Raw genomic sequence first — 230,686 nt, 5'->3', positions numbered from 1 at the left:
ATTGGTTAAGTTTAAGCAGCGTTTAACAGAAGAACAGTATGCCATACTTGCTTTCATTGGTGTTCATACATCCGTTCGATTTAATCATTTATTATATTTATTCAAGGATAGATATTCACGTAAGAAAATAAATGATGCACTTCAAGGATTACTTTACTATCGTCTAATTGAAAAATGGCAAGTTGAGAATTTTGATATGGAGATCTTTGAAGAAACATATACGTTATCCGATAATGGTTATAAGCTATTAAAATACTGGCAAGGAAATATGTTTTTCTTTGCTCCAGAGCGAATTGATAATCACGGTAAATATGTTCACCTACGTTATTGGCATGATATAGATCTGCTTTGCCATCTACGCTATGCTCCATCCTTTTTAGGGCATATTATGCATCCATCCATTAGTAAAGGGGTTTTTACCCCTCCTTTAAGTTTTTCAGTGCAAGTGGGAGTAAATCAAGAGTTTAATTTTGTTGTCTACTCCACCCTATTAACAGATAAAAAGGATCGCTTGAAAAAGATTATTGCTAGATGGAAAGATTTCGTAGAGTCAGGTAAAGATATTATCATGAGGGGGTTGGGGAATAACCCTACAATTTTAGTTGTTTATGTTTCTACTATTCAGCAAGCACAGCGTATTAATAAAGAACTGTTATTAGATTTAATTCCTGGTAGAGTTTTATTATGTATAGGGGAGACCTTACATGTACAAGGATTACAACATGCATTCTATCAGCCTCTTGCAGAAGGGGAGATTAAGCAATTAAATACAAAGTTATTTACAACAAACTAAGCCATCCTTATAAGCACTTAAGGTTGGCTTTTTTACCTTTATTCAGGGAGATATTAGAAATCTCAGGGTGCATAATTCAAATAATTTTAATGGCATTTATAATCAAAAAGATTTTCTTTAAGTATCTTTTTTGTAGATTTAAAAGGAATGAAATACTCAAAAATAATATGCTAAAGTTAATTATCCTATATCTGCCCCTATACAAATTAAGGATTTTACGAAATAATATTCTTTGACACCTTTATACAAAATAACAATATATACAAATATAACTATTTGTGTGAAGGAATATATTTGAAAGGGGTAAAGCATTGCTACGTATACAACGAGGGTACATGTATGATCCAGATGATAATGAGGTCATTGTGAACGAAATTTTCTACAACGCTGCATCCGAACAAAAGTTAGGAAGCAAAATGAGTGTGTTTGCTGCAGAAAAACTACCTACTTCTATTTTTAAAAATGTTCAAGAAAGTGAAAGTATGTCCTATATGGAAAGTATGGAAGTAGACGAACAAACCATTCCAGAAATACTTTGTTATTTAGACCAGAAGCAAAAGCCAGAAAAACTTTATTTTGAATTGCAGTACATGAAGTAACGCCAAGAACTGAAAATAAGAAGGGAGTTATAAACGTAGAAACAGAGGTATTATTATATGGTACATAAAACCACTACATATAATTTTCCTTCTTATTTTTGTTTGCTTAAAAACAATTGAATATGATATAAAAATAGATTAATATATAACTATATTTATTGTTTAATTGATTCCGTTTATTCCCACACCTTTTTTGTGTTGTGGTTGAGTTGTAGAAGCAAGTTGCGTCTTGTTTCATTTATGAAAGGGCTTCTTTGAGCCGATTAGTGTATATATAGCTTATTTTGCTATGCACATTTTTAATCGACTTGAAGAAGCCCTTTTTGTGTTGTCTTCAAGTTTGGAGTTATTGTATAGCCAGCACTTTAGGCAATTATTTTATTACTTAGGGGGAAACATCATGAAAAAATCACAAAGAAAATTGCAAAATGATGCTCATTTACATGACATTATTGAAGAAATTAAAGAACTAGCTAACCCTTTATGGATCAGTTCTGTATCAATGCTGCAAGCGCACAATAAAAACTTCAATACGAAAGCTACGACATTTAAAGATATTACTATTTCTGATTTAAGGGACTTGAAAGTAAGCTTAAGTCTCATTTACGCAGCAAGGAATATCAGTCATACAAGTATAGAAGTGTTGAATCAGCGCTTATCCATTCAATCGGGAAAGAATATTACTTCCTATGAGGATTGGCTGCTTCATGAAAATAGAGGGATTATTTGTGAAATGATTGATGAATTTCGAAAGAAAGAGAGGATTCACCCAGATTCGAAATACCAATTAATGTAGGGGGATTATTATGACGAATATGGAAAGTTTACAAGCCGAATTTCCATTTGAACAATTAGGTTGGAAGATTACACATACATTCGAAAGCAACGGGCGTTTTTTCGCGTATGTAGCTCCATTTGTTGACGCACGCGCCATTCAGGACCGATTTGATGAAGTCTTTGGTATTGATAAATGGCAAGTGTCTTATGAAAAATGGGGTGAGAAAGCAACGAAATGTACCATTTCAGTGTTTTTGAATGAACGTTGGATATCAAAAGAGGATGGCAGTGAAGAATCTGATTACAATGCTGTAAAAGGTGGATTTTCCAATAGCTTAAAAAGGGCAGCAGTCCTTTGGGGCGTGGGAAGATATTTATATAATATAAAACCACATAAAGTAGAGCTTACTACACATAGTAAGGGTAAAAATGATATCTATGTTTCTTATCAAAAGAAAGGGTATTATTTCACACCACCTACCATGTTACAGCAAAAGAATAAACAAGGTTGTTCACAGAAAGAACCATCAAATGCCCAACCAAGTCTAGGGTTATTAATTCGAGACATGCAACAGCTAGTTAAACCGTTAGGAATTACATCTAGGGATGTTTTGCTTGCCTATAATCACAATCATAATGCACAGGCTAGAACATTCGAAGATACAACGACTGGTGGATTAGAGGATATTATAACTCGTTTGCAGTGGATTCATGAGGCCATAAATATTAGCCATGGGAATGAAAAACAGCTTAGCCGCTGGTTATCTACCTATATATCCGGCGATATTACGTCCTTTAGAGAGTGGTTACTTCATGATCATACAGAAGCCATTCACCAACTCATAGAACAGTTAAAAAAACAACAAAGCGCGTAAAGCTTTGTTTTATAGCAGGAAGACGAATGAACAGGATATGAGGTCTGTTCTTTTTTTATTACTTTTTTGGAGGGATTTACTATGAATTTTAAAATTAACCGTACTTTATTTATTGAAAAATTAGAGAAAGCTAGCGCTACTGTAGACATTAAAAGCCCAATGCCAGCATTACAAGGTGTTTTATTAGAGTGTAATTCAAAAGGAATGATTCTAATGGGTTCAGACGGTACAGAGACGGTAACATTAGTGACACGCTTTAACGTAAACAGTGGGGATTGTACTGAACCGGGGAAGGTGCTTTTTGCGGCCGCTCCGGTTCTTAAAACGATTAAGAAATTCAAAAGTGAATTCATCGGTTTAGAGCATACAAACAATGAGCTGAAAATCGTAGAAAATACGAAGAAACAATTTAGCTTTTGTACCATGGATCATGAAGAATATCCTGAAATTAAAATCGAATCAGGAGAAGACTGGATAACGATGACACAAGAGCAATTTGCAAAAATTGCTAGTAGAACCTTACATGCTATTGCAGTATCAGATACACGAAAGATTTTAACGGGTTTAAATTTAAAATCCATGGAAGGTGAGCTATCATGTACTGCTACTGATTCGTATCGTTTAGCGAGGTTACGTTTTGAACGTACGCATATTCCTGCTGCTAAAGATGGTGAAGTCATCTTACCAAGTAAATCCCTTAAAACGGCGTTAAAACTATTTAATAGAGAATCTAAATTAGAAATGAAATTGATTAGTGACACGCAACTTCTTATAAGAGGGGAGAGCATTATCTATCAATCTCGATTATTAGCCGGAATATATCCTGATACATCAAGGATGATACCCGATTACTCAGATATCTATGTAACTGTAGAACGTAGCGAGTTACAAAATACATTAGAACAGCTGTCGGCATTCTCGACATTAGTAATGTTTACTTCAGAAGGAACAAAATCTTTAAGAATTGAACCAAAAAACTCACAAGTAGGAACTGCGAGTGTGGAAATTCCATGCGATCAAGAAGAGACATTTACGTTTGCTTGTAATGTGGAATATCTGCTACAAGCACTACAGACAATACCGTCTGAAGCAATCACGATAAAAATAATTAATAACCAGAGACCTATTGTGATAGTGGGAGCAGATGACAAAACTAACTCTAATCTGCAGTTAATTCTACCGGTTCGTGTGTAAGGGGGCATCCAAATGAGTATGAATCACAGTGACTTCTTTGACTTATTACAGTCAAAAGAAGTCCTTCTTAATAATCAAGAACTTCGTCAATCCTTTGAATCGATTATAAATGGATTTATTGCGAATGAAATGCCTGATTTAGAAAACATACCATTAGAACATATAGATGAATTTGAAAAGCAATTTGAGCAGCTACGACATTATGTCACGTTTTATAGTGGTAATTCATTTCGTATAAATGGTCCAGATTGTGAATTAAAAGAAATGCTACATTTACATCTTTTCACTGAACAACTAGAAGATGTAGAAAAGCAGGGGCTAGAAGATGAAATATTTATTTAATCAAGGAAATGAGATGAAAGTATACATTCGGATACTACGCATACAAAAATTAATTCGCAAATATAACATCCCATTCTTAATCAATATCAATGATTTTCACAGGGACAAGTTGCATATCACAAGTGAACTATTATTCGAATCGCTTGCGCGTTTTAATGAGCAAACACGTATATTTTGTCACTTTGCCTTTGGAACTGAAGAAGACCTGTTAGATGGGACGTTATTTAGCTCAGAAGACATGTATTCGAATTTCGCTTCGGATATTAGTTCTATGGCTGCGGAAGGATGTTACTTCGATACAGCTGGTTACTATTTATGTATAGGCTCGGAACATATAACACAATCTGATTTTCAATTCGTGTTACATGAATTTTCTTTTAACACCTATCAAAGTGAAGCGTATCCCAGCCATATTTTGATTGAATTTCTAGAGGATGGTTATGAACAGTACTCATTTGATGAATGGGTACTTTCTTATTATGAAATTATAATCCGTCTTGCGGCAATGATTCGAGAAAAGACGAAGGGGAACCAGGTATGAAATTATTATTTACATACAATCACCAGAAAGTAAGAAAGTATCTACTTTCGTTAAAAATACAAAAGGATGCTCACTTACTGCATGACTTACTTGCAGATAAGAAACATGAAGAAGAAATCTACATATTAGATTGTTTAGAGCACTCAAGAGAAATAGACTTCAGCAAGATTTCAGAACAATCCATTCAACAAGTAATGGCTGCCGTTTCTTATTTAGAGGAAGACTCCAATTTCCCAATTGATTTAATTGATTCGAAAACTTTACTTGAAATAATTATGCTTGCGGAAAACTCTTTAGATACTGATCTTTCCTGCTTCTATACATCGCAATTGTATCTTATGGAGTTATTTATGCGTATGTATAGATTAGGAATTCCCGTATCAGCTTATTTCCCGACGTATTTAGAACAAGATAATTTCGAAGAATACGATTGTGAGGATTCATTTAAAAGCTGGGGTGATGACTTAATTCAAGATATGAAATTACATCACGAAGAGGTAGATAGCGACGATAAAGATACTCTAATCAAATATTCGAATCTATTTCATATATCCATGGATGAATTAAACAACATTGTTGATAATGCATGGAGTCCAATTGGTGAGATATTTTCCAATATAAATATAAAGGATCAAAGTTTCTTTCGTTCAATCCAAAATCAGTTTGATATACGTATGCTTTACCAAGCTGAAGAGGAAAAAATCTATCTTTTCTATGATGATGACACATACTTTCCAGCAATCAAACGAATTGAAATGTTACTTTGTATCTTTGAAGAGATACAGATGGTTAGTAAGAGGAATGTATAAATTAACAAACCTTTAGAGGTGATATTATAATGCGAAAATTATTTAGTTCTGAAACGCATATATCAGTTCCATACTACTTGCTATGGATGAAGTTAAATAAAACTTATAGCATTGTAAATCTGGAACACATTAAACAAAAATACCAAGAGGAAATATATATATTAGAAAGCCTTTCAAAAGATATAGAGATAGATTTCAGCAAAATCTCTCATGAGGCAATCGGTAAGATCCTAACTTGTGTGGACTTTTTAGATACGAATCAAACATTAAGTTGGAGGGACATAGAATCCACGGATACGATTGTTATCTTCTTACTTTCCATGAACCTATTACATATAAATCTATCTTGCTTTTACCCGTGTCAATTTCATTACTTACATTACTTTAAAAGGATGCATTCGCTTTCGAGTAATGTAACACAGTATTCTCCCGTGTACTTGGATCAAGAGAATATTTATGAATTAGACCATGAAGAAGAATTTGTGGAATTGGGAACGGACATGATCGAAGAGATGGGCTTAGAAGTCTTTCCTATTGAAGAAGAAGAGTATGAAACGCTCTCTACACTATTCGACATACCATTAAATGAAATAAAGAAAGTAGCAGAGGAAACATGGGGTGCTATAGCTGAAACAATAGATGGCATATCACCGAATCATAAAGAAAAAATATCTAAATTACTAGATTGTTATCCGGTGCAGTATTCTTACCAAATTGATGAAGAATCTCTTTATCTCTATTATGGCGAGGAACCTTTATACGGACCATATAAATTTGAGATGTTACTAGATTTATTGGAAACAATCTTTAAGCAGGGGGAAACAACACATGAAGACAGTAGCAATATTTGATGCTTTAGAGCCAAAAGGAATTGTAACCATCCAGCAATTTAACAACGAATTATCGCGTGGAGAAACTGCCGTTACTTTTAAAGATTTTTATTTAGCTTTAAAAGAAGTGATGGAGCAAGGTACACAAGATAATACACATTACTCTAGTGGCGTACTCCCAAAAGGTTGTATAAAACACGAGGTGTTATCTAAGAGTGGTGATAAACAAGCTGTTTGGATTGAAGTACCAAAGGCTCAGTGGGATATTCATTTTTTTGAACGGCCGTTTCAACAAGTAGGCTTTCCACGTCTATTATTTCGTTATACGGTGTATCAAAAACGAGTTACGAATATCTCTGTCTTTGCTGTAAAAGAAGATATGGAGTTAGAAGAAGGAATGAAATTATATCAATTTCCTTACTCTAATGTTCATGCTAGTGGATCTGTATGTACGGGTAGAGTTGTAATACCTGAATTCCGGACTTTAAAAGATCTAGAAACATTTCACGTTCTATTCTTTGCAAGTTCATTCAACCATGACCTTACATATACTCATACGGAACCAGTAGGAGAGTTATTTAAACGATTTGAAAACCAAAGGTTTGATGATTCTATTCTAATAGAATCGGAAATTACTTTTTAATAAATAGCAGGATTATATATAAGCAAACATACTAGGAGGATTTTTAATATGAATAACTTATTCGATTTTTTTGATATGGAAAAACAAATAGAGGAAACAACAGTACCAGTGAAAAAAGCTGCTTCAGAGCAAGCCACTGCTAAAAAAGTAGAGAAAAAGGAAAAAGCAAAAGATAAGACAAAGAATAGTAAGAAAGCTAAGGCTGCAAAAGCTACAGATTGTCTAGATAAAATCAATACAACAACGGTTGTTCGTCACGTGGTATTTGGAGATATATCGTTAGTAGATTGGTTTACAGAGGAAGAAATTACACATGGAATCGCTGTTCAAAATGGAGATTCTACAGATGTAAGGAAAATAGAAGCAGAGGACATTCGCGTAAAATTAGAGCAACGTTATCCCTCATTTGTTAAAGGCTTAACTGTCATTAAATTTGATGAGGATACAAATGCACTACTTCCGATTTTAACTGTCGGCGCAAAAGGAGCAAGTACTGTAGAGGGACAATCCATTTCAGATTGTCCTTTTTCTTTTTTAAGTACTTGGCGTGATCACTTTTTACCTGGGGATTTCATTCCGAGGACCCTATTAATGGACTTTATTATTATTGCACAGGCCATTTCTCGTAAATGTGATTGCGAATTGCATGCTGATATCTATTTCAATAAAGAGCGTGGTTATTTTATGGACTTTCCACGACAGCAGGTAGCAACTGAAATTGTAATCCCAGAAACGAATATAGAGATGCAGTCTATCGCTATGAAGGTTATGGAGATACACAGTCATCATTGTTTCTCTGCTGAACCAAGTGATTTAGATGATCAAAGTGAACGGGCTCCTATTCTTTATGCAATTATCGGCAGAATAGAAGCTGTTTTCCCTGAACTGCGTGTACGCACTTGTCTAGATGGGGAATTTTATTCTATTAACCCTAACTTTATATTTGCAGGAGAATATGCAGCGAAAGGGATAAGCCAAAATTACGATTTAAGTAGGATTACACTTTTAAAATAAATATACAAGGGGGCGTAAAAGAGACATATTTTAATGTCTCTTTCTTTATTATGACAACATTAAAAACAATTCACATTTCAATGTTTACAAAGATAAAAAATTACATGTTAGTTCTTAAACAAAATGAACGTGTTTTAGAGGAACCAATTCATGATTATAAACTATTTCAATTTATGTGCCAGTTAGAGATGAATAACATACATAAAGTATTAGAAGGACACGGAAAAGATACCCATATTGATATAAACATGCATCAAGAATATATAGATACGCTTGTTGTGCAGTTGAATTTACTTCAATATGTTTTAGACATTGTACAAGAGGAAGGAGTCGTCCATGCTGCATCGATACTATTGAAGCATTCATTTGACTTGTATACCGTGCATCGGATTACAAATTTATCGATTCCATTTCTACGAAATTTAGAGAATACACTATCAAAAGAAAAATAGGGGGCTATAAAAATGAGTATTGTTATTGATATTGCAGAAGGAAAGAAGATTGTACCGCATATTGTATTAGTAGGTGCTGGAGGAAATGGTGGATTAATTTTACAGCATATTGCTCAAATGATGAGTATTTTCCAATTAAACGGTGAAATAGTAGTTGCCGATCCAGATATCATAGAAACTAAAGTGCGCCCATAAGGGCCTTGTAAACTCTGATTTAGTAAATCAGCGGGTGAAGTGAAACAAGATAACAACCCGACACCGGTAGCCTTATCCGTAATCGAAAGTGAGCGGGGAGTGTAGCATGGCTGCAACGGGATAAGTCACTCTAATGTCATGAGTGCGACTGAATTTCTAGGTGTACCGTGGTAAACAAGGTTGAATGCTAAACTGCGTGAAGGATAAATCAAGGGGTCTTATCGACGACCATATCGAAATAGACATTGAAACGATATGTCTCTAGTTCAGCTCATCTATTTTTTGTGGAGAGAGGTGTGTTTCACACTAGAGAACCAACTAAAGTACATTAGTAAAGATTGAAAGTCCCAACCGACATTACTACAAACTATTTACAAGGTACTAAATGGGGATTACCTAAGTGGAAGCGCCATTTATGGCTATAGAGGATGATTTCAAGGTAAAAACCAAGAAATGTGGCTCTTGAATATTCCATATGGTAACGGAGCCTTCGTAGTAGTCAGAGATAGGGAAAGCCTATCACACTAACGTATGACAAATTACGTTAGGTCATGGTTGTGAAATCAGGATGGCGAAGGAAGGTAGTCAATTAGTTCATGATGATAATAAACAGGAAGGAAGCGAGATGCTGATGAGAAATCCAGTTTATGTATTGAACACCTTGTCGAAGAATACTATTAAAGAAAACTATAAGTTCAAAAGATTATATAGAAATCTTTATAATCCAGAATTCTACTATAAAGGTTATCAAGAAATATATGCCAATCCAGGTAATATGACCAGAGGAACCATAAATAAAACTGTTGATGGCTTCTCAAAAAATAGAGTATCTAAAATCATCAACAACATTAAAAATGGTAACTATAAACCTACTCCTGTTAAGCGAGTATATATTGATAAAAAAGGGAGTAAGAAAAAACGTCCTCTTGGGGTACCGACATTTGACGATAAACTTGTCCAATTAGTAATAAAGTATATCTTAGAAGCAATTTATGAACCAAACTTCTCTGAGAACTCACATGGATTCAGGAAAAATAGGGGTTGTCATACAGCTTTGAAACAAATTAAAAAGAGTGGTAATGGAACTAAATGGTTTATTGAAGGTGATATTCAAGGTTTCTTTGACAATATCGACCACCATATCCTAATTAACCTACTAAGAAAACGTATCAATGACGAAACACTCATCGGATTAATATGGAAGTTCCTAAGAGCTGGGTACATGGAGGATTGGCAATTCCACAAAACATTCAGTGGAACACCACAAGGAGGGATTCTCAGTCCTCTTCTTGCCAACATATATCTAAACGAACTAGATATATACATGGAAAAATACGCTGAAAAGTTCGGAAAAGGTCAACCAAAAGACAGAGAAGTTGATAAAAGATATCAATACTTACACCTCAAAATAAAAAGAGGGCGTAAGAAAGCAGACTTACTAAGAGAACAAGGTAAACACAATGAAGCTCAGGAATTAATCGAGCAAGTCAACGAATGGGTTAAGGAAAGGGGACAACGTCCCTACTACAATCCAATGTCGGATAAATTTAAGTCACTAAAATATGTTAGATATGCTGATGACTTTATTGTAATGATAATCGGCAGTAAAGATGATGCCAAAGCCATTAAATCTGATATAGCTCAATTTCTCAATGAAGAATTAAAATTAACTTTATCAGAAGAAAAAACACTTATCACCCACTCTAGCAAGAAAGCAACATTTCTTGGGTACAACGTCAATATCACTAGAAACGAGTTATTTACCAAATACTCGGTGAAAGGTGCAAAAAGAAGACATCACAATCTAAAAGTAAGACTTGAAATCCCCCATGAAACATGGCGAAATAAATTACTTGCCCTGAATGTTTTAGAAATGAAGTATGTGAATGGGAAAGAAACTTGGAAACCAAAGCATAGACCGGAAATGGCACACCTAGATGATTTGGAAATACTACATAATTATGTATTACAGATCAGAGGGATGTACAACTACTACAAATATGCAGTTAATTCAACGGTACTCCAAAAATTCAGTTACGTTCTAGAATACAGCATGTATAAAACATTCGCCAATAAATATAAAAGCTCAATCGGAAAAATTAAGGGGAAATATTGCAAAAACGGTGTATTCATAGTCAATTACAAAGATAAAAAAGGCAAACAACACTCTCATTCTTTCTACAGGGAAGGATTTAGAACGGTTGATATAACTAAGATGAAAACACAAGAAAATAACATCGACAACTTGTTAGCCTCAAGAGTTCATATGTCAACAACTAGTCTTATGGATAGGTTGTCAGCCAACAAATGTGAACATTGTGGTAAAACCGATTCTAACTTAGTAATGCACCATGTCCGAAAAATGAAAGATGTTGAGAAAGGCAAAGCCAAATGGCAAAAATTAATGATTGCCCGTAGACGCAAAACATTAGCCGTATGTGAGGATTGCCATAATGAAATTCACTATGATATGAGAGTAGAACTTATAGCGAAAAACAGAAAAAAATAACTTTGACAAGCAATTGATGGAGAGCCGTATACTCTGAGAGGAGTACGTACGGTTCGGTGAGGGGTTTTGAGAAACCTATCATAGCAATATGACAAGGCGCTCGCTTCCTACTCTACAACCTTGGAAATCAACTCTTTATTCGACCTGATGTTGGTAAATACAAAGCAGAGGTACTGGCTCTTCGATATAAAGCGGGCTATAACGTTCCTATCTCTTCCTATACGTCACAATACATAGAAGACATAGAAACAATGCAACAGTTGTTTGGCAATAAATATGATTTATTAAAGAAACAACATAAAGACGACTACTTGTATCTGCCAATTGTGATTGGAGCAGTAGATAATATGTTTTCTCGTGAAGTCTTCCATCAATTCTTCCATCAATCGGATAATCTTATTTACATCGATGTAGGGAATACAGCTGTAACAGTTCCTAATAATTGGAGAGAAGTAGATAAAAGGCATTGGACACCTCAACAAATGGCCGATTATAAAAGCAGTGGTTATAACGGTCAAGCAGTATGTGGGATTAAACTGAATGGTGAGGTCATTCTTTCTCCGATTGGCGACTTATTTCCAGATGCTTTTACAAAAAAAGAGACAGCACCAAGTCAATTAAGTTGTTCCGAATTAGCTGCTTCAGAACCACAGCGTGTTATTACAAATAAGTTCGCTGCCATGACTGTTGCACAATTCATTAACGAACTCTTTGATGAAGGTACCGTATCAAATCACTATATCATTTTTCAAGCTCAAAAGGCGTTTATGAAAGCTGCACCAATTGGTGAGTAATGATATAGGAGGGGACAAAGTGAGAGTGTATCAATTAGATTCCACTCAATTACAATGTACATTAACACCAACAAACATGTGTGATGGTGTTCTACAATACTACCAATATAAACAGTATACCGTTGTATCTGTACTGGATTTATCAAAGCATGATTCCGAAATGATACCATTGCTTCTGGCTTGTCTAGCAGAGGCTCTGATTCATTTCTATCCGGATTCTTTTTTAGCTAAGGATAAATCTGATCTCTTATATTGGTGTAGAAAGAACTTCAAAGGATTTCATAGTATTTCTGATGATGGATTCTTGCGAGACTTCAAGCAGGTATACGAATGTTATCAAGCATTGCAAAACGTTGGAAAACAAGAAAACAATAAAAAAAAATATATATAATAGCAGGGAGAAGAGAAACGCATGTATAATATACTTAAACGTCAATTTAATTACATTATCCGAGGGGTGATTCGGATTAACGAAGAGGTACAAAGGGAATTGGACCTATTGGTGCAAAAGATTCGTGAAACTGTATCTTCTGTCCAAAAAATCATCCTTTTTGGCTCTCATGCATATGGCACACCAAATGAAGACAGTGATTTTGATCTCTGTATTGTTGTGGAAGGTGTAGGAGAAAGAAAAAGGGAAGTCATTAATCGTATCAATTGGGGGATTTACGATGTAATGGAAACGCCAGTTGATATTTTAGTGTATGGGCCAGAAGAGTTTCAAGAACGTGCTAGCCGTACTGTAACTATGGAACATAAGATTGCACTAGAAGGGACGGTCCTATATGAGAAATATTGAGGATCTAAAAGAGTGGGTATTCATAGCAAAATCCGATTTAGATTCTGCTATTTACTTATCTGATATGAAACCTTTCCCCACTGCAATTATTTGTTATCATAGTCAACAATGTGTGGAGAAACTCCTAAAAGGATTTCTTGCACTAAACGGTAGACCAGTCCCTAAAACTCATAACCTTTTAATGCTGCATAAATTTTGTTGTAGATTAGATGAGGAGTTCTCATTGATTTTAGAACAATGCGTGCAGCTGAATGGTTATGCTACAGACATTCGTTATCCTTATTTTGAAGCCCTTACTGTGCAAGATGGGTTAATAGCTATACAACATGCTCAAAAAGTAATTCGTTTTTATAAAGAGACCTTAAACAAGCTAAATATAAATGAAATCGTAATCGATTAAATATAGAGGAAATACATAAAAGAGAGTGCCTTTAAGGGACTCTCTTTTTCTATCTCAAAAAAAGGAGGAATGCCCCATACATAAAAAATAGAATCTTATTTTTCTATGGGGATAAAAATAAAATGATGGATATATATAAAGAAATTAAAGAGGAAATGAAAAAAGTCTATTTATCTCGCGATTGTTGTTTTGTAGGTTACAGCGGGGGAAAAGATAGTTCTGCTATGTTGACATTGCTATGGGATGCGATTTCCGAGCTGTCGCTAGAAGATCGTACAAAACCTATTCATGTATTAACTTCCGAGGTTGGGGTAGAAACACCTGTTATGACTGCTTATATCTCACGTACATTAAAGAAAATCCAAAAGAGTGCGGATAAGCAAAACCTTCCGTTTATAGTACACAGTGTGAGACCATTAATGAAAGATTCATATTGGTATAAACTACTAGGTAGAGGTGTTCTTCCACCAACAGGAAATAGTAGACTACGATGGTGTACTGATTCCCTTAAAGTTAAACCCATGCAACGTAAGATGAAGGAAATACTAATAGATTCCCAAACTAAAAAAGTAGTAGACTGCTTTGAAGAGTATGATGGAGTCCTTGCGTTGGCCGTTCGTAACGAAGAAAGCGCACGTAGAAGACATAGTATTCAAAAATATGCAGTAAGTAATGAATCTTTATTTTCACGTCACAATGACATGAAAAATATACTCTGCTTTAATCCAGTCAAATTCTTAACCGGTGATGAAGTATGGATGTTGCTTTTAGATAGAGGGATACTGCCTTTTGGTGTGGACGTTGAAGAAATGAGTATACAATACGGACAAGCTATGTTTGAATGCGGCATAAAAACAGGCGGAAAACAACAAGGAAATGCTTGTGGAGCTGCAAATTCGCGTAGTGGCTGTTGGACTTGCCTTATGATGAATGGTGAGGATAAAATGCTAACCCAACTAATAAGCGAAGGATATACAGATTATGCTTATCTACAATCATGGAAAAGCTTCTTACGCTCCATTAGAAACGATATTCGTTATCGGAATGTAATGAATAGGCGAAGTCTGCAAACACTCCTTAAAAACGAAAATAAAGGGGATTCGGACTTGTTTTCAATTCAAAATCATGCTGAATATGATTATATTATGTTTGATCGCACAGAAAAAGGAGACTATGCACCAGGAGGGCTTACGGTAGAAGGTAGAAGAATGCTTTTAGAGTATCTACTTTTTACACAACAAAAGATGAATACAAATCTTATTTCTGAAGAAGAAATTGAGGCAGTGCTGCAAGCCTGGTATGAAACGGATGGAATTAGAGTATACCGAGATGAATTGGAACCTATACACCACGCATATCTAGGTGAATTGGTGTTCAAACCCGATTGTACAATAAATGAGGAAAAAACAACGTCTCCATTTCCCGTATTTTTTGTAGAAATAGATATTCATCTAGGGAAGCAGGAACTATTTCGTTGGATTAAAGAGCGGCAAAGAATTACACAACAAAGCTTTTTCTTCTTTCCTTCAAATTATTCAAATGAAGTTGCAAAGTTAACATGGAACAAGCTAACCTTTGTTGTATCTAGAGTAGATGTAACAGAAGCAAGAGACGCTGAACGAATTGTTCGTCATTGGTTAGGAATGGATATGTACCATGGAAAGAAGAACGAACAACATAAACAAATGCTAATTCAGCTATTAATTCAATCCATGAAGAATGAACAATTGTTTAAAGAAGATGAAAAAGCTAGTACGAAGCTTTTGTATGCTGCAGAGTTTACAAATAGACTGTCTAGATTAATAGAAACAGAGGAAATACTATCCGAAGAGACAAACCATCTCTTTGCAAAAGTACTTAAGGAATTAGGAAACGAGGCATTTCTAATAGATTAATAAATATTAGAAAAATAAATTAATAAAAGACGTGTTCTATAAATAGAATACGTCTTTTTATTTTAGTGTGATTAATACATTCAAGGTAAGCTCATTTTTGATATATTATGTGTTATGTATTGTATTAGGAATCTTTTTCTTGATTCTCATTTTCAATATTTTTTAATGCTACATGTTTGGATTTATTTTTGAAATCTAAATAACTAATATAAGAGAGTAGTTCCTCTTCGAATAATAGAATATCTTCGCATTTTCCGTACAATTTATGAGCCAACTGTGTAACAACTGCTTTTTCATGTTCCACGTTATCTAAAACCTGATGATTAAACAAGTAATCTGTACTAACCAAAAAATAGATTGCAATTTTTTTTACCATATCAAAGTTTGGCTCTTTATTTCCTAACTCCCAGGAAGATATTGCACTTCCTGTTACCCCTAACTCGATACCTAATTTGTGTAGACTAATTCCTTTTAATGTTCTTAAATTCCTAAGGTTCTGCCCAAAAATATTTCCTTTCAATCAAATCAACCTTTCAAATTTTTAATTGACAATTAGTATAGAGTTGAAATAAAGTTACTATATTTTAAAAAAAGTATTCATCAAACTTTATTCTAAGTCTACTTACAGGTCACTGTAAATATTGATAATATCTTTTTAAAGATATTTTAGTTTTGAACCCCATCCTACTTACCAAATCTTTTTCAGTTACTCCTTGCTTAATAAGACGGAGAATAAAAGTGTTCCTCATCTGCTGCGCAGAAATACGCCTTTTTAGTCCCGCTCGTTTCACTTCAAGTCGTATCATCTTTTGTATAGCAACTTCAGACAAAGCTTTTGGCATATCCTTTTCGTATACCCAACGATACGTACCTCGATTAAAATCAAATGCCACAAATAGAGGATTATCTGTGTGTTGTCTAGGTCTTACTGGTTCCGGAATAGTCTTGTAATATTTATAAAGCTGCTGCGTATCTTCCATAGTTAAAAAGACAGACCTAGTTGCTCCATTCTCCCCAGGTACCATTAAGATATTTCTAGCAAACTTTATATGGCTCATATTAAGCGATACAAGCTCATGCAAGGACAACCCATAGTTTACTACTAAATTTATAATACAAACGTTTCTATCCATAATAAGAGGGCGATATTTAGCTTGTCTTTCCGTTAAGCCCTTCGTTGATAGAACAGTTTGTTTTAAAAGCTTTTCTTCCATTTCAGTAATAAAATCATTATCATTTAGTGATTGATCCGGAATTAAAGAGAAATTAATACCATCCAATGGACTAACTATACCTAAAAACATGTGTACCTTCTTCAAAACCACCCATATTCTGTGTCTTGTTTTCTGAGAATATTTACGCTTGTCTTCTAACTCAGAGAAATACGTCTGATAGTCCGCTTCAGAAAGTTCACGCCATGATTTGATATGTAGAAGTTTCTCATTTTCTCTTAGCCACTTATAAAAATCTTTAATATCGTAAGCATAACGTTTAATCGTGGATTGTTTTCGTCCTTTTTCTGTTAAATAAGCAGAAAAGGCTGCTAATGTTTCTTCTAAATTAATGTTTTTGCTCATTATAATCACCTAATTTCTTAGGAATTATTATAACAGAAAATAAGTGAAAGACCTGCTACCGCCCTTTGCTACGCACGGTTGCTGCCATCTCCAAAACGCAAACGGACAAACAACCCTTTGCGTTTTGGAGATGTTGATTATTATCTATAAAGTAAAATAAACAGGGTTATCATAATACTCCAAAAAGGAACTACAAAAACTAATCCCCAAAATATTCCTTTGAAAAATCTAATCTCGTTATAGGTATCTATATCTAAGTAAGTCGTATCTTTAAGTACAGTCATGTTTAATCCTCCAAATATGAATTGTTTACTAAAATGAAAAAAGGACAAACCTCGCCCTGGTAGGGATACGTAGGTTTGTCCTTTAGTATGTGGGTAATGATATGTTTATTTTCCATTATTATAACGTAATTTACAAATATTTTCAATTTGGTCAGACATCTTATTAACAATCATACTAGCTGTATTAAAAATCTATTATAAATATATATCTTATATATTAAAAAGAAATAAAGATAAAACTATTATAGGTATCAAAAATAGGGGAAAGATCTACTCCCACAAGGGAAAATTTGATGTTAGAACGTAAAAAATCATAAATAGTAGAAAATGTATACGGAAATTCAATGATTATTAGACTATCAATTCTACAAAAAAGCATAAAGAGAATTATATATTTCTACATGAAATCGGAAAGAAATTGATACAAATCACTTTATATTTATCCAACTATGGAAATAGGCTTTATTTTCTTTATTTTGTTAAATACAGCAGTATCTAGCGTTCAATTACCCACATTTTATCCAGATTAAGCTTCTAATTGTTAACATTACTCAGTATATACACATAACTCACATTATTATTGATGATTTTTATTAGATAAATACAACGACACTAGTAGTTACAATGATATCAGGAAAATATTATTCACATTCAAGTATATTTTTCCTCATATCCACTATTTTTATTATTTTTCTTCTGATTTTTTGTAGGTATTATGAGATAGGTTTTACTACTTTAAAAGAATACTCCCTAGCACTATGTGGAGAGTTCTATAATGCTAGAAGAGAATTTGTATAGAAGTGCATAAAAAAAGACCTCATTTTACATGAAGTCCTTCTGATTTTGTATTTATAAATAGAGTAGTAGAAAAGGAGTATGAATGAAACAACTACGAATAGCCCTCTAATTTCGATTTTTTCAAAAATAGAGAGCTCGTTACTATTATTTTGTTTCCATTGCGTGTAGCACCTGATCTGGAGCTGTTATTGTTACATCGGCACGTACTAAACGTTCGAAGGTACGCATAAACTCTAGTAAATTAAACTGCTTTGGTAGCTCAATAACGCGAAGTTTTTCTTGTGGCAGCTTATCAATTGCCTCGATAAACCATTCACGAACATCACTTGGAATCGTGCGTTCTTTATGGCCACGAACTTTTAGTTTTTCACGCATTTCAATTTCTAAAGCGATATATGCATGGAGATTCACTCCCTGATCATATGCATATTTTCTAAATAACGTTTCTTCCTGGTATTTTAGATAATTACGGTGATAAGACTCTTCCGTCACTGGTACCGCAAACTTCTGCTTCAGTAGTGCATGCACATTCTTAAACATCTTCTTAATGTTGTGAAGAGAGTACATAGAATAATGTAAACCGAAATTAAAGACAGCTTGCTCACGGTCACTATTTCTCTCTTTTGGTATATGCTGCGCAATAAGAGGGTAGATACCTTCTTTTGCTGCTGTATCGAGAATTTGATATTGAGATGTTTGATGCAATAATTTCTTCAATGTATATACAATTTTCGTTGGATATCCTTCTTTTCGATCAACCATGTCACGTAGTCCGCGAATGACACTGCGAATTTGACGGTGACAAGTATGCTTTAAGACATGAATGAATTTATTCATGTCTGCAGACAGTTCACCGATATTCATCTCTTGTAGGACTGCTTCGATAAATTTCGCTTTTCGAGCATAGGTAGCTTTTGGTGTAAATGGATCCCTATGTTGTTCTTCTCCAGCTTCTTTCGAACATAAGAAGTCTGAATGGATAGACAGATATAATGTCGTATATCGTTTTGTATGCTTTACACCTTTTTGCATTTTACAAATTTTGAATAGGGGATTCCCTGTACATGGTAATGCAGTTGTTAATTCCTCGATAACCGCACGGATTTGATGCGGATATTTTTTATGTAAGAAACAATACATCCCACCGAAGTGAGTTTTGTTTCCTCTTTCATCCTGCTTATCCAAAGAACGCTTTAATGTTGTTTCCGTATGTTGTTGCATCGCAATGTCTAAGAATAGTTTCTTAGCTGCTACAGATAGTTTAAAGAAAGCCTTTGTAAATACAACAGGACTAATATATACGTATGGATTTGCTTTTTCTGTTTCCTCGTTTATAAAATGAGTCAGTTTGATTGTATATCGGCCATCTAAGCCATTTTCAATAGATATAATGTTATGTAAGCTTAACTTTTTCAAAGCGATATAGAATTGAGAATGCTGAATGTATGCAAGCTCTTCTTTATATTGCTTGTAATCTTCCCACATCATATGTATTGTTACATTTGGAATGACACCATTTGTATAGCATTTTTTATGTAAGTACAAGAATACTTCAAGATCTGCATTCGTAATACCGTATAATTTATGTTTTCTTCCGGTTTTTTCTGCAATTGCAGACATTGCGCGACGTGAAAAAGATGGCTTGGCTTTTTCGACAAAGCCTTCTACGTCAGCAATACGTTCTTCGTATGTCATGTGCTGCAGAATATCTTCTAAATATGTATCTTTATAGCTGTAGTATTTCTCCTCAAATGTTTCCACAAACTTTTGCCAAGATTTGAGTGTTACTAGCACAGCATTGGTTGTTTCCCCATTTAAGCTACGTTGATTTCGTATTACAAATGATTTCCCCATCTTTTTCACCTCCGTTCTGCAAATTCAGAAATATATGCCAAAAGACTATAAAATATTCCAATTTTGATTATATCAAAACGAATTTTGTAAAAACGTGCCCTTTAAGAGAGTTTTTAAAAAGAGGAAACACACGCTAACCCCTTGAGCCACAAGGCCTCAAAAAAAAGTTACAAAAAATTTTATGTGCAACTTTTGTGAAAATGTGTTTCCTGTTTCGGTGCTAGAGGAAACATGGAAATCACAATAAACCTTGATTTAATCATATTTTTTACTCATTGTTCTTTAGTTACGCGCACGACTTGAGAAAAATGTTTCCTGTTTTCCGTTTTTTTACGCGCGCGACTTGGGAAAAAAATAGAGTTTATTTATGTTTTGAAAAAACGAAGATACTATAGAACTATTGGTATAAAAGGTTTTTTGGCATGTTTATAAAAAAGTTACGCGCACGACTTGGGAAAAGTGTTTCTTGTTTTGTGTTTTAAGAAGGAATATGTTTCCAAAAAGTAGTGTATTTTGTTGCAGGTGTTTCCTCTTTTTTCGTTATACGCGTAACTTGGGAAAAGTGTTTCCTCTGAAAAAGAAGAAACAATACAAATTGAATCTGAAAAATTAGCAAGGTATGATTAAATATACAGGAGAAAATATTAAGAGAAATTTTTTTAAAACATTTATAAGGGGAATTGAGAATGGATCAAAGAATAGAAGAAGTTAATTATAAACTAATAGACAATGGTATATTTTTCAGTGTGAATAAGACTCAACTTGCACGACACTTTCTAAATAATGTTCTTGAAATCGATGTATGTAATCTAAACAAAGAAGAAGTTACTAAAATAATTTGTGAGAAATATGGTTATAAATTAAAACAGTTACCAGATGAAGAAGAAATCTATCTATTTGTAGCTCATAACATAATGGGAATTAAAGAGGATAAAGAGCCTTATGAATGTTTTAACCATGAGGTTTTTCTTGTAATGAAGGATTTAAGAAAAATTAATTTTATGATCCAAGAATATGAATCAAAACAGCAAGTTAAAGATATTGATAGATATGAAAAGAAAAAGTATCAATACTTAGCTGAAAAGCTTTATAAGGCGAAAGATGTGATATGTGAATATATGACAGGAGAAATCAATTCATGTATATATAAAGAAGTAAAAGATTGGAGTAAACCAAATGGATTTCCTAGCTCCGGTAGTTTTAATCAAATGTTACCGAGTCGATATGCTTTTAGAGGTAGGGAAGAAGAATATGAAATGTCAGTTTTTGATGGATTGAATTATAAATTTGAATTTATTACGTTACAAGAGCGAAATGAATTGAAACTTCTACACAGTAATAATAAAGATGAATTTAATGAACGTGTGGATAGATATATAATTACACATGAAATTGACAATAAAATATTATCTCTTATAGAGGAAAATCATGTACTTAATAAGAGAGGAATGCTTAAACAAGCAATAGAAATTTATAAAGAAGATATGATGGAATTATTCTGCCAGATTATACCTCTTCAAATTGAGGGGATAATATATGATTATTGTATTGAGTTAGGGGTTTCTTCAGCAAATATAGAACGTACCTCTTTGGATAGAAAAATAGAAGAGATAGTAAAAAAAGATAGACGGTTCAAATGTCATGAATATTTTAAGTATGATTTTATTGAGTTAAGAAATACAGCAGCGCATGGAAGGTTGCACGAGAATGTTAATTTCAAAGATACTGCAAATATGTTAATTTTAGATTTAATGTATTTATGTGATGCTTTAAATAATTCTAATGCGCTAGTGGTTAACAGAATGAGAAGCCTTATAAAGAGGTTTGAAGAAAACTTTAATAATGATTATGTACCTATAGACGGGATAGTATACTCGTTTATAGCAAAATACAGAGATAAGTCCCTTCCATCTATTTATGAGAAGGAAAATGTAATACAAGAAATAAAAAAATATGCTATGAGCGATAATTTTTTGAGATATATACATATTCACATAATGCATCCTTCGTTGGTATCAGAATTATCACCGGAACAGAAACAAGAAATAAAAAAAATTATAGTTTATTTAATGCGTTCAAAAGAAATTAAAGAGCGATGTGTAAATTTATTGAAATTATTAGCAGATAATTCAAAAGAAGAATTAGTACATAAATAAGTATGCGCACCATATTAGGTGAATAGGAGGAGAATATGGATCAGTTAAAACAATTGTTTCAAAGTACATTATTAGTGGCATACCCACTATTTCAAAATATAGAAAATAACGAACGAATCTTTAATAAATGGAGAGGACTTTGTACGTTAATTAATAGCGATGTTAGTTATTTAGAGGATCCTATGTACACATCTGTCTCCTTTAAAAAATTTGCAAATTGGATATCGTATAAGGAATCCCAAGGTGTTGGTATTATGGAAATTGTTGCTCAAATAGAAGGATACCGACCAGAAGTATTTGAATTACTTGCTAATGATATAGAAAAAGAATTTGAAATTCTTTTAGTGAAACAAAAACAAGAAAAAAAACATACAGAGGAGCAGCAGAGCTTCATCGAACATAGTAGTGCTGGTTTTATGTACCATTTAACAGACACAATTGCAAAAAATAATTTTACAGAAGATAAGGAATTGAATGCCCATATTGCTGAGCTACCAGATAAGAGTAATAGCCTTGTTGTGGTATCTTCACGTTTTAATGATGGTGATATGAAATTAAGAGGCGCAGGGGAGTTAAATAGATGGAATACATTAGTTGATTCTACTTTTGTTGATCGTGTAATGGATGATTTAACTGCTGATTGCTTGGATATTGTAACAGAAATATGGGTGAAGTCAGCAAGCACGGAAAGTAGTCCAGTACATATAGGTTACGAAGAAATATTAGAAATGTGTAGTATGAAGCAGGTGAGAAATGGTAAGTCCTATTATCGTAAAGAGGACCGTTTAAAGATTATGGAGCGTTTAGCTGCACTGGCAAGTATTTTTATATATGTAAACGAAGATAATGAAATAGTTATACTAAATGATGATGAGAATCCAAATGAGTCACTTGCTTATAAAAAGCAACGAGTACGAAGACTATTCGTAATGGATGAAATAGTATTTGCTAAAGATATTGATACCGATGAAATGTTAGGTATTGAAAGTATGAATGTTGCACCTGGAACATTTTTATCTAAGTATTTATATGGATCAGAAAAATTGACTGGTTTGTTATCGAAAAAGGCCCTTGAATACAACAGTAAACAACAGCGATATCATAAAAGATTGACTAGGTATTTAAGTTGGAGATGGCGAATTCAGCAAGCTTATCAGCATTTAGTACACCCTTATTCAATCGGTGGTCCAAAAGGTCTTATAAGTGTTATGGGTGTAAGCATGAATCAAAATCCTGCCAGAATAAGAAGTGTATTCGAAAAGACACTTGATGACTTAATGCGTGATGAAGTCATCAAGGAATGGCAATACCAAACACCGATTGATGAGGGGAAATGTTCTGGGCGTAACTGGCTTGAGAATTATTGGTTAAACCTTAAAGTAACGGTTACACCTACTGATGAGTTAGTATCGTTACAGCAAGAGCTTTTACAAAAGAAAAAAATAACTCCTAAGAATAAATTGATGGAAACAGTGGTAAAAGATCCAGTAATAGAAGTACAGGATATGGAGATAGAAGAAATTCAAACATCTCAATTAGAACAGCAACAGGTAAATAGGGATATTAATTGGTATCAGCAGAAGATTCTCCAATATAAAGAAGAAAATAAGTGTAGTTTAAGAGATATGGCAAAAGAAATAGAGATATCACCATCTAATCTTTCAAAATTGTTAATAGGCAAAAGAAAAAGATTAAGCGAAGAAACACATAATAAGTTAGATAAATGGATTGAGCGTCAAGAGGTAGTTAATCTGCTGTAAATTATGGTTAAATATAAATCAAAAAAAGCTGTTGGAAACAAACGAAAAGTGTATGTTTCCAATAGCTTTTTTTGATTATACAGTTACACGGATTAAAAATAGTATCTTTATTAAAATCATAATGCATTTATAAATTCGTCAAATATAATTTTCACCTCTTTCTTAACAGAATCAAACACCTGTTATAAAGTTGTTAAAAAAATGCAAGGTTTATTCAACAATTGGGCGAGAGAATATGGGAGTTACATACCTTTTAAGTAGATTCTGATCTACCTGTTTAAAACTAAAAGTTTCGAGTAAAGATATGGTTAGTTGTTGTGTAAATAAATGGATATTTAAATACAAATGAATATATATTTTATATTTGATAAACAAATTAATTTAATTAGTATTTTCCTTAATAATAGAATCAATTGTACTTTGTTTTATTACCCCTGATTTTTCTGATTTAAGATGACAAAAATTTTTCAAAGAAAAATTAATATTCTCCAATGCTTTTATCAAATCAGATATTTTACTTGATTCCTTACTAAACAATTCTTCTAAAAAATTTTTTTTAAAAGGCATCCAAATTAAAAAGACAGACATAAAAATTAAAAAACCTAACATTAATAGATACTGAATAGCTTCTGCTGATGTCTTAATTTCATGATTATAAACCCAGCTATTGAAAGCTGACCATACTGGAATCGTAAACAAGAAAAATAAAGAACCATAGCTAGACAAAAGTTTTAATACATTTAATTTCTCGGTTTCTTCTTTTTTTTCCTTTAACACCTGTATTAAAAATTGTAATGACTCTTCATTGAATTTAGGATCATTATTTAAAAGTTCTTTCTTAAATAAATATGATTGAACAATTAAACAAATAAAAACTTGCCATTGTTTGCTTTTAAACGAGATATTATATTTATTAACAGAAATCAAAATAGCTGGTTTTACTACAACATAATGCATACATACCAAAAACAAAATCATATAAACAAAAAAGAAAATCATATAAATATAGAAAGAATCAAATTCAATATCATGTTCGACAAAGATGTTTAAAGAAATAATAACTAAAGCGGCTATTGAAATAAAAGTAGCAACCAAAAAAATAATATTTTTTAAAACATACTTATAAACTAAATTCCATTTACTTAACTTTTTCGAATAAAAATTAAATAACTCCAATTCAAAATCAAACATATAATTCTCCTTACTATTAATAATTATACCTTTTAATAACATTATCACCAGTTCTACTATCGATGTAAAAAATATAGCAATTACCATACCCACTTAAAAAACAATTTAATATACAAGACCTTTTGAATTTTTACGCTGTTCAAATTCAAAAATAACCATCGGAAATCTATGAAATATTAAACCTATTTTGAGGATAAATTATTCGAACTGAATACATATTAATGTTATATTAGAATAACATAATAAAAATAACATAAAATAATAAATTCATGTACAAAACTATAAATTAAAAAAATTGATAGGATATATTTCTAAAACATATAAAGCACCTAATTAATCTGTTACCTAAATTCTTTAGGGGACAGGTGGTTTGATTTTTCTTGAATTCGCACACAATTTTAGGAATGGATGTATACTAGTACCATCTTTCGCACAGTTTTGTTTGGTTTTTTGTTATCTTTTGTGAGTAGAAAACTTCACTTTTTAAATGACCAAAGCAGCTTGCTATAAAGGCATTATCATGGCAATTTCCTCTCCGGAATATACTGATAATTATGTCGTTTTCTTTGGCATACGCTTGAAACTTCTTGCTGTATAAATACTTCCTTGATTCGATTGTAGAAGGACATTTTTACTTTTGCCCTCTTATTGCTTGTTTTGATGTCTTCACTGCTAATGCCAGTGTTTATAATTGCTTGATGACTTAACTAATAATTTCACGATTAAAGGTATCCATAATCGTTGATAACTAAAAGGTTACGCTCACCAAATAATAGATTAGACATATCCGTAAACTATGTTTCATTTTGTATGGATGAATCGAATTGACATTCCAATCGATGAGGGTCTATCCCTGGTTCCACACCATTGATGTATTTCTTTTTTTGGCACACTTTTGAAAGAATATAATTTTGTCTCATAAGTCTTAATACTTTTTATGATTCACAAAGCCGAAGAGTAGGAGTCACTCTTCGATATTCATATCGTAATTTATGCCTAAGACAGATGTCCTAGATTTTCTTTTTTACCTTATCTATAAAATATTTTGTTCGTTATAACCACCGATAAATGTGGAACAGGGTAATTCTAATACGTTACACAATTCTTTTACAGTTATTTTTATGTTTAAACAGTTCCATAAAGTAACAACAAATTCCGGTTTCAACTCCTTTTAATTTCCAGATAATTTCCGTATATAAGTAATTTTGTTTTTAAGTGTTTATTTTCTAAGCGTATTTGTTCCAATTCATTTAATTCTTTTGGCACTTTTCTATAAGAATATTGTTTTCCTACAGGGCGACTAAAACAATACGTTTCACCTTCACGATGCCACTTCATCCAAGTTTTAATCTGTGCTTAATTTTTAACTTCTAATTGATCCATAATTTCTTTGTTTGTGTACCTTTGTTTTTTCAGCTCGATTGTTTTCCAGATAATTTCTTCTAGATAAGATTTTCTCATTCCCATACGAGGTGTTTTTTCATGTATCTCTATTCGGCTTCACTCATATCAAATACTTAAGTTTTTTTAAAATTCCCGTAGTCTTTTTATATTATATATCTAAAAAATTATATGATATTTATCCATTAATATTTTTTATGTAAGAAAATAATAGGGTATTTAAAATTCTGTAAATTATAATTTATAGAATTTTGGAGTGGTTAATATAGATTTGTATACAAATTAGATACTATTTATTCATTTTTAAATATGAAACTGATATTATCAAGTTTTTTACGCTTATTTGGTATCTTTTTTAGATACTAGTGTTATAATGGATAACAAGGAGGGAATTAAATGAAAAAAATAGTGGGTGAAAACATTAGGATATACTTAGAGGCGACAGGACGAACTCATCAATGGGTTATGGATAAAGGCGGAATTCCAAAGGCGACTTTTTATAAGCTATTAAAAGGAGAGGGCGATTTAACAAAAGGAATAGAAAAAATAAACGAATTGTTTGGAATAAAAGATGATTTTTATTTCTATAATTCAGAATTTAAACCACCATTAAAATTAGAAGATAAATTAAAAAGATCTGATATACGAAATTTTGCAGCTGCAAATTATGTAGCCGTTGAGGGCGAAGAAACAGAATTCAAAAATACTTTAGATACTTTAGACGATTTCATAAGAATGATTGAACTATTAAAGCCTTATAATAATTTAAATAGAAATGATTTTATATAATATTTTTTATCTAATACTTAACATTAAATATAGCCTATAAATTTTTGGAGTATACAACGTTGAATTTTATCTACAAAGGGATGTGAAGAAGAATGATAAATAGCACTAATATCAGGGAAGTTATAGAGCAGAATCAAAAAATACTTCCTTCAATATTGGTAAACGTAGAAAGTACAATTGAAAAGGGAATTCATTTTAAATATAAAACTATAGAAAGTATACGTAATTATTTAATGCAGAAAACAGAAGTACTACTTTTCCCGAGCAAATCTTTATCTTATGGGGGAATGGTGTTATATCGAAATGGCTCTTTTTATATAAACATAAATACTTTACAACCGAAAACATATGAGAATTTTGTTTGGGCACATGAATACTATCATTTTGAATTTGAAAAGGATCGAATCAAAAATGCGGATGATGTAACTTTTGTGAATAATCCAGTCCTAAATGAAAATGAGCGTAGAGCAAATCTTTTTGCTGCAGAGTTGTTAATAAATGATGATGTATTAAAAACTTTATTTCAAGAAATAAAATTAAATTACGTTAATGATTCTTTGGAGAAGAATGTAATTAGGTTAATTCCAGCTTTTGAATTGCCTTATAAAACTATGGTAATTAAATTAGCACAAGAAAACCTGATTAGTATGGAAGATGCAGAGAGAATTATTGATCATGATTACCGCCATAATTTACCACAAGATTTTGATCTTTCAATTTTAGAACCTACAAAAGCAATTAAGATTGATGGATTAAATAAATTACTTGAATCAGAATCCGTTCAAGAAAATATGCTTGAATCAGATTTTGAAAGTATTCAAAATCTAGCAAATCAGCATTTCAAACAACTGGAGGCTATTCGAATGGAAATTTAAGGAGGAACAAATAAATGGACCAAGTAACCAATACACCAGAGACGAACCAAGATTCAAAATGCAATGGAATAGAACCTTATTTACAAGATGGTAGGAAAAATGATAGGGTTACACACTATTATATATTGGATAATAATGTCCTATCAGATTTAGCAAAGTTGGCAAGAGAAGAGCAAAGTTCCTTCAAGGAGTTAATGACATGTTACAAAGGAACAGTATTTATAGTACCGGAAATGGTAATGGAAGAGGCTATTAGGAATTTACCTGGACAACAGTGGGTTGATGAGAAATATTTGAACTTTTATCAGGTAATGAGTGAATTACATATTCCCATTTATCTTGAATCTGTTGAGCATAATTATCAGATTTTTGCAGAGGGTTATGGTAGTAAGGAGGAAGCCTTCCTTCAGTATAAAGAGATAGCCCTAAATTCAATAAGTAATATTGCTATTCAAGGTGAACTAAGAGAGGCAAAATCATGTAAGGATATTGAAAAAGCTTATTCGCAGTCCTTGAAAGATGCTGGCGAACGATTTATTTTTCTTTATGCGCATGCGATGTTACAAGATAAAGTAAATAAGATTTCTATTTTGAGTAATGAGATAAAAGGTGTCTACAATGTTTGGAAAGCAAATATGAGAAAAGGTGAATTATTGGAACTTGTCAGAGTTACTAGTCATGAGGAATATTGTGAAAAACTGCGACCTGTATCATATAATTGTATTCTAGTGAATTCCTTGAAAAAGAATCCAACATTAACTAGTGAACAGAAAAAGTCATTATTACAAATTATGAGGGACAGTAAGATAATTGGTAGAAATGTTTATTATTCTCAGAAATCATGCAATTTAGTAGATACTAGGGCAGATATGAACAATGAGGAATTTATAAACTTTATTGAAAAACATGATGATTATAAATTAGCGTTTTAAATTATGCAAGTTTTGAAGTGTTCTATACTTTTGTATGGGACATTTTTTGGTTTATCTATTTTAAATAGAAGAATCTTACTTCGAAAATAAGAATGGTTCCGTTTTAAACTATGTATTTGGGGAAGATAGGGTGACCTATATTGCTCATGTTCGTGAAAATAAAAATTGAGTATAAACTGCGGAAGTGCTCTTATTAAAATTAGTTAAATTACTACAAGCTTTATTTTTAAATAAAAATATTCTTAAAAAATGACTTAACTAAAGTAATGGTTAGGTCTTTTTCGTATGCTTATTTTATAAATAAATAAGGTTTAATTGAGATTAGAGTGAAGATTAATATAAAGTTTTGGTTTTATAAAGTAGAGTAGATAATATATAAGTAGAAGGTAATTGGAGAGAGGGAACCAAATTGTGTAAATGTAGGGTTTGTGAGACAAACAACAATGATTTTCATTGCAATATAGCTGGGGATAATATTTGTAGAAATTGTTGTAATGACTTTCAATTAAGAAACTTTAAAGATAGTTGGAGTGGTTTAGTAAAGCTAGTTAAGGATGAAATGGAAATTTATAACATTAGCGAATGTTGCCTAAAATGCAAGGGGTTAATGAGAAATCAAAGGGTTGAATTAACAGGGGACGGATCGATAATAAATTATGGCTACAATGGCAAATATGTTTTTAATGATATGGTTGATTCTTACTCGTATAAATTTTTCAATAAGAAAAAAATAGTATTATTAGAGTCTATGAATTCACTAGATATAACTGGAGTATATGATTTGGCGGAAGGATACTATCTTTTAGAAGAATATGAAAAAGCAATAGATTTATTAGAAAATTTGGAGGGGAAGGACACTGATAGTAAAGTGTTGTTACTGCTAGGAAAGGTGTATTTTCATGCCAATAACTTACAAGCTGCAATAGATTGTTTATTAAATTCTATAAAAATACATGGGGATAATTCAGAGACTTATCGTATACTGGGAGAGGTATATCAAGCAGATAATAATCTTATAAATAGTGCATATTATTTTAATCAAGCAATCAAGTATTTTAAAATAGACGCGTATGATAGACCAAATGATTATTTTCCACAGTATTCATATCTTGGATTAGCAGTAGTATATTCTAAGTTGAATCAGCATAATGAAGTAATAAAATCAGCGGAAAAATTTTTAGAATCTCAATATAGTTGGGATACCTTGGTAGAAATGCTTTATGAGCAAAGATCCGGTGAAAAGAACTATATAGGTTTCGGTGGTTTTTTTGCATGCGCTACTATATATGAATTAATGGCATTGAGTTACTTAGAGAAAGAGAATCTAATGCTAGCTGAAAAATATATTGACCGTGCTCAAGAATTAAATCCTGAAAATACAAATATTGCAACGACCAAAGGGATAATTATAGGTAGAAAGCATAATGATGGGAAAATAAGTGAGTATAGAGAGCAAATTAGTTCATTAAGACAGAATATAGAGTTGAGAGCTAGTAGTATTAACAAACTAAAAACGCTAAGACCAGAAGAACAAGTCAAACTGTTTACGGGAAATGAAGAAGAAAGTGTGTGGGGTTTCCTGGTAGGGAAAATATTTGATAATTTAAAGACAATCGAGAATTTATCACCAATTGTTACGCCATCTCAGAATAAAGCTGCTGAAGAGGATAGATATACGGATTTATTTAAATCACATATGGATTCTAATTTAGTAGATACCTTTGGTTGGATTACTCATACTCAGAGTAGAGGTGGATACACACGGAAAGAGATGGGAGATAGAGGGGGAATAGGAGAAAGGGATATAGTAATTCGTTCTCATCAAAATAAAGACTTACTAATGGGTGAAGCTCTAATATTGAAAGGGAAAGATACTGCAAGCATAAAAACCCATACTAAGAAAATTTTTGGATATGATATAGGGAATTGTAACTTCCACATAATTATTAATTGGGGTTTTAGCGAAAAGCCTGATTCAGTCTGGAAAGATTATAGAAAATTAGTAATTTCTCGGCAAGAGGGTATTTATGCAGTAATTGAAAATGGAGAAACAGAGAATTTATATCCAGGGATTAATAAACAAGGAATAAGAACATTTTACACGAAACATTCTACAGATGTTGAGAATGAGGTTGCTACTGCGATTCATGTGTACGTTGATGTATTAAAACAAATGAAGCGTGAAGGTGCTGAATTAGCAAGGAAGAAGTAGAACGATGTGATTAGAAGATTTAATAAATAAAATTCTTCATCATATTATAAAACTATACATTCTTGTTTATTAGTTAGCTAATAGCTATGAAAATAAAATTAAATATATCGGTGTACAAGAATGAATTGATTTAGAAAGTCCTTTGATTTTTTAGGTGCGAATGTATAGCAAACATGAAATTCCTAGTACATTCGCACCTAGAATTCTCATAATGTATGATGGGGATTTATGATTTTTATACAAAATACTTTAATAAATAAAAATATTTTTATATTTTTGAATAGAATTAACGTATTTGTGATTGATTTTGAGCACAAATCGGTGTCGCACCTCATATAGGTGCGTGGATTGAAATTATTGTTACACCTTTAGAGTATCCGAGTAAAAAAGTCGCACCTCATATAGGTGCGTGGATTGAAATTGGGTGGCAATGTTTGCGTTATTAGTTCCGAGTGGTCGCACCTCATATAGGTGCGTGGATTGAAATACAATGGGAAAGTGTTAGGTTATGCACGTTTTAAAGTCGCACCTCATATAGGTGCGTGAATTGAAATGAAGATAGTAGAAGAAATCAAAAAAAGTGTATGTCGCACCTTATATAGGTGTGTGAATTGAAATTTTGTTGCTCCAGTCGTTATGATCGTCTTTGCAGTCGCACTTTATATAGGTGCGTGGATTGAAATTAGGAGTTATTAATGGCTTTAGATGTTAGACCAGTCGCACCTTATATAGGTGTGAGGATTGAAATTACCTCGGGTTTATATTTATCTGGAATGCCCATAGTCGCACCCTATATAGGTGCGTGGATTGAAATTTTGCAACTAGCTCAATTGTTTTTCCGTTTTCAGTCGCACCTCATATAGGTGCATGGATTGAAATTACCTCGGGTTTATATTTATCTGGAACGCTCATAGTCGCACCTTAAATAGGTGTGTGGATTGAAATATAATATCACAATTTTGACAAAATTCAGTCATGATTGCACCTCATATAGGTGCTTGGATTGAAATAGTTTAGTAGATACTCAACTAGAAGTATCTATATCTGCAGTATCTAATACAAAAGTAAACAGTATAAAATGGAGGGAGATTGAATGACCTACATTGCTCATATACGCGAGAGTGACAGTCAAGTACAAACAGTCGAAGAGCATTTATTAAGAGTAAAAGAACTAGCTGAAACCTATGGAGAAAAAATTGGTATAAAACATTTAGCTGGTTTAGCCGGTATGCTCCATGATATGGGGAAATACACCAATGAGTTTAAAGAATATATATTGGAAGCAGTAAATAATCCTAATTCTCCACCTAAAAAGGGGAGTGTTGACCATTCAACTGCAGGGGGGAAATTGTTATATCAATTATTCCATACAGAAAATATGATTCCTTACAAAGGGATAATATCTGAGATAGTGGGAAATGCTATTATTTCTCACCACGGATACCTTCAAGATTTTTTAAATCCAGATTTAGAATCGCCCTATTTAAATAGAGTGCGAGATAAGCAATTAAGAGGATTTGATGTTACACAACAATTCTTTTTTAAACATGTCATGAAAGAGAAAGATTTTCATGAGTATGTGGACAAAGCTACTGTAGAACTAGAAAGTTTCCTACTTAAAGAATCCCCAGAAAATGCTGAAAAACAATTAATGTTTTTAACTAAATTCATCTTTAGTACATTAATTGATGCCGATAGAACAAACACCCGATTATTTGAAGAAGAAAAAAGTGTAGAATCCGTAATAAATGTTGATGAGTTATTTGAGAAATACTACGAGAGACTCATGACAAAAATCAATTCTTTCAAAAAACAGCAGAATGCAAATACCCCTATTAACATGTTGAGAGCAGACATGTCAGATCAGTGTGATCAGTTCGCTGAGAGGCCATCAGGAATATATACGTTATCTATTCCAACTGGTGGTGGTAAAACATTAGCAAGCTTAAGGTATGCACTAAAACATGCAAACACCCATAATAAAAAACGAATTATTTATGTTGTACCTTTTACAACAATTATCGAGCAAAATGCGGAAGAGGTTCGAAGAATATTAGAGGATGAAGAAAATATTTTAGAACATCATTCAAATATAGTTGAAGAAGTGAATGAGCATGATGAAAATGAAGACGGTGTGGTTAGCATACAACAAAAATTAAAATTAGCTAAAGATAATTGGGATTCTCCTATTATTTTTACAACCATGGTTCAGTTTCTAAATGTGTTTTACGCAAAGGGAAATAGAAATACTAGAAGACTCCATAATTTAAGTGAGGCAATTATTATTTTTGATGAAGTGCAAAAAGTTCCTGTTTCATGTGTTTCATTATTTAATCAAGCATTGAATTTTTTAAAAATATATACTCGTTCCAGTATAGTCCTCTGCACTGCTACTCAACCTGCTTTGGACTTTGTAGAACAAAAATTAGACATAAATACGGATGCTGAAATGATTAATAACCTTGATCATGTAATTGAAGCATTTAAAAGGGTGAAAATCATTGATCAAGCAACTAATGAAATCTTTAATAAAGATAAACTCAAAACATTTATACATACAAAAATAGAGGAAGTACAAAGTATCCTCATTGTTCTAAATACAAAATCAGTTGTGAGAGATTTATATACACAATTACAGAGTCAAGGATTAAATATCCCTATTTATCATTTAAGCACAACAATGTGTGCAGCACATCGACATAAAATTTTAGAAGAAGTTAGAGAATGTCTCAAAGAAGGAAGAAAAATCATTTGCATCAGCACACAGTTAATCGAAGCAGGTGTAGATGTGAGTTTTGAGTGTGTTGTTCGTTCTTTATCAGGGTTAGATTCTATAGCACAAGCTGCAGGAAGATGTAATCGCCACGGGGAAAAGGGCATACAGAATGTCTATGTGATTGATTATGAAGAGGAAAACTTAAGTCATTTAAAGGAAATTAAAATTGGAAAGAAAATTACGAAGAAAATCCTTATGGATTTAAAACATAACGATAAAATACATGGAGGACATATTTTATCAAGAGAGGCAATGAAGAGGTATTTTAAAGAATATTATAGAGAATTTGAATCAGATTTAGATTACTTTATTCCAAAACTAAAAAAGAACATGACTGAGTTATTATCCGTACCAAGAATAGAAAATAGCTATCGTCGAGCATATATTCATAAACATGATAAAAAAGATATTCCATTATTTATTATAAATAGCTACCAGACAGCGGCCAAACATTTTAACGTCATTGATGATATAACCACTTCAGTTATTGTCCCATATGAAGAAGGAAAGGATATTATCGCAGAATTAAATAGCAATAATTCCATTGAGGATCTGACTCGATTATTACGAAAGGCACAGCAGTATACAGTTAACGTATTCAACTATGAAAAAGAAAAATTGATAATAAATGATGGACTCGTATACTATCTTGATGGGAAAATTCTAGCCTTGAAGGAAAGTGCTTATAATGATGAATATGGTTTGAATGTGCTTAATGAGAGCGATTTTAAGACAGCTATATTTTAAACTCTATCTTTGTTTGAGATAGGGTTTTTAATCGATGTTTTTATACCACATCAAAAGAATTCTTAAATTTCATATAATATATAATCGCTAAATATTGATATAGTTACATAGGAGGAGTATCATTAATTTACTAGAAAAATATAGAAAATGAAAATGAAAAAGGAGGAAGAATCTTTGCGGAATTCTATTGAATTTGAGGTTTTTGGTGATTACGCACTTTTCACAGATCCTTTGATGAAAATGGGAGGAGAAAAGTTAACTTACCAAGTACCAACTTATCAAGCTATCAAAGGGATTGTTGAATCAATCTACTGGAAGCCAACTCTTCTTATGATTGTAGATAAAATAAGAATTATGAATGCAATCAAAATGGAATCAAAAGGTATTCGTCCAATTGAATATGGTGGTGGAAATACACTCGCAAATTACACATATTTAAAGAATGTAAGATACCAAGTTCAGGCTCATTTTATCTTTAATCATCATCGACCTGATTTAGCTTTTGATCGTAATGAATATAAGCATCATAACATCCTAAAACGTTCACTTAAAGTTGGAGGACGGCGAGACATTTTTTTAGGAACGAGAGAATGCCAAGGATATGTGGAGCCTTGTGTTTTTGGCGAAGGAGAAGGCTTTTACGATAATTATGGTGGAGATATTCATTTAGGCACAATGGTTCATGGGCTTAATTATCCTGATGAAACAGGTAGGAATGAATTAGAAGTTCGATTATGGAATCCGGTAATGAGAGATGGAATTATTCAATTCATCCGACCAGAAGAATGTACAAAAATCCGTAAAATATCCAAGATGGATCCAAAGATTTTTGACAGTTCAAACGTTGAATCAGTTGATGAGCTTATAAAACAATTAGAAGAAGGAGGTGAATAAATGAGTTGGCTATTGAATTTGTATGAGACCTATCAATCAAATTTAGATCGAGTCGGTAAAATTGAAAAAAAATATAATGGCCAAGAATATACATTGCTACCTATTTCCCACACTACTCAGTCAGCAAATATTGAAGTTTTAATTACAGAAGAAGGGGAGTTCCATTCAGCAACAGTCATAGATAAGAGCGACGCCAATACATTGATCCCTTGTACAGAAGACTCTGCAAGTAGGTCTGGTACCGGAGCGTATAAAGTTCCTCATCCATTACATGATAAATTAACTTACGTTGCAGGTGATTTTGGTGAATACGGCGGCAGTAAAAAAGAAGAGGAGTCATTTGGCTATTATATCGAACACCTAAGGAATTGGGTAGAATCCCCATATTCTACAGATAAATTAAAAAGCATTTACAAATACTTAAGAAAAAAACAATTAGTGAAAGACTTGGTAGAAACCAAAATATTATGGCTTGATGAAAACCAAAAGCTGATTGGAAAATGGGATAAAAAAGTTGAAGTTTTTCTGGGGAACAAGCCCGAAATCTTTACAGTGCTTCCAGCTGGCCAAGAAGCCGCGTTTGTTAGATTTACCGTGTATTCTCCAAATAAGATGCTATCAAAGGTATGGCAAGACAAAGAAATACATAACTCCTTTATTAATTTCTATGATGGCCTCCTAGATAATGAAGATTACTGCTATGTTACAGGGGAAATAAAACCGAGTACTGATAAACATGCGAAAAAGATTAGAAATGCCAGTGATCAAGCAAAGTTAATCTCTTCAAATGATTTAAGAGGTTTCACATTTAGAGGAAGATTTACTACGTCAAATGAAGTAGCGAATATTAGCTATGATGTGTCCCAAAAAGCACATAATGCATTGAAATGGCTTATTAACAAGCAAGGAAAAATTATCGATCAACGTGTATTTCTTGTATGGGGCAATGATGCAGAAGATGTTCCAGATATTGTAGAGGATAGTTACAGTATATTTTCTATGGATATAAGAGGAACTAAAAAGCGAGAAATAAAATCCTATACACATGAACAATTTGCCAATGAAGTTGCTAAGGCAATTGATGGTTATAAAAATAATTTATCTTCCAGTGAAAATGTAAATATTCTCTTGCTTGATTCAGCGACAACAGGTAGATTAGCGGTTCTTTACTATCGTAATATGGATAAAAACCTTTATTTAAATAGGTTGAAGAACTGGCATTCTACATGTGTCTGGGAGCATGGTTACCGTAAAAATGCAGATAATGAATTTGTTAAATTTTATGGGACACCGTCAACCAGAGATATTGCATTTGCTGCTTATGGGCCAAAAGCAAACGAAAAAGTAGTCAAGAGTTTGATGGAGCGTATGCTTCCTTGCATCATAGATGAGAGAAAAATCCCTTTCGACATTGTTAGAAGTGCCTTTCAGCGTGCATCAAACCCTCTATCAATGGAAAAATGGGAATGGGAAAAAACATTAAGTATTACATGTGCATTAATTAATAAAATGGAGGGATATCAATTGGTATTAGATAAGGAAAATAATAATAGAGATTATCTCTTCGGACGCCTTCTAGCGGTTGCGGATGTTTTGGAAAGAACGGCATTAAATAATGGTGACCAACGTGCTACAAATGCTAGGAGATATATGAATTCCTTTTCACAACATCCGGAAAGAACATGGAGGACCATTCAAGGGGCCCTACAACCGTATCAAGCACGTTTAGGGGAGAAAGTTTGGTATTATAACAAATTAATTGATGAGATTGGCTCAATGATAAAAATTGAAGATTTTAATAATAAACCACTGTCTGGAAAATACTTGTTAGGCTTTTATAGTCAACGGCATGAATTGTATCAAAAAAAAGAAAAAAATGTTTCACTAAATGATGTAGTAAATATTGGAGAGGAGAATTAAAAATGAAAACTTTAGATCACAAAATCGATTTTGCAGTTGTTCTATCAGTTACAAAAGCTAATCCAAATGGAGATCCTTTGAATGGAAATCGCCCAAGACAAAATTATGATGGACATGGTGAAATCTCTGATGTAGCCATTAAACGAAAGATTAGAAATCGTCTGCAAGACATGGAAGAATCTATTTTTGTTCAATCAAATGACAGGAAGGTAGACCAATTTAATAGTTTAAGGGAACGAGCAGAAACCAATGTAGATTTAGTCAAAGCGTTAAAATCGAAGGATAATCCACATGAACAATTTGCTGCAATTGCATGTAAAGAGTGGATTGATGTAAGAAGCTTTGGACAAGTTTTTGCCTTTAAAGGGGGAGCTGGAAAAGGTGTCTCTGTTGGAGTAAGAGGACCTGTTTCAATTCATACGGCAACGAGTGTTGATCCGATTGATATTACTAGTATGCAGATTACGAAAAGTGTAAATTCTGAGCCCGGGAAAGATAAAGGTTCAGATACGATGGGGATGAAGCATCGTGTTGATTTTGGAGTCTATGTTTTTTATGGAAGTATTAATACGCAATTAGCAGAAAAGACAGGTTTTACTAACGAAGATGCGGAGAAGATTAAAAATGCACTGGTTACATTGTTTGAAAATGATGCATCAGCAGCACGCCCTGAAGGAAGTATAGAAGTACATAAAGTTTGTTGGTGGGATCATAATTCAAAACTTGGTCAATACTCATCTGCAAAAGTACATCGTTTATTAGAGGTTAAACGGAATATTGACGAGCCAAAAACAATCGATGATTATACTGTATTGGTACATGAATTAGATGATTTAAAAGTTGAGATTATTAATGGAATGTAATAAAAAGCGTCAGAATAGTTGAAAGAAAGTATTCTTATAAAGATATACTCTATCAATTTATTAAATGAAAGTCGCATCTCTTGCAGGTGCGTGGATTGAAATGACACTATGAGAAACATCGATTCAAACGGTATCGTCGCACCTCATGTAGGTGCGTGGATTGAAATAGGATATGGAAGAATCAATTTTTGTTCAATCGAAGTCGCACCTTATATAGGTGCGTAGATTAAGACTGGTAAGATAATTGATAGTAATTTAGTGTCTCTGTTGGAGTAAGAGGATCTACTTCAATTCATACGACAACTAGTGTTAATCCGATTGACATTACTAGTATGCAGATTACGAAAAGTGTAATGTCTGAGCCTGGGAAAGATAAAGGTTCAGATACGATGGGGATGAAGCATGGTGTTGATCTTGGAGCTTATATATTTTATGGAAGTATTCATATGCAATGAGCAAGGAAGACAGATTTTACCAAAGGTGATGCGGAAAAGATTAAAAATGAACTGGTTACATTGTTTGGAAATGATGGGTCAGCAGCACGCCCTGAAGGAAGTATAGAAGTACATAAAGTTTGTTGGTGGAAACATAATTCAAAACTTGGCCAGTACTCTTCCGCAAAAGTACACCGTTTACTGGATATTAAGCGGAACATTGACGAACCAAAAATAATTGATGACTATAACATTTTGGTAAAAGAATTAGATATTTTAAAAGTGGCTATTATTGATGGACTGTAATGAAGAAAACGTTAGAATAATTGAAGGAAAGCGTATTTATTAAAAAGTTAATCAACCATTTATTAAAGAAAAGTCGTACCTCTTGTAGGTACGTGGATTGAAATCATTGGCGGTAGTTCATAAGTAACAACAAATGGATGTCGCACCTCTAGTAGGTGCGTGGATTGAAATATGATATTCAAAGAGCCTGAACAAGTGGAATCGAGTCGCACCTTATATAGGTGCGTGGATTGAAATATAATTGAATATGAGCTGCCGCCGATGGAAGGGACGTCGCACCTTATATAGGTGTGTAGATTGAAATATGGAAATGGAACGTTCTTACGGATCAAAAGAAGTCGCACCTTATATGGGTGCGTGGATTGAAATATGTAGCTGGTATTAATGCTTTGTGAAAAACAAGTCGCACCTTATATAGGTGCATGGATTGAAATTAAATTACTTGCTGCCTTATCTAGATTACTTTCGTCGCATCTCTTGTAGGTGTATGGAGTAAGACTGATAAGATAATTGATAGTAATTTAGTGTTTTTGTTGGAGTAAGGGGACCTACTTCAATTCATACGGCAACTAGTGTTGATCCGATTGATATTACTAGTATGCAGATTACGAAAAGTGTAAATTCTGATCTTGGTAAGGATAAAGGTGCTGATACGATGAGTATGAAGTATCGTGCTGATTTTGGAGTATATGTCTTTTATGGAAGTATTAATACATAGTTAGCAAAAAAGACAGGTTTTACTAACGAAGATGCGGAGAAGATTAAAAATGCACTGGTTACATTGTTTGAAAATGATGCATCAGCAGCACGCCCTGAAGGAAGTATAGAAGTGCATAAAGTTTGTTGGTGGGATCATAATTCAAAACTTGGTCAATACTCCTCTGCAAAAGTACACCGTTTATTAGAGGTTAAACGGAATATTGACGAACCAAAAACAATTGATGATTATACTGTATTGGTACATGAATTAGATGGTTTAAAAGTTGAGATTATTGATGGAATGTAATAAAAAGCGTCAGAATAGTTGAACGAAAGTATCCTTATAAAGATATACTCTATCAATTTATTAAAGGAAAGTCGCATCTCTTGCAGGTGCGTGGATTGAAATAAAGACCATTTGACCGAGAATGATAGAAGCAGGGATGTCGCACCTTAAATAGGTGCGTGGATTGAAATTGGTTATTTTCCATTCGTGTTTTATGCTCCTCTGTCGCACCTTATATAGGTGCATGGATTGAAATTTTAAGTCGTATACAACAGTAACACACAAAGAATATCGCACCTCTTGTAGGTGTGTGGAGTAAGGCTGATAAGATAATTGATAGTAATTTAGTGTCTCTGTTGGAGTAAGAGAACCTGTTTCAATTCATACAGCAACAAGTGTTGATCCGATTGATATTACTTGTATGCAGATTAAGAAAAGTGTAAATTCTGAGCTTGGGAAGGATAAAGGTTCAGATACAACGGGGATAAAGCATCGTGTTGATTTTGGAGTCTATGTTTTTTTATGGAAGTATTAATACACAGTTAGCAGAAAAGACAGGTTTTACTAACGAAGATGCGGAGATGATGAAAAATGCACTGGTTCCATTGATTGAAAATGATGCATCAGCAGCACGCCCTGAAGGAATTATAGAAGTACATAGAGTTTGTTGGTGGGATCATATAGTTCAAAACTTGGTCAATACTCCTCTGCAAAAATACATCGTTTATTAGAGGTTAAACGGAATATTGACGAGCCAAAAACAATCGATGATTATACTGTACTGGTACATGAATTAGATGATTTAATAGTTGAGATTATTAATGGGATGTAATAAAAAGCGTCAGAATAGTTGATAGAGTATCTTCTTATAAGGAGATACTCTATCAATTTATTAAAGGAAAGTCACATCTCTTGCAGGTGCGCGGATTGAAATTTTTAAAGCCAGCCTTCCAACCCAAAAAGTTAGTGTCGCACCTCTTATAGTTACGTGAATTGAAATTGCTAGTGCTAAACGTCTAAAGGAATTGTATGGGCCGTCACACCTCTAGTAGGTGTTTGGATTGAAAGTGGTAAGACACTTGATAGTATTTTATTAAGTCTAACGCATTAAATACCTTTTGATTAACGTTCTTCACAATCTTGAGAAAGAAGGAGTCTTTTGGTAATGCGTTAACTTTAATTAAAATTTCTTGAAATATATAACGATATTATATAATATATAGGTATATTGTTAGTTTAATTGATTCCGTTTATTCCCACACCTTATTGTGTTGTGGTTGAGTTGTAGAAGCAAGTTGCGTCTTGTTTCAATTTTGAAAGGGCTTCTTTGAGCCGATTAGTGTATATATAGCTTATTTTGCTATACACATTATTAATCGACTTGAAGAAGCTCTTTTTGTGTTGTTTTCAAGTTCGCAGGCGGGGCCATGTATCAAAATATAGCAAATTAAACAGTTAGGGGAGATAAAACAAAATGAAAAAAGATTGTAGACACTTACGACTAGTACCAACAGTAGAGGAGCATAAAACACGAATAGAGGCAAATGAGACATATCAACAGAAGTCATATGCTACATCTACAATGTCATCTGAAACAAGAGGAAGATTAAATCAAATGCGAGGTTGTTTCGAGGCTGAAATTATATTACCAGTTGGTAAATTTCAATACTTTAAACCACATGCTATGAATGAAAAAGAAGCCATTCAAGAAATCGCATTATTTATTGAAGGGATACAGGAAATGAACATAGGCTATGTTATCTTATGGCGCTTTGTTGGGCAACAAAGTTTTTATAGTGGTACTAAGATCGTAGCCGAACCAAAGTTTCGTAAAATCATGCGTAAGTTGAAAGATTATCTTTTTGACTACGAAGAACTTATTTATGAAACAGAAAAGTAAGAAGGATAGAGGGATATAGATATGAAAAAAGATAAGATTTGGACAGTATTAGATGATCCAAAAGAGCAGGAAACAAAAGAGCAATCCCAAGAGCCGGATGATATTTTTGCTGGTATGGAAGAGCTATCGGAGATTACAGATGATGAACTACCATTTTAAGCAAGTCGAGGTAGTTTATAGAGGGTAAAAGGAAGAACTAAGTGATGTATATACTTGGATCTTCCTTTTTTTATTGCAAAAAGAACTTTGGAGGGAAATATATAATGCGCATAGGTAACGATTTAGCGGCGGGATATTATCCAACACCACTATTAGAAGGGAAACACTTAATACAGTTATTACAAATGGAACCAGAGCGAGTTTATGCTTGCTTTGATCCATGTTGTGGAGAAGGTACAATTTTACGAAGTTTTGCAGATGAGGTGAGACAGGTTAGCATACAAATTGATACATATGGTGTGGAAGTAGATGCAAATCGATATGGAAAAGCAAAAGAGCAATTAGATGAAGTGGTATGTTCGGACTTTGAAAGTATGATGATTAGTCATGACTACTTTCCGCTTATTTTTTTAAATCCTCCTTATAATACGGAGCTTCGTACAGAAAATACAAAATCAGAGAAAATGGAGTTCAACTTCCTAAAGCGTGCTCACCTTTATTTACAAGATGGTGGGATTATGGTGTATGTCATTCCATACGACAAATTTGCTAGGGACGATATTAGCTATTTTATAGCAAAACATTATGAGGAAATAGGATTAATGCGTTTTGGCGATGAAAATGAAGAATTTGAGCAATTTAAGCAATGTGTTTTTATTGGCCGTAAGCGTGCAGCTACGAAGAATGATACATATTTCAATGATCGATTTGCTAATTTTTGCGAAAATATGTCTGACCTTTCTTTCGTCAAAAAACATGTAAATACATTAGCAGAAATGGTAAATCGTAAGGACTGGGCTATACCAGAATTGCGTCATCAAAACAAACTTATTTTTACATCACGAGTGGATTATAAAAGTGCTTATGAAGGAGTTGGGAAATCGGAAGGTATCTCGTCGTTCAAAAAGCGTTTAAATAGAGGGAATGGTTACTCACTTCAAGGTGAGAAAACAGCTGCTGAAAGAGCGAAAATGCCGATTGCTTCCGGACAATTAGGACTATTGCTGATAACAGGTGTGGCAGACGGCTTACTGGGTGAAGGAGATACACTCCATGCGGTCCGTGGATCTGAGAATGTGTATTATGAAACTTCATTTGAGCCACTTCAAAAAACAACGAAAGAAGTTGTTTTACAAAAACGCCGCGCGAAATTTATCATCGCAACACCGACCGGTGAAGTCAAAGAACTTGTCTAGGAAAGGAAGAAGGCTATGTCTGTACTATTAGGAATAGGAGCATTATTTATCGTATGGGAATTTAGTAATCGTATGTTTCGTATTGCTATTGTACTTACAGTCATTTGTTTATGTGCTTCTCAATTAGGTGCAGGTACATATTTGGAAGTATTAGAGCAATTCTCAGCGTTCCAAGGTGCAGGTAATATGCTACATGCGGCTGAACAATCATTACCAGAGTGGAAACAGTTTATAGATTTTTAGCCAATAAATTGAATGAGTAGGACATGAGACGTATCGAATAAGATGCGTTTTTTATTTTAGGAGGGAAACTTATGATACAAGAAATAATTCAACAAGATACATTTGACCAGGAACAAACACCAGCAATGTTGCAATTGGAGACAGCCGTTGCCTCACATACAGCTTTTTGTTTTGCAATGGCAGTAAATCGTCATCAACAAATCCAATTTGCAGTACTAGGTGCGAATGACAGTACATTAAAGTCATTCCGTGCTGCCATATCAATGGGAACTAATCGTTTGTATTTTGGAGAGGGAAAAAAAGAAGAATTACATTACATTTTAGATAAAAAAGTGAATGTAAACTCAAAAGGTCAGTTTGAATTTATTAACACACAAACAGCAAATAAGAAGAAGGCAATTATTGCATTTTCTAGAGAATTAGAAGAAAAGTATATTGTTGCAATTGACGAAGCGCCAGAGAAACAAGTAAGGGATTTCCTAATGGCTCCTCCGTATGGTTTACCGATCTTAGAAGAATGGGCGAGGCCAATTTATGAGGAGATGCTAACAAGAGATCTATTACAACCGTTAGAGGTGTATTTTGATAAGAATGAGTTTTCTTCTCTAACGATTGCGCAAGTCTTACTAAAAGAAACGGATTGTAAAGAGTTTTTATCAGAAATGATACGCTCTGGGAAATGTCAATTTCCGCAAGAAGGTACAGGTGAAAAAATCAATGAAATTAATGATTTAAATGAATACCTATTGGAATATTCACCTGACATGCTTGATAAGGTTACAAAATTGGATGAGCCCTTACATCAACCGATGAAAGATCAGGCATTATCTCATTTTGATACATATCAAAGACCATTATTCCCTGTACAAGCACATGTAGCAACAGGTGTAGCAAAAGCTTTACAAGTACAAAAGGGAATCATCTTGCAGGGGGAAATGAGCACGGGCAGTGCGGCACGTTCCGCTATAAGTGTAGCTTAAACACGAAAAGCGGGGGCCAAATCTTATTAAGATTGGTTACAACTCTTTAAACGATTTACAGGGTGAAAATTCCCTGTCATGACTAATATTCCAATTCAAGTCATGTCTATGAGACTCCTACATGCGCCTATCATTCCAATGTGATAGGGGTCTGAAGCTAGGTGAAGCCGTCCTTGAAGCGAACTCGTTAAACGTGGATTTAGGGCGGTAGGCTTTAAAAACATTCTATGATGAGCGAAATCGAACCCTCGTATGTACGCTCCGTTACTCATTCCCCAATCTAATAACGAGATATATGATTGGGTCTTGCGTGAAGATATTTCTCTCTTGCCTGAGGAGAAATTGCTTATATAGGTCTTTCCAGAGTTTATATAAGATTCATGAGAGTTAGGAATAGTCTACTCATGAACAAGTAGCGTCGGAGTATAGAGGGCATCTAAGGAATGTAAAAGAAGGGCTGGTTTAAAGGGAACGTGCGAGAGCCAATAAGCGGAGGTATTGGAGCCTATGAAACTTATTGGAAGTCAGCGACACCATAGTACCTATGATGAATAGCCGTTTGTATCTTGCTATAAGTTGCTTCTGCAACGAAGTGTAGGAGAGGAGAGAAACTATTCTAGGGAAGGGTGTTAGTCGAGAAGTATTGCACTAATTGAGGAAATGTTCAAACGAACCATGTGAGAGTAAAAGAGTTAATTCATTTCGGATAGTCCATTTCTCTAATCAAGGGGGCGATCCATATAAAAATGAAGGATAATAAACAATTTCCACAAAACGAAAAAGAGCTAAAACTAGCACTCGATAGCATGTACCGAATAGCCAAAGAAAGTAGTAAACCTTTCTATAACCTAATTGAACTTATGAAGAACGAGCAGACTATACTGACCGCCATTCATAATATCAAGGGTAATAAAGGAAGCAAAACTGCTGGCACTGATGGTAAGACTATGGACTACTATCTTCAAATGGGCAGAGATAAGTTGATGTCTCTAATTCGTAGGAACATTAATAACTATCAACCTAGTCCAGTAAGAAGAAAGTACATTCCAAAATCAAATGGTAAGCAACGTCCTTTGGGTATTCCTAACATGATAGACCGCATCATACAAGAAATAGCCAAAATTGTCATTGAACCCATAGCCGAAGCTAAATTTTATCATTATAGCTTTGGTTTCAGACCAATGCGTTCAGCTGAGCAAGCTATTGCTGAAACACTTGAACGTATCAGGAGAAGCAAAACCTATTGGGTAATTGAAGGCGATATTAAAGGGTATTTCGATAACATCAATCACAATAAGTTGATTGAAATAATGTGGAAAATAGGAATCCGAGACAAAAGAGTGCTTATGATGATTAAGAAAATGCTAAAAGCAGGAATTATGGAAGAAGGAAAGGTCAGAGATAACGTTAGTGGTTCACCACAAGGCGGTATCATCTCACCTCTTTTGGCTAACATTTATCTTAATTATTTTGATTGGGAGATTGCTAGAATGTTCCAAGAGCATCCAGCTAGATACAAGGTCAAAGACGTTTCTAGAAATGGACTACAACGTGTCCGACAAAGACATGAAGATACATTTCTAATTCGATACGCAGATGACTGGGTTATCCTTTGTAAAAGCGAGGGAAATGCCAAGCGGATTCTCAAAAAAGTGGAGAAATATTTTAACCACCAATTGAAACTGGAGCTGTCCAAAGAGAAGACCTTAATCACTGATGTGAGAACGAATAGAGTCAATTTCTTAGGATTCTGGATTTTTGCAGAAGAACATCGGCTTAGAAAAGGCAACATACAAGGAAAAGCTATCCCTAACATGGATAAAGCCAAGTTGAAAATAAAGGAGATTAATAAAAATATTAAAACCCTTTATGACCATCGTGGTAATAAATCCAAACAGGTTGCCATAATCGAGAGTATCAACTCAAAGATTGTTGGCATAGCAAATTATTATAAAATCGCCAATGTATCTACTATATTTCAAGGGTTTGACAAACGTATTCATTACGCCCAATGGAGAACATGGTTGTTTATGAACAATCGACGTGGACGATATTATCAACTAACCACTCCAGCGGATACTCTCTTAAATAGAAGAGATAGACACAAAGAGCAAAAAAGTAAAGTATTCTTCATTGAAGAACATGGAGCTAAAGTAGGAATCACCAAATTTGCATTTACGCCAAAACGTAATGCGATGAAAGTGAATCTCTTAATGTCGCCCTATACAGATAATGGCCGAAGTATTTATAAACGGACAACCGGCAAACGTGAGGCACTAGAAAGACCGAATTTCTTCCAAGAAGAGATTCCTTTCTACCAACTCAACAACCGTTATCCGATATATAACTTTGAATTCTATCTGAATAGAGAATACGCATTTAACAGAGATAGGGGAAAATGTAACTGTTGTAAGGTTCAGCTAAATGAATGGAATCTTAACACACATCATAAAAACCCTAAACTACCGCTTAATAAAGTCAATAAGGTGATAAATCTGGTTTCCTTGTGCAAAACATGCCACAAGCTGGTTCACAACGAAAATCCCGTTACCAATACAAAAGGTGGAAAGAAAATAGAGCAACTTAGAAAGTTGCTTAAAGAGGTTAAGTAAGTACGGCTTTCGAGGATAAATTAACTCTTATTCGTATTTGAACAAATTAGTGTAATGGCGGTTATAGTCGTAATGCTATAACAGTCTTTATGGAGAACTGAGACAACAGTTTGAAATATGGTTTCCCGATGGAACGCCGTATGCGGTGAAAATCGCACGTACGGTGTGGGGCGGGGGAAAAGGTGGAGATTACTTCAAAGTCTTACCTATCGCACCCGAAATGGGTAGTGGCTACCTCAATCCTTACGGATTGAGATGCCACACATAAAGCGCAATGATGACAGCTGCAGTAGATGGCTATTTTCATTTAAAAGGGAAAAAAGGATATCGTACATGCGTATTTGTTCCACCAACTCTTACTGAGAAGTGGGCAAAAGAAGAAATACGACACTTATTACCAGACGCAGAGATACACCTTATTAAACGAACTGAGGATCTTATTCGTATTCATCAAGCTTGGATTCAGGCCGGGAGACCAAAACCACAAAAACCAACCTTCTTTGTTATTAGTTTTACAACAATGCGAGGAGATTCTATCAAAATGATGCCATTATCTTATAAGCAGACTCCTCTTTCTAAAAAATCTGAGGAAGAGGTGCAAAGATATTATAAGAATGGCTACTACTGTTCGGATTGTGGTGCTAAGTTACGTAAAAAAACATCTTCTATCATGGTTCAACAGGCCAATGGTGAACAAAAAGAAGTATGTCAATATAAAGATTTTACAGCTAGTGACTTAGATACTAAAACGAATAAAAATAGTGTATGTGCTGATTGTAATTCAAATATTTGGAGCCCAAAAGTAAAAACAAAATATGCAAGTTTTAAAGAGTGGACAAAATATGAGGAACAATTAGTGCAGGCAATTAAAGAGGGAAATAAACCTTTACAAAAACAACTAGAGTTAGAGAATCGTGTAAAACCATATGACGCAAAACATTCAGGAAGAGCGTATAGAAAAGTAGCTGCTGTTGAGTATATTCGTAGAAAAATGAAGCATTTCTTTGACGTTCTTATTGCTGATGAGATACATGAGCTGAAAAGTGAATCTGCACAAGGAACTGCTTTAGGAAGTTTAGCAAAGGTTTGTAAGAAAGTTGTAGCTGGAACAGGTACATTATTTGGTGGCCGCGCAAGCGATGTATTCTATACGTTATGGCGTTTATTCCCTCAAAAAATGGTTAAAAGTGGTTTTGAATACAGTTCTTTCATGGAATGGAATGAAACCTACGGAAACATCGAGAGAACATATTACCATGATGGTGAGGTCACATCTAATATAGCTTCACGCGGAGCACAAGGTACATTAGATAAAACTAAGGTTGTACCTGGTATTTCACCTTATGTGTTTACTCAATTCTTAATGGATACAACCATTAATGTACGTCTTAAAGATGTATGGCCAAATCCTGTGGAACTAGTCAACGTCCCTACAATTCTTGTTGATATGTCTGAAGAGCAGAAGCAAGCCTATGAGCATATGAAAGAGTCGTTTGAAAAAGCAATTGAAGCAGCGAAAGGTACACCAGACGCTGGGAAACTGTGGCTTTCTTATATTCGTACAGGTAATGCATATCCAGACAATATGATCCATTATCCGAACTATTACTTAGATGATGCAGGAAAAGAACTGGTTTGGTCTAATGATAAATTCAAATTTGATGAGGATTGTATACAGCCTAAAGAGAGAGAGTTGCAAAGTATATTGCGTACAGAAATTTCTGAGGGCCGTCCAACCATCGTATACGTATGTGATACAGGATCTACAGTAAAAGAACGAGACGTTCAACCACGTTTACAGAAGGTTGTAGAGCAAATATCTGGTGCGAAAGTAGCTATTCTCCGTACCAATACAGTTACTCCGCCAAAACGTAGTGAATGGCTAAAAGATCAAGTGAATAGCGGTGTGAATGTAATTATTTGCTCGCTAGAATTAGTGAAGGTGGGTCTTGATTTACTTGCAACACCTACATTGATATTTTATCAATTACCATTTAGCTTATTCGCGTTGAATCAGGCAGCAAGAAGACACTGTCGTATTGGCCAAACTAAGCAATGTAGGACCTTCTATCTTGGATACCGAGAAACGTTCCAACAGCAGATGGCGCAATTAATTGCTCAAAAGAATAAAGCTGCTGAAGCAATGAACGGTGAGGCTACAAGTGATGGTCTGAATGCAATGCTTGGTGATACTGGAGATCTACAGACTCTATTAATTCAAAACATAAAGAGTGGAAATCAATTAAAGGGTTCAACAGAGGAATGGACAAAAGCAGCATCTGATGAATCGAAGCGGGTTCTTGCAAATATCGGTAATGTGATTACACCTGTGTTTGAATCAATTGAAATTCAATTTACGAACTGGGTGGGAAAATTACCAGGAACTATGGATGTTGCATTTATGAAAGAAGTTCAATTTGTACAAAGGGCTGTTGAATGTATTAAAAAAGAACAAGTACCTGGAGTTCGAGTGAAGAAGAATGTACTTGAAATAGCTGGAGAAATAGAAGATGTCATTCGAGCTTTAACAACACTGAATACTGATAAGCGTATGCTTGTACAAAAACAAGATATCACATTCTGGGATTCAGTTATTGTTGAAGTGGATTCTTCTAAAAAGAAAGGAAAACGAAAAAACAAAGTAATTGATGGACAGTTTGAGTTCGATTTATTTGGATAATCGAGAGGGGAATATTATGTTTACAAAAATATTTATTGGTCTATTTTGTTATGTGTTTTTGGTAGTTCGTAATTCAAAGAAAAAATTTCTAATGGAAGAAGCCAAGAAAAAAGAAATGGAAAATAAACCGGTGGAACGCCCCGTTTATTGGTGCCCAAGAGAAAATAAACCTATTGGAAGGGAACAAGAGCGTGTTACTGTTCCAACAAAAGAGATCACCTTAGAAAAAGATGTAGCAAGTATATATGATTTAGTTGCTACATCTGTTCATAAGAATCTGGGTGAGGAAGAGAGTGATAGATTAAAACATGAGGATATAGAAGAAGTGGAGTATGCTGAAGATTTTCATCATACTCCCACTCCTGAGGCTGTATATGATATTCCTTTTCCAAGTGATGAGGATATACCAGTGGAATTATTAGAATATGAGGACATGTATCCACAACAAGAATATGTTTCAATTCCACCGGAAACAGAACACGTTTTTTCTGTTCAACAAGGAGTAGCTGATGTTGAAGATATGGATTTTGTGAGGTGGACTGCAAAAGTAATAGAACAAGAACAAGGACTGACACGTGTCATAAATATGTCTAATAAGAAGCGTTATTGGATTCATACAGAGGGAGAAATATTACCGAAAAATCAATTACTGTATATGAAATTAGAGGTCAATTCACCTTATTCTTATACACTAGTTGAATGGAGTAATAGACAACTAGGGAATATATAAATCTATTTCCTAGTTGTATTTTCTTAGTTAAATAGCATCAAATACAGCATTTTCTCACTCATTTGTACAAGAATAAAACATTTTTTTATTTTTGTACAAATGAGTGGGACAGAATGATTCACCATATAAAGATATTCGACTATAATGAGACATTGTACGTCATTGTAATATTGAAATGTTTTGAGATTCAAGTGATTAACAGTCTTAAAACAGGAGAATTGAGAACTCTTCGTAATATTACAATGCTTAAAATAGATTAAATCCAAACATGAGGATTATATGAAGTGAAAAATATTTTTGAGTTAAAAAAATAACAATTTTGAAAGGTGAATGTAAATGAATATTAATTCCATAAGTAACAATGTAGTAGAAAAATTAGAACAAACGGTGCGCTATGAAAAGAAACAAGTCCAGGTATTACGTGTAAGTAAAAGTAGTTCTAATATACACGCTTACATGATTTTTCCGGAATTCTCAGAGGTTAAAATTTCAAATACCGAACTGGATGAATATATAGAAAACCTGTCAACAAGCGTGAAGTATGTCATTGATCGCAAGTTGAGTCAACAAGAAATTGAAAAACAAAATCATTCTTTTATTATGACGTGTGAAGTCGAGGAAGATGGTGTGATAGATGATGAAACGATTCATTTTAATACGACGTATGTAAAACCACCAACAATTGCAAATAAAGTATTTAAGTTGGTGTGTGGATTAGGGAATCGCTTAGATAGCTTAAAAGAATTACATATTACAGTATTAAATAATAATATTAACCGAATTGAAATTGAGTTTTACAATGAAAATGAAGCATATGTGGCAGTAGAAAAAGAAGAAATTGCAAATGCAATTATGGGGGCATATACAAAAGCAAATATCTATTATGCAGCAGATCTTTATTATGCTGCAGAAGGAAATGAAATCAAATTAAAGAGCATTAAACCAAAATTAGCGGGTGATGTATGATGAAACGAGAAAAAGGAATGATAGGAGTCTTATGCACGCTTGTTTTGATGATTTTATTACTTGTACCCTTACAAGCAGCTCAAGCTTCTGTAAAAGTAGATTTTAATGAGTTAAAAGGAAATGATGTTTCGTCATCATTTACAGATGGACTAAACAATCGAACGAAAACAATAGAGAAAGATGATTCATTTGGATCATCAATCATTCAAAAGATTGAAGGATTGTATGCGCCGGCTTTTAAAGTAGGAGTCAATATCTTTTCTATTTCATTCGTATTAGGCGTTATTGTCATGGTTATGGCATTAATTACAAAGAATGGTCAATGGATGAAGTGGGCAACCGGAAGTATGATTTTCTCATTTATCAGCATGATGTCGATGAGACTAAGTGTATACTTTTTGTTTAGTTCCGATGTATTTTCATTTATGAACATCTTTACGGATTTTTTAGACCTGTTTAAAGCAACAGCACTTATTTTCACACCCTTTATGTTAATCGCAGGTATTCGTTTAAGAAGAATTCATGAGAGTACGAAACAGCCGGAATATTACCGTTGGGCCAACCGTGTCATAACAGGATCTTGTTTGCTGTGTATGTTAGCCGTACTCGCTCCATGGCTATTTGCTAATATGTAAAGAACTATATATGAAGATAGAAAAGGTACTGAATCTACATTCAGTACCTTTTATCTACCCATTAGGTTCTTTCTTTCATATTCTTCAAATACTTCTTTCGATATTGGTGATAGTATGCCGCTCAAATATACAGCGGTATATAAAAAGTATTGCCCATCTTTTGTTTTGATTGTATGAGTACCGTGTTCTTCATTATTTGGAATGATTCGTTCGATTTGTAGTTGTTTTTTATCACAAACGATCTCTTTTACTCGATATAAATTATGTATAGGTAAACGCTCAATATACAAACAAATGCGCTCTAATAGAAATAGAATAATAGTCATTTGTAGAATGAAAGCAATCTTTAATAGAGTTGGTATGGATGCAAATAACACTAGAAATATAGAGATTAAGAAAATATTTAACTTTGAAAACCACTTTTCATATTGGTTCAAAGAAATAATACTTTTCTTATTCTGGAACACCTGGAACCTCGTTATAAGGAAAAGAACTGCAAAGATCCCTTCATAACTAAACCAGGTTTTCCACTCTGTATCAGTAAGTTCTAGCAATATATATATGATACCGGTAGATATGATCAGTGGTACTAACTGTGCCAAACTAAATAGTATGGTATGTTCTAACATTCTTTTCTTATAGATGTGATTAGTTATTGAATCCAATTTTCTTAACTCCTTCTGCAATTTTCATGATGACACCGCCAATAAGTATATGGTATTCGCCTATTCCTTTTTCGTTTACATACCAGCACATATAGTGCCTAATACCTTCTTTTGCTCCATGGTCATGTAAAGGAAAAGGAGATGCGTATTTTTCAGATGACATATTATTATCACCGAAAGGAACCAGTTCTGCAAGTGCAAAACGTTTCTTCGAATCATTTATAATCCAACAACCATAGTTTACTGCTCCATACCATATTGCGTCTTTATGAATTGGATCAATAGCAGGTTGTGCTGGATAGCTTTCAGCTAGTATTTGCGCTTTTTCTTCACGAAGTTGCTGATGTATGTGTGAATTTAATGGATCTTCCATTCCGATTTCATAGGTTTCCTCAAAATTCCCACACTCATAAGGAACAAGAGGATTATTTGAATCAGCAGCTAATTGTAGACTGCAAGAATCTGATTTTGAAAGATAGTATACACAGTCTTTGCAAGTGAAAAAGTTTGAAAAAGCTGAATCTGTTTCTTGTTCTGTTACGGTATTATCTACTACAAGTTTTAACATGTCTATCACAATCCTTTTTAGGCTAGTTCGTAAATTAATATAGACGTATCATATCATGCTTATAAATAAATGTAAATATTTTCCAAATAAAAATAACCTTATTAATTTTGAAAGGACTGTTTGTATTGAATAGAAATCGAGAATATATTGCTTTGCGAAATTCTATATTAATAGGCTGGTTACTGACATGCATCGTAATAGGCCTATCTATCTATTTTTCTTCTATTGTTTATTTATTAATCGGATGTTTCATTCTATCGTTAAAATACGGATTAATGGGTACCGTGAAAAATGTGGAAAAACGTTTGCCTACCTGGGCCAACTTTGGCGTCATTGAAAAACCAGTAAATCGAAGAGTGACTAGACCTTTTCAGTTTCGAGGTGGGCTCCTTGTTTCATTAGCATTAGGCTTCGTAGAGATGGTGATTAAAGGCTTATGTATCTCATATTTTATTTTAGGATTAGAAACACATGTATATCGTTTAATGCGCAGAAATGCAAGGGTGTAAAAAGGAGGACTCTATTATGAAAGTATTGATATTTGAATTAATTCTCATTGCGGTTCTGATTCCGTTGAATATTGTTGTGAAAAAACATGTACCGAAATGGAAAGGAAAAGCCGGAGAAAAATTAGTAAAACGTATATTGAGCAAGTTGGATTCTGAAAGTTATTGCGTGTTACATGATGTTACGGTTTATACGGAGTATGGTGATACAACGCAAATTGACCATATTGTTATCGCGGAAACCGGTGTATTTGTTGTAGAGACGAAAAACTACGAGGGATGGATCTATGGAAATGAGAAAGCGGCAAGATGGACACAGGGGATTTTTAGAAAGAAATCCTCTTTTCAAAATCCATTTCGACAAAATTATAAGCATATAAAAGCAATTGAATGGGTGATGGAACAACAGCTGCCGTGCATCTCTATAGCAGCGTTTCATCCAAAATGCAGTTTAAAAAGAGTAAATGTTCATTCTAAAGGTAAACACGCCTTATATTATAACGATTTAAAAAGTTGTATTGAATCATATACTGAGGTGCAACTAACAAATGATGAGGTACAACATATTTATCAAACTATGTTGCGAGCAAACATAACGGATAAGGGTATTGAAAAGAAACATGAGAAGTATCTAAAAAATAAGTTTGCTAAACAATAATAAATGGAGATAGAGACATGTTATATGTAGTAGGGTTTATCGTAATGTCCATAGTAGCTATTCGCCTTAACATAAAGTATTACAAGTTAAAAGGGAGTCGGAAAGACATTGTAATGAAAATGAATGATTAGAAGATTTTTTAAAAATAAGCTGAGATGAGGTATATAAATCATCTCAGCTTATTCTTTTGTTAATTCTTTTAGTACATTTCAATTAAAAGGTACTTTGTTTAACCGTCGTCTTTAAAAGAAGGAAATTTATTAAAGATTGAGAGTAATGCCAAAAGGGCTAGAAAACATTTAAAGTAAAAGTTTTTTTGTTCATTTTGATATTTATAGTAAGCGTATATAGAATTATTCGCTTACTATTGTAAACCTAATATTTTAAAGTCATAAGCGTGAATTGATTTTCCTCCTTGAACAGAATTGATAATTTCTTCCATTCCTCTAACTTCAATTTCTTTAATTTTGTTACCGTTTTTTAAAGAATAAATTTCTATATAAAATTTGTTCTTTCGATCTGTATCATAGAGAAATACATATAATTTATCATCTTTGAAGAATGTTTGTTCATTATATCTAGTCCCATTAGTTACATGATAATCAATCTTAAATTTAAGATTCACTAAATTCGTTTTTGTATTAAACGTAGTGATTTCACCTAGCCCATTTATAAAATATACTTCATCATTATATAGATATGCGGAATTATTTTTTGTAAAAGGTATTGCAGCTATATAATTTTCTTCCAAGGACATTAAAATTAAGTCTTGTTTTAATGTTATTTTATCAATACGCAACAAATGTACTTTGCTTTTAACTGTATTACTATCGTTTTCAACTAAAATAGTATAATAAAAATTCGAGTCGCTTAAAATAGAAGAATAACTAGAAAATGACATCCCTTTATCTAAATCTATTGATTTGATATCTTCTATTTTCATCTTTAAATCATTGAATGTTAACTGTTTTAAACTGTATTCTTTTTTATCGATATCTTCAGTTATGAACAGAACATTTTCTGAATCCACTCCAGAACTTATGATATAATTTGGAATATTTCCTTCATGAATCCCTTTTTTATTACCATATATAATATTTGAATCATATCCTCCAGTTTCAAAATTACTACCGGAGTTATATATGTTTACAAATAATTTATTATTCTTTAAATAAAACCTTTGATCACCTGTATGTTGATATTTCACCTTAAAATCTTTAAAGTCTTCTCCAATAATTTTTAGTCTATTTTTGCTTTCTAATAAAATTTCTTTTTTATTCTCAGATAAACCTATACCGCCAAGCTCTAAACCATTCATTTTATAACCAACTGCTTTCCCGTATTTATCAATAAATACGGCATAACTAATCCCCTGACCATCCATGTCTTGATCAGCTGTAGAAGAAAGGTATACTACAGCTTGTTTATCTTTTAAAAAATCTTTTTTCTGAATTTCCTTCTCAGATATTAAATTTACTTTTGAACTACTGAAAAAGTAAAAATAGAGTATTCCTGTAATCAAGATAATACCTAAAATAGAAAATAGTAGTTTTTTCATTAGAATGTATTCCTTTCTGGCAAGAAAAAGTGCAACAAATTTATTCGTTGCACTTTTTTTATTAAGTATTACGAATTATTGTAGTCTGCTTCGCATCACAAACATCTCGTGGATATACGCCAAGTCCACCATCTTTGTCTAAATCTAAACCACCATTAATCTGATAAGCTGACCAGATAAGCTTTGAACAGTTTTTATCTCCATAATGATCGGTACTTCTGTTTGTAACAAAGTTATAAGAATATCCGTCTTTACCTACGCGATCCTTTGCCCACCATGCAGCATCATTTTTATTTTGCAATTAACAGCACTAGTAATAGCAATGTTATTAGTCTTTCAAATTAAACAGGGTAAATTGACAGTAGGTGATTATGTGGCTTTAATGTCTGCGATAATAACAATTCAAAGTACATTGGGTAGCATTGGGATGAACGTTGGAAAAATTTTCGAGATTAACTTATATGTAAAGAATCTATTTGAATTCCTACAATTAAAAAATCCATTACAAAACAAAGAAAAAACATTATCTTTTCCCGAAAGTGATTTTTCAAAAATTGAAGTGAAGAATTTGTCTTTTAACTATCCAAATCAAAACCAAACAACTTTGAAGAATATAAATTTTACAATAAAGAGAGGTGAAAGAATAGCTATAGTAGGTGAAAATGGGGCTGGAAAAACCACGTTAACAAATTGTCTACTTGGTTTATATATTCCTTCAAATGGTGGAATATATTTTGATAACATAAATATAAACAATATAAAAATTAGTTCATTGAGAAAAAATATTTCGGCTGTATTTCAAGACTTTGTAAAGTATCATTATACTATAAGGGAAAATGTTGGATTTGGAAATTTAGAAGATTTACATAATAATGAGAAAATATACTCTGGATTACATCAAGTCAATTTAGATTCGTTAATTAATAAATTTCCACTTGGAATTGATGCAATATTGGGAAAAGAATTTAAGAATGGACAAGACTTATCTGGGGGACAATGGCAACGAATTGCTATTGCACGTGCATTTTTAAGTGAAGCTGAAATATTAATTCTAGATGAACCTACTTCTGCTATTGATCCAAAAGCCGAATTAGAAATATTTAATTGTTTCCAAAATTTAGCTCAAGGAAAAACTGCATTTATGATTTCACACCGATTAGGTCCAGCTCGTTTGGCAGATAAAATTTTAGTTTTAAAAGAGGGAATATTAGTTGAACAAGGAACTCATGAGGATCTTATGAAATTGAATGGTGAATATACACGAATGTATAATGCACAAGCAAATATGTATAAAGAAAATGAAGAAGATGAGAACGCTAATTTGGTTCAAATTCCTTAAGGAAGGTGTCAAAATGAAAGAAATACTCGAAGTGAAAAATTTAACAAAAGTATTTGGAGAAAAAAATAATACAGTACATGCACTTAAAGGCGTTAACTTAAAGTTATATGAAGGGGAATTGGTAATAGTAATGGGACCAAGCGGATCTGGTAAATCTACTTTTCTCCATATACTCGGTGGTTTAGAAGAACCTACTTCGGGTAATTTGTTTGTTCATGGAAAAGAAATTAAAAATTTTTATAAAGAGCCTATTGCCTCTAAATATAGAAGTGAAAATATAGGATTTGTTTTTCAATCATTTAATCTACTTTCATCACTCACTGCTAAAGAAAATATATCTTTACCATTAATGTTTACCAAAATGTCGCACCAAAGTATAGAAAAGAGTACTGATGCCATAATAAAACTTGTTGGATTAGGAGATCGAAAAAATCATTATCCTTCTGAACTTTCTGGGGGACAACAACAAAGGGTAGCTATTGCTAGGGCATTAGTTCATCATCCAACTATTTTATTGGCAGATGAGCCAACAGGGAATTTAGATTCAGAAAACTCGAAACATATTTTAAGTTTATTTCTAAAAATGCGTGATACGTTAAAACAATCAATTATTTTAGTGACTCATGATCCTATGGTTGCTACATATGGGGACCGAATTATCATTTTTCGCGACGGAAATATTGTGCATGAACACGTGAATAATAAAAAGAAGGATGTCCAAGAACAAATTAATGAAATTATTAGTCACCTTCGTATAGGGGGTTAACTTCAAAATGAAAATGTTTAGTGTTGCATGGAAGAATATAAAAAAAAGTAAAAGGAGATCACTATTCACTTGTTTAGCCGTAATTTTAGGTATTAGCACTTTAATTAGTATGACAGTTTTATATCAAAAGCTTGAACAATCCGTTAAAGAGGAGATAAAAGAACAATATGGTAGTGCAGAAATACGTGTTGGTTATCGAGAAAGTAAATTATTAAATAAAAAACAAGTAATTGATATCAAAGATACAGCGAAGCCAGTAAATTCGTCACGGATCTTAATTAATCCCCATAAATTTAATAAATCTTATGATGGTCAATGGAATGGAATATATTATATTGCTTCGGACAATAATATACTTGCCAAAGAACTTTATAGATATCAAAAAGATGTAAATAATAATGAAGTAATAATCTCTGAGAAATTAGCTGATAGATTAAAAGTAAAAGAAGGTAATACTGTAAACCTTCCTTTCCCTAGTGGCAAAGTTCTAGAAGTAAAAGTAAAAGAGATAATTAAAAACTCGTCAGAGAATGCTCCAGGGCTAGCGATTTTGAATCTTACATACATTCAGGAGGAATTTGAGATTAATGAAAATATAAACCTCCTTTTACTAGATGTGGAAGAATATGTTAATCAAAACTATTTAAAAAAAGAATTAATGAATAAATATAATCAAGAGTTAGATATTGATATACTTGAAGAGTATGATTCTGCTAAAAATAATCTTAAGAGTTTGAATGTTCTGGGGATGGTTCTAGGAGGCTTAACAATTTTAATAAGTAGTTTATTTATTCTAAGTAACTTTCAAATGTCGATTCAGCAACGTCAACGTGAACTTGCAACATTACGTGCGATTGGAGCAAAGAAAAAGCATGTATTTATGTTTATATTTACTGAGGCAATCCTACTCAATACAATAGGCACAATTATAGGGGTAATCCTTGGTGTTTTTTGTGCAATGTGTCTATTAAATATTGTTGGTGAGCTACTTGGAATCACTAGAATGGTTGGAAATATTGATTGGCTCACTGTAATTGGTATTAGTTTTATAAGTTGGTTATTTATTATGATAATTTCAATGATCCCTGCATGGAAGACAACAAAGTGCGCCCATAAGGGCCTTGTAAACTCTGATTTAGTAAATCAGCGGGTGAAGTGAAACAAGATAACAACCCGACACCGGTAGCCTTATCCGTAATCGAAAGTGAGCGGGGAGTGTAGCATGGCTGCAACGGGATAAGTCACTCTAATGTCATGAGTGCGACTGAATTTCTAGGTGTACCGTGGTAAACAAGGTTGAATGCTAAACTGCGTGAAGGATAAATCAAGGGGTCTTATCGACGACCATATCGAAATAGACATTGAAACGATATGTCTCTAGTTCAGCTCATCTATTTTTTGTGGAGAGAGGTGTGTTTCACACTAGAGAACCAACTAAAGTACATTAGTAAAGATTGAAAGTCCCAACCGACATTACTACAAACTATTTACAAGGTACTAAATGGGGATTACCTAAGTGGAAGCGCCATTTATGGCTATAGAGGATGATTTCAAGGTAAAAACCAAGAAATGTGGCTCTTGAATATTCCATATGGTAACGGAGCCTTCGTAGTAGTCAGAGATAGGGAAAGCCTATCACACTAACGTATGACAAATTACGTTAGGTCATGGTTGTGAAATCAGGATGGCGAAGGAAGGTAGTCAATTAGTTCATGATGATAATAAACAGGAAGGAAGCGAGATGCTGATGAGAAATCCAGTTTATGTATTGAACACCTTGTCGAAGAATACTATTAAAGAAAACTATAAGTTCAAAAGATTATATAGAAATCTTTATAATCCAGAATTCTACTATAAAGGTTATCAAGAAATATATGCCAATCCAGGTAATATGACCAGAGGAACCATAAATAAAACTGTTGATGGCTTCTCAAAAAATAGAGTATCTAAAATCATCAACAACATTAAAAATGGTAACTATAAACCTACTCCTGTTAAGCGAGTATATATTGATAAAAAAGGGAGTAAGAAAAAACGTCCTCTTGGGGTACCGACATTTGACGATAAACTTGTCCAATTAGTAATAAAGTATATCTTAGAAGCAATTTATGAACCAAACTTCTCTGAGAACTCACATGGATTCAGGAAAAATAGGGGTTGTCATACAGCTTTGAAACAAATTAAAAAGAGTGGTAATGGAACTAAATGGTTTATTGAAGGTGATATTCAAGGTTTCTTTGACAATATCGACCACCATATCCTAATTAACCTACTAAGAAAACGTATCAATGACGAAACACTCATCGGATTAATATGGAAGTTCCTAAGAGCTGGGTACATGGAGGATTGGCAATTCCACAAAACATTCAGTGGAACACCACAAGGAGGGATTCTCAGTCCTCTTCTTGCCAACATATATCTAAACGAACTAGATATATACATGGAAAAATACGCTGAAAAGTTCGGAAAAGGTCAACCAAAAGACAGAGAAGTTGATAAAAGATATCAATACTTACACCTCAAAATAAAAAGAGGGCGTAAGAAAGCAGACTTACTAAGAGAACAAGGTAAACACAATGAAGCTCAGGAATTAATCGAGCAAGTCAACGAATGGGTTAAGGAAAGGGGACAACGTCCCTACTACAATCCAATGTCGGATAAATTTAAGTCACTAAAATATGTTAGATATGCTGATGACTTTATTGTAATGATAATCGGCAGTAAAGATGATGCCAAAGCCATTAAATCTGATATAGCTCAATTTCTCAATGAAGAATTAAAATTAACTTTATCAGAAGAAAAAACACTTATCACCCACTCTAGCAAGAAAGCAACATTTCTTGGGTACAACGTCAATATCACTAGAAACGAGTTATTTACCAAATACTCGGTGAAAGGTGCAAAAAGAAGACATCACAATCTAAAAGTAAGACTTGAAATCCCCCATGAAACATGGCGAAATAAATTACTTGCCCTGAATGTTTTAGAAATGAAGTATGTGAATGGGAAAGAAACTTGGAAACCAAAGCATAGACCGGAAATGGCACACCTAGATGATTTGGAAATACTACATAATTATGTATTACAGATCAGAGGGATGTACAACTACTACAAATATGCAGTTAATTCAACGGTACTCCAAAAATTCAGTTACGTTCTAGAATACAGCATGTATAAAACATTCGCCAATAAATATAAAAGCTCAATCGGAAAAATTAAGGGGAAATATTGCAAAAACGGTGTATTCATAGTCAATTACAAAGATAAAAAAGGCAAACAACACTCTCATTCTTTCTACAGGGAAGGATTTAGAACGGTTGATATAACTAAGATGAAAACACAAGAAAATAACATCGACAACTTGTTAGCCTCAAGAGTTCATATGTCAACAACTAGTCTTATGGATAGGTTGTCAGCCAACAAATGTGAACATTGTGGTAAAACCGATTCTAACTTAGTAATGCACCATGTCCGAAAAATGAAAGATGTTGAGAAAGGCAAAGCCAAATGGCAAAAATTAATGATTGCCCGTAGACGCAAAACATTAGCCGTATGTGAGGATTGCCATAATGAAATTCACTATGATATGAGAGTAGAACTTATAGCGAAAAACAGAAAAAAATAACTTTGACAAGCAATTGATGGAGAGCCGTATACTCTGAGAGGAGTACGTACGGTTCGGTGAGGGGTTTTGAGAAACCTATCATAGCAATATGACAAGGCGCTCGCTTCCTACTCTACAATATTACCAATTCAAGTGGTAAGAGAAAGTACAAATTTAGCAGTAAAGAAAAACTCTGCTTTCCACAATATTTGTGTATTCATTTTTTTATTGGGAGCGATAGTAGCTTTCTTATTAGGATATGTTTTTAATAATGGATTTATTTTAATTTTAGGTTCATTTTTATTAATCATATTAGTATTTCTATCTATTAGTAAACTTTTAGGACCTATATTAAATGGAATTACTTTATTATTTTATAGATTAATTGGCCCAGAGTTATTGATTACTAACAAAAATTTTATTGCTCAAAAGCGAAAAAATAGTACAGTAATCCTTTTATTATCTTCACTAATCATTGTTACTATTACTGCTACTTCTTTGCTAAATGTTTTAAAGGCGGGTATGAAAGAAGTAGCTTATCGTAATTTCGTAACAGATATAGTTATTAGTAGTGATCTATATATGAATAGTACACTTCTTCCAGAGATAAATACAACGTTTGAAGAAATAAAAGGTGTTAAAACAGCGATACCTGTTACTGTAGTAGCTGGTGGCGAAATAAAAAAAGAGCAGTCTAAAGCATCTATTTGAAGTGACCCCTAAAAGTTAGACACGGTTATTTCATTAGGCAGCTTGATAAAAGTGAGTCCGGTATTGTACCGGGCTCATTTTTAATTTTGCCTTAATCCGTTTCGTATTATAATAATCTATATATTTTTCTAATTCTATTTTAAAGTGCTCTACATTTTCAAATTCTTTTATGTAGAGGAACTCCGACTTCATAATCCCAAAGAAATTTTCTATTACTGCGTTGTCGTAACAGTTGCCTTTTCGAGACATACTCTGGACGATAGCTCTTGATTCAAGAGTACGGACGTACTGTCTCATTTGATAATGCCATCCTTGATCCGAATGCATCAGTAGCTGGTGCGTTTCAGGTAAACGTTCCAATGCTTTCTCTAACATGTCTGAAACAAGCGAATACGTCGGTCTAGAACCAATTGTATAGGTAATAATTTCACCATTATACAAATCTAATACAGGTGATACATACAGTTTTTCTCCAAACAATTTAAACTCTGTGATGTCTGTTACCCACTTTTGATTCGGTGCATCTGTATGAAAATTACGCTCTAAAATATTAGGTGCAATTCTACCGACTTTTCCTTTATAGGATTTATATTTCTTCATACGCACAACACACTTTAACCCAAGCTCTTTCATAATGCGCTGAACCTTCTTGTGGTTCACTTTCTGGCCACGATTCGTTAATTCATCACGAATGCGACGGTAACCATAACGACCTTCATTTTCCTCATAAATCGCTTTAATCTCAGCTTTCAAATCGGCATCTACATCTGGACGATTCATTTTCTTTACTAAATCATAATACGTGCTTCGAGGAATAGTAGCTAGCTCCACGAGTGCCTTCACCGAATATTTATGCCTTAATTCATAGACTACTTGCGCTTTGTCTTGTTTTGTGATTTTTCCTTGTTTTGAACTAAGGCATTTAACTTTTTTAAGTACTCATTTTCCATCTCAAGCTGTTTAATGCGTGCTTCAAGTGCTTCGACTGACCCTTCAGCTAAAGGTTGTTTTAATTGTTTATTTGAATCTTTTTTCATGGATGGACGCCCCTTTTTCTTAGATTGAAGGGCATCAATTCCTTGTGTTTCGAGCTGTTTTTTCCAAACAGAAATCGTTGAAGGGGCAGGAATATTAAAGATAGCTGCCGTCTCAAATAAGGACATACCGTTTTCAATCATAAAGTTTAGTACGTCTAGTTTAAATTGTTGTGTGTAATTTGTACATCGTTTTAGAAAAGCTTCCAGACCATTCTGTTTATATTGGTTTACCCAATTCAAAATGATTGTGTCACTTATACCGAGCGATCTACCCATTTCTCGATAACTTTCATTTCCGTTCAAATAACGTAGAACGATTTGTATTTTTTCATCAGCTGTAAATTTAGCCATAGAAAAACTGCACCTCCAATTGTTAGACTGTGTCTAACAATTGGGATGCAGTTCAATTGTTACTTATGCGGCTACTGATTTAGAAAAGATGATAAAATTAAATTTATTACCTAATTTAAAAAGTATTAATAGTAAAGATGCTGTTGTACTCTCAGAAATGCAAGCAAAACAATTAGGTTTAGGAGTAGGAGATGAAGTATTATTTTCTATTAAAGGAAAAAATAATCAAGATATAAAGGCTTCATTGAGAATTTCAACTATTATTGATCATATACCTGGTAATGATGTGGATGATTGGATACTCATTGATATTCAGAATCCAATTTCCATTTCAAAACAACTGCCATTACGGAAAATCTTACTAGATATTGATAAGAAACATCAAAAAACAATTGAAAGCGAAATCAAAAATATCAAAAAGAATAATCCAGAAATTTCTTGGGGGGATTTAGAGTCCAGTCTCAAAGAAATAGATCAACAAATTAGTCAAAGATTTGTGGTATTATGGGCTGCGATAGGGATACTTATTATAATTGGTATGCTTGGATTAATTAACACTTTGACATCTACTATACAGACATATCGGAAAGAATACGCTATACTTAGAGCTGTCAAATTATTACCTAAGCAGATTGTCAAGATGATATTAATTCAAAGCTTCTTGTATAGTTTAATATCTATATGGATAGGTTTGTTATTGAGTTTTGTACTAGCATATTCATTATCAATTTCATTAGAAAGTTCATTTTCGATTTCATGGGCTACAATCATAATAATTGTTCTTTTGGTACTTTTCTTGACCTTATTAATATCGCTACCGATTGCTTATAAACTAAGTAGAAAGACAATTACACATGAATTGACAGTGGATTAATAATATTAGAGTATAAAAATAAGGATAACAGGAATAACAATTCTCGTTATCCTTATTTTTATTTTAAGGAACAGATCTTAATTTTTCTTAAAATTCATCTACTCTTGTAGGGGTACGGAAACGATTCGGGAGATGAGGGGCCACTCTGGGATTTAATTACAAATATAAAATAGAACTTTATTCAAGTTCTTTTAATCTACGATATAGAGCGGCCTGACTCACTCCTGTAATCTGACATATTTCCTTTACTGTTTTATTGGTATGTTTTCGTAATTCAATTGCATGGTTCATGCCAGGATGTTTATCTGTGTATTTCTTCATTCTTCCTCTATATACTCCTTTTTGTTTTGCTAGCTTTATTCCCGCATGTTGTTTTTCTTTAATCATTTCACGATCTAATTCACTAAAGGCAGCCATGACAGTTAAAAAGAATTTTCCTGTTGGAGTTCTAGTATCTATTCCTAAATTTAAAATTGCAAAGTGAACATCCTTTTCCCGAAGTTGTTCTACTAACTGTAGTAGCTGAATGGTATTTCTACCTAAACGATCCATTCTAGTTACGACCAAAGTATCCCCAGGAGTTAGTTTTGACAGTATAATGTCTAACTCTGGCTTTTGTTTTGTTACTCCACTTATTTTCTCTTTAACAATTTCATCTACTCCATATTTCATGAGCTGTTCAATCTGTGTATCTAGATTTTGATCTTGTGCACTTACACGAGCGTATCCATAGACCATTATTATCCCTCTTTTTGCATATGTTTTTGATAAGTGTTATTGAGAGTCTCTGAGACTAATAATATCAAGGAAAAGATTTCTTCTCAATAGGGTACACTCTATTGAGAGGATAGATATGCAATTATGCATATTTATATTTTTTTATTTTAATAACAATGAAACCTAATATATAATTGAAAGGTTTTTTACGAATTGATAAGGAGATGCGAGTATGAAGAAAATCATAGGACTTATATTATCATTATTTTAATTATTTTCTACCTATGCACCAATGTTTACAGAGGAAGTCGAAGTTTTAAATCAAATAGGTCGCGTCAAAGAGAAAGGAGACTGGTATTATTATGGATCTCGTCAACATCATGCGAATTTTACACTAAGAGATTTTCAAATTAAAAAATCGGTTTTACTTTATATTAAGAAGTCTCTATAAACGGGCTACTACATTTAAAAAATGAAACATCTTATGAATTAATTATTGTTTAGACAGAATGACTTAGTTTGTCCTTATGCGAAATATCAGTATGAATAGAAATTTGATAATCATATAACATGCCGTAAATGAGGGATAAAATAAGTGCTGATTTTGCAATTATATTTTTAACAATTGAATAGGAGCTATTATGAACACAATTAAGAAATTATTTTTAAGTTTTATGGTATGTATTTTATTATTCAGTACAGTAGGAACAGCGTATGCAGAACAAAATGATCAAGTGAATTCATCATCTTTTATTGACGTTCCTAAAACTCACTGGGCATATAAAGAAATGATGTATATGGCTGAGAATAAGATTATAACAGGATACGGAAATGGGTATTTCGGTGCTACGGATCCTATTATTCGCGAACATCTTGCTGCTTTCTTGTATCGATATTTAAAACCGCAAGATAGTACCAACAATCCATTTGTTGATATTGGTGAAAGCAATTTTAAAAAGGAAATTTTAGCACTTACTGCACGGGGCATATTTAGCGTAAATGTAGAGAAACAATTCAATCCGAAAAATAATATGACGCGTGCTGAAATGGCTGCAGTGCTTGTCAGAACATTCGATTTAAAACCGCAAGGTAATTTTGACTTTACGGATATGAAAGGTCATTGGGCTAACGAATATGTCAAAATATTAGCTGGAAATAAAATCACAAATGGTACTGGTGATGGCAATTTTAATCCAAATGGACTTGTCACAAGAGAGCAATTTTCTGTGTTCTTATATAGGACAATCATGGCAACATCAGGTATAAAAAACAATGAATCGGTTGGCTGGGTTGTAGATGGAGAAAAGAAATACTATTATGACAAACCAGGCGTGAAACATACTGGATTATTACGTTCAGGGGATGATACCTATCTCTTCGATAAAAATGGTAATCTAGCTTCAGGATGGAATACTGTAGACGGAAAGGACTACTATTTTGATACGGTAAGTGGAGCTGCACAAAAAGGATGGTTCTCTCAAACTACTCATTGGTATTATGCAGACGATAACGGTGTGATTCAAAAAGGCGATGTAACCTATAAGGGAAAACAATTCCAATTTGATAGAACAGGTAAAATGGTAAAAGGGTGGATAACAATCCAATCCCTCGACCAAAATATCTACAAATCCAGAACAGTTGTAAGGGGATTTGACCCGATAAAAGTTAGAAAGGATGAAATTCTTGAAGTAGTAGGGGAAGACGGTCCTCTATGGTTTAAGGTGAACTACAATGGTCAAACATACGTTGTGCAAAAATTATTTGCAGTCGTGTTTGATCAATCTTTATCTAATAAAATAGATACAATTCGTCAAGATATTGATGATTTAAAAAAGAGTACTGAGTTAGTAAAAAAATATTCAGAACGCTATAAAAAAGCAAAAGAAACTAAAAATGATGATGCGGCTTTAGTTGAATCTAGTGAACTTGCACAAAGTGTCTCTCAATTACTAACCACACTAAAAAAATCTGAATTGAAGAACACTGTAGATAAAATTTATGAAAAAGAAGCTGATCCAGCTGTAAGAGAAAAATACAATTCTACTATCGCAACTTTAGAGATGATGAATCAGGATTTTGGGAAAATCCATAAATTAATGCTACTAAAAGATAGTGTTATGATTATCGATAAAGCGAATCAGGATTCAGGTAATATTATTCAACAAATTCAACAAGGTAAATATTTGGTACAACAGGATAAAGCTAACCTTCAAAACTATGTGAATGGGTTAACAGATTATAAAAATAGTATGACATCCTATAAAAAGCAAATGTTAGAATGGTTTGTAGATACTGCAGATGCAGGAACAGATGCCATGATAATGTTTATGGACATGACAACAGCTTACTCGCTCTCAATTAATAAGGTGTTTATCGAACCAGCAGAAAAATGGGTTGGCACATTACCAAAAGGTGAAATAGAAAAATTTGCAGATGGTGTTCGCGACTATGGACAGCAACTTACTGCCATGCAGGAAGGATTCAAAAACAGACTACCTGAATATAAACAAATGGCCAGTGATTTACGCGTAGTAAATCAAAGTTTCCATAAGTTTGGAGATTCAGTACAAAAAGCTGGGGCATCACTTCATAAACAAGCAGTAATGGCTGATGGACTAATTAATAGTGTCTCAACGCATGTTGCAGAAGCTCAACAAGCATTTCCAACCTTGCATACAGATATCTTGTCTGGATTAGATGCTGCTAATAATATGATGGACTCTGCTAATAAGATTTCAGGCTACAAAATAGATACGTCTAATGTTGTTAAAAATGTTGGTAATATGGATGGTTTAACAACCCGTCTTAAGGATTTTGGTGTACCACCTGAAAAAATGAAAGAATATCTGGAAGAGCAGAAACGTACTAATGAGCTTGGATCCATGTCACTTGATTTCTTTCCAATTGTAGGACAAATCAAACAAGGGTTACAACTCATTAACGGAAGAGAATTTTTCACAGAGAGAGAATATGGTCCAGATGATTATGTTTGGGGAACTGTTTCTACACTAGTAGGTGGGTCTCCTAGAGTTGTTGGCCGTGTGTTTGGTAAATATGGAGAACTAGAACAAAAAGCGAAGGATTTAGGAAAAGTATCAAAGGTAACAGAAGAGATTGGATGGAGTATGCCAAGAGGTGGCGGCGTCATTGATGGGCGTAAGTATACTGAACATGCGCTTGAAAGAATGGCTCCCGATACAGTTCAAGTACGAGCAGAACTTATTAAACGCGCGCGTGAGAGGGCTGAAAGGAAAGGGTATAAATTTGGCTCTGATGACTATGTGAAGGAATTAAGCACAATTGATCCTCGTGGTATTACCCCAACGGTAGTAGAAGATACAATCAAGCATGGTACTAAAAATCCAGGAAATAAACCAGGGCTATGGGAATACATAGGGAAAGATGCTAGAGTTATTTTAAATGATAATGGTGATGTTGTTTCGGTTGTACCTAGATAAATAGTAGGAATTAATTGTAGTAATGATAAATTTTCACTAAGAAAGGAGTTATCAAATGCACGTCCAATATGATGAATATGAATTGTTAGAAATCTTTGAAAGTGAACCGGAAGATTTTATTACCCCTGGTGCAGGTGTATATAGGTATTGTAAAATGGATAAATTAGGATTTAAATTAAATATGATTGTATCCTACTATGAAGATACCGTTCAATTAGATATAGTTTATAAAGAACGATATATTTTTGAAACTAAAATGGAGTCTGTAAAACGAGTATATACTCGTAATGATTCACTATATATTCAAGGTACAGAAGAGAAGAAAAAAATTGAAGTAAAGTTCAAGCCACATTTCACAGTAAAAATAGAAGAATTCTAAAAAGCTAAAATAAAATATTTAAATTTAGAAAAAGAGCCCTACACCAACCCTTTTTTAGTTAGGTGTAGGGCTCTTTTACTCTCTTAATCGTTTATTATGAATTTCCTTTCAAAATAAGCTCAACTTCTTCTAAACTTAATTTACTTGCTTTTGCAATCGTTTCAATTGGTACACCAAGTTCATGCATACCTTTAATCATTTGTATTTTCCCTTGCTGAACCCCTTCTTGAATTCCTTCTTTTTTCCCTTCATTACGAGCATGAGCAAACTTTGCAGCTTCATCCATCAACGCTTTCTCCCTTGCTTCATATGCTTGTCGGAAAGAAGAATCTTGACTCATACGTTCCCATTTATTCATCGCTTTTTGTAAAATTGGGTCTTGGTTCATCGCAATATCCTCCAATGTTTGGGTTAATTGTTCGTCCTCATTCGCTGGTAGTAATAACAACCAACGAACAAATGAATCTTCCCAGGGATTTACTTGTTCATTCCTCCACTGTTGCATGAGTTTTTGAATCTCTACGATGTGAACTTCAATATCACTACTTAATACCTTTTGTTGTTGCTGATTCCATAGGATTCCGGTTGTATGAAATGCCTCGTATTCAGGAAACATAACGAAATTTAACAAATTGATCGTAATTGTTTTATGAAGAGAGCTGTATGGCATCCCCTTTTGAAGTTGGGATGTGTATAGCCTTCCCCAGTAATATAAACTTCTCTTAATCATGTCATGATTATTATTCAACTGTATTTCGACATTTACCTTTGTACCTGTATCTAATGTAGCAGAAATATCTAAAATTGATAATTTATCTTCTTCATGTTCTCGGTGCAAGTGTGGGTCTTCTAATTGCAATGAAACAATAGGTGATTCTAAAGAATCCTGTAACATCGCGTTTAAAAAAGCAATTAGAATGTCTTCATTTCCACTTGTACCAAATAATTGTTTAAAAGCAAAATCAATACGTAAATTGACTAACTGTTGGTTGGACATGGGTTTTCCTCTCCCCACCTCGTACAATGTTTTTCTTTTATTGTACATAAAAGAGTGGTAACCATGCAAATAAGTCCTTATCACAACAGACATAAGAACTTACACCAATATTTATAATATATCACTGATTCTCATGAATTTAACATTTTTGTATCTTTTGTAAAACTCGTTTAATGAATTATTTAATCAAAAATGCACCAAAACTTTTAATTTATGAACATCTTAACTTAATAAGCTTTACTCCAGTAATTACGAAATCTTTACAGATAACTTTATTATGTATACTCAGGACGCAAAAAACACTTAAAATTAGTGCAAATTATCTCCTAAAGTTACTACTTACCTTTTTAGTATCTTTGTTTTCATATAATTGAAAATTTATTCTTTAGCACAACTCTAATCAATGTTAAAATATTACATGTACACCTTAACAAAATAGGAGGTCTTAATTTCATGATTACAAATTCCATGCCAGAAGTTTTAACAACAAATGAACTTCGTGCCTTTCTTTCATTCTTAAAATGCGAAGAAATTTCCAATGATAAAGCTCTAGACGTTTTAAAACTTGATCGTTTTAGCGCAAGGAAAGTTCGTGGAGCAAATTACTACGCTACAAGTGAAATAGAAGAATTATATAATTATTTAAAAGAAAGATATGCATTGCATTTTAAAAGACGCAATATCAAAGACTTTGAAGATTTATATGAAAGAGCTTTTGATTATTGCGAAAAACATCGTGACAACTTCTACAAACCAATTAATCGCTACATATAAAATTATTATATTACCAGGAGAAGCTATAATGTTTCATCATTTAAACGTAGACAGGAGGACGATCAACATTGAAATTAACAGGTCTTGAACCATTATACAAAAGCATGCGCGCGCAAAAAATGACGCGTACAAAATTCAAAATCACAATAAATAAGGCTATTTTTAGTATTATTTATTTTATTGATACGAAACCTCATAAACTTGCTATTGGAATCCATGCTAAAAATGTATTCTTTGAAACCCCAGTAAACAAAGGTTTCACGATCAAAGCTTATCTTGACAAACATTACAAAGATGTATACGAAGCTTTAGGGTTATCACCAAATTCTACAAACCCATTTAGCTCAAGGGCTTTTTTTGAAGAAATCAACAAACGTATACCCCCAACCACCAATCCAGGTAACACCCCAAAACCCAGAGATGTTATATATTTTAGAAAAGACGTAGAAGAGGCTGACAAAATCTATTTTTTCGGTTGGAAAGACAATGATATCAGGGGCGAAAAATTAAGTGATGAAAACCTTCATAAAACTAGACAATTATTGGATGAAAAAGCCTACATAATGTGCAAAACTTATAATATCAGTAGTCGTTGGACCGATGATCCAGCTAAAGAAGTCGCTTATACATCACCCCGAAAAGGAGGATTAAGAAAAAATATTCAAAATTAGACTTGGATTAAAATTTAAAATCGGCAAAGAAAATAAACTGTAACAAAAATGAACGTTTATATTACAAATCGAACAACTAAGGTTGAACCCTAAATTCGTCTACAACTGATATGGAATATTTTGTATTAATATCCCTTTTCGGGGGATGGGCAAAGAAACCCGAGTTTAGCTTCATTTAGAAAACCTTGCAACAGAACCCTCCCTTTCTTTCACATTGGATTCAATGAATTGATTCAAATGATTAATTTTGATACATTACTCAGTCCAAATGATCCATGATATTAAATCTTTTTGTAAATGACTAAGAAATACATCAAGGGATATGTGGCGGTACCCCATGTATATTAAATGTGATATGTGCTATAATTATAGTAATCCAATACTAAAAAATCATATTGCAAAAGGACACACCTACGCATAACCATAGCGTAGGTGTGTCCTTTTTTTGTTTAAGGAGGAAAAATGTATGGGAAAAACGTTATTTATTATTTTAGCCAAGAAGACTCCTTCCTCAAGGAGCGTGAAGGGTCACAGCCCAGTGAGTAGGTGGGAGATGAATTGGCTTCGAACAAGGGATGGCAGGAAGCCATCTTAATTGTTCGACATACAGAAAGTGTTACTCGACTACCTATCGAATGTACGTTTGGTGTATAATAGTCATATACCGAAATGGAGGTGAATCAAATAATCATGAATAAAGCCTATAAGTTTCGTATCTATCCAAATCAGGTACAAGCAATTCTAATCAACAAAACGATTGGATGTTCTCGCTTTGTATTCAATTATTTCCTATCCTTATGGGATCAAGCATACAAAGAGACAGGAAAAGGCTTGACCTATGGTACATGCTCTGCCAAACTACCTGCCATGAAGAAAGAGCTTGTTTGGCTAAAAGAAGTGGATAGTATTGCGATTCAGTCGTCTGTTCGCAACCTTGCGGATGCTTATACACGCTTTTTCAAAAAACAAAACAGCGCACCGCGCTTTAAATCTAAGAAGAACAACGTACAATCTTATACTACAAAACAAACAAATGAAAACATTGCCGTTGTAGGGAACAAAATAAAGTTGCCGAAACTAGGTCTTGTTCGATTTGCCAAAAGTCGCGAAGTAGAGGGGCGTATTGTAAATGCTACGGTTAGACGGAACCCTTCTGGTAGATATTTTGTGTCACTATTAGTTGAAACAGAAGTACAAGAACTTCCGAAAACAAGTTCTTACATTGGAATAGATGTAGGACTAAAAGATTTCGCTATTTTGTCAGATGGAACCCACTATGAAAATCCGAAGTTTTTCCGATCATTAGAAGATAAGTTGGCGAAAGCACAGCGTGTGCTTTCTAGAAGAATGAAAGGATCTTCTCGCTGGAATAAACAACTAGTAAAGGTAGCTAGAATTCATGAATACATATCCAATGCTAGAAAAGATTACTTGGACAAAATTTCAACTGAAATCATTAAAAACCACGATGTTATCGGTATAGAGGGTTTGCAAGTATCGAATATGTTAAAGAATCATAAGTTAGCAAAAGCAATTAGTGAGGTATCTTGGTCGCAATTTCGATCCATGTTAGAATACAAAGCAAAATGGTATGGCAAACAAGTCATTGTCGTATCGAAAACATTTGCTTCCAGCCAATTATGTTCTTGTTGTGGGTATCAAAATAAAGACGTTAAAAATCTCAACCTACGTGAATGGGACTGTCCTTCTTGTCAAACACATCATGATAGAGATATTAACGCAAGTATCAATCTAAAGAATGAAGCGATAAGGCTTCTAACCGCAAGGACTGCGGGGTTAGCCTAATCAATTAGAGTTCGATAGAACTCTTTACTTAGGAATCCCTCACTTCTAAACGAAGTGAAAGTGGGGGTAGTTCAAGTGAACATTATAAAAAGCCTTGCGAATTCATTGTTTCTGGAACCATTTTGAAAAAGAAAATAACTAACGGGCAAGTAAAAAAGTTATTAGAGAAGAATATGACCGATACAATCTCAGGATTTGAAAGTAAGAAAACCGGAGAAAAATTCGATGCAAAATTAACCTATGATGTACAAAAACAACGTATTACGTTTATAACGAATAAAAAGAAATAATATCGCAAAATCTTAAATTTCATATATAAAACTAATAAGAAATATGATATGATGAAAGTAACAAAATACTTCTAAAACTATCTTGCAAAAGGACATACCTACGCATACATATGCCATAGGTGTGTCCTTTTTTATGTATTTTTAAGATTTCAAGACTCAAAAGGGGGATATATATTGTGTACCAGTAATATAGCGTCTGATAATGTATCTTTTGAAAAATTGAAAAGCCAGGAAAAGTATGAAGAAAGTATGGTGGCAATATGCCCGCAGTGTAAGGAACGGTCATATAGTGCACTTTATAATGATCATCCAAAATGGATACAGTTTTGCCTATGTTGTAATTATCGAGAAGTAAATACTATGAATAGCCCGTTTGTTTATTAGAAACAGCTATTTACGTATTTTAAGTAGGAGGAAGAAATTTCGATATGAAAATATGGATTAAAGCTATTTGTATAACATCATTTGTAATTCAAATGTCAGCATGTAACAGTTCCGTGCAAACAAAAAATGATTCGAGACCTGTCCAAGCAGTACAAAATGGAATACAACAGCACGTAGAAGGGAAAGGTATTGTTGATATTCCAGAAGCTTATAAGGGGAAAATAAAAGGCTTAGAGACTGTTAAAGGGAAGGTGTTACATATAAAGGATGGAGATACGATAGACGTGAACGTAAAGGGGCAGAAACAGACGGTAAGGTTACTGTTATTAGATACCCCTGAGTCTGTATCTCAGAAAATCCCACCACAAAAGATGGGAAAGGAAGCTTCTTCCTTTTTAAAGAACCGGCTAGATGGGAAAAGTGTAACCTTGGTTTATGATCAAGGATCAAAAGAAGACAAGTATGGTAGGAAATTGGCTTATGTATTTTGTAATGGTATACACGTCAATGAATTAATGGCCAAGTCGGGTTATGGGATTATAGCCTATATTTCTAAACCTAATACTACATTACTACCCGAAATGCTAGAGGCAGAAAAAGAAGCAAAAGAATCAATGGCTGGCGTGTGGAGCATTAAAGGGTTTGTAAATGAAAAGAACCGGCAGTATAACCGTAATGATGCAGCTTAATATCTAATTTATGTTTAACCGTATAGTTATCAATGCTTATCAAAAAAGGAGGTATATGAATGAATAGGACCAAAAGAAATATGCTCTTATCTTTTGTTATTTCAACTTTCTTTATTTTTTTGAGTCTATTGCCAGTTAGTAATAATGAATATGTGTATGTTATCTCAAAAATTGGGGCTGCAGCTGGTGTAATTAATATTGTTATGATGAGCGCATTCTTATATTTTCAGAGCAAAAAAACGAGACATCTCTTGAATTAATACGGTACAAGTACCTGTTTTCCTTACTCATACGTAAAAGAAAAGAGTAAGGAAAATAGAAAGGTGAGGTTGTAGATGAGTCAAATACCGGGGTTTTTGAAGTTTGTTTTAGCAAAGGAAAGACGATATGTATATTTGGTTGTAGCAGAAAAGAAAAACAAACGAGTGAAAACACATGTTGTATATGGATTCGGTCCACTAGAAAAAGCATCAGAAACTATGTATGGAATGCGTGATGATTTTGAGAATCGCTTTCCACCAAATTTAAAAGATAAGGGATATGACTGGGAAGATTGTGCGACACGTTTCTAGGCTAGCAAAGGTTAGCCCGGAAATGGACTGACACTTTGGTAAAACCTAGACACAGACTAAAATATTAGACTGTAGAACTATTATTCTGATGTTTCGAATGAGGGATTAACATCCTGAAAGGAACACTCGATAGCGGCATCGCAATATAACAGATAGGTTAATCCTCTATAGGAGGAATATTGTTTGGAGCCCGCCGTAAAAGTGCGAAGGTTGTCGTAACAGTAATGCTGACGAAAAGGGGATGGAGGCATCCTCTACAACTGATAGTGCCTGGGTCTATAAAATACTTATGACTAGAATGTATTAAAAAATCTTTCCGAGATTACATACTGACGAATCTTTGAATGTACGGATCTAGAGCCAGAGGTGGTAGAAATACCATCGCACACAAATAGTGTGGCTGTTGTGGACAAGTAAGAATGGTCTTTATGAAAATCCATATTACGTTAAAGGCGTAATCAAGACAGCAGGTCTAAAGGAGAAGTCTAAGGGTAATATGTACAGATAAGAATAATGGAACGTGGTAAGTCAACAACGAGGAGGACCTATGGCCGTTGAAACGTTTTGAGGGAAAAGTCTGATGATATTAGTCAATACTATAACCTCAATTTATGTTGATGAACGTGGTGGCACAGTACCTATGAAACCGTGATAATAAGCGGTGGAGGGATAGCCACTAGTCGTGGAAGGTTAATCACAATGTTAAAAACATAACTTTCTATATTATAAAGTTTCTTGTAAGACTAAGAGAGATATTCCCTCCCTTATAGGAGGTTATCGCCTTTATGACAAAGAAAGTTCAGCTAAGGCATAACGAATACTACGACATACAAAAGTCACTGGATGAGTTATATGCCCAAAGCAAAAACAGACAAAATTTTTACAACCTTATTAATTTGATGAAAACCGAAGAGAACATTCGCCTTGCCTACAGAAACATTAAAACCAACAAAGGTAGTAGAACTCCAGGTGTAGATGGATTAACCATATCGGACTTAAAATCCCTTTCCATAGATGTAATTGTAGAAAAGATTAAAACTATGTTCGATAAATACCAACCACAACCTGTAAGAAGAGTGCTAATACCCAAAGAAGGTGGTAACGGAAATAGGCCATTAGGAATCCCTACCATTTTGGATAGATTATTTCAACAATGCATACTCCAAATCCTTGAACCTATATGTGAGGCTCAATTTCATAACCACAGTTATGGATTTAGACCTAACAGAGGAACAAGTGATGCAATTGCTAGACTCTATCACAGGATCAACATATCTGGTCATCACTACTGTGTGGATGTAGATATCAAAGGTTTCTTTGATAACGTAAACCACGGTAAGCTACTAAAGCAGATGTGGTCGATGGGCATCCGTGATAAAAGTCTTCTATGCATTATATCTAGGCTTCTTAAATCAGAGATTAAAGGAGGAGGAATTCCTAATAAAGGTACTCCCCAAGGCGGTATATTAAGCCCACTTCTATCTAATATTGTATTAAATGAATTAGATTGGTGGATATCTGACCAATGGGAAACATTTGATGCAGTAAGAACCAATGGTGAGCCATACTCTAGCAGTGATAAGAAATACAGGGAACTAAAGAAGACAAACTTGAAGGAAATGTACATCATTAGGTATGCTGATGACTTCAAGATAACCTGTAGGACATACGAAGATGCACAAAAAGCATTTCACGCTGTAAATGATTTCCTCAAATATAGACTTGGACTAGATATCAACAAAGAAAAGTCTAAAGTAATAAATATGAGGAAAAACACGAGTAAATTTCTTGGATTGAAAATCAAAGTTGTTAGAAAACATACCAGCACAGACCCTAAGTCGGGTAGAAAAAGAAGAACCAGGAATGGTTATGTAGCCCAATCTCAAATGTCTGATAGAGCGAAAAAGAAGGCCTATTCTAACATCAAAAGAGCAATCAAGAAAATTCAAAGAAAGACCACCGGTGATTCTGCACATAACTATAACCTTGTAGTAATAGGGATTCAAAACTATTACTCAATGGCTACCTATATTACTGTAGATTTGGGAAGAATGGAATTCTCTCTTAGGAAAGTACTTTATAATCGGTTAGAGAAACATCGAACTAAAGCAACTCTTGATGATTTCACCAAATCGATGCAGAAGAGATATAAAGGGTATAATTGGAAACTGTTTAAGATAGAAAAAACAGGAATGGTACCCATAGCAGCTCAAAAGCATAGAGTGGTCTACGCTTTCCAACAGAATATATGTAACTATACTAAAACTGGTAGGGATAAAATTCACAAAGACTTACGTAATATATCCAACGATGTACTTCGTAAGGTAATGAGAACTTACATCCCAAACAGGAGTATAGAATATAACGACAATCGTATTTCGAAATACATTGCTCAAAATGGAAAGTGCTGGGTAACAAAATATGTAATTGGTATAGATGAAGTTCATTGTCATCACAAAATACCATACCATATTAGCTCAGATGACTCATTTGGTAATCTTGTTATTGTTAGTGATTATGTACACAAGTTGATACATATGACTAATATAGAACTAATCAAAGAACGCTTTATAAATCTCGAAATGACCAAAAAGGATTTCAAAACCACGCTCAAGAGACTTAATGAACTAAGAATTCTAGCTGGAACGGAAGAAATTAAATTTTCTACCAAGGAAATCAAACAAATCATATAACAAGGTTATGTTAAAAAATTTTTTTGATTAACTAGACACGATGGAACGCCGTGTGAGCTCGAAAGACTCACGCACGGTGTGAGGTGGGGGAAAATCTAGAGATAACTTCAAAGGATTACCTATCACGCAGTAAATGATTGGATACTATCCATAGAAACAGGCTATTCCAAATACGGAAATAAGTTAGTGACATTCTAAATAGAAAAGTGAGGTAGTATCACATGCTTGATACGAAATCTTTAGAACCGTATTTTCGTTTTTCTAATTCACCAGGTATTCAGTATATCGGAACTTATTGTCCAGATTATTCTAAAGGTGAAAATAAACATGTAAAAGATTTTTTACGAAAACTCATAGATTGCCTTTCGCATGTTGAACCGACATACAGCCATGAAATTATATTAAGATTTTTACAGGATGAAATATATCAACGAGAGATACTATCACATGCGAATTTTCAGTCCGCATTCGATGAACAAGCAAAAGATTCTATTATACATATACTAGTAAATGAGTCTGAAATAATAGAAACAGTAAGTACTAGAATGAAGCAGTTAATAAACCGAGTACGAAAGCCGATGGATCCTGATAAGTATGTTTTACTAGATTTCATTCAAAAGGCAAGTACATATTTTGTACCGATAGACGATGGACATATGTTTGATTCTATGGCCAAAAGCGGATTAATTGGATTTTTGCTCGGACAAGAGTGGATATTTGATTTTGGAGAGATGGACGAGTTTGAATGGACGCCTTTTATCCATATTCAGTTCTTGGGGCATATAGTGCCATATAATGAGTTATTCATCTATTTACCAAAAAAAGATTTTATAAATCTAAAAGGAACTGACCTAGAAAAGTATGTAAGTGAAAGATTTTTAGATATGGCAAACCATAACACCACTTTTGAAGTAGATTTTATGAACATGGAACACCGAAAACAAATTGAAGCATATATGCTTGAGAAAAGTGTATAGCATGCAATTAAAATCGTGTGAGGAGTATACAAAATGGAACTGTTCCGTAAGTATCATATTTTCTGCGCTTGGACCATCGCTACAAGTGCAATGTTAATTAGTTTGTTTTTCAGTGAATGGATGAAGCTACCACCATGTGATTTGTGCTGGTACCAAAGAATGGCCATGTATCCATTAGTATTAATATTGGGGATAGGAATGTATAGAAGAGATCCGCATGTCAACACATATGCATTCCCATTTGCGTGTATCGGATTAATATTATCTGTATATCAAATTACAATTCAAACGTTTCCTGCTAGTGAGATGAAGATATGTTCAGTGGGAATATCTTGTACAGAAGATTACTTGAATTTATTTGGTTTCATCTCGATACCTATGCTATCATTTGTTGGATTTTTAGCCATCATAGTACTTTTATATATTAAACCTGATAAAGAGACAAAAGAACAAATAACACAGCGATTATAATCGATATACTCATACAAACACAAAATACTTATAACTTAAAAATAAAAAAGGAAACTAAAAAGGAGAAATTAAAATGACAACTATTCAAGTAAGTAATGAAATGCACAAAATCCCAGAGGCGGATGTAGAATTATTAAAGATTATGGCCCATCCAGTTAGGTTACAAATCGTGAAGGAGCTAGAACACCGCAAGATTTGTAATGTAACACAATTAACGGAGCTATTAGATATTCCTCAATCTACCGTATCTCAGCATTTATCTAAAATGCGTGGGAAGATTCTTCGTTCGGAAAGAAGGGGATTAGAGATGTATTATCATATTGTAAATTCAAAGGCATGTCAGATTGTTAGTGTACTAGGTTTATAGAATAGTATTGAACGGTAAAACAAGAACCTCATTTCATTTTGGGGTTCTTGTTTTACTATAGTCTCAGAATAATAGTGGTAATATTCAGAACTTTATTGATGTATATTCAAAAATACACCTATTAAATTACAAATTCTGTTATTATATTATTAAAAGAACATATGATAATTGGTATTGAGGGGGTGGATTATGAATATAGCAATCAAAGGAAACGAACAGATTCTGGGCTTATTAAATGATTGGTATGTGGAAATTCGTGCACGGCGCATAAGCAATGCGCATCGTTTAAAAGAAGAAATTGATGGTAAAATCCAAAATATAAAAGATCAGAACTTATTATTATACTATTCATTATTAGATTTTCGTCATCAATATGTAATTGATAACTTAGGTGTTTCTACAAGTAGTTTTGATAAAGTAGAATCCTTTGAGATTCCTTCTAACAACACTTTAACTTATTATTATCATTTCTTTAAAGCTATCCATGCTAGTGGAACTGGTAGTTATAAGGTTGCAAAAGAACACTTTGATCAAGCCGAAAAATTATTAGAGCTTATCAATGATGACGTTGAGAAAGCTGAATTTTATTATAAGTTAGGTGCATTCCATTTTGATATTTGTGATTCACTGGTCTCTTTTCAGTACACAACAAAGGCAAAAGAAATGTTTTTAGCCCATGCTGATTATGAGCGTAATGTCGGCTTTTGTGAGAACTTGTTAGGGTTAGCTTGTATAAACTTAAAAGAATGGTCATTAGCAGAGGAACATTTTGCGGCTGCAATGGACAAGTTCCAAAAAATCGGAGAAGATAAGTTTATTATTATGGTGCGCCATAATTTGGGTTGGATGTATTCTAAACAAAACCTATCATCTTTAGCGATTCGTTATTTATCTGAAGTCATTGAAAAGTCTCCGAACCATTACAAAGCCATGTATGCAAAGGCATTGGAACATTACAAACTGGACGAGCGAGATGTCGCAGCAGAACTCATAGAGAACGGTTTAAATATTAGTAAAAAACTAAATCAAGAAGAGTTTATACATCGATATCTCATTTTACAAGAGCTAAACAATGCTTCACCTACTCAAATACTTGAAACAGTAGTACTAGCAGGAATTGATTACTTCGAAAGAGAAGGATTGTATGAAGATGTTCAAGAGTCTTATGAGACGCTGGGAACAAAATTTTATGATGAAAAGAATCATCATGCGGCGAGTAAGTATTTCCATTTAGGGTTGAAAGCGAAACGAAAATTTTTTGAGGAAGGAGCTTTAAAATGAAAAAAATAGTATTCAGTTTAATGGGAATTGTCACGGCTATAACCTTGACTATAGGTGTGACGAATACAGCGAAAACTCCACAATCTTACGAAGTCATTCAAAGTCTTTCAGTTGGAGATCACGGTGGTTGATACACTAATTTAATGTATAATAAAAAGGGCTAGGATTTATCATCTAGTCCTTTTTTTATTGATTGGATGCTTTTTCATAAGGTTCAATTCGTAAAATTGTTAAAGCGTATGCCGTGATTCGATTCGAGGCCTACTACGTCTGTGGTTCAAATAAGAAAAAATACGATTGGGGAGTGAAGGGCAATAAAGAATCATATCAGGAGCCCTCAGGGACAACTATTGCAAATTAATAAGAAATGGTCTCACCTAAAGCAAAAACAGCGTGAAACCATATCAACTTGGCTGAGAGAGGCTTATATAGAGAAGATTAAAGTTCATAACCGTAGATTGAAACCGAGAGAACATGAGGCTGTTTTAGAAAGTGTTATGAGTAAAATCAATGATCGTGAAATTTGGATTCCGGATTACGAAGTCGAAAAGTATTACAAAGGAAAAATAAATAAATGGTATAACAAACACATTTCATTGGAAGAAAAAAATGATAAGGAGGAGAAAATATGAAACATAGTATCGAAAATGTTAGTACTTCATATATAATCCGTCTATTTTTAAATGATTTAGACACATTTATTATAGCAGGAAAAAGGGGATTTAATTTCCGCTCAGAATCGAGGAGCTAATTGCGGATTGTTGGAGTGGTTTAATGATTACCCGCAAGGTATATCGGCAGATGAATTAAAAGAAATTGAAAGAGAGATAGGTGAATTGATGGGGAGTATGTTTATATAGTCTCATCATGTTGAAGAAAGAGAAGGGTTTATAAAGCAATTTAGCGATTATTTCGGAGAATATATAGGTTTCTTTAAATTAGTTAGGGATGTATATCTTGAAGAGTTGAAAGATGAGTTGGCATATTAATATAAAAAGAAATTAAAGTTAACGTTCTTTAAATGATGAAAAAGTTAAAGGAGAAAAGAAAGTGAAATTAGGGATAGAAAAGTTTATTAGTGACATAGAATTTCCGGAAGCTGCTAAGAGTCTTATTGAAGAGGGGATATTATGTTATAAAGCAGGGGCTTATAGGTCAGCATATATAATGTCTTATTTGTCTTTCTTAAATGTAGTAAAGCACAGAGTATTAGAAAATCCATATGCTCTCAATAGAATATATGGTAGAGAATGGAAAAGTGAAATAGAAGAAATTCCAAACGATGAATTCTGGGAAAGAAATGTATTCAACTTAATTGCTTCAGGAAACTCACATAGTCGCTATTTTGAAGTTAGCGAATCGATAATTACACAAATGGAATATTGGAGGACTTTAAGAAACGATTGTGTACATTCTAAAGGTAAACAGTTTGTAGCAGCGCATGTTGAATCATTTTGGTTATTTATACAATCAACTCTCCCTGAGTTATTAATTAACTGTAGGAAGAATGTCTTATCTAAAGAGCTTGAGGAGCTTTTAGAAAATTTTTTTGAATGAGATAAAAAGTGAAGAGATTTTATTAGGTACTTTAATGAAGAGGAGGAAGCTATAACAATAGCTTCCTCTAAATAATCGCAAAAAATGTTGATTTTGTGCAATTATTAATATTTTTTATTCGAATTGTCTTCTTTCCAAGCGATCAACAGCCTCACGTTTTTTCTCATTATTAATATTTGTATAGATACTAGTAACTTCCACAGAAGTATGGCCAAGTTGATCCCGAAGTAATACTAGGTCTTTGTTTTCCTTATAATGATTTGTAGCATATGTGTGTCGTAGTTTATGAGGGCTACGCTTCTCATCAAATGCACTTGAATATTTGTCACATAACTTCTGTATAGCTCTAACAGTTAACTGCGTATATTTCCCTTTATAATTTGTTACGAAGAGTAAGTCTTCATCTTGGGGGCAGTTATATTTACTAAGACGAACCTTAATATATTCCTGAACATCATCTAAGCAAGAGTGAGTAGCTAATATGGAGGATCTTTTATTGCCTTTACGCGTCACTTTTACTTTCCCTTGACGGAAGTTTATACTAGATATAGTAAGACTAGCTACCTCGGAAACTCGAAGCCCAGTTCCTAAAATGAGGCTTATAATGGCTATATCCCTTTCTTTATCACGCTGAAAAAAACTATATTTTTTTGGTGATATATCTTTCAACATTTCACCATAATCATTTGCTAGAAATTGAAGAAAAGCTACATCATCTTTTTCATTAAATATCATGTTTGCAACGTCACCTGCTCTTGCTGCTGCATCTACTTTCTCCTTATGCAGTTCAATTTTCTTCATTACATTACGTGAGATGTAATTTTCCCCTTGTTCATTTTCTGTATTTTGAGCTAAGTACTTGAATAGGGATTTTAAAGCAGAGAAAGTTCTGTTAATGGCTTTTGTCTCAATACCTTCTCCCTGGAGATATCTTTGAAAAATTCTAGCTTCATTTAATGGTAAATTTTCTAGTGTTGTAATTGGTACATTACATATATTAGTGACCACCTTACCGTTTTCAACGGCTAATCGATTATTTATAAGCCATTTTAGAAACTTTTCAAATTCAGTAATGTAAGCATATAATGTAGCGGGGGAGAGGGCTGTTTTCATTTCTGCATACTCTATGATATACAAGGGCATTTTACTTTTATGTTTATCTATTAGTATTTTAAACTTTTCTTTTTATTGGTTGCTCATGTTGTACACATCAAATCAAATAATGTAAATTATTTTTTAAACTAATACTTAAACCGATATTTAAACTAACTATTCGGATTTTTGAGCTAGAATGCTATTTTAATAAATAACTTGATTACATATATGGATACCATAATAGTTTTTGAAAAAGAAGAGAGGTATCAATATATAATTGATACCTCTACTATACTCAATTCTATGAAATCCATCAAACTGTTCGTTAAATACACTTTTAACGGATACATTATATGAGATAATTATTGTAAATTGAAGAATTATTATTACATTCTGTATGCTATTGAATAGAGAACTGGTGTATGGTTAAATTCACTTTACTGTTAATTCTCCAAATTGGTCATATAATAATTTTAAACGAATAGAATGATTTTCTTTTAAAAGCTCATAGGCTTCACGAAGTAATTTATGTCTTTTGTTATAGAGTGTAGAACATGTAAATGTGTTTGAATTACAACAAGGACAGACAATACCCATAATGGCCGTATTAAAAGCAATAATAGTATTTTGATCTGGATCAATCTTACAAAATAAACGAACAGAGTTACCTGTGTCTGGCTTTACAATGATTGTGACCATGTTATCTTCTTTACGAATATTCCCATTAGAATCCATCTCTAAAGTGGCATGTGTTAGTTTCAATTACTTTCACTCCTTAATTTTTATGTATTAGTAGAATTTTTGAAGTATCTAAATAAACAAAGTTTATATTTAGATAAGTGCGATTTCTTAAGTTCATACAATTAGTATTATAACATCTATATCCCATCTGCTAGTGTACAAGGACATGAATCTCTAAACTATTTTGACAAAAAACTATAAACTTAATATAAAAAAATCAATTGTCTATAGTAATCTAATCTTAATTAAGTAAAATCTTTAATTCATACAAAAATAATGCTCAGAGTCATTTAAGAACTTTGAGCTTTGAGGAGCTGACTGTGGTGAAAAAATGATATAAGAGTTAATAAAAAAGAGTGCAAAACATTAAAATGTACCCTATAGAATAGACACTGAAAAAAAGTGTATTCTATAGGGTATTTCTTGTATAATGAGAGAAAATTGGGATCGGAGAAAGTTCAAAATGACAAAAAAGCTATTTACGGAAAGAGACATTCAAATTCTATCAAATAACCCCTACATAAAATCTGTAAGTCAGAAAGGTATCACTTATACAGATGAATTTAAGCGTATTTTTATTGAGGAAAATGAGAAAGGAAAACTACCTCGAAATATTTTTGAAGAATGTGGTTTTGATATAGATATAATTGGAATGAAACGAATTATGTCATCAGGAAGTAGATGGCGTGCTGCTTACAGGAAAAATGGTGTATTTGGTTTGCGAGATACACGCACCGAAAACGCGGGAAGAACTCTTGAGAGAGAGCTTACGTTAGAAGAGAAGTATGCTCGTTTAGAAGCCGAACGGAACTTACTAAAGGCAGAAAATGAATTGTTAAAAAAGATCAAACTTATGGAAGGGAGGATGAGAAGGAAATAACGTTATCACCTAGTCAGAAATATATCCTGATTCGTTCTGTTATCATAAAATATAACTTAAGAAATATGGTGAGTTATTTGTGTAAAGTAGCTGGTGTATCCCGTTCGGGATACTATAATTATTTTTCCATTTCATCTCAAGAACAACGGAAACAAAAGAACAATCAAGATGAAATCGTGAAAGAAATCATATTAAAAGCACTTCGATTTAGAAATCGAAAAAAAGGGGCTCGTCAAATAAAAATGACATTGGTGGGTCATTTTCAAGTTGTCTACAATTCAAAGCGTATCCGTAGAATCATGAAAAAATATGAGATTGTCTGTCCAATTCGGAAAGCAAATCCTTATAAAAGAATGCTGAAAGCTTCAAAAGAACATCGAGTAGTGCCGAATCAATTAAATCGAGAATTCAAACAAAATATCCCAGGAAAAACGCTTCTTACAGATATCACTTATTTAATTTAAGGTAAGAATAAAAGAGCTCATTTATCTACAATTTTAGATGGCTCAACCAATGAAATTTTAGCTTACCATGTTTCAGAACAGATGACATTAGACCTCGTAACAACAACTCTTCATAAACTAAAACGGAATAAGAGGATTCCATTGACTGAAGGCGCATATATTCATTCAGATCAAGGAGCCCACTACACAAGCCCTACCTACCAAAAATTAGTCAAAAAGCTAAAGCTCGGACAATCTATGTCAAGAAGAGGGAACTGTTGGGATAACGCTCCACAAGAATCATTTTTTGGTCATCTGAAAGATGAAGCACATATAAAACCTTGCGAGTCTTTTACTGAGTTGAAACAAGAGATTAAGAAATATATGACGTACTATAATCACTATAGATATCAATGGAATTTAAAAAAGATGACCCCTGTTGGATACAGAAATCATCTTCTTGATGTTGCCTAACTTTTTTCAAAATGTCCTTTACAAAGGGTACAGATTACATGTCTGCATTCTTTTTTATTGCGCCCTAGCTACAATAGGTAAAGTATTTGTAATAAAGATAGGTGTATACATCTATAACTTAGATTTGGGCTAATTTCTCCATTTTTCAAGCAAAGAAAATATAGAGTTTATTTATGTGCATAGTGAGAATTAAGGTTTAGAATATTCTGTGTCAATATTATCAATTTACTATAGTTTACAATTGTGTAAAAATAGAGAGGATTATATTTTTTCGAATTAGTATATTAAAAGCTATATTAAGGGTAATGTGAGCATTTATAGCCTACTTATAAACGGTGACTGTGGGATCAAGTTCTTGTAGAATTCACTAAACAAAATGAGGTGACTGTAAATTGAGAGAAATTGCGAAAAAAGTACAAATGATACGTTTACAGGAGGAGCATTTCGGACGTCATGCAGACGCAGAACAGTATTGTGCCAAGCGGTGTAAAATAGAACGAGAGAGAATTAAATTAGAAATATAGTTAAAAAACGAAATCAAAAATTTCAAACAACAGAAGAAAAATGGGACTCAAAATGTAAAAAAGCAGTACAATTATTTAATCAAGGAGAGGAATATCCAACTATTGCAAAAAAACTGAGGTGCAATGTGAGTAGTTTGTATAGAGAACTCAAGAAACGGGGCGTATTACAAATGCCAAAGCAAGTAGCATCATCTAAATCATTAAAGTCATCCATAATACCACCACAAACAAAAAAATCGAAGTTCGAACGATATAAAGAGTATTATATGTATAAATAGAAGAATTAAAGGCTACTCGAAAGTTGCAAATGTTTACATAATTTACCTGTGACTAATGGACTTTAAATAAAAAATTTAATTAAAAATACAAATTAATAATAATTACATCTAAAAAATTTTATTCTTAGATGTATCACGAAATACACTTTTTGAAATCACATTTAGCTCTCTTCTGAATTAAACTTATTCTCCTTTTGGCAGAATAAATAAAAATACCCAAATAACAAAAATGTGGATTTAAAAAAATAAGAGATTTTTTAGTGTTTGCCTCTAAATGTCCGCTAATGTTTAATGTTACATGGTTCTCTGAAATTTGTTATTCACTCTGTATATTTTATAACCTTTATTCTTAATATAATATTAAATTAATTTTTTATAAATGGAAGGGGATATATAATGTTAACTGATTTACAACAAAAGTTTTTCTTAAAGTTAAAAATTCCACCAAAAGAAAATGTGAAGTTTGAAGATTTGCATACAATTCTTTTACAGATGGGGCACTTAGTACCTTATGAAAACATAGACATCATGGAAGGAAACATGCAAGAATTTTCTAGAGAAACTATTGAAGAAAAACTACTTTTAAAGAATCGTGGCGGATTATGCTATGAGATTAATTCTTTGTTATATTATTTTTTGTGTGATTGTGGATTTAATGTGTATCGAATAGCTGGAACTCTTTATGATTCGAAACTAGGAAAGTGGAACCCGGATGATGGACACGCACTTATTGTTTTACAGCACAAAAATGAAAACTATATAATAGATGCTGGTTTTGCATCCTATCTTCCTTTACATCCTGTTCCTTTTCATGGTGACAGTGTGACTTCTGTAACGGGAGAATATCGTGTTCGTAGGCAAAATACAGAGAAAGGGACCTATGTATTTGAAATGAAAAAAGGGGAAAATGGGGAAACTTCTCATTTTCTTGATTCGGATCTTACTGATACCTGGTCTATCGGCTACGCTTTTTATTTAAATGCAATTGATGAAAAGAAAATAAATGCTATACAAAATATGGTTATAGAGCATCTAGAATCGCCAGTAAATAAGGGGAGTATTATTTGCAAATTAATTGGAAACGGTCATATTGCACTTACTGAGAAAAGTTTTACCGAAACTCGGCATGGAAAGAAGTCTAAAAAAGAAATAACAGTGAAACAATATTATCAAATACTTAGAGATAAATTCAATATATTTTTAGACATATAGCCTGAAGTAAATTGTAAAGGTTCACCATATTATTTCGCGAAAATTGTATGTTTCTGCACACGTTAATACTGAACAAAAAATTATAGGATTTCGCTTTTTTCGTGTTCAAAGCTCTTTTGAACTTACCTATATTCAGATAATTAAATAGAATTAAGTTACTAAGAAAAAGGGAATTTTACTATATTTTTAAAGAGTGAGGTTCCTATACTTGGGCAGATTATTGCAACGGATAAATTTTCCATTCTTATGATGGTTCATGGTAAGCAACAACTAGTCTACAAAAAAGCAATTTCCATAATCATTAAGTAATTCTTTTTCCTTTTTTTAAAGGAGGGAAAAACAACAAAAAAAAGAAGGTTGAAATCAACCTTCTTTAAAATAAAGGAACAGATGACAGATTACTACTCCAACTCTTAATCAATTATAATAAAGTTAGTGCGAATATTCAATTCGTTATAAAATTTATTAATATTTATGGCTTATTTTCAAATTATAATATGAGTAATTCTTTTTATTAATATATGTTCGATCTTTCCTGTTGCAGAATGAACAGCTCCCTGTCAAGTAGACAGTGGAAATAATAAAAAATACTTTAAGCGGCTTGAACCCTGTATTCTAATGGGCTTAAGCCGTTTAATTTTTCTTGGTAACGTTCATTATTGTAAAACTGGATATAATTATCTATCGCTTGTTGTAACGCTTCAAATGTCTCATACTTATGTAGGTAATACTTTTCACACTTCAACGTCCCCAAAAACGATTCCATTGGTCCATTATCTATACATTTTCCTACACGTGACATGCTATGAATCATTTTTGCCTTTTCTATCTTTCTCTTAAACCCATGTGACGTATATTGATACCCTCGATCACTATGAATTAATGGATGTTCATTCTCTTTTAATATAGTGATAGCTTGATCCAATGTTTGAAATACCAATTTATTATTGTTTGAATGTCCCAATACATAACTAATAATAGACCCATCATAAAGATCTAAAATGGCGCTTAAATACGTTTTCCTTCCGTTTCCTAATTTGAACTCCGTGACATCTGTTACCCATTTTTCATTGGGTTTGCTTGCAGTAAATTCACGATTTAGTCGGTTTTCAGCGACATATTGCGCAGTTGAGGGAACATAGCGCTTTCTTTTCCGACGAATCACGGACTGTAATCCAGCAATGTGCATTAAGCGATAAATGCGTTTGTGATTAAACTTTTTATGATACATTCTATTAATATTTAATTTCATTCTTCGGTACCCATAAATGCCTTCTACTCGTGCATAAATAGCTTGAATATCCAGAAGAATTGCTTCATTCTCTAATTCTCTAGCTGTTGGCGTACGCTGTAGCCATTTATAATAAGCAGCACGAGATACACCGGCAATTTCACATAAAAGGATTACTGCCAAATTTTCATTCGCATGTAAATCTTGAATCGCTCTATATTTATTTTGTAGACGAACGCTTGTTAACGACGCCTCCTTTCGAGTTTTTCTAACTTTTTTAAAAAAGCATTTTCTGCACGTAATCGTTCATTTTCTCGTTCTAAACGTTTCATTTCCAGTTTAAACTTTTCTTCAGCTGTTAATTCATATTCTTCTTTCTTTCGACCGCGTTTATCTTGTAGTGCATCTTCACCATTCGCTTCAAACTTCTTGACCCATTGATATACTTGTTGATAAGAAACTTCATAACTTTCGGCAGTGAGCTGATAGTTTTTCTGATGTTGTATACAGTAATTCACAATTTGAATTCGTTCTTCTAACGTTGTTTTTCTTCTACTTGTCATAGAGTTTGTCATTCCTTTACCGGTATCATTTAGTTCTCTATGACTATTATACTTTTTAATCCATTTTCTCAAAACCGCAGTACTGGATATATTGTATTTTTGGATAATCTTGTTTAACGAATCGTGTCCTGATAGATAATCATTGACGGCTGCTAACTTTAGCTCTTTTGAGTAACGCTTCCAAGAAAGTGCTTCTTCTAGGCCGTCTTCACCATTCACTTCATACCTTCTTTTCCAATCTCTAATCGTCCCAGGATCAACAGAAAACTTTGCCGTAATGTCAGCTATTGAATGATGACCATCTTTATAAAGAGCTAAAATCACCAATTTTTCAGCTTTAGAATATTTCATTCTAGCCATAAAAAATACTCCCCTTAGATAACAGATTTTTATTTTTTATCTGTCTACCTAATAGGGAGCATATCAGAATCCTTATTATAAGGATTCTTTTTTTGTCTTACAAATTCACAAATAGAAAAGATAAAATTGGAGAGCATGAACTTATCTTTTTCATAAGGAGAAAAAAGAAAAAATTGTTTGTAGAGAATAAAATAGAGATTATACAAGGATTTAAATCTAATGACAAAGAGTTTTCTACTTATCTAGAAATTTTAACGTATTTCCCGAAAGAAGTCTCCTTCCTCAAGCGTGTGAAGGGCGTAGCCCGACGATAGGTGGGAGATAAATTTCGGTTTGGCGGAGCCAAAAGGCTTTGCTTTTTATTTCCCCTCTGATAGAATCAGTCTTATAAAGAATGAAGGTTGTTATATCAATGAAATTAGATAATAATCATTCGGTGTTCTTGCTATATTATCACCTTGTATTGGTTGTAAAATATAGAAGAAACGTGTTCAATGATGATATATCAGACTATGCAAAAGACATGTTTGTCAGGTTATCAGAGAATTACAACATAACATTGGTAGAGTGGAATCATGATGTAGACCATGTTCATATTTTGTTCAAGGCTCATCCGAATACAGAAATGACAAAATTTATTAATGCTTATAAAAGTGCAAGTTCTCGACTCATCAAGAGAGACTTTCCACGAGTGAAAACGAAACTTTGGAAAGAGAAGTTTTGGCTTATTAACTACTGGCGGTTCTCCAATAAACGTAGTAAAGAAATATATTGAAAATCAAGGTGGAAAGTGAGATGAAATGATATGACAAAGCACAATAAAGCATATAAATTCCGTTTGTATCCAACAGAAGAACAAGCATATCTTATGCGTAAAACCTTCGGTTGTGTACGTTTTGTGTATAATAGAATGTTAGCTGAGCGAAAAGAAGCGTACGAAAAATACAAAGATGATAAGGAACAACTAAAGAAACAAAAGCCTCCAACTCCCGCGAAATATAAAGCAGAATTTGAGTGGTTAAAAGAAGTGGATTCATTAGCTTTGGCAAATGCTCAAATAAACTTGCAAACTGCCTATAAGAATTTCTTTAGTGGTCAAAATGACTTCCCAACATTCAAAAGTAAAAAAGACAGAAAGTCTTATACAACGAATGTAGTAAACGGAAATATTATGTTGCTAAATCGTCATATCAAATTGCCAAAATTGAAAATGGTACGTATCAAACAACATAGAGAGATACCACAAGATTATAGAATCAAGTCATGTACGATTTCTATGACTCCTACGGGTAAATACTATGTGTCCATCTTGACTGAATATGAAAAAGAAATTGTACAAAAAGAAGTAGAAACAGTTGTGGGGTTAGACTTTGCGATGGATGGATTATACGTTAGTTCTGAGGATAAGAAAGCCAATTATCCTAATTTCTATCGTAACATGTTAGACCGATTAGCAAAGGCACAACGAGTATTATCAAGGCGCAATAAAGGTTATGAGCGTTGGCAGAAACAACGTATTCGTGTAGCTAAATTACATGAGAAAGTAGCTAACTAACGTAAGAATTTCCTTCATCATGAGTCTAAAAAGTTAGCTATTCATTTTGATGTCGTAGCTATTGAAGATCTAAACATGAAAGGAATGTCGCAAGCACTTCATTTTGGAAAAAGTGTCGCTGATAATGGGTGGGGTATGTTCACTTCTTTCTTAGCTTATAAACTAAACGAACAAGGAAAACAACTTTTGAAAATAGACAAATGGTTTCCTTCCACCAAAACATGTAGCAATTGTGGGAATATGAAAAATATGACTTTGTCTGAACGAATCTATTCTTGTATATGCGGTGTAAATCTCGATAGAGATTATAACGCAGCTATCAATATCAAAAATGAAGCAATACGACTATTAGCGTTAGGATAAATAGCAATAAAATAACCTTTGGAAAAAGGGAGTTAGCTCGGCTGTCTAAGGACAAATTCGTTAGCTATTAAAAGTAATGATTAACCGAGAAGCCCCCACTTCAAACATTCCGTTAGGACGTTAAGTGGCGGGTAGTTTACAAGAATTAGATCAAAAGTCATTTTCTCATAATAGATTACATAACGGATGGGCATTACTTTTTGATACTTTGTATGAGCATTGGACGATGTGGAAAGGGCCTTTTTTTGATGGCGCTCATAGGGAGAAGTATGTAGAATTTTTAAGTGTATTAGATAAAATAACTGATAACTTGGGCACAGCTGCTGATGCATATGATTATAAAACATTTTATATGAGGAAATTAAGATGTGGGATGATCCAATTACTATTACATTTCAGCCGAAAATTAATAATAGTATAGTTCCCAGCATAGATGATCTAATCAAGGGAATTGATGAAACAATATTATTATGGAATTAATTGAAAAATATGGTTAATGAACGTTATGAGCATGAACGATCCAAACGTTCCAGTTTATAAAAGAAGAAAGTTTTTATGAATTGCTTTTTTTATGTGATTGCTATCATTTTATAGATTTTCTGATTCATATTACGTCAAAAAGGTATTGAAAATATTTATTCTGGATATTTTCAATACCTTTTTTCTAATGTAGGAAAGAAGTTGGGATTTTTGATTTTACTTACTAAAAGTTTATTCTTATAAAAAAGATAAATATTGATAATATGGCAATATTATTATTAAGTGTAATGACCTTGAAAAATTTAAATATATCTTTTAAGAAATAAAAAAAGAACCAATATTGGTATTATCCCCTATAGGTAGACAGTAAAAAAAGAGTCCATCTGGTATGATGGACTCAGTACTGTTTTATCTGGAGGGGATTTTTTATGGCAAGAAAAGGACAATCATTTCAAAAATATACAGAAGAACTAAATGGGGAAGCAGTCCGTCTTAGAATAGAAGAAGGAAAATCATTACGAGAAATTCGTGAACAACTTGGCATAAAGAGCGATGCACAAATTATAGAATGGGTAAAACGCTCTCAACAAGGGCAGGCATTTGATGATCAACGTGGTGTTTGGAACCGTAAGAATTTTAATAGTCTTGAAGAAGAAAATGCATATTTGAAGGCGCAGGTTGAATATTTAAAAAAGTGCAATCCAAATCTACACGGGAAGGAATGGTCTTAAAGAAAGAACGATTTTCTCTTATAGATTCACTACGCCAAACATATCCACTCAAATGGTTATTTCAAATTGCAGAAGTGTCTAAGGCTGGATACTATTAATGGCGAAAATATCATAACGTGCATCGTTTACGCCAAAAAAGGGATATGTGGCATAAAGAACATATTTTATCTATTCATCGTCAACACCCTTACTATGGATATAAACGCATGACCCGTGCTTTAGCCCGAGAAGGAATGGTAATGAATCATAAACGTGTTCGTCGTCTCATGAGAGAGCTAGGCATTCAATCTATCATCCGGAAAAAACGTCCATTTTACAGAAGAAAAACATCGGTGATATTTAAAAATCATTTGAACCGAGAATTTCAAGCGGACAAACAAAATCAAAAATATGTAACGGATATTACTTATGTACGAATTGGAGATCAGTTTGCTTATTTGTCAGCTGTGTTAGACCTATATAACAATGAGATTGTTGCTTGGAAACTATCTCGAAGAAATGATTTAGATTTGGTTTTAACTACATTACAACAATTAGAGGAAAAATCCTTATCTACTAAGCCCCTTTTACATTCAGATCAAGGGGTCCAATATACATCAAAATCTTACGCAAAGCAGTTAGAAAGATTAGGATTTGTCGGTAGTCATTCTAGACGTGGAAACTGTTTTGATAATGCATGTATTGAATCATTCTTCTCACATTTAAAAACAGAGAAGTTGTATTTAGTGCGCCCAAAAACATATGAAATGGCTTATCAAGCAATTCAAGAATACATCCAATTCTATAATATAGAAAGGTTCCAAGAAAAACTTCACGGCCTTTCTCCGATAGAATATCGGTAAAAGGCCGTGGCATAATACTCTTTTTATGACTGTCTACTTGACAGGGAGATGACCAATATAGGTTCTTTTTTTATAGTTGGTAAATACGTAATTAACTATAGATGGTAATAAAGATAATATTTTGGATATCTTTAATCACTTAGCTGGTTTCTATTGGTAGAATCCTTTTGCTCACGTTTCATAGATACAGAATAAATTTTAGCTTACTAAATTGGATGAGTTAACTTCTGAGAATCTTTAAGCTGAATTGTAAAAACTAGTTAGGGACATAATGAAAAAGTTGGTTTAACTGAGCTCACAGTATTTTTAGCGATGAAATTTCGTTGAATATAGTATAAGATATCTCATATTCCATTGGACCTATAGCCTATTTTCATGATTTATCCGTACAATTTTACGAGGCATAGGCAAAGAAATTCTTTACGGCTTATTACCATCTATTGTTCGACTATGATAATACCATAACAATAAAGCGTTTACAACTGAAAAACAAAGAAAATATATGAACATTCGACTTTTTTCGACATGCATTATTTTATGAAAATGCATCAAAAAATCAAGAAAATATGTAATTTCCATTACAAATCTATTGTGTTTTGCTTCTAATTGTGTAATTTAACTGTATATTTATATAATTTAAGTTATATATCCTATTCTTTTAAGTGTTAAGTTGGAATTGAGTTCTTTGGCCATTTCATAAAACTACTTATCTTATTAAATTAAGTAGTTTTATGAAGTATCCCAGTTTATAGAGCAGGATAATTATAATTTCAAAATATAAAAACTTTTAGCCATTGTTATTTCATTACCTATGTTTAGTTCTGTAATCCCAGTTTTAGAATAAGTCTTTGTTGAAGAATGTATACAATAGAATATCAAGGTTCTATTAGATGAAATTCTGAAAAGTAAATTACGTACAGTGCTGGAGATAGAAGGTTTTTTAAAACGGCAAAAAATTAGATTAACATTAGACTGTGTGAACAAATTGAACTATAAATAAGCAGCTGCACTAGTAACAGTATTAAGGCTTATTTTGCTACTCTTCCATATAATGCTTCTAGAAGCTTTAATTTAAAAGGAATTCCATTTCTATTCGTACAAAATTGACACTCCTCCCCTAAAGTGGCCAACTAACGTCAGTAGGATTCTTGCTACCAAAGGCCAAATCCATTTCTTGTACCGCTGAAGTGTAAAGATTGCGGTGTGCCATCACCAATCCCACAACAGACCGTATAGTTTCGTAGGCTATGGTACTGTGATCATACCGTACAGATTGTTGGTTCTCAAATGTATTTACGTCTTTTGCATGACTATGAATAAAGTATACCTTGTTTTGCTATACAAAAACGATGAGTTCATCCCAAGTCTAAAGACGGACTAAAGTCCTGCGTAGGCTTTTCTATACCGTAAATTCTGTGAACGGTATTTTAAAATTGTGGTAACATGAGCCTAGATATAATATATTCAACAAATATCTTAGGATGCATGAGATATAGGACATTCCTTTGGCAAGGAAGTCTCTGCCCTTAATGACCGTGAAGCGTCTCATCCTAGTGAAAGGGATAGGTAATAATTATTGTTCTTAAAATTCTGAATTTTATATATTTTATTTATACAAAGTAATTTGTTACTTATTTTATATTTTATTGTTAGAATGGATACCAAGTTGTAGGAGGTGATTTACATAATTACCAATATTATCTTTTCAATTTTAGAAATATGGAGGAGGGACGAGATTGTTAAGTAATATTTTTTTCTTTGATTAGATTTAGTAATATCATTAAAATTTATTTTTTTGTATATGATAATTAAAAAATAAAAAAGGATACACATAAAAAGGAGATGCTAATAAATGAAAATACCTTGTTTTGTTATGCGTGGAGGAACGTCAAAAGGATTATTTTTTTTAGATAAACATTTACCTTCAAATAAATCAATTAGAGATGAGGTTATTTTAAAAGCGTTAGGGGCAGGAAATGCTCGTGGTGTTGATGGGATGGGTACGTTAGATCCTTTATCAAATAAAATTGCAATTATTCGAATTTCCACTACACCAGGAATAGATATTGATTATTTATTTTTACAGGCGGATTTAAAGAGAAGGATATTAGACGATAGTGTAAATTGTGGGAATATAATTGCAGCTGTTGCTCCTTATGCAGTAGAGAGCGGATTGATTAAAGTCGGGTCAGGAAAAGAAACTATAACAATTAGAAATTTAAATACAAATGTAATTGTTGAATCAACTATAGCCACTAAAAACGGAAATGTTGTATATAACGGAGATATTAAAATTGACGGTGTTCCGGGTACAGGAGCTCCGATAGATTTGAATTTTAAAAATTCAATCGGCTCAGTTACAGGGAAGTTATTTCCTACAGGTGCAAAAACGGATGTTATTAATGGAATTAATGTATCTTGTGTCGATGTATCAGTGCCATTAATTATAATTCGAGCCAGTGAATTAGGAATTATAGGAAATGAAAGTCCAGATGTGTTAAATGCAAATAAAACATTTTTACATGACATTGATCTTATTAGAAAAAAGGTGGCTTGTCTTGCAAATTTAGGTGATGTATCAAATAAGGTCATCCCTAAGATTGCGGTAATTTCAAAACCTAGGGAATCTGGCACTATTACATCAAGATATTTTATTCCTCACCAATGTCATAGCACTCATGCAGTAACAGGATCGCTCGCATTATCAGCAGCCATAAAAATTAATGGTACAACTGCATACCATGTTGCAAAAAATAATGATTTAAATAAAATGAAAAAATTGAATCAAATTATAATCGAACACCCAGCGGGGAAAATTCAAACAGAATCAGTTATTGAGGAGTCATCTAATGGATATGTAATTAAGAAATCTAGTATTACACGAACAGCAAGGTTACTTTTTAAAGGCGAATTAATAATACCTTGATCAATGCATTGTTTTTCTTGATATAGTTTTAATGGCACATTTTTTAAGCACCGAGAAATTTAAAGAATAACGTTTCTCGGTGCTTATATTTATTAAGGAGGCTTAAATTAAATGGATAATCTTAAAAAAGCGACATTTTTTATGGTTCTTTCAGGAATTAGCTTTTCACTTTCTGGATTTTTTGCAGAACATGCTATTATATCAGGAGATTTCTTTGTAACTTTAACAGCAAGGTTTTTTATTCCTTTTCTATTCTTAGTCCCTTTTATTATAAAAAGAATGGGGAAAATTTCATTTTGGAGTAATAGTTATAAACAATTACCTCGAGCTTTTTCTATTACATTTTCACAGGCATTATTTTTTTTATGTGCAGCTAAAACCTCACTTTTCATAGCAATGGTTTTATATAATACAGGTCCTATTTTTATCTGTCTTATTACCCTTTTTTCAAAGACGAGACGTGCGACAAGAGCAGAAATATTGGCAGCATTTGTAGGTTTTTTTGGAGTGTTTCTTGTTTTAAAAACCGGTGGTATTGATTATGAATCATTCCTTTATTTGGGGGTAGGTTTACTTTCAGGATTATCCTTAGCATTTTCACAATTTTTTTTACATAGAAGTGCACAGACGGATGATAATCTATCCATTATGGCCTATACATACCTATATGGAACAATAATATCGGGTGTACTCTCTGCATGTTTTTCAAAGGGGAATTATATTGGTGTATTTACGAATAGTACAATGGTACTAGTATTTTTATTTTTAATGGCAATGGGAAGTTTAGGGAATCAATGGTTTAGAGGAAGGGCGTATAAGTTAACTACGAGAATTTCAAATTTATCTGCGTTGTTATATTTAAACATTTTGTTTTCACTGTTACTAGATATATTGTTTAATAATAGTATTCCATCAGTTATTCAAATTACAGGTGCTATTTTTGTGATGGGTAGTGCTGCTATTCCAATTATAGTACGTGTAAATAAACAGCAAACAGAACAAAGAAGGGCAGCAAGTTCATAAAAAATAGAGTAGATAAAAGGTTTCCTTCCACAAAAACATGTAGCAGTTGTGAAAGATATGTCATTGTCTGAACAAGTATATTCTTGTATATACGGTGCAAATCTTCATAGAGATTATAGTGCAGTTATTAACAACAATGAAGCAATAAGCCTATTAGCATGAATATTAATAAAGTAGCCTTTGGAACAAGAGATTTAGTTCGACCGTCTTAGGATGAATTTCTTAGCTATTAAAAGCAAAGACTAATCGAGATGAACTCACTTCGAACAGTTTGTTAGAAAGCCAAGTGGCGAATAGTAGACCTGACCTAGATTCGAATATTCATTAAATTTAGGATGTTATAGAGAAAAACGTTATATTTATGTATATTTTTGGAAGTTCCTGTGTTGTAATTCACTTTGTGAAGCATTCTAAAGTTCATCTCTTTACAGTTTTTTACCTTATTATTCTCTATGTATAATACTATTGACGAAGAGAGTGTATATCCTCTCTTCTTTTTTTATCATTTTAGCCAAGAAGACTCCTTCTTCAAGGAGCGTGAAGGGTCCTAGCCCAGTGAGTAGGTGGGAGATGAATTGGCTTCGAACAAGGGATGGCACACAGAAAGTGTTACTCCACTACCTATCGAATGTACGTTAGGTGTATAATAGTCATATACCGAAATGGAGGTGAATCAAATAATGATGAATAAAGCCTATAAGTTTCGTATCTATCCAAATCAAGCACAAGCAATTCTAATCAACAAAACGATTGGTTGCTCTCGCTTTGTATTCAATTATTTCCTATCTCTATGGAATCACGCATACAAAGAGACAGGAAAAGGTTTGACATATGGTACATGCTCTGCCAAACTTCCTGTCATGAAGAAAGAGTTTGTTTGGCTAAAAGAAGTGGATAGTATTGCGATTCAGTCGTCTGTTCGTAACCTTGCGGATGCTTATACACGCTTTTTCAAAAAACAAAACAGTACCCCGTGTTTTAAATCTAAGAAGAACAACGTACAATCTTATACCACAAAACAAACAAATGAAAACATTGCTGTTGTAGGAAACAAAATAAAGTTGCCGAAACTAGGTCTCGTTCGATTTGCCAAAAGTCGCGAAGTAAAGGGGCGTATTTTAAATGCTACAGTTAGACGTAACCCTTCTGGCAAATACTTTGTGTCATTGTTAGTTGAAACAGAAGTGCAAGAACTTCCGAAAACACAATCTTACATTGGAATGGATGTGGGACTAAAAGATTTCGCCATTTTGTCAGATGGAACCATCTATAAAAATCCGAAGTTTTTTCGATCATTAGAAGAGAAGTTGGCGAAAGCACAGTGTGTTCTTTCTAGAAGAATAAAAGGATCTTCTCCCTGGAATAAACAACGAGTAAAGGTAGCTAGAATCCATGAATACATGGCAAATGCTAGAAAAGATTACCTGGACAAAATCTCAACCGAAATCATCAAAAACCACGATGTTATCGGTATAGAGGATTTGCAGGTATCGAATATGTTAAAACATCATAAGTTAGCAAAAGCCATTAGCGAGGTATCTTGGTCACAGTTTCGGACCATGTTGGAATATAAAGCAAAATGGTACGGCAAACAAGTTATTGTCGTATCGAAAACCTTTGCTTCTAGTCAATTATGTTCTTGTTGTGGATACCAAAACAAAGACGTTAAAAATCTAAACCTACGTAAATGGGACTGCCCTTCTTGCCGTACACATCATGATAGGGATATTAACGCAAGTATCAATTTAAAGAATGAAGCGATAAGGCTTCTAACCGCAAGGACTGCGGGGATAGCCTAATCAATTAGAGTTCGATAGAACTCTTTACTTAGGAATCCCTCACTTCTAAACGAAGTGAAAGTGGGGGTAGTTCAAAGATCTTGTATTTCTTTTTTAGTGAATAGCTTTTTAGTCATTTTAAAATTTCTCCGGTTCTAAATTTTCTTTCTATAATACAAGAAATACCCTATCGAATAGATTTTTTTACGGTCTATTTAATAGGGTACATTTTATACAGATATTTACTTTTATAATAAGTGTGCAAGTTTTGTAATAGTGCTCTATTTATTCTAATTGGAGTATTTAAGCTAGATACTCCTATATGGATATGTAATTTTACATATCCATATAAAAGACAGATATGTATTAATCACTATTAAATTATATTGATATCATTTTTAGGTGAGGGATTCATTTAGATATAAAGGAATTAATGGATTTTTATGTTTAATTATCATAGTATAATTATTTCACTTTATGAAATGAAATTTGGATTTAACTTTTTTTAAATATAATATTATATAATTTGAATGAAAAAATATCTGAAAAATCAAATTTAATCAAAGCGATTTTCTGGTTTACTTATGAAAAACATAGTGTTTAAAATGAGGGGGAAGTAAGCTCCTTATATTCTATCAAAAATAAATAAAAAAAAGAGATGTAATTACTTTTTTGAAAAAATCTCTATCTTCAAGTATGTGTGAAGAAATCCTAACGTTAGGTTGTACAACATTTACGATCAAAACTTGTAAAAAACAATAGTGAAGAGGTGTACGGAATGAAGAATAAAATTATGACAGGATTTTTAATAACATCAATCGTTACTGGAGCGACTATTCCTATCAATACTCTCGCAACGCCAATCGTTCAGGCAGAAACAAAACAAGAAAATATAGATATTTCCTCAGCATTACGAAAAATAGGTGCACACTCCAAATTAACACAAACCTTTATCGATGGAGCCTTATCAAGTCCGAATGTACAACTTGAAGAAGTTCCATCTTTAAATACAACTCAATTTCTAATTAAACAAGATATGAAAGAGTGGTCATCCGAACTTTATCCTAAATTAATTCTATTAAATTCAAAAAGTAAAGGATTTGTAACTAAATTTAATAGTTATTATCCAACATTAAAAGGATTTGTAGATAATAAGGAAGATAAAGAAGGGTTTACAGATAGACTGGAAGTCCTTCAAGACATGACCATCACAAACCAAGAAAGTGTGCAACGTCAAATTAATGAGTTAACAGATCTAAAACTACAGGTAGATAAGAAGTTGAAAAATCTTGATACTGATGTGGCAAAAACACAGAGTGTCCTTAATTCAGAGGGAACAGGAAAAATAGATAAGTTAAAAAATGAAATGCTAGATACAAAAAAATCAATTCAAAATGATTTACAGCAAATAGCGTTATTACCAGGAGCTTTAAATGAACAAGGACTAAAGGTATTCCAAGAAATTTATAGTCTATCAAAAGATATCATTGAACCGGCTGCTCAAACAGCAGTAGTAGCGTATAACAAAGGAAAAGAAATAAACAATGCTATTGTAGACGCAGAGAATAAAGCAGAGCAAGAAGCAAAAGAAAAAGGAAAATCAGCTATAGAAATTGAGGCTGCCAAAAAAGAAGCACGTGAAGCGATAGAGAAAAGTAAAAAAGGTGAAATCGCTGCAGCTGCAGTTACAAAAACGAAAGAGTATGATCTTATGAAAGTAATTGATCCTGAAAAAATTAAAAAAACATATAATACTTTTGCTGAAATTAATAAACTAACAGCAGAGCAACGTGCATATTTAAATGATTTAGAGAAACAAAATCAGAAATTATATGACTTAACGACTAAATTAACAGTAGCAGATTTACAAAAATCAATGATTCTTTTCATGCAAAATGATTTGCATACATTTGCTAACCAAGTAGATGGAGAAATTGAGCTAATGAAACGTTACAAAGAGGATTTGGATCTAATAAATAATAGTATTACAAAATTATCGACTGAAGTTGATACCAATAACACCCAGTCTCAAAAAGATACATTAAGACGATTAAAAAGTGTAACAACTCAACTCGAAGAACAAGTTTATAAATTTTAATATTAAGAAATTAGGTTTAATAAAAATATTATAACGCAACTGAAAATAAGGAGGAGAATCAAATGATGAAATTTCCATTTAAGGTTATAACTTTAGCCACTTTAGCAACGGTTATAACTGCTACGAATGGTAGTACTATTCATGCACTTGCACAAGAACAGACAGCTCAAGAACATAAAATAGAAAATTATGCGTTAGGACCTGAAGGGTTAAAGAAAGCGTTGGCTGCAACTGGCTCTCATATTCTTGTAATGGATTTGTACGCAAAAACTATGATTAAGCAACCGAATGTAAATTTATCCAACATTGATTTAGGTTCAGGAGGAGGAGAATTAATCAAAAATATCCACCTGAATCAGGAACTGTCACGAATCAATGCAAATTACTGGTTAGATACAGCGAAGCCAAACATTCAAAAAACAGCTCGTAATATTGTAAATTATGATGAGCAATTCCAAAATTATTACGACACATTAGTAGATACTGTAAAAAAGAAAGATAAGATGAGCCTTAAAGAAGGAATAGGGGATTTAATCGATACAATTCATACAAATTCAAATGAAGTTACTGACGTCATTAAGATGTTAGAGGCTTTCAAAACAAAGTTGTATACAAATACTGTAGATTTTAAAAATAATGTTGGTGGTCCAGATGGACAGGGAGGATTGACGGCTATATTAGCGGGAAAACAAGCACTAGTCCCACAACTTCAGGCCGAAATTGAGAATTTACGTTCTACACAGAAATCACATTTTGATAATGTATTAGCCTGGTCAATTGGCGGTGGACTAGGAGCAGCTATTTTAGTTATTGGAACGATTGCAGGAGCGGTAGTAATTGTTGTGACTGGTGGTACAGCTACACCAGCTGTTGTTGGCGGTCTTACAGCTCTAGGAGCAGCTGGTATCGGTTTAGGAACAGCAGCTGGTGTCGAGGCATCTAATCATATGAATTCTTATAATGAAATTTCGAATAAAATCGGAGAATTAAGTATGAAAGCTGATCTGGCTAATCAAGCGGTTATTTCACTTACTAATACGAAAGACACTCTAACATATTTGTATCAGACAGTGGATCAAGCAATAATGTCTCTAACAAGTATTCAGCAACAATGGAATAAAATGGGGGCTAATTATAAAGATTTATATGATAATATCGATCAAATGCAAGAACATAAACTTTCGTTAATACCTGACGATTTAAAAGCTGCTAAACAAAGTTGGAATGACATTCATAAGGACGCAGAATTCATTTCAAAAGACATTGCTTTTAAACAAGAAAAAACAAACTAAAAATTAATATATATTCATAGGAGGAATTAAAGTGAATAATAATTTTCCTTATAAACTACTTGCTGTATCGACGTTTTTAACCCTGACAACAACTACTGTAGTTTCACCAGTAGCTGCTTTTGCAAGTGAAAGTAAAATAGAACAAACCAGTACGGAAGATATATCTCTTTCTGTAAACAGTGAAAAGATGAAAAAAGCTTTGCAAGATGCTGGGGTATTTGCAAAATCCATGAATGATTACTCTTATTTGTTAATTAATAATCCAGATGTTAACTTTGAAGGAATTGATATTAAAGGATATACAAATCTACCTAGTCAAATTGCACAAGATCAAAAGAATGCAAGAGAGCATGCTACAAAATGGGATGCTCACATAAAAAAACAACTTTTAGATACCCTTACAGGAATTGTAGAGTATGATACCACATTTGACAATTATTACGATACATTAGTAGAAGCAATTAATGAAGGAGATGCAGATACATTAAAAGAAGGCATTACAGATTTACAAGGTGAGATTAAACAAAACCAAGCATATACACAGAATTTAATTCAAGAACTAGCTAAGTTAAGAGATAGTATTGGAGAAGATGTCCGAGCATTTGGAGGTCATAAAGATATCTTGCAATCGATTTTAAAAAATCAAGCATCTGGAATAGATGAAGATGAAAAACGCCTAAATGATGTTTTAGAGCAAATAAGACATTTTAAACAAGTAGAATCGGATGGAATAATAACTGTATCATATCCTTCAATCCCTACATGGATTGCTGGAGGTGTGATGATAGGGGTAGCAAGAAATAATTTAGGTACGTTAGAGCCGTTATTAGTGCAATTACGCCAAACCGTAGACTATAAAATAACATTAAATCGTGTAGTTGGAGTTGCGTATAATAATATTACTGAAATGCAAAATGCAATTGGATCAGCTATTAATGCTCTTACCTATATGTCAGCACAATGGCATGATTTAGATTCTCAATATTCAGGAGTGCTTAATCATATTGATAAAGCATCCCAAAAAGCAGATCAAAATAAATTTAAATTCTTAAAACCTAACCTGAATGCAGCGAAAGATAGTTGGAAAACATTAAGAGCAGATGCGTTTACATTAAAAGAAGGAATAAAAACATTAAAAATGGAAGCTTTTTCTTCAAAAAAATAGGTATATATAGATTTCTTTGCGAAGTCAGCTAAAATAATGGGGTATTATTGGAAAAATGAGAAATAATTACTTGTATTAATAAATTATAATGACAGAGGTATAATAAATATTAAATGCACCCCAATTGTTAAAAACAGTCTAACAATTGGGGTTATAGTTTCTTTATAATTAAATTTACTCTAGAAGAAAAACAAATGCTGTAATACATTATCAAAGATGGAAGTGAGAATATAAAAGATAGTATTAATAGTGATAGGTAAGGTTTTGACGTTATCCCCCCCTTATCCCCCACTTTACACCGTACGTGAGGGAGAGTAAGTAGCCAGCGAGTTACTAAAAAAGTTTAGCATTTTTCTAACTACCTCTCCTAGAACAGGGCATGACAGTTTCCGTGGCACCTAGATAATAGTTCTGCTGAATATCGAATCAGCGCCTAACATTTTCAGTTAGGAACGTGTCACACAATTATAGGATTGAAAATAAGCCGTTCCAAACGAAACGGCAGTTATTTTTAATATTTCTTCATCTGGGCTTATTAGAAAATACGCACTCAACAACAACCAAAAGGAGTAGAGGCCCTTAAGTCGAAGAAAAAGGGGGAATTATTCATAAAGACCAAGAGTCTTAATATACAAGTTGTATTTTCAAACTACATTCAAAAAGAATGGGCTTTTTCAAGTGTCTGTAGAAAAGAACCCTTTATGACGATGCATTTGTGGAATCCTTTTACAAAATCATAAAAAGAGAGCTTATTCAAGGTGCTAAAGTAAATAATACAATTGTACATAAGTAGTCTTAGGCAATTAGATTAATTTTCTTTTTGGACTCATATACCAATATTAAGTTTAATTAACATAGTCAAATGCTGAGTTATATACAAAAAAATTATTTGTCATAATTTTTTTATATAAATGTAAGGATTAAAATGTACATTTTCACTTGTTTAAGCGTGTACAAATTTAATCATTTTCTTTACTAAAATGATCTTTAATTCGATACGATTACCCTACCATGCTAACAACCGTGGCATGATGTAAGAAACGGTTGTTAGCATGGTAGGATCTTGAAAAATTTCGTCTCATGATTTGAAATTTACTTTCGTGGTTAAGATGGTACTACGCTTTTCATACCGCATATCAATGAATTGAAAAATAATTTTGCATCCTCCGGATCAATTGGTAAATATCTGATTTCAGCAATGATAAGTAATTTGTACTTTATATATTGTTTCAATTGGGATTCTAAACGACGCTCTAGTTTCGCACGCTTCAAATTTTTAAGCAAATCATGATATTTAATAAAATTTAGGTGTTGCAGAACTCATAAATATCCAAAAATGAATGCATAAAAAAATCCGTTTTCCTGGAAGAATGATAGTAACCCAAACTATCACTGGAAAGGATGTATTTACTAGTATGATAACCAATTTTGATCAAAAAAATCCATTTTACAAATTTTATTTGCGTATGTAGAAAGTTTAATCATTGGAGAAGTTCCGCCTATTACAGGTCGTCCACTCATTTATAGAAAAACTTTACGTAAATTAACCTGTCTTTTGCATCAATATCCTTTATTTCTTGTATTTTGTGACTTTCCTTTTGTTCCTCGTATCTCTACTTTTTCACGTGTAGGTAACTTGGTTTCAAAACGAAGGTATTCCATTGATTCATAAACAAACTCTTCAAGAGGTGAATTTAGGTTTGATTCCCTGTGTTTTAATCGATAGTATGGCCTTACGGAGGAGTTTATACGATTCTCAAACAAAGAATAGTCTACTCGTTATGGTTGGTATAAGAAATATAAAGCTCATGTCTGTTCTACACCAGATGTCGTATGCATTTACAACAGCGAACGTAAAATGGTTCCTGCATTGCTTTAAGGTATGCAAAACCAAAATGCGTTGTTTCCGTTGCAGATGCTGCTTATGATAGTCAGCACGTTTATGAAATTGCACGAACATATAATATCTTTGTCATGAATCCAATTAAGTCACGGATTGGTGAATAAATTAAGAGTACACATCATTGTGTAATGTCGCATTCTATACAAACCATTTTTGGTAAGCAGCTGATGAAAGAGCGTGGCATATCGATGGCTCATATAACCATTATGCGTAGGTTCATCAATATGGGTCGGAATGATGAAAGAGTATGGAGTCACTTTAAGACAACAAATGACTCCCGGAGAGTCGATGAAACATATATCAAAATGGATGTATCTATTCGTGCAGTGGATTCTGAATACAACACAATTGATTTGTATTTCAGTGAAACAAGAGATACAAAGAATGCAAAGCGTTTCTTCAAGAAAGCTTTTTGGCCTTTTCATGTTTCTAAGCCTCGCATCATTACGGTGGATAAGAATCCGGCTTATCCTATAGCAATTGAACAGTAGAAAAAGAGAAAAACATGCCTGTCGGTATGTAATTTAGACAACAGAAGTACTGGAATAATGTAGTGGAGCAAGATCATCGTTTTATCAAGAAGCGAGTTCGTTCTATGTTAGGATTGAAGTTACTTCGTACAGCTACTTTAATTTTAAGTGGCATCGAAGCTATGCACATGATCAAAAAACAAATTGATTTACGAGATCATTATGTCCAAAACTTTTGAAAAGAAGTTACTAATAGTATGTAGTTTCTTGTTGCCCCTTATATATATCATTTAATTGTTTCAAAAGGTTTTTCAAATATATATTAGACTCGATTGTACAAATTTTGTTTTAAATATAACTGTTTCAAATTTATATATATTGTTGGTAATTTAAAGATTGATAAATAATATTTATCTTTATTTTAGATAGACTTAAATTCGAGTAAACGAAAATATATTAAATGAAGAATATATAACTCATCTTTTTTTTTGTTTATTTTAAGAGTTAGATATAAATAATTCTTTGAATTTCACGCCGGAAAAATTTTCAATTAATTAGTCATACTCTAATGGGATTTTTATTACAGCTTTAGGACTGACTACATCTCCTATCATGAGGATTAGTAGATGTGTATGCATCTGGAACTTGAAAATTATAAAAATATAGGTATGGATATGCTGGTATTAGAGGTGTATGGGAAAGAGATTCACTTAGTTTTATATTACTTTGGCTAACCTTTGTATAAAGAGTATATAGATGTGGTATTAAATCGTTGGTACTTCTAAACAGCTACATACTTAGATTGAAGAGGTTTTAGTCTACACATATAAAACGACTAAACCCCGGCTAGGTATTTAAGGTTTTGTTACATAAAATTCATATCTCCTGGAAGAGCTTGTAAAAAATTTAGAGTTAATAAGTTTTGAATTTCTTGAGAGAATAGTTCTAATTATTATATACAAAAAATGGTGATATAAAGACATCATTTCCTATAATTTTGGAGAAAGAACTTATGATTTTTTTAACTGGATATTGATGTGATCATCCTCATTAGGAATTATAGTTTTAATATAAGTAATTATTGTAATTAGTTTTTATATTTGTATAATCTTAATATAAAGAAATAAAAATTTTTATATAGTGTGAGGGGAAGAGTATGAAATGCAGATAAAAGCAGTTACTATAGAAGAAATCTATCAGGAGATATTGGATGGAAAAAGAAGTAGATTCCCATCCAATACTTGGAGGTGGGATGAGAATAATGAAATGGCTAAAAGAGTAACAAGATATTTATTAACCGAAATTTTAAATTGGAACGAAGAAGAGATAAAGCAAAATTGGAATGTCTCTTTAATTGCAAAATATCGATTACGTGGAGTATTGCAGCATAGATATGAAAATAGTCCGTATGCAATGATTAATGATTTATACCCTAATCAATTTAAGGAATGGGAATTCAAAATGACTCCATTAAATTTTTGGACGAAAAATAAGGCTTTACAATTATTAAAATGGACAATTGAAGAAAAAGAAAAATTATTACCAAAAAAAATTTTACGAATTTATGGGCAAAAGTGGTTGAAGGAACAAAAACTAAGTACGCCATTAAGGGTATTTTGGGATGGGAGTCCATATGCGATGATTAATGATTTATATCCGAATGTATTTAAGGAATGGCAATTTACTAAATCCCCTAATAAATTTTGGACGAAAGAAAAAGCATTACAAGCATTAAAATGGACAATTGAAGAAAAAGAAAAATTAGATCTGGAAGAATTGAGAAATATTTACGGGGGAAAATGGCTAATTCAATCTGGATTGAAAGGCGCTTGTCAATTATGTTGGGAGGATAGCCCGTATGCAATGATTAATGATTTATATCCCAATCAATTTAAGGAATGGGAATTTAAGATGACTCCTAATGGTTTTTGGACAAAGGAAAAAGCACTAGATGCATTACGGTGGACAATTGAAGAAAGAGAAAAGTTAACAGATGAACAATTACTACAAAAATATACAATTAGATGGATAAAAAGTCATAGGTTATGGACACCATTAATGAAATATTGGAATGGAAGTCCATACGCAATGATTAATGATTTATATCCAAATAAATATTTGAAGAATTCATTCAGAGGCTATGTAAATAAGTCTTAAGTAATTCGTTTATACATTTAAAAATCAAAAAAGGTTTCAGATTGTTTGGAAATACGTTATCAACTATAGACAGTATAAAGATAAAATTTTAGATATCTTTAATTACTTAGCTCGGTTTTGTTGGTAGAATTCTTTTGCTCACGTCTCGTAGCTGGATACAGAATAAAATTTAGCTTATTAAATTGGATGAGTTAAATTTCGAGAATTTTCCCGCTGAATTGTAAAACTTTGTTAAGGACATAACAAAAAGCTGTTATATCTGAGTTCACAGTATTTTTAGCGATGAAATTTCCATTGATTAATTTATAAGATAGCCCATATTTTATTGGACCTATGGCCTATTTTTATGATTTAGCCGTACGTTTACACGCGTCTTAAGTAAAGAACTACTTCAAGACTTATTACCATCTATCTTATAAATACGATGGTATCATAAATGTAAAGCGCTTACAACAAGGGAATAAAAAGAATTTATGAAAATTCTTTTTTTGATTTATGTCATTTTATAAAAATGTATCAAAATATCAAGAAAATAATTCATTTCCATTACTTTATTTATTGTATTTACTTTTGATTGTATATTTTTAATGTCTTTTATACGATTCAAGTTATACATACTAATTCAATAGACACAAATATTCTATTGAATTAGTAATTGTATTCATATTTGTCAAAAACAATTGTGAAATATGTAACTAATATTTTACAATTGTGGTACCAGGAGTCTAGATATAGCAATGTTAAAGAATAGTTTAAGATTTATGCACCATGAATGTAAAAATACTACATTGTTATATTAAATTTAATAATTACTTGATTTTTATTATTCTTACACATAACATTTAAGTAAATACTTAAATGTTATTGGGGGGAGGATTTTTATTGAATGATCTTTTTAAAGCTTTAGCAGATCCAACAAGAAGGAAAATATTAGATTTGTTAAAGGAGAGAGATCTTACTGCCGGAGAAATAGCTTCTCATTTCAATATGTCAAAGCCCAGTATTTCTCAACATCTTAACATTCTGAAACAATCAAATTTAGTTAAAAATCGAAAAGAAGGGAAGTATGTCTATTACACATTAAATACAACCGTTGTTCAGGATATTTTGAATTGGCTTATAAGTATTAAAATCGGGGAGGAAAATAAATAATGAGGAAAAAAACATGTTCATATCTTATTATTATGATTAGTTTAGTGGTAAGTTTCATATCTTATTTTAAATTAGGGGATGAGAAGATATGGATTCTAAGCATTATGCCCACGATAATGCTTATTTCAAATGTAATATTTAATATATTAGTGAAAAATACATTATTAACTGAGGGAAACCTAGAAAATCAACTTGATTTAAGAATCATTTCTAATGCAATGTTAATGTTGTTATGTATTATTCATTTAGTAATTGTAAGTACTGAGTTTGGATATACTATTACTTTTGAATTAGTAGTGGGTATAGCAACTGGTATATTCATTATGGTTTTATCTAACTTTATGCAGCGAGTAGAACAAAATTATATATACGGAATAAGAACCCCTTGGACATTAAAGAATAAGGAAGTATGGAGATTAACTAATCGATTCTCTGCAAAAATCTTTTTTATTACAGGTTTAATGATAATACTATTATCAATTTTAACCCCGAAATTTGTAATTTTAAGTATGATTAGTCTTGTGGCAATTGCTGCTTTAATATCTGTGTTTTCTTCATATATATTTTTTAGGAAAATTGAGAATAAAAATATACAAAGTTGATTACAAGTAAAATAATATAAAGAACTCAAAAGATGATCTATAATAATAGGTCATCTTTTTTTGTGAAATGAAAGGGCTATTAATTTTACAATTAATAGCGTAGAAAACTATAATTTGGATTTTATGAAAAAATGTATTAATTTTTAAAAAAATGCGAATTAAATCACCATACTTCCAAGGAAATTATATCCAATAGTGTAATTTATTTTAGATGCAGTTTGTTTAGTGTGGGGAAATTAGGCTTAGTAATTGTAAAACATAATATTTTATAAAATTAATATACTATTTGTGATAAATTTGTGAAATTTTGTGTCTAAAGATATCATTCAGTGTGTAGCAAATAATCTGTATATAAAAATTAAAAGAGTTACAATGTTGTATCAATTAATTAATTAGCTACTTAATTAATTGTTCTTATTATAGTTATTAAATTTGGAGGGGTATATGAAACGGTTATACGGTTCTACGCTTGTTTTAACAGGAATTTTTATTTTTATTTTATTTCTGATGGGATCTCAAAATAGCTTACCTAAAAATCCTATAAGTAATTTAAAGAGTTTTACTGTAATGAAAATTTTCCCACAAGGATGGGGGTTTTTTAGTAAGCCACCTCGTGATGATTATACATTTATTTTAGATGAGAATGGAGAATCTGCTGTGGGTTGGCCAAATAACACTATCAAAAATGCATTTGGTATAAATCGTGGTGGTAGATCACAGGGGATTGAAATGGGATTACTAGTGGCACAAGTACAAAAAGAAAAATTCAATAAATGTGACGAAGATATTGATATATGTGTTAAAAAAACACATGAAAGAGTGAAGGTCAAAAATCCAACACCTAAACCAATTTTATGTGGGGATTATACACTAGTAACAAGAAAAGTAGTACCTTGGGCCTGGGCAGGAATTACATCGCCTTCAGAAATGTCTTCGGAATTTGTAAAGGTGGAATCAATATGTTCAAAAAAATAAATAGTTTTGCTTATAATTGGGCGATTTCTAATAATCCTTGGACTAGTGTTTATGGAGTAGCCAGGTCGTTAATAGCCTTATCTACCTTAGTTACTTTAATTTTTAATGATGTTTCTACATTATTCAGGCCTGTTGCGGGGGTAGAAGAATTTCCAGCATGCTCAATTTATTCAATTAGTATATTTTGCCTAGCTTCTGGTTCATATTTAGGGCTATTTAAGTGGTTAGCAGTTTTGATTTTACTATTAGTTGCTTCTGGATGGAGACCAAGGTACACAGGTGTTTTACATTGGTGGGTTGCGTCTTCAATTCAAAATACAGCTATAACTCTTGATGGCGGTGAACAAGTCGCAACTGTGCTGACTTTGTTACTAATCCCAGTCACATTATTAGATAAGAGAAAATGGCATTGGGAGACTGGTTTAAAAGAAACAACATCCAATTCTCAATTGCATTTTAGAATAATATCTTTAGTCTTTTTAGTTGCTGTAAAGATACAAATGTCTTTCATCTACTTCCAAGCAGCAATTATTAGATTGAAGAATCCTGAATGGCTAGATGGAACAGCAGTATATTACTATTTTAGTGATCCTATGCTGGGGTTGAATAGCACCTTAGCGAATCTTATAAATCCATTACTGGCATCACCTTTTGTTTTTTTCATAACTTGGGGTACTACAATTATAGAACTGTTTTTAGCAGCTTCTCTAATTGGTTCAAATAAATATTGGAAAATATATCTTTACTCAGGTGTGTTATTACATGCTGGTATTGCTATAGTTTTAGGATTACATAGCTTTTCGATAATTATGTGTGCAGGTTTAATTTTGTCCTATTATCCATTAAATAGAGAATTTAAATTTATATCAAAGTTAAATTCTCTTAAGACTAAAAGTGAAAAGGACATTTTAGATAAGAAAAAATTTGTATCTTAATAGTGGTTATCACCGACTTATTCTATAAAAAGGGAGAAATAAAATGAAGAAAATTGTAGCATCATTGATGAGTTTTGCTCTTTTAATGGGCGTAATGTTTCAAGGAAGTATGCAGGCTAAAGCCGCTGTAACAGAGGCAAGTGTAAAAGTTTTTTCTGGTGAAGAATTATTTAAAGGATTATTCTTTGGACAAGGAAAAGTGGCAGAAAAATTACCTAATTTCTATTCTAAGGAGTTAAGAAAAGCTACAAATACTCCTGAGATGGAAAAACAAGCTAATGATTTAGTGGGAAAAGTTAAAGAAAAAGATGCTTCTTATCTAGCAGAGTTAGAAGCTGCGGTTTATTCTAATAATCCTCAAAAAATTGAAAAAGCCTTAAATAAAGGTGGAGAAATTTTAACAGATATTACTAAAGATATGGGCGTTTCATCGGCTAGCCTAGAAGTGGCTGAAGATGGGACTGGAACTGGGCGTTGTGCAGTTCTTGGATTAGTTGCAATTTATTACGCTGCAGTAGTGGCTCAAGTAGCTGCAGGTGCAGTATATGTTGCTGGCGCTGCAGTGTATTTAGCTACAGCAGCTGTTAATACATGGGGTAAATCTATGAATGGTGATAACCTATCTAATGATTTATTGGTACACGATATCGTTGTAAATCTTTAATTTCTAATTTTTGGCAAACAATACAAATGAGTTTAAGTCGGTTGAGATAATAAATGAAACAGTTGTTAACATATGTTTAGTTGACAACTGTTTTTATAGTTTTGAATAGGTGAAGTATCGGATAATAAATCTGTATTGATGTCAATTTTATAATTTTACTGTCGTATTGGATACAGAAAGGAGACCTATATGGGAAATATTATATTATTTGATGGAGAGTGTAATTTTTGTAACCAAAGCGTACAATTTATTATTAAAAGAGACACTATTGGTAACTTTCAATACGCCTCACTTAGAGGGGATGTCGGAAGAGAATTACTAGAACGATATAATATAGATGTAAACATAGAAAGTATAGTCTTAATTAAACATAGTAAATATTATATTAAATCAGATGCTGTAATAAATATTTGTAAAGAGTTGGATTATCCTTGGAAGCTAGCAGTTTTTCTATTATTAATTCCAAAGTTTATTCGTAATTTTTTATATGATAAATTCTCCAAAAATCGATATAAGTTATTTGGAAAACGAAATACTTGTCAACTACCTCCGCCAGAAATAAGGAGAAGATTTTTAGATTAATATATATAAGAATAATTAAATGAAAAATGGGAGAACATATTTTATTTAATGTGGCTGACATTGCACATTTTACACTTCCCCCTAAAGGGGCAAGCTGACTAACATCATTGGGATTCTTGCTAACAAAGGCGAATTCCATTTCTGGTATCGCTGACGTGCAAGTTGGTGGTGTGACATCGCCACTCTCATGACAAACCGATCGATTTGTGTTTAGATGTTTAAGCGTCAGCTCCTTGATGAAACATATTATTTTACAATATCATAAATTTGGAAAACGAAATCCATATGATATCTTGTTTTTAAGGAAAAGAAAATCCTTTTAAATTAAATCCAATATATTATCCAATTTTTCGTTCTTTTTTATGTTTAAATCCTCAAATAAAACACCATTTTTTATTACTAAATTTATTTTTGATAAATTTTTGATGTTCTTTATAGGATCATCAGGTAATACTAATAAATTGGCTTTTTTTCCTACATCTATCGTACCTACTTTTTCACTAATACCTAAAATTTCTGAATTACTCTTTGTAACCAAATGAAGTGCTTTCTTTTCATTGATGCCACCAAAACGAATCATATGATCCAATTCTCGCCATAGATCATAGTGTGATACATAAGCCATTGCCGCATCATTTCCTACACCTACACTAATGTCATTATCAATTGCTTGTTGAAAACTAATCATCATATTTGTATACACGATTTTTGCGTTTTCAAAAAGTACATCATTGATATTTGTTATGTTCCTGTCTAGTAATGTATAGGGGTATGCAGCTTGAAATGTTGGAATCAGTGACGTATATCCTCGTAAGGCATTTGGATTTTGCTTATAAAGAGAAATGATTTCTTCATCCATCGTAGCGCCGTGTTCAATTGTATCTACACCACCTTTTAAAGCAATCCTAACTCCTTCGGTACTTTCTACGTGTGCGGCTACCATCATGCCAATTTTATGAGCTTCTTTACAAATAGCGTATACTTCTTCTTCGGTTAACTGAATTCTTCCTGCTTCACCAATTGTCTTTGCATCTGTGACGCCACCTGTTACACAAATTTTGATCAAATCTACACCTTGGCGTACATTTTTTCGTACATTTTTCACACCCTCCCAAGGACCGTCTGTTTCTAGGGCCAAATATGGTGCCCCATGCCCACCTGTGGCACTAATAAAGAAACCGGAAACTATTAGGTCTGGACCAATCAATTTTTCATTTTGTATATCATCACGCAATTTCACATCTTGATAGAAAAATTCGCCAACAGAGCGAAGTGTAGTTATACCAGATTGAAATGAGACTAGAGCATTTTTTTTCATTCTATTGTAAATAAATTTCTTTCCTAATTTTGTATCTAATAACTTAATTCCAAAATTTAATACTTCTTCACTAAAAGATAGTCCTGTAGGGCTTCCATCAGAAAATAAATGTGCATGTGCATTTATGAGTCCGGGCATAACAAACTGATTTTTTATATCAATTTGTTCATATTCCTTAGGAATAATTATATTTTGACGGTTTTCAATTTTTTCTATAATACCAAGATTATTAACTAGAATAACCATATCTTTTTCAATTTCTCGATTCATGTCGCCGTTTATAATAGTGCAATTAAGTAATGCCGTTTTCTTTTTCATATAATTATCATCCTCAATTTAAAAGTAAATTAATAATTTATTTAAATAAAAAACTATATTATTTTTCGCTTACTACATCTTCTCCTAATCATCCCTGAACTATACTCAATGTTTTATCGTTTTCCGACAGAAGACTCCTTCCTCAAAAGTGTTAAGGTGTGAAACACCAATTTTAGGTGGGAGATGAATGTCGGTTGGTATAAGCCAACATGTTTGCTACCATAGACTTGTACAGATTGCTCTTTGAAAACTGAAGATATGAGGTTGGTTGTAGAAAAACGTTGCAACCGTAAAATCTTCAACGTTCTTTCGCCCCACGTTTACTGAAGTTGCGAAAACCAAGCTAAAGTAGGAAGCGTGGTGAGTCAACGTATAAGATACTTATGTTTTCACCGTAGGGACTACGGGCATAGCCTGCTAAGATAACCGGTGGATACATCGGTGTTCGCAGGAATCTCCCACTTCAAAAAGTCTGTAAGAATATTAAGTGGTGAGTAGTTCAAAGTGGTTTTTATATAAACACAAACAATGGTTAGTATATTAAAGAGAAGAATGTAGGTCGGTACTAATAAATGTTGAAAGTGATTGTACAGAATTTTTGAAAGTGATTATACGCATTTCTTTTATTTTCTAATTTATCCTTTTCTAAATAGCCCTAATACCTCTGTTGATTCTGTAATATTTACAAAAGCATGTGGATCGACTTCAGAAATTATAGTTTTTATTCTAGCTAGCTCTACTCGTGAGATTACAGTCATTAATATATATTTTTTTTCATTTGAGTATGCCCCTTTCTCACTTAATAAAGTTACCCCATGTGCAAAGTTAGAAAGAAAGTTTTCTTTCATTTTTTCTACATGAGTTGTTACAATCATTAGAGTAATTTTTTGGTGTTTTGTGTGAATCATATCTATGACTTTCCCTGTAATAAAAATAGATACTAAACTGTATAAGGCAATATCCCAATTGAAGAAAAATCCAGAGATAATAACGACAATAGTATTAAGTACGATTAGGAATTTTCCAAGCTGAATATCTTTTTTTCGTGAAAGCAATATACCGATAATATCAAATCCACCTGTTGACCCATTGCAATTGAATACAAGTCCAATACCTATACCAGCAATAACGCCACCAAACAATGAAGAAAGGAGTACGTCGTTTGTCACTACATGTATTGGAATAGCATATAATGCTGTCGAAAATGTGATAACTGATAAAATTGTATACCCTATGAATTTTTTTCAAGTCTAATATAACCTAATATTATGATAAGTAAATTTAAAAGGAAATTAACTGATCCAGTATTAAAGGGTGTTAAAATTCCAATAATGATTGCAATTCCACTAATACCACTGCTTAAAACTTTGTGGGGGATTAGGAAGAGATTAAAGGAAAGTGCTGCAATGAAAGAACCAAAATTTTCACTTATCTCAAAACTTTAGAGGTAATTAAAATAAAAAGCATTTGATTAGGTTCAAAAACTAATAATAGGTTATCTGCTTATTGGAAGTAATTTATGCTATCACCCATTCTAATAGTAATGTTTTTACCTTGACTTAATATTAAACAAAATTAATAATTAATAGAAATACCTAAAAAGTGTCTTATTAATACCTTTTAGGTATAAGTACTAGGGAGGAGGAATGATAAATGGAATTAAGACACATTCGATATTTTCTGGTTCTTGCAGAGGAACTGAACTTTAGTCGAGCTGCGGAAAAATTACATATTGCCCAACCACCTCTTAGTAAGCAAATTAAAGAATTAGAAGAGGAAATTGGTGCTAAATTATTTAATAGGACAAAACGGCATGTGGAGTTAACTAATGCTGGGCAGGTATTTCTGGATAAAGCTTATCAAATCCTTGATCAAGTTGAACAAGCATGCATCAGCACAAGATTAACTTCTACCGGGACTGAAGGTGAACTTGTAATAGGATTCAGTGGATCAGTACAAGATCTTATCCAAACTATTCAAAGATACCGGGAAAGATATCCTAAAGTTGGAATCGTATTACAACAACTTAGTACACCTATTCAAGTTAAAAATTTAATTGAAAAAAAAATTGATATAGGAATTTTAGCTGCACCAATAAGTAGTAGTAAAATACATGTAAGGCCAGTCAAAAAGGTGTCATTTAAGGCTATTATTCCTGAAAAACATCCTCTTGCGCTCAAACAATCAATTTATATTCATGATTTGCAAAATGAACCTTTTATTATGGCAACTAGATCAGCGGCGCCATTTTATTATGATACGTTTATGAACCTGTTTCAAAATGTTGGTTTCGCACCGAAAATAACCGTCCAGGCAAATGATCTACAAACGGTTTCAGCATTAGTCGCAAATGGGATGGGGGTAGCATTATTACCTTCATCAATTAATCCATTAAATGGATTAATACAACGGAAAGTTGAGGATATAAATACTGAAATTGAGGCGTCACTTGCTTGGCGAAAAGACAATAAATCGGAAATATTAGAAAAATTTTTGGGGTTATATTTTGAATTTAATAATAATGGTGATGAGTTTATAAAATAGGTGATTTTTAGATATAATTAAGTTTGTTTTTGGTCTAAGTTTAAGCTTTACAGACTTTATCATTTTAGCCAAGAAGACTCCTTCCTCAAGGAACGCGAAGTGAGTAGGTGGGAGATGAATTGGCTTTGAACAAGGGATGGCAAGGAGCCATCTTAATTGTTCGACATACATAAATTGTTACTTCACTATCCATCGAATGTACGTTTGGTGTATAATAGTCATATACCGAAATGGAGGTGAATTAAATGATAATTAATAAAGCCTATAAGTTTCGTATCTATCCAAATCAAGCACAAGCAATTCTAATTAACAAAACGATAGGTTGTTCTCGTTTTGTATTCAATCATTTCCTATCCCTATGGGATCACGCATTTAAAGAGACAGGAAAAGGTTTGACATATGGTACATGCTCTGCCAAGCTTCCTGCCATGAAGAAAGAGTTTGTTTGGCTAAAAGAAGTGGACAGTATTGCGATTCAGTCGTCTGTTCGCAACCTTGCGGATGCGTATACACGCTTTTTCAAAAAACAAACAGCGCCCCGCGCTTTAGATATAAGAAGAATAACGTACAATCGTATACCACAAAACAAACAAATGAAAACATTGCCGTTGTAGGAAACAAAATAAAATTGCCAAAACTAGGTCTTGTTCGATTTGCCAAAAGTCGTGAAATAACGGGACGTATTGTAAATGCTACAGTTAGACGGAATCCTTCTGGCAGATACTTTGTATCATTGTTAGTCGAAACAGAAGTACAAGAACTTCCGAAAACAAGTTCTTACATTGGAATGGATGTAGGACTAAAAAATTTCGCCATTATGTCAGATGGAACAACTTATAAAAACCCAGAATTTTTTCGAGTATTAGAAGAGAAATTGGCGAAAGCACAGCGTGTCCTTTCTAGAAGAATGAAAGGATCTTCTCGTTGGAATAAACAACGAGTAAAGGTAGCTAGAATTCATGAATACATATCAAACTCTAGAAAAGATTACTTGGACAAAATTTCAACTGAAATCATCAAAAACCACGATGTTATCGGTATAGAGGATTTGCAAGTATCGAATATGTTAAAGAATCATAAGTTAGCAAAAGCAATTAGTGAAGTATCCTGGTCACAGTTTCGAACCATGTTAGAATACAAAGCAAAATGGTACGGAAAACAAGTCATTGTCGTATCGAAAACATTTGCTTCCAGCCAACTATGTTCTTGTTGTGGATATCAAAATAAAGACGTTAAGAATCTAAACCTACGTACATGGGTTTGCCCTTCATGTCAAACACATCATGATAGGGATATTAACGCAAGTATCAATCTAAAGCATGAAGCGATAAGGCTTCTAACCGCAAGGACTGCGGAGATAGCCTAATCAATTAGAGTTCGATAGAACCCTTTACTTAGGAATCCCCCACTTCTAAACGAAGTGAAAGTGGGGATAGTTCAACTTAAAGAGGTAGTTTGAAATCAAGCTACGGTTTTCAAGGATGTGGAGAAGGTATTTTCCACATCCTTATTTTTTTGGAATAATTTGTTTTTGTGTGTTAAAGAGAGGAACAGGAGAGATTTCTTATGGAAATTTATATGAAAAATATAGGGGAATTGTGTATTAGTTTTGTACAATAAAAACCGCACCAAATTTGATTGAAGAGGGGGATGTCCGTATTATTGTGGAAATAATGGGCGTCAGTCTACTCATCTTATTATTTTGTTTAACAGTTGCATTCAAAAGCTATGCAATTAATTATATTCTCGCTCTGTTTAAAAAAGTAAAGGTGTAATCAGTCCAATCTTTTGAATGAATTTGTGCAAAGAGAAATGGTCGTAGTAAAAGGGATATAACGAAAAGTATCAACTTGCTAAAAATGGACATGTAATTGAAAAAGTTAATTGCATTATTTTATGAATATATAATTATTATAATAATTCGTTTTATTGTAACATTTAACAGTTAATCAGGTGAAAAAACATGGTAAAATTTAACTGTAAGAAAATCTAAATTATAAATGGGGGAAGCGTTATGAAAGTTATTAAATCGAAATCATTAGTAAAACAATGTACAAGTATTGCTTTGGCAGGTGTAATTGGGGTTAGTGGTTTAGGTGCTTTCGGATCAAGTGTAAGTGCGGCTGAGAATATAAGTCATGTGAAGGAAAAACAAGTAACTCAAAATTATGACATATCAATATTGCAGTTACAAGACGCTATACAGCAAAAAAATGACCCTTTTATTAATCAAGTCAAAATTTTTATTAATAAGCATTTTCAGGAATCAGAATTTTTGTGGGGGAAAGTTAGTAATCCATTAAAAAAAGATATAGTAGATATACTTACAGGAGATAAAAAAGATTACTCTACAAAAATTAACAAAGCCCTAATAAATCACTTTAGAGAAGTACCATCATTACTAAAACAAGCAACTCCAAAATTTAAAAGAGAAATATTACAGTTACTTAATTATTTACCGAGATAAACGAAAAAAAGTTCTACTCAATAGGAGTAGAACTTTTTTTCGTTTATCTTCAGGCTGTGGAGAAAGTCTTCTCCACAGCCTGTTTTTGTGTCTGAACCTCTTTTTATGATGGGTGCTTTAAAAAATCATCGTGATGAACGTGTATCTGTTTCTGTAGAAGAGTTGGTTCCACAAGATCATTTCCTTCGTGCGATTGAAGCGACAATTAGTTTTGATTTTATTGAAGGGAAGTTACGCCCTTATTACTGTGAAAACAATGGACGTCCGTCAATCCATCCTATCGTTTTATTTAAAATGATGTTTATTGGATATTCTTACGGTATTCGTTCGGAGCGTCAATTGGAAAAAGAGATTAAAACGAATATCGCCTACCGTTGGTTTTTAGGGTTTTCTCTATCAGATACTATTCCAGATCATTCTACAATCAGTTGGAATCGTCGTACTCGCTTTATTCATACAAATATTTTCTAAGAAATTTTTGATGAGATTGTGAGGCAAGCGACAGAGTACCGGATGGTGGGAGGACGTGCGCTGATGACAGATTCTACGCACATTAAGGCCAATGCTAATAAAAATAAGTTTGTATATAAATATAAAAAAGAAAAGGAAAATTTTTACATAGACGAACTAGAAGCTGCGGTAATTGAAGATCGTGAGGTACACGAAAAAAAGAATTAAAACCCAGAAAGGAAAGTGATACTCCCACTAAAAAAACTCGTATAAGTACTACGGATCCAGATAGTGGATTTTTAATGAGAGATGGAAAACCGAACGGTTTTCATTTCTTTAGACCATCGTACGACTGATGCGAAGTACAATATTATTACAGATACTTATTTAACGGCTGGAAATATGGCAGATTCCGAGCCATATTTAGCGCGTCTACAAGCTCAAATTGATAAATTCGGATTTAAAGTGGAAGCAGTAGCTCTTGATGCAGGCTATTTTACAGGGTATATCTGTAAGAAATTATCGGAGAGAAATATATTTATGGTGATGGGGTATCACCGATTTGGAAAACGAAATAAGGAAGTACCAAAAAGCCAATTTAAATATGTAGAAGAAATGTGCATTTGCTTGTCCGATGGGGTGTATTTTAGAGTATGCGACAACGGATCGTGAAGGATATCGTCACTATAAATCCAACCCAGAAGACTGCGCTGTTTGTCCGCTACGTGAGGTATGTTTTTCAAAGAAACAAAAACAAAAAGTTATCACTCATCATATATGGTAGAAATATAAGGATATCGTTAAAAAAAACAAACTAACAGTTACAGGGAAAAAGTTGTACAAAGTACGCTGTTCAACTATAGAGCGAAGCTTTGCGGACGCCAAAGAACTACATGGCTATCGATATGCTCGATTTAGGGGCTGAAGTCGGTCCAAATGCAGGCTTATCTCACCGCAACTTGTCAAAACATGAAAAAAATAGCCCTCCATCTGACCAAAAATGGTCTGGTGGAGGGCTATTTTTTTGAAACTCTATTATTTTATGTTGTTTTTTCGTTTATCTTAATACACAGAAGAATCTATATTAACCAACATAGAACTAATAACAGATAAGAGATGAATATATTTGAATTTTATTAATTAAATCCAGAAAAAAATATCAGAATAGAAAATGCTTTAAGGCCTATTTGCAGTTGAATATTTATGGTATGAATATTGCCGTATTTCTTAGTATGCTAAAAATACAAGCCTGTAAATCACTTTGTTATGACTGTAAAGTAAAAGAAGGATATTGAACTATTTTATTATTTATAAGGTATAAATGCTAACTTAAATATGTACATTAACGCTTGAATAAATATGTACATTTTCAATTGGATTCTCCATACTGACTCTGAGGTGGTTAGTATGTATATTAAGCTAGATATTCAAACAGAATTTGAGGTTAAAAGTCTTTCAGACTTACCAAATTTTAAAAAACTAATGGGGAACTTAAAAATGAAGATAAATAAAAGTCAATTAGCCAGAGAATTGAATGTGGATCGGCGTACCATAGATAAGTATTTGAATGGTTTTACACCAAAAGGGACAAAAAATAAAACATCGAAAATCGATACATATTATGAAGTGATTGCAGCTCTTTTATCTAGTGATTCTAAACAAATCTTCTACTACAAACGAGTGTTATGGCAGTATCTAACAGACAATCACGGTTTAAAATGTTCACAGTCTGCATTTCGTGCTTATATTAATAGAAAGCCTGAATTTAGAACATATTTTGATGAGGGGAAGCGTATTTTATCAGGTCATTCAGTGGGTGTCCGTTATGAGACACCTCCAGGAGAACAAGCTCAATTAGATTGGAAAGAAAGCATACGATTTGAAACCAAAAGTGGCGAAATCGTATATGTGAATGTAGCTGTACTTTTATTGTCCTACTCGAGATTTAAAGTTTTTCATTTGAATATTTCAAAATCACAAAGTGTTTTAATGTCATTTATGACAGAGGCATTTGAAATGTTTGGTGGTGTACCGAAGGTAATTGTCACGGATAATATGAAGACGGTAATGGATGAAGCTCGAACAGAACACTTTACAGGAACGATTAACAATAAGTTTGCCCAATTCGCTCAAGATTTTGGATTTAAGGTACAACCTTGTATCGCAGGGCGACCAAATACCAAAGGGAAAGTAGAAGCGCCAATGAAACTTCTAGACGAAATTCATGCTTATCAAGGAAGATTCACTTTTGAAGAATTACATGAATTTGTGCAAAAATTATGTGCAAGAATTAATCAAACATTTCATCAAGGGACTGGTAAGATTCCAGTGTTTGCCCTAAAACAGGAAAAGAATCTCCTACAACCACTCCCGAAGAGCGCGATAAGAGATTCCTATATGATTAAGCATAAACTTGTAAAAGTTAATACATCAGGCATGATATCTTACAAATCGAATCAATACTCAGTTCCAGCTGAATATCAAGGTAAAACCGTCGGTTTACAAGTATATGATAATCAAATATATGTTTATCATAACATGAAGTTAATTGTACAACATAAAATCAGCCAATCTAAGCTCAATTATAAAGAAGAACATTATAAAAAAGCATTGGCTAAGTCACTACCTAAATATCCGAACATTGACAATTTGGCGAAACAAAATTTATCAGTAATTGGTGAGGTATATAGAAATGAAGAATAGCTATCAACAATTAACAACAAACCTAGAGTATTTAAAATTAAAACAAATGGCACAACATTTAGGTGACGTAGTCGATTTTAGCATTAATAATGAATTATCCTTCGTAGAGACACTTGTTAAACTGACAAACTATGAGATTGATGTACGAGAACAAAATATGATTCATTCTATGGTGAAAATGGGCGCATTTCCTCATAGAAAGGAGGTTGATGAGTTTGATTTCGAATTCCAGCCGAGTATTAATAAACAACAAATCTTAGATTTTATTTCTCTACGTTTCTTAGAGCAACAAGAAAACATAGTATTTTTAGGACCTAGTGGTGTTGGTAAGACCCATTTGGCCACGTCTATTGGTATAGCAGCAGCTAAAAAGCGAACAAGTACTTATTTTATTAAATGTCATGATTTACTTCAAAATTTAAAACGTGCCAAGATTGAGAATCGCCTAGAATCTCGTTTAAAGCACTATACAAAATACAAATTACTTATTATTGATGAAATTGGGTACTTGCCTATTGATCCGGAGGATGCAAAATTATTCTTTCAATTAATCGATATGCGTTATGAAAAGCGTAGTACCATCCTAACGACCAATATCAACTTCAAGTCTTGGGACGAAGTATTCCAGGACCCTAAACTCGCCAATGCCATACTAGATCGTGTCTTACATCATGCCACGGTGGTCAGTATTGTAGGACAATCCTATCGAATTAAAGATCATTTTAGCAAAGAAAATGATTGATTTTGTACATGCTTAAACAAGCGAAAATGTACATGTTTATCTTGACATTTACAATAAGGTATTATATATACTTTGAGATTCAGAAGGTTTGAATAAGTTACGCTTTATATGCCGATATTTTGGTTCAACTAGAGTATCAAATGTGGAATATTTCTTTGCTATATAAAACCTTTACTTCTTAATCTTATATAAGCACAAAGTAAAACATAAGGGGATTTTTGAAAAAAGAGTATTATGGTCTAGTATAAAACTTGTATTTTAGAACTTTAAATATATTAAGATAATTCAAAGGGGAAAATAAAATCCAATAATCATTAAGATGGTAGTTTCTTTGGATTCGTTTCTTAAAATATCTATTTTTGATTTTCCTTATCTATTTTGTAATAAAACTTTTCATTAATAGATGAAAATATGTATGCTTTATTAGGAAATAATTAAGGTATCTTTTAATTATCTATAATTATTTGTTATAGAGGAATTAGATAATTGAAGTTCTTTTCATTTGGGAATACGGTGATAAAAAAGGAGGGACGGAGTTATAAGGATCAATAAGAATACATAATTAAATTGTTTTACAATAAAACATTCCATTCTCATTAATATTCTTATAATCACAAAAACCAAATGCTATAAAATGGATTGTTTGAAAAAGTTGTGAATATGCATATTTTTGGATGCGTTTACAATTATAATCATCATGATATCACTTCTCTTTTAAGAATGCGAAGTTTTGTCGTTATGTAAACATGGGTGCTCAAAACTTTACATTTTTTGTACAATATAAAATATTAAAATACAGTTGTACAGATAATTGATATTTCTTTATATGAAAAAATGCTTATAAATACTATGCAAAGCTAACGTATAATTTTTTAGACCTTATAGAATCAAATAAGAATAAAGATAGAAAATAAAATTGAAATACTAAGGCTAGCAAAGTAACGTGAGGTAATAGCATCTATTCTGAGTTTTGTAGTTAAATGTTACCTAGTGATAAGTAATTCAGTATTAAGGGAGGAGAAATGTAATGGATAAATTTATTACAGACTTAATACAAGATAAATCAATAATACGACAACTTCAAATTTTAGAAACCTTGATTGATAGCAATGAAATAAAGTCTTCCAAGGATTTATCACAAAGTTTAAAGTGTACAAGTAGAACAATAATAAATGACATTTCTCAGTTAAAACTAGCGCTTCCCGAAAATTGGGATTTAATAAGTGTTCAATCCAAAGGGTACCTATTAAAACGTGATTTTTCAAACGATTTCTCCGAATTAATTATTCCCTATTTAATGAATAGTGAACTTTATACAATATTAATCGGTATATTTAATCAAAAATATTATTCTTTAGAAAAATGGTCCCAGTTGTTATATCTAGATAAAATTACACTAAAAAAAATGCTGAAAAACTTTCGGAAGATACTTGTGAACTTTGGATTGGATTTTAATTTTAGAACGATTAAATTGATTGGCCAAGAAATAAACTTAAGATATTTTTATATAATGTTCTTTTATAATATCCAAAAGTATAAAGAAGTAATCAATTTAGATTCTAGATTACAAGAAAAAATTAAAAGCATTACTAGAATTCACAATGTAGAAATAGATTATAATATGCTAGCAGTTATTATTAGTGTATCTATAAAGAGAATTGCAAATAAACATTATATGTCAGAAGTTTTAGAGTTTCTTCCTATACTTGATACAAATAATTTAAATTGCATAAGTTCAATTATATGCGAATTGGAAATTTTCTTCAATATAAAATTCACAGAATATGAATTAAGTTATTTTAAGAATGCTTTTTCAATAATATTAGAATGGAACATTGAAGAAAAAAATAGGATCACAGATTATTATTATAAAATAAACAAAAAGACTTATGATAAAAACAAACATTTATTCCAAACAATATCTTCTGAAATAAATGTTTGTTTAGAAATAAAAGAAAAGATAAAACATGACTTGTATTTCAGGTTACATAAAATTTACAAGTTTCAAAAGTATGGTTTATCAATAGGCGCTTTTGGTAATGAATTTGACACTGTACATCATGAATTTTCAGAAGGACATAATAGAATTTATCCTCTTATTTCTTCTTGGAATAAAAAAATAAATAAAAGTAGATTAACTAACGATGAGATCAATTACATAATATACCATATTTTATTTATTGTCCATTCAAATCATAATAAAAAAGGATTGTTATTATTATCTGGTTCATCAGCTTTAAAGAAGTTTATTTATTATAAACTCAATCACGAGCTAGGTGATTTTGTAACACTACAACAAAAACCAGATTGTATGCATAAATTTGATGTTATTCTGACAAATTATCAAATCCCGAATACCCCAATACCTATAATTCGGATCTCAAACAAAACAATTCAAAAAGATTCAAGTTATGTTAGAAAAGTTTTATCCCCTTTTAACTAAACTTAAGGTTTTAGTTCTAAATAATGTATACTTTCCTTGTATGGAATAACTTATATGAAATCGATACTAGAAATTGATAACATGTATTTATTTTCAATTGAAGAACAGAATACTTATAAGACATAATTGATTTTTACGTATTGTTTGAAAGAATTCTCTTACCCCAAGTGCGTAACGATAGGTAGGAGATTCTTTTGGTTTGGCTTAGCCAAACAGCGCGTAATTGCATTTTTTATTTTCTTTATTATGTAATCAGTCATGCATAATGAAAATTTTGACATGTCAACAAAATTGGATTTTAAGAACGATTAAGTGTTCTTGTTATACTACCAATAGTGTATTGACGTGAAATACATAAATGATAATAATTTATCAAACTATGCAGACTTATTTTTCAGGTTATCCGTGAATTATAACATAACACTGCTAGTTTAGAATTATGCTGTTGTTTTATATTATTAATTCTACATATAACGATTAATGCTTTTGAATGCAATTTCTCGACTTAATAAATTAGATTTTCTCAAAGTGCAAAAACATCCATTGGTAAACACCTTCTGCCCATCTTAACTAAATATGAAAAAAATTGTGCAAAAAGAAATTGAAACAGTTATAGGATTATACTTTAGTTTTGAATATAAGAAAATTAATTAGGTTAACTACGAATTTAAATGTTACAGCTATTGAAGGACTAAAAATGAAAGATATGTTGCAATCAATTTATCTTAGAAAAAATGACACTGATAACGGTAGGGGAATGTTTACCTTATTTTAGTTTTTAAACTACACGAACAATGAAAATAATGTGTAAAAATTCACAAATAGATTCCCTCTACAAAAACATGTGGCAGCTGCGAGAGGAATATGTAATTTTCAGAAGGATTATATTTTTGTAAGTACGGTGTAACTTTCAATAGAGTCTGTAATGTAAATATCAACATCAAAGATGAACCAATATTTTTATCATTTTAGCCAAGAATTCTCTTTCCTCAAGGAGCGTGAAAGGATACAGTCCAGTGAGTATAGGTGGGAGATGAATTTTCTTCGAACAAGGGGTGGCTTCCTGCCTTGAAAAAAGAGCTTGTTTGGCTAAAAGAAGTGGATAGTATTGCGATTCAGTTTTCTGTTCGCAACTCTGTGGATGCTTTTACACGCTTTAAATCTAAGAAGAACAACGTACAATCTTATACGACAAAACAAACCAATGAAAACATTGGCGTTGTAGGAAACAAGATAAAGTTGCCGAAGCTAAGCCTTGTTTGATTTGCCAAAAGTCGCTAAGTAAAGGGACGTATTGTAAATGCTACAGTTAGACGGAATCCATTTGGTAGATACTTTGTGTCATTGTTAGTTGAAACAGAAGTTGGTGAAAGCAAAGCGTGTTCTTTCTAGAGGAATGAAAGGATCTTCCCACTAGAATAAACAGCGAGTAAAGGTAGATAGAATTCATGAATATATGGAAAATTATAAAAAACATTACCTGGACAAAAGCTCAACTGAAATCACCAAAAACCACTATGTTGTTGGTATAAAGGTTTTGCAAGTATCGAATATTTTAAAGAATCATAAGTTAGCAAAAGCCATTAATGAAGTATCATAGTCGCAATTTCGATCCTTGTTAGAATACAAAGCAAAATGGTATGGAAAATAAGTCATTGTTGTATCGAAAACATTTGATTCTAGCCAATTATGTTCTCATTGTGAATATCAAAACAAAGACGTTAGAAATCTAGACCTAGGTAAATGAGACTGTCCTTCTTATCTTACACGCTATAATGCGGATATTAACTCAATAAGCCATAAGGCTTCTAATCGCAAGGACTGCTGGGGTAGTTCAATAGCTCTGGTATAAATAGCAGTAAAATAACCTTTGGTACAATTCGATAGTTACTAGACGTAACGATTAGCCGAGAAATCCCCACTTTAGAGAGCACGTTAGGAGGTTAAGTGAAGGGTATTTCACAAATGATCGATTATATTTATAGGAAAAGGATAGATCACTTCATCTATAGATGAAATTATCTATCCTTTTATTTGTTAGATAGGAGATATAATTTACTCATAGCCCCAGAGAAAGTGTTAACAGGTGATAGCATCCAATTTTATAGTAAGGGAGGTTTTACTAAGTTCTAATAATTTTCTGGGTAATTAGTCCTTACAACGACTTACATTTAGGAAATTGCCTGTTAATAAAATTTATATAGTAAAGGAGTGCTTTAATGTAAAAAAATAGGGATAAATGAATTTTTGTGAATAGGAAGACCATTTGATAGGTAAATATTATAATTCAAAAAGTAGAATAAGCAAAATTGAGTAACACATTAATGATATAAACTAATTTTATACAATTGAAATTGATAAAAAGTTATGAGTGTTTAATAATCAGTAATTACCAATAAAGAATTAAGAATACAAGTTTACAAGAAATAAGTGTTACAAAAAATAGCTGAAAAGGAAGATGAACATGAACAAGAATAATACTAAATTAAGCACAAGAGCCTTACCAAGTTTTATTGATTATTTTAATGGCATTTATGGATTTGCCACTGGTATCAAAGACATTATGAACATGATTTTTAAAACGGATACAGGTGGTGATCTAACCCTAGACGAAATTTTAAAGAATCAGCAGTTACTAAATGATATTTCTGGTAAATTGGATGGGGTGAATGGAAGCTTAAATGATCTTATCGCACAGGGAAACTTAAATACAGAATTATCTAAGGAAATATTAAAAATTGCAAATGAACAAAATCAAGTTTTAAATGATGTTAATAACAAACTCGATGCGATAAATACGATGCTTCGGGTATATCTACCTAAAATTACCTCTATGTTGAGTGATGTAATGAAACAAAATTATGCGCTAAGTCTGCAAATAGAATACTTAAGTAAACAATTGCAAGAGATTTCTGATAAGTTGGATATTATTAATGTAAATGTACTTATTAACTCTACACTTACTGAAATTACACCTGCGTATCAAAGGATTAAATATGTGAACGAAAAATTTGAGGAATTAACTTTTGCTACAGAAACTAGTTCAAAAGTAAAAAAGGATGGCTCTCCTGCAGATATTCTTGATGAGTTAACTGAGTTAACTGAACTAGCGAAAAGTGTAACAAAAAATGATGTGGATGGTTTTGAATTTTACCTTAATACATTCCACGATGTAATGGTAGGAAATAATTTATTCGGGCGTTCAGCTTTAAAAACTGCATCGGAATTAATTACTAAAGAAAATGTGAAAACAAGTGGCAGTGAGGTCGGAAATGTTTATAACTTCTTAATTGTATTAACAGCTCTGCAAGCAAAAGCTTTTCTTACTTTAACAACATGCCGAAAATTATTAGGCTTAGCAGATATTGATTATACTTCTATTATGAATGAACATTTAAATAAGGAAAAAGAGGAATTTAGAGTAAACATCCTCCCTACACTTTCTAATACTTTTTCTAATCCTAATTATGCAAAAGTTAAAGGAAGTGATGAAGATGCAAAGATGATTGTGGAAGCTAAACCAGGACATGCATTGATTGGGTTTGAAATTAGTAATGATTCAATTACAGTATTAAAAGTATATGAGGCTAAGCTAAAACAAAATTATCAAGTCGATAAGGATTCCTTATCGGAAGTTATTTATGGTGATATGGATAAATTATTGTGCCCAGATCAATCTGAACAAATCTATTATACAAATAACATAGTATTTCCAAATGAATATGTAATTACTAAAATTGATTTCACTAAAAAAATGAAAACTTTAAGATATGAGGTAACAGCGAATTTTTATGATTCTTCTACAGGAGAAATTGACTTAAATAAGAAAAAAGTAGAATCAAGTGAAGCGGAGTATAGAACGTTAAGTGCTAATGATGATGGGGTGTATATGCCGTTAGGTGTCATCAGTGAAACATTTTTGACTCCGATTAATGGGTTTGGCCTCCAAGCTGATGAAAATTCAAGATTAATTACTTTAACATGTAAATCATATTTAAGAGAACTACTGCTAGCAACAGACTTAAGCAATAAAGAAACTAAATTGATCGTCCCGCCAAGTGGTTTTATTAGCAATATTGTAGAGAACGGGTCCATAGAAGAGGACAATTTAGAGCCGTGGAAAGCAAATAATAAGAATGCGTATGTAGATCATACAGGCGGAGTGAATGGAACTAAAGCTTTATATGTTCATAAGGACGGAGGAATTTCACAATTTATTGGAGATAAGTTAAAACCGAAAACTGAGTATGTAATCCAATATACTGTTAAAGGAAAACCTTCTATTCATTTAAAAGATGAAAATACTGGATATATTCATTATGAAGATACAAATAATAATTTAGAAGATTATCAAACTATTAATAAACGTTTTACTACAGGAACTGATTTAAAGGGAGTGTATTTAATTTTAAAAAGTCAAAATGGAGATGAAGCTTGGGGAGATAACTTTATTATTTTGGAAATTAGTCCTTCTGAAAAGTTATTAAGTCCAGAATTAATTAATACAAATAATTGGACGAGTACGGGATCAACTAATATTAGCGGTAATACACTCACTCTTTATCAGGGAGGACGAGGGATTCTAAAACAAAACCTTCAATTAGATAGTTTTTCAACTTATAGAGTGTATTTTTCTGTGTCCGGAGATGCTAATGTAAGGATTAGAAATTCTAGGGAAGTGTTATTTGAAAAAAGATATATGAGCGGTGCTAAAGATGTTTCTGAAATGTTCACTACAAAATTTGAGAAAGATAACTTTTATATAGAGCTTTCTCAAGGGAATAATTTATATGGTGGTCCTATTGTACATTTTTACGATGTCTCTATTAAGTAAGATCGGGATCTAATATTAACAGTTTTTAAAAGCTAATTCTTGTATAATGTCCTTGATTATGGAAAAACACAATTTTGTTTGCTAAGATGTATATATAGCTCAATTATTAAAAGGCTCTTAGAAAAAACGTATTTAAATTTAAAGTTAATGAATTGTAAGGAAAGGCACTTCATTCTCACCTCGTTATGTCATAGAAGAATTAGAATGTTTCCCAGAAATAGATAAATTATAGTTAGCGATTTGACAAACGAAAGAGAAATTCATTGTAGACAGTTTAGAATTACGCATTATAGATGAATAGTTTTATGCATAGTTGCTTTAAATGACACAGTATAAAAGATAAACATCACTCTTATAAGAGTGATGTTTATCTTTTATACTGTGTTCTAACATAAGTGTATAGAAAAACATAATAAAAGTAGGGGGGGAAGTGTAGAGGTAAATGAATATTTTTCAGTAGAAGTATAATATGATTTTTAGTCCTTACTAATATCAGACGAAATTAACTATCTCATAAGGCTTATATTGATGGAGGATTAAAGTGTTTTTATAACAATTGGTGAATAGGTAGCTCCTTCATTTATCATTTTAGCCAAGAAGATTCCTTCCTCAAGGAGCGTGAAGGGTCACAGCACAATGAGTAGGTTGGAGATGAATTGGCTTGTTCAACATACATAAATCGCGACTGCCTCTCTTTAGAATACACGTTCGGTGTATGGTAGCCATATACAGAAATGGAGGTGAATCAAATGATGATTAATAAAGCTTATAAGTTTTATATCTTTCCAAATCAAGCACAAGCAATTCTAATCAATAAAACGATTGGTTGTTCTCGCTTTGTATTCAATCATTTTCTTTCCTTATGGGATGACTTATATAAAGAGGCAGGAAGAGGTTTGACCTATGGTACATGTTCTGCCAAAGTTCCTGCCATGAAGAAAGAGTTTGTTTGGCTAAAAGAAGTGGATATTATTGTGATTCATTTGTCTGTTTATAATCTTGCAGATGCGTATACACGCTTTTTCAAAAAATAAAACAGCGCCTCGCGCTTTAAATCTAAGAAGAACAACGTACAATCATATACCACAAAATTAAACAAACGAAAACATTGCCAGTGTAGGTAAAAAATAAAGTTGCCGAAAGTCGCGAAGTAAAGGGACGTATTGTAAATGCTACAGTTAGACGGAACCCTTCTGGCATATACTTTGTTTCATTGTTAGTTGAAACAGAAGTACAAGAACTTCCGAAAACACATTCTTACATCAGAATGGATATGGGACTAAAAGATTTTGCCATTTTGTCAGATGGAACAACCTATAAAAATCCGTAATTTTTTCGCTCATTAGAAGCGAAGGTGGCGAAAGTACAGCATGTTCTTTCTAGAAGGACGAAAGGATCTTCTCGCTGGAATAAGCAGCGAGTAAAGGTAGCTAGGATTTATTAATAAATGGAAAAATATAGAAAATATTACTTAGACAAAATCTCGACTGAAATCATCAAAAACCATGATGTTATCGGTATAGAGGATTTGCAAGTATCGAATATGTTACAGAATCACAAGTTAGCAAAAGCAATTAGTGAAGTATCATGGTCACAATTTCAAGCCATGTTGGAATACAAAGCAAAATGGTACGGAAAACAAGTTATTGTCTTATCGAAAACAATTGCTTCCAGCCAATAATGTTCTTGTTGTGGATATCAAAACAAAGACGTTAAAAATCTAAACCTACGTAAGTGAGACTGTCCTTCTTGTCGTACACATCATGATAGGGATATTAACGCAAGTATCAATCTAAAGAATGAAGCAATATGACTTCTAACCGAAAGGACTGCGGAGATAGCCTAATCAATTAGAGTTCGATAGAATTCTTTACTTAGGAATCCCTCACTTCTAAATGAAGTGAAAGTGGGGGTAGTTCAAAAAAAGCATAGATATCTTCTTCTATAGGTGAAGATATCTATGCTTTTTCTTTTTAAATTAAAGATATACTTTACTCATACGGCAGGGAAAATTATTAACAGGAGATAATATCCAATTCTAATAATTGTATAAATAGTTTGAACATGTTTGAAAATTAACCAAACAATTTTTGTTTTGAAAAATGGATTCTCTAATACACCTGTTAATGTAACGTATGGAAAGGAGAATAGAAGCAGTTAAGAAAGCGGTAAATGGATGATTAACTAGATTTAAGAAAGATGAAGGGTAATTTTTGAGAAATAAAATAATCAACTGGAATGATTAGGAATTTCGGTATTGTGACAGTTTTCAAATTTTATACTAGTAATAAATAAATTACTTTTTGAAAGTAATATCATTACAAAAGGTACTTGGAATCTTCTTGCTTATTCCATGATTCCAAGAAAAATCGCCATTTACACACTAGTGGACCAAAATACAGAAACAAGCGAACATGCTAGATTTGCAAATAATGGTGGTGTCTCATCTGGTATATGCTGGGTATTACTGTAGATGATTTAGGGAGGAGCATGATGGATGGCTAAATGTAGGCTTTCATGTTTAAAGTATGATCCTTCCTATACCATATACAAATTATGCGTATAACAAAAGTGAGAATGATTCCTATGTTTAAGACTTAATTAATAATTATAATCAAAGTTAGAGTTGTAATTGTGGTTGTAAATAAGCACTTTCTTAAAAATATTCGTTATTATCAGGCTAATTTAGTATCTTTAATTTTAATATATTACTTAATATTTAAGGAGGAATTTTATATGAATAGTGTATTGAATAGCGGAAGAACTACTATTTGTGATGCGTATAATGTAGCGGCTCATGATCCATTTAGTTTTCAACACAAATCATTAGATACCGTACAAAAGGAATGGACGGAGTGGAAAAAAAATAATCATAGTTTATACCTAGATCCTATTGTTGGAACTGTGGCTAGTTTTCTGTTAAAGAAAGTGGGGAGTCTTGTTGGAAAAAGGATACTAAGTGAGTTACGGAATTTAATATTTCCTAGTGGTAGTACAAATCTAATGCAAGATATTTTAAGAGAGACAGAAAAATTCCTGAATCAAAGACTTAATACAGACACTCTTGCCCGTGTAAATGCGGAATTGACAGGGCTGCAAGCAAATGTAGAAGAGTTTAATCGACAAGTAGATAATTTTTTGAACCCTAACCGAAACGCTGTTCCTTTATCAATAACTTCTTCAGTTAATACAATGCAACAATTATTTCTAAATAGATTACCCCAGTTCCAGATGCAAGGATACCAACTGTTATTATTACCTTTATTTGCACAGGCAGCCAATTTACATCTTTCTTTTATTAGAGATGTTATTCTAAATGCAGATGAATGGGGAATTTCAGCAGCAACATTACGTACGTATCGAGATTACTTGAAAAATTATACAAGAGATTACTCTAACTATTGTATAAATACGTATCAAAGTGCGTTTAAAGGTTTAAACACTCGTTTACACGATATGTTAGAATTTAGAACATATATGTTTTTAAATGTATTTGAGTATGTATCTATCTGGTCGTTGTTTAAATATCAAAGTCTTCTAGTATCTTCCGGTGCTAATTTATATGCAAGTGGTAGTGGACCACAGCAGACCCAATCATTTACTTCACAAGACTGGCCATTTTTATATTCTCTTTTCCAAGTTAATTCAAATTATGTGTTAAATGGATTTAGTGGTGCTAGGCTTTCTAATACCTTCCCTAATATAGTTGGTTTACCTGGTTCTACTACAACTCACGCATTGCTTGCTGCAAGGGTTAATTACAGTGGAGGAATTTCGTCTGGTGATATAGGTGCATCTCCGTTTAATCAAAATTTTAATTGTAGCACATTTCTCCCCCCATTGTTAACGCCATTTGTTAGGAGTTGGCTAGATTCAGGTTCAGATCGGGAGGGCGTTGCCACCGTTACAAATTGGCAAACAGAATCCTTTGAGACAACTTTAGGGTTAAGGAGTGGTGCTTTTACAGCTCGCGGTAATTCAAACTATTTCCCAGATTATTTTATTCGTAATATTTCTGGAGTTCCTTTAGTTGTTAGAAATGAAGATTTAAGAAGACCGTTACACTATAATGAAATAAGAAATATAGCAAGTCCTTCAGGAACACCTGGTGGAGCACGAGCTTATATGGTATCTGTGCATAACAGAAAAAATAATATCCATGCTGTTCATGAAAATGGTTCTATGATTCATTTAGCGCCAAATGACTATACAGGATTTACTATTTCGCCGATACATGCAACTCAAGTGAATAATCAAACACGAACATTTATTTCTGAAAAATTTGGAAATCAAGGTGATTCTTTAAGGTTTGAACAAAACAACACGACAGCTCGTTATACGCTTAGAGGGAATGGAAATAGTTACAATCTTTATTTAAGAGTTTCTTCAATAGGAAATTCCACTATTCGAGTTACTATAAACGGTAGGGTATATACTGCTACAAATGTTAATACTACTACAAATAACGATGGAGTTAATGATAATGGAGCTCGTTTTTCAGATATTAATATCGGTAATGTAGTAGCAAGTAGTAATTCTGATGTACCATTAGATATAAATGTAACATTAAACTCCGGTACTCAATTTGATCTTATGAATATTATGCTTGTACCAACTAATATTTCACCACTTTATTAAAGTTTGAGGTTCTTATGTAAATATAAGTTTATAGTTTTTGATCTATCTACTAAAATTAAGTATATATAATGTATGGATGTTAGAGGTTGTCTTAAAGTAGTTGAATGATTACTCTGAGGCAACCTCTTTATTTTTATTCTTAGGAATTCACAAATAGTAAAATGATATTTCAGCTATACAAAAAAATAACCATAGATAACATAAAAGTTTTCAAAAATACAATTAAAAGGAATGAGATAATAAAAATACTTAAATTTAAAGAAATAACATTGCATACTATTATTAATTTTTTGTGACATTATTAAACCTCGGTACTGTTTCCAAATGAAAATATGAGTATTTATGTCAAAATTGCAATATATTTATAATCATAATATATGTTTGTGAATTAATAAACTAATTATTTTATGTGTTTTATGTTTAATTTAGTGAAAATTAGCTTTTAAATACTTATATATATATGATTATCATTAAGGAAAAACAAAATGATTTCTTAGTAGGACACTATTATGAGCTAAATTAATAAAAGTTATTTAGTAAAATAATTATGTGTAAGATAGGGGGAAGAATATAAGGTGAATTTTAACAAAAATATTATTAAATATGGATATGGATTTTAGCGATAACTGTAGAAATAGAAAATTTTACAGTGAAATAACTACTTACATTTATGAAACAAAGGGAGGACTGAGTTCTTAATATAGGGAAATAATCTCAGTATTTAGTTCAATTCTATGTTAATAATCTAGGGGAAATAGCTTACTTCGTATTGAAATTAATGTGAACGTGTAAGATTTTAAATCCAAAAATTTATATGGTCCATTGCCAGTGGGCCCCAAAATAATTATTAATATCACACTTTGTGTTAGACAAGGTGATTTAGAGGATGTAACCAATTTTGAAAAACTGTTAATTTTATGGGAATTCGTAAAATATATTCTAATACAATAACATATGTTACAAAAATGAAATTGCGATAGCGAGCGAAGTACATGGTAAAATTGGTACACCATTCCTAGAGAATGGGAGCGTAACTTTAAATGCAAAATGTAATTCTACAAACACTTTGACGTACAAAAACCATGGAATTTTAGATTATGTGGAAACGGTTTAATCTATTATTATGCTCCCGCATACTATTGCCTATATAACGGTATTATTAGATGTGAAAATCAAAGAGGGAGTCTTCACTCATAACTTGGAGAATGATTACCCTTAGTTCAATATAAGGTAATGAATAAAAGCAGGCAAAGTTAGACATATTGGAGATATTCATAAATTCAAAGCTCTTCTATAATTACTGATGATCCAGACTACTATTCAGCTAACCGAGGATGGAATTTTTTAATGAGAATACTGTAACATTTTAAATGTGTTATTTGAATATACGGACATAAAATTAGAAGGGTTTTTTTGAAAAAGTTTAACTATAAAACCCAATATATTATCACTTGAGCAGAAATCTACAAAAAAATGGATTAATTTAATAATGTGCATACCTCAAGTTTAATTTATAAAATACACTTGAGGTATGTATCCATATAGTTCTTTAAACTATTAATATGCTTATTTATTATATAGAATGTCTTCCGAATGAAACAGCAAACACGAAAATAATATTATAGCATCAATATTAAAAGTAACTTTTTTGGATATATATGAGCAGTTGATTTCAACAAAGACTTTTTCCGTTACTATATAGAAACCCATATTTATGTTGATAGCATAAAGACTATTGAAGGGAGCTTGCTTTAGATCAATTTTATAACGGATCGAGTAAGAAACCTTGATAGACACATCAAGAAAAATAAAATTTTTCTTATGAATTAAAATAAAAACAGTTCGAAATATATACCCGAATTACAATTATATTTATTGAATCTAATTCTTAATAACTTATTATAACAATGGAGTGAATTTGATTGTCATTTATAAAAAATAGTAAGATAGGCACTAAATTAAACGGATTGATAACGATATCTATCGTCGCTTGTATAACCCTTTCCACAATAGGTTTTTTTTGTTTAGCAGAAAGTAAGAATGCTTCAACTAACATGTACGAAAATAATTTATTGTCAATCCAACATATTGGATCTGTAGAAGCGAATATTTTCCATGTTAATATGAATTTAATGGAGATGATGATATCAAAAGATGAAAAAAGAAGTAAAGAATTACTGGCGGAGATCAACGATGCTCGAAAAGAAAATGATAAGTTATTAAAACAATTTGAGTCTAAAATTAGTTCTAACAAAGAATTAAAATTGTATAAAGATTTTTACGGATTATTTGATGAATTAAGAATACAAATAAAAAAAATACAAGATATAAACTTATCCAATAATGAAGACTTATTTACATATTATTTAAAAGAGATTGAACCAAATATTAAAAAGGCAATAGAATCTATCCAGGAACTTATTAGATATAACAAAAATAATGCACAACAGTTACAGAAATCTAATATCAGCAGTATAAAAAATACAATGACATTGTTTATTAGCATATCAGTTTTAGCAATAATAATTGTTACTTTAATCGGTTATTTTATTAAACGTGCAATCAAGCAACCAATCATATTATTACAACAAGACATGGAAAAAGTATCTGCAGGTAATTTAACAATACGCACTTCTTATGAATCTAATAATGAATTAGGACATATAGTACACTCTTTTAACAATATGTTAGATAATCTACAACAACTAATAGGAAATGTAAAGAGTACAGCCAACGAGGTTATTTCTTCTACAGAAGGTATGTTAAAAAACACAAAAAAAGCATCTTATCTATCAAATGAAGTTGTTCAAAATATTTCTGAAGTAAATACCAAAATAGAAGGACAATTTATAAGTATCCAAGAGAATTCATCATCATTAAAAGAAATTGCTACCGGAGTTCAAACTATCGCTGAATCATCAAAAATGGTTACTGAAATGTCCGTTGAAACAACTGAACATGTAAATTCAGGCAGTGAAGAAATAAAACAATCCATCCTTCAAATGAATAGTGTACATGCAGTAGTTGAAGAAACCTCTATAGTAATAGATACACTTGTTACACGCACGCAGCAAATTGATAAAGCCCTAGATGCAATTACTAATATTGCAGACCAAACTAATCTTTTAGCATTAAACGCTGCAATTGAAGCTGCACGTGCTGGTGAAAATGGGAAAGGATTTGCAGTGGTTGCAGAAGAAGTAAGGGATTTGGCAGAAAAATCTAAAGAGTTCGCTAATGAAATAAATCATTTAATCAAAAATATTCTACAAGATACAAAAGCTACAGTTGATGTAATGCAAAGGGGGAAACAAAAAGCAATAGAAGGAAAAGAAGCCGCTCAGAAGGCAAACCAAGTATTCTTTTCTGTTGTAAAGGATATTGATAAGATTTCTAGTCAAATGCAAGAGGTATGTGCAGCAACAGAAGAAATGTCTGCTGGAACAGATGAAGTGAATATATCATTGTCAACAGTTTCTAAAACAGCAGCACAAGTAGCTAATGGGACAAGTCATGCTGCACAGTCAATCCAAGAACAGGCAATCTCAATTGAGGATATTGCCAATCAATCTAACAAAGTAAAGGGAAAAGTAGAAGAATTGGTACAGTTAGTTTCACAATTCACTATAGAGGGACATGGAAAGAAGGATTAAATTATATAACGTAACTTTCACTTGACTTAGTAAAACATGTATTGGTGCAAAAAATGGTTCTATTGTGAATTTTTAAGAGATAAAATTTAGGTATGATTGCTAGTGATTTTTGCAATTTATCATACGTAGAAAAAACGAAGTTTGGTCTTTATAAACTTCGTTTTTTTTTATATAGAATGAACGGTTTAAATGCCCTTTAAGGAAAGTGAAGCATGACGAATACTTTAAAATCCTAAGAATTTTGCAACACGTCTTTTTATATTTCTATGCCAATGGTCTTGCTCGATGTTCGCGTTCCTTTCGAAATTGGAAGCCTAGTGTATGACCATTATTACCAATTGGACAATCTAAAAGCTACATTCTCTGTTTTCCTTTATATAGGACCTTTTAATTTCTAAAATGATAATTGTATAAAAAGAATTAATGTTATTTAAGATGTTGAAATATTGTTAAATCTACAATTTTCGCGTTACTTAAAAATAAATTATATTAAGCAACATTATTTGGTGTCTTTAAAGTTTTTTGATTATTGAATGATATTAAGTATAAAAACAGAAAGAAGGGATGAATTTGGATAATAACTCCTTGTTAATAGTATGCTTTAAAAATCATGAAAACTAAAATTGTAGTATTTTTCTCCATAACATCCATAATTTTTTTCATAGTATTCACTTATGTATATAATCAGAAATTACCTAATCATAAGTATCCACAATGGGGTGAATTTCTAAAATATATTTCTTAAACAAGATAGAGGAGTAAGTTTAAGACGGATATTAAATTAATTGAAATTGGACATATTTAGAGTATAGAAAAACTGCTGAGGAGGAAATTATATGAATATTCGAGAAAGTGAATTGCCGGGCATCGGTTATAAATTTCATATTGTCACAAAAGATAATAATAAAATGGTAATCGTGATTCATGATGATGGACGTAGAGAAATGTATCATTTTGATACAGACCACGAAGAAAGTATCTCAAGTGTCTCTTTGTGTGATTCAGAGGCAAGAAAGCTCGCAGCAATATTAGGAGGAATGGTATATAAACCTCAAGCTTTAGAAACAATTGAAATGGCATTTGAAGGAATAACAATTGAATGGTTTAAAGTTGAAAATAAAGCTCTTGCCATTGAAAAAACAATAGGTCAGCTTGAAATAAGAAAAATATACAATGTAACTGTTATAGCCATTATAAGAGAAAACATGAAAAAATTATTTAACCCAGGACCAGAATCTGTTATCGAGAAGGGGGATATGTTAGTAGTCTCTGGAGAAAGAAACGAAGTTAAAAAACTTATTAATGAATTACTTTCAAATAGAGGAGACTGACTAGATGGATACTTTAATTTTTGAAGTTGGTACAGCTCTAATTTTAGTAGCAATTGCAGCAGTAGTCGCTGGAAGGCTTAAATTTTCAATTATTCCTTTTTTAATTGTTCTGGGGATGTTAGTTGGCCCACACGCTCCGGTAATAGGTGTAATCGATTTTAGATTTATAGAAAGTGAAAGTGTAATCTCTTTCTTGGGAAGGATAGGAGTACTTTTTCTTCTATTTTACCTAGGATTAGAATTTTCAATGAAAAAGCTAATTAAATCTGGTCGTTCTATCGCGATTGGTGGAACAATCTATATTTTGATTAATTTTTCGTTGGGGTTACTATATGGATTTTTGATGAGATTCCCTTTATTAGAAACTTTGATTATAGCGGGGGTTATTACAATTTCTTCTAGTGCTATTGTTGCAAAAGTACTAGTTGATTTAAAAAGAACAGGGAATAAAGAAACGGAGCTAATTTTAGGAATTATCATGTTTGAAGATATATTCCTTGCTGTATATTTATCAGTGGTTTCTGGCTTAGTCCTTGGTGATCATGCTTCATTCTTAGGTGCTCTTACCTCAATTGGTATAGCTTTGGGATATATGCTCTTATTCTTTATTGTAGCTAGATGGGCTACTCCGTTATTAAATAAATTGTTGAATATTAGTTCAGATGAAATTTTTATTATAGTAGTATTTTCTTCTTTATTCTTTATCGCTGGTTTTTCTGAAACAATTCATGTTGCGGAAGCAATCGGAGCACTTCTGTTAGGTTTAGTTTTTTCTGAAACAGAGCATAGTGATCGAATTGAACATCTTGTTGTTCCATTTAGAGACTTTTTTGGAGCTATCTTCTTCTTTAGCTTCGGTTTAGGTATAGATCCGTTTTCGTTAGGTGGAGCGATATGGCTAACGTTAGGTGCTGTACTACTGACAATCATTGGGAACTTTGTAGCAGGGATGATTGCAGGAAGGCAAGCTGGATTATCTCATAAAGCATCGACAAATATTGGGTTAACAATCGTGTCAAGGGGGGAGTTTTCAATTATTATGGCTAATATTGGTATGGCGGGTGGTTTAATGTCAGTATTGAAACCGTTCTCAGCACTATATGTACTTATCCTATCTATTTTAGGGCCACTCTTTACTAAAGAATCGAGAAAAATATATAAATTTTTAAATAAAATATTTAAGTGGGATAAAAAATCTGCTTAAATTTAGGGAAATAAAATCTTTTTAATTACTTGCATTTTTATTGTAGAGTTTCTGTAGTTTGCATGAATTGAGGGATTGAATTCCTTGTGTTAATTAACATATATATCGATTTGAAATAAAAAAGGAGCTAAAAGGATTTAATCAACTGTTAGCTCCTTTTAGCTCCTTTTTAGGTATATCGAAAAAAAATCAAATCATACATCACGAAAAGAAGTTTTTAAGAACCATTCCTAAAATTTCAAGGCATTTTAGATGTTTTATGTGGAAAAGCATGGTTAACTTCATCAATAGGTGAAAATATCTATGCTTTTTTATTTCAGGACAGAGATATACTGTACTCATAAATATAGAAATATGTATTTAAGAAAGATTGAAAGCGTATTAAATAATCTGATAGGAGATGTAGCTATATGACAGTATTCAATGTTAAAGAAATTAATAAAATACCTTTTGAAAGTAATATCATTCCAAAAGGAAACCGTAACCGTCCTGCATATACCATGAATCCAAGATATATCACAATTCACACCACTGCAAACCAAAATGCAGGTGCAGATGCAAGAGCGCATGCTAGATATGTTAACAATGGTGGTGGATCATCTGGTGTATCCTGGCATTTTACGGTAGACGATCATCGGATTGTACAGCACTTACCACTAAATGAGAATGGTTGGCATGCCGGAGACGGGAATGGAGCGGGTAATCGCTCGTCTATCGGCATTGAAATTTGTGAAAATCGTGATGGTAATTTTGAAAAAGCCTTAACCCATGCTGCGGGTCTCGTTAAGTTTCTCATGGCTCACCTTGGATTAAAGATTGGGAACGTAGTTTCCCATCAACATTGGAGTGGAAAGAACTGTCCACGTCCGATATTTAATCGACCAGGTGGATTTGAGGGTTTCAAGAGGATGATTGAAGATAGTCTAAACGATATGGTTGTAGAGAATCATAACAAGGATGCGGGTACACAAGGATTAGGAATTGCTTACATGGAAGGTGTAAATATTAACCTTCGCAGAGGACCTAGCACGAGTAGTGATGTAATTCGTAAATTGAACAAACCTGAATCTTATATTGTTTGGGAAGAACGTGAGGGCTGGCTGAACCTAGGTAATTCATGGGTGAAATATGACTCTTCCTATATTTACTTTGCCCGTAGACAAACGAGTAATATTGGTAAATTAGTTGTTGTAGATACAAACGAATTATGGGTCTATGGTTCTGCTAATTGGAATGATAAGATTAAGACTGTAAAAAAAGGGGAAGCATTTACAATTCAAGATGAATTGCAGGTAAATGGTTCTAACATGTATAAGTGTAAGTATTTCTACATTACCGCAAATTCTCAATTTGTATATGTAAAATAGGAAAAGTGGATTTTATATATAAGTATAAAAAGTAATAAGACTTTAAAATAAGTTAACGGAATACAAACCCTTAATGCATTGGTTAAACATTGTAAAGTCTAAAGCATGGATAATGGGCGAGAAGTAAGTAGATTGTTAACACCCTGGGTCAAAAATTGATATTTAGTAAAATTAGTTGCACTTTGTGCATTTTTTCATAAGATGAGTCATATGTTTTAAATTGTAGTAATGAAAAACAGTATTATATCATAATGAATTGGTATCTTAATAAAAGAGATGGAGGTAACTTATGGATAACAATCCGAACATCAATGAATGCATTCCTTATAATTGTTTAAGTAACCCTGAAGTAGAAGTATTAGGTGGAGAAAGAATAGAAACTGGTTACACCCCATGCCCATCAACTTAAGGATAGAAACTCTACGGTTTTCCATTAATTGAAATGAACAAACTTTTAAACAGTATAATCCTCTTAAAAATGAGCATACGAAATAAACCCTAACGGGTTTCATTTTTTTCTTATGCAGCTTTCTTTTGTTTTCTCAATCCATTATACTCATAGACAACACCCATAATATCAAAGATAGTTTTCTTCTCATATCGATGGGATTTCCGGCCATTTTTCTTTAGTAGGGTAAACAGGCGGATTAAAACCTTTGTTATTATACGGGTGTTTCTCTGTATCGCTTGATATAACAGGGATAGATGATCTTGAATCATCCCAATTGCTTTATATTCGCTTAGTTCTCTTTTGTGCTTTTGCAACAGAAGTTGGCGCATCTTAAACATCGTGGAAGAACATATAAAAATGGCAATGAGTTTTCCATACACATGGCATTCTAATCGCTCTTGTTTGATAGTTTGCCAATGATGAATTTGAAATAGAGATTTCCACGTTTTAAATATGATTTCGATCTGCCAGCGGAGGGAGTAAAAATCATGGATTTGTTCCATCGGAACCACTTCCCAAGGCGTATTCGTAACATATATGTTGATACCCGTTAATCGTTTACTCTTTTCTGAAAATGTAATCCCCTTTTTACTTTCGGTATAGCTTTGTTTTTTTCTACGTTCCAGTATTTGTTCCTCTGTTAATCGGTAGATAATTACTCTTGTAAATAATCTTTGATTCTTGCCAATATACGACTCTTTTATTTCATACGTTTGTCCTGGTTTTAACGTGTGCATAATGTTCTCTAAATCAACTTGGATATACTGTGACTGTTTTTTGATTGTCCCATTTCGAAAGTATTCTGGAAATGGATTTTTCGTATAGACGGTATGGTTTAACTTAAGTCTTGATATATAGCACACGCCACGTTGATCCATTTGATCTAAGTCTTCCAATGAAAAATATCCTAAATCACGAATACACAGATCACCCGGCCGTAAGGTATCTAAGCAATCTGTTCCAAATGTTTTATCATTATTTTTTCCAGGACCTACCTGGAAGTTTAAAAACTGTCCGCTGTGTAAGTCATATTCTAATTGAATCTTGATACCTGCAGTTTGTGCACAACCACCTGACCCAGGATATACATGTGCTAAATGTTTCGGTACTTGGAAAATCGTCGCATCTAAAATACGGATTCGTTGAAAATACGTGAGTGCTGCACTTGAAATGGCTGATGTTTTACAAAGTTTACTTTTCCATAATGCAGAAAAAATATATTTCAAAAATTCAACCGCTTTTTTATCAAAGCGTTTATTGAGTCCTTCTGGACTCATAAGAGTGCCTGTGGCGGCGTGTAATTGACTGCATAGTCGAACGAGAGAATCACTCGCTGTACGTTGACTGACCCAGATACATATGGTAGCTAATTCATTTCCTGAAAACTTTCGTTTTCTTTTTACAAAACCTAATTCTTTAGCGAGTTCTTCCAAAAGAGAAGGGGTTAAATGACGATACAGCTCTTCAGAAAATAGTTGTAATTCATCTTGAATTGAAAGATTCATAAAAAATGTCATCCTTTCTAGCTAGCTTTTTAGAAAGAATAACGTTTTTTGACACTTGGGGGTAGTGCAAATTCTTAAGTTGATGGGCATGTGGTTACACCCCAATCGATATTTCCTTGTCGCTAACGCAATTTCTTTTGAGTGAATTTGTTCCCGGTGCTGGATTTGTGTTAGGACTAGTTGATATAATATGGGGAATTTTTGGTCCCTCTCAATGGGACGCATTTCTTGTACAAATTGAACAGTTAATTAACCAAAGAATAGAAGAATTCGCTAGGAACCAAGCCATTTCTAGATTAGAAGGACTAAGCAATCTTTATCAAATTTACGCAGAATCTTTTAGAGAGTGGGAAGCAGATCCTACTAATCCAGCATTAAGAGAAGAGATGCGTATTCAATTCAATGACATGAACAGTGCCCTTACAACCGCTATTCCTCTTTTTGCAGTTCAAAATTATCAAGTTCCTCTTTTATCAGTATATGTTCAAGCTGCAAATTTACATTTATCAGTTTTGAGAGATGTTTCAGTGTTTGGACAAAGGTGGGGATTTGATGCCGCGACTATCAATAGTCGTTATAATGATTTAACTAGGCTTATTGGCAACTATACAGATTATGCTGTGCGCTGGTACAATACGGGATTAGAGCGTGTATGGGGACCGGATTCTAGAGATTGGGTAAGGTATAATCAATTTAGAAGAGAGCTAACACTTACTGTATTAGATATCGTTGCTCTATTCTCAAATTATGATAGTCGAAGGTATCCAATTCGAACAGTTTCCCAATTAACAAGAGAAATTTATACGAACCCAGTATTAGAAAATTTTGATGGTAGTTTTCGTGGAATGGCTCAGAGAATAGAACAGAATATTAGGCAACCACATCTTATGGATATCCTTAATAGTATAACCATTTATACTGATGTGCATAGAGGCTTTAATTATTGGTCAGGGCATCAAATAACAGCTTCTCCTGTAGGGTTTTCAGGACCAGAATTCGCATTCCCTTTATTTGGGAATGCGGGGAATGCAGCTCCACCCGTACTTGTCTCATTAACTGGTTTGGGGATTTTTAGAACATTATCTTCACCTTTATATAGAAGAATTATACTTGGTTCAGGCCCAAATAATCAGGAACTGTTTGTCCTTGATGGAACGGAGTTTTCTTTTGCCTCCCTAACGACCAACTTGCCTTCCACTATATATAGACAAAGGGGTACAGTCGATTCACTAGATGTAATACCGCCACAGGATAATAGTGTACCACCTCGTGCGGGATTTAGCCATCGATTGAGTCATGTTACAATGCTGAGCCAAGCAGCTGGAGCAGTTTACACCTTGAGAGCTCCAACGTTTTCTTGGCAGCATCGCAGTGCTGAATTTAATAATATAATTCCTTCATCACAAATTACACAAATACCTTTAACAAAATCTACTAATCTTGGCTCTGGAACTTCTGTCGTTAAAGGACCAGGATTTACAGGAGGAGATATTCTTCGAAGAACTTCACCTGGCCAGATTTCAACCTTAAGAGTAAATATTACTGCACCATTATCACAAAGATATCGGGTAAGAATTCGCTACGCTTCTACTACAAATTTACAATTCCATACATCAATTGACGGAAGACCTATTAATCAGGGTAATTTTTCAGCAACTATGAGTAGTGGGAGTAATTTACAGTCCGGAAGCTTTAGGACTGTAGGTTTTACTACTCCGTTTAACTTTTCAAATGGATCAAGTGTATTTACGTTAAGTGCTCATGTCTTCAATTCAGGCAATGAAGTTTATATAGATCGAATTGAATTTGTTCCGGCAGAAGTAACCTTTGAGGCAGAATATGATTTAGAAAGAGCACAAAAGGCGGTGAATGAGCTGTTTACTTCTTCCAATCAAATCGGGTTAAAAACAGATGTGACGGATTATCATATTGATCAAGTATCCAATTTAGTTGAGTGTTTATCAGATGAATTTTGTCTGGATGAAAAACAAGAATTGTCCGAGAAAGTCAAACATGCGAAGCGACTTAGTGATGAGCGGAATTTACTTCAAGATCCAAACTTCAGAGGGATCAATAGACAACTAGACCGTGGCTGGAGAGGAAGTACGGATATTACCATCCAAGGAGGCGATGACGTATTCAAAGAGAATTACGTTACGCTATTGGGTACCTTTGATGAGTGCTATCCAACGTATTTATATCAAAAAATAGATGAGTCGAAATTAAAAGCCTATACCCGTTATCAATTAAGAGGGTATATCGAAGATAGTCAAGACTTAGAAATCTATTTAATTCGCTACAATGCAAAACATGAAACAGTAAATGTGCCAGGTACGGGTTCCTTATGGCCGCTTTCAGCCCAAAGTCCAATCGGAAAGTGTGGAGAGCCGAATCGATGCGCGCCACACCTTGAATGGAATCCTGACTTAGATTGTTCGTGTAGGGATGGAGAAAAGTGTGCCCATCATTCGCATCATTTCTCCTTAGACATTGATGTAGGATGTACAGACTTAAATGAGGACCTAGGTGTATGGGTGATCTTTAAGATTAAGACGCAAGATGGGCACGCAAGACTAGGGAATCTAGAGTTTCTCGAAGAGAAACCATTAGTAGGAGAAGCGCTAGCTCGTGTGAAAAGAGCGGAGAAAAAATGGAGAGACAAACGTGAAAAATTGGAATGGGAAACAAATATCGTTTATAAAGAGGCAAAAGAATCTGTAGATGCTTTATTTGTAAACTCTCAATATGATCAATTACAAGCGGATACGAATATTGCCATGATTCATGCGGCAGATAAACGTGTTCATAGCATTCGAGAAGCTTATCTGCCTGAGCTGTCTGTGATTCCGGGTGTCAATGCGGCTATTTTTGAAGAATTAGAAGGGCGTATTTTCACTGCATTCTCCCTATATGATGCGAGAAATGTCATTAAAAATGGTGATTTTAATAATGGCTTATCCTGCTGGAACGTGAAAGGGCATGTAGATGTAGAAGAACAAAACAACCAACGTTCGGTCCTTGTTGTTCCGGAATGGGAAGCAGAAGTGTCACAAGAAGTTCGTGTCTGTCCGGGTCGTGGCTATATCCTTCGTGTCACAGCGTACAAGGAGGGATATGGAGAAGGTTGCGTAACCATTCATGAGATCGAGAACAATACAGACGAACTGAAGTTTAGCAACTGCGTAGAAGAGGAAATCTATCCAAATAACACGGTAACGTGTAATGATTATACTGTAAATCAAGAAGAATACGGAGGTGCGTACACTTCTCGTAATCGAGGATATAACGAAGCTCCTTCCGTACCAGCTGATTATGCGTCAGTCTATGAAGAAAAATCGTATACAGATGGACGAAGAGAGAATCCTTGTGAATTTAACAGAGGGTATAGGGATTACACGCCACTACCAGTTGGTTATGTGACAAAAGAATTAGAATACTTCCCAGAAACCGATAAGGTATGGATTGAGATTGGAGAAACGGAAGGAACATTTATCGTGGACAGCGTGGAATTACTCCTTATGGAGGAATAGTCTCATGCAAACTCAGGTTTAAATATCGTTTTCAAATCAATTGTCCAAGAGCAGCATTACAAATAGATAAGTAATTTGTTGTAATGAAAAACGGACATCACCTCCATTGAAACGGAGTGATGTCCGTTTTACTATGTTATTTTCTAGTAATACATATGTATAGAGCAACTTAATCAAGCAGAGATATTTTCACCTATCGATGAAAATATCTCTGCTTTTTCTTTTTTTATTTGGTATATGCTTTACTTGTAATCGAAAATAAAGCACTAATAAGAGTATTTATAGGTGTTTGAAGTTATTTCAGTTCATTTTTAAAGAAGGTTTAAAGACGTTAGAAAGTTATTAAGGAATAATATTTATTAGTAAATTCCACATATATTATATAATTAATTATGAAATATATGTATAAATTGAAAATGCTTTATTTGACATTACAGCTAAGTATAATTTTGTATGAATAAAATTATATCTGAAAATTAAATAATAGTATAAGTGGAGGGATTAATATGAAACTAAAGAATCAAGATAAGCATCAAAGTTTTTCTAGCAATGCGAAAGTAGATAAAATCTCTACGGATTCACTAAAAAATGAAACAGATATAGAATTACAAAACATTAATCATGAAGATTGTTTGAAAATGTCTGAGTATGAAAATGTAGAGCCGTTTGTTAGTGCATCAACAATTCAAACAGGTATTGGTATTGCGGGTAAAATACTTGGTACCCTAGGCGTTCCTTTTGCAGGACAAGTAGCTAGTCTTTATAGTTTTATCTTAGGTGAGCTATGGCCTAAGGGGAAAAATCAATGGGAAATCTTTATGGAACATGTAGAAGAGATTATTAATCAAAAAATATCAACTTATGCAAGAAATAAAGCACTTACAGACTTGAAAGGATTAGGAGATGCCTTAGCTGTCTACCATGATTCGCTTGAAAGTTGGGTTGGAAATCGTAATAACACAAGGGCTAGGAGTGTTGTCAAGAGCCAATATATCGCATTAGAATTGATGTTCGTTCAGAAACTACCTTCTTTTGCAGTGTCTGGAGAGGAGGTACCATTATTACCGATATATGCCCAAGCTGCAAATTTACATTTGTTGCTATTAAGAGATGCATCTATTTTTGGAAAAGAGTGGGGATTATCATCTTCAGAAATTTCAACATTTTATAACCGTCAAGTCGAACGAGCAGGAGATTATTCCGACCATTGTGTGAAATGGTATAGCACAGGTCTAAATAACTTGAGGGGTACAAATGCCGAAAGTTGGGTACGATATAATCAATTCCGTAGAGACATGACTTTAATGGTACTAGATTTAGTGGCACTATTTCCAAGCTATGATACACAAATGTATCCAATTAAAACTACAGCCCAACTTACAAGAGAAGTATATACAGACGCAATTGGGACAGTACATCCGCATCCAAGTTTTACAAGTACGACTTGGTATAATAATAATGCACCTTCGTTCTCTGCCATAGAGGCTGCTGTTGTTCGAAACCCGCATCTACTCGATTTTCTAGAACAAGTTACAATTTACAGCTTATTAAGTCGATGGAGTAACACTCAGTATATGAATATGTGGGGAGGACATAAACTAGAATTCCGAACAATAGGAGGAACGTTAAATATCTCAACACAAGGATCTACTAATACTTCTATTAATCCTGTAACATTACCGTTCACTTCTCGAGACGTCTATAGGACTGAATCATTGGCAGGGCTGAATCTATTTTTAACTCAACCTGTTAATGGAGTACCTAGGGTTGATTTTCATTGGAAATTCGTCACACATCCGATCGCATCTGATAATTTCTATTATCCAGGGTATGCTGGAATTGGGACGCAATTACAGGATTCAGAAAATGAATTACCACCTGAAGCAACAGGACAGCCAAATTATGAATCTTATAGTCATAGATTATCTCATATAGGACTCATTTCAGCATCACATGTGAAAGCATTGGTATATTCTTGGACGCATCGTAGTGCAGATCGTACAAATACAATTGAGCCAAATAGCATTACACAAATACCATTAGTAAAAGCTTTCAATCTGTCTTCAGGTGCCGCTGTAGTGAGAGGACCAGGATTTACAGGTGGGGATATCCTTCGAAGAACGAATACTGGTACATTTGGGGATATACGAGTAAATATTAATCCACCATTTGCACAAAGATATCGCGTGAGGATTCGCTATGCTTCTACCACAGATTTACAATTCCATACGTCAATTAACGGTAAAGCTATTAATCAAGGTAATTTTTCAGCAACTATGAATAGAGGAGAGGACTTAGACTATAAAACCTTTAGAACTGTAGGCTTTACCACTCCATTTAGCTTTTTAGATGTACAAAGTACATTCACAATAGGTGCTTGGAACTTCTCTTCAGGTAACGAAGTTTATATAGATAGAATTGAATTTGTTCCGGTAGAAGTAACATATGAGGCAGAATATGATTTTGAAAAAGCGCAAGAGAAGGTTACTGCACTGTTTACATCTACGAATCCAAGAGGATTAAAAACAGATGTAAAGGATTATCATATTGACCAGGTATCAAATTTAGTAGAGTCTCTATCAGATGAATTCTATCTTGATGAAAAGAGAGAATTATTCGAGATAGTTAAATACGCGAAGCAACTCCATATTGAGCGTAACATGTAGAATTAAAATCTACCTAAATCCAGAAAAATAAAAGGGTTAAATATACAATTCTTGTACCAATATTTTGAGTGATTAGATGTAGGATGAAATTTAATTGTATGCTATTTAACAGTAGAGATATTAAAAATTAATTTATCTATACATTAATAGTATAGACATACAAACATAAGAGAGCATTGTCTTTTCGTAGGCTACAATGCTCTCTATTTACTATTTATTTTTCTTTTGTATCTTCAAATTGACGTTGTTCTAAGCGTTCTATTGCAGCTCGTCGTTTAGTATCATCAATGTTTGTATAAAGAGATGTTGTTTCCATAGAATTATGTCCCATTTGATTTGCTAATAATACTAAATCTTTATTTTCATTATAGTGATTAGTAGCATAAGTATGACGTAATTTATGAGGGCTTTTCTTTTCATCAAAAGCCCTTGTGTATTTCTCTGTAAGCTTTTGTATAGCATTAACAGAAATTTGCGCATAGGATCCTTTATAATTTGTTACAAATAGAATATCTTCAGCATCAGGACACTTGTAACGAGCAGCACGTACTTTTAGATACTCTTGAACATCATCTAGGGCTGTTTGTGTAGCCAAAATAGATGATTTTTTATCTCCTTTTCGTACAACTTTAATGTAACGAGTACGAAAATTGATACTAGAAATAGTTAAACTAGCTGTTTCAGATACCCGAAGTCCTGTACCTAAAATTAAACTTAGAATAGCAATATCACGCTCTCTATCGCGTTTGAAGAATCTTAACTTACCGGGAGCGTTTTCTTTTAGCATTTGCTCATATTCATTAGATAAAAAGCGCATAAATTTAATATCATCATTATTGTGAAAAATAACTTCAGAAATTTCTTTCGCTCTTGCTGAAGCGTCAATTTTTTCCTTATGAATTTCCATTTTGGCCATAACATTTCTATAAAAGTAACATTCTCCATTATCATCTTCAGTGTTTTTGGTTAGGTAGTTAAATAATGATTTTAGAGCTGAAAATGTTCGTATAATTGCCTTTGTTTTATTACCTTGTCTCTCTAAATAGCTTTTAAACCTTTTTACTTGTTTAAGAGGAAGGTGTTCCAATGTTTCAATTGGCACCTCATGTAATTTCGTAACCGTTACAACTTCTCCATTTACGAAAACAAGACGAGAGGAGATCAACCAATGTAAAAACATTTCATATTCAATTAAATATCCATACAAAGTAGCAGGGGAGAGGTTCGTTTTCTCTTCAATATATTCAATGATATACCAAGGCATTTTTTCTTTATGACGTTCTACACGTGCTTTATACACTTGTTTTTCTCGATTGCTCAATTTTTTCACCTCAAACTTCAAAACAGTACATTGATTTTCTATAATCAATGTACTGTTTTGTCTTAATTTGTCTAATTTTACATTAAATACAATTTTAATTGATATTCTTACGAAAACAACTTTATATAGAATTTCCATTTAAATTAACTTTTAAAAGTCTTTAATTTATTGTATAAATATCTCTAGATGCTGCATTGTCTTTTTTATATGATTATTTTTAAATACGTGTTTTTTACGTTCATTCCAACTATGGATATAATTGATAATCTCATCGAAATCCATTATTGAATTATTTCCATACTTTATAGACCAATGTACAGTAGCTAAAAGCTCCATACCATAAGGGGTTTCATATCCTTCAATTAAATTTTTTACCTCTTCAAGTCTTTTTAAAGATTCTTCATCATGAGAGATAAACTCTTTAGCTTCTAATATTGCATCTTCAAACAGATTAATATCAGATTTAGAATTTCGATCACCATAACCACGAATATAATGTCCTTCTAAACGAATTAAAACATGATTTAAATTTTCCGCATATGGACCATATATATATTTCACAAAATTTAAACGAAGAGGCTCTCCACACTCTTGTAAAAAATAAGCTAATTTCTGTATTTCGAGAAGCGAAAGGTGATATCCTGGAGCTCTGTATTGCTCCATTAATAATAGTAAAAGAGCTCTTGCTTTTGTCATTTTTGGCTTAGTTGTACCTATTTTCATGCTATTTGGATCAGGATGACCAGAAGGTTCATATAGATAAACTGTAGTATTTAAGTCCTCTAATGACTTTATAATTAAAGGCTGTACTTCACTCCAATCTAAGCCCCCATTACCACATCCAAGAGGAGGTAATGCGATCGATTTTATATTATAATTAATAATTTCATTTCTTAAAGAACTAAGCCCACTCTTAATATCTTCAATTCTTGATTTATTCTTCCAATGCCTTTTAGTTGGAAAGTTTATAATGTATTCTGGTGATCCTAAGAGGTGTGTTTTATATATAAACATTTTCCCAGGCTGAACTTGATTAATTTTACATGCCTTCTGATAAGCTTTAAAATTATCAGGGAATGCTTGTTTAAATTGAAGGGCGATACCTTTTCCCATTACACCGACTGTATTAACGGTATTCACCAAAGCTTGTGCATCAGCTTCTAACAAATTGCCTTTTGTTATTTTAATCAATTTCTACCACCACCTTAATAATACCAATTAGGTTTTAATTTAACTGTTAAAGAAACATTATGTTCAGTTAATATTTTTTCGGTTTCTTCTTTATATTTTTGACTATAGACTGCAATCCCGATAATACAGTCAAGTGGGACATATTGGTAAACCAGAAACTCTGCCATTCTTCTACGCTTTCTATCATTGTCTTCAATCGTGTCATGCCAATATTTACTCTTCATTATATCCCAATCAATGTTGTGCAATTCTTTAAGATCATTGTAATACTCAGTGAAGTGCATTATTCCATGGCCATCAGTAAAACAAAAAGGAACCCCGTTTTGCTTTATTTTTTGCGCTGACGATACAAAATAAATGAGAGGCCCTTGCCCCTCATTATATTGTGTGACATTACCTTTATAGATACTGTATAACATAGGTGATTTTGGAGCGAAATAGAATGGAACATATTTATGTAATGTTCCAAATGGTTCTACTGGAACTGAGTAATAAGCTCGTCTGTTTTGTATATCATTATTAGCAATATTACAATATGTTTGCCCATTATTCATGATGCTAGAGACACACACGAGTCCATTTGAAGATAATATTTTTGATAAATTTCTATAATGAGTCATATGATATATAAATGTGTTTGAATGCATTATGTACCTCACGATATTAACGTTTAATTTTATTTATATTATAACACACTATAATTATCAATTAAACTCGAATTTAATGTAAAATTCGAGTTTAATTAGCTTCCCTTTTATTTTGTCTAGAACGAAATATCGATGTTATTATTTCTTGCAATTAGTCTAACGATAATTCTACGGAACATATATGTTTGAATACAAATTGTATATATTGAAAGCAATTTTTCGCAAAATTAATAGAGCTTGGTCCTATTGAAGATGACTGCGGAAACAGTTGGTCTTCAAATAAAAAAAGTGAATTTTAACAAAAGCTTTTGTTATGTTTGGTCAACTATACTTTTGATATTTACTCTGAAATTTAAAAGCATTACATCTTTTATAATTTGTAAGGAATGAGCTAATTTGAACTACTCACCACTTATCGTCCTTACGGACTGTTTGAAGTGGAAGATTCCTGCGAACACCGATGTATCCACCGGTTATCTTAGCAGGCTCTGCCCGTAGTCCCTACGGTGAAAACATAAGTGTCTTGTACGTTGACTCACCACGCTTCCTACTTTAGCTTAGTTTTCGCAACTTCAGCAAACGTGGGGCGAAAGAACGTTGAAGATTTTACGGTTGCAACGTTTTTCTGCAACCAACCTCATATCTTCAGTTTTCAAAGAGCAATCTATACAAGTATATGGTAGCAAACATGTTGGCTTATACCAACCGACATTCATCTCCCACCTAAAATTGGTGTTTCACACCTTCACACTTTTGAGGAAGGAGTCTTCAGTCGGAAAACGATAAAGCTGTTAAAGAGCTACCTAATTAGCTCATTTTCAGGACCTAAAATAGTATACAGTATATATCAATTAAACCTTTCTATTCAAGAAATTGATAAATTCATCCTTATTTAAAGGTTTACTGTAATAATATCCTTGAATAAAATAGCATGCATTACGCTGTAACACTGTTAATTGTTCTTTCGTTTCTACCCCTTCTGCGATCACTTTCATATTTAAAGTATGTGCTAATGAAATAATGGTTTGTATAATTTCATTTCCATCCATAGAAGTCCCGATCCTATTAACAAATTCTCTTGGAATTTTCAAAGTATCAATTGGATACAAAGGAAGATATGCTAATGAAGAATATCCTGTACCAAAATCATCAATTGATAAATGTACACCATATGATTTTAATGCTTTTAACTTCGATAAGGTTTCTTTTTCATCTACCATTGCTATTCTCTCTGTTAATTCCAAATCAATCGAACTAGCAGGTACTCCTATCTCTCCAATGGTAGATATAATTGTTTGAACAAAATCTTTCTGTTCAAACTCTATCGCTGATAAATTTATCCCCATCTTTAGATTTGAAAAGCCCGCAGAATGCCATTCTTTCAGTTGTTGACACGCTTTCTGTAACGTCCACTTCCCAATTGAAATAATCTGTGAAGTTTCTTCTGCAATAGGTATAAACTCAAAAGGAGAAATCAGTCCAAGCTCTGGATGTTGCCAACGTATTAAAGCCTCTGCACCAATAACCTTACCTGCCTTACTATCAATTAGCGGTTGATACAATAAAAACAACTCACTATTTTCAATTGCATTTGGTAAATCCTGTTCTAATCGTAATCGATGGGTTACTTTTTGAGATAATGTCTCGTCATACATACAAACAGCATTGTTACCTTTTTCCTTTGCGCTATACATAGCGATATCAGCATGTTGTAAAAGTGTAGTAGTATTTATCCCTCCAAATGGATACACTGCTATTCCTATACTAAGAGATAAGTAAAAACTATGCTGATTTACTACAAATGGTTCTTCAGTTATACGAAATAGAGTTTTACACAAACCCAATAGCTGTTGCTCTGTTTGGTTATGGACAATAATCGCAAACTCATCTCCACCTATTCTTGCTAGAGGAATAGTCGGTGAAAGACATGCCCTAAAACGTTTGGCAACTTCTTTTAAAACCCTGTCACCAATCGAATGACCCAGTGTATCATTAATAGTCTTAAAGCGATTTAAATCAATATACAGGAGCCCAAACTTATCCTGTGTTTTTTGTGCACGCTTAATGGATCTATCCAATTCTTGTTGGAAGAATATACGATTTCCAATCTCCGTCACCGTATCATGAAATGCTAGGTAGTTTATCTCATCTTGCTGTTGTTTCATTTTTGTAATGTCTTTTACCATTACATAGCTCCCAAAAGTTTGTCTCTCTATCATTATAGGAACAATGGTTACAGACCAAAAATGTACGTCCTTCACATTATTATTTTTCACACGTAACTGTAAAGAATCCGAACTGCATCGTCCCTCCTGCTTTAGAGCCTCTTCCAATTCAAATCTATCTTCATCTAAGAAAATAGAGATGCACTCTTTTCCTATTAATTCGACACTTTTTTTTCCTAATAATATACTTCCAGCCTGGTTTATATTCAATACTATGCCGTTTGAATCGATAGTTAAAATAGGATCTGGATGATATTCATATAAAGACTTAAATTTTTCTTGTTTTTCCAGCAAATCATTAGATTTTTTGATTAAATCTGCAGTTTTTTGTGATATTTTTTGTTCTAATTGACTATTAAACACTTTTAACTTTTTGGTTAAATCTCGGTTTTGCATTCGCATAATTGTATGACGTATCAGTACAAATACAAATGTTATACAATTTCCAGTAATGAGTGTAGATGAATGGGTTTGCTCTTTAAAGGTAAAACCAATTAAAATCGTAACTGCAAGATAAGGAAAAGATACTAGGATTTTCTCCCCCAATATTGGATTGATAATAAAATAATTTCTTTTAGAAAATGACTCTTTCGGTATAGTAGCAGCAATAGCGATTAATAAAAGAAAAACTCTATATAAACATCTTAACAGTATGACTGCACGATCCGATAATTCATCTTGTACATAAAAATATAAGTAGTCAGTACTAGCCAATCCAATTAATACTATAATAAAAATATATAGTTTGTTTTTCGCATTAAAAATAGTTGGTCTAAATACAAGGCTAATCCCAAGTAAAAAAAGTAATAAATCTATAATTGGAAAAACAAATGAAAGAAAGATATCTCCAATTGAAAAAGATAAAAAATGGGCTGTAGGGTTATTAAATATGTACCATTCTAAAGTAAATATTGAAGTAACTACAATACATATATCACAGAGTAAATATGATTTTTCCCAGTTAGTGCACTCTTTTATAATTTTATAAAGAAAAGCAAAAAGTAAAAGAAATAAGAAAAACAACAAAAATACATCCGAAAGTGTTCAATCGGTATTTCTATATCAAGAACCTGGAAAATGGATATGAAATTCCCTAATAAGAAACAACCTATTGCAAAAGTCATGCATACCCAGAAGACTTCTATTTTAATTTTCCTTAATAATATAGAGTAAAGTAATGAAGCAACTACAATAGTTTCAACAATTAAAGACGATATTCGTATATTAAATTCAGTTAAAAAATAAAAATTAGGAAAAGCAAATAAAAAAAGCAAATAAAAACTTACATAACTAATTAATACAGTTACTAAAAAAATAAATTGTCCCTGTGAATATTTAGACAATGAGCTCACCTTCTTAATATTTTTTGGATCCTGTTCATAAAAGAATGTGTATATAACAATAAATGTGGTTCTTTCTTTTATCTTTTTCTGATATTCATTTCCTTTCTCAATTTGTGTGAAACTATGATATCACCAACAAATAGGTGAGAAATAAATGTCAGTTAGCGTAAGCCAACGAATTTGCCACTAAATATTTGTACAGATTGCTCTTTGAAAATTGAAGATATGGGGTTAGTTGCAGAAAAATCTTTACAATGGTAAATTCTTTAACATTTTATCAATCCATGCTAGAGTGTGAATCCTGATACAAGGCACTTCAGTTCTCATTGTAGAAACTGCAAGCAAATCCTGCTAAAATAATGGGTTGATACCTTGGTGTTATTAGGAATTTCTCGTTTAAAGCTTCTCTTAAGAGGGGGAATTCAACTTTATTATGCCCCTTTAGAAAAAAATTCTAATCGGAATAATTTCATTTATATATTTATGATACTGATTATTACACTTAGGAATTATCTTATTTAGAATGAAAAGTCCCATACATGAAGAGAGGCATCATCTTATGTTATAGGTATAACCTTATTGAATTTCTTTAAAGTAAGAATTACAATTAATGACCTTAAAATTGGTACAATCATTATGAAAATGAGGCAGAAAAGCCGAATTCCTTAAATTAGGAAAACGGCTTTTTATCTACAAAAAAATCTTTTCACTTAAATTTTATTATTTTTTGGCAGAAGACTCTTTCTCCATATGCATAAAGGTGTGAAACCACTAATAACCGGGAAATACATGTCAGATTGTATAAGCCAAAACTTTCGCTATTAATTACTTGTACAAATTTTCTATCAACCCTGCTTGGCAATGTTGATAATTAACGAACAAGATACTTAAGTTCTCACAGTATGTCTACAAGCAAAGGCTATTTGATATTCGCAGGACCCCTACTATAAACAGACCACAAGTTAGTTAAGTAGGGCAGAACTCAGATCATTTAACCTGTTTGAATTTATTCATGAAAAAGACATCACTTATTATTTTAATTATAGTTTTATATATATCGACAGATTCTTTATTAAATCAAAAAATTATTAATAAAAATTTATCTTTTTACGACAGAAGACTCTTTCCTCAATTTGTGTGAAGGTGCGATAGCACCAGCAAATAGGTGGGAGATGAATGTCGGTTGGCGTAAGCCAACATGTTTGCTATTATATACTTGTACAGATCGCTCTTTGAAAACTGAAGATATAAGGTTGGTTGCAGAAAGACGTTGCAATCGTAAAATCTTCAACGTTCTACCATCCCACGTTTGCCGAAGTTGCGAAAACCAAGCTAAAGTAGGTAGCGTGATGAGTCAACGTACAAGATACTTCTGTTTTCACCGTAGGGACTACGGGCAGAGCCTGCTAAGATAACTGGTGGATACATCGGTGTTCGCAGGAATCTCCCACTTCAAACAGTCCGTAAGGACGTTAAGTGGTGAGTAGTTCAAGTTATATAAAATTAATTCTTCATTTCTTGTTCTTCTATTATGAATTGTGAGACCAAATGTGATAATTCTTCTACTTTTCCCTTTACTTTTTTAGATTGATTCGCTATCTCCTCAATTGATACTGCTTGTTCTTGGATTGAATGTGCAGCATAATTGGTTCCGCTTGCTACCTCCGCTGCAGTTTTAGAGACTGTTGACAAGGATATATTCACTTCCTCTGTTCCTGCAGACATTTCTTCTGTTGCTGCACATACCTCTTGCATTTGACTAGATATTCCATCAATATCCTTTACAACAGAAAAGAATACGTGGTTTGCCTTCTGAGCTGCTTCCTTTCCTTCTATTGCTTTTTGTTTCCCCCTTTGCATTACATCAACTGTTGCCTTTGTATCTTGTTGAATATTTTTAATTAAATGATTTATTTCATTGGCAAACTCTTTGGATTTTTCCGCCAAATCCCTTACTTCTTCCGCAACCATCGCAAACCCTTTCCCATTTTCACCTGCACGTGCAGCTTCAATTGCAGCGTTTAATGCTAAAAGATTAGTTTGTTCTGCAATATTAGTAATAGCATTTAGGGCTTTATCAATTTGTTGCGTGCGTGTAACAAGTCTATCTATTACTATAGAGGTTTCTTCAACAACTGCATGTACACTATTCATTTGAAGGATAGATTGTTTTATTTCTTCACTGCCTGAATTTACATGTTCAGTTGTTTTAACAGTCATTTCCGTAATCATTGTTGACGATTCGGCAATAGTTTGAACTCCAGTAGCTATTTCTTTTAATGATGATGAATTCTCTTGGATACTTATAAATTGTCCTTCAATTTTGGTATTTACTTCAGAAATATTTTGAACAACTTCATTTGATATATCAGTTGCTTTTTTTGTATTTTGTAACATACCTTCCGTAGAAGAAATAACCTCATTGGTTGTACTCTTTACATTTCCTATTAGTTGTTGTAGATTATCTAACATATTGTTAAAAGAGTGTACTATACGTCCTAATTCATTATTAGATTCATAAGAAGTGCGTATTGTTAAATTACCTGCAGATACTTTTTCCATGTCCTGTTGTAATAATATGATTGGTTGCTTGATTGCACGTTTAATAAAATAACCGATAAAAGTAACAATTATTATTACTATAACTGATATGCTAATAAACATTGTCATTGTATTTTTTATACTGCTAATATTAGATTCCTGTAACTGTTGTGCATTATTTTTGTTATATCTAATAAGCTCCTGAATGGATTCTATTGCCTTTTTAATATTTGGTTCAATTTCTTTTAAATAATATGTATATAAATCTTCATTATTGGATAAGTTTACATCTTGTATTTTTTTTATTTGCATTCTTAATTCATCAAATGATCCATAGAAATCTTTATACAATTTTAATTCTTGGTTAGAATTAATTTTAGATTCCAATTGTTTTAATAATTTATCATTTTCTTTTCGAGCCCCGTTTATCTCCGCTAGTAATTCTTTACTTCTTTTTTCATCTTGTGATATCATCATCTCCATTAAATTCATATTAACATGGAAAATATTCGCTTCTACAGCCCCAATATGTTGGATTGACAATAAATTATGTTCGTACATATTAGTTGAAGCATTTTTACTTTTTACTAAGCAAAAAAAACCTAATGTTGAAAGAATTATACAAGCAACGATAGATATGGTTATCAATCCATTTAACTTAGTCCCTATCTTACTATTTTTTATAAATGACAATCAAATTCACTCCATTGTTTTAATCAGTTTTTTAGATTTGTTTTTTAATAGAAATAATTGTAATTTCGAGAGAGCACGGATTCAATTCATTTTTTGGTTAAAAGCGTCTGTAATATTATTTAAGTACTTTTTTAACTGAGTTGTATATCATCAGTTTAAATGTTCGGTTGCTATAGGATACACTCCTTAGCCAACTCAGAATTATACTGATGATTGTTAAAGGAAAAATAAAAATTACTCATTCCTCCGCCCACCAAAACACGGATATTTTTATGAGTATAGTAAATTAAAAATACAAAAAAATTTAGGGTTTGTATCGTATGGATATTTTAAAAGCTTAGGGTAATCTAAAAATCTTTTAGACTAATCTATATTATTCTTTAGATTTCTGCTCAAATAATAATATTTTTGGTTCTATAGTTAAATTTTCTATTTTTAAAGTGACTCACTCTTTTGCTAAGACGGATATACCATTTTTAGCAGCTACTTCAGCTTCCATCATAAATTTATTTTCTGTAGAAAAGGTTATTTTGCTGGATAAATCTTAGAAAATTTCATAGGATTCATAGTTTGTTTACAATCAGTTGAATTCTATAAATCAATTTGTCTAGCCTAAAGTAGATTAGTATTTGAGTAGTTGAGAAGTCATTGTTAATTAACCGTAAGAATTCTTAAATTCTAACTCATATGCCATTACATCAATTCCACTACGAATTAATTAATACCCCTTAGATAGATATCATAGAATTGAACCCTCCACTGCGAACTAATTCCTATTTTAGGAAAACTGTACTCCTTCTGTTTCAGAGAGGGAAGAAATTGTTTATCTGTATAATTTTCTGTTTCTGTATCTACCGTTTTAAAGACGATTCTAAAACACTAAACTCCATAGTCTTAATTTATTATTTTTTTTATATTTTTATCCAAATTACCCAAAAAAATTGCACGAAATTATTATACTAAATAACTTTTAATAAATTAGTACGTAATACCACCCTTCTAGGAAATCATTTTATTTTTCCTTAAAGATAATCATATATATAGGTATTCAAAAGCCAATCTTCATTAAATTAAACATAAATACATAAAATCACGTAGTTTATTAGTATATATATATAATTTTTGATTATAAATGTATTACTAATTGAATATAAATACGCATACCCTTAATTGAAAACAGTACTGGAGCTTAATAATGTCATAAAAAATTTACACAAATATGACGCATTAAATGAATGACAACATAATACAATTAACAATAACGTGCATTGTTATATTTATAAATTCAAGGTTTTTAATATCACATTCTTTATACTTGTCTTTTCGAAAATCTTTTTGCTATCTATGGTTATTATTTTTTGTTTAGATGAAATCTCATTTTACTCTCCATATATTCCTGAAGATAATAAAAAAGATGATGGTTTTAATTAAATATTTTAACAGGGGAAATACACCCATAATACAGGTATAAAAAAATGTCTTACACAAAATTTTTTTATGCCTGTATTTTCTGTTTATGATTTGTTTCGAATTAACATTCGGAATAAATTAGTTTGGCATATTTTCACCCCAACTATATTTAAGGTTAAATTTAGAATTTTTTTGTCATGTAAAGCCTTCGCAAAAAAATATATCTACATATCACTCGTTAAATCAAATCATACAAAAAACGGACATCATTCTCTTAAGAGTGATGTCCGTTTTTTATTCGTATAAAAATTTTCTTATTTATCTGTTAATATAGGTCAGTAATCATTCTTTATTTGCATACGTTACATTTTATAACGTATCTTATTCCTCCATAAGGAGTAATTCCACGCTATCCACGATGAATGTTCCTTCTGTTTCTCCGATCTCAATCCATACCTTATCGGTCTCTGGGAAGTACTCTAAATCCTTTGTTACATAACCAGCCGGTAGTGGTGTGTAATCCCCATAGCCTCTGTTAGATTCACAAGGATTCTCTCTTCGTCCATCTGTATACGATTTTTCTTCATAGACTGAAGCGTAATCAGCTGGTACGGAAGGGTTATTACCATAGGCTTCGTCATATCCTTGATTACGAGAAGTGTACGTACCCTCATATTCTTCTTGAGTCCCAGTATAATTATTACACGTTACTGTGTTGTTTGGATATACTTCCTCTTCTACACAGTTGCTGAATTTCAGTTCGTCTGTATTGTCTTCGATCTCATGGATCGTTACGCAGCCCTCTCCATATCCCTCTTTATATGCTGTGACACGAAGGATATAGCCACGACCTGGACAGACACGAACCTCTTGTGACACTTCTGCCTCCCATTCTGGGATAACAAGGACCGAACGGTGGTTGTTTTGCTCTTCTACATCTACATGACCTTTCACGTTCCAGCATAATAAGCCATTATTGAAATCGCCATTTTTAATGACATTTCTCGCATCATATAAGGAATACGCTGTAAAAATACGTCCCTCTAATTCTTCGAAAATGGCCGCATTGACACCTGGAATCACAGACAACTCTGGCAGATACGCTTCCCGGATTCTATGAACGCGTTTATCTGCCGCATGAATCATTGCGATGTTCGTATCCACTTGTAATCTATCATATTGAGAGTTTACAAATAAAGCATCTACAGATTCTTTTGCCTCTTTATAAACAATATTTGTTTCCAACTGCAGTTTCTCTCGTTTGTCTCTCCACTTCTTCTCCGCTCTTTTCACACGAGCTAGTGCTTCCCCTAATAATGGTTTCTCTTCGAGAAACTCTAGATTCCCTAGTCTTGCATGGCCATCTTGCGTCTTAATCTTGAATATCACCCATACACCTAAGTCCTCATTTAAGTCTGTACATCCAACATCAATATCCAAGGTGAAATGATGGGAATGATGTGCACATTTTTCCCCGTCTCTGCAGGAACAATCTAGATCAGGATTCCATTCAAGGTGTGGCGCGCATCGATTCGGTTCTCCACACTTTCCGATTGGACTTTGGGCTGAAAGCGGCCATAAGGAACCCGTGCCTGGCACATTTACTATTTCGTGTTTTGCATTGTAACGGATCAAATAGATTTCTAAGTCTTGACTATCTTCGATATACCCTCTTAATTCATAACGGGTATAAGCTTTTAATTTCGACTCATCTATTTTCTGATATAAATACGTTGGATAGCACTCATCAACGGTACCCGGTAGTGTGACGTAATTCTCTTTGAATACGTCATCTCCTCCTTGGATGGTAATATCTGTACTTCCTCTCCAGCCACGGTCTGGTTGTCTATTGATCCCTCTGAAGTTTGGATCTTGAAGTAAATTCCGCTCATCACTGAGTCGCTTCGCATGTTTGACTTTCTCGGACAATTCTCGCTTTTCATCCAGACAAAATTCATCTGATAAACAATCCACTAAATTGGATACTTGATCAATATGATAATCCGTCACATCGGTTTTTAACCCGATTTGATTGGAAGAAGTAAACAGGGCATTCACCGCCTTTTGTGCTCTTTCTAAATCAGATTCTGCTTCAAATGTTGCATCTGCTAGAATAATTTCAATTTTATCTATATAAAGTTCACCGCTACTAATAGAACCTGCACCAAATAGAGGTTGTTCACTTATCCCAATTATATCTGGATTAGCTCTAAATGAAAAAGGATTACTAAAATCGGTATATCTAAATGTTCTAGATGTTAAGTTCTCCCCTATTTCCATAGTTTTCTGAAGAGGCATATTTACACTAACTTGGCCTCCCACTCCTGTGGATGCCGCTCCTGTTAATACTATAACTCGTGCATCCCTACTGGAAGCGTAACGAAATCTTAAACGGTATCTTTGGGTAATTGGTGAATTAATATTGACTTGTAGAGATACAAAATCACCAAAGGTATTTCTTCGAAGGATATCCCCTCCTGTAAATCCTGGTCCTGTAATGACAGAGGTGCCCCCCCAAACTCTAAATCCTTTCACTAAAGGTATTTGATTAATTCTCTCTGGATCAATTGTATTTGTAAGAGTTGCACTACGATGCGTCCAAGAAAATACTACACCAGTTGTTAAAAAAGGTGTTCCAGATCTTTGAACAAAAGTTGCATGACATAAACGATGACTATATCCTTCGCGAGGTGGCACACTATTATCCTCAGGCGGTAATTCAGTTAAAGAATCAACCGTACCTCTTCCTCGATACGTAAAGCTATTTGTAGGTGTAGAAAATTCTACTCCTTCAACACCACGTAAATTAAATGGTGGCGCTGGCCAAGGTTGCTGTAATAATCGTAAAGTAGGATTTGATAAAGTCCTAAATACCGGTCCATTAAAAGTAAAGGATCTTGGAGGCTCCTGGTTCGCCTCTCTTCCATATATAGGAGATGTTATGTTACCACCTCCTATAAGGCTAGATATTACTCGATGTCCTCCCCAATAAAAATTGCGTCCAACACTAAACCAATCCGTAAAGATTGTAAGATTATTCAATATATCAAATAAATGAGGATTTCTAATTGCGCTGCTCTCCATAACGTTAAAAGTAGGTAATTGAGCTACAGACTGTAACTGTGGATTAAAATTAATTAATGGGTCCGTATAAACTTCCCTTGTTAGTTGACCAACTGGCTGAATTGGATATCTCCTATTGTCATAGTTTGGAAAGAAAGCGGCGATATCTAATACAGTCAATGTTAAGTCTCTCCGTAATCGATTATATGTTATCCAATCTTGATACGTAGATTTCGGTAAATTATTTAATCCCCGATTATACGTATTTGCACAGTGATCAGCATATTCATCAATATGCCTAATTAGTCTATTATAGTTTTCATTGACATTTATCGTTGTCAATCCCCATCTTTCTCCAAAAATTACAGAATCTCTTAATATAGCTAGATGCAGATTGGCCGCTTGAGCATAAACGGATAAAAGGGGTACTTCAAATCCAGAAATTCGAAACGAAGGAATGTCCCTTTCAAGTAGCCCATCAAGTATACGAAAGCGATCAATTACTCTGGTCCTGGTTGCTGGATTATTAGGATCTTCTTCCCATTCTTTAAATGCTTCCACATATATATTGAAATTGTTTCCTAATCCTTCTAAATTAGCAATAGCAGCATTCCTAGCAAATTCAGCTATTCTTTCATTAATTAATTGTTCAATTTGTACTAGAAATGCATCCCATTGAGAAGGGCCAACTATTCCCCATACAAAATCTATTAATCCAACTAAAAATCCTCCCCCTGGTACAAAGTTAGATACCAGAAACTGAACAAGTGACAGAGAAATATCAATTGATGAATTACCAGTTGATATCCGTTCTCCATCCAAAAGTACTTCTTCAGGATTACTTAAACAATTGTAAGGTATGCATTGATTTTGATTATTTTCCTCCATAAAATACCTCCGTTTTTTTATTAAACTACCAAAGTTCTGATAGTTTGATACTGTTTTTCATTACCACGATTTAATACATATGACACATCTTATGAAAAAATACAAAAAACGTAACAAATTTTATAAAATATCAATATATGCCCCATATTTAAAATTGACCGATTATGTTCCTACCCCTGTCAAGTAGACAGTATTAAAAAGACTAAGCAGTCATCGAGATTTGAGATTCTATTGAAGCTTGATGGTTGAGTCGTTTTTTGAACCGTCTATAGTTATAAAAGTAAATATATTTTTCATTGGCTTGTATTAAATTTTCTTCTGTTTTAAAATGATTCAAATACAACATCTCCGATTTGAAATGGGAGAAAAATGACTCGATACAAACGTTATTATGGCAGTTTCCTTTGCGGGAGTAGTTACCAATGATACTTAAATCGGAAAGTCGTTTGTTGTAGGCATGAGATGTGTACTGGAATCCTTGATCTGAATGGAGAATGGTTCCACGCACGTCTCTTTTTTGTGCCAATATTTCAATCGTATCTAATACAAGTTCATTATCATTACGCGTAGATATTTTCCAAGAAACAACTGCGTTATTATAAACACCTTGTACAACAGAAAGATACCGAAATTCCTCTTGGAATTGTAGGTAAGTAATATCTGTAACAAGTGCCTCATTTTGTTGGCGATCTTTAAACTCACGATTTAAAACATTCAGAAAAAATTTGGAATAGTTCCCTTTAAAGAAGCAACGCTTCTTTCGAATAATAGATTGGATGTTTAGCCCCATCTTTAAGCGATATACTTTCTTGTGATTTATAAAATATCCCTCTTCCTGTAAAGGGATTTTCATATGTGGATAACCAAATTCTTTGTGCTTTACGTGAATAGATCTTACTTTTTTAATCATTTTTCGAGTTCTAGCCGTATATTTTTCATACCTTTGGTATGAATACTTCAACGATGTACACCCGCAAATTTCGTAAACCATATAACTGGATATTTCTCTTTTAACCAATTTGATACACCTTTCATTCCACCATTTTTCCCACAAGTATCTGTAATTCCACTAAATTCTTTATATTTTTTCACCAAATTTTTTAGTTGTGTAGAGCCTCTAATCTGATATTTTCCTTTATCATATTGAACTTCCTTCACCGTTTAAATAACCAGGGCTTATTTCTCTTTCATCCATACTTTAGAGTTCCTGAGAATAAATCTTTGAATTTAAGGTTTGTATACATATGTCTTATAAATTGTTTGGGTATACTACATTCGTAAAAAAACTAGCTGGCTTATATCTGGTTCACATCTTTGACGGTTAATCTCTTATAATGTTTTTGTAACATAACCTATGTTTTAAAATCCACAGATATGGCAAATGAGCACTTTGCTATATCTGTGGATTTTAAAACTTTTTTCATACATCCTGTATAGTGTAGGCGTGCAGCTTTATATACCGTAAATAAATAGTTCAAACTATATTGCTCTATTAAAAAACAAGTACTTTTAAGAATGTATGTGTTTCATATCAAATTTATACCTAATAAAAATGATGATTATATTTTTAAGATAATCAAGGTAAATATAAAAGAGTACGTTCTTTTTCGAACGTACTCTTTTCCTGCATGTAATCATACTAAATTTCAAACCATTTTACATGTACATATTAAATTTAACATAAAATAAGCAGAATAGAAACAATAATCAAATTAAAATAATGATATCTTGTAAGAATTTTTTTAGTTATTCATTTTCTATCTCTATCTGAAGTTTCGCATAATATATCCCACTTCATTTAAATATTAATGTTATAGTGATGAAAGTTTAAACATTTTTCTTTTTCTTAAATGTGGTTACGGTTTTAAAAATTCACATGAAGGGTTTCATATATCGAGGACTTCAAATAAAAACCAATTTCCCATTAAATTCGCCTCTTTCCACAAGCTATAAAGGATGATAAAGCCCCCCTTTTCCATTCCCACTGCAAATATATTAAATATACAAACTTTAACATTATATTTATAGTCACTTTTTATGAGAAAATCATCAATATACAAGGGAGTCGGAACCTCGATATTTAAAAGTGAGGATGAAATTGAAAACCCCCTGTCACTTTCACGAATTGACAGGCCGCATCGCAGACCGGTACCACTTTTACATCACAGACTGTTACATTGTGACAATTTAAATGAAGAGGTGGTAAATGCCCCACACTACATTGAAGTACATGATCTACACATACGGTATCTTTACAACACAATGCTATGTCTTGATTTTGGGAATCTGTGAAGCAAACACATCGTTCATCCTTTGGCCTCACCTCTATATTAATCAGAAAAGAGATACATCCTTTTATTTTTAACACATTAACATCGATTTCCGTTTGACCACAATCTTTTACCTCAACCACTTTGCGACACGTTTCTTTTATAATAGACAGACAATCAAGTTGATAGACGATTTTGGGCTGGCATTCTGATATAACTTCCCATCCTTTAGGAATTGAAATGGTACAACAAAATGGTACCTTATGCTTTTGATTTTTTGAATTACTATATGATAATTCTATCGATGAATGCTCATCTTCATTTCTTATTTTTTTATTCATTGTAGCTACACTTCCTTATTCAGTTTTATCCTACTACTTGATTCTCTTCTTAGGTTCTTAACTATATATTTTATGCAGAAAATATAAATTTGCGACTGTTTTTGTTGTAATGTATCATCCAAAAATTATGAATGTGGAACAAGTATTATAAGGGAATATCTCTACATAACATGATCTTTTTCTCAAGTAAATACTATTTTGACAATAAAATTTCGTGCGCACTTATCATTAGCACACACCATATAAAAAACGGACATCGCTCTTTGAAGAGTAATGTCCGTTTTTTTTTACAACTGTAATTTACTTATTTAATTGGAACGGAAGTTAGACTACTATTTTAATTAATATTTATTAAACTGCTATACTCGGATGGTCCTATTCCTCCATAAGGAGTAATTCCACGCTGTCCACGATGAATGTTCCTTCTGTTTCTCCAATCTCAATCCATACCTTATCGGTCTCTGGGAAGTACTCTAATTCCTTTGTTACATAACCAGCTGGTAGTGGTGTGTAATCTCCATATCCTCTGTTAGATTCACAAGGATTCTCTCTTCGTCTATCTGTATACGATTTTTCTTCATAGACTGACGCATAATCAGCTGGTACGGAAGGGTTATTACCATAGGCTTCGTCATATCCTCGATTACGAGAAGTGTACGTACCCTCATATTCTTCTTGAGTCGCAGTATAATTAATACACGTTACCGTGTTGTTTGGATATACTTCCTCTTCTACACAGTTGTTGAATTTCAGTTCGTCTGTATTGTTCTCGATCTCATGGATCGTTACGCAACCTTCTCCATATCCCTCTTTGTACGCTGTAACACGAAGGATATAGCCACGACCTGGACAGACACGAACCTCTTGTGACACTTCTGCCTCCCATTCTGGGATAACCAGGACTGAACGGTGATTGTTTTGTTCTTCTACCTCTACATGCCCTTTCACGTTCCAGCATAATAAGCCATTATTGAAATCGCCATTTTTAATAATATTTCTCGCATCATATAGGGAAAATGCAGTGAAAATACGCTCTTCTAATTCTTCAAAAATAGCCGCATTGACACCCGGAATCACAGACAGCTCCGGCAGATACGCTTCTCGAATTCTATGAACGCGTTTATCTGCCGCATGAATCATCGCGATGTTCGTATCCGCTTGTAATCTATCATATTGAGAGTTTACAAATAAAGCATCTACAGATTCTTTTGCCTCTTTATAAACGATAGTTGTTTCCAATTGTAATGTTTCGCGTTTGTCTCTCCATTTTTTCTCCGCTCTTTTCACACGAGCTAGTGCTTCTCCTAATAATGGTTTCTCTTCGAGAAACTCTAGATTCCCTAGTCGTGCGTGGCCATCTTGCGTCTTAATCTTGAATATCACCCATACACCTAAGTCCTCATTTAAATCTGTACATCCAACATCAATGTCCAAAGAGAAATGATGAGAATGATGTGCACATTTTTCCCCGTCTCTGCAGGAACAGTGTAAATCAGGATTCCATTCAAGGTGTGGCGCGCATCGATTCGGTTCTCCACAAGGTCCAATTTGATTTTCTACAGAAAGAGGCCATAAACTTCCTGTACCTGGTACATTTACTATTTCGTGTTTTGCATTGTAACGAATTAAATAGATTTCTAAGTCTTGACTATCTTCGATATACCCTCTTAATTGATAACGGGTATAGGCTTTTAATTTCGACTCATCTATTTTTTGATATAAATACGTTGGATAGCACTCATCAAAGGTACCCGGTAGCGTAACGTAATTCTCTTTGAATACGTCATCTCCTCCTTGGATAGTAATATCCGTACTTCCTCTCCAGCCACGGTCTGGTTGCCTATTGATCCCTCTGAAGTTTGGATCTTGAAGTAAATTCCGCTCATCACTGAGTCGCTTTGCATGTTTAACTTTCTCGGACAATTCTCTCTTTTCATCCAGACAAAATTCATCCGATAAACACGCAACTAGATTGGATACCTGATCAATATGATAATCCGTCACATCTGTTTTTAGCCCTAGTTGGTTTGTAGACGTAAACAGGGCATTCACCACCTTTTGCGCTCTTTCTAAATCATATTCTGCCTCAAATGTTGCAGTAACCGGTATAAATTCAATTCGATCTATATAAACACCCGATTGGATGTATAGATCAAATTCTTCTTGAGCTCGTGAAAAGGTTATTGGAGTGAAGAGTGTTGTATGAGCGAACGAACGAGATGTTAGTGGTTCACCTGCGTCCATAGTTTTTGGAAATGAAATTCCATACGAAGGTGGCTGTGAATATCTAAATGTACCACTCCTATTTGCTACCGAAGCATAACGGAAACGTATATAATAACTTTGTGGTAATCTTCCTGTGAAGGTTACTCGTAAGGTCCCCAGCTCGCCCATACTATTCCTAGTCAGAATATCTCCACCTGTAAATCCAGGACCTTTAATGACGGAGGCACCAGATGCAAGAGTATGCGCCTTTACCCATGGAATTTGTGTAATTCTAGATGGACTTACTTCATTAGTAGGGCTGGCACTACGGTGTGTCCAAGAAAATACGGTGCCTGCTATTCTTGGTCCACTAATCCGTTCTAAAAATGTTGCATGGCATAAACGGTGACTATACCCAATTGCAGGAGATACGCTGGCATCTTGAGGTGGTAATTCACTAAAAGAATCTATTGGACCGCTTTTACGATAGATACTTCTACTTATAGTATTTTGGAATTCCACTCCCTCGATTCCAGCTACAGGATTTGAATTGTCAAGGCCTGTAATATATGAAAGTGTTCTAAATATTGGTACGCTAGGTGATGCGGTAATAGTTACGGGGCGCTCTGTATTTCCTTCCCTTCCATATAAAGGGGATCTTATCAAATTAGTAGTGGTTCCTGTGCGGAAAGAATTTACCAAGTGCCCTCCCCAATATGCATAACGTGCCAGACTATCTGTATAAATGGTAAAGCTATTTAAAAAGTCTACTAAATGAGGACTTCTAATTATAGCACTTTCAGCAGCTGAAAAGGTTGGATAGCTTGCTGCAGGAGAAAGATTTTCATTAATAAAAGGTAAATCCAGATAGACTTCCCTCGTTAGCTGAGTAGCTGTTTGAATTGGATATGTTCTAATATCATAATTTGGAAAAAACGCAACAATATCTAATACTGAAATTGTCAATTGTCTCCGGAAACGATTATATACAATCCAATCGCTAAGAAAACGACCTTCCAAACGCCTTAATCCCTGATTATACGTATCCACACAATGGTTAGTATAAACATGAATAAGGCTAGTCAGATCACTATAGCGATTATTGATAGTCGCTGTATCATATCCCCATCTTTCTCCGAAAACTGAAACATCCCTTAAAATAGATAAATGTAAGTTTGCGGCTTGAACATATACAGATAAAAGAGCAACTTCATAATTTTGAACTCTAAAAAGTGGAATAGCCGTTATGAGAGCACTATTCATGTCATTAAATTGTATACGCATTTCTTCCCTTAAAGCAGGATTAGTAGGATCTTTCTCCCAGTCGCTAAACGCTCTAACATAGACCTTATAAAGATTGCTTAGCCCCTCCAATCTTGAAATTGCCTGATTCCTAGCAAATTCTTCTATTCTTTGACTAATCAATTGCTCAATTTGAGCTAAAAAAATATCCCATTGCGAAGGCCCTATAAATCCCCATATTAATTCTAGTAAACCTACTATAAATCCTCCTCCTGGTACAAAATTAGAATATAGAAAATTAATAAGCCCTAATGAAATGTCTGCTACAGTATTCCCTGTTTCTAGCCTTTCCTCGCCTAATATTATCTCCTTAGGATTACTTAAACAATTGTAAGGCACACATTGGTTTTGATTATTTATTTCCATAAACTATCCCCTTTTTTTATTAAATTACTAAAGTCCTTTTAAGTTTGTACTGTTTTTCTTTACTACAATTTAAAGCATATGAAACATTTTATGAGAAAATACAGAAAATGGAACGAATTTTATTACATTTCAGCATAAATCTTACTCCCAAAAATAAAGTATTTAATCAGTGTAATTATAAAAATATTTAGTTGCACTAGTTTTTGGGGCTAATAAAAGAATATAACGAGAAGGGCACAAATCCCTTATATTAAAACAGATCTATTTATTATTTTAGCCAAGAAGACTCCTTCCTCAAGGAGCGTGAAGGGCCACAGCCCAGTGAGTAGGTGGGAGATGAATTCGAACAAGGGATGGCAGGAAGCCATCTTAATTGTTAGATATACAGAAAGTGTTACTCCACTATCTATCGAATGTATGTTCGGTGTATAATAGTCATATACCGAAATGGAGGTGAATTACATAATGATGAATAAAGCCTATAAGTTTCGTATCTATCCAAATCAGGCACAAGCAATTCTAATCAACAAAACGATTGGGTGTTCTCGCTTTGTATTCAATCATTTCCTATCCTTATGGGATCAAGTATACAAAGAGACAGGAAAAGGCTTGACCTATGGTACATTCTCTGCCAAACTACCTGCCATGAAGAAAGAGCTTGTTTGGCTAAAAGAAGTGGATAGTATTGCGATTCAGTCGTCTGTTCGCAACCTTGCGGATGCTTATACACGCTTTTCAAAAAACAAAACAGCGCACCGCGTTTTAAATCTAAGAAGAACAACGTACAATCTTATACCACAAAACAAACAAATGAAAACATTGCCGTTGTAGGGAACAAAATAAAGTTACCGAAACTAGGCCTTGTTCGATTTGCTAAAAGTCGCGAAGTAGAGGGGCGTATTGTAAATGCGACTGTTAGACGAACCCCTTCTGGTAGATATTTTGTGTCACTATTAGTTGAAACAGAAGTACAAGAACTTCCGAAAACACAGCGTGTTCTTTCTAGAAGAATGAAAGGATCTTCTCGCTGGAATAAACAAAGAGTAAAGATAGCTAGAATTCATATCAAATACTAGAAAAGATTACTTGGACAAAATTTCAACTGAAATCATCAAAAACCACGATGTTATCGGTATAGAGGATTTGCAAGTATCGAATATGTTAAAAAATCATAAGTTAGCAAAAGCAATTATTGAGGTATCTTGGTCGCAATTTCGATTCATGTTAGAATACAAAGCAAAATGGTATGGCAAACAAGTCATTGTCGTATCGAAAACATTTGCTTCCAGCCAATTACGTTCTTGTTGTGGATATCAAAATAAAGACGTTAAAAATCTAAACCTACGTGAATGGGACTGTCCTTCTTGTCGTACAAACCATGATAGGGATATTAACGCGAGTATCAATCTAAAGAATGAAGCAATAAGGCTTCTAACCGCAAGGACTGCGGGGTTAGCCTAATCAATTAGAGTTCGATAGAACTCTTTACTTAGGAATCCCTCACTTCTAAACGAAGTGAAAGTGGGGATAGTTCAAGACCTTAATTACATGGAGAATAAGGACCGGGGAGCTAACTTTTCTAAAAGTAATGATTCAAGTTTATCTCGATGATAACTGAATGCAATATTATAAGAAATCTTTCTTTTATCAGCGTGTACAAATAAAAAAACTTTTTCCTTTTGGAATAATATTACTTTCAAAAGGTATTCTATTAATTTTTGTATAATTAAATATTATATCTTTTCTACTCTTTAACAATAAATACATTAGAAAAATAATACTTGCATTTTCTACATAGGTACCATAAATACCAATAAAACACTCACCCTTTGAAGACAAATTTTTTAATAACTCTAGTAAAATTTTCATCCTTAACATTTGCGAAAACTAAATAACTAGATTCATCAATCATGGGTACCCTACCTGTTCCCTTGAAAGATAGTCTTAGAAAATAGGTTGAATCATCTTCCAATTTAATGAATTGTTTAAAATAACTATTTCCCAAAATCTCTATGAGTCCTTCACCTTTCATTTGCATGTTTTCTGATAGTATCCAATTCTCAGGCTTTAGCATTTGCGACAAGAGTTCAAGTGATTTTATTTCTCAAATAATAAATTTATTTTTCAAAGCTTCGTATTCACTTTGATTTTTAAAAAGTAAATAAATTTCCGAAGAATATGCGCCTGAATTGATTTTTTGTTATAGTCTGAAAATCAATAAAGTTTTTTTGTATCCATAAACAAGGTTTAATTATTATTTTTCCAATAAATAGCGGGGTTCCCTTTACAGTATATTGAATAATATACTTAGTTTTAGATTATTTCCAATAAATTGTGAAAGTTCTCCATCTTTATTAGTATAAAGATAGCTTGATACCTTTATACGACAAATGCATTATTATTATTTGCTTTTCAAAGCCCAATATTATCCGATAATAAATCCTAGTTTTTCACAATACTGCTAATGAGTAATCAGAATTATTATAACTTTTTGTAAGGATTTTAATTTCAAGTATATCAGCCACTCGATCCAATTTAGCCCGTTTATAGCCATCGTTATATATTGAGAAAAGGGTTACTCAGCCTTCTATTCCTCATATATATGTAAATATTGTTCACAAGTCCTATTTAAATAATATTAGTTTTCTTAAGATATTAAAGTAAGATATGATTATAAAATCTTTCTTGCGCCGTAGAAAAAACGTAAATTTCCATATTATTGACTACTAGGTCATAGTAGCCAATCAATTCTTCACTATGTGCAATATTTCAAAAATAATAACATAAATAAAACCGCAATCTGTATTTAGATTACATTTTTCCGATATATAATAAATATCAAAATATACGAATTAATGACTGATAAGAAAAGCTGTTGTCCTGATTTTTCTATACCGTATTCAGATTTGCAGCCTTCGATGTCTTTGGAACACTTATAAACAGAAATCTAATCTGTACGATGAATCATAAACTGTTTTAATGCGAGCTGTAAAGAATATGTTACAGCCCGCATTTATCTTTCAAAAAAGACACTCATTTCGAAAACAAACGACTTATTATTTTTGATGTCTTTTTTTATATGTATGTTTTATTTATATATGGTATGATATATTTAATTTCGTTCTTTGACGAAATCCCTAAGAAGTATCTGAAAAGGGTTCTAACAAATCTGTTGGAGCCCTCTTTAGTTTCTATTCGCAAAATGTTCTTTTAAATTTTTAATCCAGATAGATTGATGTAACTCAGTATAAGGAATCCAATCTCCTGATTCATGAGAGCCTACAAATTCTCTATAAATGGGATGCCAAATAATAAGATAGACCTCATTTTTATATTGTATCTCATCAAATTGACGTAATGGTTTCCTGAATTGATCGGTTAGTCCAATGGGAATCGCTCCTTGGTCTAACATCTCTTTAAATTGTCTCAAACGCATCATCCTTTATAATATTTTATGTATATCTTTTTAAAGTATGTCGTTGTTGTTCTTTTAAGAAAGCTTAAAAACACAAGGAGCAAATCACCTATAAAATGCACAATAAGGAGATTACTTCTATTGAATATCAAATTATGAATATTCCCTTGGAGTATCAAAAGGTTGCAATTTTTAACCCTTACGATGGTGAGCTAAATGGATATTAAAAAGTAGAAGGATGCTTTGTTGTTACTTCTAATTATATATGAAATTATATTTTCTGCTGTTACAGAATTTCCAAAAAATTTTGTGTACTACATATATTTAGATTCACTAACTTCTTTTATTATTTTCCTTTTTTTGTACTTTGTTTGTTTTTTTCACCTAAAGTTTCTATGGCATTGATTAATGGCTGTGGAAGCGGGATACCCATGCGTCCAGCATTTTCTGAGATAGACACTAGTTCATTTCCCACGAAAAAAAAGATTGTTGCCTCTCGAATGGCGCTATTACTCCCAAATACCATGTCTAACTGTGTTGCAACGCCTACTAGAATAAATAACACTACCTTTTTAGCAATACCTTTAAAGCCAATTTTGCTTTTTAGTTTCCCATTATAACCTGCAGCAATCATTCCAGTAATGTAGTCAACGGAGACCATAGTCACTAAAATCTTTAATAATACATCCCATCCACCGAAAAAGTATCCGCAAAAACCACCAAATGTAGCTAAAAATGTTTTTACTAATACAGCTTCATGCTCTAACATTCGCTATTCTCCCTTCTGCTATATTATTAATACCAAATGTATACTCTCATGCATGTATAAAGAATTTAATCTGTATCTGCTATACTATAAATTTTTATGATACCATGATTATTCCTATCTTTTTCCTCCTCAAGCTCATGCACAACTATAGTTTAGACTATATCTATAAATAAAAGGATATACCACTTTTCATTCATGTATGAAAAATTATGTTTACAAATACTATTTTTAATGTTTCGCTTAGACACACCTCTCGTTAAATAATTAACTAATATACCAACCCAAAGAATTACTCTTATTTTGTATATGGATTATTTTTTTCATTTGTTTTTAAAATTCTTATTCAGCTATAAAAGAGGAAACAGTATATCTTTTTATAAATATATACTTATACTTATCTGAAGGAGTGTAATGATTTTTTAAGCAGTTTAATGGGATTTTAGAAAAAAGATTGATACTAATTGGACAATCCGATATAGTAGGAAAAGCGTCATGTCAATTTGATGCCATACAATATGAAAATGAAACTTACCTAATTGTATGGCACCCCAACTATAAAGAATTTATCATTTTTAATGAAACAAAAAATCGGATTTCACATACGGATCTACATCAATCTGTTTAAATAAAAAATTTAAATCATCTTTTGTTGAGAATAGATAAAGAGGTTCTAACAATTTTGTTAGAACCTCTTCTTGATACTATGTGTAAGTATTTCGCAAAAATCGAAGGTGAAAATAGTCTCCTTATAAATAACTAAAACACAACTCTCTAATACACTAAAAACACTTTCGGAATATTTTTATTATACTTCTAAAATACACTTCTAATTATTTGAAAATTCGATGGTATTGTTCCGTATTAATTTCTTTTTTAGTTTCTCTTCATATTGAGTGTGTGTGAATTTTTATTTTGTAAGCGAAATATGATTGTTTTTAATGAATTTACAAATTATATATCCCCTATTTAAAGGGGAGTGGGGATGCATTATAATCATGTTTTGTCTATTATTTAATTTATCTTCATTTATTTTCTCCAAAGAAAAAGTATATCCAATAGACTAATTATGACTAGGTTCAGAACCAAGGTAATATGAGGTTTCTCCATTTTTTCCTTTATCATTTCTTATACATAAGTTCCTTTAGCTGTATTTTGTTACGGACACGATACTCTCCAGTTGGAGACGTAAATAGTATCACCATTAAAGAAAATTGGATGTAAAGGAAAGTGTGAAGCGAATCCAGCATCTAGTATGTAGTTAGTATTTTTATGCTCTAAAATAATTATTACGTGCCCTCACCAGCTTTCCATTTTTTATTTTGGAATCATATAGAGTATTGGCTATTCAATAAACTTCAAAGTGACAATCATTTAAAAAATAATATAATAATGAATTTAAATCATAGTATAGTCCGTCACGATTATTTAAAAGTAATTTTCACACAAGATTTTCTCGAGAAATTTTTGAGACTATCCTTCCATAACGCCTATATTCTCGTAGGGTATCAAATTGAATATTTTCTTTCGGTGAGATCTTTAATTTTGAGGGAAAATTCTTTTGTAATTCAGTTAACATGAAAATCCCCCTTTCGTTTGTCGAAAAAATATATATCAATTACGCTCCGGTTTTGTTTCTTATATTATTGAAGCATTTTCTTCTCTTCTTATACAAACGAAATTTATATATTAACATTATTGTAATGCAATATTAACAATTGATTCATGCCAAAGGTGTTAATCGGTTTTCAAATTACATTACATGATTGTAACTGAAATTAATCTGCAAAATAGAAATATTATACGAATAGAAGCTCCTTGTAACAGAAATATTTTTAAACCGTTGGATATCATTCATAAAAAATAAGAGTTTGTACAAACTCTTATTTTTTAGTATCCTAGGTTATTCTGCTACTTTTTCAACGATAGGTGACATCGCAATAGGAGGAAGTGACATAGTCATTGCTTCAAAATAAACATCTAATTTATCTCCTATAGTATAAGAATTATTATCTAAAACTGGAACGAGCAATATTTTATTTTCGTTAACTAAATTCCACCAATTTTCCTGATACATTTGAGCTTTTTCCATGGTTGGTGTATCCACAATCGTCATATAATTACTATCAACAGAAACAACATAGCCTGTGAAATGTATTTGCTGTAGTTTCTCAAAAGACGAGGTGGAAATAAGATCTGTAGTATTTTCGTTCGATGCGGCAGAAGCAGGTGTTATACCAAATGTAAATCCACACCCTAATACTAATGTAGTTGCCAAGGTAACCAGCTTTTGTTTTACTTTAATCATAATTAATTATCCCCCTTTTTAAATTTTTTATTCCTACATGTCGATATTACCATTTAAATGGTAATAAGGCTTGTTTTAATCCCTACATTTAACAAATTTTTCATATTTATAATATTTTTGTGCGTATTCGGTAGTTTTTACTGTCGCTTTGTGCTATGGTAATTTTTCTGCAGAACGTTCGTTCAGGTATGATACGGATTAACCCAACCTGTATCACCAGAATGCATCCTTCTAAATTTTATATGTGTATATTTGGTGTTTTTTGAGGTTAGCATGCTACAATTATTTCTTTTTTATTATCATATTTTACATTCCTATATTGCATAGAAGTAGAGGTTTACATTTTCTCTCCGTCCGCATTTCTAATTTCATTAGTAGAAATACTTGCTTACTGGAACGATAATGGCATATAAATCTCCTAAAGCTTATATTTTTCATATCAACTACCTATTTGGATTTACTATATTAAAATTACTTTATACATTCGTATGGAAAGGCTTTCATTTTCATTAATTCCGTGCTAACATTATAACTATAAAATTCTTGATATGAATTTTTATTATTTTGAGAGAACAATCTTTTGTAATCAGAATTAAATTAATAGCTAAAATATCAATTTAATTCCTTAATAAATAGAGAACTAAAGCATCAGATTGTAATAGGATGGATGATTTTATGTTATGTTGTCGGGGAATAATAGGAGGCACAGCGTGCGAAATTTCTTCGAAGACAAGTACATAAATGTTGAACTTAAAAGGAAATTAATAAACTTAATAAGCGAAATTAGTGAGTATAAAGGAAAGTTAGCTTCTTATCAAGAACAGAGACCAGATATATTTAATAATTTCGAAAAAATTATACCTCTACACTATATGAAAAATTATACTACTATTTATACAGATAAAAAAATTTCAAGTAAAAGAATAAAAGAACTCATTCTTAATAACAAAGTACCTGAATCTGTTGCAGAAGATGCGATCTTTTGTTACTATCAGACTCTAGCTGTTGTACATCAAAAATCCTGCACTTTACCTATTAATCCAGAAGCCATACAAGAATTACATTTTCAAGTAATGAATTTTTATACCTCAGATAGTGGAATGTGGCGTCAAAAGCCACTTTCTATACCAGAATTTAAAGATAGCGGAATACACATAAATAATTATCATCCGCTCCCTCATGAACTGATTCCACAAACTGTAGAGGATTTGTGCTCTCAATACAATTCATTATACAAAAATAAAGAGTTACATTCTCTTTTACTAATTGCTCGTTTTATATTGAGTTTTTATTGCATAGTCCCTTTTAGCCATGGAAATGGTAGACTTACTCAGATATTAATGCATTTATTATTATTAAAAAATGGACATACATTTGTAAAATACGTTTGTTTAGATAAATATATCAATGAAAAACAATCTGAATACTACAATGCTGTATGTAAATCTTCGGTTAATTGGTATTGTAATGAACATAATATTAGTTTTTGGTTGAAAAATTTCTTAACTATTATTCTAGAGGCATATAAAGACTTACATAACAGAATACAAGATTCTATATGTAATCAAAGTAAAGTTGAACGTATTCAAAATTTTGTATACAATCAAAAACAGCCGTTCACTCAAGAAACTATCAGTTGCATATACCCTGATATAGCTAAAAGTACAATTAGTAAAACATTAAATACCTTACAATTATCTGGCGAAGTTATACTTGTTTCGAAAGGAAGAAATGCACATTGGATGAAAGTCTCCCCATAAATCAAATAGCACTTTTCCCATATAAAAGACTATAATATTATTTCTCTTCTAATTATTTTTAAAATCTGATCAGACTAATATACTATATATGATACTAGTCTGATCAGATACATATTTTTTAGTTTTTCCTCTTTTATAGCTATCTTTTTATAATGATGAGATTTATTTTATGCTTTTCCGCTCTTAAAACATATTACAAATAATGTCTACTAACGATCTCAATTAAATTTATATAAGCTAGTTTAAGCTAGTTTAAGCTAGCCTCTTTCTAAAATTTTATTTGAGTATTTGTTCAGAGAAATATCAAATGTTTCTTTAAGTATCCTTTGATACTCTTCTTCATTTATGGTTCGTTTATTTTTATGGCCTTTTCTGGTTTCTGTAAAACTTTGTTTAGTAAGTGAAATATGCCCATCTTCAATTAATTTGCAGATAATGTATCCTTTGTTAAAAGGTGAGTCAGGATGCTCTACAATAATATTTTGTATAACATTTACTTTGTTTCCATCTATCGCATCTAATGTAAATGCAAAACCAGTACGCCATGTATTAGTAGGTTCAGAATCTAAGAATTGAGCACTCTCCCCATTTTCTCCTTTTTTCATTTCTAGTAGATAACTTCCTTTTTTAGTATTTTGTTTGCGAATACGATATTTTCCTGTTTGAGATGAAATTACTTCACCACTAAATGGGACAGGATGTAATGGTAGATGTGAGGCAAGCCCCCCGTCTACAATGTATTTCTGATTATTATAATTTAAAATAATAATCACATGTCCGTCGTCAGGTTTCCACTTATTACTACCTAAATCGTAGACCGTACCAGATACTCGATAAACATCAAATCCACAATCATGTAAAAAATAATATAATAGAGTATTAAGCTCGTAACATAGTCCTCCACGATGTGCTAGTAGTATTTTTTCTTGAACATTCTCTCTAGTAATTTTTCGGATATTTTTTTCCATAACGTCTAAATTTTCATAAGGTATTACATATGCCATTTGGAGAAGAATTTCATGTAAATCTTTAAACTTCACCTCTTCTATTGGCGACATTTGTAACCGTGAGAAGAAACCTTTTTGTAATTCAGTCAACATTGTAATCCACCTTCCATTTATAGAAAATTTAACCACTTGGTATAATCTTACACCAAATTAATATAAAATCAAGTATAAATAAATAATGTCAAGTTTCTTGATGTTATTTATCGTTTTACTACAGAAGAGTCTTTCCTCAATTTGTGTGAATGAAGGTGCGACAGCATCAACAAATAGGTGGGAGATGAATATCGGTTGGCGTAAGCCAACATGTTTGCTATTATATACTTGTACAGATCGCGCTCTTTGAAAACTGAAAATATAAGGTTGGTTGCAGAAAAACGTTGCAATCGTAAAAACTTCAACGTTCTACCATCCCACGTTTGCCGAAGTTGCGAAAACCAAGATAAAGTAGGTAGCGTGATGAGTCAACGTACAAGATACTTCTGTTTTCACCGTGGGGACTACGGGCAGAGCCTGCTTAGATAACTGGTGGATACATCGGTGTTCGCAGGAATCTCCCACTTCAAACAGTCCGTAAGGACGTTAAGTGGTGAGTAGTTCAATTTATATCAGACCTATCTTAAATCACTCAGCATTTCCCCTCCTAGCCAATTGTTTGAATTGAAGGATTCCTAGTGTTTTCTAATTGATTATAGTCCTTGCGGTCAAAAGGCGGACTTCTTTATTATAAATAAAATCTACCGAAATAATTCTCCCTTTCAAACATGTAAAAAATGATAGCTAAAAACTTTTAACTGCGAGACTTCACTGATTACTTTACAAAAATTCACTTATTTTTACAGACATCCAATAGGATAGTCTTATAAGTAATTTTACTAAATGCAATAAATATTTATGAGGTTAAATATTTATTGCATTTAGTATTTCCGATGTATTATTAGTATACAAAACATAGTATAATTTTTTCGTTTTAATGATTACCTTTTTCTTTGAAAAGGATGGACTTCCAATATAAACGACATGATCAAGTTTTTTAAGTGGGATATCATTAGTGGTAATATTAATAATATCTTTTAAAAAAATATTAATCTCTGCTGATTGCCATTCAATTATTATATAGTTTTTGAATATTTTGATATTTATATTTAACATATTTTATCAATCCTTTTTTATCAAGAATATAAAGATTTATAACAAATAAAACTATTATATATAATATACAAAAATAATAATATATTTTCACCTGTAGAAACATTATTATGCAAAATTTCATATTTTATTGTATTCTAAGATAACTGCTGGATACATCAGTCTTTATATAATTCCCCCACCTCATACATCTCGTAAAAGTCTTAAGTCAGGGAGTTTATAGAAGAATTTCTTCAGTTCAGTGTAACAAAATGATATTAAAGAATAATTAAAGTTTCGAAATATAATTAACTTAATTAAATAATTTTAAACAATAATTTTTAGTGAAATTTAACAATTAAAAAAGAATGTGTTTTTATTTAATTTTCTAAACACATTCTTTAAGTATATAAGATCTCATACCTTCATATTTTAGTAAAATTTTTTCTTGAAATATGTGGTATTTTTATGTTAAGAGGTCATTATGTTATGTCTATCTTCATTTGTGCATTTTAAATACTATTACCATCCTGTGCTAATGTTCATACCATTTCCCAAAAAAGTAAGAAACAGTGGATAAAATACCGGACCTAAGGTAAGAAATAAGTTTAAAAGTATAAGACGCCTAAATAATTTGGTATAGTACTTGTCATGATGATATTCAACTACTAAAATAATTAATGCTATTAGGTTTATTATATACTAATAGCATTAGTAGCCAATATTTAGCCATTAAACCGAGACTCCATGTTCCTAATAGTTGGTATATGATACCGAATGCTATTTCAAATATTTTAAAACTAAAGGAAATACCTGCAATCCTTATAACTAATTTAGTAAATAGTGTAGCGTATGTATTTTTACAATACAAATTTATTATAATGTATAGAGATAGAAAAACCATTAATACACCTACTCAATTCAATATCCTGTTTCCACCTAGTTAAAAAAAAAACAAAACATCCCTGTTTTAGAAAAAATGAAGGACATAATTATTTTTTTATATCGGTTTCATTATATCTTCATCCCTAAAAAAAATAAAAGTTAGACAAATCATTTTTACGCAAATTAGTTGTTGCTAAATACTAATTAACTTTGGGGTCTGTGTAGCAATGGAACCAAATCACGCAATACGCATTAGCGGACATTAGAAATGTTATTGCGTGGGTTTTAAAAGTAAATTTCAATCGCATCGATTATATACAATTATCAATTGCACCTTAATTTGAATACAAATTATCCAATAAAGAAAAAGATGCCCTTAATACTAAGAGCGCACCCTTTTCTTTACTAAATAGTACAACTTTATTTTAAATCAATATCAAACACCTCATCTGTCCTCGCTGTTACTTTCAGCCGAACTGTATCCAGTAGTCTCATCTTTCACAGCCACAACGAATGTCCATTGCAACCAAGGCTAATTAACCTTAACCGAATCTTCCAGTTGTCACAGTGTAGGATTTGAATTAAGTTTGATAAAATAGAGGTCGCACAACCTAATCAAGCACGAAACAATAGAGTTTGTCTTTAAGACGTATAAATCACACTTCAAGATAGACCATATCGTAATGTAAAACAAGAACGAATAGAGTGCCAATTACATGGAAAGCTAATCGCTATTTTCCTATGTTCCTCTTCTATGTTTAAAATGCGTCAATTACTTTCTAAAAAGAAGAAAAGAGAATTAAGCGAATATAAAGCGGTTGGGATAATCCAAGATCATCTATTTCTGCTATATTAAGCAATACAGCAAAACACCCAAGAGATAACAAAGATTCTAACCCGCCCGTTCAACCTTTTACAGAGGGAATCCCACAGATATGAGAAGAAAACTGTCTTTGATATATGGGTGCTGTCTATGAGTATAGTGGATTGAGAAAATAAAAGAAAGTTGCATAATTTTTTAAAAATGAAACCCGTTAGGGTTTATTCGGTATACTTACTTTTAAGGACATCAAATATTTTAAGCGTTTTTTAGTTCATATGAACAAAAGTTCATTTTGTTTCCGCTCTTGAGTTGATGAGCATGTATGGTGACCCCTAAAGTGCTTCCTATGGTCAGTGGGCCACTCCGTACTGCGAAAACTAGAGGGCGGCAAAGGTCGGGCGTAGAAATCCTTTTATTCCTGCGTTCTGAATGTATATTTTCCTCACGGAAATATCTATTTTTCTAAAAACGCTTAAAATTAATAAAATGAAAGTAAATTAATATTCAAATTTTAGCATTGGAACCTTTAACAAAAAATCACATATACTTATATAAATTTATAAAAGGCGCACAAAAGGGCAATTCCTTTTAAACAGGAATTGCCCTTTGTAAATGAATCAAAAGAAATTACAGACACAATCATTATACCAGCAATCTTTATGTTTTTTGTATATAAATTAAAAAATAAAAGGGGGGTGCAAAATCAATCAACAGATTTCGCACCAAAACAGATAAAAATAACAATCAATAGAAACATAGGAACAGGAGAATGTTTCATCACCTATTATAACCTATATCCTTACATTTTTGTTATTTAATTTGAAAATATGCAAAGATTCATACAGTTAATTTTAAATTTTCCTTCTATTTAAGTTCTACTAAATTAGAAAGAAACGAATCTCCTTTAGGCTGTCAATAACTCTAAAACCCAAAGACACCAAAAAAACCAATTCCCGTGTAATTGAAGTGAACTGATCTGCCCCCATTTGTTGAGACAAAGAAAAAACACCTAGATAACATGTTTCCTATAAGCTATAGGTGACATATTATCTAATTTTCTCTAAATCCGTTCATTATTATAGTAGTGGATGTATTCATCCACAGTTTGTATTATACTAGCATTATTCGATTGTTTTATCTTTTGCGCATAGAATCCTTCGGATTTTAAATGAGAATGAAAGGATTCTATGAGGGCATTATCATGGCAGTTTCCTGTAAGAGACATGCTTGTGATAATACCTTTTTCTTTGGAATATGTTTGAAATTGTTTTGATGTATACACCTTTGCTTGATCCGAATGTAAAATCGTATCAAGCACATTTCGCTTTTTTAAAGCCTCTTTTAGAGTATCTAATACAAGAGAAACATCCTGTGTCTCAGCTATTTTATAACTTACAATTTCATTGTTAAACCCATCTATAATAGATGAAAAATAAAGAGTCTTATTGCCGAACATCAAATACTTGATATCAGTGAACTATTTTTCATTAGGCTTGATAGCTTTAAATCTCCGTTGTATTCTATTTTTAGCTACCACTGGTTCATGACCGAGCACAAATATCTTTTTCTTTTTTCTAACCCGAGATAATACGTTGTATTTTCTCATGATATGTAATACTTTTTTATGATTTATTACGATGTTAAATTGATCACGTAGACAAGCTGTAACCCCACGGTATCCATACCGATATTTATGATGTTGACATATTTCTATTATGGTTTTTTCTTCATGGTTAGTTACTGTTTTCTCCTGCTTTTTCCAACGATAATAAGTAGCACATGAAATATTAAATATGGAACACAGTTCTGCAATTGTAAAAATTGATTGCCATTCCTTTATCATTATTTCTTCTTTTCCTCCCACCTTCTTAAGATTTCTTGGCACTTTTCCAGCAATATAATCTTTACCTTTAAATAACGTATTTCTAATTCTTTTTGTTCAAGTTCTGTTAACCTTTTTAAGCCTTTTCCATGTGCAGATTGTCTTCCAATAGATTGTTCAAACCGATAGGTTTCGCATTCACGATACTATTTCATCCAAGTTTTAATTTGGGCCACATATCTAATTCCTAAGGCATCCATAATTTCTTTATTTTTGAATCCTTGGTGTTTCATTTCAACTACTTTCCACTTTATTTCGGCAGGATAATGCGCCTTTTTCCCCTTTCGAAAAACACCTCCATTAAAATCATAACTGATACTTACGATTTAGAGAGGTGTTTTTATCGTCTCATTCTCAGGGGTCACTCCAGTATGAAAAGCTAGCGTTTTTCTCATGATTATGAGAATCGCAAATCACTACTTAATCATTTATACTTTTGAATGAAATTACAAAAAGGAATGGATTTTTTTCTGCATCGAAATTAACATTACCAAGGATCTAGTTTCTGACAGAAGAATAGTTTTTTAGAACACAACTTAAAAATTAATTTAGTTTTTTATTTTTTACATATGCATTTATTTATCGACATAAAAGTGAAAAATGCATATAATTTAATCACTCCGATTCCATCCAATACTAGAATCGTTAACAACGCATAAGCCTTATAGAAAGCCAAGAGGTTTATATACATCTTTCGTGTTTTAAATTAGGATATTTTCTTTTTATAACAAATTTAATTAATAGACTTAAAACATACATGATTACTATAAAGACATCAAACTTAATTAGTTATTTACTTTTTAAATCTCACCAAGTACCACAAAATCACCAAAAGAGATCCCTCTGACAGCATTAACTATATGAACCTTTACTTTATCTCTAATATGAAATTGTTTATCATCATGTAATTACACTGCCATCTCTAACTTTTTTCCATTCAAACCAGTGTATTCAAACATTACATAATTTGCATCAGACCCATTATATACTTCTACAACATGCCCAATTTCATATCCATCTATAGTTACCGTGTTTGTTTTAATTGCTTCTAATCCTAGTATGTTTGTCCTTGCCAATGCTGCCAATCCTAGTGCACTTGCTAACACAACTTTCTTTATGTTCATCCTATAATATCTCCATTCTTATGATATGTGAGTAGCTATTTTTGCACTATCACTTGTAATCATTATGGTTACAAGTTTGATTAATTATCAATAATAATTAGTATGCAATATTACATTTTCGTAAATAAAGCACTCACCAACTCCTCAACTGTTGTATATTTAACTAAGAATGTAGCTACTGCCCCTGTAGATGTTGAGTATTTAGTAATAAATGAATCCATAATGGTAACGATTTTTGTAAATGATTATTAAGTATTTTTCAGAAATGAGCTTGTTAACATTATTATTTTATACAAATAATACATGAAATGAGTTCTTTTTGTCATTAATATGAAGACTGCTCAGCGATTAATTTCAGTTTTTAAAATTCATAACGTTACCACTTTTGGTAACACTAGCTTTTTTATTAATGTTTAGTATTTCTTTTCTAGTAAAAAATCAAAAATAAACCTTAATTTAAGGAGCAGTTGATATGAGTTTAAAAGAACATGCTATGAAAGAATTTCAAGAAAAAATGTTTTCAAATGAGACTATACAAGATATGATTACAACTTATTATGAAATGAAAAATGGTATATCTGGTCTAGTGGGTGTACCGAATGGTAATTTTACACCTGTAAGAGGTATCTTAGCGTATACAGAACAACAGTTATTATTTTACAGTGAATTGTTTGGCAAGCTCCCTATTTCATTACAGATACTTTCCCATTAAATTGATGAAATAAAAGAAAAAACAAGCGTTCACTCTTTTTAAAACGTTTTCCATGTAGATCAAGATATTTTTTCAACATGTGGAGATGGAGCGGAATTTGTACATTTAAAAGAATTCTTTGAAAAAGTTAAGTATATGTCAAATTAGTAATTCCCAATCTTCACTAGAAAAGAATGAAGTTGGAACTACTCAAATAAGAATAGTTTATACACATGCTGATGGATAGATGGCTTCTAAGCTTAAAATCCACTCCGTTTGTTTTATACATTAAAATTTTTAAATAATATATTGTTAGGAGCTAATTACATAATATGAAAAAATATCTTTCTATTACACTACTTTTGGTTTTATTCGGATTATTGTCCCCATTCTCAAATATACATGCAGAGACAAATAACATCGGCTTAAATAAAGTTGATCAGATAGCTAATGTTTTTAATGATAATACCAATGTAAAAGAGAAAATTAGTTATATTAAGAATAGTGATGTTACTAACTGGTCAATTAAAGAGATTAATCTAGCCTTAGACAAAATGGATAGTTTAAATCTAAACATAATGGAACGCGCGCCATTAAAGAGAGAACTAATACGTAATTTTGGTTTTTTAAATTTTGATTTCAAAGGAACAAATTCAGATGTTTTAGCGTTTAAAGAGTTGAAAATAGAAATTGTGGAGACTAATCAGCCACTTACCCTATATAGAAGAAGTAAATCTGGGGAACCAGAGTCTAAATACGGTCTTGGTTATTGGTGGGGAGATAAGGCGAGAAGTATTAAAGAAACTAGAAATGAGTTGGCTGTATTAGAAGCATGGGGAAATCCATTGAATACAGTATATAAAATTCAAGTACCAAAGGGGATTAAAATGCTTAAAGGATTTACAGCTCCTCAAACTCAATATCTAAATGGGACAGATACAGTGCAAGAATATAGAAAAGGGGGAGCACTTCAATATTGGATTAATAACGTAAATAACAATTGGCTACATTGAAATATCTCTAGGAGGCCAGCATGGAAAATGATTATGAATTTATAAAATTAATTGTAGATTGCGAGCATATTATTAAAAAAAACACCCCTAGTAATTTTGAAGATACTAAAAGATATCATTTAATGTTAGATGAACTTAAAGGTTTAAGAATGACCATGAAATTGCAACAATTAAATACAAATTTGTATTATTTATCAATAACACAAATGCTCGAAAAAAATGACCCAGAAGAAGTACAATATGTTATATTAAAGTTAAATGAATTTTATTGTACTTACTATCAAAATCTATAGAAAAATGGTTTACGGTAAAGGCACTCGAAAAAGTGTCTTTACTTCATGAGAAGATCGCTACACAAGCTGTAGCAATCAAAAGCTCAATTTTCTTTAAGATATTTCGTATTTCTTCTATTCGTAAATCTGTAAACTTTGCACTAACTTCTATCGGTATTCCATTTTTATGCATACAATAAAAAAATGTATTTTCCATTATTCAATTCCTTTTTTCTCTACATAAAAAATTTAGCGGCCTCATCCATTAAGGTTTTCTCCCTTTCTCCCTACACTTGTTGAAAAGAAGAATTATAATGATTAAAAAATTCAATAAAAAATCATATCGTTGGTCTGCATTCGGAATTGCAATTGTAATGGGAGTATCAACATTCTCATTACTGAATGCAAAGGCTGAAGAACCGGTAAATCAAATCATACAGAAAGATAAAATTGTGGAACAAAAAGAAGCTCCAAAAGAAGAAAAAATAGATAAACAACCGGCTGTATTTAATAAAGATACATCATTTTTTGCGACCACAAACACACTTCCATTATGGGTGAATCGTTCTGCCAAAGAAGGCTTAACAACTCCACTGAATGAAAAAGTAACAAGCAAAGTAATTACTATTTCTTTTGATGAAATGTATATAGAAAAATTAAGAACATATATCCATTTTAGAATTGAAGATAAACATGGTAATTTAGTACCATATGAGTTTGATACAACTAGATTAGATATTTATGAAGATGAAAAAAAAGATGGGAAACAGGTAAACAAACCCAAGCTATAAGTTGCCAGGTTATTACCCAGAAACTTAAATTAGAGAGGGATTTACTAAAACTGGTCCTTTCGCGCAGATAAATTATATTTCTAATAAAAAATTAGATTCTACGCTTCAGCACGGTAAGGATTATGTTAAAGATAATAATTTAAAAGAATTACCTAGAGAAGCTTATTCGACAGGAGAAGATGATTTTATTCAACTTCCTGAGTTAGATAAAAATAGTGTTATGTATAGAATGATAGATAAACCTGAGGGAGTCATTCAAATTTCTGGTCCTAAATCTTATATCTTACCAAATACTATTAAAATATAGTTACAAATTGATAGAATAGGAAAAACAAAAGGAGATTGGAACTATGAATTTCAGGTAAACATAGATCAAGATAAATCTGCAAAAGCTACTGAAATTATGGAAGAGGAATCAAAAAAAGGAAAAATGAAAGAATAATACTATATTATAAAAGGGCATGATTCTAATTAAAATCATGCCCTTTTATTTAATTACAACCAAATACATAATAATTATTTCCATTCTTATTACTAAAAAAATTTTCTTTAACTTACTCTGGTAAATAATTCAGTAACTTAATTAAATCTTTTACAAACCCAGGACTAGCTAATTTTAATACGGCAGGTACTTCTTTAAAATGGTTTTTAAGACCAGCATCTACCTTCTTAGAATAATCCTTTTCATCACCTATTAATAAATCTACTATAGTAGTTTTTAATTGATTACTTATTTTTCCCCACAAAAATTCCGCTTCTTGAAAATGGTTATTTATAAATATTTTCACCTGATTAATAAATGGATCATTTTTTTGTTGAATTGCTTCTTGTAATTGTTTGATTGACATATCTTCCGCTTTCACCATCTGATTTATGGCAATATCATTTGTATGCTCTTCAGCATGAACACTTGTTCCCCAAATACCAAAACCACTAAAACCAATGGCACTAGCTAATGTAACACCCATAAATTTCTTCATAATAACAGAACAATTAATTTGTTTCATTTTTTTAATGCCTCCTTAAATAATTATAGTAAAAAACCACTATGAAATTATTTGTAGTAACAAAGGTGCATTTCTCTTAATTGTATTCCTTAAAATATATCGCTTACATTCAACTTATCATTTTTAAAATAAATTGTATATTGATAATATCCTTATAAAAAATTGCTAATGTTTAGTATAGATACTTTCTACTATTTCCATAAGAGAATAATACCCTCTTATGATGCAAAAAGCAGAAGAATAAAATAGTCAAGGCGTCCTCCTTTTATAAACTTTTATTTAGCAGGAGAAATAAATTTCTTTATAAAAGACAAAAAAAGAGAGGGATATCTTCCCTCTTCATCAATAAAATCAAACATATATACAATTAAGGAAGGGCATACATTCATCATTAGATGAAAGGAACAATAATAGTTCACCTAGTGAATTATAAAAAAAAATAACCCCTATAAATAGGTAATATTACAATTAATAGAATTATTGTGACAGATTCGTTGAGTTATATGTTTGCTAATGGAATGTGGATAGTGTAGGGATAAAATATAAGGGGGATATATATTATATTTAACAAAAAACAAAAATTAGTAACAACTGTAACAGCTTTAACATTAGGATGTGGATTTACTTTCGGATTAACACCAGCCTTTGCAGATTCTAATAAGATTAATACTCCTATTCATTCTATTCAAAACCAAGAGCAAGAGCCTTTTACTGGATATGTCATTTCAATAGATAACAATTATTTAGTGGTTGCTGCTACTTCTACAAAAGATGAAGCACTTATTTATCAACATAATTGGTGGGATTTAGTTTTTCAGAATAAAATTTTAAGAGTGCCTGTTTCTGATAGTGAACACTACACATTAGGTGAAAAATTAAACGTATATGCAGTTGGTTGGACTGCATAATTACCACCAATTGCTGTTATGCCTACTATTGAAAAAATAATCCAATAGATATTACTTACAATAATAAAGGATGTTTCTCTTCGAGTTCTTAACAACGGCTTATCAATTAAAACAAAAGCATTCATTTGAAGTACGACTGTTTCCGCAGCCTTCTTCAATTAACCAAGACTATATAAATTTTGTGGAAGAAAAACATTTCCACTCTATATAATGCAACTTCTTAATTAGATGTTCCAATTAAATATATTTTGATTAATCATAAGTTGACATTTGGCAAAAAGAAGATGCCGAAATATCAACTTGTAGTAATTGAAATTAAAATGCAGAAAACACACAAGAACGTCTCTAGCTCATTTAAATACTAGAGACGTTTTTCGTTTTTCGTTTTTCACTTATCTTTTAAACCATTAATTTTTTTCAGTTTCTCCATTTAATCGTTGATTTTTCAAATTAAAATAAGCATCTAATATATCTTTGCCATTTGCACAATTAATACCTGATTTCTCCTCTTGAATCCACGGCACAACAACAGAAAATACAGCTTCAGGATTATCATATATCTTATAACCTGCTAATGTTGAATTGTAACATTCTCTACGCAATCCTTTTTCATCTCTACCTTTCTCACTTTCTCTGTCATACACGGTCTGTGTAGTACCGGTTTTGCCAGTTGGTTTATATACTTTTCCTTATAAATCTAACTGTTATTAATAATTTTAAAATTATATAATATATTTTTAATAAGTAGTCCTCTTTAAACCAAAAATATAAATAACTCCTATTTAATTATATTTACATACTATTAACCTTATGTTAATGTGGACTCTATTATAATTAATTCTAGTTGATTTTTAAATTTCTTTACCCTGCTATAAGCAGTGCATACACAATATGAAAAATTAAAATAGTATTTCTTAAATTTTCATGGGAAATTACCGCTAAAGAATCTATAAAATATTATAATTAAATATTAAAAAATCGTGCCAAAAGATGTAGAGTATAAATTGTAAAGAATAGTATGTACACAAAGGTAATTTGAATTCAACAGCAACGAAATAATTATAAATTGAAATTTTAAGGATGTGAAAATATAATGAAACCGGTGTTAAAAAAAATATGTATTTCCTTTGCTTTTTCTTTAACAGGGTTATTCTGTTTTTTTAAGTTTAATGGAGACCTGTTATTGTATGGGGCAGGGATTTTAATGGGATATTTATCTTTATTTAATATCATAAGTTTATATCCTCAAAATCCCCATGATAAAATATTTACTAAAGTTCTTAAAAAAATTGCAGTTGTTTCCTTTAGTTTTGCAGTATTAGGAATATCCTTTGGCATAATACACGAATTATTAGGAGCATGGAGTCTTAGTATAATGACAAATTATTGGTTTCTAATGCTACTTTTATATGTAACAAACTTATTTTCATTAGTTATTTTAGTATTTGCAAATCAAAATGACCAACATTATCCCTGGTTTTATAGAATCCTTATACTTTTAAATTTCCTACTTACCTTAGGGCCAGTTTTATTCCCAATATTTATTCTAATTATTGGAAACGGTATGAACGCACATACCATATGGTAATCGTATTTAAATTACATAAGTCAAGATTGGTATATCGTAGTGATGCTTTGATATCAAAGCAAATTAAGCTGTAAATATGAAGAGTACAGATTATTTGTTTCAAAAAATAGAGTCTCAGAAACATGTTCTTGAGACTCTATTTTTTATTTCTGTTTAAATAAAACATGTATGTGAGAAGTAACTGTTTAAAGAAGTTAATACGAAGGCTCTTAAATTAAATCTAATACAAGATCCAATTTTTCGTTCTTTTTAACACCTAAGTCTTCAAATGCAATGCCATTTTTAATTACTATACTTAATTTTGATAAATTTTTAATATTTTCGATAGGATTACTAGGTAGTACCAATAAATTTGCTCTCTTCCCTTCATCTATTGTACCAACTTGTTTATCGATCCCTAAAATCTCCGAGTTACTTTTAGTCACCAAATGTATTGCTTTTTCTTCGGTAATACCGCCAAAGCGAATGATATGATCTAACTCTCTCCATAAATCATAGTGCGATACATAGGCCATTGCCGCATCGTTTCCGACTCCTACACTAATTTCATTCTCAATGGCTTGTTGAAAACTAATTAACATGTCTTCATAAACAATTTTTGCATTTTCAAAAAGTACATCATTAATGTTTGTTTTACTTCTATCTAGTAATGCATATGGATAAGCAGCTTGAAATGTCGGGATAAGTGAAGTATATCCTCGTAAAGCATTTGGATTTTGTTTATAAAGAGAGATAATTTCATCATCCATTTGAGCACCATGTTCAATTGTATCTACACCGCCCTTTAAAGCAATCCTAACTCCTTCAGTGCTCTCTACATGAGCTGCAACCATCATTCCAATTTTATGTGCTTCTTTACATATAGCTAAGACTTCTTCTTCAGTTAATTGAATTCTCCCTGCTTCGCCAATCGTTTTTGCATCGGTTACGCCACCAGTTACACAAATTTTAATTAAATCAACACCTTGGCGTACATTTTTACGTACATTCTTCACACCATCCCAAGGACCGTCAGTCTCCAGTGTTAAATAGGGTGCACCATGGCCACCTGTAGCACTAATAAAGAAACCTGAGACCAATAAGTCGGCACCAATAACTTTTTCAGCCTGTATATCATCGCGTAGTTTCACATCTTGATAAAAAAATTCTCCAACAGAGCGCATTGTGGTTACACCAGATTTTAATGCAACTAGAGCATTTTTCTTCATTCTATTATAAATAAACTTTTTTCCGAATCTTGTATCCAATAACTTAATTCCAAAATTCAGCACATCTTCACTAAAAGTTAGTCCTGTGGGGATTCCATCAGAAAATAAATGCGCATGTGCATTTATAAGTCCTGGCATAACATATTGGTGTTTGATATCAATTTGTTCGTAATCACTGGGGACAATCATTCCTTCAATATTTTTGATTTTTTCTATGACTCCTTCTTTATTGATGAGAATAACCATGTTTTTTTCTATTTTTCGATTCAAATCACCGTTTATAACTGTGCAATTCATTAATGCTGTTTTCTTTTTCATATCATTATCATCCTCACCTGAAAAGTAATCTAATAATTTGAGTAAATAGACAAATTTATAATTATTTTTTTATATCCTCTCTTAATACACCTTATTCTTTTATAAGAGTTCCTCTTTAGTCTTCCAAATTTAATAAATCAAATTCCTATATGTGCAGCCATTACTAATAAGGGTTGAATTGAAATAATGTATTACTATTAAAATTCGGAAGTTAAACGATAACTAAAAGAAAAATAACATTAGTAGCGGACAACAAACACATATATTAACCTTTTTGAAATTTCCCTCTTTACATTGTTTTATTTAGAGTATTTTATCCTTTTCTAAATAAACCTAATACTTCTGCTGATTCTGTTATATTTACAAACGCTTGTGGATCAACTTTAGAAATTATAGCTTTAATTCCAGATAGCTCTTCTCGAGAGATTACCGTCATTAATACATGTTTTTTCTCATTTGAGTATGCGCCTTCTCCATTTAGCAAAGTTATACCTCGTACAAAATTAGAGAGAAGTGTTTCTTTCATCTTTTCTACATGATCTGTTACAATCATCAGAGTTATTTTCCGATGTTTTGTATGAATTGCATCAATTACTTTTCCAGTAACATAAATGGATAATAAACTGTTTAAAGCAATATCCCAATTAAAAAACAATCCAGAAATAACAACTATAATCGTGTTAAGTACGATTAAAAATTTACCAAGCTGAATATCTTTTTTTCGTGAAAGCAACATACCGATAATATCAAATCCACCTGTTGAACCATTACAATTGAACACTATCCCAATACCAACCCCAGCAGCTACACCACCAAATAATGATGAGAGTAGTACATCGCTTGTCAATGCATGTATAGGAATAGCATATAATGCTGCTGAAAATGTAATAACTGAGACAATTGTGTAACTTATAAATCGTTTTCCTAGGCTAACATATCCCACAATAAGAATTGGTAAATTCAATAAAAAGTTTACCATCCCTATATTAAAAGGTGTTAAGATTCCAATGATAATTGCAACGCCACTAATTCCACTACTTAAAATTTCATGTGGAACTAGGAAAAGATTAAAAGAAAGTGCTGTAATGACAGAGCCAAAAATAACTCCAAGTAATCGATACATAGCTTTACCTGCCTTCAACAAAATGTAATATATAAAGTTTATTTTAAACAAAAGTATATTTTTAAATGTAAGGCTGTCGTATGAAATTCATTTAGAGACTTCTCTTCCTTTTCCTCAAATTAAATTCCTACTTTGCATCACGTTCCTTCTTCGTTTTCTTAGCTTGCTTGCCTTCGATTGCATCAAATTTTTGAAAGTAATTCGAATAAAAATACTTGAATGAACTCAACAATAATTAACATAAAAGCTTTTATTTGAAGAGACTCTTCTGAATTTCTATGTTAATAGCAACTAACTTACCTTGACTTAATATTAAATAATATTAATAATTATAGGAAATACCTAAAAAGTATCTTATTAATATCTTTTAGGTATAAATGATTGGAAGGAAGGGAAGGAAATGGAACTGAGACACATCCGATATTTTTTAGCACTGGCAGAGGAACTTAACTTTAGTAGAGCTGCGGAAAAACTACACATTGCTCAACCACCTCTGAGTAAGCAAATAAGGGAATTAGAGGAGGAAATTGGAGCGAAATTATTTAACCGGACAAAGCGGCATGTTGAGTTAACAAGTGCTGGAAAAGTGTTTCTAAATAGAGCTTATCAAATCCTTGATCAAGTTGAACAAGCGTGTATTAGCACCAGATTAACTTCTACCGGCTTTGAAGGCGAGCTTGTAATGGGATTTAGTGGCTCCGTACAAGACCTTATTCAACCTATTCAAGAATTCCGTAAACAATATCCTGAGATTGGGATTGTATTACAACAATTAAGTACACCTCTTCAAGTTAAAGCTTTACATGAAAAAAGAATTGATGTAGGTATAATAGCTGCCCCGATAAATAGCAATAAAATTCATGTAAAACCAATCCAAAAGGCATGCTTAAAGGCAATACTTCCTGAAAATCACCCTCTGGTTTCTAAACAAGCAATTTATATTGGTGATTTGGTGAACGAACCCTTTATTATGGCAACTAAATCAACAGCCCCATTTTATTATGATACTTTTATGAACCTATTCAAAAACGTGGAATTCTCACCAAAAATCATTATGCAAGCTAATGATCTTCAAACTGTTTCATCGTTAGTCGGAAATGGTATGGGAATTGCTTTGTTCCCCTCATCACTTTACCCATTAAGTGGTATTGTACAAAGAGAAGTTGAAGATATAAATATAGCAATTGAAGCGTCATTTGCATGGCGAAAAGATAATCAATCTGAAATACTACGTAAATTCTTAAAATTTTATTTTGATATGCATAATAATGAGTAAGTATTTGGTATGATTATTGTTTGTCGCCTTATAGGGGGTCCCACTACATCACTATTCTTAACAGATAATAAATCTCTAAGAAATAATGATTTAATCAAAATTTGATATATAAATATAAAATCAGAGAGTAATTTCAAAAAACAGCTTAAATCGCAATACAATATTACAAATCGATTTACTAAATAAATTAAATAAAAGGCAAATGAGAAATTACTAATTTCTAATAAAGAAACCATAATTATGATTTTTTAACAAAAACAGAAAAACTCTCCTAGTTATATTTCTTGATGTAAGAGAAAAAATTGTGATTAATCTCTCTGCATGATAATTAGAAGAGTATAAATAAACGCTATATATTTTCATTAATCATTAAAGTACTAAAACAGGTATTAGTACTTTAATCTCAAGTTATTAAAGCGTAAAGACTAAATACGATACCGAGAGACGTTACTATGAATATTCGTGAAGGATTAATTCCAACTAGGGAACATCATATATATTTGTGACTACTTTACCATCTTCAACACCAGTCGATTACTTATAAGCCATTTTTGAAACTTTTCAAACTCTGAAATGTACAGCATATAATGTAGGGGGGTACAGACATGATTCGTAAATGTGTACTTTTTACATGATGTATAAATTTCTAATGAATTCTATACTATAAACATCGCAATATAAGTTCTGAATTTTCTTTCTATTCACAGTATACTAAAATAAGGGAGACTTATCTCGTTATTTTAGTATACTGTGAATAGAATTAGGATTTTGTAATTTACTCCACATATACTTTGAATGAAATCATGATTGCTTGTTTATTGACCAAAAAATAAATATATGGTATGTTTACTGTAGATTAGATATATATTGAATGCATATTTAATGTATATAAAGTATAGCACTTAACTAAATTGCATAAACTAAAAAGACAGGATGCTGGAAACATCCCGTCCAATATGTAACTGCCGCTGTAAGGTGGTTGGTTGCAAGTTTTTAGTTATTTTCTTTTTGAACCACCTTTTGTCTTGCCGGACGCGGTGGTTCTTTTACGTTTATTATTACTTTTAACTAACTTATTTGCATAAGCATTTGCATAAGTTGTTACGAATACTGTTATGAATAGCTTCGTAGCATCTTGTAATAATTGAAGTAAAAAATCCATATCGGTTACTATATACATTATACCATAACCCCTACTGTATTAGGATATTATTAAATTAACCCTTTAAATTTGAAAAAGAAGTTTCTTAGTAAACTAACTAATATCAATTATTAGTTAGTTTACTATAATATAAATATGTATACTTAAAGTTTTCTTTTTCGTAATTTATTTTCTATGTTATATATCAAATTGCTTTCTTCTATTGAGCGCCTCTTATACTATTAAGTAAACAACAACTTAATTTCCAAAAATATCAATATTATAGATTGTGAATCTTTTTCTCTTATAATCAGTTCCTTTTTTTGTAATAACAGCAATTTTGACTGAACAAACAAAAAAACGACCTCTCAAATTCGCTTGTAAACGTCATAGGCGTTTAAGGTAATGCAATTAGACCTGATAGTTTATAAATTCCTTAAAAACAAAAATAGACCCCTTATAACGTTTTTTGTTTTTTTAGGGGTCTATTCTCTCTGGAATTTCTATTCTTCTATGTCTTCTTTTACTTCAGCGGTTAAAATGTCTTCAGCAAACTTCTTGTAGCCATTATACCCTATCATTTCAGCCTTTTTCTTTATTGCTTCTAATACCTTTTCATCAAGGTATAGACTTAAATGCTGCTTTTTTTCTTTCGACTCTTCTTTTGATCTATTTTCAATTCTTTCTTTGAATATTTCCAGATCTTTTTTTAAGTACAAGCGTTCAGTAGATTTCCCTTTAGCAATCTCTTTAAAAGGTAACATCCCATCTTTAGCTGCATTATGAACGTATGTCTTAGATTTGTTTAGAAATTCAGCAGCTTCTTTTAATGTTAAACAATCTTTGTATAATTCCTCTAGCTTTTTTACATCCTCTTTTTCAAAGCAATATCCTCCATCTGCTTTCCAGGTATCTAGATTGATAGGTTCGATGTGTTTATACTTAATTAAATAACCTAATTGATTTTTTGTTAACCCTACCCGATCGCATACCTCTTCTAAAGATAAATAGCTCATATCTCACCTCATCCGAAACTTTCATTCTAGCTGTTCTTTAAATTTTCTTAGTTGATACTTTGTTAAACTGTAAATGTCAAGATAAACATGTACATTTTCGCTTGTTTAAGCATGTACAAAATCAATCATTTTCTTTGCTAAAATGATCTTTAATTCGATAGGATTGTCCTACAATACTGACCACCGTGGCATGATGTAAGACACGATCTAGTATGGCATTGGCGAGTTTAGGGTCCTGGAATACTTCGTCCCAAGACTTGAAGTTGATATTGGTCGTTAGGATGGTACTACGCTTTTCATAACGCATATCGATTAATTGAAAGAATAATTTTGCATCCTCCGGATCAATAGGCAAGTACCCAATTTCATCAATAATAAGTAATTTGTATTTTGTATAGTGCTTTAAACGAGATTCTAGGCGATTCTCAATCTTGGCACGTTTTAAATTTTGAAGTAAATCATGACATTTAATAAAATAAGTACTTGTTCGCTTTTTAGCTGCTGCTATACCAATAGACGTGGCCAAATGGGTCTTACCAACACCACTAGGTCCTAAAAATACTATGTTTTCTTGTTGCTCTAAGAAACGTAGAGAAATAAAATCTAAGATTTGTTGTTTATTAATACTCGGCTGGAATTCGAAATCAAACTCATCAACCTCCTTTCTATGAGGAAATGCGCCCATTTTCACCATAGAATGAATCATATTTTGTTCTCGTACATCAATCTCATAGTTTGTCAGTTTAACAAGTGTCTCTACGAAGGATAATTCATTATTAATGCTAAAATCGACTACGTCACCTAAATGTTGTGCCATTTGTTTTAATTTTAAATACTCTAGGTTTGTTGTTAATTGTTGATAGCTATTCTTCATTTCTATATACCTCACCAATTACTGATAAATTTTGTTTCGCCAAATTGTCAATGTTCGGATATTTAGGTAGTGACTTAGCCAATGCTTTTTTATAATGTTCTTCTTTATAATTGAGCTTAGATTGGCTGATTTTATGTTGTACAATTAACTTCATGTTATGATAAACATATATTTGATTATCATATACTTGTAAACCGACGGTTTTACCTTGATATTCAGCTGGAACTGAGTATTGATTCGATTTGTAAGATATCATGCCTGATGTATTAACTTTTACAAGTTTATGCTTAATCATATAGGAATCTCTTATCGCGCTCTTCGGGAGTGGTTGTAGGAGATTCTTTTCCTGTTTTAGGGCAAACACTGGAATCTTACCAGTCCCTTGATGAAATGTTTGATTAATTCTTGCACATAATTTTTGCACAAATTCATGTAATTCTTCAAAAGTGAATCTTCCTTGATAAGCATGAATTTCGTCTAGAAGTTTCATTGGCGCTTCTACTTTCCCTTTGGTATTTGGTCGCCCTGCGATACAAGGTTGTACCTTAAATCCAAAATCTTGAGCGAATTGGGCAAACTTATTGTTAATCGTTCCTGTAAAGTGTTCTGTTCGAGCTTCATCCATTACCGTCTTCATATTATCCGTGACAATTACCTTCGGTACACCACCAAACATTTCAAATGCCTCTGTCATAAATGACATTAAAACACTTTGTGATTTTGAAATATTCAAATGAAAAACTTTAAATCTCGAGTAGGACAATAAAAGTACAGCTACATTCACATATACGATTTCGCCACTTTTGGTTTCAAATCGTATGCTTTCTTTCCAATCTAATTGAGCTTGTTCTCCTGGAGGTGTCTCATAACGGACACCCACTGAATGACCTGATAAAATACGCTTCCCCTCATCAAAATATGTTCTAAATTCAGGCTTTCTATTAATATAAGCACGAAATGCAGACTGTGAACATTTTAAACCGTGATTGTCTGTTAGATACTGCCATAACACTCGTTTGTAGTAGAAGATTTGTTTAGAATCACTAGATAAAAGAGCTGCAATCACTTCATAATATGTATCGATTTTCGATGTTTTATTTTTTGTCCCTTTTGGTGTAAAACCATTCAAATACTTATCTATGGTACGCCGATCCACATTCAATTCTCTGGCTAATTGACTTTTATTTATCTTCATTTTTAAGTTCCCCATTAGTTTTTTAAAATTTGGTAAGTCTGAAAGACTTTTAACCTCAAATTCTGTTTGAATATCTAGCTTAATATACATACTAACCACCTCAGAGTCAGTATGGAGAATCCAATTGAAAATGTACATATTTATTCAAGCGTTAATGTACATATTTAAGTTAGCATTTATAGTTAAACCTGTTTCTTTTACTACATCTTTGATTGAGTACTCCTTATACTGCAGATATTTAAATGGATTTTCCATATAACGTTCTCGTACCTTATTAAATGTACTCTTTTTCGACAAAGAATTCAATTGATCTCCTTTCTCTCGGATGGAATCGAAAATGGGACACCCTTTACAATGTTTGTAGTTTCTTTGTTTTGCCTGTTCTTGCTCATCTGTACAATTCACTGATAGGTTGTTCAGAGGGCAAATTGAACAATGTGCATCTTCTAAATTATGGATTTCTTGTAAAATTTTTCGACGAAGATGAGTCAAAAAAAATCTCCTCCTACCGCATCTGGATTGAAATGTACAAAAAAAAACGAATTTAACATTTCCATTATATATCATCTAAACAGAAACGTTAAATTTTAAGGTAAAAATATTATTTTAATCATTTCATTTTATACCACGATAAATTATAAGTTTATTGTGGTATAATTAGAATTATAAAAATTTATATAAAAATATTTGTTTAATATTTCATTCTATAAAAGGTTGTGTTTAAATTTGAATATTATAAATTACGAACATAATAACCAAATTGTAAAATCAAAATCAGATTTTTTTGATAGCAGTCATTTTGAAAACATTATGGGTTTGGGTATCCGTAATATTGACTACTCCCAATTAAGTGAAGAATCATTGGTTTATTTATTTTTACACGATGAGCCTTCTTTAACGAAAAAAAGAAGTGAGCGAACAAAACAACAGTATCTGCACGATCTTTCTCATTTTCTTCGTTACATAAAAGAAACAATCGGAACCATCCAGGAGTTATCCCATAATGAGATGGAAATCTACTTCTATGAATTAAGTAAGAAATATGCAGCCACTACATTACGTAAAAAGAAAACAGTAGTTCAGCAGTTTTTAAAATATGTGTACGATAACAACGGACTCTCAGACAACTTTAGTAGTCGCCTTAAAAAAGTATCCGTAAAAAAAGAAGAGCTGGTCAATCGTGACCTTTACCCAGAAGAAGTTAACCAGATCTTAGATGAACTGAAAAAATCCAACTATTTTGTTTACACTGCATTTTTCCTGTTAACTACAACAGGACTACGAATTGAAGAAATCGCAACTGCTAAATGGGCAGATTTGGTCTTTCATTCATCTTTAAATGCCTATTTACTTCGTGTAGTTGGTAAAGGGAATAAAAGTAGGGAAGTTCGCATCTTTGAAGATACATTGGATGCTTTATGCCATGTTCGAAGTTTACGTAAACAAACAACAGAACTAGATGCATCGAGTACCTCCGCTTTTCTCCCTAAAGCTGATGGATCAAATTATCGAGCGGACTATCTCTCTTCTCTTGTGGCCAAAAAAATAGAAGAAATAAATTTAGATTTTCTGCGTTACCGACAGGATAGAATCACTCCTCACACTTGTAGGCATTTCATGGCTAATTACTTAATGGAAAAGGGTGTTGAACTAAAAAAAATAAGGGACTATTTAGGGCATGAATCTATCATGACTACAGAACGTTATTTAAGAGAGCGTACAAGACGTCAAAGCTTGGCCACAATAGATATAGGAAATTCATTATTTTAGTAAGTATATATAATAGGAAGAAACTCGATTTAATGTTTCGATTTCTTCCTGTTTTTTTGCTCATAGAACACTAAATATTTCTCTATCATCATAACATTTAAACTAATTATTACAAATTAATTTAAATTATGACTTATTATTAGTCATTAGGACACAATTTACCTTTTCTGTTTTACACTAACTTTATAAATCAGAAAGGAAAAGGTGATGATATGTCCCATCTAAGCAAACGACTTGCTGAATTGCGAAAAAAACAAGGATATACCCAATCCGATATATCACATCGCCTAAACATTGCCCGTACTACTTATGCAAATTGGGAATATGGGAAAGCTGATCCTGATGCAGATTCCATCATGAATCTTGCTGAAATACATAATGTCTCCATAGATGAACTATTCGGGCGAAATGCACCCCTCGAAAGTAAATTAGAATTAATTAAAGTAGCAATATCTGATTTGCCTCCACAAAAACAGCAAGAAGTGTTAGAGGTTCTTATTGACTACACCTACTTCATAAAAAAGCATTTTACCAAATGAATGTAAAATTATTTTTCAGCAAATTTTATATGATACGTGAGTTAAATGCACTTGTTTAATATTAGCCTGTAAAAAGGGGCTACACATTTTCAATGCTCCGCCCTCGCGGAATAATCTTATGAAACCCTTGTGTTATCAGTAGATTTGATAACACAGGGGTTTTTGCAACCTTACTAACAATATAGTTTAAAAATTTGATTTCGTATTAGCTATCAGTTTGTGAATGATTCACAAACTTTTCTTGTATTTCGAATTTGATATTTAGGAAATATCCCTAAAAACAACGAATGCGATTGCCTCCTATGAGACAATCGCATTCTAATTATTTAAAGGTTAACCCATTCCACTTCCAGGGTCACCCATTCTAGCTAATAATTGTTCTGAATCTTTTTTTACTAAATTGTTTGGTTGCTCTTTACTACCAACAGCAGTGTAAACAATTCCTGCTGCTAAAACAATACTTGTTACTACAAATAATAATTTCTTCATATAGCACCACCCTCGTACATTATACCATTTCTATTAAATTCTACCACTATTTTTTTAGGGAATCTACAATAGAACCTATTACCAGCACACTCTAGTAACACAATCGACTTGTCAATTAATGAAATATCATTCTTCGCTATTCCTAAATAACAATATTGCATCGGTGTTAGCATCCCATTTTTCTTTTCTAAATCACTCAGGATCTCAACTGCATTTTTGTAATTCCCCTTAATAATTTCTAAAAAAGATTTTTCTGCAGAATGATATATAACTATATTCTCTAATTCTTGCTTATTCACTAACTTAATAAAAGCATATGTGTTAAGAATTGATAGCTTTCTTTGCTTTTCCCTTTCAAAATTACATGCTCCCAACTGCTTCAGTGCCTTTTTCATATACCAAGATGCACTATCATAGCAATCGAAAGTATATGACTCTGCTATATATGCAAGTGCGGATGCCCTTAAAAGATGGAAACAATCTTTAGAGTCATCTATTACTAAAATCTCCTGACACAAACTCCTACACATTTCAAGATTATCTTGTACTAAATAGGCATATGCTAATCCTTCTTTAATCCTGCCTAGATAAGATGACCTAATAAAACTATCAGTAATTGCATCTACATCTGGAAGTAACATTTCAGCATATTTGAACAGAGAATTATAGTTTTCTAAATCATAATTAGTGTAGTAAGTTAATATACCACATAAGACCTTCATCTCGTTTGTCTTAATTATCTTACTACCTTTATGATCTTCAAGCTTAGATAATAATTCCTGCTTTTTAATTGTCCCATTACTTCTAAGTAATACCAATTCATATACATAAGCCCATTCCCTATTCATTGCAAGTGAAGACTTTCTTTCCTGTTCTACTAATAGCTTAAGAAGTGATAAATCACCTTTTGCATTGGCGTATTCCATAGCAATCCTCAAGTTTTTCTTGCTTGTTGTGACAGAACAGAAGGTGTGTAACATCTTTCTTTGTTTATTAATATCACCCGCATACAATAGCTTCAATAATCTAATTAAATTCCAAAATCCAAATTGATTTTTCCCTGTTAAATTCTTCGAAAGCGTTCCTGAAGAAATGCCAATTATTTTAGCGATATCCTCTTGATTTTTCCTTTGGAAATCAATTTCATCAATAATTTTACTCAAGAATTTGTTTAATGTTTTTTCTGAAACTTTATCTTCTCTCTTAAGTGTTTCATTCATAATATTTTCCCTTCTAAAAAAACAAGAATTCCCTAATATCCCTCAGTATATTTGTAACATCCAATATTGTTATATCCGATTCTAATATAATCATATCAAAAATAATGTCGTTTTTTGTCGATATAAAAAGATAAATAAATATGTAATTATGCATAATTGCAATGCCAAAAAAGGACTCGAATATATCGACTCCTTTTTTGGCCTATTTCTTAACTTCAGCCCATTTATAGTTAAATTCCCCACCAAAATCATTCGTTACAATTCCTTTAATGGAAGAACGCTGTAAGTATGATCTGCCTGGTTGATAAAATGGTGCGACTGCTCCATCTTCTAATAATATTTTTTCTGCTCGTTTCATTGCCTCCCAACGAGCATTTTCATCACCAGCTAAGTCTGTTTTCACTTGATGAATTAGTTCATCATATTGTTTATTTGAATACTTATCAAAGTTATATGTACTATCTGTCGTAAACAAATCTAAAAATGTAATCGGATCAGGAATATCTGGTCCCCATACATCAACACCTAAATCATAATCACTATTTAGAAGCAACTGAATTTGCTGTTTACGTGGCTGCGGTTTAACATAGACCGTTAGCCCCTCTAAATTCTTTTCTAGTTCACCTTTCAAATACTCCGCATTTTTCTTGGCTATTGCATTATCACTCGTGAGCAATTCGAGTGTTACTTGTTCTTTCCCAAGTTCTTGTTTTGCCTTCTTCCAGTTTTCCTTGGCTGCCTTCACATCATCTTTTACTAATGCTCCATTCTCTTTCCTGAAGTCTTTTCCATCCGATCCTTTAGCAAACTCAGCGGGTATAAAACCATCTGCAGGAAGAGAGCCATTATTTAACACTGTATCTACAAAGGCTTTCTTATTCATCGCCTGACTAATTGCCAAACGGACATGTTTATTTTTTAATACTTCATTTTTTTGATTCATACGTAAAAATTGCATAGTTACTTCAGGTCGCTCTTTGAAATCAGAACTATTTCTATATTTATCTACAAACTCACCTGTTAGTCCTACACGGTCAATTTGACCTGATTCGTATAAATTTATTTCTGTTGACTTATCTTTCACAATATCAAAGTTAATTTCATCTAATTTCACTGCTTTAGTATCCCAATAATTCGAATTTTTTTTCAACTGAAAACCTTGTTCATGCTTCCAATTATCCAATGTAAACGCTCCGTTATAGACCAATTGATTTGCTTCTAAGCCATACTGCGTTCCTTGTGATTCAAAATACTTCTCGTTAATAGGTAAAAATGTTGCAAACGTTGTTAAATCAATGAAATAAGGGACAGGCTGCTCTAATTGCACCTCAAATGTTTTATCATCAATTTCTTTTACCCCTAGCTGATCTACAGGTAGCTCTTTACTATTAATTCGCTTTGCATTCTTTATATCAAAGAATAGAAACGCATATTCCGCGGCTGTATTAGGGTTCACAGCACGTTTCCAGGAGAATACAAAGTCTGCAGCTGTTACAGGTGTTCCATTTGACCATTTGGAATCTTTTAGATGGAATGTGTATGTTTTTTTATCTTCACTCACTTCATACGATTTTGCCACACCAGGAATTACTTTGTTATCTTTTCCTAGTGTATACAGACCTTCAAACACATTCCGCATTACATTCATTGATTCACTATCGGTTGCCTTTGTTACATCCATTGTTGGGATCTCCGCTATATACGGTAAATTAATGGATTGTTTTGTTTCATTCTTGTCAGTTGCCTTTGCTGTATTTTTAGTCTCTTTCTCTTCACTACTACAAGCTGTTAGTAGCAGGCTGGCTCCTATAATAGAAGCTACAACCGATGTAACTTTTTTAAACATCTTACTTTCTTCCTCTCTATATGTACGGTTTAATTAATCAAATTATCTGTATATCTAATTTTAGGGGATATGCGAATATAGATTCCCTGTCACTAATAGTATTCAGGCGTTTTTTAGCATCATATACGTAATATCTCTATACATTAAACCTCTTATTACTTTACCATTAAAACCGTAGCATTCTAGGGATTATTGTGTCAATCACTAAAATTAATTTCAAATTAGGTATCATTCTATTAAAAAATAGTTTGATTATAATAATTCCTTTCAACTCACAGGAAAAGTTTTCCGTAAAAAAGAACCATAACCTTGTCGTAATGTTTTGAAAAAATTATAGTTCATATTACACTCATATTTCTAAGCGTGCTGTCTACTTTCTACAGGGAGATTGAATAGCAGCAACAATACCTCCGATAGTTCTTTATTCCCATCATACCATTTTTATTAACTATGTATGATACACTCTACAATAGCATCTAAGTACAGTGAATTGTTAAAAAGGAATTATGTATTTTCCTTGAATTATATTTATATATATAGAATACGTGATGTTATTTGTGCTAAAATGAATGTGATATGAAGTATTGTTAATATATTTGCCATTGTAAAAGTAGTGTTTTTAAAATTATGTTGGTTTAAGTCAAAGAAAAAGACATCTATATAGATGTCTTTTTCTTTGTAATGTACTAAGAAGAATATTCTTATTTAACTAATTGCTGCTGGATTTCCTTAATTAAAAGTTCAGCGCCTTCTGGACTAAGAACAATTTTACCATGTGCTAATGATATATTTTTTTCTGAAATATCACCAGTTATTGCACAAGCATCATAAGATTTATATTTTTGTAAAATAATCTTTTCATCTTCTACGAATATTTCTATAGGATCTTTTTCTGCAATTCCTAACGTTCTTCTTAACTCTTTCGGAAGAACAATTCGCCCTAATTCATCTATTTTTCTAGTAACACCTGTTGATTTCATGTTTATACCACCTTTTATTTTTTATATTTCTAGCTACTTTCTGCATGTCATACCACAATTATATATCTAAATTCCTTTATCGTCTTTTACCTTGTTTTCTCTTTTTTTAGCTTCTAAGCTAAATTTAGCGTAAGTCATTATCTTTTCTAGTTCATTTTTGGAAGCATTATAATCTTTAATATAACGCTCTTTTCTTCCTGGACTCATATATTTATTTTTTCATTTCGTTTATTGTTTCTATATTCATGACTTTTCGTTTTCCCTTTTTAAGGCTAATACATCACTGATTAGAAATAATAGTGAAACCAATGGAACTATTCCTTTGATATTGCTAGAAATTCCATAGCAATGCTATTATATATCTATGAATAAGTAAAAGGATATTCAATATGACTAGGTGCAGCTACTTCTATTTTAATTGAAATTTCAACTATATACAGTAACACTTTTAATATAAGTAAGGGAGCGATTACTGTTGAAAATGACAAAAGGAGATGCAATACTCCGTTTGCTGACAGAAATTAAATTAGAGCTGAAGGAAACAAAAGAAGCTATTGAAAAATTAGATGAGAGATTAGATAAAATAGAAAAGCAAACACTTTCTACAAATTCATCTAAACCTGCTCTAAATACTCGAAAAGAAAAAGATTGGAAATATCCTTCTAAGATGAAATGAATTAGAGGGATATTTTTCATTATAGAATATGTGGAAACAAGTAGAACATCTAGAATAAGTACTTTTCATCATTTAATATAGATGTTACAATTTAGACTGTACGATGAACATGTTTTTCTTTCTTACTACCACACAGAAATTGTCCCCTAGCTCTTGCTAGGGCTTTTTCTATGCACAATATTAATTGCATCATAAGTATACACACGTTATAATAGTCACCTAATTACATATGAAGAGGTGCAAAAAATGAATAAGACAGAATTAACAAAAGTAATAGCAGAAAAAGCAGAACTTACACAAAAGGATGCAGCTGCAGCAACACAAGCTGTTTTAGATACAATAACAAATGCGCTAGCAAATGGAGAAAAAGTACAGATTCTTGGTTTTGGTACATTTGAAGTACGTGAAAGATCTGCACGTACAGGACGTAACCCACAAACAGGTGAAGAAATGCAAATCGCCGCTTCAAAGGCACCTGCTTTTAAAGCTGGAAAAGAATTAAAAGAAGCAGTGAAATAATTATATATAGTCAAAAGGGTTTGATATTTATCTCAAACCCTTTTTTAATAGCCTTTTTTTCATAAAACAAAAAATATCATCCAAAGTTTATATAAATAATATAGATTCCCCAAAGAATGTAACTAACTTGTGTTATGATATACATTGTAAATTCGAAACCAGTGAGCTTTCTTTCTCTTTTTATTTTTCGTAAATACAGATAAAAACAAAAAGTAGATAAAAGCATTAAGAATACAGAAACATTATATATATTCTCTATACTAGTAATAACCGATCAACTCCTCACCTGAAAATTAGTTAGTATAGAATAAGCATATCATATGAAAGTTTAACTTACTTCAAATCTACTTTTTTTCAACAGAATATACTTAATATTTTCATATTTAACAGAAATACTTCTTTAAAAAGATAAAAGAATCTCTTTTGCATCAATAGATTTACAAAAGAGATTCTAATTTTAGTTCATTTACTTATAAGATATCAGGCTTATTATTCATGAGGGTTAGGTGCAATATAAGCTGGAGCTGGCCCGCAAGTTACTGCAAAAGCAAATAACAACGCAGGCTTATATGGTAGCCCAAGCAACGAAAGCATTCCCAATGCTCCCCAGTAATCCTCTTTCTTAAGATACGATTTTATTTGATTAAAATATGATTTACTAATACCTAATGCATCCTGCCAACATCTTTCCCAAACGTTACTAGAGTACATATTAGATGGAATTTCTTCATCATTCATTACATAAACACCAGCTATAATAGCTGCTTTTTCTTCATTGTTATATGAAGATTTCGCTAATTCTTCTTTATTAAGAACATATTTACCTGTTTTATCATCCTTTACCATAAGTACCGAAAAAATATATTCTAATTCTTTAACTTGAGCTTCTAATTCCTCCTGTGTTGCGTTGTATTTCTTTCCATCCTCTATAGTTGCAGCTGAAGCGAGAGTTGGTACAAAAACTAGAGTAAGAGCCATTAACATAAACATCATTTTCTTTAACATAGTGAATTAACCCCATGCCCATCAACTTAAGAACAAAAATAAAATGAACTTTCGTTCAAAGCAACTAAAAAACTCGTAATGTACTTTTGGTATTGAAAAGTACACACACCAAATAAACTCTAACGAGTTTCATTTTAAAAATTATGCAGCTTTCTTTTGTTTTCCAAACCCATTATACTCATAGACAACACCCATAATATCAAAGATAGTTTTCTTCTCATATCGATGAGATTTCCGTCCATTCTTCTGTAGGAGGTCGAACAAACGGATTAAAATCTTTGTTAGATCTTGGGTGTTTCTCTGTATCGCTTGATATAACAGCGATACATGATCTTGAATCATCCCAATAGCTTTATATTCACTTAATTCTCTTTTGTTCTTTTGCAACAGAAGTTTACGTATCTTAAACATCGTAGAAGAACAGATAAAAATGGCAATAAGCCTTCCATACACATGACATTCTAATCGCTCTTGTTTGATATTTTGCCAATGATGAATTTGAAATAAGGATTTCCAAGTTTTAAAAATGATTTCTATTTGCCAGCGAAGGGAGTAAAAGTCATGTATTTGTTCCATCGGAACAATCCCTTCAGGCGTATTTGAGACATATATGTTGATACCCGTTAATCGTTTACTCTTTTCTGAAAACGTAATGCCCTTTTTACTTTCCGTATAGGCTTGTTTTTTTCTACGTTCCTGTATCTGTTTTTCTGTTAAACGATAGATAATTACACGCGTGAATAGTTTTTGATTCTTTCCAATGTAAGCTTCTTTTATTTCATATGTTTGACCGGGTTTTAAATGGTTCATGATATGTTCTAAATCAACTTGAATATACTGTGATTGCTTTTTTACGGTTCCGTTTCGAAAGTATTCTGGAGACGGATTTTTTATATAAACAGTATGGTTTAATTTTAATCTGGATATATAGTAGGCACCTCGTTGATCCATTTGATCTAAGTCTTCTAATGAAAAATAACCTAAATCACGAATGCACAAGTCACCTGGACGTAAGGTATCTAAACATTCCGTTCCAAAGGTCTTATCATTATTTTTCCCTGGACCTACCTGAAAGTTTAAAAATTGACCGCTATGTAAATCATACTCTAATTGAATCTTGATACCCGCTGTTTGTGCGCAACCACCGGATCCAGGATATATACTAGCTAAATGTTTTGGGATTTGAAAAATCGTCGCATCTAAAATACGAATACGTTGAAAGTGGGTAAGCGCCGTGCTTGAAATAGCCGATGTTTTACAAAGTTTACCTTTCCATAATATAGAAAAAATATATTTCAGAAATTCAACAGCTTTTTTATCAAAGCGTTTATTAAGTCCTTCTGGACTCATAAGAGTACCTGTAGCTGCGTGTAATTGGCTACATAATCGAACGAGGGAATCACTCGCTGTCCTTTGACTTATCCAAATACAAATGGTAGCTAATTCACTTCCTGAAAATTTTCGTTTTCTTTTTACAAAACCTAATTTTTTTGCGAGTTCTTCTAAAAAAGAAGGGGTTAAATGACGGCACAGCTCTTCAGAAAATAGTTGTAATTCATCTTGAATCGAAAGATTCATAAAAAACGTCATCCTTTCTAGTTAGCTTTTTAGAAAGAATAACGTTTTTTTACACTTGGGGGTAGTCTAGATTCTTAAGTTGATGGGCATGTGAATTAACCCCCAGAATTTAATTTTTTCTTCTCCTCCCAAAACTATAAACTTACTATTTGAAGTTCCGATTTTCACTTAAAGCATTTACATGTATCACCCTCTATTTCCAATATTTATAATAATAGTAATATAACCGACTATAATTGTATATATTTTACAATCAATTCACCTATTACGATCATTTGAATTTCGATATATAACTATAAAAAAAGTTATTATGTCTACATAATAACTTTTTTTCACCAATCTACTAGCATAGTTCTAAATATAGAAAAATATCCTAATAATATTTGAGGAAAACATATTCATATAATTTTATTTTTGTATATTAAAATTATATATAAATGCTATACTAAGATGAATCAAGAAGCATCCAAGATTCTTTGATTAATCACTACATTTTCCTTAAAGCAAACTCAACAAGAAAAGACACTGTATAGTGTCTTTTCTTGTTGAGTTTGCTCCTTTAATCAATAGTAAGAGAATATATATCTATACCTTCTTATTGCCGATTGGTATTAGAATTGCTGCTCCCACAAGCAGAATATCTGAAAGACACTCATATAAGAGTGTCTTTTCTTTATGTAAAAAATTATTTTTAAACAAAAACTCTTTATAAAAGAACACAGGTTCGTATATAATAAGAACAAACGTTCTTTTGATTTAAGGAGGAATCACAGTGTATGACTATTCAATCCTACCGAATAGAATCATCTTATGTGTTGATTTACGTAGCTTTTACGCTTCAGTTAGTTGCATTAAAATGGGGTTAGACCCTATGCATACAAAGTTGGCTGTAGTAGGTGATGTGAACAGGAGCGGATCAATTTTATTAGCTGCAACTCCACCACTGAAAGCACTGGGCGTAAAAAAGATGGCAAGGCTTTACGAGATTCCTCGAAGAAAAGATATTCTTGTTGTGAATCCGATTATGAGTACTTACATAAAATGCTCTAATTACATAACGGAGTTAGCTTTACAATACGTTCCTTATGAGGATTTCCACCAGTATTCCATAGATGAATTTCTGTTGGACGTTACTGATAGCATTCATTTATTTGCTAACGATCCCTATGAATTTGCTTTGAAATTCAAACGTGAAATATATGAGCATACACGCATTGAATGTACCATCGGAATTGCTCCGAACCCTTTAATGAGTAAGGTTGCTTTAGATATTGAAGCAAAGAAGAACAAAGAAGGTATCGCATATTGGAAGTATGAAGATGTCCCAACAAAATTATGGAGTATACGACCACTCAATAAATTTTGGGGCATTTCGTACAAAACAGAAGAAAAATTGAATCGAAAAGGGATACATTCTATTGGGGATTTAGCCAATTACCCTCTTAAATACTTAAAACAAAGCTTCGGCAAGATTGGGGAGGAATTGCACTTACATAGCAACGGCATCGACTTCAGCCGTATTTCGGAAAAATACGTCCCTGCTACAACTTCAATCGGAAAAAGCCAAATTCTAATGCGCGACTATACAATAGAAGAATTCCCAATTGTTCTATTGGAACATATTGAAGAAGTCTGTTATCGCCTTAGAAGACAAAACAAACTTGCTCAAACCGTTCAATTCTCTGTTGGTTATAGCAAGAGTTATACAGGTGGAATTAGGAAAACACATACTTTAAACCGTCCAACAAATTTAACAATGGATATTTATCATATCTGTACATACTGTAGAGTAGGAAGCGAGCGCCTTGTCATATTGCTATGATAGGTTTCTCAAAACCCCTCACCGAACCGTACGTACTCCTCTCAGAGTATACGGCTCTCCATCAATTGCTTGTCAAAGTTATTTTTTTCTGTTTTTCGCTATAAGTTCTACTCTCATATCATAGTGAATTTCATTATGGCAATCCTCACATACGGCTAATGTTTTGCGTCTACGGGCAATCATTAATTTTTGCCATTTGGCTTTGCCTTTCTCAACATCTTTCATTTTTCGGACATGGTGCATTACTAAGTTAGAATCGGTTTTACCACAATGTTCACATTTGTTGGCTGACAACCTATCCATAAGACTAGTTGTTGACATATGAACTCTTGAGGCTAACAAGTTGTCGATGTTATTTTCTTGTGTTTTCATCTTAGTTATATCAACCGTTCTAAATCCTTCCCTGTAGAAAGAATGAGAGTGTTGTTTGCCTTTTTTATCTTTGTAATTGACTATGAATACACCGTTTTTGCAATATTTCCCCTTAATTTTTCCGATTGAGCTTTTATATTTATTGGCGAATGTTTTATACATGCTGTATTCTAGAACGTAACTGAATTTTTGGAGTACCGTTGAATTAACTGCATATTTGTAGTAGTTGTACATCCCTCTGATCTGTAATACATAATTATGTAGTATTTCCAAATCATCTAGGTGTGCCATTTCCGGTCTATGCTTTGGTTTCCAAGTTTCTTTCCCATTCACATACTTCATTTCTAAAACATTCAGGGCAAGTAATTTATTTCGCCATGTTTCATGGGGGATTTCAAGTCTTACTTTTAGATTGTGATGTCTTCTTTTTGCACCTTTCACCGAGTATTTGGTAAATAACTCGTTTCTAGTGATATTGACGTTGTACCCAAGAAATGTTGCTTTCTTGCTAGAGTGGGTGATAAGTGTTTTTTCTTCTGATAAAGTTAATTTTAATTCTTCATTGAGAAATTGAGCTATATCAGATTTAATGGCTTTGGCATCATCTTTACTGCCGATTATCATTACAATAAAGTCATCAGCATATCTAACATATTTTAGTGACTTAAATTTATCCGACATTGGATTGTAGTAGGGACGTTGTCCCCTTTCCTTAACCCATTCGTTGACTTGCTCGATTAATTCCTGAGCTTCATTGTGTTTACCTTGTTCTCTTAGTAAGTCTGCTTTCTTACGCCCTCTTTTTATTTTGAGGTGTAAGTATTGATATCTTTTATCAACTTCTCTGTCTTTTGGTTGACCTTTTCCGAACTTTTCAGCGTATTTTTCCATGTATATATCTAGTTCGTTTAGATATATGTTGGCAAGAAGAGGACTGAGAATCCCTCCTTGTGGTGTTCCACTGAATGTTTTGTGGAATTGCCAATCCTCCATGTACCCAGCTCTTAGGAACTTCCATATTAATCCGATGAGTGTTTCGTCATTGATACGTTTTCTTAGTAGGTTAATTAGGATATGGTGGTCGATATTGTCAAAGAAACCTTGAATATCACCTTCAATAAACCATTTAGTTCCATTACCACTCTTTTTAATTTGTTTCAAAGCTGTATGACAACCCCTATTTTTCCTGAATCCATGTGAGTTCTCAGAGAAGTTTGGTTCATAAATTGCTTCTAAGATATACTTTATTACTAATTGGACAAGTTTATCGTCAAATGTCGGTACCCCAAGAGGACGTTTTTTCTTACTCCCTTTTTTATCAATATATACTCGCTTAACAGGAGTAGGTTTATAGTTACCATTTTTAATGTTGTTGATGATTTTAGATACTCTATTTTTTGAGAAGCCATCAACAGTTTTACTTATGGTTCCTCTGGTCATATTACCTGGATTGGCATATATTTCTTGATAACCTTTATAGTAGAATTCTGGATTATAAAGATTTCTATATAATCTTTTGAACTTATAGTTTTCTTTAATAGTATTCTTCGACAAGGTGTTCAATACATAAACTGGATTTCTCATCAGCATCTCGCTTCCTTCCTGTTTATTATCATCATGAACTAATTGACTACCTTCCTTCGCCATCCTGATTTCACAACCATGACCTAACGTAATTTGTCATACGTTAGTGTGATAGGCTTTCCCTATCTCTGACTACTACGAAGGCTCCGTTACCATATGGAATATTCAAGAGCCACATTTCTTGGTTTTTACCTTGAAATCATCCTCTATAGCCATAAATGGCGCTTCCACTTAGGTAATCCCCATTTAGTACCTTGTAAATAGTTTGTAGTAATGTCGGTTGGGACTTTCAATCTTTACTAATGTACTTTAGTTGGTTCTCTAGTGTGAAACACACCTCTCTCCACAAAAAATAGATGAGCTGAACTAGAGACATATCGTTTCAATGTCTATTTCGATATGGTCGTCGATAAGACCCCTTGATTTATCCTTCACGCAGTTTAGCATTCAACCTTGTTTACCACGGTACACCTAGAAATTCAGTCGCACTCATGACATTAGAGTGACTTATCCCGTTGCAGCCATGCTACACTCCCCGCTCACTTTCGATTACGGATAAGGCTACCGGTGTCGGGTTGTTATCTTGTTTCACTTCACCCGCTGATTTACTAAATCAGAGTTTACAAGGCCCTTATGGGCGCACTTTTGCATCAACAATATACTGGCGAACCCATTCGCAGCATAAACATATCCTTAACAAACTTAATTCAAGAAGGAGAAGAACAAATTTCTCTTTTTGATAATGTCACGAAACGAGAACAAGAAGTGAAGCTAACAAAAGTAATGGATGAAATACGCACAAAGTTTGGGAAAAACAGTATTTTACGAGGGATTTCCTACACGCATAGCGCTACAGCTAGACACAGAAATACACTAATAGGGGGCCACAAATCATGAATAACGCTAATATGCCAAAAGGAAGAGGAATGGTGTTAACAATAGTATAATATATGAGTAGAGATAACGTATACAACGATAGGTAGTTCTCTTTTTTTGTCTCTTTGTAGAAGCTATAATAATAGTAAAAAGAGATAGTATTTATAGTATAGATAGATTGAACAGTTGGAGGTGGAAAAATGTTTAAAGTACAAAGTATTATTACATCGTTTGGGGAAGAACGTTGGATGGTTTTACATAACAAGGGTGAACCAGTTATCCCAATCATGAAATTTATAAAACATAAGGATTCTTTAGGAAAAGCCCCTAATACACTTAAAACATACTGTTATCATTTGAAAATATTCTGGTGTTTTCTAAACGAAAAGAATAAAGATTACAGGGAAGTGGATATAAGTTTATTAACAGAATTTATTCATTGGTTAAGAAAATCAACAGATGATATAAATACTATCTATTTAAATGACACAAAGAAGTTAGCGTACGCTAAAAGAACTGAATCTTCCGTTAACTTAATCACTAATTGTGTTATCGAATTTTTGGACTACCAATGGCGTAGTGGTCAAATCTTATTTAATGTAAAATCCAAAGTTACAAAAGAAGTCCATAATACAAGGCGAAAGTTTCGTAAATTTTTAGATCATATAACACATACCCCAACAACCAAAATTAATATCTTAAAACTTAAGGAACCTAAAAGAAAAATAAAAACCATTACTACTAAGCAGGCCGAATTAATTCGTATAGCATGTAATAACATAAGAGATGAGTTAATAATTCGTATTTTATATGAAGGAGGATTAAGAGCCTCTGAGTTATTAAGTTTATGGATAGAGGACTTCAATATCAATGATGGTAGTATCACTGTTAGAGAATCTAAAACACAAGCTGGAGAAAAAAGAAAAGTATATGTATCAAATGAAACAATGAATTTATTCCAAGATTATATTATCGATTACCATACTAATGATGTAGATTCTAACCATGTGTTTATTAATTTAAAAGGGAAAAATAAAGGGCAACCAATGCAATATTGGGCTTTGCAAGCTGTTATACGTATATTGTCTAAAAAAACGAAAATAAACTTTACCGCTCATACACTTAGACATACATGTGCAACACAACTTTATGATCTAGGCATGGACGCTGGTATCATTCAAAAAATATTAGGACATGCCCAGGTACAAACTACTTTAAATATGTATATTCATCCTTCAGAAGAAACTATAAGAAAGCACTGGGATGAAGCCCAGCAGCATAGGAGAATGAGAAAATGAATATCGTAGCTATTAATTCCAATAAAATACAACGTAAAGTTATGAACGACCTTAAAGGTTATTGGGCTTTAGATGAATGGAAAATCGAAGAGTTTCCCCTGCCAGATAGAAGAGGAAAAATTAAAGAAACAAAAAAAATTGTTGATTTCAATAAAATTAGTAATGAATATATTAAACTTGAGATAAAGTACTATTCTTTTTATTCTTTAACTAATGAAATTTGGCTTTTATCCAGCTTTATGGAGAAGCATTTTTATAAAATGTACTTTCTTTCAAAATTTTTAGTCGAGAAATTCCCTCAAGTCACATCGATAATTGATATTCCTTACACTACATTATTAGATGAATACAAATTATATCTAACTGAAAATAATAAGCCGTTAAAATACCCCCATCATCGTGGAGGAGAATTTATTTCACCTTATCTTGGAGTATGTAAAAGTTTATATGATTTTTTCTCTAATTATTATGACGAACGACCTGAACATCAAAAAGATAAATGGAATATAAAAAGACTAGGGATTCCATATAATATGTCTCGAAGAGACAGATTTCTTAATTTCACCAGTATAAAATTTCCCTTTCGGGAATTAGTTAAAAAGTATGTAAATCAAACATTACTTATACACCAACAAATTACCTTTGCAACCGCCCAAAATATTTTAAAGAAAATGTATTTGTTTTTTGATTTCATTGTAGAAACGTATCCAAAGTGGATAGATTTACAAAATCTACAAAGACAGGACATTGAAGATTTTTTATTTTATGTTAGAAATCGTGAAATGGGAGGAAAGAGTTATACGAAAAATCGTGTTCCTAGTAATCGTCATGTAATAGAGTGCCTTTCAAATGTCAGAAGAATAATTGAATATATGCAAAGTTTTGAATGGAAAGAAGCACCTAAAACCCCTGTTAACAGATTAATATTTCCCGAAGACTTTCCTCGAAGAGAAAAGAAAAACTATCACGAACATGTTAAACATGTGCCAGATTTTATATGGGAGCAAGTGTTGGAAAATCTACATAATTTAGATTCGGAAATTGCACGATTAATAGTCATTATGGAAGCAACAGGATTTAGAGTCTCAGATGTATGTCAGCTACAATTAAATTGTCTAGCATATAAGCAAGATGGTTGGTGGTTGGTAGGAGATCAACGAAAAGTAAATGTAAAAGAACATATTGTTCCTATTTCAGAAGAAATTGTGGAAATCGTTAAAATACAACAAGAATATATTAACAATCATGAAAAGAAGCATAACAACTTACATCAATTTTTGTTCCCTGTTCTTACTGGAAAAAATAGAGGGATGGCCTTTTCACAAAAATCGGTTACCTATGCATTAAATCAACTAGCCGAAAAATATAAAATCCTTGATAAAAATGGAGAAATATTTCTATTTAAGAACCATGCTTTTCGACATAGATATGGGGTCAATCTAATTAATAATGGTATGAATATTCTTCATGTACAAAAGTTAATGGCACATACTAGTCCTGAAATGACATTAACTTATGCAAAAATTTCAGATAACACTCTTCGTAGGGAATGGGAAAAAGTTCAAAACTCAGTGCGTATTGACACAACTGGAGAATTAATACAAGCCAGTCTCCCTGAGCAGGCAGAAGAAAACGGCTTGGAACTAGAATGGATTCGCCATAACATGGACTCTATTCGTTTGGATCATGGATTATGCATAAAGAGTCCTAAGGTTAGCTGTGAATTCTTAGATTATTCGTTAGAAACCCCTTGTATTAAAAATAATTGTAGGAGTTTTCATGTAGATACAACATTTTTAGATTACTATAATGCGCAGATATCAAAGATGGAAGAAGATATTATAAAGTATCAAACTAACGGTCGTATTCGTTCTATTGAATTGATTCAACCAAAACTTAATAAGTATAAGGAAATTAGAGATTCATTGAAAAATGAAATTGGAATTTTCGGTATGCCGAAACATAAACGAGAATATATAGGAGAGGAAAGAAAAATTGATGGTTAACAAACATCCGAATACAACGGGGTTATTGAATCATGCCTCTAAAAAAAAGAGGGAAACACAATATAGAGTGAATGAAGTAATACAGTTAATGGTTAAAGAAGGACAAAAAATTAATTTTAATTCAGTTTCAGAAAAAGCACAGGTTTCAAAAGCATATTTATATAGAGAACCCTTAGTCAGAAAAACGATTGAAGACTTACGTCAACAGCAAGAAGGCATACATGATTTTAAGAATGTAAAAAGAAGGACATCGGATGCCTCTAAGGATGTAATCATAGAAACTTTAAAGAATAAGCTCAATCTTTTAAAACATAAGAACAAGCTATTAGAAAGTGAAAATGAGCACTTAAAAACACAACTGAAAAAAGATTTAGGAAAGGTTTATGAAAATTTATAAATATGGGATATCGTCCTATCAGTTTTAAAATAACACCCTTAATAAAGCAGGCTTTGAACATTTTTATTTTAAGAAATAGAATTTAAATCATAATGATACATATTAAAATCTTTTGCAAATACCTCTTGAACCAACTGAATTGTTTCTGCGTCATAAAAACTATCATAAGTAGGTAATCGTGGAAAAACAGGGGTTGTAATATCAGCGTCTGCATAAACTCCTTTGTAAATCATCTTACTCCCTTGATAATGCCATGATTTTGATAATAGATATAATGGTGATTTTTTTAATTTATATACCTCTTCTAGCTTCGAAATACCTGTGTTAAAATTTTCTAGATGGATATAGTTTGTAACAAATTCTTCTTCTCCTTGTATATATTGTTGTGTAAAGTGAGGATCTACTTGATCTAATTTTGTCATGTGTGCTTTTAAGTAATACAAAAATAGTTTAAAGGAAATGGGTTTATTGCAAGTTTCATCACCATACAGAAATTGCCGAATGGGTTTCCATACGGGATTCTCAATATTTGGTGGTGGGACCAGAGCAACAAAAGAACTTACTGCCCTTCTATAAGGATTTCTTACTAGTTTGTACGTCTTCTTCTCTTTAGTTTGTAATCCACTAGCTAATTGTGCTAAATAATGTGTAGAGTTCTTATATACTTCATACTCATAGTTGTGAATGAACGGGTTGTACTTTATCGCTTCTTTAAATAAATTAATTTGATAAAAAAACCAGTGGGCTAGCGAAGTACATCCGCTTTTTTGGCTCCAAAACAAGATGAGGGGAAAATCTTTATGAAAATGAGGGACACGCCCTTGCTTGTATATAAAATTATATAGTTCTATATGATCCATTTTGAACCTCCATTCTTATATAGCAAAACATGAAATATTTTTAATAAGCGATAACTAACTTTAGTCCACTAACACCAATAATGATAGCTAAAAATATTTGAAGAGGTTTAACAGGAATCTTAGTGGAGAATTTACTACCAAGTATGACACCTGGGATAGAACCAATGAGTAAGTGAATTAATAAAAGATAATCTACGTTTCCTAAATTCATATTTAGTATGCTTGCAACCGTCACTAATAAAAAAGCATGTGTAATATCTGTGCCTACTAATTCGGATGGTTTCAGTTGATATAAATATATCATTGCAATAGCAAATAAAGAGCCTGATCCAACGGAAGTAAGTCCCACGATAAAACCGAGTATTGCACCGATAAGAATTGTTAGATTCTTTTTTTTGACCATAGTCTGTTTTTGAAAAAAACTTTGTGTAGATTCATTATAGAAAAATGTTTTTATAAAAATAGAAATTGCCGCAATGATTAAAACATATCCTAATATATATTTTATAATTCCCTCTCGATTATCATGAAAAATTGGCAAGAAATGAATTATTATTACTGCGATAATTGCACTAGGCAAACTTCCAATAGCTAGATATTTTACTAGTTTAAAATTGATGGTTTTCTGTTTCCAGTGTTGGGATATTCCAAACATTTTAGTGATAGAATTATATACTAGATCCGTTCCAACAGCTACAGAAGGACTTATACCTAATGTTAGAAGAAATGGAGTCAGTAATGCGGCCCCGCCTATCCCTGTTACTCCAACCAATCCCCCTATGATGAAACCCATCATTATAATAGAAATGCTCATTATAATTCCCCTTCCATACCGCTGGCTTTTCATAGTGGTTATAGTTTTTAAAGAGACCCTATACATAGTGGGGTGATAGGTATATTAGTTAAAAATTAATTTCATTCTTCTTATATCCATATGCTTCAAAATCGTCAGTAAATATTTCTGAAACAAGATTTAGAGCTTCTTCATCATAAAAACTTCGATAGGTTGGTAATGAAGGGAAGTGTGGGTTTGTAATATCCTCATCTGCATAGTTTCCTTTATGAATCATTTGATGTGCCCTATGGTGATTGGAGTTTGTAAGGAGTGATATATCAGAAGAAAGTAATCCATAGTCTTTCTCCAGCTGCGGAATTATTGTATTAAAATTCTCTAGTTTTATATTTTGTTTGATGACCTTTTCTTCTCCCTCAATATATTGTTGTGAAAAATGTTGATCTAACTGAATGGATTTAGCCCCTTTTTCTTTTACATAATATAAAAATTGTTTAAATGAAATTCCTTTCGATTCATTTTTATCATTATAAAAATATTCTCTAATCTGTTCCCATTGTTTCGAGGCGTAAGGGTTGTCATAAAGTATTAAAAATGAGCTTACAGCTCTTTTATAAGGGTTGCGCACAAGTTTTATGGTATCCTTACTTAGTTCCAAGAGTTGCATTTCTAAATTTGTGTAGTAATCAACTTTATTTTTGTATATTTCAGATTCATAGTAATGAATGAACGGTGCATATTTCATTGCTTCCTCATATAACCCAATTTGGAAGAAAAACCAATTAGCCAGAGAAGTGCAACCACTTCTGTGACTCCAAAATAAAATTATGGGGAAATCTTTATGAAAATGTGGAATACGTTCGCCATATTCAATTAATCCTTTAATATTGTCCTTCATCAGCCAAACCCCTTCGTTATTCTGATATTTATTGAACACTTAAATACAACGGTAACTACTCATACCATTGTATTTAAACACCACTGTAAAGGTACTTAAGTTGGCATATAAAATCCCAGTGTATTAAAAATGCTTACATATGTATCTTAATTTTCCAGGTGTATCAAAATGTAATAATTGCTTAACAAACTTTAAAATATAGAAATCTATTATAAAGAGAATTATGTATGAAGATATGTGTACAACGATAGAGGCATTAATATCGTTACAATAATCGAAAAAAAGTCTTGATAAAATGGTGAAATTCACTCCGTTTGCAGCAATTCCTGAACAGTTTGCTGGGATACGTGAAATCATCAAGGAGAAAAATAAAGTAACTCGGCCGATCTTAACAGATGAAGAAAAAGAACTAATTGAGAACATGTTATTATGTTCCTTATTATCTGAAGAAGAAATACTCATTACATATTATGAGGATGGTTATTTGCTCTCTAGCTATATGACTGTTGTTGATATTGATCCACCAAATAGTGCTGTTATATGTACCGATGCTTTTTATAACGAGATGAAACTGCAATTTTATAATATAATAGATGCAAAATAGAATATATTTACTTAAGCACATTTAGACCATTATAAAGGAGTGTAAATAATGCAAGAGGCTCAAATAAGAAAAAGTGCAGCAGGAGCAATTATTCATAACGATATAAATGACTATCCCTATTTAAATATACCGATGATTATTAATGAAAAAGATGGAATGATTTATGAAGTTCTAGGTGCTGGTTTTCACACTAATGATGCTGTAGCAATAATAACAACGGATGATTTTGCTACAACCAGGGTAACTGCGCCTCTTATAACAGTAAAAAACAATGATGGTAGTATTCAATTATATCGCTTACCTTTAGAACTAGAACATTGGGTACTTTCTTGTATGCGTGCTGCTTCAGTAGGAAAAAATCCGTTTCCCTGTAAAGTTGCTTTCGGAATCATCGATACTAAATTTTATGTAGAATTTATATAAAAAAGGTCTGCTTATTCAGCAGACCTACCATCAATTATAGCTTTATATTTTTTTCCTTTTCAATGTCCAAATAGGTGTAGAAGCAAGGATCTGGATTGGCTCAGGTAATAACGGTCTTACTTTCTTCCCATCTCGTTGTCGAGAAAACTTTGTGCTTAAACGTGCTTTATCCCAACCTAGTATCTCAGCAAATTCTTTTAAACCAACGAGAAGGGGAATTACTCCCCCAGTTCATCGCTCCACACTTGATAAAAGCCGCCACCAACCGTTTCAAGTACATTATCATCCTCTTGTGGGGATATTCCATACCAATATGAGGTTGTTATGACTTCGCCATCTAAAGTTTCAATTGTGATTTTTTCTTGCGTGTAAGCTATACCTTCTTCAGCAACTTTTTTCGCTTCACTTAAATCATTTACTTCAACTTCTTCTGTTACACCAGTATGATAGTTTACAATGTATTTTTCCATTTATAATATCCCCTTCAAAAGTGATAACTTTGTTAACACTTTTTAGGATAATTCATTTAATTATTTCCTTCCTTTTAGGAAAGAGAAAATCCATAGCTTCTACAGTTAAAATCCATTCTCCACGTTGTTTTCCTTCAGGCTTGTAGTATTTAACTTTTCCACTCTCAATCAATGCATCTATTAATTTATTATCTTTTCCTCGCTTCAATTTCATTAGCAGCGCTTCTTGTATAATCCCCCAACGATCACACGCCTCTCTTGGTGGCATAATTTCATCTAGCATAAATAACATCCCCATCACCTCTCGTTACCTATAAGTAACGTTCAACCGGATAAAAAAACATGATGAATTCTACATGCGTGTGATTTGAACCATAACTTTGCCCAAACGGCAAGGTTATGGTTCTTTTTGTTTGTGGCAAAGTTATGGTTCCAAAAATAAAATGTACAATCAACTTAATAACAAGTTGCCCCAAAAACGATAAAAATGAACTCCATTGTTATAAAGGAATCTAATTTTTTGTTTTGGGGGTAGTATAGAATATTAACTTGATTGTGATGTGGCGCTAAGCTTATAAGGGATCACTATATTTAAAAAAATTGTACGTTTAGACACGGTTTGGCAAAAAACTAACTGTTTTCTTGTACATTAATAAAAACTACAGTAAAAGTTGTAGTTTTTATGTTTTCATTTTCCTTTTTGCATTCATCTTTTACTTAGATGAATGCTTTTTTTAGTACATAATAAAAAAAAAACGGAAAAAGTGTCACAAAATCCGTTTTTCTGGTTTCTATATAATACAGGCATCAAATTGAGAGTGAGGTTTTAACTAACATGTTAACAATAGAAAATGAAGAAAGTCATGCTTCTGACATGACTTTTGAAGATTTATTTAAGCAGTACTATGCTTACGCTGTGAAACAAATCATATGGATTGTTAAAGATCAATCTATCGCTGAAGAGTTAGCGCAAGAAGTATTTTTACAATTATATCGTAGCGATTGGAAAGCAATCGAAAACATACCTGGATGGCTGATTAAATCTTCTACTTATGTAGCGTATAACCATTTGCGATCTGAAAAAAGGCATCAAGCGAAGATTGATAAGGAAATACAATACCATGACGTACAAAATGTCTCATCATTAGACGATGATTGGATAAGAAAAGAAGAAATTACAAAAGTCCAAACGATACTAAATAAAATGAATGAGCGAGAACGAACCCTTTTACTAATGAAATTCTCTGGTTTTCAATATAAAGAAGTTGCAGAAATACTTCAAATTGAAATATCTTCTATTGGAACTTTATTAGTCCGAGCCAAAATGAAATTTCGCAAGATTTATAAACAAATGGAGGAGGCATAACAAATGAAATGTTATGATATCGGATTTATTCAAACATATATTGATGGAGAACTTTCTCATGATACAAGAAAAGAATTTACAAAGCACCTAGATACATGTGAAGCATGCCAAGATTTATTAGTAGAAATCAGTAAATTAAACCAATGGGAGAATGTAATGCTATATGAAGAATCTGCACATTCACCACAAGAAATCAAAATTGACGTAGAACAAGCATGGAAAACATTTGAAAGTCGTTCAAAACTAGACAATGTTTCTAATATAAATCATAAAAAACAACAAAAGAAGGGAATTTTTACAAACATGAATAAAAAAACAAAACGTTTCATTTATACAGCAGTAGCTGCAGCAGGACTATTTACAACAGCAATGATTCCACAAGTACAAGTGGCGGCTACAAATGTTGCCTCGTATTTTTCTGATGCAATTACAAATGATAAGGTTGTAAATGAAGGAATACAAGACGAAAATGGTGTCACACAAGATACGATGAAGAATGGCAAATATATTCCTATTGATGAAAAAATTACAGATCAGGGTATTACAGTACATTTCAAAGAATTATATATCGCGGATTCACGTATATCAGTTCATTATAGAATGGAAAAAGCAGATGGAAGTTTAGTACCATATGAATTTGATACAGCTGGAGTAGATCTTAAGAGTGATGGTAAGGTCAATGGACAACAAGAGGAACGACCTGAACTTAAAAATGGATCATTAATATCCTTTATACAAGATAAAGATGATTATCTTCCTTTCGAACTTATGGCAACAGGTAAAAAATTAGAAACAGGCATTCGTGATAAAGATAAACCAGAAGGCGTTGTTACATTTGTTGTAAATCCTGAAGAAAAAGACGCTTTTAAACAACCCCTTACATTAGATGTAAATATAAATAAAATTGGAAAAGTAGCTGGATCTTGGAAAGGTAAGATTCAAATTGATACTTCACATTTAAAGAATAAAACCAATTAACATGAAAAAAAGAATAGCACAATATGTATCTAATGCTCGGTTTATATGTTTTCTTGTTTTTGTTACATTTATTTCTTATATAGTTTTCACTCTATCTTTTATTTATGATTTAAGTTTATAAACTTAAATTAATCATTTAAAACATTATAAGATAAAAACTTCATAAAAAAGCTGTAAAATCAATAGCCGGTTCCTTAATGTATAAGGAACCGGTTAGTTTGTGTCTAAACGTACAATTTTTTTGATATGGTGACCCCTACTAGGGGTAGCGTCAGGAAAATGCGGATTTACAACGTTAAGGAAATTCCCTTATTAAAAAGCCTAATTTCTCAACATTTATATTGAGAAATTAGGCTTTTTTCGTTGCTCCGTTAAAGCGCCCTATTTTGGAAGATCAAGATAATAATTACTGCCAATAGATAATTGAACTAATGCTCCCGATTATGGAGCAAATCACTATCAAATCCTTCCTTTTTGTTCATTATATATACTCCAAATAAAATGATGATCATGGCACTCCAATCACTTATCAAAATGATTTCGTTTGCTAATAGTGCGCCGATTAATAAGGATATTACAGGTGGTATATAAGTTACTGTGGAGGCTATTATTGCCCCTAAATTATTGACGAGAACATAATAAAGAATGTAAGCTAGCCCTGTTCCTAGAACTCCTAGTCCCACTAATACACCAATCAACGCAACTGAGTCTGATTGAATATTCTCTATACTTTGTAAATCCCCAAAGAGACCAAGTATAATGATTGCAATGGCCACCTGGTAACTCGTTAAAGCTGCGGGAGAAATATTGATTTTTGTTAAATATTTTTTTGCATATACAAAAGAGGCACCAACACTGAGAGACCCTATTAACATATATATGACACCTTTAACGTCAAGAGCTGTATCTCCGTTTTCCCATGGTCTCGCAATAAGTAACACACCAATTAATCCTACAATAACTCCGACTACTCTTTTAACAGTTACCTTTTCTTCTTTTAAAACAAAGAAGGTCATGATTGTAGAAAAAATCGGTATGGACCCACTTAAAGCCCCAGCTATTCCAGAATTCAACAATGCTGTGCCTTTCGCAAAACAATAATAGTAAATGATAGTTGCGAGGATAGACATAATTAGAAAGTGGTGTATATATTTTATATGACTTAACTTTATTTGACGTTTAATAAGTGCATAAAGAAATACAGGAATAAAACCGGCTAAAACTCTTAGAAACACAATTTGTAAAGGATCAATATGAACGGCGGCCCATTTCATAAAAAGAAAATTAGTGCCCCAAATAAC

At 32.4% G+C, this 230,686-nt stretch carries 161 protein-coding genes and 36 pseudogenes (2 of these 197 only partly in view); 133 read left to right on the top strand and 64 right to left on the bottom strand.

What is annotated here, in order from left to right; all coding sequences use genetic code 11:
• The 19 genes and pseudogenes from QCI79_RS32920 to QCI79_RS32830 form a co-directional block, all read left to right on the top strand.
• Nucleotides 1–793: the 3' portion of a hypothetical protein gene (locus QCI79_RS32920; protein WP_000337390.1), read on the top strand. Its footprint begins 134 nt before the window's first position; only the last 793 of its 927 coding nucleotides appear in the window; the start codon falls outside the window, past its left edge; it ends in the stop codon at nt 791–793.
• 335 nt (nt 794–1,128) lie between these two features.
• Nucleotides 1,129–1,392, top strand: coding sequence for a hypothetical protein (locus tag QCI79_RS32915; RefSeq protein ID WP_015406617.1), 264 nt, complete (start codon nt 1,129–1,131; stop codon nt 1,390–1,392).
• Between the two features lie 400 nt (nt 1,393–1,792).
• The gene (locus tag QCI79_RS32910; protein ID WP_000749569.1) at nt 1,793–2,188 is read left to right on the top strand and encodes a hypothetical protein; all 396 of its coding nucleotides are present in this window, start codon (nt 1,793–1,795) and stop codon (nt 2,186–2,188) included.
• 10 nt (nt 2,189–2,198) lie between these two features.
• Entirely contained in the window at nt 2,199–3,044 is an 846-nt protein-coding gene (locus QCI79_RS32905; protein ID WP_000183552.1) for a Rad52/Rad22 family DNA repair protein, read from the top strand.
• 81 nt (nt 3,045–3,125) lie between these two features.
• The gene (dnaN, locus tag QCI79_RS32900) at nt 3,126–4,238 is read left to right on the top strand and encodes a DNA polymerase III subunit beta (protein WP_001009592.1); all 1,113 of its coding nucleotides are present in this window, start codon (nt 3,126–3,128) and stop codon (nt 4,236–4,238) included.
• A gap of 12 nt (nt 4,239–4,250) precedes the next feature.
• Complete coding sequence (locus tag QCI79_RS32895) at nt 4,251–4,580, top strand: hypothetical protein (RefSeq protein WP_000062341.1); 330 nt, start codon at nt 4,251–4,253, stop codon at nt 4,578–4,580.
• The gene (locus QCI79_RS32890; protein ID WP_000876126.1) at nt 4,564–5,121 is read left to right on the top strand and encodes a hypothetical protein; all 558 of its coding nucleotides are present in this window, start codon (nt 4,564–4,566) and stop codon (nt 5,119–5,121) included. Before QCI79_RS32895 ends, QCI79_RS32890 begins: the two co-directional genes overlap by 17 nt.
• Nucleotides 5,118–5,930 carry a hypothetical protein gene (locus QCI79_RS32885; RefSeq protein ID WP_000770656.1) on the top strand — a complete coding sequence of 271 codons (813 nt, stop codon included), beginning with the start codon at nt 5,118–5,120 and terminating at the stop codon, nt 5,928–5,930. Before QCI79_RS32890 ends, QCI79_RS32885 begins: the two co-directional genes overlap by 4 nt.
• Nucleotides 5,931–5,959: 29 nt before the next feature.
• Nucleotides 5,960–6,781 carry a hypothetical protein gene (locus QCI79_RS32880; RefSeq protein WP_001228483.1) on the top strand — a complete coding sequence of 274 codons (822 nt, stop codon included), beginning with the start codon at nt 5,960–5,962 and terminating at the stop codon, nt 6,779–6,781.
• Nucleotides 6,759–7,403, top strand: coding sequence for a hypothetical protein (locus QCI79_RS32875; RefSeq protein WP_000859310.1), 645 nt, complete (start codon nt 6,759–6,761; stop codon nt 7,401–7,403). The genes QCI79_RS32880 and QCI79_RS32875 overlap by 23 nt, the downstream gene beginning before the upstream one ends.
• 48 nt (nt 7,404–7,451) lie before the next feature.
• Nucleotides 7,452–8,417, top strand: a complete 966-nt coding sequence (locus tag QCI79_RS32870; RefSeq protein ID WP_001061019.1) for a hypothetical protein — start codon at nt 7,452–7,454, stop codon at nt 8,415–8,417.
• Nucleotides 8,418–8,467: 50 nt separating this feature from the next.
• The gene (locus tag QCI79_RS32865) at nt 8,468–8,869 is read left to right on the top strand and encodes a hypothetical protein (RefSeq protein WP_000209412.1); all 402 of its coding nucleotides are present in this window, start codon (nt 8,468–8,470) and stop codon (nt 8,867–8,869) included.
• 12 nt (nt 8,870–8,881) lie between these two features.
• Nucleotides 8,882–9,052, top strand: a pseudogene (locus QCI79_RS32860) (ThiF family adenylyltransferase); the annotation flags it as partial.
• Nucleotides 9,053–9,695: 643 nt separating this feature from the next.
• Nucleotides 9,696–11,573, top strand: coding sequence for a reverse transcriptase domain-containing protein (locus QCI79_RS32855; protein WP_031310562.1), 1,878 nt, complete (start codon nt 9,696–9,698; stop codon nt 11,571–11,573).
• Nucleotides 11,574–11,689: 116 nt separating this feature from the next.
• Nucleotides 11,690–12,367 (top strand): annotated as a pseudogene (locus QCI79_RS32850) (ubiquitin-activating E1 family protein); the annotation flags it as partial.
• 19 nt (nt 12,368–12,386) lie between these two features.
• On the top strand, nt 12,387–12,758 hold the full coding sequence (locus QCI79_RS32845; RefSeq protein ID WP_001267121.1) for a hypothetical protein: 372 nt from the start codon (nt 12,387–12,389) through the stop codon (nt 12,756–12,758).
• Between the two features lie 21 nt (nt 12,759–12,779).
• The gene (locus QCI79_RS32840) at nt 12,780–13,166 is read left to right on the top strand and encodes a nucleotidyltransferase domain-containing protein (protein WP_000282361.1); all 387 of its coding nucleotides are present in this window, start codon (nt 12,780–12,782) and stop codon (nt 13,164–13,166) included.
• The gene (locus QCI79_RS32835; RefSeq protein WP_001244154.1) at nt 13,153–13,566 is read left to right on the top strand and encodes a HEPN domain-containing protein; all 414 of its coding nucleotides are present in this window, start codon (nt 13,153–13,155) and stop codon (nt 13,564–13,566) included. Before QCI79_RS32840 ends, QCI79_RS32835 begins: the two co-directional genes overlap by 14 nt.
• Before the next feature lie 122 nt (nt 13,567–13,688).
• Nucleotides 13,689–15,461 carry an adenine nucleotide alpha hydrolase family protein gene (locus QCI79_RS32830; protein WP_000968739.1) on the top strand — a complete coding sequence of 591 codons (1,773 nt, stop codon included), beginning with the start codon at nt 13,689–13,691 and terminating at the stop codon, nt 15,459–15,461.
• Nucleotides 15,462–15,585: 124 nt separating this feature from the next.
• Here the strand turns inward: QCI79_RS32830 and QCI79_RS32825 are convergent, their stop codons facing one another.
• The 4 genes from QCI79_RS32825 to QCI79_RS32810 all read right to left on the bottom strand — a co-directional run bounded on the left by QCI79_RS32825 (nt 15,586) and on the right by QCI79_RS32810 (nt 19,974).
• A complete protein-coding gene (locus QCI79_RS32825) occupies nt 15,586–15,981 on the bottom strand; it encodes a helix-turn-helix domain-containing protein (protein ID WP_000677976.1) in 396 nt (131 codons plus the stop codon).
• A gap of 109 nt (nt 15,982–16,090) precedes the next feature.
• Nucleotides 16,091–17,038, bottom strand: a complete 948-nt coding sequence (locus QCI79_RS32820; protein ID WP_000041871.1) for a tyrosine-type recombinase/integrase — start codon at nt 17,036–17,038, stop codon at nt 16,091–16,093.
• Between the two features lie 140 nt (nt 17,039–17,178).
• Nucleotides 17,179–17,322 carry a hypothetical protein gene (locus tag QCI79_RS32815; protein ID WP_000217299.1) on the bottom strand — a complete coding sequence of 48 codons (144 nt, stop codon included), beginning with the start codon at nt 17,320–17,322 and terminating at the stop codon, nt 17,179–17,181.
• A gap of 942 nt (nt 17,323–18,264) precedes the next feature.
• Nucleotides 18,265–19,974 (bottom strand): hypothetical protein, encoded by a 1,710-nt coding sequence (locus QCI79_RS32810; protein WP_000520262.1) that lies wholly within the window; start codon nt 19,972–19,974, stop codon nt 18,265–18,267.
• A 686-nt stretch (nt 19,975–20,660) separates the two neighbouring features.
• On the opposite strand from QCI79_RS32810, the gene QCI79_RS32805 reads away from it, so the two are divergent.
• Nucleotides 20,661–22,130 carry a hypothetical protein gene (locus QCI79_RS32805; RefSeq protein ID WP_000372779.1) on the top strand — a complete coding sequence of 490 codons (1,470 nt, stop codon included), beginning with the start codon at nt 20,661–20,663 and terminating at the stop codon, nt 22,128–22,130.
• A gap of 35 nt (nt 22,131–22,165) precedes the next feature.
• Nucleotides 22,166–23,890, top strand: a complete 1,725-nt coding sequence (locus QCI79_RS32800; protein WP_000372481.1) for a helix-turn-helix domain-containing protein — start codon at nt 22,166–22,168, stop codon at nt 23,888–23,890.
• A 381-nt stretch (nt 23,891–24,271) separates the two neighbouring features.
• On the opposite strand, the gene QCI79_RS32795 is transcribed toward QCI79_RS32800, so the two are convergent.
• Together QCI79_RS32795 and QCI79_RS32790 are read right to left on the bottom strand one after the other, a co-directional pair.
• Nucleotides 24,272–25,081, bottom strand: a complete 810-nt coding sequence (locus tag QCI79_RS32795; RefSeq protein ID WP_000459233.1) for a hypothetical protein — start codon at nt 25,079–25,081, stop codon at nt 24,272–24,274.
• A 401-nt stretch (nt 25,082–25,482) separates the two neighbouring features.
• A pseudogene (locus QCI79_RS32790) lies at nt 25,483–26,548 on the bottom strand (IS3 family transposase); the annotation flags it as partial.
• A 330-nt stretch (nt 26,549–26,878) separates the two neighbouring features.
• Between QCI79_RS32790 and QCI79_RS32785 the strand changes: the two are divergent.
• From QCI79_RS32785 to QCI79_RS32685, 21 genes and pseudogenes are all read left to right on the top strand, one after another.
• Entirely contained in the window at nt 26,879–27,271 is a 393-nt protein-coding gene (locus QCI79_RS32785; RefSeq protein WP_000724860.1) for a hypothetical protein, read from the top strand.
• A gap of 92 nt (nt 27,272–27,363) precedes the next feature.
• The gene (locus tag QCI79_RS32780; protein ID WP_000610947.1) at nt 27,364–28,146 is read left to right on the top strand and encodes an ImmA/IrrE family metallo-endopeptidase; all 783 of its coding nucleotides are present in this window, start codon (nt 27,364–27,366) and stop codon (nt 28,144–28,146) included.
• Between the two features lie 14 nt (nt 28,147–28,160).
• Nucleotides 28,161–29,078: a hypothetical protein gene (locus QCI79_RS32775; RefSeq protein WP_000373088.1), complete on the top strand. Its 918-nt coding sequence runs from the start codon at nt 28,161–28,163 to the stop codon at nt 29,076–29,078.
• A gap of 607 nt (nt 29,079–29,685) precedes the next feature.
• Nucleotides 29,686–31,290 carry a tetratricopeptide repeat protein gene (locus QCI79_RS32770; protein WP_223697915.1) on the top strand — a complete coding sequence of 535 codons (1,605 nt, stop codon included), beginning with the start codon at nt 29,686–29,688 and terminating at the stop codon, nt 31,288–31,290.
• A 1,093-nt stretch (nt 31,291–32,383) separates the two neighbouring features.
• On the top strand, nt 32,384–34,813 hold the full coding sequence (locus tag QCI79_RS32765) for a CRISPR-associated helicase/endonuclease Cas3 (protein WP_021728789.1): 2,430 nt from the start codon (nt 32,384–32,386) through the stop codon (nt 34,811–34,813).
• A gap of 174 nt (nt 34,814–34,987) precedes the next feature.
• The gene (gene cas5c / locus QCI79_RS32760; protein WP_003319726.1) at nt 34,988–35,707 is read left to right on the top strand and encodes a type I-C CRISPR-associated protein Cas5c; all 720 of its coding nucleotides are present in this window, start codon (nt 34,988–34,990) and stop codon (nt 35,705–35,707) included.
• Nucleotides 35,708–37,627, top strand: coding sequence for a type I-C CRISPR-associated protein Cas8c/Csd1 (cas8c, locus tag QCI79_RS32755; protein WP_021728790.1), 1,920 nt, complete (start codon nt 35,708–35,710; stop codon nt 37,625–37,627).
• A 2-nt stretch (nt 37,628–37,629) separates the two neighbouring features.
• Nucleotides 37,630–38,490, top strand: a complete 861-nt coding sequence (gene cas7c / locus QCI79_RS32750; RefSeq protein ID WP_000853368.1) for a type I-C CRISPR-associated protein Cas7/Csd2 — start codon at nt 37,630–37,632, stop codon at nt 38,488–38,490.
• A 260-nt stretch (nt 38,491–38,750) separates the two neighbouring features.
• Nucleotides 38,751–39,230, top strand: a pseudogene (locus QCI79_RS32745) (type I CRISPR-associated protein Cas7); the annotation flags it as partial.
• Between the two features lie 526 nt (nt 39,231–39,756).
• Nucleotides 39,757–40,236 (top strand): annotated as a pseudogene (cas7c, locus tag QCI79_RS32740) (type I-C CRISPR-associated protein Cas7/Csd2); the annotation flags it as partial.
• A 328-nt stretch (nt 40,237–40,564) separates the two neighbouring features.
• Nucleotides 40,565–41,047: pseudogene (locus QCI79_RS32735) on the top strand (type I CRISPR-associated protein Cas7); the annotation flags it as partial.
• A gap of 642 nt (nt 41,048–41,689) precedes the next feature.
• Nucleotides 41,690–42,115 (top strand): DUF6018 family natural product bioysynthesis protein, encoded by a 426-nt coding sequence (locus QCI79_RS32730; protein ID WP_000710696.1) that lies wholly within the window; start codon nt 41,690–41,692, stop codon nt 42,113–42,115.
• Between the two features lie 21 nt (nt 42,116–42,136).
• Nucleotides 42,137–42,274: a hypothetical protein gene (locus QCI79_RS32725; protein ID WP_000710813.1), complete on the top strand. Its 138-nt coding sequence runs from the start codon at nt 42,137–42,139 to the stop codon at nt 42,272–42,274.
• Between the two features lie 104 nt (nt 42,275–42,378).
• Complete coding sequence (locus tag QCI79_RS32720; RefSeq protein WP_001219637.1) at nt 42,379–43,470, top strand: DUF6094 domain-containing protein; 1,092 nt, start codon at nt 42,379–42,381, stop codon at nt 43,468–43,470.
• Nucleotides 43,471–43,485: 15 nt separating this feature from the next.
• On the top strand, nt 43,486–43,713 hold the full coding sequence (locus tag QCI79_RS32715) for a hypothetical protein (protein ID WP_000114815.1): 228 nt from the start codon (nt 43,486–43,488) through the stop codon (nt 43,711–43,713).
• A 71-nt stretch (nt 43,714–43,784) separates the two neighbouring features.
• A pseudogene (locus QCI79_RS32710) lies at nt 43,785–44,669 on the top strand (hypothetical protein); the annotation flags it as partial.
• A 770-nt stretch (nt 44,670–45,439) separates the two neighbouring features.
• Nucleotides 45,440–47,305: a group II intron reverse transcriptase/maturase gene (gene ltrA, locus QCI79_RS32705; RefSeq protein WP_000654328.1), complete on the top strand. Its 1,866-nt coding sequence runs from the start codon at nt 45,440–45,442 to the stop codon at nt 47,303–47,305.
• A 268-nt stretch (nt 47,306–47,573) separates the two neighbouring features.
• A pseudogene (locus QCI79_RS32700) lies at nt 47,574–49,985 on the top strand (DEAD/DEAH box helicase); the annotation flags it as partial.
• A 16-nt stretch (nt 49,986–50,001) separates the two neighbouring features.
• Entirely contained in the window at nt 50,002–50,715 is a 714-nt protein-coding gene (locus tag QCI79_RS32695; RefSeq protein ID WP_000494364.1) for a hypothetical protein, read from the top strand.
• A gap of 336 nt (nt 50,716–51,051) precedes the next feature.
• A complete protein-coding gene (locus QCI79_RS32690) occupies nt 51,052–51,681 on the top strand; it encodes a hypothetical protein (protein WP_021728513.1) in 630 nt (209 codons plus the stop codon).
• Nucleotides 51,681–52,316: a hypothetical protein gene (locus tag QCI79_RS32685; protein WP_021728512.1), complete on the top strand. Its 636-nt coding sequence runs from the start codon at nt 51,681–51,683 to the stop codon at nt 52,314–52,316. Before QCI79_RS32690 ends, QCI79_RS32685 begins: the two co-directional genes overlap by 1 nt.
• 50 nt (nt 52,317–52,366) lie before the next feature.
• On the opposite strand, the gene QCI79_RS32680 is transcribed toward QCI79_RS32685, so the two are convergent.
• Both QCI79_RS32680 and QCI79_RS32675 read right to left on the bottom strand, forming a co-directional pair.
• Nucleotides 52,367–52,945, bottom strand: a complete 579-nt coding sequence (locus QCI79_RS32680; RefSeq protein WP_021728511.1) for a hypothetical protein — start codon at nt 52,943–52,945, stop codon at nt 52,367–52,369.
• Between the two features lie 19 nt (nt 52,946–52,964).
• A complete protein-coding gene (locus QCI79_RS32675) occupies nt 52,965–53,549 on the bottom strand; it encodes a hypothetical protein (protein WP_021728510.1) in 585 nt (194 codons plus the stop codon).
• Nucleotides 53,550–53,674: 125 nt separating this feature from the next.
• On the opposite strand from QCI79_RS32675, the gene QCI79_RS32670 reads away from it, so the two are divergent.
• Nucleotides 53,675–54,058, top strand: a complete 384-nt coding sequence (locus QCI79_RS32670; protein WP_048549447.1) for a hypothetical protein — start codon at nt 53,675–53,677, stop codon at nt 54,056–54,058.
• Nucleotides 54,059–54,074: 16 nt separating this feature from the next.
• Nucleotides 54,075–54,713 carry a nuclease-related domain-containing protein gene (locus QCI79_RS32665; RefSeq protein WP_021728509.1) on the top strand — a complete coding sequence of 213 codons (639 nt, stop codon included), beginning with the start codon at nt 54,075–54,077 and terminating at the stop codon, nt 54,711–54,713.
• A 364-nt stretch (nt 54,714–55,077) separates the two neighbouring features.
• Here the strand turns inward: QCI79_RS32665 and QCI79_RS32660 are convergent, their stop codons facing one another.
• A complete protein-coding gene (locus QCI79_RS32660; protein WP_021728508.1) occupies nt 55,078–56,271 on the bottom strand; it encodes a hypothetical protein in 1,194 nt (397 codons plus the stop codon).
• Between the two features lie 61 nt (nt 56,272–56,332).
• Nucleotides 56,333–56,569, bottom strand: a pseudogene (locus QCI79_RS32655) (hypothetical protein); the annotation flags it as partial.
• A gap of 84 nt (nt 56,570–56,653) precedes the next feature.
• On the opposite strand from QCI79_RS32655, the gene QCI79_RS32650 reads away from it, so the two are divergent.
• From QCI79_RS32650 to QCI79_RS32630, 5 genes are all read left to right on the top strand, one after another.
• Nucleotides 56,654–57,610 carry an ABC transporter ATP-binding protein gene (locus QCI79_RS32650; protein WP_021728506.1) on the top strand — a complete coding sequence of 319 codons (957 nt, stop codon included), beginning with the start codon at nt 56,654–56,656 and terminating at the stop codon, nt 57,608–57,610.
• A gap of 13 nt (nt 57,611–57,623) precedes the next feature.
• Nucleotides 57,624–58,376: an ABC transporter ATP-binding protein gene (locus QCI79_RS32645; RefSeq protein WP_021728505.1), complete on the top strand. Its 753-nt coding sequence runs from the start codon at nt 57,624–57,626 to the stop codon at nt 58,374–58,376.
• Between the two features lie 7 nt (nt 58,377–58,383).
• On the top strand, nt 58,384–59,535 hold the full coding sequence (locus QCI79_RS32640; RefSeq protein ID WP_023901371.1) for an ABC transporter permease: 1,152 nt from the start codon (nt 58,384–58,386) through the stop codon (nt 59,533–59,535).
• Nucleotides 59,536–60,123: 588 nt separating this feature from the next.
• Nucleotides 60,124–62,001, top strand: coding sequence for a reverse transcriptase domain-containing protein (locus QCI79_RS32635; protein WP_031310562.1), 1,878 nt, complete (start codon nt 60,124–60,126; stop codon nt 61,999–62,001).
• Nucleotides 62,002–62,208: 207 nt separating this feature from the next.
• Complete coding sequence (locus QCI79_RS32630; protein WP_131256230.1) at nt 62,209–62,691, top strand: hypothetical protein; 483 nt, start codon at nt 62,209–62,211, stop codon at nt 62,689–62,691.
• A gap of 33 nt (nt 62,692–62,724) precedes the next feature.
• On the opposite strand, the gene QCI79_RS32625 is transcribed toward QCI79_RS32630, so the two are convergent.
• Nucleotides 62,725–64,079, bottom strand: a protein-coding gene (locus QCI79_RS32625) for an IS3 family transposase (RefSeq protein WP_085959128.1) whose coding sequence is annotated in 2 segments (ribosomal slippage) — nt 62,725–63,626 and nt 63,626–64,079 — 1,356 coding nt in all. Because the reading frame shifts where the segments join, the coding sequence is not laid out codon by codon here.
• A 40-nt stretch (nt 64,080–64,119) separates the two neighbouring features.
• Here QCI79_RS32625 and QCI79_RS32620 point away from each other — a divergent pair.
• Nucleotides 64,120–64,953, top strand: coding sequence for an ABC transporter permease (locus QCI79_RS32620; protein ID WP_021728447.1), 834 nt, complete (start codon nt 64,120–64,122; stop codon nt 64,951–64,953).
• Nucleotides 64,954–65,130: 177 nt separating this feature from the next.
• On the opposite strand, the gene QCI79_RS32615 is transcribed toward QCI79_RS32620, so the two are convergent.
• On the bottom strand, nt 65,131–65,691 hold the full coding sequence (locus QCI79_RS32615) for a recombinase family protein (RefSeq protein ID WP_021728448.1): 561 nt from the start codon (nt 65,689–65,691) through the stop codon (nt 65,131–65,133).
• Nucleotides 65,692–66,311: 620 nt separating this feature from the next.
• Here QCI79_RS32615 and QCI79_RS32610 point away from each other — a divergent pair.
• Together QCI79_RS32610 and QCI79_RS32605 are read left to right on the top strand one after the other, a co-directional pair.
• Entirely contained in the window at nt 66,312–69,128 is a 2,817-nt protein-coding gene (locus QCI79_RS32610; protein WP_021728449.1) for an S-layer homology domain-containing protein, read from the top strand.
• Nucleotides 69,129–69,183: 55 nt separating this feature from the next.
• Nucleotides 69,184–69,507: a hypothetical protein gene (locus QCI79_RS32605; protein WP_021728450.1), complete on the top strand. Its 324-nt coding sequence runs from the start codon at nt 69,184–69,186 to the stop codon at nt 69,505–69,507.
• A gap of 94 nt (nt 69,508–69,601) precedes the next feature.
• On the opposite strand, the gene QCI79_RS32600 is transcribed toward QCI79_RS32605, so the two are convergent.
• Entirely contained in the window at nt 69,602–70,504 is a 903-nt protein-coding gene (locus QCI79_RS32600; RefSeq protein ID WP_021728451.1) for an Rpn family recombination-promoting nuclease/putative transposase, read from the bottom strand.
• A gap of 453 nt (nt 70,505–70,957) precedes the next feature.
• On the opposite strand from QCI79_RS32600, the gene QCI79_RS32595 reads away from it, so the two are divergent.
• From QCI79_RS32595 to QCI79_RS32525, 16 genes and pseudogenes are all read left to right on the top strand, one after another.
• A complete protein-coding gene (locus QCI79_RS32595; RefSeq protein ID WP_021728452.1) occupies nt 70,958–71,278 on the top strand; it encodes a hypothetical protein in 321 nt (106 codons plus the stop codon).
• Nucleotides 71,279–71,346: 68 nt separating this feature from the next.
• Nucleotides 71,347–71,949 (top strand): DUF6037 family protein, encoded by a 603-nt coding sequence (locus tag QCI79_RS32590; protein WP_021728453.1) that lies wholly within the window; start codon nt 71,347–71,349, stop codon nt 71,947–71,949.
• Nucleotides 71,950–72,618: 669 nt separating this feature from the next.
• Entirely contained in the window at nt 72,619–73,755 is a 1,137-nt protein-coding gene (gene tnpB / locus QCI79_RS32585) for an IS200/IS605 family element RNA-guided endonuclease TnpB (RefSeq protein ID WP_170919979.1), read from the top strand.
• Between the two features lie 77 nt (nt 73,756–73,832).
• Nucleotides 73,833–74,045, top strand: a pseudogene (locus QCI79_RS32580) (topoisomerase C-terminal repeat-containing protein); the annotation flags it as partial.
• Nucleotides 74,046–74,473: 428 nt separating this feature from the next.
• On the top strand, nt 74,474–75,118 hold the full coding sequence (locus QCI79_RS32575; RefSeq protein ID WP_021728471.1) for a thermonuclease family protein: 645 nt from the start codon (nt 74,474–74,476) through the stop codon (nt 75,116–75,118).
• A gap of 59 nt (nt 75,119–75,177) precedes the next feature.
• A complete protein-coding gene (locus tag QCI79_RS32570; RefSeq protein WP_021728470.1) occupies nt 75,178–75,378 on the top strand; it encodes a hypothetical protein in 201 nt (66 codons plus the stop codon).
• Nucleotides 75,379–75,453: 75 nt separating this feature from the next.
• A pseudogene (locus QCI79_RS32565) lies at nt 75,454–75,672 on the top strand (hypothetical protein); the annotation flags it as partial.
• A gap of 803 nt (nt 75,673–76,475) precedes the next feature.
• Nucleotides 76,476–78,383: a group II intron reverse transcriptase/maturase gene (gene ltrA / locus QCI79_RS32560; protein ID WP_021728468.1), complete on the top strand. Its 1,908-nt coding sequence runs from the start codon at nt 76,476–76,478 to the stop codon at nt 78,381–78,383.
• A 221-nt stretch (nt 78,384–78,604) separates the two neighbouring features.
• A complete protein-coding gene (locus tag QCI79_RS32555) occupies nt 78,605–79,360 on the top strand; it encodes a hypothetical protein (protein ID WP_021728467.1) in 756 nt (251 codons plus the stop codon).
• A gap of 33 nt (nt 79,361–79,393) precedes the next feature.
• The gene (locus tag QCI79_RS32550; protein ID WP_021728466.1) at nt 79,394–79,831 is read left to right on the top strand and encodes a disulfide oxidoreductase; all 438 of its coding nucleotides are present in this window, start codon (nt 79,394–79,396) and stop codon (nt 79,829–79,831) included.
• A gap of 73 nt (nt 79,832–79,904) precedes the next feature.
• A complete protein-coding gene (locus tag QCI79_RS32545) occupies nt 79,905–80,198 on the top strand; it encodes an ArsR/SmtB family transcription factor (protein WP_021728465.1) in 294 nt (97 codons plus the stop codon).
• Nucleotides 80,199–80,387: 189 nt separating this feature from the next.
• Nucleotides 80,388–81,479, top strand: a complete 1,092-nt coding sequence (locus tag QCI79_RS32540; protein ID WP_021728464.1) for a Rap family tetratricopeptide repeat protein — start codon at nt 80,388–80,390, stop codon at nt 81,477–81,479.
• Nucleotides 81,476–81,610, top strand: a complete 135-nt coding sequence (locus tag QCI79_RS32535; protein WP_000724740.1) for a hypothetical protein — start codon at nt 81,476–81,478, stop codon at nt 81,608–81,610. The genes QCI79_RS32540 and QCI79_RS32535 overlap by 4 nt, the downstream gene beginning before the upstream one ends.
• A gap of 183 nt (nt 81,611–81,793) precedes the next feature.
• Nucleotides 81,794–82,111, top strand: a complete 318-nt coding sequence (locus QCI79_RS32530) for a hypothetical protein (RefSeq protein ID WP_031303369.1) — start codon at nt 81,794–81,796, stop codon at nt 82,109–82,111.
• Nucleotides 82,108–82,468: pseudogene (locus QCI79_RS35105) on the top strand (hypothetical protein). Before QCI79_RS32530 ends, QCI79_RS35105 begins: the two are co-directional and overlap by 4 nt.
• 61 nt (nt 82,469–82,529) lie before the next feature.
• On the top strand, nt 82,530–83,036 hold the full coding sequence (locus QCI79_RS32525; protein WP_021728460.1) for a hypothetical protein: 507 nt from the start codon (nt 82,530–82,532) through the stop codon (nt 83,034–83,036).
• Nucleotides 83,037–83,150: 114 nt separating this feature from the next.
• On the opposite strand, the pseudogene xerS (QCI79_RS32520) reads toward QCI79_RS32525, so the two are convergent.
• Nucleotides 83,151–84,236: pseudogene (gene xerS, locus QCI79_RS32520) on the bottom strand (tyrosine recombinase XerS).
• A gap of 327 nt (nt 84,237–84,563) precedes the next feature.
• Entirely contained in the window at nt 84,564–84,893 is a 330-nt protein-coding gene (locus QCI79_RS32515; RefSeq protein WP_021728458.1) for a hypothetical protein, read from the bottom strand.
• Between the two features lie 442 nt (nt 84,894–85,335).
• On the opposite strand from QCI79_RS32515, the pseudogene QCI79_RS32510 reads away from it, so the two are divergent.
• The 4 genes and pseudogenes from QCI79_RS32510 to QCI79_RS32495 all read left to right on the top strand — a co-directional run.
• Nucleotides 85,336–86,669, top strand: a pseudogene (locus QCI79_RS32510) (IS3 family transposase).
• 392 nt (nt 86,670–87,061) lie between these two features.
• A pseudogene (locus QCI79_RS32505) lies at nt 87,062–87,471 on the top strand (hypothetical protein).
• A 396-nt stretch (nt 87,472–87,867) separates the two neighbouring features.
• A complete protein-coding gene (locus tag QCI79_RS32500) occupies nt 87,868–88,683 on the top strand; it encodes an arylamine N-acetyltransferase family protein (RefSeq protein ID WP_021728496.1) in 816 nt (271 codons plus the stop codon).
• Nucleotides 88,684–88,845: 162 nt separating this feature from the next.
• Nucleotides 88,846–88,992 (top strand): annotated as a pseudogene (locus QCI79_RS32495) (RNA chaperone Hfq); the annotation flags it as partial.
• A 283-nt stretch (nt 88,993–89,275) separates the two neighbouring features.
• Here QCI79_RS32495 and QCI79_RS32490 read toward each other — a convergent pair.
• A protein-coding gene (locus QCI79_RS32490; protein WP_087973166.1) for an IS3 family transposase occupies nt 89,276–90,837 on the bottom strand; the annotation gives its coding sequence in 2 pieces (ribosomal slippage) (nt 89,276–90,204 and nt 90,204–90,837; 1,563 coding nt in all).
• A 412-nt stretch (nt 90,838–91,249) separates the two neighbouring features.
• On the opposite strand from QCI79_RS32490, the pseudogene tnpA reads away from it, so the two are divergent.
• The 11 genes and pseudogenes from tnpA to hblA all read left to right on the top strand — a co-directional run bounded on the left by tnpA (nt 91,250) and on the right by hblA (nt 105,090).
• Nucleotides 91,250–91,631, top strand: a pseudogene (tnpA, locus tag QCI79_RS32485) (IS200/IS605 family transposase).
• An 11-nt stretch (nt 91,632–91,642) separates the two neighbouring features.
• Nucleotides 91,643–92,755: pseudogene (locus QCI79_RS32480) on the top strand (RNA-guided endonuclease TnpB family protein).
• A gap of 124 nt (nt 92,756–92,879) precedes the next feature.
• Nucleotides 92,880–93,176, top strand: a complete 297-nt coding sequence (locus QCI79_RS32475; RefSeq protein ID WP_021728501.1) for a hypothetical protein — start codon at nt 92,880–92,882, stop codon at nt 93,174–93,176.
• A gap of 487 nt (nt 93,177–93,663) precedes the next feature.
• Nucleotides 93,664–94,808: pseudogene (locus QCI79_RS32470) on the top strand (IS3 family transposase).
• A gap of 1,852 nt (nt 94,809–96,660) precedes the next feature.
• Nucleotides 96,661–97,734 carry a PrpF domain-containing protein gene (locus QCI79_RS32465; RefSeq protein ID WP_000701098.1) on the top strand — a complete coding sequence of 358 codons (1,074 nt, stop codon included), beginning with the start codon at nt 96,661–96,663 and terminating at the stop codon, nt 97,732–97,734.
• A 111-nt stretch (nt 97,735–97,845) separates the two neighbouring features.
• On the top strand, nt 97,846–98,757 hold the full coding sequence (locus QCI79_RS32460) for a DMT family transporter (protein WP_000369347.1): 912 nt from the start codon (nt 97,846–97,848) through the stop codon (nt 98,755–98,757).
• Nucleotides 98,758–98,762: 5 nt separating this feature from the next.
• A pseudogene (locus QCI79_RS32455) lies at nt 98,763–98,919 on the top strand (zinc ribbon domain-containing protein); the annotation flags it as partial.
• A gap of 518 nt (nt 98,920–99,437) precedes the next feature.
• Nucleotides 99,438–100,556 (top strand): IS200/IS605 family element RNA-guided endonuclease TnpB, encoded by a 1,119-nt coding sequence (gene tnpB, locus QCI79_RS32450; protein WP_000981146.1) that lies wholly within the window; start codon nt 99,438–99,440, stop codon nt 100,554–100,556.
• Between the two features lie 757 nt (nt 100,557–101,313).
• Nucleotides 101,314–102,633, top strand: a complete 1,320-nt coding sequence (gene hblC, locus QCI79_RS32445; protein ID WP_000790998.1) for a hemolysin BL lytic component L2 — start codon at nt 101,314–101,316, stop codon at nt 102,631–102,633.
• 62 nt (nt 102,634–102,695) lie between these two features.
• Entirely contained in the window at nt 102,696–103,925 is a 1,230-nt protein-coding gene (hblD, locus tag QCI79_RS32440) for a hemolysin BL lytic component L1 (protein WP_000975321.1), read from the top strand.
• Nucleotides 103,926–103,956: 31 nt separating this feature from the next.
• On the top strand, nt 103,957–105,090 hold the full coding sequence (gene hblA / locus QCI79_RS32435) for a hemolysin BL binding component B (RefSeq protein ID WP_001063469.1): 1,134 nt from the start codon (nt 103,957–103,959) through the stop codon (nt 105,088–105,090).
• Nucleotides 105,091–106,091: 1,001 nt separating this feature from the next.
• Here the strand turns inward: hblA and QCI79_RS32430 are convergent.
• Nucleotides 106,092–106,392 (bottom strand): annotated as a pseudogene (locus QCI79_RS32430) (ATP-binding protein); the annotation flags it as partial.
• 113 nt (nt 106,393–106,505) lie between these two features.
• Here QCI79_RS32430 and QCI79_RS32425 point away from each other — a divergent pair.
• The 9 genes and pseudogenes from QCI79_RS32425 to QCI79_RS32385 all read left to right on the top strand — a co-directional run.
• Nucleotides 106,506–107,175 (top strand): annotated as a pseudogene (locus QCI79_RS32425) (ISNCY family transposase); the annotation flags it as partial.
• Nucleotides 107,155–107,702, top strand: a pseudogene (locus QCI79_RS32420) (IS6 family transposase); the annotation flags it as partial. The pseudogenes QCI79_RS32425 and QCI79_RS32420, both read left to right, overlap by 21 nt.
• Nucleotides 107,703–108,624: 922 nt before the next feature.
• Entirely contained in the window at nt 108,625–109,620 is a 996-nt protein-coding gene (locus QCI79_RS32415) for a DUF4046 domain-containing protein (protein ID WP_015406629.1), read from the top strand.
• 882 nt (nt 109,621–110,502) lie between these two features.
• Nucleotides 110,503–110,772 carry an autorepressor SdpR family transcription factor gene (locus QCI79_RS32410; protein ID WP_000998670.1) on the top strand — a complete coding sequence of 90 codons (270 nt, stop codon included), beginning with the start codon at nt 110,503–110,505 and terminating at the stop codon, nt 110,770–110,772.
• Nucleotides 110,772–111,374, top strand: coding sequence for an SdpI family protein (locus QCI79_RS32405; RefSeq protein WP_001227945.1), 603 nt, complete (start codon nt 110,772–110,774; stop codon nt 111,372–111,374). Before QCI79_RS32410 ends, QCI79_RS32405 begins: the two co-directional genes overlap by 1 nt.
• Before the next feature lie 444 nt (nt 111,375–111,818).
• The gene (locus QCI79_RS32400) at nt 111,819–112,349 is read left to right on the top strand and encodes an SdpA family antimicrobial peptide system protein (protein WP_000827070.1); all 531 of its coding nucleotides are present in this window, start codon (nt 111,819–111,821) and stop codon (nt 112,347–112,349) included.
• Nucleotides 112,334–113,284: a sporulation-delaying protein SdpB family protein gene (locus tag QCI79_RS32395; protein ID WP_000473523.1), complete on the top strand. Its 951-nt coding sequence runs from the start codon at nt 112,334–112,336 to the stop codon at nt 113,282–113,284. Before QCI79_RS32400 ends, QCI79_RS32395 begins: the two co-directional genes overlap by 16 nt.
• Before the next feature lie 43 nt (nt 113,285–113,327).
• Complete coding sequence (locus QCI79_RS32390) at nt 113,328–113,948, top strand: sporulation delaying protein family toxin (protein ID WP_000724589.1); 621 nt, start codon at nt 113,328–113,330, stop codon at nt 113,946–113,948.
• Nucleotides 113,949–114,137: 189 nt separating this feature from the next.
• A complete protein-coding gene (locus tag QCI79_RS32385) occupies nt 114,138–114,530 on the top strand; it encodes a thiol-disulfide oxidoreductase DCC family protein (protein WP_000526840.1) in 393 nt (130 codons plus the stop codon).
• 319 nt (nt 114,531–114,849) lie between these two features.
• Here QCI79_RS32385 and QCI79_RS32380 read toward each other — a convergent pair whose 3' ends face one another.
• Both QCI79_RS32380 and QCI79_RS32375 read right to left on the bottom strand, forming a co-directional pair.
• The gene (locus tag QCI79_RS32380) at nt 114,850–116,166 is read right to left on the bottom strand and encodes a metal-dependent hydrolase family protein (protein ID WP_000730548.1); all 1,317 of its coding nucleotides are present in this window, start codon (nt 116,164–116,166) and stop codon (nt 114,850–114,852) included.
• 635 nt (nt 116,167–116,801) lie between these two features.
• A pseudogene (locus tag QCI79_RS32375) lies at nt 116,802–117,598 on the bottom strand (YitT family protein).
• Nucleotides 117,599–117,819: 221 nt separating this feature from the next.
• Between QCI79_RS32375 and QCI79_RS32370 the strand changes: the two are divergent.
• From QCI79_RS32370 to QCI79_RS32300, 15 genes and pseudogenes are all read left to right on the top strand, one after another.
• The gene (locus QCI79_RS32370; protein ID WP_000423181.1) at nt 117,820–118,710 is read left to right on the top strand and encodes a LysR substrate-binding domain-containing protein; all 891 of its coding nucleotides are present in this window, start codon (nt 117,820–117,822) and stop codon (nt 118,708–118,710) included.
• Between the two features lie 245 nt (nt 118,711–118,955).
• A pseudogene (tnpB, locus tag QCI79_RS32365) lies at nt 118,956–120,076 on the top strand (IS200/IS605 family element RNA-guided endonuclease TnpB).
• A gap of 648 nt (nt 120,077–120,724) precedes the next feature.
• On the top strand, nt 120,725–121,177 hold the full coding sequence (locus QCI79_RS32360; protein WP_000864460.1) for a hypothetical protein: 453 nt from the start codon (nt 120,725–120,727) through the stop codon (nt 121,175–121,177).
• A 105-nt stretch (nt 121,178–121,282) separates the two neighbouring features.
• Nucleotides 121,283–122,740, top strand: a pseudogene (locus QCI79_RS32355) (IS1182 family transposase).
• 294 nt (nt 122,741–123,034) lie between these two features.
• Nucleotides 123,035–124,330, top strand: coding sequence for an IS21-like element IS232 family transposase (gene istA / locus QCI79_RS32350; RefSeq protein ID WP_000275580.1), 1,296 nt, complete (start codon nt 123,035–123,037; stop codon nt 124,328–124,330).
• A complete protein-coding gene (gene istB / locus QCI79_RS32345) occupies nt 124,320–125,072 on the top strand; it encodes an IS21-like element IS232 family helper ATPase IstB (protein ID WP_000798699.1) in 753 nt (250 codons plus the stop codon). The genes istA (QCI79_RS32350) and istB (QCI79_RS32345) overlap by 11 nt, the downstream gene beginning before the upstream one ends.
• Nucleotides 125,073–126,099: 1,027 nt before the next feature.
• Nucleotides 126,100–127,515, top strand: a complete 1,416-nt coding sequence (locus tag QCI79_RS32340) for an AcpB/EbpR/MafR family transcriptional regulator (RefSeq protein WP_021727664.1) — start codon at nt 126,100–126,102, stop codon at nt 127,513–127,515.
• Nucleotides 127,516–128,574: 1,059 nt separating this feature from the next.
• Nucleotides 128,575–129,259 (top strand): annotated as a pseudogene (locus QCI79_RS32335) (zinc ribbon domain-containing protein); the annotation flags it as partial.
• Nucleotides 129,260–129,979: 720 nt separating this feature from the next.
• Nucleotides 129,980–132,349, top strand: a complete 2,370-nt coding sequence (locus QCI79_RS32330) for a vegetative insecticidal protein Vip3A family protein (protein ID WP_001039073.1) — start codon at nt 129,980–129,982, stop codon at nt 132,347–132,349.
• Nucleotides 132,350–133,098: 749 nt separating this feature from the next.
• Nucleotides 133,099–134,162: pseudogene (gene tnpB, locus QCI79_RS32325) on the top strand (IS200/IS605 family element RNA-guided endonuclease TnpB).
• A gap of 923 nt (nt 134,163–135,085) precedes the next feature.
• Complete coding sequence (gene cry2Ab, locus QCI79_RS32320) at nt 135,086–136,987, top strand: pesticidal protein Cry2Ab (protein WP_001089638.1); 1,902 nt, start codon at nt 135,086–135,088, stop codon at nt 136,985–136,987.
• Between the two features lie 1,922 nt (nt 136,988–138,909).
• Nucleotides 138,910–140,640, top strand: coding sequence for a methyl-accepting chemotaxis protein (locus QCI79_RS32315; RefSeq protein WP_016090221.1), 1,731 nt, complete (start codon nt 138,910–138,912; stop codon nt 140,638–140,640).
• A gap of 836 nt (nt 140,641–141,476) precedes the next feature.
• Entirely contained in the window at nt 141,477–141,971 is a 495-nt protein-coding gene (locus QCI79_RS32310; protein WP_001026061.1) for a cation:proton antiporter regulatory subunit, read from the top strand.
• A gap of 4 nt (nt 141,972–141,975) precedes the next feature.
• Nucleotides 141,976–143,175 (top strand): cation:proton antiporter, encoded by a 1,200-nt coding sequence (locus QCI79_RS32305; protein WP_000380161.1) that lies wholly within the window; start codon nt 141,976–141,978, stop codon nt 143,173–143,175.
• A 410-nt stretch (nt 143,176–143,585) separates the two neighbouring features.
• Complete coding sequence (locus QCI79_RS32300) at nt 143,586–144,542, top strand: N-acetylmuramoyl-L-alanine amidase (RefSeq protein WP_000215668.1); 957 nt, start codon at nt 143,586–143,588, stop codon at nt 144,540–144,542.
• A 519-nt stretch (nt 144,543–145,061) separates the two neighbouring features.
• Here QCI79_RS32300 and QCI79_RS32295 read toward each other — a convergent pair.
• Nucleotides 145,062–146,498, bottom strand: coding sequence for an IS4-like element IS231C family transposase (locus tag QCI79_RS32295; RefSeq protein WP_001053969.1), 1,437 nt, complete (start codon nt 146,496–146,498; stop codon nt 145,062–145,064).
• A gap of 104 nt (nt 146,499–146,602) precedes the next feature.
• Between QCI79_RS32295 and QCI79_RS32290 the strand changes: the two genes are divergently transcribed.
• Together QCI79_RS32290 and cry1Ia are read left to right on the top strand one after the other, a co-directional pair.
• Nucleotides 146,603–150,028: an insecticidal delta-endotoxin Cry8Ea1 family protein gene (locus QCI79_RS32290; protein ID WP_228410762.1), complete on the top strand. Its 3,426-nt coding sequence runs from the start codon at nt 146,603–146,605 to the stop codon at nt 150,026–150,028.
• 506 nt (nt 150,029–150,534) lie between these two features.
• Entirely contained in the window at nt 150,535–152,694 is a 2,160-nt protein-coding gene (gene cry1Ia, locus QCI79_RS32285; protein WP_000769223.1) for a pesticidal crystal protein Cry1Ia, read from the top strand.
• Nucleotides 152,695–152,908: 214 nt separating this feature from the next.
• Here the strand turns inward: cry1Ia and xerS (QCI79_RS32280) are convergent, their stop codons facing one another.
• The 11 genes and pseudogenes from xerS (QCI79_RS32280) to cry1Da form a co-directional block, all read right to left on the bottom strand.
• On the bottom strand, nt 152,909–154,015 hold the full coding sequence (xerS, locus tag QCI79_RS32280) for a tyrosine recombinase XerS (protein ID WP_014481901.1): 1,107 nt from the start codon (nt 154,013–154,015) through the stop codon (nt 152,909–152,911).
• 165 nt (nt 154,016–154,180) lie between these two features.
• A complete protein-coding gene (gene darG, locus QCI79_RS32275; RefSeq protein WP_021728420.1) occupies nt 154,181–155,206 on the bottom strand; it encodes a type II toxin-antitoxin system antitoxin DNA ADP-ribosyl glycohydrolase DarG in 1,026 nt (341 codons plus the stop codon).
• 14 nt (nt 155,207–155,220) lie between these two features.
• Entirely contained in the window at nt 155,221–155,826 is a 606-nt protein-coding gene (darT, locus tag QCI79_RS32270; RefSeq protein ID WP_228161298.1) for a type II toxin-antitoxin system toxin DNA ADP-ribosyl transferase DarT, read from the bottom strand.
• Between the two features lie 878 nt (nt 155,827–156,704).
• Nucleotides 156,705–159,202: pseudogene (locus QCI79_RS32265) on the bottom strand (sensor domain-containing protein).
• A 1,318-nt stretch (nt 159,203–160,520) separates the two neighbouring features.
• Nucleotides 160,521–160,712 (bottom strand): hypothetical protein, encoded by a 192-nt coding sequence (locus QCI79_RS32260; RefSeq protein ID WP_071699962.1) that lies wholly within the window; start codon nt 160,710–160,712, stop codon nt 160,521–160,523.
• A 212-nt stretch (nt 160,713–160,924) separates the two neighbouring features.
• Complete coding sequence (locus tag QCI79_RS32255; protein WP_021728425.1) at nt 160,925–162,655, bottom strand: methyl-accepting chemotaxis protein; 1,731 nt, start codon at nt 162,653–162,655, stop codon at nt 160,925–160,927.
• A gap of 1,791 nt (nt 162,656–164,446) precedes the next feature.
• The gene (locus QCI79_RS32250) at nt 164,447–168,016 is read right to left on the bottom strand and encodes an insecticidal delta-endotoxin Cry8Ea1 family protein (RefSeq protein ID WP_042991625.1); all 3,570 of its coding nucleotides are present in this window, start codon (nt 168,014–168,016) and stop codon (nt 164,447–164,449) included.
• 202 nt (nt 168,017–168,218) lie between these two features.
• Nucleotides 168,219–169,007 carry an IS3 family transposase gene (locus QCI79_RS32245; RefSeq protein ID WP_076612201.1) on the bottom strand — a complete coding sequence of 263 codons (789 nt, stop codon included), beginning with the start codon at nt 169,005–169,007 and terminating at the stop codon, nt 168,219–168,221.
• Nucleotides 168,974–169,174 (bottom strand): hypothetical protein, encoded by a 201-nt coding sequence (locus QCI79_RS32240; protein WP_021728246.1) that lies wholly within the window; start codon nt 169,172–169,174, stop codon nt 168,974–168,976. The genes QCI79_RS32245 and QCI79_RS32240 overlap by 34 nt, the downstream gene beginning before the upstream one ends.
• A 922-nt stretch (nt 169,175–170,096) precedes the next feature.
• Nucleotides 170,097–170,627: a hypothetical protein gene (locus QCI79_RS32235; protein ID WP_021728245.1), complete on the bottom strand. Its 531-nt coding sequence runs from the start codon at nt 170,625–170,627 to the stop codon at nt 170,097–170,099.
• 375 nt (nt 170,628–171,002) lie between these two features.
• Nucleotides 171,003–174,500, bottom strand: coding sequence for a pesticidal crystal protein Cry1Da (gene cry1Da / locus QCI79_RS32230; protein WP_042991627.1), 3,498 nt, complete (start codon nt 174,498–174,500; stop codon nt 171,003–171,005).
• 465 nt (nt 174,501–174,965) lie between these two features.
• Here cry1Da and QCI79_RS32225 point away from each other — a divergent pair.
• Nucleotides 174,966–175,961: pseudogene (locus tag QCI79_RS32225) on the top strand (RNA-guided endonuclease TnpB family protein).
• A gap of 1,723 nt (nt 175,962–177,684) precedes the next feature.
• Here the strand turns inward: QCI79_RS32225 and QCI79_RS32220 are convergent.
• Nucleotides 177,685–177,936, bottom strand: coding sequence for a hypothetical protein (locus QCI79_RS32220; protein ID WP_031303311.1), 252 nt, complete (start codon nt 177,934–177,936; stop codon nt 177,685–177,687).
• Between the two features lie 325 nt (nt 177,937–178,261).
• The gene (locus QCI79_RS32215) at nt 178,262–178,684 is read right to left on the bottom strand and encodes a phage holin family protein (protein WP_000889412.1); all 423 of its coding nucleotides are present in this window, start codon (nt 178,682–178,684) and stop codon (nt 178,262–178,264) included.
• 436 nt (nt 178,685–179,120) lie between these two features.
• Here QCI79_RS32215 and QCI79_RS32210 point away from each other — a divergent pair, with 436 nt between their 5' ends.
• Nucleotides 179,121–179,309, top strand: a complete 189-nt coding sequence (locus tag QCI79_RS32210) for a hypothetical protein (protein ID WP_071699961.1) — start codon at nt 179,121–179,123, stop codon at nt 179,307–179,309.
• 1,275 nt (nt 179,310–180,584) lie between these two features.
• Here QCI79_RS32210 and QCI79_RS32205 read toward each other — a convergent pair.
• Nucleotides 180,585–180,989 (bottom strand): DUF3221 domain-containing protein, encoded by a 405-nt coding sequence (locus QCI79_RS32205; protein ID WP_021728800.1) that lies wholly within the window; start codon nt 180,987–180,989, stop codon nt 180,585–180,587.
• A 710-nt stretch (nt 180,990–181,699) separates the two neighbouring features.
• Between QCI79_RS32205 and QCI79_RS32200 the strand changes: the two genes are divergently transcribed.
• On the top strand, nt 181,700–182,749 hold the full coding sequence (locus QCI79_RS32200) for a Fic family protein (RefSeq protein WP_042991628.1): 1,050 nt from the start codon (nt 181,700–181,702) through the stop codon (nt 182,747–182,749).
• Between the two features lie 257 nt (nt 182,750–183,006).
• On the opposite strand, the gene QCI79_RS32195 is transcribed toward QCI79_RS32200, so the two are convergent.
• The 3 genes and pseudogenes from QCI79_RS32195 to QCI79_RS32190 form a co-directional block, all read right to left on the bottom strand.
• The gene (locus QCI79_RS32195; RefSeq protein ID WP_021728278.1) at nt 183,007–183,849 is read right to left on the bottom strand and encodes an arylamine N-acetyltransferase family protein; all 843 of its coding nucleotides are present in this window, start codon (nt 183,847–183,849) and stop codon (nt 183,007–183,009) included.
• Nucleotides 183,850–184,653: 804 nt separating this feature from the next.
• Entirely contained in the window at nt 184,654–184,905 is a 252-nt protein-coding gene (locus tag QCI79_RS35100; protein WP_021728279.1) for a SunI/YnzG family protein, read from the bottom strand.
• Between the two features lie 498 nt (nt 184,906–185,403).
• A pseudogene (locus tag QCI79_RS32190) lies at nt 185,404–185,844 on the bottom strand (DUF3902 family protein).
• A 551-nt stretch (nt 185,845–186,395) separates the two neighbouring features.
• Between QCI79_RS32190 and QCI79_RS32185 the strand changes: the two are divergent.
• Nucleotides 186,396–186,765 (top strand): annotated as a pseudogene (locus QCI79_RS32185) (IS4 family transposase); the annotation flags it as partial.
• Nucleotides 186,766–187,649: 884 nt separating this feature from the next.
• Here the strand turns inward: QCI79_RS32185 and QCI79_RS32180 are convergent.
• Together QCI79_RS32180 and QCI79_RS32175 are read right to left on the bottom strand one after the other, a co-directional pair.
• Nucleotides 187,650–188,704: pseudogene (locus tag QCI79_RS32180) on the bottom strand (IS3 family transposase).
• Between the two features lie 675 nt (nt 188,705–189,379).
• Nucleotides 189,380–189,595: a F0F1 ATP synthase subunit alpha gene (locus tag QCI79_RS32175; protein ID WP_021728282.1), complete on the bottom strand. Its 216-nt coding sequence runs from the start codon at nt 189,593–189,595 to the stop codon at nt 189,380–189,382.
• Nucleotides 189,596–190,067: 472 nt separating this feature from the next.
• Here QCI79_RS32175 and QCI79_RS32170 point away from each other — a divergent pair, with 472 nt between their 5' ends.
• The 3 genes from QCI79_RS32170 to QCI79_RS32160 all read left to right on the top strand — a co-directional run bounded on the left by QCI79_RS32170 (nt 190,068) and on the right by QCI79_RS32160 (nt 191,592).
• Complete coding sequence (locus QCI79_RS32170; protein WP_021728283.1) at nt 190,068–190,307, top strand: hypothetical protein; 240 nt, start codon at nt 190,068–190,070, stop codon at nt 190,305–190,307.
• A 311-nt stretch (nt 190,308–190,618) separates the two neighbouring features.
• Nucleotides 190,619–191,299: a hypothetical protein gene (locus tag QCI79_RS32165; RefSeq protein ID WP_021728284.1), complete on the top strand. Its 681-nt coding sequence runs from the start codon at nt 190,619–190,621 to the stop codon at nt 191,297–191,299.
• A 20-nt stretch (nt 191,300–191,319) separates the two neighbouring features.
• Nucleotides 191,320–191,592: a hypothetical protein gene (locus tag QCI79_RS32160; RefSeq protein ID WP_021728285.1), complete on the top strand. Its 273-nt coding sequence runs from the start codon at nt 191,320–191,322 to the stop codon at nt 191,590–191,592.
• Between the two features lie 43 nt (nt 191,593–191,635).
• Here the strand turns inward: QCI79_RS32160 and QCI79_RS35095 are convergent, their stop codons facing one another.
• Nucleotides 191,636–191,788 carry a hypothetical protein gene (locus tag QCI79_RS35095; RefSeq protein WP_023901227.1) on the bottom strand — a complete coding sequence of 51 codons (153 nt, stop codon included), beginning with the start codon at nt 191,786–191,788 and terminating at the stop codon, nt 191,636–191,638.
• Nucleotides 191,789–191,885: 97 nt separating this feature from the next.
• Here QCI79_RS35095 and QCI79_RS32150 point away from each other — a divergent pair, with 97 nt between their 5' ends.
• On the top strand, nt 191,886–192,362 hold the full coding sequence (locus tag QCI79_RS32150) for a hypothetical protein (protein ID WP_021728286.1): 477 nt from the start codon (nt 191,886–191,888) through the stop codon (nt 192,360–192,362).
• 554 nt (nt 192,363–192,916) lie between these two features.
• On the opposite strand, the gene QCI79_RS32145 is transcribed toward QCI79_RS32150, so the two are convergent.
• Nucleotides 192,917–193,369 (bottom strand): hypothetical protein, encoded by a 453-nt coding sequence (locus tag QCI79_RS32145; protein WP_021728287.1) that lies wholly within the window; start codon nt 193,367–193,369, stop codon nt 192,917–192,919.
• A gap of 560 nt (nt 193,370–193,929) precedes the next feature.
• Between QCI79_RS32145 and QCI79_RS32140 the strand changes: the two genes are divergently transcribed.
• A complete protein-coding gene (locus QCI79_RS32140; protein ID WP_044129470.1) occupies nt 193,930–194,277 on the top strand; it encodes a hypothetical protein in 348 nt (115 codons plus the stop codon).
• On the opposite strand, the gene QCI79_RS32135 is transcribed toward QCI79_RS32140, so the two are convergent.
• Nucleotides 194,226–194,435, bottom strand: a complete 210-nt coding sequence (locus tag QCI79_RS32135) for a hypothetical protein (RefSeq protein ID WP_140161410.1) — start codon at nt 194,433–194,435, stop codon at nt 194,226–194,228. The two genes, QCI79_RS32140 and QCI79_RS32135, sit on opposite strands and share 52 nt — an antisense overlap.
• A 249-nt stretch (nt 194,436–194,684) precedes the next feature.
• A pseudogene (locus QCI79_RS32130) lies at nt 194,685–194,957 on the bottom strand (penicillin-binding transpeptidase domain-containing protein); the annotation flags it as partial.
• Nucleotides 194,958–195,370: 413 nt separating this feature from the next.
• Here QCI79_RS32130 and QCI79_RS32125 point away from each other — a divergent pair.
• Entirely contained in the window at nt 195,371–195,865 is a 495-nt protein-coding gene (locus QCI79_RS32125; RefSeq protein WP_021728290.1) for a DUF3902 family protein, read from the top strand.
• 209 nt (nt 195,866–196,074) lie between these two features.
• Here the strand turns inward: QCI79_RS32125 and QCI79_RS32120 are convergent, their stop codons facing one another.
• Both QCI79_RS32120 and QCI79_RS32115 read right to left on the bottom strand, forming a co-directional pair.
• Nucleotides 196,075–197,391 (bottom strand): metal-dependent hydrolase family protein, encoded by a 1,317-nt coding sequence (locus QCI79_RS32120; RefSeq protein ID WP_021728291.1) that lies wholly within the window; start codon nt 197,389–197,391, stop codon nt 196,075–196,077.
• A 313-nt stretch (nt 197,392–197,704) separates the two neighbouring features.
• On the bottom strand, nt 197,705–198,514 hold the full coding sequence (locus QCI79_RS32115; RefSeq protein ID WP_021728292.1) for a YitT family protein: 810 nt from the start codon (nt 198,512–198,514) through the stop codon (nt 197,705–197,707).
• A 400-nt stretch (nt 198,515–198,914) separates the two neighbouring features.
• Here QCI79_RS32115 and QCI79_RS32110 point away from each other — a divergent pair, with 400 nt between their 5' ends.
• Nucleotides 198,915–199,790: a LysR substrate-binding domain-containing protein gene (locus QCI79_RS32110; protein WP_021728293.1), complete on the top strand. Its 876-nt coding sequence runs from the start codon at nt 198,915–198,917 to the stop codon at nt 199,788–199,790.
• Between the two features lie 997 nt (nt 199,791–200,787).
• Here the strand turns inward: QCI79_RS32110 and QCI79_RS32105 are convergent.
• The 5 genes from QCI79_RS32105 to QCI79_RS32085 form a co-directional block, all read right to left on the bottom strand.
• Nucleotides 200,788–200,970, bottom strand: coding sequence for a hypothetical protein (locus QCI79_RS32105; RefSeq protein WP_021728294.1), 183 nt, complete (start codon nt 200,968–200,970; stop codon nt 200,788–200,790).
• Between the two features lie 464 nt (nt 200,971–201,434).
• The gene (locus tag QCI79_RS32100) at nt 201,435–201,947 is read right to left on the bottom strand and encodes a helix-turn-helix domain-containing protein (RefSeq protein ID WP_023901704.1); all 513 of its coding nucleotides are present in this window, start codon (nt 201,945–201,947) and stop codon (nt 201,435–201,437) included.
• Nucleotides 201,948–202,068: 121 nt separating this feature from the next.
• Entirely contained in the window at nt 202,069–202,821 is a 753-nt protein-coding gene (gene istB / locus QCI79_RS32095; RefSeq protein WP_000798699.1) for an IS21-like element IS232 family helper ATPase IstB, read from the bottom strand.
• Nucleotides 202,811–204,106, bottom strand: a complete 1,296-nt coding sequence (gene istA / locus QCI79_RS32090; RefSeq protein WP_000275580.1) for an IS21-like element IS232 family transposase — start codon at nt 204,104–204,106, stop codon at nt 202,811–202,813. Before istA (QCI79_RS32090) ends, istB (QCI79_RS32095) begins: the two co-directional genes overlap by 11 nt.
• A 54-nt stretch (nt 204,107–204,160) precedes the next feature.
• Nucleotides 204,161–204,508, bottom strand: coding sequence for a zinc-finger domain-containing protein (locus QCI79_RS32085; protein ID WP_048549299.1), 348 nt, complete (start codon nt 204,506–204,508; stop codon nt 204,161–204,163).
• 234 nt (nt 204,509–204,742) lie between these two features.
• Here QCI79_RS32085 and QCI79_RS32080 point away from each other — a divergent pair, with 234 nt between their 5' ends.
• Together QCI79_RS32080 and QCI79_RS32075 are read left to right on the top strand one after the other, a co-directional pair.
• Entirely contained in the window at nt 204,743–205,786 is a 1,044-nt protein-coding gene (locus QCI79_RS32080) for a tyrosine-type recombinase/integrase (protein WP_021727866.1), read from the top strand.
• A gap of 212 nt (nt 205,787–205,998) precedes the next feature.
• Nucleotides 205,999–206,325, top strand: a complete 327-nt coding sequence (locus QCI79_RS32075; protein WP_023901702.1) for a helix-turn-helix domain-containing protein — start codon at nt 205,999–206,001, stop codon at nt 206,323–206,325.
• 333 nt (nt 206,326–206,658) lie between these two features.
• Here QCI79_RS32075 and QCI79_RS32070 read toward each other — a convergent pair whose 3' ends face one another.
• From QCI79_RS32070 to QCI79_RS32050, 5 genes are all read right to left on the bottom strand, one after another.
• Nucleotides 206,659–206,814 carry a hypothetical protein gene (locus tag QCI79_RS32070; protein ID WP_021727864.1) on the bottom strand — a complete coding sequence of 52 codons (156 nt, stop codon included), beginning with the start codon at nt 206,812–206,814 and terminating at the stop codon, nt 206,659–206,661.
• Complete coding sequence (locus QCI79_RS32065) at nt 206,811–208,034, bottom strand: AimR family lysis-lysogeny pheromone receptor (RefSeq protein ID WP_021727863.1); 1,224 nt, start codon at nt 208,032–208,034, stop codon at nt 206,811–206,813. The genes QCI79_RS32070 and QCI79_RS32065 overlap by 4 nt, the downstream gene beginning before the upstream one ends.
• A gap of 202 nt (nt 208,035–208,236) precedes the next feature.
• Nucleotides 208,237–209,880, bottom strand: a complete 1,644-nt coding sequence (locus tag QCI79_RS32060) for a peptide ABC transporter substrate-binding protein (protein WP_021727862.1) — start codon at nt 209,878–209,880, stop codon at nt 208,237–208,239.
• Nucleotides 209,881–210,581: 701 nt separating this feature from the next.
• On the bottom strand, nt 210,582–210,860 hold the full coding sequence (locus tag QCI79_RS32055; protein ID WP_000843046.1) for an AbrB/MazE/SpoVT family DNA-binding domain-containing protein: 279 nt from the start codon (nt 210,858–210,860) through the stop codon (nt 210,582–210,584).
• A 66-nt stretch (nt 210,861–210,926) separates the two neighbouring features.
• Nucleotides 210,927–211,067, bottom strand: a complete 141-nt coding sequence (locus QCI79_RS32050) for a hypothetical protein (protein ID WP_014481865.1) — start codon at nt 211,065–211,067, stop codon at nt 210,927–210,929.
• A gap of 274 nt (nt 211,068–211,341) precedes the next feature.
• On the opposite strand from QCI79_RS32050, the gene QCI79_RS32045 reads away from it, so the two are divergent.
• Nucleotides 211,342–211,536 carry a hypothetical protein gene (locus QCI79_RS32045; RefSeq protein WP_031303430.1) on the top strand — a complete coding sequence of 65 codons (195 nt, stop codon included), beginning with the start codon at nt 211,342–211,344 and terminating at the stop codon, nt 211,534–211,536.
• Between the two features lie 246 nt (nt 211,537–211,782).
• Nucleotides 211,783–212,055 carry an HU family DNA-binding protein gene (locus QCI79_RS32040; RefSeq protein ID WP_001043935.1) on the top strand — a complete coding sequence of 91 codons (273 nt, stop codon included), beginning with the start codon at nt 211,783–211,785 and terminating at the stop codon, nt 212,053–212,055.
• 489 nt (nt 212,056–212,544) lie between these two features.
• On the opposite strand, the gene QCI79_RS32035 is transcribed toward QCI79_RS32040, so the two are convergent.
• Both QCI79_RS32035 and QCI79_RS32030 read right to left on the bottom strand, forming a co-directional pair.
• Entirely contained in the window at nt 212,545–213,060 is a 516-nt protein-coding gene (locus tag QCI79_RS32035; protein ID WP_000914524.1) for a hypothetical protein, read from the bottom strand.
• Between the two features lie 141 nt (nt 213,061–213,201).
• Nucleotides 213,202–214,638, bottom strand: a complete 1,437-nt coding sequence (locus QCI79_RS32030) for an IS4-like element IS231A family transposase (protein ID WP_001053955.1) — start codon at nt 214,636–214,638, stop codon at nt 213,202–213,204.
• A gap of 772 nt (nt 214,639–215,410) precedes the next feature.
• Between QCI79_RS32030 and QCI79_RS32025 the strand changes: the two are divergent.
• Nucleotides 215,411–216,421: pseudogene (locus QCI79_RS32025) on the top strand (Y-family DNA polymerase); the annotation flags it as partial.
• A gap of 117 nt (nt 216,422–216,538) precedes the next feature.
• Here QCI79_RS32025 and QCI79_RS32020 read toward each other — a convergent pair.
• On the bottom strand, nt 216,539–218,416 hold the full coding sequence (locus QCI79_RS32020; protein WP_309009745.1) for a reverse transcriptase domain-containing protein: 1,878 nt from the start codon (nt 218,414–218,416) through the stop codon (nt 216,539–216,541).
• A 645-nt stretch (nt 218,417–219,061) separates the two neighbouring features.
• Between QCI79_RS32020 and QCI79_RS32015 the strand changes: the two are divergent.
• From QCI79_RS32015 to QCI79_RS32000, 4 genes and pseudogenes are all read left to right on the top strand, one after another.
• Nucleotides 219,062–219,313 (top strand): annotated as a pseudogene (locus QCI79_RS32015) (Y-family DNA polymerase); the annotation flags it as partial.
• Between the two features lie 179 nt (nt 219,314–219,492).
• Nucleotides 219,493–220,590 (top strand): tyrosine-type recombinase/integrase, encoded by a 1,098-nt coding sequence (locus QCI79_RS32010; RefSeq protein ID WP_021727861.1) that lies wholly within the window; start codon nt 219,493–219,495, stop codon nt 220,588–220,590.
• Nucleotides 220,587–222,596, top strand: a complete 2,010-nt coding sequence (locus tag QCI79_RS32005; RefSeq protein WP_021727860.1) for a tyrosine-type recombinase/integrase — start codon at nt 220,587–220,589, stop codon at nt 222,594–222,596. Before QCI79_RS32010 ends, QCI79_RS32005 begins: the two co-directional genes overlap by 4 nt.
• Nucleotides 222,589–222,993, top strand: coding sequence for a DUF6262 family protein (locus tag QCI79_RS32000; RefSeq protein ID WP_021727859.1), 405 nt, complete (start codon nt 222,589–222,591; stop codon nt 222,991–222,993). Before QCI79_RS32005 ends, QCI79_RS32000 begins: the two co-directional genes overlap by 8 nt.
• A gap of 68 nt (nt 222,994–223,061) precedes the next feature.
• Here QCI79_RS32000 and QCI79_RS31995 read toward each other — a convergent pair whose 3' ends face one another.
• The 3 genes from QCI79_RS31995 to QCI79_RS31985 form a co-directional block, all read right to left on the bottom strand.
• Nucleotides 223,062–223,853 (bottom strand): sulfotransferase family 2 domain-containing protein, encoded by a 792-nt coding sequence (locus QCI79_RS31995; RefSeq protein ID WP_023901124.1) that lies wholly within the window; start codon nt 223,851–223,853, stop codon nt 223,062–223,064.
• A 40-nt stretch (nt 223,854–223,893) separates the two neighbouring features.
• Entirely contained in the window at nt 223,894–224,667 is a 774-nt protein-coding gene (locus QCI79_RS31990) for a sulfite exporter TauE/SafE family protein (RefSeq protein WP_021727857.1), read from the bottom strand.
• Nucleotides 224,668–224,755: 88 nt separating this feature from the next.
• A complete protein-coding gene (locus QCI79_RS31985; protein ID WP_023901125.1) occupies nt 224,756–225,544 on the bottom strand; it encodes a sulfotransferase family 2 domain-containing protein in 789 nt (262 codons plus the stop codon).
• A gap of 295 nt (nt 225,545–225,839) precedes the next feature.
• On the opposite strand from QCI79_RS31985, the gene QCI79_RS31980 reads away from it, so the two are divergent.
• Both QCI79_RS31980 and QCI79_RS31975 read left to right on the top strand, forming a co-directional pair.
• Complete coding sequence (locus QCI79_RS31980; RefSeq protein ID WP_000238290.1) at nt 225,840–226,148, top strand: YolD-like family protein; 309 nt, start codon at nt 225,840–225,842, stop codon at nt 226,146–226,148.
• Between the two features lie 48 nt (nt 226,149–226,196).
• Nucleotides 226,197–226,571: a hypothetical protein gene (locus QCI79_RS31975; protein ID WP_001154608.1), complete on the top strand. Its 375-nt coding sequence runs from the start codon at nt 226,197–226,199 to the stop codon at nt 226,569–226,571.
• A 218-nt stretch (nt 226,572–226,789) separates the two neighbouring features.
• Here the strand turns inward: QCI79_RS31975 and QCI79_RS31970 are convergent, their stop codons facing one another.
• Together QCI79_RS31970 and QCI79_RS31965 are read right to left on the bottom strand one after the other, a co-directional pair.
• Nucleotides 226,790–227,041, bottom strand: coding sequence for a hypothetical protein (locus QCI79_RS31970; protein ID WP_000417392.1), 252 nt, complete (start codon nt 227,039–227,041; stop codon nt 226,790–226,792).
• 52 nt (nt 227,042–227,093) lie between these two features.
• Nucleotides 227,094–227,333, bottom strand: a complete 240-nt coding sequence (locus QCI79_RS31965) for a helix-turn-helix domain-containing protein (protein WP_000898260.1) — start codon at nt 227,331–227,333, stop codon at nt 227,094–227,096.
• A 543-nt stretch (nt 227,334–227,876) separates the two neighbouring features.
• Between QCI79_RS31965 and QCI79_RS31960 the strand changes: the two genes are divergently transcribed.
• Both QCI79_RS31960 and QCI79_RS31955 read left to right on the top strand, forming a co-directional pair.
• On the top strand, nt 227,877–228,407 hold the full coding sequence (locus QCI79_RS31960; RefSeq protein ID WP_000955500.1) for an RNA polymerase sigma factor SigX: 531 nt from the start codon (nt 227,877–227,879) through the stop codon (nt 228,405–228,407).
• A gap of 3 nt (nt 228,408–228,410) precedes the next feature.
• Nucleotides 228,411–229,385 carry a DUF4179 domain-containing protein gene (locus QCI79_RS31955; protein WP_000650425.1) on the top strand — a complete coding sequence of 325 codons (975 nt, stop codon included), beginning with the start codon at nt 228,411–228,413 and terminating at the stop codon, nt 229,383–229,385.
• 428 nt (nt 229,386–229,813) lie between these two features.
• On the opposite strand, the gene QCI79_RS31950 is transcribed toward QCI79_RS31955, so the two are convergent.
• A protein-coding gene (locus tag QCI79_RS31950; RefSeq protein ID WP_000921229.1) for a DMT family transporter crosses the window boundary here: on the bottom strand, nt 229,814–230,686 show its 3' portion. The gene runs 57 nt beyond the window's last position; the window shows 873 of its 930 coding nt (coding positions 58–930); the start codon falls outside the window, past its right edge; its stop codon occupies nt 229,814–229,816.

This window comes from Bacillus cereus group sp. MG1 (genome assembly GCF_040460035.1).
Lineage (GTDB): Bacteria > Bacillota > Bacilli > Bacillales > Bacillaceae_G > Bacillus_A > Bacillus_A cereus.
Note: the sequence above shows the minus strand (reverse complement) of the source record. Positions and strands in the feature narration are given on the sequence as shown.

What these genes read in the sequence shown, in the direction of transcription:
- QCI79_RS32805 (WP_000372779.1), top strand. Translation starts at nt 20,661, where the DNA reads ATGGATCAAAGAATAGAAGAAGTTAATTATAAACTAATAGACAATGGT.
- QCI79_RS32785 (WP_000724860.1), top strand. Translation starts at nt 26,879, where the DNA reads ATGAAAAAAATAGTGGGTGAAAACATTAGGATATACTTAGAGGCGACA.
- cas8c (WP_021728790.1), top strand. Translation starts at nt 35,708, where the DNA reads ATGAGTTGGCTATTGAATTTGTATGAGACCTATCAATCAAATTTAGAT.
- QCI79_RS32855 (WP_031310562.1), top strand. Translation starts at nt 9,696, where the DNA reads ATGAGAAATCCAGTTTATGTATTGAACACCTTGTCGAAGAATACTATT.
- QCI79_RS32105 (WP_021728294.1), bottom strand. Translation starts at nt 200,970, where the DNA reads ATGTATATAGTAACCGATATGGATTTTTTACTTCAATTATTACAAGAT.
- QCI79_RS32815 (WP_000217299.1), bottom strand. Translation starts at nt 17,322, where the DNA reads ATGACTGTACTTAAAGATACGACTTACTTAGATATAGATACCTATAAC.
- darT (WP_228161298.1), bottom strand. Translation starts at nt 155,826, where the DNA reads ATGACTCATTATAGAAATTTATCAAAAATATTATCTTCAAATGGACTC.
- QCI79_RS32725 (WP_000710813.1), top strand. Translation starts at nt 42,137, where the DNA reads ATGAAAAAAGATAAGATTTGGACAGTATTAGATGATCCAAAAGAGCAG.
- QCI79_RS31995 (WP_023901124.1), bottom strand. Translation starts at nt 223,853, where the DNA reads ATGGATCATATAGAACTATATAATTTTATATACAAGCAAGGGCGTGTC.
- QCI79_RS32250 (WP_042991625.1), bottom strand. Translation starts at nt 168,016, where the DNA reads ATGGAGGAAAATAATCAAAATCAATGCATACCTTACAATTGTTTAAGT.
- QCI79_RS32055 (WP_000843046.1), bottom strand. Translation starts at nt 210,860, where the DNA reads ATGAAATCAACAGGTGTTACTAGAAAAATAGATGAATTAGGGCGAATT.
- QCI79_RS32570 (WP_021728470.1), top strand. Translation starts at nt 75,178, where the DNA reads ATGAATAGGACCAAAAGAAATATGCTCTTATCTTTTGTTATTTCAACT.
- QCI79_RS32165 (WP_021728284.1), top strand. Translation starts at nt 190,619, where the DNA reads ATGAAAAAATATCTTTCTATTACACTACTTTTGGTTTTATTCGGATTA.
- QCI79_RS32555 (WP_021728467.1), top strand. Translation starts at nt 78,605, where the DNA reads ATGCTTGATACGAAATCTTTAGAACCGTATTTTCGTTTTTCTAATTCA.
- QCI79_RS32395 (WP_000473523.1), top strand. Translation starts at nt 112,334, where the DNA reads ATGTTCAAAAAAATAAATAGTTTTGCTTATAATTGGGCGATTTCTAAT.
- QCI79_RS32600 (WP_021728451.1), bottom strand. Translation starts at nt 70,504, where the DNA reads ATGTCCAACCAACAGTTAGTCAATTTACGTATTGATTTTGCTTTTAAA.
- QCI79_RS31990 (WP_021727857.1), bottom strand. Translation starts at nt 224,667, where the DNA reads ATGAGCATTTCTATTATAATGATGGGTTTCATCATAGGGGGATTGGTT.
- ltrA (WP_021728468.1), top strand. Translation starts at nt 76,476, where the DNA reads ATGACAAAGAAAGTTCAGCTAAGGCATAACGAATACTACGACATACAA.
- QCI79_RS32045 (WP_031303430.1), top strand. Translation starts at nt 211,342, where the DNA reads ATGACAAAAGGAGATGCAATACTCCGTTTGCTGACAGAAATTAAATTA.
- QCI79_RS32310 (WP_001026061.1), top strand. Translation starts at nt 141,477, where the DNA reads ATGAATATTCGAGAAAGTGAATTGCCGGGCATCGGTTATAAATTTCAT.
- QCI79_RS32865 (WP_000209412.1), top strand. Translation starts at nt 8,468, where the DNA reads ATGACAACATTAAAAACAATTCACATTTCAATGTTTACAAAGATAAAA.
- QCI79_RS32460 (WP_000369347.1), top strand. Translation starts at nt 97,846, where the DNA reads ATGGATAATCTTAAAAAAGCGACATTTTTTATGGTTCTTTCAGGAATT.
- QCI79_RS32305 (WP_000380161.1), top strand. Translation starts at nt 141,976, where the DNA reads ATGGATACTTTAATTTTTGAAGTTGGTACAGCTCTAATTTTAGTAGCA.
- QCI79_RS32005 (WP_021727860.1), top strand. Translation starts at nt 220,587, where the DNA reads ATGAATATCGTAGCTATTAATTCCAATAAAATACAACGTAAAGTTATG.
- tnpB (WP_170919979.1), top strand. Translation starts at nt 72,619, where the DNA reads ATGGAGGTGAATCAAATAATCATGAATAAAGCCTATAAGTTTCGTATC.
- QCI79_RS32715 (WP_000114815.1), top strand. Translation starts at nt 43,486, where the DNA reads ATGTCTGTACTATTAGGAATAGGAGCATTATTTATCGTATGGGAATTT.
- QCI79_RS32765 (WP_021728789.1), top strand. Translation starts at nt 32,384, where the DNA reads ATGACCTACATTGCTCATATACGCGAGAGTGACAGTCAAGTACAAACA.
- QCI79_RS32720 (WP_001219637.1), top strand. Translation starts at nt 42,379, where the DNA reads ATGCGCATAGGTAACGATTTAGCGGCGGGATATTATCCAACACCACTA.
- QCI79_RS32650 (WP_021728506.1), top strand. Translation starts at nt 56,654, where the DNA reads ATGTCTGCGATAATAACAATTCAAAGTACATTGGGTAGCATTGGGATG.
- QCI79_RS32500 (WP_021728496.1), top strand. Translation starts at nt 87,868, where the DNA reads ATGTTAACTGATTTACAACAAAAGTTTTTCTTAAAGTTAAAAATTCCA.
- QCI79_RS31970 (WP_000417392.1), bottom strand. Translation starts at nt 227,041, where the DNA reads ATGGAAAAATACATTGTAAACTATCATACTGGTGTAACAGAAGAAGTT.
- QCI79_RS32065 (WP_021727863.1), bottom strand. Translation starts at nt 208,034, where the DNA reads ATGAATGAAACACTTAAGAGAGAAGATAAAGTTTCAGAAAAAACATTA.
- QCI79_RS32575 (WP_021728471.1), top strand. Translation starts at nt 74,474, where the DNA reads ATGAAAATATGGATTAAAGCTATTTGTATAACATCATTTGTAATTCAA.
- QCI79_RS32170 (WP_021728283.1), top strand. Translation starts at nt 190,068, where the DNA reads ATGAGTTTAAAAGAACATGCTATGAAAGAATTTCAAGAAAAAATGTTT.
- cry2Ab (WP_001089638.1), top strand. Translation starts at nt 135,086, where the DNA reads ATGAATAGTGTATTGAATAGCGGAAGAACTACTATTTGTGATGCGTAT.
- QCI79_RS32120 (WP_021728291.1), bottom strand. Translation starts at nt 197,391, where the DNA reads ATGAAAAAGAAAACAGCATTAATGAATTGCACAGTTATAAACGGTGAT.
- ltrA (WP_000654328.1), top strand. Translation starts at nt 45,440, where the DNA reads ATGAAGGATAATAAACAATTTCCACAAAACGAAAAAGAGCTAAAACTA.
- QCI79_RS32605 (WP_021728450.1), top strand. Translation starts at nt 69,184, where the DNA reads ATGCACGTCCAATATGATGAATATGAATTGTTAGAAATCTTTGAAAGT.
- QCI79_RS32895 (WP_000062341.1), top strand. Translation starts at nt 4,251, where the DNA reads ATGAGTATGAATCACAGTGACTTCTTTGACTTATTACAGTCAAAAGAA.
- QCI79_RS32360 (WP_000864460.1), top strand. Translation starts at nt 120,725, where the DNA reads ATGAAAGTTATTAAATCGAAATCATTAGTAAAACAATGTACAAGTATT.
- cry1Da (WP_042991627.1), bottom strand. Translation starts at nt 174,500, where the DNA reads ATGGAAATAAATAATCAAAACCAATGTGTGCCTTACAATTGTTTAAGT.
- QCI79_RS32175 (WP_021728282.1), bottom strand. Translation starts at nt 189,595, where the DNA reads ATGAACATAAAGAAAGTTGTGTTAGCAAGTGCACTAGGATTGGCAGCA.
- QCI79_RS32150 (WP_021728286.1), top strand. Translation starts at nt 191,886, where the DNA reads ATGATTAAAAAATTCAATAAAAAATCATATCGTTGGTCTGCATTCGGA.
- QCI79_RS32070 (WP_021727864.1), bottom strand. Translation starts at nt 206,814, where the DNA reads ATGAAGAAATTATTATTTGTAGTAACAAGTATTGTTTTAGCAGCAGGA.
- QCI79_RS32415 (WP_015406629.1), top strand. Translation starts at nt 108,625, where the DNA reads ATGCAGATAAAAGCAGTTACTATAGAAGAAATCTATCAGGAGATATTG.
- QCI79_RS32050 (WP_014481865.1), bottom strand. Translation starts at nt 211,067, where the DNA reads ATGAGTCCAGGAAGAAAAGAGCGTTATATTAAAGATTATAATGCTTCC.
- QCI79_RS32665 (WP_021728509.1), top strand. Translation starts at nt 54,075, where the DNA reads ATGAAAGTATTGATATTTGAATTAATTCTCATTGCGGTTCTGATTCCG.
- QCI79_RS32215 (WP_000889412.1), bottom strand. Translation starts at nt 178,684, where the DNA reads ATGTTAGAGCATGAAGCTGTATTAGTAAAAACATTTTTAGCTACATTT.
- QCI79_RS32595 (WP_021728452.1), top strand. Translation starts at nt 70,958, where the DNA reads ATGATTACAAATTCCATGCCAGAAGTTTTAACAACAAATGAACTTCGT.
- QCI79_RS32075 (WP_023901702.1), top strand. Translation starts at nt 205,999, where the DNA reads ATGTCCCATCTAAGCAAACGACTTGCTGAATTGCGAAAAAAACAAGGA.
- QCI79_RS32730 (WP_000710696.1), top strand. Translation starts at nt 41,690, where the DNA reads ATGAAAAAAGATTGTAGACACTTACGACTAGTACCAACAGTAGAGGAG.
- QCI79_RS32145 (WP_021728287.1), bottom strand. Translation starts at nt 193,369, where the DNA reads ATGAAACAAATTAATTGTTCTGTTATTATGAAGAAATTTATGGGTGTT.
- QCI79_RS32030 (WP_001053955.1), bottom strand. Translation starts at nt 214,638, where the DNA reads ATGAATCTTTCGATTCAAGATGAATTACAACTATTTTCTGAAGAGCTG.
- istB (WP_000798699.1), top strand. Translation starts at nt 124,320, where the DNA reads ATGAAGAATAGCTATCAACAATTAACAACAAACCTAGAGTATTTAAAA.
- QCI79_RS32340 (WP_021727664.1), top strand. Translation starts at nt 126,100, where the DNA reads ATGGATAAATTTATTACAGACTTAATACAAGATAAATCAATAATACGA.
- QCI79_RS32640 (WP_023901371.1), top strand. Translation starts at nt 58,384, where the DNA reads ATGAAAATGTTTAGTGTTGCATGGAAGAATATAAAAAAAAGTAAAAGG.
- QCI79_RS35100 (WP_021728279.1), bottom strand. Translation starts at nt 184,905, where the DNA reads ATGTTAAATATAAATATCAAAATATTCAAAAACTATATAATAATTGAA.
- QCI79_RS32370 (WP_000423181.1), top strand. Translation starts at nt 117,820, where the DNA reads ATGGAATTAAGACACATTCGATATTTTCTGGTTCTTGCAGAGGAACTG.
- QCI79_RS32915 (WP_015406617.1), top strand. Translation starts at nt 1,129, where the DNA reads ATGTATGATCCAGATGATAATGAGGTCATTGTGAACGAAATTTTCTAC.
- tnpB (WP_000981146.1), top strand. Translation starts at nt 99,438, where the DNA reads ATGATGAATAAAGCCTATAAGTTTCGTATCTATCCAAATCAAGCACAA.
- QCI79_RS32000 (WP_021727859.1), top strand. Translation starts at nt 222,589, where the DNA reads ATGGTTAACAAACATCCGAATACAACGGGGTTATTGAATCATGCCTCT.
- QCI79_RS32195 (WP_021728278.1), bottom strand. Translation starts at nt 183,849, where the DNA reads ATGTTGACTGAATTACAAAAAGGTTTCTTCTCACGGTTACAAATGTCG.
- QCI79_RS32680 (WP_021728511.1), bottom strand. Translation starts at nt 52,945, where the DNA reads ATGTTAGAACATACCATACTATTTAGTTTGGCACAGTTAGTACCACTG.
- QCI79_RS32840 (WP_000282361.1), top strand. Translation starts at nt 12,780, where the DNA reads ATGTATAATATACTTAAACGTCAATTTAATTACATTATCCGAGGGGTG.
- QCI79_RS32385 (WP_000526840.1), top strand. Translation starts at nt 114,138, where the DNA reads ATGGGAAATATTATATTATTTGATGGAGAGTGTAATTTTTGTAACCAA.
- QCI79_RS32100 (WP_023901704.1), bottom strand. Translation starts at nt 201,947, where the DNA reads ATGAGCTATTTATCTTTAGAAGAGGTATGCGATCGGGTAGGGTTAACA.
- istA (WP_000275580.1), bottom strand. Translation starts at nt 204,106, where the DNA reads ATGTATATTAAGCTAGATATTCAAACAGAATTTGAGGTTAAAAGTCTT.
- dnaN (WP_001009592.1), top strand. Translation starts at nt 3,126, where the DNA reads ATGAATTTTAAAATTAACCGTACTTTATTTATTGAAAAATTAGAGAAA.
- QCI79_RS32810 (WP_000520262.1), bottom strand. Translation starts at nt 19,974, where the DNA reads ATGGGGAAATCATTTGTAATACGAAATCAACGTAGCTTAAATGGGGAA.
- QCI79_RS32220 (WP_031303311.1), bottom strand. Translation starts at nt 177,936, where the DNA reads ATGCGTTTGAGACAATTTAAAGAGATGTTAGACCAAGGAGCGATTCCC.
- QCI79_RS32870 (WP_001061019.1), top strand. Translation starts at nt 7,452, where the DNA reads ATGAATAACTTATTCGATTTTTTTGATATGGAAAAACAAATAGAGGAA.
- hblD (WP_000975321.1), top strand. Translation starts at nt 102,696, where the DNA reads ATGATGAAATTTCCATTTAAGGTTATAACTTTAGCCACTTTAGCAACG.
- QCI79_RS32390 (WP_000724589.1), top strand. Translation starts at nt 113,328, where the DNA reads ATGAAGAAAATTGTAGCATCATTGATGAGTTTTGCTCTTTTAATGGGC.
- QCI79_RS32010 (WP_021727861.1), top strand. Translation starts at nt 219,493, where the DNA reads ATGTTTAAAGTACAAAGTATTATTACATCGTTTGGGGAAGAACGTTGG.
- QCI79_RS32635 (WP_031310562.1), top strand. Translation starts at nt 60,124, where the DNA reads ATGAGAAATCCAGTTTATGTATTGAACACCTTGTCGAAGAATACTATT.
- istA (WP_000275580.1), top strand. Translation starts at nt 123,035, where the DNA reads ATGTATATTAAGCTAGATATTCAAACAGAATTTGAGGTTAAAAGTCTT.
- QCI79_RS32380 (WP_000730548.1), bottom strand. Translation starts at nt 116,166, where the DNA reads ATGAAAAAGAAAACGGCATTACTTAATTGCACTATTATAAACGGCGAC.
- QCI79_RS32770 (WP_223697915.1), top strand. Translation starts at nt 29,686, where the DNA reads ATGAGAAATCAAAGGGTTGAATTAACAGGGGACGGATCGATAATAAAT.
- QCI79_RS32535 (WP_000724740.1), top strand. Translation starts at nt 81,476, where the DNA reads ATGAAAAAAATAGTATTCAGTTTAATGGGAATTGTCACGGCTATAACC.
- QCI79_RS32540 (WP_021728464.1), top strand. Translation starts at nt 80,388, where the DNA reads ATGAATATAGCAATCAAAGGAAACGAACAGATTCTGGGCTTATTAAAT.
- cry1Ia (WP_000769223.1), top strand. Translation starts at nt 150,535, where the DNA reads ATGAAACTAAAGAATCAAGATAAGCATCAAAGTTTTTCTAGCAATGCG.
- QCI79_RS32685 (WP_021728512.1), top strand. Translation starts at nt 51,681, where the DNA reads ATGAAACGAGAAAAAGGAATGATAGGAGTCTTATGCACGCTTGTTTTG.
- QCI79_RS32775 (WP_000373088.1), top strand. Translation starts at nt 28,161, where the DNA reads ATGGACCAAGTAACCAATACACCAGAGACGAACCAAGATTCAAAATGC.
- QCI79_RS31955 (WP_000650425.1), top strand. Translation starts at nt 228,411, where the DNA reads ATGAAATGTTATGATATCGGATTTATTCAAACATATATTGATGGAGAA.
- QCI79_RS32905 (WP_000183552.1), top strand. Translation starts at nt 2,199, where the DNA reads ATGACGAATATGGAAAGTTTACAAGCCGAATTTCCATTTGAACAATTA.
- QCI79_RS32160 (WP_021728285.1), top strand. Translation starts at nt 191,320, where the DNA reads ATGGAAAATGATTATGAATTTATAAAATTAATTGTAGATTGCGAGCAT.
- QCI79_RS32615 (WP_021728448.1), bottom strand. Translation starts at nt 65,691, where the DNA reads ATGGTCTATGGATACGCTCGTGTAAGTGCACAAGATCAAAATCTAGAT.
- QCI79_RS32660 (WP_021728508.1), bottom strand. Translation starts at nt 56,271, where the DNA reads ATGAAAAAACTACTATTTTCTATTTTAGGTATTATCTTGATTACAGGA.
- QCI79_RS32795 (WP_000459233.1), bottom strand. Translation starts at nt 25,081, where the DNA reads ATGTTTGATTTTGAATTGGAGTTATTTAATTTTTATTCGAAAAAGTTA.
- QCI79_RS32695 (WP_000494364.1), top strand. Translation starts at nt 50,002, where the DNA reads ATGTTTACAAAAATATTTATTGGTCTATTTTGTTATGTGTTTTTGGTA.
- QCI79_RS32780 (WP_000610947.1), top strand. Translation starts at nt 27,364, where the DNA reads ATGATAAATAGCACTAATATCAGGGAAGTTATAGAGCAGAATCAAAAA.
- QCI79_RS32610 (WP_021728449.1), top strand. Translation starts at nt 66,312, where the DNA reads ATGAACACAATTAAGAAATTATTTTTAAGTTTTATGGTATGTATTTTA.
- QCI79_RS32020 (WP_309009745.1), bottom strand. Translation starts at nt 218,416, where the DNA reads ATGAGAAATCCAGTTTATGTATTGAACACCTTGTCGAAGAATACTATT.
- QCI79_RS31965 (WP_000898260.1), bottom strand. Translation starts at nt 227,333, where the DNA reads ATGTTATTTATGCTAGATGAAATTATGCCACCAAGAGAGGCGTGTGAT.
- QCI79_RS32405 (WP_001227945.1), top strand. Translation starts at nt 110,772, where the DNA reads ATGAGGAAAAAAACATGTTCATATCTTATTATTATGATTAGTTTAGTG.
- istB (WP_000798699.1), bottom strand. Translation starts at nt 202,821, where the DNA reads ATGAAGAATAGCTATCAACAATTAACAACAAACCTAGAGTATTTAAAA.
- QCI79_RS32835 (WP_001244154.1), top strand. Translation starts at nt 13,153, where the DNA reads ATGAGAAATATTGAGGATCTAAAAGAGTGGGTATTCATAGCAAAATCC.
- QCI79_RS32800 (WP_000372481.1), top strand. Translation starts at nt 22,166, where the DNA reads ATGGATCAGTTAAAACAATTGTTTCAAAGTACATTATTAGTGGCATAC.
- QCI79_RS32110 (WP_021728293.1), top strand. Translation starts at nt 198,915, where the DNA reads ATGGAACTGAGACACATCCGATATTTTTTAGCACTGGCAGAGGAACTT.
- QCI79_RS31975 (WP_001154608.1), top strand. Translation starts at nt 226,197, where the DNA reads ATGCAAGAGGCTCAAATAAGAAAAAGTGCAGCAGGAGCAATTATTCAT.
- cas7c (WP_000853368.1), top strand. Translation starts at nt 37,630, where the DNA reads ATGAAAACTTTAGATCACAAAATCGATTTTGCAGTTGTTCTATCAGTT.
- QCI79_RS32400 (WP_000827070.1), top strand. Translation starts at nt 111,819, where the DNA reads ATGAAACGGTTATACGGTTCTACGCTTGTTTTAACAGGAATTTTTATT.
- QCI79_RS32245 (WP_076612201.1), bottom strand. Translation starts at nt 169,007, where the DNA reads ATGGTTTACGAAATTTGCGGGTGTACATCGTTGAAGTATTCATACCAA.
- QCI79_RS32205 (WP_021728800.1), bottom strand. Translation starts at nt 180,989, where the DNA reads ATGATTAAAGTAAAACAAAAGCTGGTTACCTTGGCAACTACATTAGTA.
- QCI79_RS31985 (WP_023901125.1), bottom strand. Translation starts at nt 225,544, where the DNA reads ATGAAGGACAATATTAAAGGATTAATTGAATATGGCGAACGTATTCCA.
- QCI79_RS32550 (WP_021728466.1), top strand. Translation starts at nt 79,394, where the DNA reads ATGGAACTGTTCCGTAAGTATCATATTTTCTGCGCTTGGACCATCGCT.
- QCI79_RS32645 (WP_021728505.1), top strand. Translation starts at nt 57,624, where the DNA reads ATGAAAGAAATACTCGAAGTGAAAAATTTAACAAAAGTATTTGGAGAA.
- QCI79_RS32820 (WP_000041871.1), bottom strand. Translation starts at nt 17,038, where the DNA reads ATGAGCAAAAACATTAATTTAGAAGAAACATTAGCAGCCTTTTCTGCT.
- QCI79_RS32675 (WP_021728510.1), bottom strand. Translation starts at nt 53,549, where the DNA reads ATGTTAAAACTTGTAGTAGATAATACCGTAACAGAACAAGAAACAGAT.
- QCI79_RS32295 (WP_001053969.1), bottom strand. Translation starts at nt 146,498, where the DNA reads ATGAATCTTTCAATTCAAGATGAATTACAACTATTTTCTGAAGAGCTG.
- QCI79_RS32875 (WP_000859310.1), top strand. Translation starts at nt 6,759, where the DNA reads ATGAAGACAGTAGCAATATTTGATGCTTTAGAGCCAAAAGGAATTGTA.
- hblC (WP_000790998.1), top strand. Translation starts at nt 101,314, where the DNA reads ATGAAGAATAAAATTATGACAGGATTTTTAATAACATCAATCGTTACT.
- QCI79_RS32125 (WP_021728290.1), top strand. Translation starts at nt 195,371, where the DNA reads ATGAAACCGGTGTTAAAAAAAATATGTATTTCCTTTGCTTTTTCTTTA.
- QCI79_RS32115 (WP_021728292.1), bottom strand. Translation starts at nt 198,514, where the DNA reads ATGTATCGATTACTTGGAGTTATTTTTGGCTCTGTCATTACAGCACTT.
- QCI79_RS32235 (WP_021728245.1), bottom strand. Translation starts at nt 170,627, where the DNA reads ATGAATAAAAAAATAAGAAATGAAGATGAGCATTCATCGATAGAATTA.
- QCI79_RS32060 (WP_021727862.1), bottom strand. Translation starts at nt 209,880, where the DNA reads ATGTTTAAAAAAGTTACATCGGTTGTAGCTTCTATTATAGGAGCCAGC.
- QCI79_RS32035 (WP_000914524.1), bottom strand. Translation starts at nt 213,060, where the DNA reads ATGTTAAAGAAAATGATGTTTATGTTAATGGCTCTTACTCTAGTTTTT.
- QCI79_RS31980 (WP_000238290.1), top strand. Translation starts at nt 225,840, where the DNA reads ATGGTGAAATTCACTCCGTTTGCAGCAATTCCTGAACAGTTTGCTGGG.
- QCI79_RS32545 (WP_021728465.1), top strand. Translation starts at nt 79,905, where the DNA reads ATGACAACTATTCAAGTAAGTAATGAAATGCACAAAATCCCAGAGGCG.
- QCI79_RS32830 (WP_000968739.1), top strand. Translation starts at nt 13,689, where the DNA reads ATGATGGATATATATAAAGAAATTAAAGAGGAAATGAAAAAAGTCTAT.
- QCI79_RS31960 (WP_000955500.1), top strand. Translation starts at nt 227,877, where the DNA reads ATGTTAACAATAGAAAATGAAGAAAGTCATGCTTCTGACATGACTTTT.
- QCI79_RS32300 (WP_000215668.1), top strand. Translation starts at nt 143,586, where the DNA reads ATGACAGTATTCAATGTTAAAGAAATTAATAAAATACCTTTTGAAAGT.
- QCI79_RS32690 (WP_021728513.1), top strand. Translation starts at nt 51,052, where the DNA reads ATGAATATTAATTCCATAAGTAACAATGTAGTAGAAAAATTAGAACAA.
- QCI79_RS32880 (WP_001228483.1), top strand. Translation starts at nt 5,960, where the DNA reads ATGCGAAAATTATTTAGTTCTGAAACGCATATATCAGTTCCATACTAC.
- QCI79_RS32465 (WP_000701098.1), top strand. Translation starts at nt 96,661, where the DNA reads ATGAAAATACCTTGTTTTGTTATGCGTGGAGGAACGTCAAAAGGATTA.
- QCI79_RS32885 (WP_000770656.1), top strand. Translation starts at nt 5,118, where the DNA reads ATGAAATTATTATTTACATACAATCACCAGAAAGTAAGAAAGTATCTA.
- QCI79_RS32890 (WP_000876126.1), top strand. Translation starts at nt 4,564, where the DNA reads ATGAAATATTTATTTAATCAAGGAAATGAGATGAAAGTATACATTCGG.
- QCI79_RS32040 (WP_001043935.1), top strand. Translation starts at nt 211,783, where the DNA reads ATGAATAAGACAGAATTAACAAAAGTAATAGCAGAAAAAGCAGAACTT.
- QCI79_RS32910 (WP_000749569.1), top strand. Translation starts at nt 1,793, where the DNA reads ATGAAAAAATCACAAAGAAAATTGCAAAATGATGCTCATTTACATGAC.
- QCI79_RS35095 (WP_023901227.1), bottom strand. Translation starts at nt 191,788, where the DNA reads ATGGAAAATACATTTTTTTATTGTATGCATAAAAATGGAATACCGATA.
- QCI79_RS32330 (WP_001039073.1), top strand. Translation starts at nt 129,980, where the DNA reads ATGAACAAGAATAATACTAAATTAAGCACAAGAGCCTTACCAAGTTTT.